Origin of the sequence: Shewanella phaeophyticola (assembly GCF_025398315.1) — a bacterium.
Classification (GTDB): Bacteria; Pseudomonadota; Gammaproteobacteria; order Enterobacterales; family Shewanellaceae; genus Shewanella; species Shewanella phaeophyticola.
Map to the genome: position 1 here is coordinate 3921654 of NZ_JAODOQ010000001.1, position 230686 is coordinate 4152339.

At 42.9% G+C, this 230686-nt stretch carries 158 protein-coding genes, 10 tRNA genes, 11 rRNA genes and 52 pseudogenes (2 of these 231 only partly in view); 55 read left to right on the forward strand and 176 right to left on the reverse strand.

Annotated elements, in window-relative coordinates:
- Nucleotides 1–489: ribosomal RNA gene (locus tag N4T56_RS18125) — 16S ribosomal RNA — on the reverse strand (it extends 1054 nt beyond the left edge of the window).
- An 892-nt stretch (nt 490–1381) separates the two neighbouring features.
- Here N4T56_RS18125 and N4T56_RS18130 point away from each other — a divergent pair.
- Together N4T56_RS18130 and N4T56_RS18135 are read left to right on the forward strand one after the other, a co-directional pair.
- Nucleotides 1382–1600 (forward strand): annotated as a pseudogene (locus tag N4T56_RS18130) (IS66 family transposase); the annotation flags it as partial.
- A gap of 330 nt (nt 1601–1930) precedes the next feature.
- Nucleotides 1931–2170: pseudogene (locus N4T56_RS18135) on the forward strand (transposase domain-containing protein); the annotation flags it as partial.
- A gap of 4 nt (nt 2171–2174) precedes the next feature.
- Here N4T56_RS18135 and N4T56_RS18140 read toward each other — a convergent pair.
- The 10 genes and pseudogenes from N4T56_RS18140 to N4T56_RS18185 form a co-directional block, all read right to left on the reverse strand.
- Complete coding sequence (locus N4T56_RS18140) at nt 2175–2393, reverse strand: hypothetical protein (protein ID WP_261734214.1); 219 nt, start codon at nt 2391–2393, stop codon at nt 2175–2177.
- Nucleotides 2394–2553: 160 nt separating this feature from the next.
- Nucleotides 2554–2669: ribosomal RNA gene (rrf, locus tag N4T56_RS18145) — 5S ribosomal RNA — on the reverse strand.
- A 37-nt stretch (nt 2670–2706) separates the two neighbouring features.
- Nucleotides 2707–2782 (reverse strand) — tRNA-Thr (locus N4T56_RS18150).
- 29 nt (nt 2783–2811) lie between these two features.
- Nucleotides 2812–2928 (reverse strand): 5S ribosomal RNA (gene rrf / locus N4T56_RS18155).
- 125 nt (nt 2929–3053) lie between these two features.
- Nucleotides 3054–5948: ribosomal RNA gene (locus N4T56_RS18160) — 23S ribosomal RNA — on the reverse strand.
- A 440-nt stretch (nt 5949–6388) separates the two neighbouring features.
- A tRNA-Ala gene (locus N4T56_RS18165) sits at nt 6389–6464 on the reverse strand.
- 132 nt (nt 6465–6596) lie between these two features.
- A tRNA-Ile gene (locus N4T56_RS18170) sits at nt 6597–6673 on the reverse strand.
- 252 nt (nt 6674–6925) lie between these two features.
- Nucleotides 6926–8468: ribosomal RNA gene (locus tag N4T56_RS18175) — 16S ribosomal RNA — on the reverse strand.
- The 16S, 23S and 5S rRNA genes sit together here with 3 tRNA genes alongside, the layout of an rRNA operon.
- A 610-nt stretch (nt 8469–9078) precedes the next feature.
- Complete coding sequence (gene secA, locus N4T56_RS18180; RefSeq protein ID WP_261734215.1) at nt 9079–11802, reverse strand: preprotein translocase subunit SecA; 2724 nt, start codon at nt 11800–11802, stop codon at nt 9079–9081.
- 58 nt (nt 11803–11860) lie between these two features.
- Nucleotides 11861–12758 (reverse strand): annotated as a pseudogene (locus N4T56_RS18185) (M23 family metallopeptidase).
- 27 nt (nt 12759–12785) lie between these two features.
- On the opposite strand from N4T56_RS18185, the gene N4T56_RS18190 reads away from it, so the two are divergent.
- The gene (locus N4T56_RS18190) at nt 12786–13238 is read left to right on the forward strand and encodes a DUF721 domain-containing protein (RefSeq protein WP_261734216.1); all 453 of its coding nucleotides are present in this window, start codon (nt 12786–12788) and stop codon (nt 13236–13238) included.
- A 3-nt stretch (nt 13239–13241) separates the two neighbouring features.
- Here N4T56_RS18190 and lpxC read toward each other — a convergent pair whose 3' ends face one another.
- From lpxC to mraZ, 15 genes and pseudogenes are all read right to left on the reverse strand, one after another.
- Nucleotides 13242–14162, reverse strand: coding sequence for a UDP-3-O-acyl-N-acetylglucosamine deacetylase (gene lpxC, locus N4T56_RS18195; protein WP_261734217.1), 921 nt, complete (start codon nt 14160–14162; stop codon nt 13242–13244).
- Nucleotides 14163–14372: 210 nt separating this feature from the next.
- Nucleotides 14373–15542, reverse strand: a complete 1170-nt coding sequence (ftsZ, locus tag N4T56_RS18200) for a cell division protein FtsZ (protein WP_261734218.1) — start codon at nt 15540–15542, stop codon at nt 14373–14375.
- 26 nt (nt 15543–15568) lie between these two features.
- Nucleotides 15569–16804: a cell division protein FtsA gene (ftsA, locus tag N4T56_RS18205; protein ID WP_101088499.1), complete on the reverse strand. Its 1236-nt coding sequence runs from the start codon at nt 16802–16804 to the stop codon at nt 15569–15571.
- Nucleotides 16801–17571, reverse strand: a complete 771-nt coding sequence (locus N4T56_RS18210; protein ID WP_188919460.1) for a cell division protein FtsQ/DivIB — start codon at nt 17569–17571, stop codon at nt 16801–16803. The genes ftsA and N4T56_RS18210 overlap by 4 nt, the downstream gene beginning before the upstream one ends.
- Before the next feature lie 112 nt (nt 17572–17683).
- Nucleotides 17684–19150, reverse strand: coding sequence for a UDP-N-acetylmuramate--L-alanine ligase (murC, locus tag N4T56_RS18215; RefSeq protein ID WP_261734219.1), 1467 nt, complete (start codon nt 19148–19150; stop codon nt 17684–17686).
- Between the two features lies 1 nt (nt 19151).
- Nucleotides 19152–20256, reverse strand: a pseudogene (murG, locus tag N4T56_RS18220) (undecaprenyldiphospho-muramoylpentapeptide beta-N-acetylglucosaminyltransferase).
- Nucleotides 20256–21470 carry a cell division protein FtsW gene (ftsW, locus tag N4T56_RS18225; RefSeq protein ID WP_261734220.1) on the reverse strand — a complete coding sequence of 405 codons (1215 nt, stop codon included), beginning with the start codon at nt 21468–21470 and terminating at the stop codon, nt 20256–20258. The pseudogene murG and the gene ftsW overlap by 1 nt, the downstream one beginning before the upstream one ends.
- The gene (gene murD / locus N4T56_RS18230; RefSeq protein ID WP_261734221.1) at nt 21460–22782 is read right to left on the reverse strand and encodes a UDP-N-acetylmuramoyl-L-alanine--D-glutamate ligase; all 1323 of its coding nucleotides are present in this window, start codon (nt 22780–22782) and stop codon (nt 21460–21462) included. Before murD ends, ftsW begins: the two co-directional genes overlap by 11 nt.
- 21 nt (nt 22783–22803) lie before the next feature.
- Nucleotides 22804–23885, reverse strand: a pseudogene (gene mraY / locus N4T56_RS18235) (phospho-N-acetylmuramoyl-pentapeptide-transferase).
- Nucleotides 23886–25260, reverse strand: a pseudogene (locus N4T56_RS18240) (UDP-N-acetylmuramoyl-tripeptide--D-alanyl-D-alanine ligase).
- Nucleotides 25257–26750 carry a UDP-N-acetylmuramoyl-L-alanyl-D-glutamate--2,6-diaminopimelate ligase gene (murE, locus tag N4T56_RS18245; protein ID WP_261734222.1) on the reverse strand — a complete coding sequence of 498 codons (1494 nt, stop codon included), beginning with the start codon at nt 26748–26750 and terminating at the stop codon, nt 25257–25259. Before murE ends, N4T56_RS18240 begins: the two are co-directional and overlap by 4 nt.
- Nucleotides 26734–28482 (reverse strand): annotated as a pseudogene (locus N4T56_RS18250) (penicillin-binding transpeptidase domain-containing protein). The gene murE and the pseudogene N4T56_RS18250 overlap by 17 nt, the downstream one beginning before the upstream one ends.
- An 11-nt stretch (nt 28483–28493) precedes the next feature.
- A complete protein-coding gene (gene ftsL / locus N4T56_RS18255; RefSeq protein WP_261734223.1) occupies nt 28494–28808 on the reverse strand; it encodes a cell division protein FtsL in 315 nt (104 codons plus the stop codon).
- 14 nt (nt 28809–28822) lie between these two features.
- Nucleotides 28823–29764, reverse strand: a complete 942-nt coding sequence (rsmH, locus tag N4T56_RS18260; RefSeq protein ID WP_261734224.1) for a 16S rRNA (cytosine(1402)-N(4))-methyltransferase RsmH — start codon at nt 29762–29764, stop codon at nt 28823–28825.
- A gap of 24 nt (nt 29765–29788) precedes the next feature.
- Nucleotides 29789–30247 carry a division/cell wall cluster transcriptional repressor MraZ gene (gene mraZ / locus N4T56_RS18265; protein WP_261734225.1) on the reverse strand — a complete coding sequence of 153 codons (459 nt, stop codon included), beginning with the start codon at nt 30245–30247 and terminating at the stop codon, nt 29789–29791.
- A gap of 886 nt (nt 30248–31133) precedes the next feature.
- Here mraZ and N4T56_RS18270 point away from each other — a divergent pair.
- On the forward strand, nt 31134–31454 hold the full coding sequence (locus N4T56_RS18270) for a hypothetical protein (RefSeq protein WP_261734226.1): 321 nt from the start codon (nt 31134–31136) through the stop codon (nt 31452–31454).
- Between the two features lie 113 nt (nt 31455–31567).
- Here the strand turns inward: N4T56_RS18270 and glpK are convergent, their stop codons facing one another.
- The 6 genes and pseudogenes from glpK to leuA all read right to left on the reverse strand — a co-directional run bounded on the left by glpK (nt 31568) and on the right by leuA (nt 39816).
- Complete coding sequence (gene glpK / locus N4T56_RS18275; RefSeq protein ID WP_261734227.1) at nt 31568–33064, reverse strand: glycerol kinase GlpK; 1497 nt, start codon at nt 33062–33064, stop codon at nt 31568–31570.
- A 223-nt stretch (nt 33065–33287) separates the two neighbouring features.
- Nucleotides 33288–34641: pseudogene (locus N4T56_RS18280) on the reverse strand (outer membrane protein transport protein).
- A gap of 479 nt (nt 34642–35120) precedes the next feature.
- On the reverse strand, nt 35121–35726 hold the full coding sequence (gene leuD, locus N4T56_RS18285) for a 3-isopropylmalate dehydratase small subunit (RefSeq protein ID WP_261734228.1): 606 nt from the start codon (nt 35724–35726) through the stop codon (nt 35121–35123).
- A gap of 19 nt (nt 35727–35745) precedes the next feature.
- Nucleotides 35746–37164, reverse strand: coding sequence for a 3-isopropylmalate dehydratase large subunit (leuC, locus tag N4T56_RS18290; RefSeq protein WP_261734872.1), 1419 nt, complete (start codon nt 37162–37164; stop codon nt 35746–35748).
- Nucleotides 37157–38251: a 3-isopropylmalate dehydrogenase gene (leuB, locus tag N4T56_RS18295; RefSeq protein WP_261734229.1), complete on the reverse strand. Its 1095-nt coding sequence runs from the start codon at nt 38249–38251 to the stop codon at nt 37157–37159. The genes leuC and leuB overlap by 8 nt, the downstream gene beginning before the upstream one ends.
- The gene (gene leuA / locus N4T56_RS18300) at nt 38248–39816 is read right to left on the reverse strand and encodes a 2-isopropylmalate synthase (RefSeq protein ID WP_261734230.1); all 1569 of its coding nucleotides are present in this window, start codon (nt 39814–39816) and stop codon (nt 38248–38250) included. The genes leuB and leuA overlap by 4 nt, the downstream gene beginning before the upstream one ends.
- 532 nt (nt 39817–40348) lie before the next feature.
- On the opposite strand from leuA, the gene N4T56_RS18305 reads away from it, so the two are divergent.
- Nucleotides 40349–42175 (forward strand): hypothetical protein, encoded by a 1827-nt coding sequence (locus N4T56_RS18305; protein ID WP_261734231.1) that lies wholly within the window; start codon nt 40349–40351, stop codon nt 42173–42175.
- Between the two features lie 40 nt (nt 42176–42215).
- On the opposite strand, the pseudogene recQ reads toward N4T56_RS18305, so the two are convergent.
- A pseudogene (gene recQ / locus N4T56_RS18310) lies at nt 42216–44064 on the reverse strand (DNA helicase RecQ).
- A 188-nt stretch (nt 44065–44252) separates the two neighbouring features.
- On the opposite strand from recQ, the gene N4T56_RS18315 reads away from it, so the two are divergent.
- Nucleotides 44253–44717 (forward strand): thioesterase family protein, encoded by a 465-nt coding sequence (locus N4T56_RS18315; protein WP_261734232.1) that lies wholly within the window; start codon nt 44253–44255, stop codon nt 44715–44717.
- A gap of 132 nt (nt 44718–44849) precedes the next feature.
- Nucleotides 44850–45768, forward strand: a pseudogene (rarD, locus tag N4T56_RS18320) (EamA family transporter RarD).
- On the opposite strand, the gene N4T56_RS18325 reads toward rarD, so the two are convergent.
- The 5 genes and pseudogenes from N4T56_RS18325 to radC all read right to left on the reverse strand — a co-directional run bounded on the left by N4T56_RS18325 (nt 45769) and on the right by radC (nt 49258).
- Entirely contained in the window at nt 45769–46305 is a 537-nt protein-coding gene (locus N4T56_RS18325) for a PH domain-containing protein (protein ID WP_261734233.1), read from the reverse strand.
- An 85-nt stretch (nt 46306–46390) separates the two neighbouring features.
- A pseudogene (argA, locus tag N4T56_RS18330) lies at nt 46391–47711 on the reverse strand (amino-acid N-acetyltransferase).
- 329 nt (nt 47712–48040) lie between these two features.
- Nucleotides 48041–48214 (reverse strand): 50S ribosomal protein L33, encoded by a 174-nt coding sequence (rpmG, locus tag N4T56_RS18335; protein ID WP_055025224.1) that lies wholly within the window; start codon nt 48212–48214, stop codon nt 48041–48043.
- A 6-nt stretch (nt 48215–48220) separates the two neighbouring features.
- Complete coding sequence (rpmB, locus tag N4T56_RS18340; protein WP_160054466.1) at nt 48221–48457, reverse strand: 50S ribosomal protein L28; 237 nt, start codon at nt 48455–48457, stop codon at nt 48221–48223.
- Between the two features lie 121 nt (nt 48458–48578).
- Nucleotides 48579–49258, reverse strand: a pseudogene (gene radC / locus N4T56_RS18345) (RadC family protein).
- Nucleotides 49259–49511: 253 nt separating this feature from the next.
- Here radC and coaBC point away from each other — a divergent pair.
- From coaBC to folE, 6 genes and pseudogenes are all read left to right on the forward strand, one after another.
- On the forward strand, nt 49512–50705 hold the full coding sequence (gene coaBC, locus N4T56_RS18350; protein WP_390904086.1) for a bifunctional phosphopantothenoylcysteine decarboxylase/phosphopantothenate--cysteine ligase CoaBC: 1194 nt from the start codon (nt 49512–49514) through the stop codon (nt 50703–50705).
- Nucleotides 50702–51161, forward strand: a pseudogene (dut, locus tag N4T56_RS18355) (dUTP diphosphatase). The gene coaBC and the pseudogene dut overlap by 4 nt, the downstream one beginning before the upstream one ends.
- A 35-nt stretch (nt 51162–51196) precedes the next feature.
- On the forward strand, nt 51197–51790 hold the full coding sequence (gene slmA, locus N4T56_RS18360) for a nucleoid occlusion factor SlmA (RefSeq protein ID WP_261734235.1): 594 nt from the start codon (nt 51197–51199) through the stop codon (nt 51788–51790).
- A 111-nt stretch (nt 51791–51901) separates the two neighbouring features.
- Nucleotides 51902–52696 carry a tetratricopeptide repeat protein gene (locus tag N4T56_RS18365; RefSeq protein ID WP_261734236.1) on the forward strand — a complete coding sequence of 265 codons (795 nt, stop codon included), beginning with the start codon at nt 51902–51904 and terminating at the stop codon, nt 52694–52696.
- A 178-nt stretch (nt 52697–52874) separates the two neighbouring features.
- Entirely contained in the window at nt 52875–54824 is a 1950-nt protein-coding gene (locus N4T56_RS18370; RefSeq protein ID WP_261734237.1) for an alpha/beta hydrolase family protein, read from the forward strand.
- A 175-nt stretch (nt 54825–54999) separates the two neighbouring features.
- On the forward strand, nt 55000–55650 hold the full coding sequence (folE, locus tag N4T56_RS18375) for a GTP cyclohydrolase I FolE (protein ID WP_101088524.1): 651 nt from the start codon (nt 55000–55002) through the stop codon (nt 55648–55650).
- Between the two features lie 100 nt (nt 55651–55750).
- On the opposite strand, the pseudogene pyrE reads toward folE, so the two are convergent.
- Both pyrE and rph read right to left on the reverse strand, forming a co-directional pair.
- Nucleotides 55751–56393, reverse strand: a pseudogene (pyrE, locus tag N4T56_RS18380) (orotate phosphoribosyltransferase).
- A 334-nt stretch (nt 56394–56727) separates the two neighbouring features.
- Nucleotides 56728–57442, reverse strand: a pseudogene (rph, locus tag N4T56_RS18385) (ribonuclease PH).
- Nucleotides 57443–57684: 242 nt separating this feature from the next.
- Between rph and N4T56_RS18390 the strand changes: the two are divergent.
- Nucleotides 57685–58549 (forward strand): annotated as a pseudogene (locus N4T56_RS18390) (YicC/YloC family endoribonuclease).
- A 275-nt stretch (nt 58550–58824) separates the two neighbouring features.
- Here the strand turns inward: N4T56_RS18390 and N4T56_RS18395 are convergent.
- From N4T56_RS18395 to N4T56_RS18415, 5 genes are read right to left on the reverse strand one after another with little or no spacing between them, the layout of a single operon-like run.
- On the reverse strand, nt 58825–59862 hold the full coding sequence (locus N4T56_RS18395; RefSeq protein ID WP_261734238.1) for an HlyD family secretion protein: 1038 nt from the start codon (nt 59860–59862) through the stop codon (nt 58825–58827).
- A 29-nt stretch (nt 59863–59891) separates the two neighbouring features.
- On the reverse strand, nt 59892–60962 hold the full coding sequence (locus tag N4T56_RS18400; protein WP_261734239.1) for an MFS transporter: 1071 nt from the start codon (nt 60960–60962) through the stop codon (nt 59892–59894).
- 46 nt (nt 60963–61008) lie between these two features.
- On the reverse strand, nt 61009–61431 hold the full coding sequence (locus N4T56_RS18405; protein ID WP_261734240.1) for a hypothetical protein: 423 nt from the start codon (nt 61429–61431) through the stop codon (nt 61009–61011).
- Nucleotides 61428–62576: an efflux transporter outer membrane subunit gene (locus tag N4T56_RS18410; RefSeq protein ID WP_261734241.1), complete on the reverse strand. Its 1149-nt coding sequence runs from the start codon at nt 62574–62576 to the stop codon at nt 61428–61430. Before N4T56_RS18410 ends, N4T56_RS18405 begins: the two co-directional genes overlap by 4 nt.
- Nucleotides 62560–62832, reverse strand: coding sequence for a hypothetical protein (locus N4T56_RS18415; protein ID WP_261734242.1), 273 nt, complete (start codon nt 62830–62832; stop codon nt 62560–62562). Before N4T56_RS18415 ends, N4T56_RS18410 begins: the two co-directional genes overlap by 17 nt.
- Before the next feature lie 371 nt (nt 62833–63203).
- Between N4T56_RS18415 and N4T56_RS18420 the strand changes: the two genes are divergently transcribed.
- From N4T56_RS18420 to N4T56_RS18435, 4 genes are all read left to right on the forward strand, one after another.
- Nucleotides 63204–63668 (forward strand): TetR/AcrR family transcriptional regulator, encoded by a 465-nt coding sequence (locus N4T56_RS18420; protein WP_261734243.1) that lies wholly within the window; start codon nt 63204–63206, stop codon nt 63666–63668.
- An 88-nt stretch (nt 63669–63756) separates the two neighbouring features.
- Complete coding sequence (locus N4T56_RS18425) at nt 63757–63855, forward strand: hypothetical protein (RefSeq protein WP_261734873.1); 99 nt, start codon at nt 63757–63759, stop codon at nt 63853–63855.
- A 42-nt stretch (nt 63856–63897) separates the two neighbouring features.
- On the forward strand, nt 63898–65082 hold the full coding sequence (locus N4T56_RS18430; RefSeq protein ID WP_261734244.1) for a winged helix-turn-helix domain-containing protein: 1185 nt from the start codon (nt 63898–63900) through the stop codon (nt 65080–65082).
- A gap of 207 nt (nt 65083–65289) precedes the next feature.
- On the forward strand, nt 65290–66606 hold the full coding sequence (locus N4T56_RS18435) for an anaerobic C4-dicarboxylate transporter (protein WP_188919556.1): 1317 nt from the start codon (nt 65290–65292) through the stop codon (nt 66604–66606).
- Between the two features lie 552 nt (nt 66607–67158).
- Here N4T56_RS18435 and N4T56_RS18440 read toward each other — a convergent pair.
- Nucleotides 67159–70314, reverse strand: a pseudogene (locus N4T56_RS18440) (DUF3427 domain-containing protein).
- A 410-nt stretch (nt 70315–70724) separates the two neighbouring features.
- On the opposite strand from N4T56_RS18440, the pseudogene N4T56_RS18445 reads away from it, so the two are divergent.
- Nucleotides 70725–70883, forward strand: a pseudogene (locus N4T56_RS18445) (AAA family ATPase); the annotation flags it as partial.
- 292 nt (nt 70884–71175) lie between these two features.
- Here the strand turns inward: N4T56_RS18445 and N4T56_RS22595 are convergent.
- From N4T56_RS22595 to istA, 4 genes and pseudogenes are all read right to left on the reverse strand, one after another.
- Nucleotides 71176–72426, reverse strand: a pseudogene (locus tag N4T56_RS22595) (type II toxin-antitoxin system HipA family toxin).
- The gene (locus N4T56_RS18465; RefSeq protein WP_004249763.1) at nt 72423–72728 is read right to left on the reverse strand and encodes a helix-turn-helix domain-containing protein; all 306 of its coding nucleotides are present in this window, start codon (nt 72726–72728) and stop codon (nt 72423–72425) included. Before N4T56_RS18465 ends, N4T56_RS22595 begins: the two are co-directional and overlap by 4 nt.
- Before the next feature lie 968 nt (nt 72729–73696).
- A pseudogene (gene istB / locus N4T56_RS18470) lies at nt 73697–74460 on the reverse strand (IS21-like element helper ATPase IstB).
- Nucleotides 74450–75967: an IS21 family transposase gene (gene istA / locus N4T56_RS18475; RefSeq protein ID WP_188927181.1), complete on the reverse strand. Its 1518-nt coding sequence runs from the start codon at nt 75965–75967 to the stop codon at nt 74450–74452. Before istA ends, istB begins: the two are co-directional and overlap by 11 nt.
- 42 nt (nt 75968–76009) lie before the next feature.
- Between istA and N4T56_RS18480 the strand changes: the two genes are divergently transcribed.
- On the forward strand, nt 76010–77227 hold the full coding sequence (locus N4T56_RS18480; protein ID WP_261734248.1) for a DEAD/DEAH box helicase: 1218 nt from the start codon (nt 76010–76012) through the stop codon (nt 77225–77227).
- 57 nt (nt 77228–77284) lie between these two features.
- Here N4T56_RS18480 and N4T56_RS18485 read toward each other — a convergent pair whose 3' ends face one another.
- Together N4T56_RS18485 and N4T56_RS18490 are read right to left on the reverse strand one after the other, a co-directional pair.
- The gene (locus tag N4T56_RS18485) at nt 77285–77551 is read right to left on the reverse strand and encodes a hypothetical protein (protein WP_261734249.1); all 267 of its coding nucleotides are present in this window, start codon (nt 77549–77551) and stop codon (nt 77285–77287) included.
- Nucleotides 77552–78365: 814 nt separating this feature from the next.
- The gene (locus tag N4T56_RS18490; RefSeq protein WP_261734250.1) at nt 78366–79586 is read right to left on the reverse strand and encodes an OprD family porin; all 1221 of its coding nucleotides are present in this window, start codon (nt 79584–79586) and stop codon (nt 78366–78368) included.
- Between the two features lie 434 nt (nt 79587–80020).
- Here N4T56_RS18490 and N4T56_RS18495 point away from each other — a divergent pair, with 434 nt between their 5' ends.
- Complete coding sequence (locus N4T56_RS18495; RefSeq protein WP_160056773.1) at nt 80021–80566, forward strand: CueP family metal-binding protein; 546 nt, start codon at nt 80021–80023, stop codon at nt 80564–80566.
- A gap of 185 nt (nt 80567–80751) precedes the next feature.
- Here N4T56_RS18495 and N4T56_RS18500 read toward each other — a convergent pair whose 3' ends face one another.
- From N4T56_RS18500 to N4T56_RS18585, 17 genes and pseudogenes are all read right to left on the reverse strand, one after another.
- Complete coding sequence (locus tag N4T56_RS18500; RefSeq protein ID WP_160056779.1) at nt 80752–81195, reverse strand: YybH family protein; 444 nt, start codon at nt 81193–81195, stop codon at nt 80752–80754.
- A 75-nt stretch (nt 81196–81270) separates the two neighbouring features.
- The gene (locus tag N4T56_RS18505; RefSeq protein ID WP_188926850.1) at nt 81271–82167 is read right to left on the reverse strand and encodes a copper resistance D family protein; all 897 of its coding nucleotides are present in this window, start codon (nt 82165–82167) and stop codon (nt 81271–81273) included.
- Between the two features lie 14 nt (nt 82168–82181).
- Nucleotides 82182–82604: a copper resistance CopC family protein gene (locus N4T56_RS18510; protein ID WP_182680750.1), complete on the reverse strand. Its 423-nt coding sequence runs from the start codon at nt 82602–82604 to the stop codon at nt 82182–82184.
- A 115-nt stretch (nt 82605–82719) separates the two neighbouring features.
- Entirely contained in the window at nt 82720–83433 is a 714-nt protein-coding gene (locus tag N4T56_RS18515; RefSeq protein ID WP_188926851.1) for a copper resistance protein B, read from the reverse strand.
- Between the two features lie 11 nt (nt 83434–83444).
- Complete coding sequence (locus N4T56_RS18520) at nt 83445–85463, reverse strand: copper resistance system multicopper oxidase (protein ID WP_261734251.1); 2019 nt, start codon at nt 85461–85463, stop codon at nt 83445–83447.
- Nucleotides 85460–85973, reverse strand: a pseudogene (locus tag N4T56_RS18530) (DUF411 domain-containing protein). Before N4T56_RS18530 ends, N4T56_RS18520 begins: the two are co-directional and overlap by 4 nt.
- 135 nt (nt 85974–86108) lie before the next feature.
- On the reverse strand, nt 86109–86483 hold the full coding sequence (locus N4T56_RS18535; protein WP_229780183.1) for a hypothetical protein: 375 nt from the start codon (nt 86481–86483) through the stop codon (nt 86109–86111).
- Nucleotides 86484–86676: 193 nt separating this feature from the next.
- Nucleotides 86677–89807 (reverse strand): annotated as a pseudogene (locus tag N4T56_RS18540) (efflux RND transporter permease subunit).
- A 2-nt stretch (nt 89808–89809) separates the two neighbouring features.
- Nucleotides 89810–91348, reverse strand: coding sequence for an efflux RND transporter periplasmic adaptor subunit (locus tag N4T56_RS18545; RefSeq protein WP_261734254.1), 1539 nt, complete (start codon nt 91346–91348; stop codon nt 89810–89812).
- Nucleotides 91345–92778, reverse strand: a complete 1434-nt coding sequence (locus N4T56_RS18550) for a TolC family protein (RefSeq protein WP_261734255.1) — start codon at nt 92776–92778, stop codon at nt 91345–91347. The genes N4T56_RS18545 and N4T56_RS18550 overlap by 4 nt, the downstream gene beginning before the upstream one ends.
- Before the next feature lie 123 nt (nt 92779–92901).
- Nucleotides 92902–93249: a hypothetical protein gene (locus N4T56_RS18555; RefSeq protein ID WP_261734256.1), complete on the reverse strand. Its 348-nt coding sequence runs from the start codon at nt 93247–93249 to the stop codon at nt 92902–92904.
- 210 nt (nt 93250–93459) lie between these two features.
- Nucleotides 93460–93825, reverse strand: a complete 366-nt coding sequence (locus N4T56_RS18560; RefSeq protein ID WP_188926859.1) for a cation transporter — start codon at nt 93823–93825, stop codon at nt 93460–93462.
- A 211-nt stretch (nt 93826–94036) separates the two neighbouring features.
- Nucleotides 94037–94387: a cupredoxin domain-containing protein gene (locus tag N4T56_RS18565; protein ID WP_188926860.1), complete on the reverse strand. Its 351-nt coding sequence runs from the start codon at nt 94385–94387 to the stop codon at nt 94037–94039.
- 10 nt (nt 94388–94397) lie between these two features.
- A complete protein-coding gene (locus tag N4T56_RS18570; protein ID WP_261734874.1) occupies nt 94398–96644 on the reverse strand; it encodes a heavy metal translocating P-type ATPase in 2247 nt (748 codons plus the stop codon).
- Nucleotides 96644–97114 (reverse strand): MerR family transcriptional regulator, encoded by a 471-nt coding sequence (locus N4T56_RS18575; RefSeq protein WP_160056747.1) that lies wholly within the window; start codon nt 97112–97114, stop codon nt 96644–96646. The genes N4T56_RS18570 and N4T56_RS18575 overlap by 1 nt, the downstream gene beginning before the upstream one ends.
- Before the next feature lie 120 nt (nt 97115–97234).
- Nucleotides 97235–97669, reverse strand: a complete 435-nt coding sequence (locus N4T56_RS18580) for a DUF2057 family protein (RefSeq protein WP_160056745.1) — start codon at nt 97667–97669, stop codon at nt 97235–97237.
- 91 nt (nt 97670–97760) lie between these two features.
- Nucleotides 97761–98066 carry a hypothetical protein gene (locus N4T56_RS18585; protein ID WP_261734257.1) on the reverse strand — a complete coding sequence of 102 codons (306 nt, stop codon included), beginning with the start codon at nt 98064–98066 and terminating at the stop codon, nt 97761–97763.
- A 472-nt stretch (nt 98067–98538) separates the two neighbouring features.
- Here N4T56_RS18585 and N4T56_RS18590 point away from each other — a divergent pair, with 472 nt between their 5' ends.
- Together N4T56_RS18590 and N4T56_RS18595 are read left to right on the forward strand one after the other, a co-directional pair.
- Nucleotides 98539–99165 carry a helix-turn-helix transcriptional regulator gene (locus tag N4T56_RS18590; RefSeq protein ID WP_238107789.1) on the forward strand — a complete coding sequence of 209 codons (627 nt, stop codon included), beginning with the start codon at nt 98539–98541 and terminating at the stop codon, nt 99163–99165.
- Between the two features lie 239 nt (nt 99166–99404).
- Nucleotides 99405–100124, forward strand: coding sequence for a transglutaminase-like domain-containing protein (locus tag N4T56_RS18595; RefSeq protein WP_160056991.1), 720 nt, complete (start codon nt 99405–99407; stop codon nt 100122–100124).
- A 174-nt stretch (nt 100125–100298) separates the two neighbouring features.
- Here the strand turns inward: N4T56_RS18595 and N4T56_RS18600 are convergent, their stop codons facing one another.
- The 6 genes and pseudogenes from N4T56_RS18600 to N4T56_RS18625 form a co-directional block, all read right to left on the reverse strand.
- A complete protein-coding gene (locus tag N4T56_RS18600) occupies nt 100299–100658 on the reverse strand; it encodes a DUF6488 family protein (protein ID WP_160056949.1) in 360 nt (119 codons plus the stop codon).
- 30 nt (nt 100659–100688) lie between these two features.
- Entirely contained in the window at nt 100689–101003 is a 315-nt protein-coding gene (locus N4T56_RS18605) for a P-II family nitrogen regulator (protein WP_160056947.1), read from the reverse strand.
- Between the two features lie 82 nt (nt 101004–101085).
- Nucleotides 101086–104212 (reverse strand): annotated as a pseudogene (locus N4T56_RS18610) (efflux RND transporter permease subunit).
- Nucleotides 104213–104302: 90 nt separating this feature from the next.
- Complete coding sequence (locus tag N4T56_RS18615) at nt 104303–105229, reverse strand: efflux RND transporter periplasmic adaptor subunit (RefSeq protein ID WP_261734258.1); 927 nt, start codon at nt 105227–105229, stop codon at nt 104303–104305.
- Nucleotides 105226–106575 (reverse strand): TolC family protein, encoded by a 1350-nt coding sequence (locus N4T56_RS18620; protein WP_160056943.1) that lies wholly within the window; start codon nt 106573–106575, stop codon nt 105226–105228. The genes N4T56_RS18615 and N4T56_RS18620 overlap by 4 nt, the downstream gene beginning before the upstream one ends.
- Nucleotides 106576–106650: 75 nt before the next feature.
- Nucleotides 106651–107007 carry a hypothetical protein gene (locus tag N4T56_RS18625; protein WP_160056941.1) on the reverse strand — a complete coding sequence of 119 codons (357 nt, stop codon included), beginning with the start codon at nt 107005–107007 and terminating at the stop codon, nt 106651–106653.
- Nucleotides 107008–107590: 583 nt separating this feature from the next.
- Here N4T56_RS18625 and N4T56_RS18630 point away from each other — a divergent pair.
- Nucleotides 107591–108276: pseudogene (locus N4T56_RS18630) on the forward strand (sulfotransferase).
- Nucleotides 108277–108285: 9 nt separating this feature from the next.
- Here N4T56_RS18630 and N4T56_RS18635 read toward each other — a convergent pair.
- A pseudogene (locus N4T56_RS18635) lies at nt 108286–109731 on the reverse strand (MFS transporter).
- Nucleotides 109732–110125: 394 nt separating this feature from the next.
- On the opposite strand from N4T56_RS18635, the gene N4T56_RS18640 reads away from it, so the two are divergent.
- Entirely contained in the window at nt 110126–110572 is a 447-nt protein-coding gene (locus tag N4T56_RS18640; RefSeq protein ID WP_261734259.1) for a hypothetical protein, read from the forward strand.
- Between the two features lie 22 nt (nt 110573–110594).
- The gene (locus N4T56_RS18645; protein WP_261734260.1) at nt 110595–111008 is read left to right on the forward strand and encodes a hypothetical protein; all 414 of its coding nucleotides are present in this window, start codon (nt 110595–110597) and stop codon (nt 111006–111008) included.
- 58 nt (nt 111009–111066) lie between these two features.
- Here N4T56_RS18645 and N4T56_RS18650 read toward each other — a convergent pair whose 3' ends face one another.
- The 8 genes and pseudogenes from N4T56_RS18650 to argC all read right to left on the reverse strand — a co-directional run bounded on the left by N4T56_RS18650 (nt 111067) and on the right by argC (nt 119135).
- Complete coding sequence (locus N4T56_RS18650; protein ID WP_261734261.1) at nt 111067–111588, reverse strand: chromophore lyase CpcT/CpeT; 522 nt, start codon at nt 111586–111588, stop codon at nt 111067–111069.
- A 398-nt stretch (nt 111589–111986) separates the two neighbouring features.
- Nucleotides 111987–112280 carry a hypothetical protein gene (locus N4T56_RS18655; RefSeq protein ID WP_261734262.1) on the reverse strand — a complete coding sequence of 98 codons (294 nt, stop codon included), beginning with the start codon at nt 112278–112280 and terminating at the stop codon, nt 111987–111989.
- An 8-nt stretch (nt 112281–112288) separates the two neighbouring features.
- On the reverse strand, nt 112289–113389 hold the full coding sequence (locus N4T56_RS18660) for a methyl-accepting chemotaxis protein (RefSeq protein WP_261734263.1): 1101 nt from the start codon (nt 113387–113389) through the stop codon (nt 112289–112291).
- Between the two features lie 212 nt (nt 113390–113601).
- Nucleotides 113602–114970: pseudogene (gene argH / locus N4T56_RS18665) on the reverse strand (argininosuccinate lyase).
- A 154-nt stretch (nt 114971–115124) separates the two neighbouring features.
- A complete protein-coding gene (locus N4T56_RS18670) occupies nt 115125–116348 on the reverse strand; it encodes an argininosuccinate synthase (RefSeq protein ID WP_261734264.1) in 1224 nt (407 codons plus the stop codon).
- Between the two features lie 64 nt (nt 116349–116412).
- On the reverse strand, nt 116413–117330 hold the full coding sequence (locus N4T56_RS18675; RefSeq protein WP_261734265.1) for an ornithine carbamoyltransferase: 918 nt from the start codon (nt 117328–117330) through the stop codon (nt 116413–116415).
- 14 nt (nt 117331–117344) lie between these two features.
- Complete coding sequence (gene argB, locus N4T56_RS18680) at nt 117345–118124, reverse strand: acetylglutamate kinase (RefSeq protein WP_261734266.1); 780 nt, start codon at nt 118122–118124, stop codon at nt 117345–117347.
- Between the two features lie 30 nt (nt 118125–118154).
- Nucleotides 118155–119135 (reverse strand): N-acetyl-gamma-glutamyl-phosphate reductase, encoded by a 981-nt coding sequence (argC, locus tag N4T56_RS18685; RefSeq protein ID WP_261734267.1) that lies wholly within the window; start codon nt 119133–119135, stop codon nt 118155–118157.
- A gap of 267 nt (nt 119136–119402) precedes the next feature.
- On the opposite strand from argC, the pseudogene argE reads away from it, so the two are divergent.
- From argE to N4T56_RS18700, 3 genes and pseudogenes are all read left to right on the forward strand, one after another.
- Nucleotides 119403–120555: pseudogene (gene argE / locus N4T56_RS18690) on the forward strand (acetylornithine deacetylase).
- A gap of 151 nt (nt 120556–120706) precedes the next feature.
- The gene (gene ppc, locus N4T56_RS18695; RefSeq protein ID WP_261734268.1) at nt 120707–123355 is read left to right on the forward strand and encodes a phosphoenolpyruvate carboxylase; all 2649 of its coding nucleotides are present in this window, start codon (nt 120707–120709) and stop codon (nt 123353–123355) included.
- The gene (locus N4T56_RS18700; protein ID WP_261734269.1) at nt 123352–123891 is read left to right on the forward strand and encodes a DUF1439 domain-containing protein; all 540 of its coding nucleotides are present in this window, start codon (nt 123352–123354) and stop codon (nt 123889–123891) included. Before ppc ends, N4T56_RS18700 begins: the two co-directional genes overlap by 4 nt.
- A 115-nt stretch (nt 123892–124006) precedes the next feature.
- Here N4T56_RS18700 and N4T56_RS18705 read toward each other — a convergent pair whose 3' ends face one another.
- Nucleotides 124007–124462, reverse strand: coding sequence for an LPP20 family lipoprotein (locus tag N4T56_RS18705; protein ID WP_261734270.1), 456 nt, complete (start codon nt 124460–124462; stop codon nt 124007–124009).
- 70 nt (nt 124463–124532) lie between these two features.
- The gene (locus tag N4T56_RS18710; protein WP_261734271.1) at nt 124533–125309 is read right to left on the reverse strand and encodes a hypothetical protein; all 777 of its coding nucleotides are present in this window, start codon (nt 125307–125309) and stop codon (nt 124533–124535) included.
- A 603-nt stretch (nt 125310–125912) separates the two neighbouring features.
- Here N4T56_RS18710 and N4T56_RS18715 point away from each other — a divergent pair.
- From N4T56_RS18715 to N4T56_RS18730, 4 genes are all read left to right on the forward strand, one after another.
- Nucleotides 125913–126641: a flagellar basal body L-ring protein FlgH gene (locus N4T56_RS18715; protein WP_261734272.1), complete on the forward strand. Its 729-nt coding sequence runs from the start codon at nt 125913–125915 to the stop codon at nt 126639–126641.
- Nucleotides 126642–126644: 3 nt separating this feature from the next.
- A complete protein-coding gene (locus N4T56_RS18720) occupies nt 126645–127829 on the forward strand; it encodes a flagellar assembly protein T N-terminal domain-containing protein (RefSeq protein WP_261734273.1) in 1185 nt (394 codons plus the stop codon).
- A gap of 146 nt (nt 127830–127975) precedes the next feature.
- Nucleotides 127976–128377, forward strand: coding sequence for a hypothetical protein (locus N4T56_RS18725; RefSeq protein WP_261734274.1), 402 nt, complete (start codon nt 127976–127978; stop codon nt 128375–128377).
- Nucleotides 128378–128381: 4 nt separating this feature from the next.
- Nucleotides 128382–131060 carry a DUF2339 domain-containing protein gene (locus tag N4T56_RS18730; RefSeq protein WP_261734275.1) on the forward strand — a complete coding sequence of 893 codons (2679 nt, stop codon included), beginning with the start codon at nt 128382–128384 and terminating at the stop codon, nt 131058–131060.
- A 67-nt stretch (nt 131061–131127) separates the two neighbouring features.
- Here the strand turns inward: N4T56_RS18730 and N4T56_RS18735 are convergent.
- Nucleotides 131128–132403, reverse strand: a pseudogene (locus N4T56_RS18735) (CinA family nicotinamide mononucleotide deamidase-related protein).
- 555 nt (nt 132404–132958) lie between these two features.
- Between N4T56_RS18735 and N4T56_RS18740 the strand changes: the two are divergent.
- Nucleotides 132959–133983, forward strand: a pseudogene (locus N4T56_RS18740) (IS630 family transposase).
- A gap of 171 nt (nt 133984–134154) precedes the next feature.
- Here N4T56_RS18740 and N4T56_RS18745 read toward each other — a convergent pair.
- From N4T56_RS18745 to N4T56_RS18780, 8 genes and pseudogenes are all read right to left on the reverse strand, one after another.
- A tRNA-Asp gene (locus tag N4T56_RS18745) sits at nt 134155–134231 on the reverse strand.
- A gap of 104 nt (nt 134232–134335) precedes the next feature.
- A 5S ribosomal RNA gene (gene rrf / locus N4T56_RS18750) occupies nt 134336–134453 on the reverse strand.
- Between the two features lie 211 nt (nt 134454–134664).
- Nucleotides 134665–137561 (reverse strand): 23S ribosomal RNA (locus N4T56_RS18755).
- A 430-nt stretch (nt 137562–137991) separates the two neighbouring features.
- A 16S ribosomal RNA gene (locus N4T56_RS18760) occupies nt 137992–139534 on the reverse strand.
- Nucleotides 139535–140070: 536 nt separating this feature from the next.
- Entirely contained in the window at nt 140071–140652 is a 582-nt protein-coding gene (locus tag N4T56_RS18765) for a TlpA disulfide reductase family protein (RefSeq protein ID WP_261734276.1), read from the reverse strand.
- A gap of 19 nt (nt 140653–140671) precedes the next feature.
- On the reverse strand, nt 140672–141151 hold the full coding sequence (gene nrfF / locus N4T56_RS18770) for a heme lyase NrfEFG subunit NrfF (RefSeq protein WP_390904087.1): 480 nt from the start codon (nt 141149–141151) through the stop codon (nt 140672–140674).
- Entirely contained in the window at nt 141151–141705 is a 555-nt protein-coding gene (locus tag N4T56_RS18775) for a DsbE family thiol:disulfide interchange protein (protein WP_261734277.1), read from the reverse strand. Before N4T56_RS18775 ends, nrfF begins: the two co-directional genes overlap by 1 nt.
- 15 nt (nt 141706–141720) lie before the next feature.
- Nucleotides 141721–143694: pseudogene (locus N4T56_RS18780) on the reverse strand (heme lyase CcmF/NrfE family subunit).
- A gap of 416 nt (nt 143695–144110) precedes the next feature.
- Between N4T56_RS18780 and ccmI the strand changes: the two are divergent.
- A pseudogene (gene ccmI / locus N4T56_RS18785) lies at nt 144111–145369 on the forward strand (c-type cytochrome biogenesis protein CcmI).
- 106 nt (nt 145370–145475) lie between these two features.
- Here the strand turns inward: ccmI and N4T56_RS18790 are convergent.
- Nucleotides 145476–145769 carry a c-type cytochrome gene (locus N4T56_RS18790; RefSeq protein WP_188923284.1) on the reverse strand — a complete coding sequence of 98 codons (294 nt, stop codon included), beginning with the start codon at nt 145767–145769 and terminating at the stop codon, nt 145476–145478.
- A gap of 326 nt (nt 145770–146095) precedes the next feature.
- Between N4T56_RS18790 and ccmA the strand changes: the two genes are divergently transcribed.
- The 6 genes and pseudogenes from ccmA to N4T56_RS18820 all read left to right on the forward strand — a co-directional run bounded on the left by ccmA (nt 146096) and on the right by N4T56_RS18820 (nt 149271).
- A complete protein-coding gene (gene ccmA, locus N4T56_RS18795; protein ID WP_390904088.1) occupies nt 146096–146746 on the forward strand; it encodes a cytochrome c biogenesis heme-transporting ATPase CcmA in 651 nt (216 codons plus the stop codon).
- Nucleotides 146747–146755: 9 nt separating this feature from the next.
- A complete protein-coding gene (ccmB, locus tag N4T56_RS18800) occupies nt 146756–147442 on the forward strand; it encodes a heme exporter protein CcmB (RefSeq protein WP_261734278.1) in 687 nt (228 codons plus the stop codon).
- A pseudogene (locus tag N4T56_RS18805) lies at nt 147442–148189 on the forward strand (heme ABC transporter permease). Before ccmB ends, N4T56_RS18805 begins: the two are co-directional and overlap by 1 nt.
- Complete coding sequence (ccmD, locus tag N4T56_RS18810) at nt 148189–148389, forward strand: heme exporter protein CcmD (protein WP_188923287.1); 201 nt, start codon at nt 148189–148191, stop codon at nt 148387–148389. The pseudogene N4T56_RS18805 and the gene ccmD overlap by 1 nt, the downstream one beginning before the upstream one ends.
- A complete protein-coding gene (gene ccmE / locus N4T56_RS18815; protein ID WP_261734279.1) occupies nt 148386–148880 on the forward strand; it encodes a cytochrome c maturation protein CcmE in 495 nt (164 codons plus the stop codon). Before ccmD ends, ccmE begins: the two co-directional genes overlap by 4 nt.
- 46 nt (nt 148881–148926) lie before the next feature.
- Nucleotides 148927–149271, forward strand: a complete 345-nt coding sequence (locus N4T56_RS18820; RefSeq protein ID WP_261734280.1) for a hypothetical protein — start codon at nt 148927–148929, stop codon at nt 149269–149271.
- A 351-nt stretch (nt 149272–149622) separates the two neighbouring features.
- On the opposite strand, the gene rplQ is transcribed toward N4T56_RS18820, so the two are convergent.
- The 45 genes and pseudogenes from rplQ to N4T56_RS19045 all read right to left on the reverse strand — a co-directional run bounded on the left by rplQ (nt 149623) and on the right by N4T56_RS19045 (nt 182056).
- On the reverse strand, nt 149623–150018 hold the full coding sequence (gene rplQ / locus N4T56_RS18825; protein WP_188922970.1) for a 50S ribosomal protein L17: 396 nt from the start codon (nt 150016–150018) through the stop codon (nt 149623–149625).
- Nucleotides 150019–150058: 40 nt separating this feature from the next.
- Nucleotides 150059–151048 (reverse strand): DNA-directed RNA polymerase subunit alpha, encoded by a 990-nt coding sequence (locus tag N4T56_RS18830; protein WP_261734281.1) that lies wholly within the window; start codon nt 151046–151048, stop codon nt 150059–150061.
- A gap of 24 nt (nt 151049–151072) precedes the next feature.
- Complete coding sequence (gene rpsD, locus N4T56_RS18835) at nt 151073–151693, reverse strand: 30S ribosomal protein S4 (protein WP_188922980.1); 621 nt, start codon at nt 151691–151693, stop codon at nt 151073–151075.
- A 32-nt stretch (nt 151694–151725) separates the two neighbouring features.
- Nucleotides 151726–152118, reverse strand: coding sequence for a 30S ribosomal protein S11 (gene rpsK, locus N4T56_RS18840; RefSeq protein ID WP_261734282.1), 393 nt, complete (start codon nt 152116–152118; stop codon nt 151726–151728).
- Nucleotides 152119–152135: 17 nt separating this feature from the next.
- Complete coding sequence (rpsM, locus tag N4T56_RS18845; protein WP_261734283.1) at nt 152136–152519, reverse strand: 30S ribosomal protein S13; 384 nt, start codon at nt 152517–152519, stop codon at nt 152136–152138.
- Between the two features lie 91 nt (nt 152520–152610).
- Nucleotides 152611–152724 carry a 50S ribosomal protein L36 gene (rpmJ, locus tag N4T56_RS18850; protein ID WP_006083579.1) on the reverse strand — a complete coding sequence of 38 codons (114 nt, stop codon included), beginning with the start codon at nt 152722–152724 and terminating at the stop codon, nt 152611–152613.
- Between the two features lie 23 nt (nt 152725–152747).
- Complete coding sequence (secY, locus tag N4T56_RS18855; protein ID WP_188922982.1) at nt 152748–154088, reverse strand: preprotein translocase subunit SecY; 1341 nt, start codon at nt 154086–154088, stop codon at nt 152748–152750.
- Between the two features lie 7 nt (nt 154089–154095).
- A complete protein-coding gene (gene rplO / locus N4T56_RS18860; protein ID WP_124017684.1) occupies nt 154096–154530 on the reverse strand; it encodes a 50S ribosomal protein L15 in 435 nt (144 codons plus the stop codon).
- A gap of 4 nt (nt 154531–154534) precedes the next feature.
- On the reverse strand, nt 154535–154717 hold the full coding sequence (gene rpmD, locus N4T56_RS18865) for a 50S ribosomal protein L30 (protein ID WP_137224586.1): 183 nt from the start codon (nt 154715–154717) through the stop codon (nt 154535–154537).
- A gap of 6 nt (nt 154718–154723) precedes the next feature.
- A complete protein-coding gene (rpsE, locus tag N4T56_RS18870) occupies nt 154724–155227 on the reverse strand; it encodes a 30S ribosomal protein S5 (RefSeq protein WP_137224583.1) in 504 nt (167 codons plus the stop codon).
- A gap of 10 nt (nt 155228–155237) precedes the next feature.
- Nucleotides 155238–155588 (reverse strand): 50S ribosomal protein L18, encoded by a 351-nt coding sequence (gene rplR, locus N4T56_RS18875; RefSeq protein ID WP_188740696.1) that lies wholly within the window; start codon nt 155586–155588, stop codon nt 155238–155240.
- Between the two features lie 10 nt (nt 155589–155598).
- Complete coding sequence (gene rplF, locus N4T56_RS18880) at nt 155599–156132, reverse strand: 50S ribosomal protein L6 (RefSeq protein WP_261734284.1); 534 nt, start codon at nt 156130–156132, stop codon at nt 155599–155601.
- 10 nt (nt 156133–156142) lie between these two features.
- Nucleotides 156143–156536 (reverse strand): annotated as a pseudogene (gene rpsH, locus N4T56_RS18885) (30S ribosomal protein S8).
- 24 nt (nt 156537–156560) lie between these two features.
- Nucleotides 156561–156866: a 30S ribosomal protein S14 gene (gene rpsN / locus N4T56_RS18890; RefSeq protein ID WP_188922994.1), complete on the reverse strand. Its 306-nt coding sequence runs from the start codon at nt 156864–156866 to the stop codon at nt 156561–156563.
- A gap of 10 nt (nt 156867–156876) precedes the next feature.
- Nucleotides 156877–157416: a 50S ribosomal protein L5 gene (gene rplE, locus N4T56_RS18895; protein ID WP_160056431.1), complete on the reverse strand. Its 540-nt coding sequence runs from the start codon at nt 157414–157416 to the stop codon at nt 156877–156879.
- A 13-nt stretch (nt 157417–157429) separates the two neighbouring features.
- Nucleotides 157430–157744: a 50S ribosomal protein L24 gene (gene rplX, locus N4T56_RS18900; protein ID WP_188922995.1), complete on the reverse strand. Its 315-nt coding sequence runs from the start codon at nt 157742–157744 to the stop codon at nt 157430–157432.
- Between the two features lie 10 nt (nt 157745–157754).
- A complete protein-coding gene (rplN, locus tag N4T56_RS18905; RefSeq protein WP_261734285.1) occupies nt 157755–158123 on the reverse strand; it encodes a 50S ribosomal protein L14 in 369 nt (122 codons plus the stop codon).
- A 177-nt stretch (nt 158124–158300) separates the two neighbouring features.
- Nucleotides 158301–158549 carry a 30S ribosomal protein S17 gene (gene rpsQ, locus N4T56_RS18910; protein ID WP_188922997.1) on the reverse strand — a complete coding sequence of 83 codons (249 nt, stop codon included), beginning with the start codon at nt 158547–158549 and terminating at the stop codon, nt 158301–158303.
- Nucleotides 158549–158740, reverse strand: a complete 192-nt coding sequence (gene rpmC / locus N4T56_RS18915; protein WP_006083592.1) for a 50S ribosomal protein L29 — start codon at nt 158738–158740, stop codon at nt 158549–158551. Before rpmC ends, rpsQ begins: the two co-directional genes overlap by 1 nt.
- Nucleotides 158740–159150 carry a 50S ribosomal protein L16 gene (rplP, locus tag N4T56_RS18920; RefSeq protein ID WP_261734286.1) on the reverse strand — a complete coding sequence of 137 codons (411 nt, stop codon included), beginning with the start codon at nt 159148–159150 and terminating at the stop codon, nt 158740–158742. Before rplP ends, rpmC begins: the two co-directional genes overlap by 1 nt.
- Nucleotides 159151–159161: 11 nt before the next feature.
- Entirely contained in the window at nt 159162–159851 is a 690-nt protein-coding gene (rpsC, locus tag N4T56_RS18925; RefSeq protein ID WP_188923001.1) for a 30S ribosomal protein S3, read from the reverse strand.
- A gap of 12 nt (nt 159852–159863) precedes the next feature.
- Nucleotides 159864–160197 (reverse strand): annotated as a pseudogene (rplV, locus tag N4T56_RS18930) (50S ribosomal protein L22).
- A 15-nt stretch (nt 160198–160212) separates the two neighbouring features.
- On the reverse strand, nt 160213–160491 hold the full coding sequence (rpsS, locus tag N4T56_RS18935) for a 30S ribosomal protein S19 (protein ID WP_006083596.1): 279 nt from the start codon (nt 160489–160491) through the stop codon (nt 160213–160215).
- Between the two features lie 14 nt (nt 160492–160505).
- A pseudogene (rplB, locus tag N4T56_RS18940) lies at nt 160506–161331 on the reverse strand (50S ribosomal protein L2).
- A gap of 16 nt (nt 161332–161347) precedes the next feature.
- Nucleotides 161348–161650: a 50S ribosomal protein L23 gene (gene rplW, locus N4T56_RS18945; RefSeq protein ID WP_124729276.1), complete on the reverse strand. Its 303-nt coding sequence runs from the start codon at nt 161648–161650 to the stop codon at nt 161348–161350.
- Nucleotides 161647–162254, reverse strand: a pseudogene (gene rplD, locus N4T56_RS18950) (50S ribosomal protein L4). The gene rplW and the pseudogene rplD overlap by 4 nt, the downstream one beginning before the upstream one ends.
- Before the next feature lie 16 nt (nt 162255–162270).
- Entirely contained in the window at nt 162271–162909 is a 639-nt protein-coding gene (gene rplC, locus N4T56_RS18955; protein WP_188923005.1) for a 50S ribosomal protein L3, read from the reverse strand.
- 27 nt (nt 162910–162936) lie between these two features.
- Entirely contained in the window at nt 162937–163248 is a 312-nt protein-coding gene (gene rpsJ / locus N4T56_RS18960) for a 30S ribosomal protein S10 (RefSeq protein ID WP_261734287.1), read from the reverse strand.
- A 354-nt stretch (nt 163249–163602) separates the two neighbouring features.
- Nucleotides 163603–164788 (reverse strand): annotated as a pseudogene (gene tuf / locus N4T56_RS18965) (elongation factor Tu).
- 69 nt (nt 164789–164857) lie between these two features.
- Nucleotides 164858–166954, reverse strand: coding sequence for an elongation factor G (gene fusA / locus N4T56_RS18970; RefSeq protein WP_188923174.1), 2097 nt, complete (start codon nt 166952–166954; stop codon nt 164858–164860).
- A gap of 79 nt (nt 166955–167033) precedes the next feature.
- Complete coding sequence (rpsG, locus tag N4T56_RS18975; protein ID WP_160056453.1) at nt 167034–167504, reverse strand: 30S ribosomal protein S7; 471 nt, start codon at nt 167502–167504, stop codon at nt 167034–167036.
- 82 nt (nt 167505–167586) lie between these two features.
- The gene (gene rpsL / locus N4T56_RS18980) at nt 167587–167961 is read right to left on the reverse strand and encodes a 30S ribosomal protein S12 (RefSeq protein WP_101033703.1); all 375 of its coding nucleotides are present in this window, start codon (nt 167959–167961) and stop codon (nt 167587–167589) included.
- Nucleotides 167962–168138: 177 nt separating this feature from the next.
- Nucleotides 168139–172367, reverse strand: a pseudogene (rpoC, locus tag N4T56_RS18985) (DNA-directed RNA polymerase subunit beta').
- An 82-nt stretch (nt 172368–172449) separates the two neighbouring features.
- A pseudogene (rpoB, locus tag N4T56_RS18990) lies at nt 172450–176483 on the reverse strand (DNA-directed RNA polymerase subunit beta).
- Between the two features lie 233 nt (nt 176484–176716).
- The gene (gene rplL / locus N4T56_RS18995) at nt 176717–177085 is read right to left on the reverse strand and encodes a 50S ribosomal protein L7/L12 (RefSeq protein WP_188923171.1); all 369 of its coding nucleotides are present in this window, start codon (nt 177083–177085) and stop codon (nt 176717–176719) included.
- A gap of 54 nt (nt 177086–177139) precedes the next feature.
- Nucleotides 177140–177641 (reverse strand): annotated as a pseudogene (rplJ, locus tag N4T56_RS19000) (50S ribosomal protein L10).
- A 285-nt stretch (nt 177642–177926) separates the two neighbouring features.
- A pseudogene (gene rplA / locus N4T56_RS19005) lies at nt 177927–178629 on the reverse strand (50S ribosomal protein L1).
- Nucleotides 178630–178633: 4 nt separating this feature from the next.
- Nucleotides 178634–179062 (reverse strand): 50S ribosomal protein L11, encoded by a 429-nt coding sequence (gene rplK / locus N4T56_RS19010; protein WP_261734288.1) that lies wholly within the window; start codon nt 179060–179062, stop codon nt 178634–178636.
- A 129-nt stretch (nt 179063–179191) separates the two neighbouring features.
- On the reverse strand, nt 179192–179743 hold the full coding sequence (gene nusG, locus N4T56_RS19015; protein WP_188923168.1) for a transcription termination/antitermination protein NusG: 552 nt from the start codon (nt 179741–179743) through the stop codon (nt 179192–179194).
- Between the two features lie 10 nt (nt 179744–179753).
- Complete coding sequence (gene secE / locus N4T56_RS19020) at nt 179754–180125, reverse strand: preprotein translocase subunit SecE (RefSeq protein WP_188927084.1); 372 nt, start codon at nt 180123–180125, stop codon at nt 179754–179756.
- A 266-nt stretch (nt 180126–180391) separates the two neighbouring features.
- Nucleotides 180392–181578 (reverse strand): annotated as a pseudogene (gene tuf / locus N4T56_RS19025) (elongation factor Tu).
- Nucleotides 181579–181690: 112 nt separating this feature from the next.
- Nucleotides 181691–181766: transfer RNA gene (locus N4T56_RS19030), tRNA-Thr, on the reverse strand.
- Nucleotides 181767–181776: 10 nt separating this feature from the next.
- A tRNA-Gly gene (locus N4T56_RS19035) sits at nt 181777–181850 on the reverse strand.
- A gap of 37 nt (nt 181851–181887) precedes the next feature.
- Nucleotides 181888–181972 (reverse strand) — tRNA-Tyr (locus tag N4T56_RS19040).
- A gap of 7 nt (nt 181973–181979) precedes the next feature.
- A tRNA-Thr gene (locus N4T56_RS19045) sits at nt 181980–182056 on the reverse strand.
- 222 nt (nt 182057–182278) lie between these two features.
- On the opposite strand from N4T56_RS19045, the pseudogene coaA reads away from it, so the two are divergent.
- Nucleotides 182279–183231, forward strand: a pseudogene (gene coaA, locus N4T56_RS19050) (type I pantothenate kinase).
- A 42-nt stretch (nt 183232–183273) separates the two neighbouring features.
- Here the strand turns inward: coaA and birA are convergent.
- The 7 genes from birA to N4T56_RS19085 all read right to left on the reverse strand — a co-directional run bounded on the left by birA (nt 183274) and on the right by N4T56_RS19085 (nt 191633).
- Nucleotides 183274–184236 (reverse strand): bifunctional biotin--[acetyl-CoA-carboxylase] ligase/biotin operon repressor BirA, encoded by a 963-nt coding sequence (gene birA / locus N4T56_RS19055; RefSeq protein WP_261734289.1) that lies wholly within the window; start codon nt 184234–184236, stop codon nt 183274–183276.
- Nucleotides 184233–185249 (reverse strand): UDP-N-acetylmuramate dehydrogenase, encoded by a 1017-nt coding sequence (murB, locus tag N4T56_RS19060; protein ID WP_261734290.1) that lies wholly within the window; start codon nt 185247–185249, stop codon nt 184233–184235. The genes birA and murB overlap by 4 nt, the downstream gene beginning before the upstream one ends.
- A gap of 519 nt (nt 185250–185768) precedes the next feature.
- A 5S ribosomal RNA gene (rrf, locus tag N4T56_RS19065) occupies nt 185769–185885 on the reverse strand.
- 211 nt (nt 185886–186096) lie between these two features.
- Nucleotides 186097–188995, reverse strand: a 23S ribosomal RNA gene (locus N4T56_RS19070).
- Between the two features lie 556 nt (nt 188996–189551).
- Nucleotides 189552–189627: transfer RNA gene (locus N4T56_RS19075), tRNA-Ala, on the reverse strand.
- A gap of 132 nt (nt 189628–189759) precedes the next feature.
- Nucleotides 189760–189836: transfer RNA gene (locus N4T56_RS19080), tRNA-Ile, on the reverse strand.
- Between the two features lie 252 nt (nt 189837–190088).
- A 16S ribosomal RNA gene (locus N4T56_RS19085) occupies nt 190089–191633 on the reverse strand.
- A 637-nt stretch (nt 191634–192270) separates the two neighbouring features.
- Between N4T56_RS19085 and N4T56_RS19090 the strand changes: the two genes are divergently transcribed.
- Complete coding sequence (locus N4T56_RS19090) at nt 192271–192723, forward strand: RNA recognition motif domain-containing protein (RefSeq protein ID WP_261734291.1); 453 nt, start codon at nt 192271–192273, stop codon at nt 192721–192723.
- A 20-nt stretch (nt 192724–192743) separates the two neighbouring features.
- On the opposite strand, the gene murI is transcribed toward N4T56_RS19090, so the two are convergent.
- On the reverse strand, nt 192744–193523 hold the full coding sequence (gene murI / locus N4T56_RS19095; RefSeq protein ID WP_261734292.1) for a glutamate racemase: 780 nt from the start codon (nt 193521–193523) through the stop codon (nt 192744–192746).
- A gap of 129 nt (nt 193524–193652) precedes the next feature.
- Between murI and trmA the strand changes: the two genes are divergently transcribed.
- Nucleotides 193653–194750 carry a tRNA (uridine(54)-C5)-methyltransferase TrmA gene (gene trmA / locus N4T56_RS19100; RefSeq protein WP_261734293.1) on the forward strand — a complete coding sequence of 366 codons (1098 nt, stop codon included), beginning with the start codon at nt 193653–193655 and terminating at the stop codon, nt 194748–194750.
- A gap of 1 nt (nt 194751) precedes the next feature.
- Here the strand turns inward: trmA and N4T56_RS22880 are convergent.
- A pseudogene (locus tag N4T56_RS22880) lies at nt 194752–194961 on the reverse strand (hypothetical protein).
- Nucleotides 194962–195088: 127 nt separating this feature from the next.
- The gene (fabR, locus tag N4T56_RS19110; RefSeq protein WP_188919275.1) at nt 195089–195706 is read right to left on the reverse strand and encodes an HTH-type transcriptional repressor FabR; all 618 of its coding nucleotides are present in this window, start codon (nt 195704–195706) and stop codon (nt 195089–195091) included.
- A 156-nt stretch (nt 195707–195862) separates the two neighbouring features.
- Here fabR and N4T56_RS19115 point away from each other — a divergent pair, with 156 nt between their 5' ends.
- Nucleotides 195863–196972, forward strand: a complete 1110-nt coding sequence (locus N4T56_RS19115) for an acyl-CoA desaturase (protein WP_261734294.1) — start codon at nt 195863–195865, stop codon at nt 196970–196972.
- 52 nt (nt 196973–197024) lie between these two features.
- On the opposite strand, the gene N4T56_RS19120 is transcribed toward N4T56_RS19115, so the two are convergent.
- Entirely contained in the window at nt 197025–198890 is a 1866-nt protein-coding gene (locus tag N4T56_RS19120; protein WP_261734295.1) for an MFS transporter, read from the reverse strand.
- Nucleotides 198877–199491, reverse strand: a complete 615-nt coding sequence (locus N4T56_RS19125; protein WP_261734296.1) for a TetR/AcrR family transcriptional regulator — start codon at nt 199489–199491, stop codon at nt 198877–198879. The genes N4T56_RS19120 and N4T56_RS19125 overlap by 14 nt, the downstream gene beginning before the upstream one ends.
- Before the next feature lie 194 nt (nt 199492–199685).
- Here N4T56_RS19125 and selD point away from each other — a divergent pair, with 194 nt between their 5' ends.
- Nucleotides 199686–200741: a selenide, water dikinase SelD gene (gene selD / locus N4T56_RS19130; protein WP_261734297.1), complete on the forward strand. Its 1056-nt coding sequence runs from the start codon at nt 199686–199688 to the stop codon at nt 200739–200741.
- Complete coding sequence (gene mnmH / locus N4T56_RS19135; RefSeq protein WP_261734298.1) at nt 200741–201844, forward strand: tRNA 2-selenouridine(34) synthase MnmH; 1104 nt, start codon at nt 200741–200743, stop codon at nt 201842–201844. Before selD ends, mnmH begins: the two co-directional genes overlap by 1 nt.
- A gap of 38 nt (nt 201845–201882) precedes the next feature.
- On the opposite strand, the gene N4T56_RS19140 is transcribed toward mnmH, so the two are convergent.
- The 3 genes from N4T56_RS19140 to nudE all read right to left on the reverse strand — a co-directional run bounded on the left by N4T56_RS19140 (nt 201883) and on the right by nudE (nt 205135).
- The gene (locus N4T56_RS19140) at nt 201883–203211 is read right to left on the reverse strand and encodes a hypothetical protein (protein ID WP_261734299.1); all 1329 of its coding nucleotides are present in this window, start codon (nt 203209–203211) and stop codon (nt 201883–201885) included.
- A 418-nt stretch (nt 203212–203629) separates the two neighbouring features.
- Nucleotides 203630–204439 carry a 3'(2'),5'-bisphosphate nucleotidase CysQ gene (gene cysQ, locus N4T56_RS19145; protein WP_261734300.1) on the reverse strand — a complete coding sequence of 270 codons (810 nt, stop codon included), beginning with the start codon at nt 204437–204439 and terminating at the stop codon, nt 203630–203632.
- Nucleotides 204440–204580: 141 nt separating this feature from the next.
- Nucleotides 204581–205135, reverse strand: coding sequence for an ADP compounds hydrolase NudE (nudE, locus tag N4T56_RS19150; protein WP_261734301.1), 555 nt, complete (start codon nt 205133–205135; stop codon nt 204581–204583).
- Nucleotides 205136–205212: 77 nt separating this feature from the next.
- On the opposite strand from nudE, the gene yrfG reads away from it, so the two are divergent.
- Entirely contained in the window at nt 205213–205860 is a 648-nt protein-coding gene (gene yrfG / locus N4T56_RS19155; protein ID WP_261734302.1) for a GMP/IMP nucleotidase, read from the forward strand.
- Between the two features lie 61 nt (nt 205861–205921).
- Here yrfG and N4T56_RS19160 read toward each other — a convergent pair whose 3' ends face one another.
- The 12 genes and pseudogenes from N4T56_RS19160 to gspC all read right to left on the reverse strand — a co-directional run bounded on the left by N4T56_RS19160 (nt 205922) and on the right by gspC (nt 217404).
- A complete protein-coding gene (locus N4T56_RS19160; RefSeq protein ID WP_261734303.1) occupies nt 205922–206683 on the reverse strand; it encodes a type II secretion system protein N in 762 nt (253 codons plus the stop codon).
- A 9-nt stretch (nt 206684–206692) separates the two neighbouring features.
- On the reverse strand, nt 206693–207169 hold the full coding sequence (locus tag N4T56_RS19165) for a type II secretion system protein M (protein ID WP_261734304.1): 477 nt from the start codon (nt 207167–207169) through the stop codon (nt 206693–206695).
- 1 nt (nt 207170) lies between these two features.
- Complete coding sequence (gene gspL, locus N4T56_RS19170) at nt 207171–208379, reverse strand: type II secretion system protein GspL (protein WP_261734305.1); 1209 nt, start codon at nt 208377–208379, stop codon at nt 207171–207173.
- Nucleotides 208380–208430: 51 nt separating this feature from the next.
- Nucleotides 208431–209417: a type II secretion system minor pseudopilin GspK gene (gene gspK, locus N4T56_RS19175; RefSeq protein ID WP_261734306.1), complete on the reverse strand. Its 987-nt coding sequence runs from the start codon at nt 209415–209417 to the stop codon at nt 208431–208433.
- On the reverse strand, nt 209417–210103 hold the full coding sequence (gene gspJ / locus N4T56_RS19180; RefSeq protein WP_261734307.1) for a type II secretion system minor pseudopilin GspJ: 687 nt from the start codon (nt 210101–210103) through the stop codon (nt 209417–209419). Before gspJ ends, gspK begins: the two co-directional genes overlap by 1 nt.
- Nucleotides 210084–210488 carry a type II secretion system minor pseudopilin GspI gene (gspI, locus tag N4T56_RS19185; RefSeq protein WP_261734308.1) on the reverse strand — a complete coding sequence of 135 codons (405 nt, stop codon included), beginning with the start codon at nt 210486–210488 and terminating at the stop codon, nt 210084–210086. The genes gspJ and gspI overlap by 20 nt, the downstream gene beginning before the upstream one ends.
- Nucleotides 210481–211051: pseudogene (gene gspH, locus N4T56_RS19190) on the reverse strand (type II secretion system minor pseudopilin GspH). The gene gspI and the pseudogene gspH overlap by 8 nt, the downstream one beginning before the upstream one ends.
- Nucleotide 211052: 1 nt before the next feature.
- Nucleotides 211053–211487, reverse strand: coding sequence for a type II secretion system major pseudopilin GspG (gene gspG, locus N4T56_RS19195; protein ID WP_261734309.1), 435 nt, complete (start codon nt 211485–211487; stop codon nt 211053–211055).
- A gap of 58 nt (nt 211488–211545) precedes the next feature.
- Nucleotides 211546–212778 carry a type II secretion system inner membrane protein GspF gene (gspF, locus tag N4T56_RS19200; RefSeq protein WP_261734310.1) on the reverse strand — a complete coding sequence of 411 codons (1233 nt, stop codon included), beginning with the start codon at nt 212776–212778 and terminating at the stop codon, nt 211546–211548.
- Between the two features lie 3 nt (nt 212779–212781).
- Nucleotides 212782–214340, reverse strand: a pseudogene (gspE, locus tag N4T56_RS19205) (type II secretion system ATPase GspE).
- The gene (gene gspD / locus N4T56_RS19210; RefSeq protein WP_261734311.1) at nt 214333–216465 is read right to left on the reverse strand and encodes a type II secretion system secretin GspD; all 2133 of its coding nucleotides are present in this window, start codon (nt 216463–216465) and stop codon (nt 214333–214335) included. Before gspD ends, gspE begins: the two are co-directional and overlap by 8 nt.
- A gap of 24 nt (nt 216466–216489) precedes the next feature.
- Nucleotides 216490–217404: a type II secretion system protein GspC gene (gene gspC, locus N4T56_RS19215; RefSeq protein ID WP_261734312.1), complete on the reverse strand. Its 915-nt coding sequence runs from the start codon at nt 217402–217404 to the stop codon at nt 216490–216492.
- Nucleotides 217405–217656: 252 nt separating this feature from the next.
- On the opposite strand from gspC, the gene hslR reads away from it, so the two are divergent.
- The 3 genes and pseudogenes from hslR to N4T56_RS19230 all read left to right on the forward strand — a co-directional run bounded on the left by hslR (nt 217657) and on the right by N4T56_RS19230 (nt 220753).
- Nucleotides 217657–218055, forward strand: a complete 399-nt coding sequence (gene hslR, locus N4T56_RS19220) for a ribosome-associated heat shock protein Hsp15 (protein WP_261734313.1) — start codon at nt 217657–217659, stop codon at nt 218053–218055.
- 27 nt (nt 218056–218082) lie between these two features.
- Nucleotides 218083–218945: pseudogene (hslO, locus tag N4T56_RS19225) on the forward strand (Hsp33 family molecular chaperone HslO).
- 267 nt (nt 218946–219212) lie between these two features.
- A pseudogene (locus N4T56_RS19230) lies at nt 219213–220753 on the forward strand (phosphoenolpyruvate carboxykinase).
- On the opposite strand, the pseudogene N4T56_RS19235 reads toward N4T56_RS19230, so the two are convergent.
- Nucleotides 220711–220962: pseudogene (locus tag N4T56_RS19235) on the reverse strand (hypothetical protein). The pseudogenes N4T56_RS19230 and N4T56_RS19235 overlap by 43 nt on opposite strands.
- Nucleotides 220963–221162: 200 nt before the next feature.
- Between N4T56_RS19235 and N4T56_RS19240 the strand changes: the two are divergent.
- Nucleotides 221163–223026 (forward strand): annotated as a pseudogene (locus tag N4T56_RS19240) (M14 family metallopeptidase).
- Between the two features lie 100 nt (nt 223027–223126).
- Here N4T56_RS19240 and N4T56_RS19245 read toward each other — a convergent pair.
- Nucleotides 223127–223402 (reverse strand): annotated as a pseudogene (locus tag N4T56_RS19245) (GIY-YIG nuclease family protein); the annotation flags it as partial.
- Nucleotides 223403–223552: 150 nt separating this feature from the next.
- Between N4T56_RS19245 and moeA the strand changes: the two are divergent.
- Nucleotides 223553–224806: a molybdopterin molybdotransferase MoeA gene (gene moeA / locus N4T56_RS19250; RefSeq protein WP_261734315.1), complete on the forward strand. Its 1254-nt coding sequence runs from the start codon at nt 223553–223555 to the stop codon at nt 224804–224806.
- A gap of 7 nt (nt 224807–224813) precedes the next feature.
- Complete coding sequence (moeB, locus tag N4T56_RS19255) at nt 224814–225596, forward strand: molybdopterin-synthase adenylyltransferase MoeB (RefSeq protein WP_261734316.1); 783 nt, start codon at nt 224814–224816, stop codon at nt 225594–225596.
- Between the two features lie 48 nt (nt 225597–225644).
- Here the strand turns inward: moeB and N4T56_RS19260 are convergent, their stop codons facing one another.
- Nucleotides 225645–225815, reverse strand: coding sequence for a DUF2986 domain-containing protein (locus N4T56_RS19260; RefSeq protein ID WP_188919332.1), 171 nt, complete (start codon nt 225813–225815; stop codon nt 225645–225647).
- A gap of 118 nt (nt 225816–225933) precedes the next feature.
- The gene (locus tag N4T56_RS19265) at nt 225934–226107 is read right to left on the reverse strand and encodes a YqaE/Pmp3 family membrane protein (protein WP_160055483.1); all 174 of its coding nucleotides are present in this window, start codon (nt 226105–226107) and stop codon (nt 225934–225936) included.
- Between the two features lie 243 nt (nt 226108–226350).
- Here N4T56_RS19265 and N4T56_RS19270 point away from each other — a divergent pair, with 243 nt between their 5' ends.
- Complete coding sequence (locus tag N4T56_RS19270; RefSeq protein ID WP_261734317.1) at nt 226351–227481, forward strand: GGDEF domain-containing protein; 1131 nt, start codon at nt 226351–226353, stop codon at nt 227479–227481.
- Nucleotides 227482–227508: 27 nt separating this feature from the next.
- Here the strand turns inward: N4T56_RS19270 and N4T56_RS19275 are convergent, their stop codons facing one another.
- From N4T56_RS19275 to N4T56_RS19290, 4 genes and pseudogenes are all read right to left on the reverse strand, one after another.
- Nucleotides 227509–228186, reverse strand: coding sequence for a TIGR01621 family pseudouridine synthase (locus N4T56_RS19275; RefSeq protein ID WP_261734318.1), 678 nt, complete (start codon nt 228184–228186; stop codon nt 227509–227511).
- Between the two features lie 42 nt (nt 228187–228228).
- Nucleotides 228229–229468: pseudogene (locus tag N4T56_RS19280) on the reverse strand (sensor histidine kinase).
- 67 nt (nt 229469–229535) lie between these two features.
- Nucleotides 229536–230219 (reverse strand): response regulator transcription factor, encoded by a 684-nt coding sequence (locus tag N4T56_RS19285; protein ID WP_188924769.1) that lies wholly within the window; start codon nt 230217–230219, stop codon nt 229536–229538.
- 7 nt (nt 230220–230226) lie between these two features.
- Nucleotides 230227–230686 carry the 3' portion of a hypothetical protein gene (locus N4T56_RS19290; protein ID WP_261734319.1) on the reverse strand. 2 nt of this gene lie beyond the right edge of the window, so only the last 460 of its 462 coding nucleotides appear in the window; its start codon straddles the right edge of the window (only 1 of its three bases is visible, at nt 230686); the stop codon is at nt 230227–230229.

The following is a 230686-nucleotide window of genomic DNA, read 5'->3' on the forward strand; positions in this document are numbered from 1 at the left end:
GTAACGTCACAGCTAACGAGTATTAATCGTTAACCTTTCCTCCTTACTGAAAGTGCTTTACAACCCGAAGGCCTTCTTCACACACGCGGCATGGCTGCATCAGGGTTTCCCCCATTGTGCAATATTCCCCACTGCTGCCTCCCGTAGGAGTCTGGGCCGTGTCTCAGTCCCAGTGTGGCTGATCATCCTCTCAGAACAGCTAGGGATCGTCGCCTTGGTGAGCCATTACCTCACCAACTAGCTAATCCCACCTAGGTTCATCCAATCGCGAAAGGCCTGAAGGTCCCTCCTTTCCCCCGTAGGGCGTATGCGGTATTAGCAGTCGTTTCCAACTGTTATCCCCCTCGACTGGGCAGATCCCTAGGCATTACTCACCCGTCCGCCGCTCGTCAGCAAAGTAAGCAAGCTTACTTTCTGTTACCGCTCGACTTGCATGTGTTAGGCCTGCCGCCAGCGTTCAATCTGAGCCATGATCAAACTCTTCAATTAAAGTTTTTTCGAGACAAAGTCTCGGCTCAATGAATTCTGATTGCTTATCTCACTGAAGTGAAACAAGTCTTTTGTACATATTGCTATGAACATTCATCGTTGCATTGAGTTTAAATTTTTTGATTGCCTACGTTCCGAAGAACAAGAAGACAATTTCGAATAACTCAATACCTGTGAATGTCCACACAGATTTCTTGTTTTGATTGTTAAAGAGCGTTGATGCCTTATTTCGTGCACCGCCGTTAGACGCTAGGTCGTTGGCTTGGGAGGCGTATTTTACGCTTTCCCGTGTTGGCGTCAAGTGTTTTTTCAAACTTTCTTTCGCTGCTGAATACAATGTTTTTAAGCACTTAATTCAACCTAACTCGGTGACCGCTTTCGCTGTTTGCCGTGTCAGTGGATGCGCATTATAGGCACCATGAGATTTAGTGCAACCCCTTTTTTAAGCAATTTGTCATTTAATTTTTATACCTCGCTTAACACCATAGTAGGCACACGATACCCACAGCTTTATCCACAAACATGAAGATAATAACGCATCTATGCTTATCGAGTTTTCGAATTACATTTTAATGCTGTACAGATATTAGATCCCTTTTATGCATGGAAACGTAAACCTACCAAGAAGATCTCAATTCCGCTAAACAAAGAAAAATGCTAATAAGAAGATCCGCTTATTAGCCGTTGCGATGTTTTTTGCAAATTAATAATCTCTCAGAAGTCGCCAGACGCTTAGATTGCAGCCGCCGAAGTGTGAATGATTGGGTAATTGATATCACTTGTCTTAATAAGCTGTGCACCCCTCCCCGGATATCGAAAGCCTGTTACCCTGGAATGTTAAAATAAGTATTTTTACCCTGACACTTACTAATAAAAAACAGGCAAAGCCGATGTAACATTGAACCTTATCGGCAAACTTTACGGTATAGAGCAACAAATCAAAGCTAAATCTGCTGATGAGAAATATGTGATACGCCAGCAAAAATCCAAAATTATCATAAATGAACTTCATCAATGGCTATTACAGCATCAAGATAAAATCCCCCCGGAAATGGCATTGGATAAAGCCATCCTTTATGCGCTGAATCAATTTGAAAAGTTCAGGCGTTAGTTATACCATTTCCATTAATTATGTGACCAATCAGAGTCGCTCAGACTGTTCAGTTTGAGGCGCATTGTTGAAATAATGGTTATTCCCTTCTAAGGCAATGCAACAAAGAAATGGACTGTCTGAGCGACTCCTGCAAGGCAGGTTTCTGTGCCTTCTATGCTGCTTAATAGGATTTTGACGTACGACTGCATGGATGCAGGAGGTAGAGCAACGCAGGAGCAGTTGCCGAGAGCAACTATGCCTACAATCCTATTACTTGCCTAGAAGGCACAGAATTACCGCTGAATGACCAGATAATTAGTGGAATTGGTATTAGATGATGGCCGATAGAGTATTGACAACAACCGAGCTGAGCGGGCAATAAAACCCTTTGTAATAGGTCGCAAGGCATGGCTATTTTCAAATACACTGCGTGGTGCACGTGCCAGCACAATACTTTACAGTGTCATCGAAACGGCGAAGGCCAACGACCTAGTCGTATATACGTATATCGCTGATTGCCTGCAAGGCTTGGCGGATAACCCAAGTGACATTGAGTCTTTACTACCGTGGAATATCAAACAGAGGTAAATGGCTAAGTGTCTTTGCCTAGACGCTTACGAATAAAGCGTGATGATGTAGCGCTCTTTGGCAAGGTTGTTTTTTGCTGGTTCTCAGCCTGTAAAGCACGTTGTTTATAATAAGTGGTAATCGAGACATTATGATGTTGGCAGAATTCAATATTAGTGCCTTTGAAATTGTTGCGCTGCTGAAGTAGTTCTAACCACTGTGCCGCTGTTCTGTATGTTTTCATCACCTGCTCCTAATTTATCATTGAGCAGGTATTTTCAAATAGGCAGATTAACGATGCGAGGTGTGGTTTGCTAGACGGTTACGACGGTTACATTCAAAGCTCAAATTCCAGACGTAAAAAAGCCCGTTGCGTTAACAACGGGCTTTTTTACTGATTAAGCGTCTGGAAATGACCTACTCTCACATGGGGAGACCCCACACTACCATCGGCGATACTGTGTTTCACTTCTGAGTTCGGAATGGGATCAGGTGGAATCACAGCTCTATGGTTTCCAGACAAATTTTGTTTCTAGGACACTTCACTAGATAATTAATGGTGCTGATACCCAGAATCGAACTGGGGACCTCATCCTTACCAAGGATGCGCTCTACCGACTGAGCCATATCAGCAAACTCTGTACTTATTGAGCTTATTAGGCGTCTGGAAATGACCTACTCTCACATGGGGAGACCCCACACTACCATCGGCGATACTGTGTTTCACTTCTGAGTTCGGAATGGGATCAGGTGGGACTCACAGCTCTATGGTTTCCAGACAAATTTGTTTATTTAACGCCTTGGCATTAAATAATAATTCGGAAAGCTAATTTTATTGAGTATTCTCACACTATTTAAGCGCTCTATTCTAATACTAAGTATCAGTAAAACCCATCTGGGTTGTATGGTTAAGCCTCACGGGTCATTAGTACAAGTTAGCTCAACGCCTCACAACGCTTACACACCTTGCCTATCAACGTAGTAGTCTCCTACGGCCTTTAGAGAGCTTAAAGCTCTAGGGATGACTCATCTTAGGGCTCGCTTCCCGCTTAGATGCTTTCAGCGGTTATCGATCCCGAACGTAGCTACCGGGCAATGCTATTGGCATAACAACCCGAACACCAGCGGTTCGTCCACTCCGGTCCTCTCGTACTAGGAGCAGCCCCCTTCAATCATCCAACGCCCACGGCAGATAGGGACCGAACTGTCTCACGACGTTCTGAACCCAGCTCGCGTACCACTTTAAATGGCGAACAGCCATACCCTTGGGACCGACTTCAGCCCCAGGATGTGATGAGCCGACATCGAGGTGCCAAACACCGCCGTCGATATGAACTCTTGGGCGGTATCAGCCTGTTATCCCCGGAGTACCTTTTATCCGTTGAGCGATGGCTCTTCCATTCAGAACCACCGGATCACTATGACCTACTTTCGTACCTGCTCGACGTGTATGTCTCGCAGTTAAGCTGGCTTATGCCATTGCACTAACCGTACGATGTCCGACCGTACTTAGCCAACCTTCGTGCTCCTCCGTTACTCTTTGGGAGGAGACCGCCCCAGTCAAACTACCCACCAGGCACTGTCCCGAACCCCGATAAGGGGCCGCGGTTAGAACATCAAAACTACAAGGGTGGTATTTCAAGATTGACTCCACACAAACTAGCGTTCATGCTTCAAAGTCTCCCACCTATCCTACACATGTAGGTTCAATGTTCAGTGCCAAGCTATAGTAAAGGTTCACGGGGTCTTTCCGTCTAGCCGCGGGTATACGGCATCTTCACCGCAATTTCAACTTCACTGAGTCTCGGCTGGAGACAGCGTGGCCATCATTACGCCATTCGTGCAGGTCGGAACTTACCCGACAAGGAATTTCGCTACCTTAGGACCGTTATAGTTACGGCCGCCGTTTACCGGGGCTTCGATCATGAGCTTCTCCTTACGGATAACCCAATCAATTAACCTTCCGGCACCGGGCAGGCGTCATACCGTATACGTCATCTTGCGATTTTGCACAGTACTGTGTTTTTGATAAACAGTTGCAGCCACCTGGTATCTGCGACTCCCAACAGCTTAGAGAGCAAGTCTCATCACCGTCAGGAGCGTACCTTCTCCCGAAGTTACGGTACCATTTTGCCTAGTTCCTTCAGCCGAGTTCTCTCAAGCGCCTTGGTATTCTCTACCCGACCACCTGTGTCGGTTTGGGGTACGATTTCTACTAACCTGAAGCTTAGAAGATTTTCCTGGAAGCATGGCATCAACTACTTCATCACCTTAGTGACTCGTCATCAGCTCTCGGCCTTAAGATTTCCCGGATTTGCCTAAGAAATCAGCCTACCACCTTAAACGCGGACTACCAACGCCGCGCTAGCCTAGCCTTCTCCGTCTCTCCATCGCAGTTAGCAAAAGTACAGAAATATTAATCTGTTTCCCATCGATTACGCCTTTCGGCCTCACCTTAGGGGTCGACTCACCCTGCCCCGATTAACGTTGGACAGGAACCCTTGGTCTTTCGGCGAGGGAGTTTTTCACTCCCTTTATCGTTACTCATGTCAGCATTCGCACTTCTGATACGTCCAGTGTGGGTTACCCCTTCACCTTCAACCGCTTACAGAACGCTCCTCTACCGCGCATCTCTAATGAAATGCACCCGTAGCTTCGGTGGTATGTTTAGCCCCGTTACATCTTCCGCGCAGGCCGACTCGACTAGTGAGCTATTACGCTTTCTTTAAATGATGGCTGCTTCTAAGCCAACATCCTAGCTGTCTAAGCCTTCCCACATCGTTTCCCACTTAACATACACTTTGGGACCTTAGCTGACGGTCTGGGTTGTTTCCCTTTTGACGACGGACGTTAGCACCCGCCGTCTGTCTCCCGTATAGCACTCATTGGTATTCGGAGTTTGCAAAGGGTTGGTAAGTCGGGATGACCCCCTAGCCTTAACAGTGCTCTACCCCCAATGGTGTTCGTACGAGGCGCTACCTAAATAGCTTTCGAGGAGAACCAGATATCTCCCGGTTTGATTGGCCTTTCACCCCCAGCCACAAGTCATCCGCTCATTTTTCAACATAAGTCGGTTCGATCCTCCAGTTGATGTTACTCAACCTTCAACCTGCCCATGGCTAGATCACCGGGTTTCGGGTCTACACCTTGCAACTAAACGCGCAGTTAACACTCGGTTTCCCTACGGCTCCGCTATTCGCTTAACCTCGCTACAAAATGTAAGTCGCTGACCCATTATACAAAAGGTACGCAGTCACGGTCTCAAGAACCGCTCCCACTGCTTGTACGTATACGGTTTCAGGTTCTATTTCACTCCCCTCACAGGGGTTCTTTTCGCCTTTCCCTCACGGTACTGGTTCACTATCGGTCAGTCAGGAGTATTTAGCCTTGGAGGATGATTCCCCCATATTCAAACAGGATGTCACGTGTCCCGCCTTACTCGTTTTCATCAATGGTTAGTTTTCGTGTACGGGGCTATCACCCTGTGCCGCTGTGCTTTCCAACACATTCCACTAACACCCCACTGACTTAAGGGCTAATCCCCGTTCGCTCGCCGCTACTAGGGGAATCTCGGTTGATTTCTTTTCCTCCGGGTACTTAGATGTTTCAGTTCCCCGGGTTTGCCTCTACACACTATGTATTCATGTGCAGATACTCACTTATGTGAGTGGGTTTCCCCATTCGGACATCGTTAGCTCAAATGCTTGTTACTAGCTCGCCAACGCTTTTCGCAAGTTACTACGTCCTTCATCGCCTCTGACTGCCAAGGCATCCACCGTATACGCTTGGTCACTTAACCATACAACCCAAATGAGTTTCACACCCTTGAATTAACAAGAGAAGAGCTCTGGGTCATATCATGACCAGCTGGTTTTTACTTGATAGTTCACATACGCTTTCGCGTTGCAAACTCGCCTTAGTTTTTAGAATATTCAAGACACTTAAACAGTGTTTTGAGAACTCAAGTGTTAATGCTTTCGCATTAACGTTTTTCGCACTAACCTAATCACACAAACAACAACGAATCGTCATTTATGCGCCTTTTAGTTAGTACTATCAGCTTTCCAAATTGTTAAAGAGCGGGCTTAAAAAAGCCAAAGATAAAATTTCGTTTATCTTTGGCATCTCTAACCTATGCATGTATTTATCATTATGATAAATCTAAATGGTGGAGCAATGTGAGTGCGATCGAACCGCTTTTATAGCGTCTTGATCAAACTAATTGAACCAACAAGTAAATGGTGGAGCTATGCGGGATCGAACCGCAGACCTCCTGCGTGCAAGGCAGGCGCTCTCCCAGCTGAGCTATAGCCCCATTTACATGCAGTTGAGAATTTACGTTTACCTTCAATGAAGGTGTATTACCAAATCTTGTTAAATCAAGGCGAGGAGAACGACGTTTAGCTTGCTAAACGAGTTATCCGACAACGCAGAGTTAACGAGATTTTGGTGGGTCAGAGTGGACTTGAACCACCGACCTCACCCTTATCAGGGGTGCGCTCTAACCAGCTGAGCTACAGACCCATTTATACTTGTTTCTTCACTCAATCACTGCGTTGCTTTTCATTGTTCAGTCGTCGTGTAGTGTACTACACATCCTTCTTCACGCTTCAAGCGCCTTGTGCTAGAGCGAATTAACGTCGTCTAAACAGACACGTAATTTCTCTTTCTTTCTATCAAGTAATCTGTGTGAACACTCAAGCACACGGATGTGCTGTGTGCAATAAACGCACGGATGCAGTTTATTGTCACCAAGTATCGAGCTAGTCGTATAGGTAAGGAGGTGATCCAGCCCCAGGTTCCCCTAGGGCTACCTTGTTACGACTTCACCCCAGTCATGAACCACAAAGTGGTGAGCGTTCTCCCTAAGGTTAAACTACCCACTTCTTTTGCAGCCCACTCCCATGGTGTGACGGGCGGTGTGTACAAGGCCTCGGGAACGTATTCACCGTAGCATTCTGATCTACGATTACTAGCGATTCCGACTTCATGGAGTCGAGTTGCAGACTCCAATCCGGACTACGACGTACTTTGTGAGATTAGCTCCACCTCGCGGCTTTGCAACCCTCTGTATACGCCATTGTAGCACGTGTGTAGCCCTACTCGTAAGGCCATGATGACTTGACGTCGTCCCCACCTTCCTCCGGTTTATCACCGGCAGTCTCCCTAGAGTTCCCACCATTACGTGCTGGCAAATAAGGATAGGGGTTGCGCTCGTTGCGGGACTTAACCCAACATTTCACAACACGAGCTGACGACAGCCATGCAGCACCTGTCTTAGAGTTCCCGAAGGCACACCAGAATCTCTTCCGGCTTCTCTAGATGTCAAGAGTAGGTAAGGTTCTTCGCGTTGCATCGAATTAAACCACATGCTCCACCGCTTGTGCGGCCCCCGTCAATTCATTTGAGTTTTAACCTTGCGGCCGTACTCCCCAGGCGGTCTACTTAATGCGTTAGCTTGAGAGCCCAGTGCTCAAGGCACTAAACTCCGAGTAGACATCGTTTACGGCGTGGACTACCAGGGTATCTAATCCTGTTTGCTCCCCACGCTTTCGTGCATGAGCGTCAGTCTTTGTCCAGGGGCCGCCTTCGCCACCGGTATTCCTCCAGATCTCTACGCATTTCACCGCTACACCTGGAATTCTACCCCCTCTACAAGACTCTAGTTCGCCAGTTCCAAATGCAATTCCCAGGTTGAGCCCGGGGATTTCACATCTGGCTTAACAAACCGCCTGCGCACGCTTTACGCCCAGTAATTCCGATTAACGCTCTGACCCTCCGTATTACCGCGGCTGCTGGCACGGAGTTAGCCGGTCCTTCTTCTGTAAGTAACGTCACAGCTAACGAGTATTAATCGTTAACCTTTCCTCCTTACTGAAAGTGCTTTACAACCCGAAGGCCTTCTTCACACACGCGGCATGGCTGCATCAGGGTTTCCCCCATTGTGCAATATTCCCCACTGCTGCCTCCCGTAGGAGTCTGGGCCGTGTCTCAGTCCCAGTGTGGCTGATCATCCTCTCAGAACAGCTAGGGATCGTCGCCTTGGTGAGCCATTACCTCACCAACTAGCTAATCCCACCTAGGTTCATCCAATCGCGAAAGCCACTGAAGGTCCCCTCCTTTCCCCCGTAGGGCGTATGCGGTATTAGCAGTCGTTTCCAACTGTTATCCCCCTCGACTGGGCAGATCCCTAGGCATTACTCACCCGTCCGCCGCTCGTCAGCAAAGTAAGCAAGCTTACTTTCTGTTACCGCTCGACTTGCATGTGTTAGGCCTGCCGCCAGCGTTCAATCTGAGCCATGATCAAACTCTTCAATTAAAGTTTTTCGTTCGACTATGTCGAACGGCTCAATGAATTCTACTGTCATAATTCGCTTCGCTCATAAGAGCTTACGAATTACTCACTACATTGCTATAGTGTCATATTACTATGAACATTCTCATCATTGAGTTTAAATTTTTTGATTGCCTACGTTCCGAAGAACAAGAAGACAATTTCGAATAACTCAACACCTGTGAATGTCCACACAGATTACTTGATAAATTGTTAAAGAGCGTTGACCGTTTCAGTAGGTCAGGGGTGCGTATTTTACGCATTCCCTTTATGGCGTCAAGTGTTTTTTCAAACTTCTTTTTGCCGTTATCTCTGCTACCTCAGTAGCTTGATAACACTCACCGGTTTTTGCTTTCGCTGTCTGCCGTGTCAGTGGATGCGCATTATAGGCAGCTTAAGATTTAGTGCAAGCGCTTTTGCGCAAAAAAATGATCTTTTTACGTTCTTTTATGCCTTTGGCCACTTAACTACACGATACGCACTATTTACCCCCAAAGTTATCCACAATGTCTTTATTTTGTAGGTATTTTGTCGACGTTAGAAACAATAAAGGCAGCGTGTATACGCTGCCTTTATTCACAATGAATTTGATAAATTAACTGAGTTTACCGTGGCATTGTTTGTACTTTAGACCGGAACCACATGGGCATGGATCATTACGGCCAATTTTTTCACCATCACGAACAACTGTTTTTGGTGCTTCTGGTGCTGGCTCTTCTGCTCCACCAGTCAGTGATTCAGCAGCTGCGTGTTGATAAGCATGTTGAATTTTAGCTTCTTCTTCACGACGGCGTTGTTCCATTTCGTCGACATCTGATTGTGCTTGTACTTGCACTTTCGACAATACGCTAATGACATCATTTTTTAATGTCTCTAACATTTGTTGGAATAACTCAAATGACTCACGCTTATATTCTTGCTTTGGATTCTTTTGCGCGTAACCACGGAGGTGGATACCTTGACGTAAATGATCCATCGCCGCGAGATGCTCTTTCCATAGGCCGTCAAGCGTTTGAAGCATGACAGCTTTCTCAAATTGGCGTAGCACCTGTGTGCCAACCATTTGCTCTTTAGCTTGGTAAGCTTGGGTCCAGGTATCAACAATACGTTCGCGTAATGTTTCTTCGTGAAGGTCTTCTTCTTTATCTAACCATTCTTGGATGGTGAGTTTAAGATTAAACTCATTTGATAAACGTTGCTCTAAACCTGGAACATCCCACAACTCTTCTAATGATTGTGGTGGAATATATTGATCGATAACACCAGCGATAACATCTTGTTCAATGTTTTTAATGGTATCTTCAATGCTTTCTGCATCCATTAGTTCATTGCGTTGAGCGTAGACGACTTGACGTTGGTCATTAGCCACGTCGTCATATTCTAAAAGTTGTTTACGAATATCAAAGTTACGTGCTTCTACTTTACGTTGAGCATTTTCGATAGCACGCGACACCCATGGATGTTCGATAGCTTCACCTTCTTCCATACCCAACTTTTTCATCATGCCCGATACACGGTCTGATGCGAAGATACGCATTAAGCTATCTTCCATAGATAAGTAGAAACGTGAAGAACCCGCATCACCTTGACGACCAGCACGACCACGTAACTGATTATCGATACGACGAGATTCGTGACGCTCTGTGCCTAGGATGTGTAAACCACCGGCGGCAAGTACTTCATCATGACGGATTTTCCAATCAGCTTTAATCTTAGCTTTTTGCTCAGCCGTAGGATTGTCTAATGCTTCAATTTCCATGTTCCAGTTACCGCCTAATACGATATCTGTACCACGACCAGCCATGTTAGTTGCAATAGTTACTGCACCTAAACTACCGGCTTGAGCAACAATTTCAGCTTCTTTTTCATGGAATTTTGCATTCAATACGCTATGTGGAATTTTAGCCTTTTTCAATAATCCATTAAGCAATTCTGATTGCTCAATTGACACGGTACCAACCAATACTGGTTGACCGCGTTCACGACAACTTTCAATATCTTTAATAATGGCTGCGTATTTTTCAGCGGCGGTCAGATAGACTAAGTCAGCCATATCATTACGAACCATTGGACGGTTTGTTGGAAGTACTACCGTATCTAAACCGTAGATGTGTTGGAATTCGAATGCTTCAGTATCTGCTGTACCTGTCATACCCGCTAGTTTTTCATACTGGCGGAAGTAATTCTGGAAAGTAATCGAGGCGAGTGTTTGGTTTTCATTTTGAATTTTAACACCCTCTTTCGCTTCTACAGCTTGGTGTAATCCTTCAGACCAACGACGACCAGGCATTGTACGACCTGTATGTTCATCAACAATGATGACTTCATCGTCTTGTACAATATAGTCGACATCTTTTTCAAATAAGGTGTGTGCACGTAATGCAGCATTAACATGATGGAGTAATGAAATGTTAGTCGCTGAATACAGTGAATCGCCTTCGGCAAGCATGCCTTTTTCGATTAGCAATAATTCGACTTTTTCTTGGCCACGCTCAGTTAAATGAACCTGTTTACCTTTCTCATCGATGCTGTAGTCGCCATCACCAATTTCGTCTTCGGTGTCTTCTTTATCTTGGCGAATTAAGCTTGGGATTAACAAGTTAATTTTAGTGTAAAGCTCAGAGCTATCTTCAGCTGCGCCAGAAATAATTAATGGTGTACGCGCTTCATCGATTAAGATTGAATCGACTTCGTCAATTAGTGCGTAGTGCAGTGGACGTTGTACACGTTCTTGCGGTGAAAAAGCCATGTTATCGCGTAGATAATCAAAGCCAAATTCGTTATTAGTACCGTAGGTGATATCGGCATTGTAAGCTTCTTTCTTTTCAAACTGACCTAGTCCGGCTACGTTAATACCTACCGTTAGACCTAAGAACTCAAATAATGGGCGGTTGTTTTCGGCATCACGACGGGCTAAGTAGTCGTTGACGGTAATGATGTGTACACCCTTACCTGTTAAACCATTAAGGTATGCTGGTAATGTTGCGGTTAAGGTTTTACCTTCACCGGTTCTCATTTCAGCAATGCGGTTACTGTCTAATACCATACCACCAAGCAGCTGGACGTCGAAGTGACGCATTTCAAATACACGCTTTGACGCTTCACGAACGACAGCAAAGGCTTCTGCCATGATGTCATCAAGGGTTTCACCGCCGTCAAGGCGCTTGCGAAACTCTTCTGTTTTAGCTTTCAATTCGTCATTAGATAACTTTTCATAATCGGCTTCTAATGCATTAATTTGCTTTACAATTTTTCCGAGACTTTTCAGGGTACGGTCGTTGCGACTTCCGAATACTTTTGTCAGTAGTTTGCCTAACATCTTAATCACTTATCTGTTGTAGGTTTGGCTCATTTGAGCGCATTAACCGTTAATATTATTAACTTGCTTTGCGGTAAACGTACTTTTGTGGATCGATTTGCTGTTTACCGCGCAACACTTCGTAATGCACATGGGGCCGTTGACCGGCCTGTGCTTCCCATACTGGCAATTTTATCGCCTTTGGCAACGACGTCACCTACGTTTACTGACAGAGATTTATTATGACCATAACGAGTGCGAAGACCATTTCCATGATCGATTTCGACTAACTCACCATATCCAAACATGCTTCCTGACCATGTTACTACACCTGCTGCAGTTGCAATAACATCTGCCCCTTCTTTACCCGCGAAATCAATACCTTTATGCATTGTTCGGCGGCCATTAAAAGGGTCATTTCGTAAACCATAGGGCGAAGATAACCAACCTTTGTTGATTGGTCGCCCTGATATATAACGCTCTTCATCTATATGGAGATTAGATGCCACTGTTTCAAGTAGTGATAGCTGAACATTATTATTATCAATTCTGAATGCCAGCTTATTCATTTCATCCATAAGCTGACCTAATTCAACACCATTACCTATTTCGCTTAAGCCACCGATGCCTACTTCTGCAGAGAAGTCGAATTGATCATCAAGAAGGTTGTTTTGCGCAACTTGTTGGCCAAGGGCTTCAAGTCGGGTAATTTTGGCTTGCATTTTCGCCACATGAGCAACAAGAGTTGCCAATTGGGTTTCGGTGGCATTTTTGAGTTCTAACACTTGTTGCTTTTGCTGTTGACGTAGTTGTTTGTTTTCGTCAACTTTAGCCTGTTGGCTAGCAAATCGCTCTGTGTTGTATTGATATATTCCTGTGCCTGTGGCCATCAGAATAATAGGTAAGAGTAACCAACGCTTGCTAGGTTGCCAACGTGTTACGCCATTTCGACCTTGGATAAAAACTGTTACACTCATAGCCTAATTCAGCCATCTTATTATCATATGAAAAAGCCCCCTCAAGATCTCAGCAATTTAGTTCATGTGTCAGGGCGACTACCTGAACTTGCCGAGAAAGCAGAACTATTAAATAGTCTGAATCAATATGTAAAACAGACATTAACGGGTTATGTGGCTGAGCAGCTTAAAGTTGCCAATCTCCGCCAGGGTGTTCTTGTAATTGAAACTACATCTGCAGCATGGGCTGCGAGAATTAATTTCCAAAAGCAGAAGCTATTGCAACAGCTTCAAGTTGACACGCTTCCGATGCTTACCGCTATTGAGGTAAAAGTCAATCCTGGACTTGCCTTAGCGAGACCAAAACCCACAACTAATCAAAATGCAATCAGTTCTACTGCGGCACAACATATTGAAGCATTAGCGGAGCATGTCGATGGTACGCTAGGTGAAAAACTAAAACGGCTGGCTGCATTAGCCAGCCGTAATAGGCAATCTTAACGGTTAAGCGTGCGCCAGCGCACCTGGAACCATGAAGCTGACGGGAACATCAGCCTCTTTGTCAAAGCTTACAAGTTCCCATGCATCTTGCTGGGCAAGTAACGCTCTCACAAGTTGGTTGTTAAGTGCGTGACCGGTTTTGAATGCCGTAAACTCGCCAACAATGGCATGACCTGCAACGTACAAGTCACCAAATGCGTCGAGAATTTTATGCTTAACGAATTCGTCTTCATAACGCAGACCATCAGGGTTTAATACACGATATTCGTCAAGTACAACGGCATTTTCCATGCTGCCACCTAGTGCAAGGTTATTTGCACGTAAGTATTCAATATCACGCATAAAACCAAATGTTCTGGCACGACTAATGTCTTTTACAAACGCTGAAGTCGAAAAATCCATAATCATGTGTTGTTGACTACGGGCAATTTCAGGGTGAGCAAAGTCAATTTTAAAATTAACTCTAAAACCTTTGAAAGGCGTTAACTCTGCCCATTTATCACCATCTTCAACACGCACAGGCTTAGTGATTTTAAGGTATTTTTTCGGTGCCGCTTGTTCTTTAATCCCTGCGCTTTGCAGTAAGAAAACAAACGGGCTTGCACTGCCATCCATAATCGGGATTTCTGGTGCATCGACTTCGATAATTGCATTATCGATACCTAAGCCGGCAAGTGCTGCAAACAAATGCTCAATCGTTGAAATTCTAATACCAGCATCATTGACTAAGGCTGTACACATGGTTGTTTCACGCACCATATCCGCCTTGGCTGGGATCGACACAGCAGGGCTAAGATCGGTACGTTTTAGTACAATCCCTGTATTTACTGGTGCGGGCATAATGCATAGAGTCACTTTATTGCCAGAATGCAATCCGACTCCAGTGCTCTTCACCATTTTTTGAACAGTTCTTTGAAAAATCATTCAGTAACCCGTAAATATCAATATTAAACAAATAGTTGCAAAAATAGCCTAAGACTATCATGCAGATCTGGTATGACATGCTATCATAAGTTTGGATTTTCACAAAAAAATCACGCACTCAGTAGTAAAATCGTGAACCGACCTACAAAATAATCTTTTTCACAACAGCGTACTCATTAATCACGCAAAACATCACGTTTTATCCGAGTTTTAGTCAGCCTGCTTACGCAAGAATGCTGGAATATCAAGATAGTCAGCATCTGGGCGTTGAGTAGGTTGTGGCTGTGGTACTGCATTGCCTTTTGGCGCCGCTGTATAGCTAGTTTGAGGAGCAACCTCTTCAACTGGTTCTGGGCGAGGCTCAATGGCAACTGGCTCTGGACGCGCAACTGGCTTAGCAACTAATTGAATGTCTGGTTTTTTCTCTGCGCCAATACCGGTAGCAACAACAGTTACGCGTAACTCTTCGCTCATTTCAGGATCGATTACCGCACCCACAACCACTGTCGCGTTGTCTGATGCGTAAGCTTTAACATGGTTACCCACGGTTTCAAGCTCTTCGATACTGATATCCATACCGGCAGTGATGTTAACTAACACGCCACGCGCACCTGCTAAATCAATATCTTCAAGTAACGGGCTGGCAACAGCTGCTTCTGCGGCTTCTTCTGCACGGTCGTCACCTGTTGCCACACCGGTACCCATCATGGCATTACCCATTTCTGACATCACGGTTTTAACGTCGGCGAAATCGACGTTAATTAAGCCTGGGCGAGTAATTAGCTCAGCAATACCTTGAACTGCACCAAGAAGTACGTTGTTAGCAGCAGCAAATGCATCAAGTAATGATGTGCCACGGCCAAGTACTTTAAGCAGCTTTTCATTGGGGATCGTAATTAACGAATCCACATGTTTAGCTAGCTCTGCAATCCCTAGCTCAGCGTAAGCCATACGCTTTTTGCCTTCAAATGGGAACGGCTTGGTCACAACGGCAACGGTTAAGATGCCTTCTTCGCGTGCGATTTCTGCAACAACAGGCGCGGCACCTGTACCTGTTCCACCGCCCATACCGGCTGCGATAAAGATCATGTCAGATCCTTTAATCGCTGCGCGGATGTTTTCGCGATCTTCTTCAGCAGCTTGGCGACCCACATCTGGGTTTGCACCAGCCCCAAGGCCTTTAGTGACATCACGACCAAGCTGGATTGTTGAACCCGCGCTTGATTTACGTAATGCTTGGGCATCTGTATTTGTGACGATAAATTCAACACCTTCGATGCTGTGTTTTACCATATGTTCGACGGCGTTTCCGCCACCACCACCGACGCCGATGACCTTAATCACCGCTTCGTCTGAATGAGTGTCCATGATCTCAAACATTGTCTGATCTCCGTATGTCTGCGTTATTAAAATTCACCCTTAAACCAACTTTTGACCCGATTCAAAAAGCTGGTAACCCCTTGACGCTCAGGTCGCTCAAACTGACGTTCGATAACTCGCCTTGCGCCATAATGAAGCAAGCCTATTCCTGTTGAGTAAATAGGTTGATCCACATATTCGTATAACCCTTTTACAGGCAATGGTGATGCCACACGAACTGGCATACCAAATGTTGCCTCGGCAATGTCAACTGCACCTGATATTGAGGACGTGCCTCCGGTGAGTACTATGCCTGCTGCAATTTGGTCTTCTAACCCACTGTCTTGCAGCTGCTTGAGCACAAGCTCAAACAATTCTTGGTATCTTGGCTCGACAACTTCAGCCAATGTATGTCTGGACATGCTGCGCGAAGGACGACCGCCCACTGACGGAACTTCAATACTGTCTTCGCGGCTCACCGTTGAACTTCTTGCGCTGGCAAATTGCACTTTAATCTGCTCGGCATGTGTTAACGGTGTTCTGAATATTTTGGCGATGTCACTGGTGACTTGGTTGCCCGCGACCGGGATAACCGCACAGTGACGTAATGCGCCGTTGGTATATACAGCAATATCGGTTGTTCCACCACCAATATCGACGATACAAACGCCTAAATCTTTCTCGTCATTGGTCAATACAGAATCAGCCGACGCAATACCAGAAAACACTAAGTCGTCAACTTTTAAACCACAACGTTCAACACTTTTAGTGATGTTCTTTGCCATGTCGTTTGCGCAGGTCACGATGTGTGCTTTGGCTTCCATACGCATGCCTGACATGCCGATTGGGCTTTTAATGCCATCTTGCACGTCGATTGAATATTCTTGCGGTAACACATGTAAAATACGGCGCTCTGTTGGTATTTTTACCGAACGTGCCGTGTGAATCACATTGTCGACGTCTTCTTGTGTGACTTCTTCGTCATTAATCGACACCATGCCGTTTTCATTTTGGCAAGCAATGTGTTTACCCGAAATACTTAGGTACACTGACGACACTTGGCAGTCGGCCATTAACTCAGCTTGATCTAATGCGCGCTGTACACTGCGTACAATCGAGTCAAGATCGTTAACACCGCCTTTGTCCATTCCGCGTGAGGGATGGTTACCCAAACCAATGACACTAATCTCACCATCAGGTAATACTTCACCAATGATCACTGCGACCTTGGATGTCCCTATATCTAGCCCCACGATGAGGTTTCTTTCCTGATTCTTGGTCATTTATTGTCGGCTCTCTGTTTTGGATCATCCCAGCCTACTGCAAACCCGGTATCGTATCGTAAATCAACGGTTGCAACTGGTTTATTACTTTGCTTCAAAGTAGGATACACATTAATAAATCGTTGTATCCGTGACATTTTATCTTCTCGTCCTAGTTCAATCTCAATCCCGTTCGCTAATACAGCATGCCAAGCATGACGTGGACTTAATCGTAAATTGACTAAGGTAAAACCATTAATTGTGAGCAAATCATTTAACTGCTGAAAACTGGTTAACACTTCTTGTTCTGTCCCTTCTGGGCCAGATAACATAGGCAAAGTCGCATGCTGTGCATGAGCTAGCGCTTCAAATACTTCACCATTTACATTTAACCAAGCCGTATTATTCCAATGCGCTACGGCTTGTTGTTCTTGCAGTGTGACTTTAAATTTTGCCGGCCATTCGCGTCTTACTGAAGCATGATAAACCCAGGGCAATGCCTCTAATGCTTTTTGTACATCGACAACATCTGCGCTAAAAAAACTATTCTGCATTAACGATTGCAGTGCATTTTTTATTTCGTCATCGGTGGTGAAAACCCGTTCACCTTTAAGCGCTACCGCCTCAATAGGCAGTGCATCTGCGTCATTGAGTAGGTTATGAAGCTGAAAACCACCCCAAGCAATTGTGCCTAGCACACTCAACAAAAACAGTACGCCAGTGCAAAAATACCAATTTACACGAGCTAGGTTATGTTTTAGTTGGCGCCCTTTATCGCTCCACGACACCTTAGTTCCGCCTCTGACGTTGTTCCGGGGTTAGCCCCAAAAGATCGGTCATTATATCGACCAACCCTTACGGATTAAAGCTCGATTTTTAAACGTAACAATTGACGATAAATCAATCATTTCCTTGTTCTTCTTCCTGCACTTTAAAGCCTAGTTCGCTGATTGCTAACTCTTTCGATAATGCTCCGATATTGCCTGCACCCTGGGTTAAAAATAAGTCCCCTTGTTGCAATACATCTGGTAACACGGCAGCGAGTTGGTCTGGACTAGCCACAAAAATGGGGTCTACCTGTCCACGCAAACGAATTGAGCGGCACAAAGCTCGTCCATCGGCACCTGGGATCGGCGCTTCACCTGCTGCATAAACATCAAGTAACAACAAGCTATCGACTTGCGATAACACATCGACAAAGTCTTCATATAAATCACGGGTACGGCTGTAACGATGCGGTTGGTACGCCATGACTAGGCGCTTATCTGGCCAACCAGCTCGCGCCGCTTTAATCGTTGCTAACACTTCACTTGGGTGATGACCATAATCGTCGACCAACATGACATTACCATTAGGAGTAGCAAACTCACCTAAATGCTGGAAGCGACGGCCAATGCCTTCAAACTCAGCTAATGCTTGTACAATTGCTTCGTCGTCAATATCGTCTTCGCTGGCTACAGCAATCGCAGCTAACGCATTGAGTACGTTATGCTGCCCTGGCAAATTAAGCACTATGTCTAAATCATCTTTTGCATGACGTTTAACGGTAAAACTCGACTGATGACCGTTTTGAGCAAAGTTAATCGCTTGTACATCGGCATCATCACTAAAACCATAGGTGACAACTTGGCGGCCAATACGCGGCATGATCTCGCGGATCACTTCATCGTCAATACACATCACGGCGACGCCATAAAACGGTAAGTTATGTAAAAAGTCGACAAAGGTGGTTTTTAACTTTTCAAAGTCACCACCGTAGGTGTCCATGTGATCAGCTTCGATATTAGTGATCACACTGACCATGGGTTGTAAGTGTAAAAAGCTAGCATCACTTTCATCTGCTTCAGCAATCAAGTAACGACTGGTGCCTAAACGAGCGTTGGTACCTGCGCTATTTAACAACCCACCAATAACAAAGGTCGGGTCACGTTCAGCTTGACCATACACACTGGCAATTAAACTAGTCGTCGTGGTTTTACCGTGGGTACCCGCAATAGCAACCCCATGACGATAACGCATAAGTTCTGCCAGCATTTCAGCCCGACGAACAATCGGAATACGCAATTCTTTGGCGGTAATAATTTCAGGGTTTTGCGGGTTAATCGCAGTAGACACGACCACAACATCAACGTTTTCAACACTCTGAGCCTGATGGCCAATAATAATCTTGGCGCCTAAACGCTGCAGACGTTCTGTTACGCTGTTTACTGCAATGTCAGAACCACTAATTTGATAGCCTTCGTTAACTAATACTTCGGCAATACCCCCCATGCCAGCACCACCGATGCCAACAAAATGAATGCGTTTGATCCGTCTCATTTCTGGGATCATGCTACGAAGCTGTGCGTATCTTTCTGTCTTTGTCATTTCAACCCTTTGTTGCCACTAAGGCGCATATATCAGCTACTCGTTGAGTGGCATCTAACACTGCAACGCCTTTGGCTTTACGGCCCATTTGGGCTAGTTCTTGTCTATTTTCAGCAAACAACTGTAATTTCGCTGCGAGGTTGTCTGCATTTAAAATCGTTTGTGGCAATAAAAAGCCTGCGCCAGCGTCAACCAATACCGACGCATTGACGGTTTGATGGTCATCAACAGCATGCGGGTATGGCACCAAAATACTTGGAAGCCCAACCGCTGCGAGTTCAGATACGGTTAATGCGCCAGAACGGCAAACTACCACATCAGTCCAACGGTAAGCCGCTTCCATATCATCAATAAATTCAGCCACATTCACTGTGTCTAACTGCCCTAACTGCTGGTAACTGGCTTTTACGGCAGCGTGATTGTTTTTACCCACCTGATGCCACACAGTAATCGAATGATGTTTACTTAAATGTGCCACAACGGCTGGCATCACATCATTAAGCACTTTGGCTCCTAAACTGCCGCCTACCACTAATATTCTTAACGCATCGACCTGGGCTGTTTTGGTTTGCTCACCTAATGCGATAAGCTCTTGGCGAATAGGGTTTCCCACCACTTCTACATTAGCGACATCACTGCCAAAGGTATTAGGAAATGCACACAACACCTTTTTGGCGATTTTAGACAACAATTTGTTGGTCATTCCTGGTATTGCATTTTGCTCATGCAATACTACAGGCACCCCAGATAACTTACCCGCTACACCGCCAGAGCCGCTGGCAAAGCCGCCCATGCCTAAAATAACATTTGGCTTAAAATCATTAATCACCGCTTTGGCTTGAATAATCGAACGAATGATCTTAAATGGCGCCGCTAATTTACGGATTAACCCATTACCGCAGAACGCCTTTAATGTCAATAAACTCAATATCAAAGCCATGCTGAGGCACTAAACGTGCTTCCATACGATCGGCGGTTCCCAACCAACGTACCTGCCAGCCTTTTTCAGCTAAATGTTTTGCCACAGCCAACGCAGGAAACACATGCCCACCCGTGCCGCCAGCCATCACCAAAATACGTGGAGAACGACTTACATTGCTATTCATTAACTTGTTCTCCCCTGGACAGCTTGCACTAAACTCAACCGGCGCTCGTAATCAATTCTCACCAGTAGCATTACGGCTGCAGTCATGACCCATAAACTACTGCCACCATAACTAATAAAAGGTAATGTTAACCCTTTAGTAGGCAACATACCGATACTGGCACCGACGTTCACCACAGTTTGGAAGCACACCCAAATACCCACACCGTATGCCACATAACTTTCAAATGGACGTTGCATTTTTAAACACAAATTTCCTAGCCTAATGGCACGAATCGCGACAAAAAACAATGCAAGTAACACCATAATGATGCCAACAAAACCAAGCTCTTCACCGATAACCGCAAAAATAAAGTCGGTATGCGCTTCTGGCAAATAAGCTAACTTCTGAATACTGTTGCCTAAACCTTGGCCAAACCAATCTCCACGGCCATACGCCATTAATGATTGGGTTAGCTGATAACCACTACCAAAAGGATCTTCCCATGGATCCATAAACGAGGTGACTCGTCGCATACGGTAAGGTTCAAACAATACCAGCAGTACAAATGTCACTACGCCAAGTAGAATCAGTGCCATAAAGTCGATAATTCTAGCGCCAGCCAAAAACAATAAACTCACGGTACACACAAATAAAACCACCACGGTACCTAAGTCAGGCTGCAACAAAATCAGTAATGCAAACAAACCGTATACACAAATGGGTTTAATAAAGCCTTTACGGTTTTCGCGTAGCTCACCATGGCGCCTAACCAGATACCCTGCCATGTACACAATAAATATAAACTTCGCCATTTCAGCTACTTGGATACGTATCGGATCAACTGACAACCAACGTTTTGCCCCATTAACCGAGGTACCAATAAACAATACTGCAATCAGTAAAACCAGTACCCCGAGCATTAGCATGCCGCTGTTTTTCTCCCAGTAACTGACATCAAACTTCAACACCACAAACGCAATCGCAATACAGCCAATCAAATAAAATATATGGCGATACATAAAATGAAACGGATCGCCGGTTAGCTTAGTAGCCTCTGGCATTGATGCCGACATCACCATCACAAACCCAAAACACATCAATCCAACAATGGCGACTAAAAAACTACGATCATACAGCTGCATTCCTGGTGCGCTGTCATCAGACAGCAATGACGGTAAAGCCCAATTAATGCCTTGCTTAAACAAGCTAAGTTGCTGCTCGTTACTCGCCATCGGCTATCGACTCCACACATTGCTTAAAGTCATCACCACGAGCCATAAAATTTTTATACATGTCTAAACTGGCGCAAGCAGGCGACAACAATACAATGTCTCCTGACGATGCAAGTTCGGCTGCTTTGGCCACTGCTTCAGCCATGTTGCTAACCGTTAGAGAGCCCTCTTTTAACTTGGCAATTTTAGGATCATCACGGCTCAAGGTTATCAGCTGAGTGATATTCTCAAGTGGCGCGGCAAGCGGACTAAAGTCACTGCCTTTACCATCTCCGCCGGCAATTAAATACAAATCACCAAGGTGTGAACTTAACCCCTCAAGCGCGGCAACCGTTGCGCCGACATTGGTCGCTTTAGAGTCATTGATATAAGACACGCCTTGCTTGACACCAACAAGCTCACAACGATGGCTTAAACCCACAAAATGGGTGGCGACATCAACCATCGACTCTTTATCGACACCACAGGCATAGGCTAACGCCATTGCCGCAAGTAAGTTAGCGTGGTTGTGGCTACCAATAAGCGTGACATCATTTAAATTAACGATTTCACTATCACCGTGGAAAATTTTGCCGTCACTTAAGCCCCATGCATCACCTTCTGGAACACCTAAGCAAAAGTGATTTTGGTTCATAGGCTCCAGCGGATAGGTTAACTCGTCATCAAGGTTGTACATCACAAAACGGCTTTGTGGATACAAGCGTAATTTAGCTTCACGGTATGAATTTAAGTCACTGTAACGATCCATATGGTCTTCACTAATGTTTAGACAGGTCGCTGCAATACAATTTAACGAGTGCGTTGTTTCCAGTTGAAAACTCGATAGTTCAAGAACAAAAAATTCAGTGTCTTGGCTTAATAAATCCAGTGCAGGCGTACCAATATTGCCGCCAATGGCCACAGAAATACCGGCTTTTTTCAGCATTTCGTAAACTAGAGTTGTCACGGTTGATTTACCATTAGAGCCGGTAATACCTACAACACAGGGTTTACGGTCGGCAATTTCACGGGCAAATAACTCCACGTCGCCAATGACCTCAATCCCCATATCGAGTGCTGCGCGCACTTCTGGTGTATCTACCGGTACACCAGGGCTAATAATAATCTGGCTCGCTTGTACTAAATAACGGCAATCAAAGCCACCGGCAATTAATTCAATATCGGCAAACTCTTTGGCCAGCGTTTCAGCTCCCGGAGGGTTGCGACGGCTGTCCATGACCAAAGGTTTAATGCCTTTAGTTGCTAAAAAACGCACGACTGAAAGCCCTGTAGCTCCCAAGCCTAAAACAATGTGCGTGTAACGAGTCTGCATAATATCTACCTTAATAATTGTTTAGCGCAGTTTTAGAGTCGCAAGACCTAACAACACTAAAAACAATGAGATAATCCAAAAGCGTACAATAACACGCGGCTCTGGCCATCCTTTTAATTCATAATGGTGGTGAATAGGTGCCATCCGGAAAATACGCTGTCCACGTAATTTGTATGAACCGACTTGTAAGATCACTGACACGGTTTCCATTACAAAAACGCCACCCATAATCACTAACAAAATCTCTTGGCGAACTAAAATAGCAATAACACCTAATGCTGCACCTAATGCCAATGAGCCTACATCGCCCATAAACACTTGTGCAGGGTATGTGTTAAACCATAAAAAGCCTAAGCCTGCACCGACCATTGCAGTACATACAATCACCAGCTCACCGGCTAACGGTAAATGTGGCAAGTGGAGGTAACTGGCAAATTGCGCATGGCCAGATAAATATGCAATTAATGCAAATGCTGCGGCCACCATCACAGTCGGCATAATAGCCAAACCATCTAAACCATCAGTTAGATTTACTGCATTACTGGCACCCACAATGGTGAAGTAAGCCAATAAAATAAACATAAAGCCCAGTTGTGGCATAACATCTTTAAAGAATGGCACCACCAACTGGGTCTCTCCGCCCATAGTCGACGAGCTGTATAAAAACACGGCCACGACGATTGCTGCGATGGATTGCAACGCATATTTCCAACGTGCAATGAGTCCTTTAGAATCTTTTTTAACGACTTTACGGTAATCATCAATAAAGCCAATCGCGCCAAAACTCCCTAAAACAAACAACGTCACCAACACATAACGATTAGACAAATCGCCCCACAGCAGCACACTAATAAAAATACCTGCCAGGATTAAAATACCGCCCATTGTTGGTGTGCCACGTTTACTAAAATGCGACTCAGAGCCGTCATCACGCACAACTTGACCAATCTGGAGCATTTGCAGACGCTTAATTAAAATTGGTCTCACCACAAACTAAACACTAATGCAGTCAACAAGCCCAAAATAGCCCGGAACGTTACATACGAAAAAACGTTAAACCCGCTATAAAACTGGGTTAAATACTCGGCTAGATAAACCAGCATCTACACTAACTCCCCACGCCCAAAGGCATTCAATAAACTGTCGACAACCCGCTCCATAGCGGCGCTGCGAGAACCTTTAACTAAAATAGTCACATTGCCTTCAACATCTTTGAGGTGTTGTTGTAATGCGACAATCAATTTGTCTTGTGCTGAAAAATGCTTGCTACCAAATGCCTCACTGGCATGGCTTCGAGAGTTGGCCACAACAAAATAAACCGTCTATTGCTGCATTTTTCGCCTGCAATCCAACGCTGGCGTGCAAAGGGGCAGCATTGTCGCCTAATTCGCCTAAATCTCCCAGCACTAAAAAACGATAACCATCACGTTGTTGCAACCAATTGATTGCCGCACTGACAGAAGTTGGATTTGCGTTATAACTGTCGTCAATTAACAACATGCGTCCGAGCTTATGCGGTTGCATACGCCCTTTAACGGGTTTCAGTAACGCAAACCCTTGTGCGATAACATTCAACGGGACATTTAGTGCGATACACATAGATGCGGCCGCTAATGCATTGCTCACCTGATGCAAGCCAGCAAGCGGTAATTGCACCTCTGCGTGTTGGTTGTTGAAGGTTAAAGTAAAGCGACAACAGCCATTCTCATCAGCTTCAATCGCACTCGCTTTCACTTCCGCATTGATGTCTGCATGGCGAGAAAAACGTAATTGCTTGTGCCCTTTAGAGCGTTGCAACATACACTCAGCATATTGATCATCTGCGTTAATAATTGCAGTGCCATCTGTGGCTAAATGATTAAAAATTTCTGATTTTGCTTGTGCAACGCCATCTAATGAACCAAAGCCTTCAAGATGTGCACTACCAATATTGTTCACTAATGCCACTTGCGGTTGCACTAATGATGAGGTGTAATCGATTTCACCACTGTGGTTGGCGCCGAGCTCAAACACGCCGTATTCATCACCTTGAGTTAACCGCAACAGGGTTAAAGGCACACCAATTTCATTATTAAAATTACCAGCGGTAAATAACACTTGGTGATGCTGCGATAAAATCGTCGCCACCATCTCTTTCACGCTGGTTTTGCCGTTTGACCCCGTCAAAGCGACACTAATGGGCTTAACATTTTGACGCACAAGCGCGCCAATGTTACCCATGGATTTTTGAGTATTTGTCACCACAATTTGTGCAACATCAAAAGGCAAAACATGATCAACAAGCAAGGCTACCGCACCATTATCAACCGCCGTTTGAGCAAAATCATGACCATCAAAGCGCTCACCTTTTAACGCAACAAATAAGCACTTTGTGTCTATCTTACGGCTGTCGGTACTTACAGCAGAGATTGTTTGGTCTTTACCGTGCAATTGACCTTGTAATTGCTCAGCGAGTTGAGCAAGCGATAAGCTGATCATAATGCGTCCTTAGACAAAGCAAGTGCTAAAGCGCGCTCATCATAATCGATACGTTGGCCTGCGACTTCTTGATAGGTTTCATGACCTTTACCGGCAAGCAATACGATGTCATCAGTCTTGGCCATTGTGGCAACTTGTGTAATGGCGTTAATACGGTCAACATGTGTTAACACATTATTCGGTTGGCTAATGCCTTGTAAAATATCGTTGATAATGGTTTGTGGATCTTCGCTGCGCGCATTGTCGCTAGTGATCATCACCTTATCCGCAAACGCCTCTGCGGCTTGTGCCATTAATGGGCGCTTACCTTTGTCGCGGTCACCACCACAACCAAATACGCACCATAAGGTGCCTTTGCAATGTACTCGTAATGCTTTTAACGCTTGCTCAATGGCATCTGGCGTATGTGCATAATCAACCACTAAAGTGGCTTTATTAGCAGCTGAAAAGCGCTCCATTCTACCGGCTACTGGCACCACGTTTGGCATCACAGCGAGCATGGCGCTCATCGACATGCCTTGCAAATACAAGGCTGCAATGGCTGCGACTAAATTTGATAAATTAAATGCGCCCAGTAAGGGTGATTCAATGTTAGCCGATAAGCGACTTTGGCCATTGAGTGCTGGGTAGTGCAATACAGCTCTCACGCCTGCATCATGGTATTGCACATCGGTACAATAAAAATCGGCACTGGTATCGCCTTGAGTACTGAACGATTTAATCTGATGATTAGCGAGCTCAGCACACCATTTAGCACCTGTGGCGTCATCGATGTTAATGACACCGTGTTTTAAGCTAGGAAAATGAAATAAGCGTTTCTTTGCAGCCGCATAGGCATCCATATCACCATGGTAATCAAGGTGATCGCGGCTTAAATTGGTAAATATTGCCGTTTCGAAGGGAGCGGCCTCTACACGGCCTTGCACTAGACCATGGCTCGATACTTCCATGGCACACACTTTTACCCTTTGAGCATTAAACTCGGCTAATTGCTTCATTACAGTAATGGCATCAGCCGTTGTATTACCACTGTCGACCAATTGTCCCCAAACACCATTTCCTAACGTGCCCATAACCGCTGCTGGGTGTCCGAGCAAATTAACAATTTGCGCAATGATTTGGCTAACTGAGGTTTTGCCGTTAGTGCCAGTAACACCAATTAATGCCAGTGAATGGGTATGAGTTGCATAAAACTGAGCAGCGACGGCAGATAGCTGTCGTCCGAGTTGGAAAAAATACACCACGGGCACTGAGTATTGTTGCGCATCAACAACACCATGTTGTTCCGGATTATCAGTATGAATTAATATTGCAGCTGCACCTGCATCAATGGCTTGCGCGATATACTGACGACCATCTACTTTATGACCTGGTAGCGCGACAAATAAACTGCCCTTGCTAACACTGCGGCTATCAAGGGTTAAATCGTTTATCGACTCTTCCCCTGCGTAATGAAACCAGGGCGCTAGAAGATCATTTAATAACATCATGCTGCGCTCCTTGCGCGGTGGCTAAATGGATAGCCTCTCGCTCTGAAATTGGCTCAACATTCAGCATTTGCAATGCTCCAGACATAATTTTGGCAAATGCTGGACAGCAACATCGCCGCCGTAATACTTGTCGCCTTTTGGTTCGTTAATCACTACAGAAATCGCTAAGCGAGGGTTATGAACGGGGGCAACACCAGCAAATAATCCGACATAATCATCGCCATAACCACCCGCTACCGCCTTACGACTAGTACCTGTTTTACCCGCTACGGGATAACCGTCAATATGGAGCCTTTCTGGCTGTGCCGCCGGTTTCAGTAACGCCTACTAACATTTGCATGACATCTTTGGCAACTTGAGTGGAAATGACTTGTTCGCCTTTAGGGGCTTGTTTCAGTTTTAAAATCGAAACTGGGTATAATATGCCACCGCTGCCGAGTGTGGCGTACATACGCGCAATTTGCAGTGGTGTTGCGGTAAAACCATAACCAAATGATAAAGTGGCGCGTTCAAAGTCAGACCAGCGGTTACGGTCATGAATTAACCCCGCGCTTTCACCTGTTAAATTGATGCCAGAATAGTTACCTAATCCCATTGACTGATAGGTACCCAATAATTGCTGAACTGGCATAGATAACGCCAATTTACTGATGCCTACGTTACTTGATTTGACGAGAATTTTTGCCAGCGACATGTCGCCATAATTATTAGAGTCGCGTACCTGACGACCACCAATTCGCATCCAACCTGGCGAGGTTTGAATTAACTCATTGGATTTCACCGTGCCCGCCTCTAAAGCAGCAGCAACCACAAACGGTTTTACAGTAGAGCCGGGTTCAAAAGTGTCGGTTAATGCGCGATTACGCATGCGGTGAGTTTGAAGGTTGTCGCGAGAGTTTGGATTATAAGATGGCGTATTGGCCATCGCTAAAACCTCACCCGTGTTGACGTCAATCACTACAACTGAGCCTGATGTCGCTTGATACATTTCAGTGGCTCGTTTGAGCTCACGGTACGCCAACTGCTGAATACGTTGGTCGATACTTAATACCAGATCATTTGAGCTTTCGCCCTCTTGCACCATATCTAAACGTTCAACAACACTACCGTCGCGCGACTTTCGTACTTTTTGTTTAGAGGGTGTGCCAGTAAGCCAAGTGTTGTAGGTATTTTCAATGCCCTCAATACCTACGTCATCAATATTAGTAATACCAATAAGCTGAGCAGCGATTTCACCGGTGGGATAGTAACGACGCGATTCTGATTTAAGGTAAATGCCGCCAATTTTAAGCTGCTCAATATAATCTGCTACGGCTGGAGTCACTTGACGCTTTAAATACACAAAACGCTTTTTGGGGTTGCCTTTTACTTTACGAACCAGCTTATCGACTGGCTCTTGTAAAACATCAGCAAGCGCTTGCCAACGACGCATATCTTTAAACGCATCTTGATCAAATGCATGTTTAGGGTCGGCCCAAACTGCACGAACCGGCACACTGACGGCTAACATGTCACCGTTACGGTCGGTAATTAAACCGCGCTGCACCTGATTACTGGTGGTACGTAAGGTGCGCATATCGCTTTCGTGGCGCAGTTTGTCAGGCTCAATAATTTGAATATAAGCGGCGCGCGCAATCAGGCTGCAAAATAACAACAAAACGAAGCCAACCACGACGTATAAACGCCATGGTATCAGTTCGTGATTCAGTTTTCGTTTTGCTTGTCTCGCCATAGTCCCTATGCTCACTGAACTCGAATAATGACTTCCTCTTTAGGAAGTGGTCGAGCCATATTAAGTTCTTTTGTTGCCATTCGCGTCACACGGCTGTGTTCTGACTGCGATTGTTCTTCTAATAATAAGTTGCGCCATTCAATGTCTAGTCTGTCTTGCTCTTGCAGTAATTGATCCCATTGAGAGGTCAACTGCCGCGTTACATGGCTGGTGTAAACCACCACAATGCCATTGGCGACCACGAGCAAACCTAGCAGCACAATCCATTTGTGATGCCAGAGGTCGAGCAACACAATCCGAGGTAAACTTAATGGTGATTGGCTCACATTATCCTCGGTCTTTAATAATCTAAGCGCTCAGCAACTCGTAACACCGAGCTGCGGGCACGTGGGTTTTGTTCTAATTCTGCTTCCGAAGGCTTCATCGCCTTGCCAACAGCTTTTAACTTGCGTGATTTATTGATCTCAGCTTCTGTGATGGGCAACCCATGCGGGACACTTTCACCTTGGCTATGACGACGAATAAAACGTTTCACCATGCGATCTTCTAATGAATGAAAGCTGATAACTGACAAGCGTCCTTGTGGAGCGAGTACCGTTAACGCGCCTTCAAGCGCTTGATCAATTTGCTCTAGTTCGCTATTGATATAAATTCTAATGGCCTGAAATACCCGAGTCGCCGGGTGTTTATTACGTTCTTTGTTTTTAGTAATACGCGCAATTAAATCGGCTAAATCTTTGGTGCGTAGAAATGGTGTTTTTTCACGATCGGCCGCAATGCAGCGGGCAATATGTCGTGAATTTTTTTCTTCGCCATAGGTTTTAAACACCCATGCCATATCTTCTATTTCTGCGCGGGCAATCCACTGTGCTGCGGTTTGACCTTGGCTATTGTCCATGCGCATGTCCAACGAGTCATCGCGTAAAAAGCTAAAGCCGCGCTCGGCATCGTCTAATTGTGGTGACGACACCCCTAAATCAAGTAACACACCGTTAATTTTGCCAGTAAGCCCTAGCTCTTCAACATACTGCGCTAACTGACCAAAACCACCGTGCACAATTTGAAAACGTGAGTCGTCGGCAAACTGTTTAGCGGCTTCAATCGCTTGTGGATCGCGATCAATGGCAATCAAACGGCCATTAGCACCTAAATGACTCAATACATGACGAGAATGTCCACCACGACCAAATGTGCCATCAATATAGATGCCATCACTTTGGATATTGAGACCCTCTACAGTCTCATTCAGTAATACAGATAAATGGGCAAACTCTTGGCTCATTGGTTTTGTTAACCTTATTGGTCGCTACAGTGAAAAATGTGCCAGACGTTCATTGCTGGCTAAATCTTGGCTATGGATAAGCTCGTTGCCATCATCCATTTGTTGCTGCCAAGCAGACTCTTCCCACAGTTCAAATTTATTCAGTAAGCCCACCAGCATGGTTTTCTTTTCTAAGCTGGCAAAACTTCGCAAAGCCGGTGGGATCACAATGCGTCCGTGGCTGTCTAGTTCACAATCTTGTGCGTGACCCAGTAATTTTCGTTTAAAGGAACGTTCAAGTGGATCGGTGTCAGAGAGTAATTTCAGTTTTGCTTCAATCAACTCCCACTCGTGCAATGGGTAAATCAACAAACAGGCGGCATTAATGTCTACGGTAATAATCACTGTACCGGCATGCTCCACACGCAACGCGTCACGGTATCTCGCAGGAATTGCGATCCGTCCTTTAGCGTCCATGTTTATAGCACTGGCACCTCGAAACACTTTATTACACCCTTTTTGTTAGCATTTGATCCACAATGATCCACTTTTTCCCACAAATGCTAAGTTTAGGGACTCAAGGCAAGTGTTGTCAAGGGATGGACAGATATATTAAATCCAGACGCCAAGCGGGTTAGCAGCAAATTGATCTCAAGCAGGAGGAATGACAAAGCCGTCTGTAAAAAACAGCTTAAAATCAGGGTAAATGAGTTAAACCAGAGACATAACGCTCATTTTATCAGCGAAAATAGCAGCGGTTCTTTTAATTAAAGTGCGTTAATTATCTAAATACTCCACCTTTAGATTGAATTATGAGCCTGTTAGCAAAGAACTTCTCCGCATTAAAACTCATAAATTGTCGATCTTGATCGAGAAAAGCGGTTAAAAAAACCTTCTCATTTAACTGCAACAGCAACGGCTTATGCTCAATGTTCTTCTTGTGCGACGTAGTTAACGCTAGAACATTAACGTCGGTAAATGATTTATCGGCTTAATTACAGCAACATTGTCCAGACGCTAATCGTATCTATCTCTCTCAATATCAAGGGCAGGCATTTTATCAATTCAGCTCGCAATCACAGTTAATTATTCTTAATGCCGATATTAGGGCTTGCTGATATTTAAAGATTTTTCATAATCAATGAAGCGTCTAAAGCGGTGAATAACATGTTGAAGAGCGATGCTAACCTAAGCTCAAATGGATTATCGTCAACGTCGTTACAAATCAACCAAAACACTGAGACAAACAAAAACCAAAGAGTAAGAACCTGATGGATTATCTTAAATGACGCCAAGATGAATTATGATTAAATTTTAACCGCAAGGTGCCGATAACAAGTATAATTAGTGATATATACCTAATCTTTTTATTTGCACAGGAGGGCGCGACATGAGTATTGATAGCATTTATGCCATGCTCGCTAGACCTGTACGTGCCGTCAGTGAGCATCGAAGAGTTGTCGAGCAGGTAAATAAGACCAGTGCCATAAACGCCGACAGCCATGAGACACCACAGTCGCAACTGCCTCCGCATATTGCTCGCAAACCTGTTACAACCAAAAAAGCATTGGTACGTAAAGAGCGCCGTTTAACATTACGCACCGTTGATGGCAAAAAAAGTACCGGCAACCGCTTAAGAAGAATGGCGACTGACGAGCGTTTCTCCACTCGTGGAGAAACCGCAAGTCAGCACATTGATATCGAAGTGTAATACCATCACTTGTTGTAAAGTGAACAACCATGATTTCATAGCGACGCCTTAATCAAAAACGACAGGACGCATTCTGAGTGACCACTTATTAACGCTGATGGGTATAATATCTATTACTGTGGTTCGCTGTTAGGACTCACTTGCAACACCGCTTGCTTCCAGCCAGCGTAAATCTCAGCTCTGTGGTTATGATCCATTGTGGAAATAAATTCACGCTCCGTCGATAACATTGATTTTAGCTCATCAGTCGATCCCCACACACCAACAGCTAAACCCGCTAAAAATGCCGCGCCCATGGCGGTGGTTTCTGTCATTAATGGACGAATGACTTTCGCCCCAGTAATATCGGCTTGAAACTGCATTAAAAAGTCATTTGATACCGCGCCACCGTCGACTCGAATTTCGGTTAATGGCACATCCGAATCTTTACTCATCGCATCGAGTACGTCGCGAGATTGGTAGGCGATCGCTTCAAGAGCAGCCCGAATAATATGATTTCGATTAGCACCACGAGTCAGACCAATAATCGCTCCACGAGCATCGGCATCCCAATATGGCGCACCTAATCCAACAAAAGCGGGGACTAAATACACACCATTGGTATCATCGACTTTTTCGGCAAAGTATTGGGTGTCACACGCATCTGTAATTAAGCCTAACTCATCTCGCAGCCACTGAATTACCGCCCCGCCCATAAAGACTGAACCTTCTAGTGCGTAATTGACTTTAGCATCTGCACCGATGGCCATTGTGGTTAATAAACCATGAGTCGACTCAACCGCTTTATCGCCAGTATTCATTAATAAGAAACACCCAGTACCATAAGTATTTTTGGCCATACCGGGTTCAATGCAGAGTTGACCGAATAACGCCGATTGTTGATCCCCTGCCATACCAGCAACAGGCACATGGTTGCCAGCAAGTTCGGTATAACCGTATATGGCGCATGACGGTTTAACCTCTGGCAGCATGGTGAGGGGAATATCAAATAACTCCAGCAGTTCTTTGTCCCACTCTTGAGTGTGGATATTGAATAACATAGTACGAGATGCATTGGTTGGTTCGGTGACATGCACTTCGCCTTGAGTGAGCTTCCATACTAACCAGGTGTCTACAGTGCCAAATAACAAATCACCGGCTTCGGCGAGTTCACGCGCACCGTCAACATTGTCTAAAATCCATTTGATTTTAGACGCTGAAAAATAAGGATCTAATACCAGCCCCGTTTTTTGGCGTACTCTCTCTTCAGCGCCTTGCGCTTTGAGCTGTTGGCAAATACCCTGGCTACGACGACATTGCCACACAATCGCATTGTATACAGGCTTACCTGTGTGTTTATTCCAAACAATAGTGGTTTCGCGTTGATTAGTAATGCCAATAGCAGCAACATCTTGACGGCCAATACCAGCTCGAGTTAATACCTCAACTAAGACCGAACTTTGCGATGACCAAATCTCCATTGGGTCATGTTCAACCCAGCCCGCTTGAGGATAATGCTGGGTAAACTCTCGCTGCGCAACGGCAACAATATTGACCTGATGATCAAACACAATCGCACGAGAACTGGTTGTGCCTTGGTCTAACGCGACAATGAATTTTTTAGCAACCATCTGATTTCCTATATCATTTTTTGATGATTATTTTTGTATGGTTTTCTACTTAACAGGCTCTGTATGGCATGCTACATCGACATATAAACTAGATGTAATCGTCTGAGTTTAACAAAAATGACCATTGCTTTGCCTAATTAGACTGATTCAACGGCCAATAATAACAAAAGCCCCACATAATGCGGGGCTTATTTAAAAATCCTTGGTTCAAACACCAAGCAGATTACATTTTATAGCTAACCTGTAAACCTGTTAACCATACATGGCCTGTCGCTTCACCACTATACCCAACGGAAGCTAAACCCAACAGATCCTGAGTTTCAGTGATTGGTGCATCACCGTGCATGCGGATATAAGTCACAGCAAGGTCAACATTCAGGTTTTTAGTGACTTGATAACCGGTACCCATACTAAACCATAAACGGTCAGAGTCAGGAATCGTAGTTGTTCGGTGTTCATCGTCTACTGCAGTTTTATCAAGTGCGACACCAGCACGTAATGTCCACTGATCATTCACAGTGTATGTGCTACCAATCGAATAACGCCAGTTGTCTTTAAAGTTCTCTTCTTTCACAACATCTGACTCAAGATCGCCAGTTGGTTTTACATCACCAGGAAAGTAAGCCACAAGCTGATCGAACACGCTCCATTCAGTCCAGTTTACGCTACCGTGCATTGCCCAGTTATCGGTCAATTGATGATAAGAAGCAAGTTCAGCAAAAGCTGGGATCTCAATCGGTAAGTAACCGTCAATTTCAACATCTTGGCCACCGTCATAGCTCACACCTGCAGCGCTGCCATCAAGCTCTAACTCAACACCACTGTGATAAGCTAATCCGATACGGTGATTCTTATTAATCTGCCAACTTGCACCCGCTTTCCAGCCGTAACTAATGTCATCACCTTCCATCGATTTTAACTCAGTACCGGCTGCAGGCAACTGCTCTACAATGCTTTCAGGTACATTCGGGTTGGCTTTAATCGCATCAATCCAAGATGGAGTTGTCGCGCTAATTTCGCCTTCGCCATAGACAATACGCAGGCTCGCGCCCACAGTAAACTCATCGTCGATACGATAAGCAATGTTTGGATTAAACTCCACTGTGGTAATAGAGGTGTGATTACCAAAAATAGCCGCGGCGCTGGTTGAGTCTATCTCAGTCGCTAAACCATAGTTTGAGTTAACCGCTAGACCCCAGGTCGCATTGATCGTTTAATTGATTAGAGTAATAAAAGTTCGGTACCAGAGCGTCATCTGCAACATCAATCGCGTTAGCGTCAATGACAATAGCATCTGAGCCCAGTAATGAAGATTCAATGCTAACGTCGCCCAGTACATCAATATCAGGCATAACATAAATCCCACCAGCAGAAAGTTGACGGCCTTCGAGGTAAGATAGCATTGCAGGGTTGCGCGCTTGAGTTGAGGCGTTATCTGCTATGGCGGCTTCACCCGCAAATGCACGACCTAAACCGGTAGCTGAAGATTCGGCAAGTTGAAAACCTGCTGCGTTGACTTGAGTTGTTGCCCCAAAGACAATGGCACTAATGGCCAATGTTAACACTGTTTTTTTCATTATCATTCTCTGTGCTGTAGATTCATCCCGCTTAAACCGGCTTCAATAGAGCAAAAGCTCGACTTAAATGAGCGCATAAGTGTACTGATCCAGAATGGCTTTGCAACTAGTAGGGACTTAAGATGACCTTTGAAATGTGCAGATTGAAACTGTGATCCAGTGCAACATTTACAATTTACATAATCAAATTTTGATGAAAAAAAACATAGCTGTACGCTCAAGCTATATATTAATGGGGCAACATATCACTTTAAACTTAAAAAACATTACCTTAGCTACTATAAAATGAAACACAAGTTAGCTTTTTTATAACAAGCCATCGTGGTGCTCTCAATTTAAAATCAATCATTTAGCAATTTTGTTACATTAATTAATTTACAAAAAAAATAAAAAAACCTCTATTTGCTAGCAAAAAGAGGTTTTATACACAATCAATCCAACAGCGACTTCACCGTTAATCACTCAATATTCACAAATTATTATGCATACCATTGCGGTATTTGAGCTTCATAATCGCTAATGTCTTGTTCAAATGACAAGGTTAAACCAATCGCATCAAGCCCGTTTAATAGCTTATGCCTTGCAGACTCAACTAGGCTAAAGCTAAACACTTCACCTGAAGGTGAAGTTACCGTTAAAGCTTGTAAGTCGACGGTAATTTGCGCGCCTTCAGTGGCTGCGACTTCATCCATCAATTGTTGCACTTGCTCTGCAGGCAATTTAACGGGTAATAAACCATTATTGATCGAGTTGCCATAAAAAATATCAGCAAATGTCGGCGCAATAATCACTCTTAAACCAAAGTCAGCTAACGCCCAAGGTGCATGTTCACGTGACGAACCACAACCAAAGTTTTCTTGGGCTAATAAAATAGACGCCCCTTTATAGCGCGGTTTATTTAGCGCAAATTCAGGATTAGGCTGATCACCTGCATCATCTAAATAACGCCAGTCATGGAATAAATGCACTCCAAAGCCGTCACGGGTTACTTTAGATAAAAACTGTTTAGGAATAATCTGATCGGTATCAATATTGGCACTGTCGATGGCTACCGCTAAACCGGTATGGGCAGTAAATGCTTGCATGTGTTTCTCCTATCTCGGTTTAGTAAGGTTTGCGAATATCAACAAAGTGACCGGCAATGGCAGCGGCCGCAGCCATGGCAGGGCTCACTAAATGTGTGCGGCTACCGCGTCCTTGACGCCCTTCGAAGTTACGGTTACTGGTTGATGCACAGCGATCGCCCGCTTCTAAACGGTCATCGTTCATCGCTAAACACATTGAACAACCCGGTAAACGCCATTCAAAACCTGCTTCGATAAAGATTTTATCTAAGCCTTCCGCTTCGGCTTGAAGTTTTACCTGGCCAGAACCCGGTACCACAATCGCCACAACACCCTCTGCTACCTTACGATTTTTGGCATGCACAGCAGCAGAGCGTAAATCTTCAATACGAGAATTAGTGCAAGAACCAATAAACACCTTATTAATGCTGATATCAGTCATTTTAGTACCAGGCGTTAAACCAATATAATCTAATGCTTTAATCATGCTGGATTGGTTAATCAAATTAGATTCTTGTTCAGGATTGGGCACTACACCGTCAATCGCCACAACTTGACCAGGGTTTGTTCCCCAAGTTAATTGCGGAGCAATGTCTTTAGCATCTAATACCACTTCGGCATCAAATACAGCATCGACATCAGTTTTAAGCTGTGACCACGCTGCAACAGCTTGTTCCCATACGGCAGCTTTTGGCGCAAACTCACGGCCTTTTAGGTAATCAAATGTCGTTTGGTCAGGTGCCACCATACCGGCTTTGGCCCCCATTTCGATGGCCATATTACATAAGGTCATGCGGCCTTCCATGCTCAACTCTTCAATGGCTTGGCCACAAAACTCAACCACGTAACCTGTACCGCCATCCATACCCAGCTTGCCGATAATCGCCAATACAATATCTTTCGCAGTAACGCCATCAGTGACCTGACCGCGCACTTCAACTTTCATGGTTTTAGCTTTAAGCTGACGCAGTGTTTGGGTAGCAAGCACGTGCTCAACTTCTGATGTACCAATACCAAATGCCAATGCACCAAATGCCCCATGAGTGGCAGTGTGCGAGTCGCCGCAGACAATCACAGTACCCGGAAGAGTAATACCTAACTCAGGTCCCATTACATGGACAATACCCTGGTTTGGATGGTGAATGTCGTATAAGCGCACGCCAAAGTCTTTACAGTTTTGCGCTAGGGTTTCAACTTGAGTACGCGCCATTGGGCTTAACGCATCTAAGCTCGCACTACGAGTTGACGTGTTATGATCCATGGTGGCAAAAGTTTTTTGTGGTGCACGTAATTGACGCCCAGCCACTTTTAAGCCACTAAAAGCTTGAGGTGATGTCACTTCGTGCACTAAATGACGGTCAACATAAACTATTGGTGCTTCACCTTCTGGGCTCGCTACAATATGCGCATCCCACACTTTTTCGTATAGGGTTTTACCTGTTACTTGGCCATTACACACCTTCCTGAATTGCTTGAGCAATAAAATCGCCCATTTGTGCTGTCGACTTAGCGTCACTTCGCTTATCTGCTGCTAATAACTCACCAGTTAAATAACCACTTGATAATGCTTTAGTGACTGCGCGCTCAATGGCACTTGCTGCTTCTTCTTGCTTTAAACTATGACGTAACATTAATGCTGCTGATAAAATTTGTGCAACAGGGTTAGCAATACCCTGGCCAGCAATATCTGGAGCGCTGCCGCCTGCGGGCTCAAATAAACCAAAACCTGTGCTGTTCATGCTGGCTGACGATAACAAGCCCATTGAGCCGGTTAACATGGCGATTTCATCTGACAAAATATCGCCAAATAAGTTTGAACATAACATCACGTCAAACTCGTCTGGACGACGCAGCAATTGCATTGTCGCGTTATCAATATAAATGTGCTCTAAGGTCACATCAGGAAAGTCTTTAGCGACCTCTTCAACCACTTGACGCCATAATACTGAGCAGGCTAACACGTTGGCTTTGTCTACTGAGGTGACTTTATTTTTACGGCCACGTGCGGCTTCAAATGCAATGCGAGCAATACGGCTGATTTCACGGCGACTATAACGCATAGTATCAAATGCTTCTTCGCTATCACCTTCACCTTGACGACCTTTTGGCTTACCAAAGTAAATACCACCGGTTAACTCACGCACACACAACACATCAAACCCACGGGCTGAAATGTCGCTGCGCAATGGTGACATATGTTCTAACCCATCATGTAATTTGGCTGGGCGTAAATTACAAAATAATTCAAAATGGCCACGTAATGGCAATAATGCACCACGTTCAGGCTGGTCATTCGGCGGTAAGTGTTCCCATTTAGAGCCGCCAACACTACCAAATAAAATGGCATCGGCTGCTTCACAGCCTTTTAAGGTAGAGTCAGGTAATGGACAACCATGGTTATCAATGGCAATACCGCCAACATCATATTCGCTGTAGCTAATGTCTAGCCCAAAGCGTGTTTCCACGGCACTGAGCACTTTACGCGCTTCAGCCATCACTTCAGGATCAATACCATCACCCGACAAAACTGCTATTTGATAACTCATACGCCGCCTAACTCCCTTTCTTTATGGATCTGTTGTTTAAAATCAGCCACTTTATCTGCACGGTACACTAGGTTCATCACATGCACGAGAGCTTGGGCTGATGCTTCTACGACATCTGTAGCTAAACCGACGCCGTGGAACATTTGTTCATTGTATTTTGCGGTAATATCAACCTGACCCAGCGCATTTTGACCTTCGCCTTTAGCTCCAAGTTTGTAGTTGGTAATGTTAATTTGACGCTGAGTGGCACGCGCAATGGCGTTATAAGCCGCATCAACAGGACCATTGCCCGTTGCCGCTTCAGTAAAGTCTTTGCCATCAACTGCAATGCGCACAGTGGCTGTTGCCACGCCTTCTGTTGAATCTGAATGCACCATTAAATGTTGTAATTTGTATTGGTCGTCATCTTGCGCTTGTGACTCCATATACACTAAGGCTTCAAGGTCATAATCAAACACTTGTCCTTTTTTGTCAGCGAGTGTTAAAAATTGCTCATACAAGCTGTCCATATCGTAATCGTCAGGCTGATAACCCATTTCTTCCATACGATGTTTGATTACATGACGACCAGAACGAGAAGTCATGTTTAGGTTATTACGGTTTAGACCAATACTTTCTGGCGTCATGATCTCGTAAGTATTTTTGGCTTTTAGCATGCCGTCCTGGTGAATACCTGACGAATGCGAAAATGCATTGGTACCAACAATCGCTTTGTTTGCTTGAATTGGCATATTACACAGCTGACTCACTAACGACGATGTACGGTGAATTTCTTTAGCGTTGATGCCAGTGTCTAAATCTAACAACCCTTTACGCGTTGCTAAAATCATGGCGATTTCTTCTAATGAACAGTTACCCGCACGCTCTCCAATGCCATTAATAGTACATTCAATTTGGCGAGCGCCCATTTCAACCGCTGCAATCGAGTTAGCCACTGACAAGCCTAAGTCATCATGACAATGCACTGAAATCACAGCCTGGTCGATATTAGGCACGCGGTTGAAAAGGGTTTGAATAATGCCGCCAAACTCACTTGGTACTGTGTAACCAACAGTATCAGGGATGTTAATAGTACGAGCACCCGCCTTAATTGCCGCTTCAACCATACGGCACAAATTATCAATTGGGGTACGGCCAGCATCTTCACAAGAAAACTCAACGTCATCGGTAAAACGTCTTGCGTATTTAACTGCTCCGACTGCCATATCTAACACATCATCAAACGTGCGCTTTAATTTGCTTTCAACATGAATAGTTGATGTTGAAATAAAGGTATGAATACGAAACTGTTCAGCCACAGACAAAGCTTGCGCAGCGGCATCAATGTCTTTTTCTAATGCACGAGACAACGCACACACACGACTGTTTTTAATGGTTTTAGCAATGGTCTGCACCGAATGGAAATCGCCAGGAGACGACACAGGAAAGCCCACTTCCATCACATCAACGCCCAAACGCTCTAGAGCCAACGCAATTTGTAGCTTCTCTTTTACGGTTAAACTGGCTGCTAATGCTTGCTCACCATCTCGTAAGGTAGTATCAAAAATTATGACTCTGTTGGACATCGAATTTCTCCATCGACCATCTTGTATGTATTTCAGCTAACTGCACACATCACAACTGGCTCGTTTCAAAAGGGCTAAAAACAAAAAACCCCGCGACTATTAGCGCGGGGTTTGTGTATGCTTATTTACTTATTTTGCATGTAACACAAAGGACTCCGCGCAGCTTATGCCAGAGAGGAGAAGGAGTCCGAGTAAAGATGATTGTGTATTCATGGCTTCAATATTCACTTTTAGTAAATAGATATTCTGTATAAATTTTCTCTATGGGTAATATTTAACGCGACCAGCCTCCGCTGTCAACCTTAAATTGATCAACTTGAGCAAGATTACGATGTACTAGTACCTCATGACAGTTGTTGTCACTTAAACTCCTCGTTCAATAGGCCACAAAATATACCTAGCATGAATAATATTAAACCAATGAGCTAGATCAAAATTCGCGCACATAAGTTGCTGCATCAATTATATATTTATGTATCATGTTTTAAAAAATCGTATACTGCCGACAACCCAATATAAGTAGATATTAACGATGACACGATCGAGAAACACAAGTGAGAATAAATTAAGTCGAATGTTTGGCTTTATTTTAGGATTATTGATTGTTTCTCTAACAGCACCTGTTACAGCTCAAGTATCACACTCCTTTTTGACAGCAGAAGACGTTGTAAACAATACTCAACAACTTAGCGTAAATGAACAATTAGATGTGATTCACGACATCAATACACAACGTTCGGAGCAAGCAAAAATATTGATAGAAGGGCTTGAGCAACAAAGTGTAGAGCAACCATTATCTGATGTACAAACCCTTCGTTTACGTTTATTACGCTGTTTTAATCTATTAGAGTTTGGGCATTTCGATCAAGCAATCACCTTGTCAACTCAAGGCGAACAGACTGCCAGAGAATTAAAGTACGATACAGCTCGCCCTTACTTTATGCAATGTGGCGCTACAGCCTATCAGAGCCTTGGCAATACTTTGCAACAACAGCTGCTTACAGAAGAAGCTTTACGCTTGGCTAAACGTTATTCAGAAAAACAAGCGATTATCGGTAGTTTATATTTACGCAGTCGACAAAACACTAGCCTCGAAAACTACAATCAATCAATTGAAGACTTGCGCATAGGTCTTGATATTTATGGTGAGGCGAAGCAGCAATTTCAACCATGGTATTTATTACCAAAATCATATCTACAGGCCGAAATATCTAATGTCTTTTTCTCAATGGGTGATTTTGAAGAAGCACTTCATTTTGCAGAGATCGCAGCAACCGCCCCTTCAACTTTCGGAAAGCTTAATTTCGCATTTTCTATCAATTTAGCACGCATAAATATTGTATTAAAAAACTCAAAGGATGTACTTTTCTATCTTGAAAAAGCTGAAGCGGAACATAACAAGAATACAGCAGAAAGAGATTTTGCAGTTGGTAATGCACTACTTGCAATCATTAACCTACACGTTGGTAATTACGATTTAGCACAACAACAAGCATTACATAGCATAGAACTATTCACTAAATATCAAGAACCTATTTACGTGATGCGTATCAAGCGCACCTTAGCAAAAGTCTACATCGCCCAGCAAAAAGACAATCAAGCATTAACACTGCTCAATGAGATTATTGCGCAGGCAGCGGAGCTTAAGCAGTATTCAGATCTTGAGGATTTTAATCAAATCGTCAGCGAATACTATGCCGATAAACAACAATTTGAGTCAGCATACCATTATCAAATGCAACGCTATAATGCCGCTAAACAAGCCAATAATAAATTAAATAATGCGCATTTTATGCAATATAAAGCCAGATTATCGACTCAAAATGAACCAAGCGTAAATGAAAAACCAACGACCAATAATATAAATCAAAGCCTGTCTATTGCCGCACTGATTATCCTCTTATTGTCTGTCGGTTTAGTGCTTTTTTTAAGAAGAAAACCGCTATACGCTAATGACGAACCAAAAGAACAAAGCCAATCACAGATCATTAGTGCCATGCTTAATAATGCTAAGCAAGGCCATTACCAATTAAGCCTGTTATTAATTAATATCAACCATATTCGTCAGGTCGATGTACCCAATTTACTGCAGCAGTTACAGCTAACCCTAAGAGAGCAAGACCAACTGTTCCGTCATAATCTTGATGAGCTCATCATTATCTTGCCGCACACCTCAGCCATTGGCGCGACTCGCGTAGTACACCAAATAGAAACGGTATTAAATCTATGGCCTTCAGATACGAAAACTTACATTGGCGTTGCGAGTTTACAACAGCTAGATACATTTGAAGGGCTAATGAAAAAGGCAGTATTAAACCAATTAAGTAAAATGAAACCACAAGAAAACCAGTTAACCTAGCCCAACATTATTCTGACAAATAACCGGCTAAAACGTAGCACTAGCCTTTTGTCAGATAATCACTGATCTCATCTAAAAACTCGCCACCAAAACGGTCAAGTTTTATTTGGCCAACACCGTTAACCGCGAGCATTTCACCTGGGCTGGTTGGCAGCATGGCAGACATTTCTGCCAAAGTTGCATCGTTAAAGACTAAATAAGGTGGGATATCATGCTGCTCTGCTAATTCGCGGCGTAACAACTTTAAGCGAGCAAACAGTTTTCTATCATATTGTTGTGGTGCCCGAGGATTAGTTTTACGTTTGACATCAATTAACTGAATGCGCGGCTCAGCCAACATTAACGATAATTCGGCTTTTAATACTGGCCTTGCCGCCGGATTTAACTTAATCGATGAACCGCGGGTAATATCTTGGCTAACTAAACCCAAATGGATTAACTGACGGATGACACTGAGCCAATACTCTGTCGATTTATCAGCACCAATCCCCCAAGTCGTTAGTTTGTCATGGCCTCTATCAACCACATTTGCAGCTTTAGAGCCTCTGAGTACATCAATCACTTGATGAATACCAAACCGCTGTTGTAAACGATAAATGCACGACAACACTTTTTGTGCATCTTCAGTACCGTCATAGCGTTTGGGCGGATCCAAACAAATATCGCAGTTTCCACAAGGCTCTGATGCCACCTCATCAAAATAATGCAGTAATACTTGGCGACGACAAGTTTGCGCCTCAGCAAAAGCGGCCATGGTATGTAATTTATGAAACTCAACTTGTTGTTGCGGCTCATGGTTCAGACTGTTCAATCAAGTGCCTTACTCGACCAATGTCGGCAGGGTCAAATAACATATAAGCTTCAGCATCTAAGCCATCTCGGCCAGCACGGCCGGTTTCTTGATAATAGGCTTCAATACTTTTAGGGATATCGTAATGCACCACAAAACGCACATTCGATTTATTAATTCCCATACCAAAAGCTACCGTAGCCACAACGATATCAACTTGGTCTTTCAAAAATCTGTCTTGCACATCAGCGCGTTCTTCTTGGCTCATCCCTGCATGGTAGGCTTGCGCATTAAAACCCTGCAAGCGTAGCCGCTCTGCCACTTCATCTACCCGGCGACGGCTACTGCAATATACAATGCCGCTGGCACCATTTTGCACAGTAACAAACTGACGCAACTGATTGGCAGCGTTTAACTTTTCAGCCACCGTATAACGAATGTTAGGCCGATCAAAACTTGATAGTAAGGTGTATGGCGTAATATTCAAACGTTCACAAATACTTAAACGTGTTGCATGATCTGCGGTCGCAGTTAACGCCATTAATGGAATATACGGAAAATATTGTTTCAGCTGACCTAATGCAGCATATTCAGGCCTAAAATCATGGCCCCACTGACTAATGCAATGCGCTTCGTCTACGGCAAACATGGCAACATCAATTGATTGCAAACGCTCAATAAAATCAGGCCTTAATAAACGCTCAGGCGAGACATACAACAACTTAATATCACCGGCATGCAATTTACGTAATACATCTGCACTTTGCTCACGCGGTAATGATGAATTGAGATACGCCGCCGCGACACCGCTTTGTAATAAACTGTCAACTTGATCTTTCATCAAGGATATCAATGGTGAAACAACAACCGTCACTCCAGACAAGACGAGAGCAGGCAATTGGTAACACATACTCTTGCCGCCACCCGTAGGCATAATCACTAGGGTGTCTTGTACCTGTAAACTACGTTCAATGACTTCTCGCTGCCCTTTACGAAAGGCGCGATATCCAAAGACCTGCTGCAAGCTGGTCGCTAATACGTCCTGCTCAGCTGTAGGGCTGTCTACGGTAGATGTTGGCGTTGAAGTCAGAATATCCATTCACACTATGATGTCATTTAACGGACGGTCATTTTAAAGCACTCGGGCGCAGATGTCTTGAAGCAAAGTACAAATGTCTAACCTTGCTGGCCGATGATGATTGAGTATTACGCACTTTAGCGTTAGATTAAATACTCTATGCACGCTGAAAATAAATACAAAAATAATAAACAAGACAAGGATAGCGCATGACTTCATCGATTCAAGACCAAGCCTTAAAACAAGTTGCAGATATTTTTGACCAACATGTTCCATTTCATAATCTACTCGGGTTAGACATTAAACATTACGACATCAATGGGGTTGAAGTTGTGATTAAAATGAAACCCGAACTGATTGGTAATATCCATCAAAACATTCTTCATGGCGGCGTAACGGCCACATTACTCGATGTCGTTGGCGGTCTAACAGCCTTTGCAGGCTTGGTCGCAAGCCGTGATGACTGGACAGTTGAAGAGTTGCAACAGCGCTTAACGACCTTAGGCACCATTGACATGCGGGTTGATTTTTTACGTCCAGGCCGTGGTGAAACATTTACCGGTACTGGTACGGTTATCCGCGCAGGCAATCGGGTATCGGTTTGCAAGATGGAATTGCACAATGAGTTAGGCACTCATATTGCTTTTGGTACAGGTACTTACATGGTGGGCTAACTCGGCAGTTTTAGTCCTTTTGCCACGTTAAAGTGGCAGCTCACCAATAAAACAAATTGCTTAATAACTTGTATCATCAATGGGGGCGACCTACAATCGCCCCTCTTTCGTTGTTGCCATTGTTGATTCATTATGCCGGATTTAGAATATCGTAAAGGGGTGTTCCTCGCGATTTGCGCTTACACCATTTGGGGTGTCGCCCCTTTATATTTCAAATTATTACATCATGTCCCCGCCACTGACATTTTAATGCACCGTGTTATATGGTCATTTCTGTTTATGATCATTTTGATGCAATTTATAGGTGGATTCAGCCGCTTACGCCTCATTCTCAAACAACCCAGGCAACTGCTCATTTTGCTAACGACTTCGATATTGATCGCAGCAAACTGGCTTATTTTTATCTGGGCAGTCAATAACGACCACATGCTTGATGCCAGCTTAGGTTATTTTATTAACCCACTGTTTAACGTATTGTTAGGAATGGTATTTTTAGGTGAGCGCTTACGTAAATTACAATGGCTTGCAGTCACATTAGCAAGTGTAGGTGTACTGGTACAGTTGATCTCATTTGGCTCAATTCCGTTGGTGTCTTTGGCCTTTGCGGCAAGCTTTGGTTTTTATGGCTTATTGCGTAAAAAAGTGAATATTGATGCCAAATCAGGCTTATTGGTCGAAACCGCCATTTTATTACCCGTCGCACTCGGTTACTTATTGATAACGATAGACAGTTCACCTGTTAGCATGCTAACCAATAACCTCGATCTCAATTTACTCCTAGTGGCCGCGGGCATTGTAACCACCATCCCGCTTTTATGTTTTGCAGGCTCTGCAGTCAGAATTCCATTTTCTATTTTAGGGTTCTTTCAATACATTGGCACCAAGTATCATGTTTATCTTAGCGGTCAAATTGTTTGATGAGCCTTTCGACATAGAGAAAGGCATTACCTTTTGCTTTATCTGGGGAGCACTGGTGATATTTATTAGCGACATGGTACTGCAACGCCAGCGTCAACATGTTGCCACGAAAAAAACCGCCGCAAAGGCTTAATCAATAGGCTTTTGAAGCAGAAGCGCTCGCATGCAACTTTGCTAGCGCTTTATCTGCATCGATCACGCTAACCATAATCACTTTATTTTGGCTAATGGGTAACATAATCACCTGAGCAGGCTTCGTTACCGACAATAAGGCTTTGACGCCATTATTTAATGAAAACCATCCCAAAGAATATCCTGGCATGCCCAAACCATTTGTGCGCCACTTAGCCGCGTATTCTGGCTCTTTAAGCCGGTTGACGACGCGTGCTTGTGCAAAATCCACTTGATTAATCTCAATGGTATTTGAATACAGTGGGATATTAACCTGCAACTGTTTGTCATCCCACGACATTGTACTATTAAACGACTGATAAAACGTAAATACAAATAAGCCCATTAAAGGTAACATTATCCCCAACGTTAAATACTTAGCGTTACTGGGAATGGGTTTGAAAAAAATAAATACCGTTAAACCAAGTAACCCTAACAACAGTGCAATAAAACTATATATCGCTCCAGAATCCAGTGGAGCTAACTCAATCACATTCATACAATCTCTTAATGCAGAGTAAGAATGGGGTTATTTTGCCATAAAAAATGCCGGATTAACCGGCATTTTTCATTGTGTGAAACGCTTATAAATCGAGTGCAAGAATTTTTGAACGGCGCTGATAGTTATAGAGCTGTTTTTTCTTGTTAGGTAACTCTTCAACATCAACAATGTTAAAGCCATGCTCTAAAAACCAATGAATGCTGCGTGTTGTTAACGCAAATAAACGCGAGTAACCGCGTACTCGTGCCTGACCAATAATGTTATTCAACAAAATACTGCCTCGGTCAGCATCACGATAATCAGGATGCACCACTAAACACGCAAACTCGCCGGCATTGTCTTCTTCAAACGGATACAGCGCCGCGCAACCAATCACTAAGTTATCGCGCTCGACCAACATAAACTGCTCAATTTCCATTTCGAGCTGCTCACGAGAGCGACGCACTAAAATACCCTGTTCTTCCAATGGACGAATTAAGTTTAAAATCCCACCAATATCACCAATGGTTGCACGGCGCAAACGCTCGGCGCTTTGCGTCACAATTTGAGTACCAATCCCTTCACGAGAGAACAACTCTTGAAGTAATGCGCCATCATCTAAGTAACTGACTAAATGGCAACGGGGTACACCACGACGACAAGCCTCAACACTGGCCTTTAAGAACGCCATTTTACCCACAGAAGTATGATCATCTTCAGACATGGTTTTAAGCATTTCTTCGATATCGTCAGGCATGAGCTCGGCAATGACTTCGCCATTTTTGCCAATAAGACCATTAGTGTCACTAAAGCCAATAATTTTGTCTGCTTTAAGTTTAATCGCTACCTGAGTAGCAACTTCTTCAGCGGTTAAGTTAAAGCTCTCCCCCGTAACAGACGCTGCAATAGAGTCCCATCAACACAATACCATTATTGTCTAACTGGCGACGTAAGCCTTGCGCATCAATACGGCGAACTTTACCACTTAAACAAAAATCAACGCCATCATCGATACCTAATGGCTGAGCAATAACAAAGTTGCCACTCACAACGTTAATCTGCGCATTTTGCATAGGGGTATTACCCAAACTCATCGATAATCTTGCCGTAATATCAAACTGGGTTGCACCCGCAACTTGTTTAATAATTTTCAGACTTTCTTCATCAGTAATACGGATGCCATTGTGGTAAACAGGTTCAATACCGGCAGCTTTTAATCCAGCATCAATTTGCGGCCTTGCGCCGTAAACTAAAACCACTTCAATACCAAGTGAATGCAACAAGGCAACATCATTTAAAATACCGCGAAATTGCGAATGCGCTAATGCCTCGCCACCTAACATGACAACAAACGTTTTACCTCTATGCGCATTAACATAAGGAGCAGAATGACGAAATCCATCAACCAATTCAGTGGTTCTCACGGGCAAATTCACCTCGGTGTTGGTAAGCATTAAACAAGCTTGCGTGTGTATGCACCTTGCAAGCTAACATATAGTACGAAGACACGATGGTATTGCATTTTAATTCACTTTAAAAGCATTTTATTTCACTTTTAACTAAAAGTATTTTGTCATTTTTGTGTGAAAAATTCATTACAGCCAAAAAGTTAGTTAAATGTTAACGTCAATGTAGCTTTACGCACTTTTACTCAGTAAAACGACGTAAGTTATCTCATACTCATTATAGGTTAATTTTCTGCGGGCATAAAAAAAGCCCCAATAAAGGGGCTTTTTTAAGATTCAAAAATCAATTACTTGATTTTAGCTTCTTTATAGATAACGTGCTGACGAATAACTGGATCAAATTTCTTGATTTCCATTTTCTCAGGCATGTTACGCTTGTTCTTTTCAGTAGTGTAGAAGTGACCAGTTTTAGCACTAGATACTAATTTGATCTTCTCACGATTACCTTTAGATTTAGCCATTTTCTATTATACCTTCTCGCCACGGGCACGAAGTTCAGCAACAACAACTTCAATACCTTTCTTGTCGATAATACGAATACCTTTAGTAGATACACGTAATTGTACGAAACGCTTTTCTTCTTCTAACCAAAAACGGTGGTTTTGTAGGTTAGGTAAAAAACGACGACGAGTCGCGTTTTTTGCGTGCGAACGGTTGTTACCAACCATTGGCTTCTTGCCAGTTACTTGGCATACTCTTGACATGTCAATCTTCTCCAAAACAAATTTTTAACGCTCGAGCATTAATGTGCCTCGTATGGCCGTCGCCCGAGGCACAAAGAGGGCGCATTTTATACACGATTGACCACATAAGATCAAGCAGTGTTTATACAATCCATCCTCGCTCGGCAAAGGAGACTATCTCCTGATCACCTACAACCATATGATCTAACAAAGAAACATCTATGGTTGCCAATGCATTTTTTATTCGCTCAGTTATTCGCCGATCAGCCTGACTTGGCTCAGCAATGCCAGACGGGTGATTGTGACACACTATCACCGCCGCTGCTTTTTTCTCCAAAACAAGGCTAATCACCTCGCGAGGATAAACAGAAGCTGAATCGATGGTGCCACGAAATAATTCTACAAATTGAATGACTCTATGTTGGGTATCCAACAATAGTAAGGCGAACACTTCATAGGATCGGTCTGCTAATTGTCTCATTAAATAGTCCCGAGTTAAATCAGGATTTGTCAAAATTTGCCCTCTTTGTAGATTTTCATGAGCAATTCGCTTAGAAATCTCGGCCGCGGCCTGTAATTGAGCATATTTAACCGGCTACCAACCCCGGCTAATTGGCACACCTGGCTCTTAGACGCACTCAACAAACTGCGTAAACCGCCAAACTGATTTATCATATTGCGGGCTAAATCCACGGCATTTTGCCCCGCTAAACCATTGCGTAAAATCACCGCTAATAATTCTGCATCAGACAATTGCCCAGCACCATTAAGTAATAGCTTTTCACGTGGCTCTTCTCCTTGAGGCCAATCTTTAATCCCCATGCAAACTCCTTGTTAACTGTGAGACGTCATAACACCGACGAATCCAGTTGCACAAATTCGCTACCACTACGCCAATACTGAGTTGTTGTGTTTAAAAAACACTCTATGGATGAGTTGCACCCTCAGAGTGAATGACACTCTCTAAAATCAGTTACACAGTATGGTCGATATTTTTGAGATTGGATCCACGCAACTTGTCATAGGTTTGTGATATTGTTAGCCGCAATGAGATTTGAGGCGGATAATGCACAACATGCTGACAAATAAAAAAGTACTACTCGGAATTGGCGGCGGTATTGCCGCATACAAAAGCGCGGATCTAATTCGCCGCTTAAAAGAACGCGGCGCAGACGTGCGAGTCATCATGACCCAAAGCGCCATGGAGTTTATTACACCATTAACCATTCAGGCGCTTTCAGGCCATCCAGTCGCTTCTGATTTGCTCGACCCTGCTGCTGAAGCAGCAATGGGACATATCGAATTAGCACGTTGGGCAGATGTCGTGTTACTTGCTCCGGCTACCGCAAACTTAATGGCGCGTATCAATGCCGGCATGGCCGACGAGCTACTCACCACCACGTGTTTAGCCACTAGCGCACCTATCATTGTATGCCCAGCAATGAACCAACAGATGTATCAAAACATCGCCACTCAAGAGAATATGGCAAATCTAGCCCGTAAAGGCTTAGCCATTTGGCAACCCGCCTCTGGTCATCAAGCCTGTGGTGAAGTCGGCCCAGGCCGCATGCAAGAGCCCGTCGCCATAGCAGAGCAATTGGTACAATTTTTTGGCCAAAGTCTTTACAAGGGCATAAATTATTACTCACAGCAAGTACAACCCGCAGAAGCTATCGACCCGGTGCGTTATATATCCAACCACAGCTCAGGCAAAATGGGCTTTGCCCTTGCACAAGCTGCAGCAGAAATGGGCGCAAAAGTGACCCTTGTTTCGGACGCAGTCAACCTTGCCACACCAGCTGGCGTTAAGCGCATTGATGTTGACTCTGCACAACAAATGCTCGATGCCGTAATGCAACAGGTTGAACAGCATGATATTTTTATTGGTTGCGCCGCAGTAGCAGACTATCGAATTGCTGATATCGCCGATCAAAAAATTAAAAAATCGGCCGAAGAAATGCAGCTTGCGCTGGTGCGTAATCCTGATATCTTAGCCACGGTAGCCCAGCACACAACACGACCTTTCACCGTCGGTTTTGCTGCTGAAACCAACGATGTAGAGCAATACGCACGTGGCAAACTACAGCGTAAAAAGCTGGATATGATTGCCGCTAACGATGTCTCTATTCAAGGCTTAGGCTTTAATGCCGATAGCAATGCACTACAAGTATTTTGGCAAGACGGCAGCCAACAACTGCCTGCAACAGACAAACTGACACTGGCACACCAATTACTTACATTGATAGAACAGCAACTAAATAAATCATGAAAACACCCATTGAACTCAAAATTCTCGACTCGCGTATTGGCAGTGAATTCCCGCTGCCAGCTTATGCTACTCCCGGTAGCGCAGGTATGGACTTACGCGCAATGACCGACACAGCAATGGTTATCGAACCAGGTCAAACTGTGTTAATTCCAACGGGCATCGCCATTCACGTGGCAGACCCAAGTCTGGCAGCGGTCATTTTACCGCGCTCAGGTATGAAGCTATAAAAATGGCATTGTACTGGGTAATTTGGTTGGTTTAATCGACTCTGATTATCAAGGGCAACTCATGGTGTCATGTTGGAACAGAAGTGATAAACCATTCACACTCGACATTGGCGATCGTTTAGCCCAATTAATGTTTGTCCCTGTTGTGCAAGCAGAATTTACCCTAGTGGATGAGTTTAATAGCTCAGATCGTGGAGAAGGCGGATTTGGTCACTCAGGTACCAAATAACCTTTTCAAGTAGTCACTGAGCCAAGGAACACATCATGGCCGAAAGCCCAAAAATAAACCGTCGTGAACATATTTTACAATGCTTAGCGCAAATGCTTGAGACTAGTCCAGGCCAACGGATCACAACCGCCAAGCTCGCCGCTGAAGTGGGTGTGTCAGAAGCCGCGCTATATCGTCACTTTCCTAGCAAAGCCCGGATGTTTGAAGGCTTAATCGAATTTATTGAAGATGCGATTCTATCGCGATTAAACATCATCATGGACGAAGAAAAAGACACCATGACTCGTTGCCAATTAGTATTACAGCTATTGTTGGTATTTTCTGAACGCAACCCAGGTATTTCAAGAGTATTAAACGGCGATGCACTATTAGGCGAAAATGAGCGTTTACGTAGCCGTATTGACGCACTCTTTGCCAAAATAGAAACTCAAATAAAACAAATTCTGCGCGAAAAAACCTTACGTGAAGGCGTCGGTTTTAACCTCGATGAAGCCATACTCGCTAACTTGTTATTAGCATTTGCCGAAGGCAGAATTTCACAGTTTGTCCGCAGTGAATTTAAACAAAAGCCTACGCTACATTTTGATGAGCAATGGACCTTTATTCAGCAGCAATTATTGAGAAGTTAACGCTTCCTCTCAACTCTATCTTTGTATTTATGTATCGAGTCCTTGCTTGACATTTGAACAGTAAGAAATATGCTAGTATTTTTAATATTAGAATGTTGACAAGGACTTGTTATGAAAAAAATTATTCTATTTTTAGTTATTTCTTTACTCTGTTATTCCAATCAATCTATCGCTCAATCCACAAACTTTAAAGCGGCATCAACTCCATTAGCACAATGCGATAGCGCAGAATGCCACAATCGTTTTTTACAATATAAGAGGTATGCTAAAAAAGGATACTCTGACGCAATGTCAGTATTAGCCGAATTTTATTATGTTGGCTATGGCACAAAACCCAACACAAGCAGAGCGTTAAAGTGGTACCGCAAAGCCGCTAAATTCGACTCACCACAAGCCCAATATAAAGCCGGCATAATTTACCTCAGTGAGGGTGAGTATCAAGATATTGATAAGGGATTAGACTATCTTGAGCAAGCAGAAAAAAGTAACATTGCCCAAGCATCTCATCTTCTAGGTCTTATTTATTGGGAAGGCGAGTTAGTCCCGCAAGACCTTAACAAAGTCTCTTCTCACCTGACTATCGCCTATGAAAAACAATATTCAGATACCACAGACTTTGTTGAAATCCATAAAAATGAAGCGCCTTTTAATGATATTTATAAAATAGAAGTTGCAGAAAGCACACTTAATGCACCTCAAGGCGAAATGGAACAAATATCTGTCGTTTCACCCAACCTTGAAGACGTGTTCGACTACCACCTTGCATTAATGGATACATTTTTGCCAGACGCTGCAAAAGGAACTGGCTCAAATATTGCCGGCAGAACCTGTGATGAACGTATTGAATGCGGCACTCAATCTAATAGGCATCGTATACAAGACTTCTTGATGATTATGTGGTTTTAGTTGCCTTTAATTGATACAAAAACGACACGGTAAGTCTTGTTTAAGCTTACCAATTTACTTTTATAAGTACATAAACTGATTAATTTTATCACTTTTCTAACTTACTAATGTTGCCCACCCACCTTAGATAAAATACAATACCGTTACATTTTTAACATTTATTACACGGACTGTATTTATGCTGCGCATTTTATACCTCACTTGCTGTTTGCTCATTTTATTCACTACCCATACCTTTGCCTCCCCTTCAATTAAAGATTTTAGTGCTGACTCTGAGTTTTCAGGTGTTAAAATTTCACCCGACGGTAAGCACCTGGGTGTGATCTTAATCGAAGATGAAAAACGCACATTATTGATTTTAAACCTTGAGTCAATGAAGCCAACTTATGCAGTCAAATTCAGTGGTGATGAAGAAGTCGGTGGCTACTATTGGGTTAATGACGAGCGTGTAGTATTACAAAAACTCTATAAACACGCTCAACGCGAAGCATCAGACTATTATGGTGAATTATTAGCTGTAAATTATGATGGCAGCAAATCGAAATACTTATTTGGTTATAACAGTGATACATCCGCAAGTACCAAAATAAAAAGTAATGGCGGTATTCAAGCGAGTGCATTCGTACTCGATACCTTAAAGGATAATGAAGACGATATTCTGGTTATGGCTTATCCTTGGAATAAGCAAAATTATGCATATACAGAAGTTTATCGCGTCGACGTTTACTCAGGTAAGCGCAAACGCCTAACTACATCACCTGTTGCTAATGCGGGCTTTCTTGTTGATAACAACAAAAATGTACGCTTTAGTTTCGCCAATGATAAGAAAAACAATGAACAACTCTTCTACTATGAAGATGGTGAATGGGTTGATGCAGATAAAATTAGAGGCGGACTCACCAATTTTTACCCGCTTTCGTTCACCGAAGACAATAAATCAATTTACGCTTTAGCAAATGGTGAAGGTTCAACCCGCGCAATTTATGAAGTCGAACTTGCAACAGCTAAACATAAAAAAATTATCCAACATGACGTTGTCGATCCATTTATGACATGGGTAAGCGACCAAACCAATGCCCTTTACGCGGTTGAGTTTGAAAACGGCTACCCAGAGTATCGCTTTGTAGACACTCAAAGCGATAAAGCCAAAGCCCTGCGACAGTTAATGGATGCAATTCCAGATCACCGCATTCGTATTGTTAGCGAAACCGTCGATGGCGACACGCTTATTGTGATGGCGATGAATGATAGAAACTCAGGTGACTATTACTTATTTGACCGTAAAAAGCTTAAACTCAAATTCTTATTTGCTGAAAACGCAAAGCTAGACCCTAGCGAAATGTCAGAAGTACGCCCAATTAGCTTTACAAACCGTGATGGCGTGACCATTCATGGTTACTTAACGCTACCTGTCGGCATGAAAGAGCATAAAAACATGCCGCTTGTGGTTAATCCTCATGGCGGTGCACATGGTTCGCGCGACTTGTGGGTATTTAACGCAGAAAACCAACTGTTAGCACAAAATGGGATTGCCGTTTTACAAGTTAACTTCCGTGGTTCTGGTGGATACGGTAAAGCATTTGAAGAGTCTGGCTACTTATCTTGGGGCAGCAAAATTCAATACGATATTATTGATGCTACCCAATATGTTATTGACCAAGGCTATGCCGACAAAGACAGAGTGTGTATTTCTGGCGGCAGTTTTGGTGGTTACTCAGCACTCATGAGCCCAATGCTAGCGCCAGATATGTTCAAATGTGCTGTAGGTGTTGCCGGTGTTTATGATTTAGAACAAATGTATAAAACCGGTGATGTACCTGAATCTTACAGTGGTGGAGCATACTTAGAAGAAGTGTTAGGCACTGATATTCAACGTCTTCGTGAAATGTCACCGACTCACAACGTGAATAAGCTAAAAGCCAAAGTGCTGCTAATTCATGGTGAAGAAGATGAGCGCGCACCAATAGAACAATATGAAGCAATGGCAAAAGCGCTAGAGCAAGCTAACTACCCTTTCCAAAAAGAAATTTGGAAAAAAGAAGGCCATGGTTTCTTTAACGCCGAAAACCGCGCTAAGTATTATGAAATCATGCTTAAGTTCATCAAAGAGAACTTAAACGTTAAGTAGTAATTGCTTAAGCGTTTAATCAACAAAAGCCGATACTTGACTAAAAGACTCGGCTTTTTTATTGCCTACAGTATTAATTTACAGCAAATCGCGCTATTCTCCTCGTCCCTTAGCAGCAGCTAAGCACGTTTTAACGTACACTTAAAAACAGTGATATAGAGTCGTTGGAGGATATATGGCACTCAGTGAAGCCGCAATTAAAGTACAAGCAGCACTAAAAGATCGTGGGCTAGAAACCCCAATGCTGCCAAAAACTTCCACGCCTGAACAACGTAAAGTTAAAATTGAACACCATATGCGTGAAATTTTGACCTTAATGTCACTCGACCTAACCGACGACAGCTTGGCTGACACGCCGCGGCGTATTGCAAAAATGTATGTCGACGAGATCTTCTCGGGGCTTGATTACGAAAACTTTCCCAAAATCACCGTCATTGAAAATAAGATGGGGGTGGATGAAATGGTGCGCGTACAAGACATTAGCTTAACCAGTACTTGTGAACACCATTTAGTGACCATCGACGGCTTCGCAACGGTAGCCTATTTGCCACGCACTAAAATTATTGGCTTATCTAAAATTAACCGTATCGTGCGCTTCTTTTCCCAACGTCCGCAAGTGCAAGAACGCCTAACTCAACAAGTGTTAGTGGCGTTGCAAACCTTGCTTGAAACAAAAGATGTTGCCGTAAAAATGGATGCGGTACATTACTGCGTTAAATCTCGTGGGGTAATGGACTCAACCAGTTCAACCACCACCACAGCGCTTGGCGGTATTTTTAAATCAAATCCGGCTACCCGTGCTGAGTTTTTACACCAAGTGAAATAACGTATTCGAATTACGCTAAAAAGAGCAATAAAAGCTGCATCAATATGACTATTGTGCAGCTTTTTTAATTTTCCAGTCTCAGCGGATCAGTTTGTCTAAACTAAATACCATATTGCTCACGGTAAGCGCTGACGCTAGCAAGCTCAGCTTCCATGCCCGGCTTTTCAGACAAGTAACTAATTAAATCAGCAAGCTTAATAATCGACACAATCTGACAACCAAAGTCACGCTCAACTTCTTGAATCGCCGACAACTCGCCCTTGCCTTTTTCTTGGCGATCCAATGCAATTAATACGCCTGCAAGTTGAGCATTGTGGGCATTAATAATTTCCATCGACTCACGGATCGCAGTACCAGCGGTTATTACATCATCCACCAGCATCACCTTACCTTTAAGCTCGCTGCCAACCAAACTGCCGCCTTCGCCGTGGGTTTTAGCCTCTTTGCGGTTAAAGCAGTAAGGAATATCCACATAGTGATGATCGCACAAGGCAACAGCTGTAGTGGTGGCAATAGGAATGCCTTTATAAGCTGTAGTCAAACAACAAGTCGAACTCAATGCCAGAATCCATTAACGCAGCAGCATAAAAGCGGCCTAAACGCGCTAAGTCTTTACCCGTATTAAATAATCCGGCATTAAAAAAGTACGGGCTCGTACGGCCAGATTTAAGGGTAAACTCACCAAAACGTAATACTTGGCGGGCTAATGCAAACTCAATAAATTCGCGTTGATAGGCTTTCACGATTATTCCTCTTTCATCAAATTTTAGATTAATACCAATTCCAGCAATTATCTGGTCATTCAGCGGGAATTCTGTGTCTTCTAGGCAAGTAATAGGATTGTAGGCATAGTTGCTCTACGTCAAAATCCTATAAAGCAGCATAGAAGGCACAGAAACCCGCCTGCAGGAGGCGCTCAGACTGTCCATTTCTTTGTTGCATTGCCTTAGAAGGGAATAACCATTATTTCAACAATGCGCCTCAAACTGAACAGTCTGAGCGACTCTGATTGGTCACATAATTAATGGAAATGGTATAAAAAAGGACCGTAATCGATTCATCATTTTCAACAGCATATTAACTTAATGCGGCTTTTTGCACATCGACGATTTCGCGAATACTGTTTTTAGCCAGACCAAGTAGTTCAATTAATTCTTCATGGCTGAATGGCTCGCCTTCAGCAGTACCTTGAATTTCAATAATCTTACCGGTTTCAGTCATCACTACGTTCATGTCAGTTTCAGCTGCGCTGTCTTCAATGTATTCTAAATCACTGATCGCTTCGCCTTTGTAAATACCCACACTTACCGCTGCAATTAAAAACTTAAGTGGGTTAGCTTTAATAATGCCTTTACCACGAGCCCAGTTCAGGGCATCCACTAACGCCACGCAAGCACCAGTAATGGCCGCAGTGCGTGTGCCGCCATCAGCTTGAATCACGTCACAATCGATAACGATAGTGTTTTCACCTAACAGCTTCATATCAACAGCTGCACGTAAAGAGCGACCAATTAAACGCTGAATTTCTTGTGTACGACCAGATTGCTTACCTCGAGCCGCTTCACGGTCCATACGGCTGTGGGTTGAACGCGGTAACATACCGTATTCAGCAGTCACCCAACCTTGGTACCTGGCCTTTAAGAAAACGTGGCACACCTTCAGTAAAGCTGGCAGTACATAATACTTTTGTGTCGCCAAACTCAACTAAAACAGAGCCTTCAGCATGTGCAGTAAAAGAACGCGTAATAGTAATAGGGCGAGTTTGAGCTGGTGTACGGTTACTTGGGCGCATGAAAAGTCCTGTAGTCGAATTCATATCAGATTTGAGCGCATATTATAGAGCTTCACGCCGTCAGATGCCATGACAAACCCACCCTATTCGTCATCGCTAACCTATGACCTCTCCCACTTTAGTATCCATATGATTGATATCAACCAAGATACAGCACAAATCTCCGCACTAATCCTTTAATCCAGAGGCCTAAAGCGGCTATAATCAACCCACATTTGCGTAATAACATAACAGGACACTTCATGATCCAAAGCATGACAGCCTATGCTCGTATTGAGCACAAAGCACAATGGGGTACCGCCTCATGGGAAATTCGTTCAGTCAACCAGCGCTACCTAGAAACCTACCTGCGCCTACCTGAGCAGTTTCGAAGCTTTGAACCTGTCTTACGCGATCGCCTACGTAAACGCCTTAACCGCGGCAAAGTCGAAGTCAATCTACGTTATGAATTAGCCGACAACAGCAGTAACGAATTACAGCTAAACCAAGCGTTAGCCAAGCAATTATTAAGTGCTGCCAACTGGTTAAAAGAAGAAGCCGGTCAAGGCGAATTAAGCCTTACTGACGTATTACGCTGGCCAGGCGTGCTCGCCTCTGCCGAGCAAGACATGGACGCCATTGGCGCAGAGCTAATGACAGCATTTGACAGCGCAATCGATCAGTTTATCGAAGCGCGCGGCCGTGAAGGTGAAGCCATTAAAGACATGCTACTCACTCGTTTAGATGGGGTAATGGAGCAGGTTAATATTGTGCGCGAACACATGCCAACCGTCATGCAGTACCAACGCGACAAGCTCACCAACCGTTTAGCCGATATTGCCGGTGAACTCGACCCAGCACGCATTGAGCAAGAAATGGTACTCCTCGCGCAAAAGCAAGATGTTGCCGAAGAAATGGACAGACTTGAAGCCCACGTAACAGAAGCACGCCGCATCCTTAAAAAAGGCGGCAGCGAAGGTCGTCGTTTAGACTTTATGATGCAAGAATTCAACCGCGAGATCAAACACCCTAGCGTCTAAATCAATTAGCGCAGAAATCACCTCAGCCGCAGTTGAATTAAAAGTATTGATTGAGCAAATGCGCGAGCAGATCCAAAATGTTGAATAAGCTTTAAGCTTGAACGCAGTAACAATGAAGCCCAGCATTTGCTGGGCTTCATTGTGTAGTTTTTGATATCAGTAGCTTAAATAATCCATTAGCCTTTAAGCCTTACACCACCTGTACACTACGGCAATTAAAGTCGGGCATTACACGCTATAACCGTTAAAACAGCTTTTACCTGCTATAGCGTGTAAAACAATAATCGTGTCGCTACAATCATTATAATTACCATTCTGTTATGTGATACAAGCCCATACAACCAAAGTGGTGTATATCAAAATCTAGCTGTTATTCACAGTAATAGTAGGTACCACTGACATGCCAACGCGAAGCTGTGCGGCATCAACCTGGCCAGCATCAATGATGATTTTTACCGGTAAACGCTGAACAATTTTAGTAAAGTTACCTGTGGCATTGTGCGGCGCAACGGCGGAGTAACTCACCCCGCTTGCTGGGGCTAAACTGTCTACATGGCCTGTAAACACCTTACCCGGTAGTGCATCAACTTCAATATTCACTGCCTGGCCAGCTTTTACATTGGCAAGCTGAGTTTCTCTAAAATTGGCATGCACATAAACCTGATCTAGCGGTACTACAGCCAATAGCGACACCCCAGGATTAACGTAACTGCCCACCCGTAAAGACTTTTTGCCCACTATGCCATCAATGGGTGCGGTAATTTGTGTATAAGATAACTGCAAATTTGCCACATCTAACATTGATTGCGCTTGCTGTAACGCTGCCTTAGCTTGGTCAATATCAGCTTGTTGAATCATTTTATTTTGCTTAGCCGCCAACAAGCCTGCCTCGTTTTTACGAAGGTTAGCCTGCTCAATACTCACTTGCGCTTCCGCTTCTTGCTGCGCCTGCACGGTACCCGAGCCATCAGTCGCCAGATTGCGATAACGCTCAAGGTTAAACTGCGCTAATTTAAGCGTCGAAATATTAGCATCTAAGGTTGCTTGTGCTTGCTCAATCACCGCGTCTTGATTAAGTAACTTGGCTTGCAAGCTTTTAATGCTCGCTTGGGCGCTAACCACCTGAGCCTTGGCAGTGTTAACTGCGGCCACAAAATCGCGATCATCAAGGGTCGCAATCACATCGCCTTGCTTAACCACGTCATTATCATCCACAAATACCTGGCTTATTTTGCCGGCAATTTGTGGGGATACAAGCGTAAAATCAGCTTGAATATACGCATCATCTGTCGACTGTGTCGCATTTGCTGATTCAGGTTGATTTAGGTAAAACACACCGCCAATCGCCACAACGAATAAACTTGTAACTACGGTAACTTTGATAGATTTAGATATTGCCATTTTCAATTACTCACTTTCAAAACATAAATTTACGATTTGGTTAGATCCGGCGCAGGCACATAGGTCATCATCAATGCCAAGGGGATCAAAATAAGTGCGAGTACCCCCAACACTAAATAGGCATCAATCACCGACAGCACCATAGATTGCTGGGCAACAGTTGTCCCTAGGGTTGATGCGTCTAGCGCTTGTGGAATGGCACCATCAACAATGCCTGCATGGTCAAGTAACATGTCGCTATGAAAACGGCTGCGTACCGTTAACAATTGGCCCACTATTGCACCACCTATAAGCGACCCAAACACCCTAAAAGTGTTAATCGCCCCCGAAAAATAAGAGCCTTCACTTGGATGCAGCACACTGGTCATTAAAAATAAAATCGACACTACGGCCATAGGTTGACCAATGGCTTGCAGCAACTGAGCAACTAAAAATTGGTCGCGATTCCACTGCGGAGTTAGTTGCGCGCCAGAAAAACAGGCCAAAGCAATAATGCCTAAGCCAATGGCCAGCATCACCCGAGAATCGACCCATTTTTGGTACAATAACAATGCCACCACAGACCCTAACACCAACTGCGGCAAGGCAATTAGCAGCCCAATTGGCGCAATTTGCATAACCCGATAATCTTGTAACCCCGCAAGGTAGTTTGACGGCAACATCGACCCAGACATCAACACCACAAGTAAAAACGTTAATAAAATTGTGCCGATTAGCAGGTTTTTACGTGCCATTAATTGAGGTTTAATAAAAGGCGCATCATGGTGCCATTCGGTCAAGGCATAACAGCCAAACAAAATCACACCGCCAATTAACGACACGACAATTAACGGGGAGTTAAACCAGTCAAGGCGTACACCTTGGTCTAGCGCAATAGTGAGCAATAACAACGATATTACGCCGCAAAACATCCCAAGCCAGTTACCTTCTGCAAAGCGGGCGTATTTAACCTCTTCTTTAGGCAAGCCCCAACCCACAAAAAATGCAGCGACTGCACACAAAGGGATCACCTGCCAATAAATCCAACGCCAGTCTGACAAGCCGTCAGTCCACAAACCGGTTAACCATACAGCTAAATTAGGCGCAAATGTGGCGGTCATTGCATACAAAGCCAAGCCATGTAAACGAATATGGGGAGGTAAAAACTTAAGGGCACGCCATCATCAAAATTGGGATTAACGCGCCGCTACTTATGCCCTGAACAAAGCGAAGTCCTATCAACACATCTAAGTTTTGAATAAAAGGCAACATAGCCGCAATAAGCGCACACACAAACACCATCGACAAATGAAAACGTCTTACCGACAAGGTAATCGCAAACCAAGAGGCAAATGGCATGGCAATTAATTCGCCCATGGCGTATGCAGTTTGCAACCAAGAGGCATCGTCAAGACCTGCTCCCATCACGCCGCGCACATCAGCTAAACCCAGCGAGCCCACACGGTTATTAAGGCCAGACATCATGGCCGCAATAAAAATACCTAACAGTCCAGCCAATGCATGAATGGGCATGCCAAAGATGCGTTTGGGCACAACTGCAGCAGGTTCAGAAAGCACCGCGGTACTCATTTAACCTCCCCAAGTGTTGTAATTAGCATTGCGCTTTTTTCAGTAACGGGTTGGCTATTATCCCAACCACCACCAAGGGTTTTATATAAACTCACCACAGCCATTTCAGCTTGAGTGGTACTGTTATTCAGTTGAATTTGACTGTTAAGCACTTGTCCTTTTTGCTGCAAAACAGCTAAATGATCACTGGTGCCTTGCTGATAATTGCGCTCAATCATCTTCATAGCTTGCTCAGTGTATTGGTGCGCAATAGACAATTTATGCTGTTGGCTTTGTTGTGCGCGCCACGCATCGATAGCGTTATCCACTTCGTGCCAGGCAGCCAACACTGTTTTGCGATAACTCAAAGCTGAACTCTTTTGCTTTTCTTTTGTTAACTCAAGTTGCTGAGTTAACTTGCCGCCTGAAAAAATAGGCAAATACACTTTAGTGCCAACCGAAAATGAGCGCGAATCCCAACTCAGTAGGTCATTGCTGTCAAAAGCCTCAAGCCCCAAACTGCCAGACAAGGTCACTCGAGGATAAAAATCAGCTTCTGCGACACCAATAGCAGCCACTGCTGCATGTAAATTGGCTTGTGCCTCAAGAATATCAGGGCGACGTAATGCTAAGTCAGACGGGATCTCAACCGGCACACCCGCTGGCAGTTGAATCGGTTTATTGGATGTGGCTAACAATGCATCTAATGCCCGAGGCTGCTCACCTAACAATAATGCTAAGGCATTCATTAATTGATTACTGCGCATGGTGAGCTCAGGTAAGCTTGCCGTTAATGTCGCTAAGTCAGTTTGGGCGCGAATCGTATCAAAATGCCTGCCCACACCATTATCTTCACGGCTTTGCATTAACGCGACAATCTGTTCAGCGGTTTGCTGCTTGTCTAAACTAATGGCTAGCTGAGTTTGCGCATTGCGCAATTGCAAATATGCCTTGGCCACTTCAGCAGCTAAGCTGACACGAATGGCTTCACGCTGGTATAACGACGCATCTAATTTTGCGTTAACTTCTTCTGTCGCCCGTTGTGCACGGCTCCAAAGGTCAAGCTCCCAACTGGCATCAAAACCTGCCGTCCAATAATTTTCGGCCTCCGACGGCGCGCCTAATGCCACCATCTTGCCATTTTCGCTATTACCTTCTGCGGGCATAACTGGCGTTTGCAGAGAGCCTAGGTTGTTGGTCGGCAGCTGTGATCCCCAACGCCGCACGGCTTTGCGCTATTCGGCTGGTCGCAATTTGTAAGTCTATATTTCCGGTTTGAGCTTTGGCTTGTAATTGCGTCAATATCGGGTCGTTAAATACCGCCCACCATTGCCAATCAAGTGTTGGTTGGGTAGCTTGTTCGGCGTAACCGTAATCAGACCGAGCCTCAGTTGCCGTTTGGATTATTTCGCTCTCTGGCACTGTAAAGTCTGAGCCAATGTACAACCAGACAACACAGCTAACGACACGGCTAACGCCAATGCATGTGGTGAAAACGTATTACTTCTACCCGTAAATAACATGACAACTATTCCTAAATTAACGAGGCCTGTTGATCCTTGCTGCAAAACAACCTTGAAAGATCAACCGCGCCTATGAGCTCAATCAAACCATAGCAACAAAACTGTACCGCTCGGTTTGATTGTTAGGTAAATAAAAAAATTCGTTAGGGTTTATAACTGCACTAACGAATTTCTATTGCACGACATCGCAAGCTTTAATATAAAATTTGAACTGTACCGTACGGTTTGATATAGTGCCTATATCAAAGATTATTGTCAAGCGAGTTTTATATGGAAAACGCTGTAACTGATCCTTCTGCCCTTGCGCAACTCACACTCGACCTTTGCCCAAAAGCAAGGACTGTGCTCAATGCTGCTAGCAAAATATTTTTAACTCACGGCTTTAACGCAGCCACGACAGACATGATCCAACGCGAAGCAGGCGTGTCTAAATCGACCGTGTACGCGCACTTTTCAAATAAAGAGAAGCTCTTTTTAGCCGTAGTGCAAAACGAATGTGCATCGTTTACAGCATCCATTAAAGACATAACATTCGTGCCGGGTAATATCACCGAAAGCTTACGCGTTTTAGGCCAAGCCTATCTTGGTGTTGCGTTGTCGGCGCCAGCGTTGTCGTTATACCGAGTGGTTATCGCTGAAGCACCGCGGTTTCCAGCGCTTGGGCATATGTTTTATAATTCTGGCTCTAAAATCGTAAAATCCATGGTGGCCAACTGCTTAAGCCAGTGCCTATAACGCCAACGAAATTGACCTAAGCGATATCAATATCGACGAGGCTGCTGATGTATTTGTCACACTGTTTCGTAGTGAGCTTCATTTAAAGATTTTAACTCACCCCGATCAACCCCTTAAAAAAGCCACCATTGATCGCTGGGTAGACATTGCCATAGACACGTTTATACGCTCTTATGGCAAGCGCTAAGGTAACGCTTAGCGCTCTCCCATGTCATATAAAAGGCAATGAATGACCAACCCTTACTCACCCGCACAATGGTTACAGTTAAGTATGCAGCAGCAAGGTTTGTTGCAGCCTTTTGGGTCATTGCCATCGCTATTGCAGCAATTAAGTTATGTGCAAATAGACTCCATTAATGTGGTCGAGCGCGCGCATCATCATGTATTGCATAGCAGGCTGCCACACTATGCCACCAGCATGTTAGATGAGGCGATGGGCGATAAAACCGTGTTTGAATATTGGTCCCATGCGGCGGCATACCTGCCCATGGAAGATTATCGGTTTAGTTTGTATCGCAAGCAGCAATTACAGCAAGGCGACAAACATTGGTTTGAACCTGAGCATAAAGTCATGCGCGAGGTAAAAGCCCGCATCACAGCAGAAGGCCCGTTAAAAGCCAGCCAGTTTAAGCACGACGCCGACGCTAAAGCTGGCACTTGGTGGGATTGGAAACCCGCCAAAAAAGCCCTTGAACAGCTGTTTATGCAAGGCGAGTTGATGGTGGCAAAACGCGACAAGTTTCAAAAGGTGTATGACTTAACCGAGCGCGTGTTACCAAACCATATAGATACCACAGTGCCCAGCGACAGCGAGTTTGCTCGGCATTTAATTAAGCGTTATTTAGTGGCGCATGGTTTTGGCAATTTGCAGCAAATTCAGTACCTTCGCAAAGGCATTAAGCCTCTTTTGACGCAAACATTGGCGCAAATGTGCGAGCAAGGAGACATTGCCCGTTTTACCGAGCCACACTCCAAACAAGTTTATTTTTATCTGCCCAACCTCGCCCTCCCCAGTACCATACCCAATAAAGTTTGGCTGCTTAATCCGTTTGATAATTTAGTCATTCAACGGCAAAAGCTTAAACAATGGTTTGGGTTTGATTATCAAATCGAAGTCTATGTACCTGAGCCTAAACGCCAATACGGTTATTATTCTCTGCCTATTTTATGGCGCGACCGCTTTGTTGGCCGTGTGGATGTAAAAGCCGATCGTAAAAACCAATGCTTGCTACTGCAACAACTCCATTTTGAGCCAGATGCATTTAGTGCAGAAACATTAAGCAGAGATGCTTTTGTACCCGCGTTTATCGATGCCATTGATCATTACAGCCAGTTCAACCATTGTCAGCGTTGGCAGTTAGTGGCTTGTAACGACAAAACCATAGGTAAGGTTTTGCACATAGCCTGCAAATAAATAGCGGCATCGTTTAACCATTGCTCTCCTTCCACTAATAAGGCTTGCTCTGCATTGATGTAAATCAGTATGCAACCTTGTTCACGTTTTACACATTTTTCAAGTTGCTAATTCAATAGCTTGAATTAAGTCACTAACCATAAATACGTTGTGAGATACCTTCAAAAGGTCAAAAAATAAAATTACAACCTACATGGGGAATACACGATGTTTTATATACACATGCTGCTGTTACTAGCGGTGATATTTGTTGGTATCCGCCATGGCGGTATCGCGTTTGGTTTACTCGGTGGTTTGGGCGTATCGGTGTTGGCGTTTGTGTTTGGTATCGCGCCTGGTTCACCGCCTATCAGCGTCATGTTAATTATTCTTGCGGTAGTGGCGGCCTCTGCAACACTCGAGGCCACTGGCGGCTTAAATCTGTTAGTGAAGTTTGCTGAAAAAATACTGCGTAAACACCCTGAACATATCGTGTTTTTAGGCCCGTTATGTACTTATTCTTTAACCGTATTGGTGGGTACTGGCCATTCGGTTTACCCACTTCTCCCGGTTATTTACGATGTAGCCTATAAAAAAGGCATTCGTCCTGAACGCCCATTAGCAATGGCGACTGTGGCGTCGCAAATGGGCATTACCGCCAGCCCAATTGCCGCAGCAGCTGCGGTAGTATTAGCAACAGCGGTTGATAACAATCTTGATATCAGCTTAATCGATGTGCTTATGGTGACCATTCCTGCAACCTTAACGGGTTTACTAGTTGCCTGTACCTGGAGCTTAAAACGCGGTAAAGACTTAGACAAAGACACCGAGTTTCAAGCCCGCTTAGCGGATAAAGATTTCCGTGAGTCATTAATCGACCCACAAGATGACGACGCCGAAACACCTGCGGCACAATCAACGGCGAAAAAAGGCTTAACGGTATTTTTGCTGGGTATTCTTGCGGTGATTGTGGTCGCCATGTTTAGCAAGCAAATACTGCCAGCTGGCGTGAAAATGTCAGTCGCGATTCAGTTTATGATGCTCTCAGTCGGCGGAATAATTTTATTGGCCACCAATGTGTCGCCCAAAAAAATTGTCACCAGCAATGTATTTACTGCAGGTATGACCGCGGTCATCATCATTTTTGGTATTGCATGGATGAGTGACACTATTATTAGTCACCACAAAAGCTATTTAGTCAGCGCGGTGAGCGACCTTGTCAGTGTTTACCCATGGACATTTGCTATCGCGATGTTTGTATCGTCTGTTTTCTTAAAAAGCCAGGCGGCGGTATTAACCATTATGTTGCCATTAGGGTATTCACTCGGCATCCCAGCACCAGTATTAATTGGTGTATTACCCGCATGTTATGCCTACTTCTTTTTCCCATTTTACCCAAGTGATTTAGCGGCCATTAGTTTTGACAGAACCGGTACCACTCACATTGGTAAGTACGTGCTCAATCACAGTTTTATCATTCCTGGCTTTATCGGCGTCATCACTGCAACATTTGTGGGTTACTTTATATCGATGGCGATTAACTAATCTCAACTTAAGTTTTGATTTGAGCTTTGAATAAAGTGATAAACCGCTAGTGAATTGACCCAAATAAGTCACTCGCATCAATAAGAATGGCAGCCAACGTGGCTGCCATTGTTGTTTTTAATTATTGAGAATCTAAAGACCGAAGAGCTAAAACGAAGACAAGAAACTGAAATTATCTGATGAGTTATCGACAGGTACATGGGTTAATACGCCCACCACATCGTCCTATGCAACACGCCGTAAACCCATCCATGGGGGCTAGACGAAAACTTCCTGTTTTCAACAGTTGCCTATGCCAATATGGTTGGCTACCCGATAGTCCGTTGGTCGCTAATAGTAGGTAGTTGGCAATTGGCAGCTTTATGCCACATAGCATGTCGATGCTATTTTTAAGCGATTTGAATAATCTAAAGCATTAAGATGGGGACTAAGTTATCTGCTGGATTATGTACCAGTTCGCCCACCATATCGTCCTATGCAACACGCCGTAAACCCGTCCATGGGGGCTTGACGAAAACATCCTGTTTTCAACACTTGCCTATGCCAAACTGCCTACCCGATAGCCAGTTTGGCAGTTTCATGCCACATAAAGTCGGGCATTAGTTCCTCAAGTCTCCATGTAATATTCATCGGTTGTGACCCAGAATGTTTTACATATTTCACAAAACCAAAATTGACAAAACCCATGGTGCGGCCGTTTTCATCTTTCGCTTGCTCACGCACAAACAAAATCAATTTACGGCCATTTTTTCATGCTCGATATAGCCTAAACCTCTGCCATATTCTGGTCTCGCGCTATTTTGAGATTGCCAATGGAATAGCGATTCATTAATTGCGTAATCATGGTACATGGTCGTTGGTGAAAATTGTTTGACCGACTTTTTCAAGGTCACAAACAGTAATTCAACGTTAAGATCGTTAAGGACTAAAACGCCTTCCCTTGCGGTTGATTTTCTGTCAAAAGAACTTGCACCACTGGCGGCGAGTATTTGTTCCCTGGTATATCTTGAATGCACTTTTAAGGTAGGTATTGAGGGGATATTCATTTCAAGTTCGCTATGATGAATTCGATCTATAAGTAACGATATAACATCAAGCAGTTCTGCTTGTAATTGTTTATGCCTCAACGCTGCTAAGCTTTGCTTAAGGCTAGTAAAGCCAAGTTCTGAGCCAGATTTATCCCAGAAATTATAATGGCACATTAATGCAAATTGACATTGGGTTATATTGGTATCATCGAAGCTAAAATTGTCGATAACGAGCTGAGCTGAAAACTGTAAATATGAAATAGAATTGCAGCCGAGCAGGTGAAAATTTATCGCACGATAGTAGGCCTTAGCGAGGATCGTATCTAGATGTGGCTTGTCAATTTGATTTGTATTTGCGCTCTCAACGAGTTCTAACCAACTCATTTTTAGCTTATAAATATCTTCTAACTGTACATTGGGATTAAAACGTAAAAAATTAGCCAAGCTTAAAGTGAGTGTACTTTGATGTTCAAAATGATTAATCAACTGTCGCAGTCTGCTCGCATTCATGGTTGCACGGCTAATGTTTCGCAAAATCATTGCCTGAGTCTGTTCTTCTAACTCAATTCGGCAACCTAAAGGCAAATGAGGAAAATCACTCGTTATCTCATCTTTAATAGATTGATTTGTTTTACCAACCAGCGCCCTAAACTTTTGTGAAAAATCATATTCATCACGAGAATTACCCACAAAATCCAATACGGTGCAGCATTGTTTATCATCCGTTAAACGCAATCCTCTTCCAAGCTGTTGTAAAAAGATGGTCAGGCTTTCTGTTGGACGTAAAAACAATAACGTATCAATTTCAGGAATATCGACGCCTTCATTAAAAATATCCACCACACACAAAATGTGTACATTACCGCTGATTAAACTCTGGCGTTTTTGTTGCCTCTCATGACTATTATCACTGGTGAGGACATCAGCACTAATACCGGCTAGGGTAAACTTACTCGCCATGTATTCGGCATGCTGTTTACTGACACAAAACGCCAAGGCTTTTATCTGACGAATGTCAGTAACGGTGTCATTCAAGCTTCTAATAATGCGCGTGACTCGTTGTTCATTATGAGTATAAAGATGACTTAGTTCTGCGATATCATATCGCCCTTGATGCCATTTAATTTTGCGAAGATCGGTATCATCATCGATAGCAAAGTATTGGAAAGGACATAAATAACGCTGATTAATTGCTTCGGGTAAACGAATTTCTGCAGCAATTACCCCACAAAAGTCATCGAGAATATTTTGCCCATCATGCCGCTCCGGCGTCGCGGTTAAACCTAATAAAATATTAGGGCAGAAATGCGTTAACAATCCTCGATAGCTACTGGCCGCAATATGATGTACTTCATCTATCACAATATAATCATAAAAATCAGCGCTAAGTGGTAAGTTGTCTAATTGCAGATTCAAGCTTTGTACCGAAGCAAACAAATGACGGTAGCTATTAGGCTTGTGCTCGGCAACCCACAACTCACCAAACTGGTTATTCTTCAATACACCTCGATACGCAGTCAAAGCTTGCTTAAGTATCTCCTGCCGATGAGCAACGAATAAAAAATTGGCTTCGGGATGTTGTTTATAAATACGGGCAAAATCAAACGCTGAAATAAGCGTTTTACCAGTGCCCGTTGCTGCAACCACTAGATTTCTAAAGCGCTGGTGTACTTGACGTTCAACATTTAACTGTTCAAGAATTTCTCGCTGATGTGCGAAGGGTTTTATATCAAAATGAAACGCACTGTTATCGCCATACCCGCCTTTGGCTTCCCTCAGCGCCTCGTGAAGTTTGTTTTTAGCCTCAATATTGCCATCGAATAATTCAAACTCACTCGATTGCCAATATGATTCAAAGGTATTGAGGGATTTATCTATAATGTGAGGAATTTCTTGAGTGGTGATTTTTAAATTCCACTCAAGACCACTCGTCAGTGCTGAATGCGACAAATTAGATGAGCCAATATAACCAGTGTGAAAGCCTGTATCACGTAAAAATAAGTAGGATTTAGCGTGCAGACGTTCTCGCTTGGTGTTGTAGCTTAATTTAACTTCTGTATTTGGAAGGCTTGCTAAAAATTCCACCGCTTTAGCATCTGTCGCGCCCATATAAGATGTTGTGATTATCCGCAGGGTTTTGCCGCTTCGAGCGAACTCTTCCAGCTCATTTTTAAAAATCCGAATGCCGGCACCATTTAATAAAAGACACTAACCAATAAATTTTATCCGCTGAGCGAATTTCTCGTTTAAGCTCTGTGTCTAAAGAAATTCCGGCATTGCTGCCACAAAAAAGTTCACTTTGACTTAACCCTGTTAACGGGTAAATAGCTTTAGTAAATTCAGGAAAGTCAGTTGATATGGGATTTTTTTTATCGAATAGTGCGGTGAGTATGCGGCCTTGACTATCGAGTAAATTTTCAGTGATCAATTGATCATCTTGAACATGATCGTTTAACCATAATACCAACTTATTTGCTAAGCCTATTTGCTCAGTAAGTTGGCTCGCACCACTGGGTATTGCAGCGATGGCATGCTCCATAATTTTGGTCAAAAACCTTGATAACCAAACACTGGCCTCTGCGCCTTCTAATGCCCGCTCGCCTAAATAAAAAACTTCACGATCGATGTTTTTATCTATCAGTTGAGTAATGAGCTTTTCATATATACCAACTTGTTCCATGTCGGATAGGCCTTTAAAAGTAAGGAAGATAAAAATATACCATAACAATATTATTGTATGATTCATCTAAACTTTAATATTTATCAATAGCGTACGGTAACAGATATTTAACTAACAACGCCAACACATACCTTATACTTCTGCCACCGTTCCGGTTTTAACCAAACATTACTGCTCGACTAATTGAGCTACATGACGGGTGGCAGTGGCAACACTGGCTTTAGCCACTTTTTGATATTGCCGACGACTTATTGCATCACTTAAAGCCTCGCCCTCGCCGATAAAAATACACTTTTATGCGCATAAAAGTGTAAATTATGCGTTCTTTTATGCTTATTATGGCCATTAGCATTAATTACCATCGGTTGGTGGCTTTATGAAACGAACTTTACTCAACTCATTAATGACGTGGTAAACGTTCGCGAGCTAAATCCCTTGCGTCATATATCGAAAAGTGCGCAACAAGCAAAACATTTAAGCTTACCGGAACACAAGGATCTTCAGCGTTAGCGCAAACCAATATCGTGATGCCGTTATATTACACTCAATATTTACCACAGAGATGGTAAAAGCGCTCGACACTTAGGTTTGTTTGGCGTGGACATTATAATATTCAAAAAATTTTAACGGTGGCAACCATTGTTAAATTTGCGATGTTGTCTTTTGAGTCAACAAGTTACTCCCCTCCCAACAAGGCAGACTATGGCTTGTTAGCGAGCAGACCTCGCCCATGGCTGCTCTTTGGCATATGACCCAGTTTTTAAACAATGCCCCCAAGTAATAACAGCATTGTGGGCATGGTTTGAATATTGGCTAAGCAAGGGTTAATTGAGACTGGAAATTTAAACAGACCCTAGCTTATTAAACATTAAACGCTGATTGTTTAATGGCTTGCTCGGCTCGGCTGATCCCTAGCCGCTTTGCAACGGTTTGCCATTGCCTAACCGCATTTAATACTTCATCGTAAATTTGCGTGGCTTGGGTTTGAGAAAGCCGGAAGAAGTCTTTTACGTCAAAGGCCAATTGGTAGTCTAAAGCGTTGTCTGCATCGGTAATATTGAGATGCAGGCCGTGCTTACCTACTATCGGGTTTAAATCATAAGCGGGTGATAACGTCCAACCATTCTTTGTTAATAAAAACCCATGATTACGCAGGTGATCATCTGTGTTGGACACGGCAATATTAAACACGATACGACGCCATAGCTGTGCTAGATCAGCTTCGGTTTGCGCACCAAAGTTGGAGATAAATTCAGCAATCTCTAAGTAGCTGGCACCTTGAGATTGTTCACCATCATAGTATTGCAGTTGTGTCATAGCCGATGAAAAATGCAGCCGCTTTCCGCCGTCGCGGTCAAACCGCTTTGTTAAAAAGGTATGATGCCCAGAGGAAAACTGCCTAATTTCACTTGGAAACATGTCAACACCTGCCGCCAAAGCCAATTCATAACAGACCATCTCCCACGCCCCCACGTCATGGGTATCGTTTAAATTGGGAAACTTGGCAATCCACAAGTGGCCTTGCTCATCTGTCACACAAGCCTTGGAGCCTTGCACCACCTAATGATGAGCCTGGAAAAATCAGCATCTTCAACCAGCGGTAATACTCGTCACTGTCGATATTATCGTCTTTTTCAATCTGCATTGCTGCGTGCTCTAGCTCTCGCAGAGAAGCCATTGGCGGCGCAGCAAACTCAGAGTTGCCATCTAAAAAAGCATCCGAGCCTGCTCGCCTAAATCGAATACCCCCATCCGGTAAGAGTCATGTACGCCCAGCAGGTAATCCAACTCGTTTAATCGACTTGTTGCTCGAATGCCCTTGCGCGCTTCAATGGCCGCACGCCGTTGCATTAAAATACGCCCCCATCGATCGGGGGATGAATCAAGAAATACACGGAAGTTTTTATCGGCTTCATCGTTGTAGAGCTCACCTGAGTGAAGCTCAAGCATTGGATCGATTTGCAAGCGATAAGTTGAGGTTAAAAACGCTTTATCGTAGGCAAAACTAAACACGCCACCTCGGCTTGAGTCGCTGTAAGTAAGCCGCCCTATTAGCTGTGGCGCTTCGATTGGCTGCCAATCGGCATAGACTTCGACGACTTCACGGCTCATCTTGAACCTTCCAGCAATTTTATGTTTTGAAGCTTGATGCCTACTTCATCATGAGCGGCCATTTCTGCAAAGTTGCTTTCCATGCCAAGTACGGCCATTACTTTCAAGTAAGTGCCTATGGCAACACCTGGATCACCTGCGAAGACTTTGTTCACGGTTTTATGATCAAAGCCAGTGCGCTCACACAGCAGTTTTTTTGTAAAACCACGTCGTTTCATCGCCAATAACAAGTCCTCACCAAAATGAGTCAGGATTTTACGCTGCTTTGGAAACAGTACATTGTGTAAATCACGCTTAGCCATATCACCAGCCAAAGGGACTATATTCCCATTATTCAACCATTAATGGGAATATAGTCCAACTCAACGATTTAAACAACTATCACGAAAAATAAATGGTACTATATTCCCATTTTAAGCGAATAAATGGTATTAATATCCCATTTTAAGATTTAGCTTCGCGATGGGTAAGGCAATAGTACTGAGCTTGAGCCTGTGTGGAAAAATTAGTGAAAATAATAAACATCTCGCTAACACTAGAGTCTGTTTATTGCTATTCAGAAATCGATCACCCAAAGGGTTATTGCTTGGACTTTCGCTGTTGGACAATTACCCGCTCAATAGCACTTTAAATGGCTATTTCGGTATAATCATTTACCAGCTCAATAAACACGATACAAAAGCGACTGAATGACACCTAAGCTGACAACATCAACTGAATCATCTTCAACAGTAACTAACCTAAGTTTGGTGAATAAGTTGCCTCATAAGGTATTTATTATCGGCCTGCCGCGTTAGTAGTACCTACACTTGATGTACATATACGTTTAAATTTTACAATTCCTTACTCCATCTAACTTGTAGTAATGACCATATAAAAACTACATTTATTTAACTTATAAAGATTTCTATGCTATACAATTGAGGTGAATTAAGTAACACAATGGTAAATTAGCTACTATATCTAATTCAGTTAAAATCAGTATGTCTTTGGCTAGTCTACTGATACACATGGTAAAAAAGAGATTATAAAATGAATATTGTGTACTGTAATTTCACAACGTCAAAACGTTCAAAATTGGCAAGATTGAAGGGTGACATTCCACAGATGTTCAATAATGACACTTCACCATGTGTCGAAGTAAATCAGTATCTGAGACAATTAGCTTTAAAAAATAAGCCCAAGAGTGTTAATTTGCAGGTAAAACTGATCCACGATTTGCATCTAAAAGTGATCCACCCAATTGGTGTTATATGACCATAATTATGGTCTATTTTCTAGCCTTTTTCTCCTTTGATTTTTTAGTTGATTCTTTGAATCGGTAGCTGTCATTGCCGCTTTCAATTATATGGCAATGGTGAGTCAATCTGTCTAGCAAGGCCATAGTGAGTTTTGCATCCCCAAATACCTTCGACCATTCAGTGAAGTTGAGGTTGGTGGTGATAAGTACGCTTGTACTTTCGTAGAGTTTACTGAGTAAATGAAACAGCAGAGTGCCGCCCGCTTGACTAAACGGCACATAACCTAACTCATCGAGTATCACCAAGTCGCACTTGGCTAGGCGATTGGCCATTCTGCCAACATGACCTGCTTGTTTCTCAAGCTCTAAGGTATTCACTAACTCGATAGTGGATAAGAACCGTACTCGGTATTGATGATGTTGAATGGCTTGCACCCCGAGTAGCCGTTGCTAAGTGTGTTTTACCTGTGCCAGAGACCGCCGACGAACACCGCATTCTGGCAATCTTCAATGAACTCACAACGATGTAAGCCTCTAATCAGGTATTCATCGACTTCACTTTCATTGAAGTCGAAGCCGTAAAGGTCTCTGTAAACAGGAAACTTCGCGATTTTCATTTGATAGGCAATACTGCGCACTTCTCTGTCTGCTACCTCGGCTTTTATTAGGGTGTCGAGTATTGGTAAAGCTTGTTTGTAAGCAGGTGAGTCTTGCGAGGTCAACTCGGTAATACTGCTCGCCATGCCATGTAGCTTCAACGTTTTAAGGGTGTGTAATAGAGCTTCAGTGTGCATGGCGTTTACCTCGTAATGTGTCGTAGCGTGATGCATCACTGGTTGGTTCAGTGATTAATTGCAGGCTGCTACCAATCGGGATGGGCGCAGGCTGTGGTGGAGTAATTACGCGGCTTAAACAGTTCATCACATGTTGTTTAGATGGGCAGCCTGCGTCTAAGGCCATTTCAACCGCTTTCACAATATCGGCTTCGTCGTGATGCAATATCAACGATAACACCTCGACCATTTCCTTATCCCCGCGCGCTCGTTGCAGCAAAATGGATTGCAGGTGCTTAAAGCTATCGGGCATAGTATTAAATGGCGCACCATTGCGAAGTGCCCCCGGTTTACGTTGCGCGACCAGCAAATAGTGTTGCCAGTCGTAAATGACTTTGCCGGGTACATCGTGATTCACCATGAACGAGCGGGGATGCTCCGCTATCTGCTGCCCTTCAGCGATGAAGCTCAGCCGACTTGGGTACACGCGCAGGCTAATTCTCCGGTTAGCGAAGCTTGCGGGCACAGAGTAACGATTGCGGTCGAAGCTGACTAAGCAGGTAGAGGATACTTTTTTACTATGCTCTATGAAGCCATCAAACGGTGCGGTTACTTTCATCAATTGGCGTTGTTCTTGATACCACACATCTTCAATGGTTCTATCCGTAAACTGAGGATGCTTACGTGATTGCCAGTCGGCAATGCATTGCGCCTCTAGCCAATCGTTGAGCTCAGTTAGCGTGCTCACGCGCGGTAAACGTTGCCAGATAATTGATCGCGCATCACGCACATTCTTTTCAACTTGGCCTTTTTCCCAACCTGCGGCTGGATTACAGAAGTCAGCTTCAAACAGATAATGGCTAACCATGGTTAGGAAGCGGCGGTTAACAATACGCTCCTTGCCTCTTTGCACCTTATCAACCGCTGTTTTCATATTGTCGTAAATCCCGCGCTCTGGCACACCGTTAAACACCCGAAACGCGTGATTATGAGCATCAAACAGCATTTCATGGCTTTGCGTGGGGTAGGCTCGCAGAATATATGCTCGGCTATGACTGAGCTTAAAGTGAGCGACTTGCAGCTTGGTTTTACGACCATCGATGAAGGCATAGTTCTCGCCCCAATCAAATTGAAAGGCTTCACCAGCAGCAAACTCAAGTGGCACGTAAACTTGGTTGGATGCAGTTAATCTCTGCTCTTCACGCCATTTACGTACAAACGCAGCAACCCTGTCATATGAGCCTGAATAGCCCATGGGTAACAAGTCTTCATACAGATTTTTAACGGTTTTACGCTCTTTGCGTCGTTGCCTTGCTTCTCGCTTCAGCCAACTAATGAGCACTTCTTCGAACGCTTTTACCTTACTCTGCAAGTCACGTTGAGGATAAGCAGGCTCTGCAATGTCGCTTTTAAGATAACGACGTACAGTATTGCGAGACAATCCAGTGCGACGAGTGATTTCTCGCTGGGATAACCCATCACGAAAATACCATCGACGTATAACACTTAATAATGACACATCAATCACTCCACATTCTCCTGCTTAAGGGGGGCAGGAGGTATTAAATATGTGGATCAGTTTTCAATGCAAATTAGGGGGAAAGTGGATCAGTTTTGGGTGCAAATTAACAACGGAGGTCTACTGGCGAACAAAAAAGTGATCGGCTTGAATGGTATTGACCGATCGGCATCATGGTATTACGCAGTATTCGTTATTTTCGATGAAATCCATCATTGTGCAGGATCTACTGTCGATAATGCGAATTCATGGGGAGAGCATATAATTCTGAACATTCAGAACAAAGCTCGATTCACCATGGCATTAACCGGCACGCCTTGGCGCTCAGATACGGCCCCTATCGTTTTTGCTAGCTACGCCTCACCAGATGGTGAAATCTCATGTGATTACGTCTATGGGCTTCATGAGGCCATTTTAGACGGTGTTTGTCGCGTACCTCAGATAATCGCTATTGATAACAATCATATTTCAGTAATAGAAAGTAATGAAACCGTCGTTTTCGAAAGCTTTGATGACCTACTGTCTAACTCCCAAGTTGCATACCAGGACGTAATCGAAAATGAGGATGTAATAAAACATATCATCACTTCGGCTAGTAAAAAGCTAGATTTTATAAGACTTGAAAACTCTAATGCCGCTGGCTTAATCGTAGCGTCATCGATAGAACAGGCCAATAGAATTTCAACATTTGTAAAAAAATGGCTTGAAGAAGAAGCGGTTGTAGCTACCTATAAGGAAAATGACCCGACAGCCATTATTCAGCGATTCAGACATTCAGAATCCAAGTGGATTATTTCTGTTGGAATGATTAGTGAGGGAACTAATATCCCTCGCCTACAAGTGTGTTGTTATCTCTCAAACATAAAAACTGAAATGTATTTTAGGCAAACACTAGGACGAATTCTTAGAGTTACAGACACTACTAATCAAGAAGCAATTCTTTATATGCCAGCGGAACCCAAGTTACTAGAGTATGCTTATAGAGTTAGACATGACGTGCCTGTTGAGGCTGATGTTGTAAAATTTGAAACAATGCAATCACTGCTCGTCGGCGATGAGACTATTAGTCAAAACAAAACAATTTCGTTGAAAGAGCCAAGTATTGATTTGTCCGGTAATGAAATTAAACTAAATGATTTCAATGAAAACATTGATAGCTTGTTCGATGAAGATTTTTTATCAACTTCATATGACCAAGTGATGAATATATTCGGTCGCTTCAAACAAGAAACCATAGGCCTAGGGTTAGGGTTAGGAGAGTTGAAGTAACTTTACTTACTTCAATCTAGATTATTTATCATTATACAACTTGATATCGTTACTTAATCAAGATTTTGAAACTGGATTAACAATAAAAGTTATTTTTTGTGGTTTGTCCTGAAGAGATCGAATAAAAATAGGTTCGGACTTCACTCCTGAGTAGTTTTTATCTATCATTTCACAATCAACTAAATGTTTAATTAAACTTTTTATAGCGTCTTTGTATTTTTCAGGAACCCGCATCACGACTGTTTTTTCGTATTTAGTTTTTCGACCTGCACCAGTTCGAAATCCGCCATGTTTTACCTTGTGCTCAGCTTTTTCTTCAGACATGTAAACTCCACCTTGGTTTTGTTACATAATCAAAATACCTTGAATAAATTACAGAATCAAGAGGGTCTCAATACTTTTAATGATGAGGGATGGCTTTGCATGCTTTTAAATTAGGAAGATGGAGGTAAATATTTATGTATGGCTGTAATCTTTTGAGAATTGCACATTTATTGCGCTAACAAGTAATCGTCCGATATGAGTACTCTTTAATCCCATCATTGGAAAAAAACTACGATAAATAAATGCACTTTCAATACCGTTTTTGAGTTTATTTTTGATTCATCTTCAAACACGCTTTCTAATGTACATCAGTATTAATAGGCGATCTGGCATGCAAAATATTAGAACCGACATCAAAGCTTCAAATAATCAAAATCAAACACTGTTCTCAAATTACATTGTCCATAACTACGGGACTTATTTGAGGAACAATGATATTTACCTTAAAGATTATAGAGAACACTACGTGTATGAAAGTAGTAATTAGCGGACTTGGTCACATTATATTTAGCTATTTCTCTAAAGCTGTCTGATAAAGTAGCAGCTGATATTTTTTAGCCACTACTGTTAGTGATCTAAAAAAAATCATAAAACACCCTTATGTTTGTACCCCCTGGTTCTAAAATACATTCAAGATGAATTTTTTTGTAAACGTAGATATTGATAAATTATCAAATAACAAGTTTTTCAACTTTAATCATCTAGACGTATTTTTCATGTAAAATTGTAAACCCAAGCACATTAACACGACCTGAATTTACAATTACAATATAATTATTAGGGAATTAACATTTGTCAAAAGCATTTACAATTTTTAAAAGCTGTAAGTGAATTTCGTTCTTAAATCTGTAGCGTCTTTTTGATTGTTTTCATAATCCAATATTGAAAAATCAATTGATATACCGAAATTTTCGAGTTTACCATCCAATTGATATGCAAGGTTAACCGTCCATTCATTTAAATCTTTTCCAACTATGGGATTGTCAAAAGATGTATAAAATAATTTACCTTTAACATTAGAGATAGTAGAACCTAACCCCAGTTGATACGAATTTGTGCCCGCTTCAAATGCAGCAACACCCGCAGTTTTAGTAGTGGCAGTAAACTGATAATAAGCTCCTTGACCTATGCCTCTAAAAACTCTATTTTCTCCTTCATTTCCTCCAGCTAATGTATAACCAGCGAAAAAATCTACTCCTCCCTGACTGAAACCTATTTTAAAGCCCAAAAGATCATTATCGACTAGCTCATTTTTATCCCACTTAGTTTTGTAATATTGCATTGCAATATAACTGTTAAAGTTAGTTGGCAATGTATATTCTACATCCGCATAGAGAGCTTGGACTTCATTTATTACATTTGCGTACTGTGAGTTAATTTTAACTTTTTTAGCTATCCGTTTATTAACTTGTGCGAAAAAGACGCCATCATTGCCTATTTTATAAAAGTCGCCAGGGGAACCAGAACCATTATAATCAAAATCAACAAATTCATTATCAACATAAAATGATTTATCTGTTCGAGTCTGATATTTAGTCACATAACCAATCGAAATATCAGTATCCTCAAAATGACTTGAAGATACCTGATACATTTCAAAAGACTCTTTTATTAATCTTGAACCTGAGTTAGCGATCAAGGGTGATGAAAAGTGTTGCCTACCTCCAGAAAGCACCGTATCACCAAACTGATACCTCAAAAAAGCTTCCGATAATACAAGACCTTGTGCGTTTATACTGCCCGCAGTTCTATCATCATCATCATTGATGTTACTAACGTATGATCCCTGTACTTCTCCTCCCAATTTAAACCCATTAAACTCTGATGTATTAAAAGTAACATTACCACCATTCACCCAAATCGAGCTATTCTCTGCATTTGAATCGTCAAAATCTTGTTCGAAATAGTACGATTTCGCTGTACCTCCAACATTACCATTGTGTATCCATTCAGAAAAACTTTCAATATCACCATTAGAGAATGCATTATTACTCATTGCTAATAGCACCAAAACATATTTATTATATTTAAACATATAAACCTTATTAACGTTAAGTTACAAATAAGAAACCATATTAAGTAAAACTAAAACCAAAGATAAACAAATAAATTACAAACCCAATCGATAATACAAACTAGAGCATTTTTAACAGTGATCTATTTCACAACAAAAAATATCAAACCGACATAAATATTAATTTAAAATAAGACATAGGTTTAAAACCCAAGTTAAAAACTTAGGTAGAAAAATTAAAAAAGACGCAAGTTTAAAACCTGAGTTAAAAACCTAGGAGAATAGAGCGTTAAAGCATATATTTAAAAAACAAAAAACAAACGACCAAAAATATCAGGCCGATATCAATAATGTTAATTAGATCAATATATATAAAACCACAAACGTTACAATAAAAATAAGCGAGGCACGTTTAAATAAAAATATTTTATACACTATATAGGAAAACTCAGACCATGATTAAAAAACACATTCTATTAGCACTTATAGTTGCATTTTCAAGTCAATCATATGCTACAACGATAGATTCTGAATCATTCAAAAAGTTAGATTACAAAAGTGCTGTCACGACAGCTCATACACTATACAAAAATAATGATGGGATAATGATAAAAGTTCTACCCAACAAAATAGTTGCAACTTTCGCAGATGGAAAAAGTAGTTCTGTAGCTATACCAAAAGATCAATTCTTTCTTTCAATAGCTCCTTACATTAATAGTTCTCACCCATGTACCAATCATGTTTTAACAGGTTGTACCGGTGAGATAAAAAATCAAACAATGAAAGTTGTCATGATTGATACTGACACAGGTGAAACATTAATAGACAAAAAAATGACGACACAAAGTGATGGATTTATAGACTTTTGGGTTCCAAAAGATAGCAATTTAGCATTTAATATTTACTATGAACCAAAAGACGGAAGCAAAAGAGTGGCGAGAGAAGTATTGTCTACTTTCAATAACGATAGAACTTGCATTACAACTATGAAACTTATTTAAAGTTAATATTTAAATATGGCTTGTAAAAGGACTGGAATTATTCCGGTCTTTTTTATATAAAAAATGGAAATCCTTTTCCATAAAATATCATGCATTAACATGACCTGAGTCTTTGTGGTTTTCTTGGGAGCACCTACAAAGGAACTCAAGATAATCCTTTATCTGGTTGATGAAATTGTTATTAGTTACGACCAGTGCACGTGGGTTATTTTCCAACTACCATCCACTTGTTTAATTAACACAAGCGTTTCCATGGCCATCGAGTCAATACTTTTACCCTTATATTCACCTTGGGCGTGACTTATTGACGTTGAAATGGCAACGTCACCCGTAATCGTTATTTGGTGTTCTTTTGGCGTTATGGTTAACCCTTTTAAGTAGGCCATATCCGCAAGCATATGATGATTGGCATAATCTGTAAGTGAACGCTCTACTTTTCCACCTTCATAAATTTGAACATTGGCTGCTAATAACTGCCTAACAATAACCTCATTGCCCGTTTGTAATGCAGCATGAAATTGTTTGACGACATTGCCCGCGGCGGAATCAACACCGATAAACGCTTTTTGTTCTATAGGGTGAGTTTCATCACCATGGGCAAAGCTCAATGAGCTTTGTCCTGCGGACATCAGTAATATCCCGGTGGTTATGAGTATTGTTAAAGGTCTATTTTTCATTTTTATCTCTCTGTCAATTTATAGTGATTATCCAAGACTCATAGGACCAAGCACGCTCGAAAGTACCGCTGTTGTCGCTAATATCAGTACTGCTATTAATGCTTCTAATCCAATCGATTTTTGTAGTTTTTGTTTTGCGAGTGATGGGTTCGCAATCGTTAATTTCGGTACTAAAACCAATTTATGCCATGCTGCTATAAACAAAATGATAGCCACCAAACAGAGCTTGATGGTGACCGCAATACCATAATCGGAACTGATTAATTCAGTGGGACTATCAAACAACATCCACACCATTCCCATGCCTGAAAGCAACACTAGAATGACAATCACTATGCCTAAACGACCAAATGTATCCATGACATTTTTTATGACGATGTTGTCATCGGTGCTGCATAATTTCCATAATGGATAAAAAGCGCCTATCCAGCTGCCAATGATCAACACGTGTATCAATATTAAGCCTTGAGCAAGCAATCCCAGTTCAGTGCTATGGCCAATAAAAGTAAACGTGACAGCAATTAACAGACAGCTGAGAATCGCTAATACCGCAGAAAACGTTTTGATATAACGGTTCTTATGTAACAGTAAACCACTAACCACTAGCATTATCCCAAAACCGATTAAGCGCCAAAGCACCGTTTGCCCTACCTGGGTTGGCCAAAGAAAAGCATGCATCTGCGCATCAAATATTCCCATCAAGCCACTTTCAGCAAAAGCCCCTACTTGAGCAAAATAGTTGATACTGACGGCAATCAACCCCAAAACGGCACCTACGAAGGTATATTTTGCAACGTTAATACCAAGGTTCGGTTGACCCTTAATGAGATATTGCATCAATGTGCCGCCAATAACGGCGGCAACACTCAGATAGATAACCCATTTAGATATCAACACCGATATTTCAAATACGGTTAATATCATGTTTACTCATCCACTTATTGATGTGCAGTGTGCTCGCTAGTCTCATGCTCCATTGTCATAGGCGGTGCACTGCGAGTGTTCATGCCAGAGTCGTGAAGCATAAAGCTCATGTTGCCTTTCATCTTATGACCGTCGTCACCCATGATCATCCAGTTAACTGTGTAATTAGCTGCGTTTAATGCTGGTAGAGCGAATGAAAATGCTGCTTGGCTGGTCGCACTTGAAGGTAATGTTAGCGGTACGCTTTGCTGCTTCTCATCTTGCATTGTTAATTTGACCAAACGTACCGGAGCCGTAAAGGTCAGTTCAAGCGTTGTTGGGGCTTGACTTAGCATCGCACCGTTAGCGGGCATAGAACTGCCCAGTCCGACATGAGCAAATGCTGAAGCACTCAGGAATAGACTTGTTACGACTAAAACGTTGTTAAATAATTTCATGATATTTCCTTTTATATTGTTTTTAACGATCGAAAAACGGTTTACATAAATGATTAAATATTGGCTTAGCTAACATCTTGGCGCCAAGCTTATAACTCAGTGTACGAACGAGGTCTTAGAACCAAGCTCTAAAACCAATAACAAACTGGGTTTCTTGTGTTTCTTCCCCTTCATTTCGGGCGTAATCGGCGGTATTACCGAGCTTCTGACGCCAATCCACACCGATATAGGGTGCGAACTCTCGAACAATCTCGTATCTCAATCGCAGCCCTGCACTGACGTCAGATAAGCCTGAGCCTATTCCAAGTTCAGCATCGTCCTTACCAAATAAATTAACTTCTACTTCAGGTGTGAGTATCAACTTTTGAGTGATTAACAGTTCATATTCCGCACTCAACCGCATAGCCGTACGGCCTTGTTCACCGATGAATAAGGCCGCGTCAATATCAAAAAAATATGGCGCTAACCCTTGAACCCCAATCACAGCCCAATTACGGTTCGGCGTCGGTTTGATATCGGTTTTAATACCGAATTGTACATCCCAGTATGGTGCGATGGGCTTACTGTAAAGAGCCTGAATTTCAAGGTCTTGCTTATCACTATTTGAATATTCACCTTCGGTTTTAAGCCACAACTTATTCAAATCGTAACCTAACCAGGCTTGTGCACTAAACTGGGTGGGATCTTGCGGATCCACGCCTTTTTCAAATTGATCCAGCATGACTTTTGTTAATAGAGGATCATCATTACCGCCGGCAAACACAGCTGAGCTAGTCAATGAGGCGCTCAGGCTCAACAGTCCCAAGGCCACTAAATTCGTTTTATTCATCTGTATTCCCCTTATTTCACCACGACTTTTCTGAACATGCCTGGCATGTGGAATAACAAGTGGCAATGATATGCCCATTGCCCTTTTGCATCGGCGGTGACTAAGTAACTGATCTTAGAGCCCGGCTGAACTAATACCGTGTGCTTTCGGGGAATAAAATCAGCATCGCCTGTCTCTAACTCACTCCACATACCATGCAAATGCATAGGGTGAGTCATCATCGTGTCGTTCACTAAGGTGATCCGCAGTCTTTCACCGTATTCAAACTCTAATGGCGCGGCGTCCATAAACTTCACCCCATTTACAGACCACATATATCGGTTCATATTGCCGGTTAAATGCAGTTGAATTTCGCGGCTGGGTTGGCGCGTGTCGTAGGTAGGATGTAAGCCTTTAATATCGCCATAAGTTAATACTTTGCGATTAAATTGTTGTTGATGGTCACGCAATCCAATACCAGGATCGTGTAAACCACTTTTTGGGGCATCGGCACGCATATCCACTTGTGGGTCGAACTCGGTGTCAATGTGTTTAATTTCATTGTTACTGCCAAAGCCTGCAAGCCCTAATCCTGAGACTGTCGCTTTAGCAGTCCCCATGGCCATTTTGCTGTGATCCATGCCTGACATATCACCGTCGCCCATAGCCATCTTGCTGTGATCCATGCCAGGCATATCACCGCCGCCCATAGCCATTTTGCTATGATCCATGCCAGGCATATCACCGCCGCCCATAGCCATCTTGCTGTGGTGCATGCTTGGCATATCACCGCCACCCATGTTCATTTTGCTATGTTCCATGCCTGACATATCACCTGCGCCCATGTCCATTTTGCTATGATCCATACCACTCATGTCCATACCACTCATGTCCATGCCCATATCACTGTGGCTAAGGACTGGCCTTGGATCCATTGGGGGAATAAGAGCATGTAAACTGGCATCTGAAGTAAGGTTACCTACCGTAAAGCCGGTGCGGTCAATACTTTGAGCGAAAATACAGTAAGCATTATCAACCTCTGGCTCAATAACCACATCATAGGTTTCAGCAACACCGATTCGAAATTCATCCACAGAAACCGGTTGAATGTTCTGACCATCACTGGCGACAACACTCATCTTTAGGCCCGGTATACGCACATCAAATATGGTCATAGCAGAACTATTTATAAAGCGTAAGCGCACCTTCTCACCTTGTTCAAACAACCCTTGCCAGCCCTGTTGCGGAGGATTGCCATTCATTAAATAGGTGTAAGTTGAACCAGTAACATCAGATATGTCGCTGTCACTCATGCGCGCGTTATTCCACATCGAACGAGCGTTCCACGTATTGGCTAAGCCATTTTTATTCACGTCAGAGAAAAAATCCATTACCGTACGCTCACGGTAATTATAGTAATCGGCTTGTTTCTTTAATTTGGCATAAATGTTTTCAGGGGCTTCGTCAGACCAATCAGACAGCATGATCACATAGTCACGGTCATATATGACCGGATCGGGGGTCGCAGGATCAATCACAATAGCACCGAATAAACCGGTTTGTTCTTGATAGCCTGAATGACTGTGATACCAATATGTGCCACTTTGTTGGACGGTAAATTGATACTCAAATGTTTCACCGGGTTTAATGCCATCAAAGCTAAAGCCAGGCACACCGTCCATTTCGGTGGGTAAAATAATACCGTGCCAGTGAATAGAGCTATCTTGGTCGAGGTTATTTTTTACTCTTAAGGTGACTGTTTCACCTTCTTTCCAGCGCAATAACGGCGCGGGCAGCAATTGGTTGACCACAGTGGCTCGAGCAGATTTCCCGGTAAAATTAACCATTTTATAGTCAATTGATAAGTCGAACACTTTGCCAGAAAGCTGGCTCAACGATTGGCTTAATGCATTGGCAAAAGCATTTTTAGGGAAAGGGGTCGACATCAATGCCAACATGGCTGATGCACCAAACACAAACCTGCGTCGGCTGTTGTTGAGTTCACTGTTTGTCGTTTGAGTCATGGGCTTTATCATGTATTGCGATTTCATTGCACAGACTCCTCAAGCGAGTTCACTTGGGCGTATACCTGGCTACTGCCATCATTTTTCAACAGTAAGACTTGGTATGGCATAAATTTATCTTGGTACTCCATACCAGGGCTGCCCACAGGCATAGCGGGTACGGTTAAGCCGATAGCATCTTTAGGGGGTGGCTAAAAAACGACTAATGAATTTTGCAGGGACATGCCCTTCAAACACATAACCTTGAGATGACACTGCGGTATGGCAAGATTGCATTGAAGCAGGAATACCCTTTGACTGTTTAAACTCATAAAGGTTGTTAATATTGTGGGCATCAACATTAAATCCACGCTCACTAATATGAGTAAGCCATTTTTCACAACAGCCACAATTGGCATCTTTATAAACAGTGAGTAATGGCGCCGTAGTGCCGGGCTCCGCTGCATGGGCAGGTAACATCCCTCCCATAATTTGCAGAATAAAAATAGTACCTATTACACGAAAAAAACGAATAGCATTGCGATATAGAGCAGACATAATATTGCCTCCAAATCAAATTTCGTCACATTAAACAACGCGGTTTAATGTCAGTTTATTAACCAAAAGGTTAAAAAATTGAAACTACATGATTGGCTAGGACAGTTAGCAAAAAAAGGCGTAACTGTGCCTATGTTAGGCAAATATTGGAGGACGGTATAAAGATGAAAAATACTGAGGCATTAGTGCTGAGGTAAACATTGTTGCAGAATTAACTAAGCTGACTTCTGATTTAAGCGTTGGCATGGCCATCGTTAAAGCGACTGATAAACATGAGCCGACAGGACAATGGCACGCTTGGGCGCAGCAACTATCATCCGCACCATCGTTCATATCCATGTTCATATTCATTTGCATACTAGCGTCATGACATGCTTTGCCATTTTCAGCAGGCATATTTGAAGTCGTCATTGAATTCATTGGCATAGTACCAGGCATAATCACAGACGCAAAAGTTTGACCGACAAACGTCAGTAAAACAAACATCATGATTAAGTGGATTCTACGCAAAATATATCTCCAATGATTATCAAATAATAGTAGTGAAAAATACTGCATTTAGCAATGAAAATTTATTTGAAAAACATAATTAAATGAAAATAAAAATAACATTTTAAAATAAAAAATATGATAAAAATCAATCTAATATAAAATAACGATGCATTTTTTTATCTGCATCGTTATCCTAATCAACTAAATATTATCATTCCTCATGTATCAATTTAGTACGACGCCATAAAAAGAATACAACGGGGACAATTAATAGTGTCAGTATGATTGCACTAACCATTCCGCCGACCATTGGCGCAGCAATCCTACTCATCACCTCGGAACCGGTTCCAGTACCATAAAGGATAGGCAATAATCCAGCTATGATTGCTGCTGCCGTCATCATTACAGGACGTACGCGCATACCTGCACCTTGAATAACAGATTGAGTCAACTTTAGTTCATCAAATTTTTCTAGCTGCTGTGAACTATGATCAATCGCTTCTCTATAGGCTTGGTTTAAATAAACAAGCATAATGACGCCGATTTCGACAGCGACACCCGCCAATGCAATAAAACCGACTCCTACTGCAACTGAAAAATTGAAACCTTGTAAATACATTAACCAAATACTGCCCACCATGGCAAAAGGCAATGTCCCCACAATAATTCCAACTTCAACAACATTGCGGAAATTCATGAACAATAAAATAATGATAATAAATAAAGTAAATGGTACTACGTAAGTAAGCTTTGCTTTAGCTCTTTCCATATACTCATATTGACCAGCCCAAGTAATAGAGTAACCGGCGGGTAATATCAATTTATCATCCACAACTTTTTGTGCTATATCAACATAACTACCAATATCAACATCCTCAATATCAATGTAAGCCCAACCATTAAGGCGAGCATTTTCACTTTTGATACCCGGAGGTTCATTTTCAATAATAACGTCCGCAACGTCACCCAAAGAAATTCTCAAACCTTGCGGAGTCACTATAGGCAATAAAGCTAATGCTTCAGGTGAATTACGATAATCCTGAGGATAGCGTAGGTTAATGGGGTATCGCTCTAACCCTTCAACGGTTTGTGAAATACTCATACCACCAATCGCTGTGGCCACAACCTGTTGAACATCCGCTATATTCAAACCATATCGAGCAGCATTCTCACGCTGGATATCAACTTTAATATAACGTCCGCCTGCAACTCTTTCAGCATAAACTGACGAAGTCCCCTTAACATCTTTAAGGATTTCTTCTAATTGTTTACCAATTTTTTCAATTTCCTTGAGATTAGGTCCAGCAATTTTAATGCCTACAGGTGTTTTGATCCCTGTCGCCAACATATCTATTCGGGTTTTAATTGGCATTACCCATGCGTTAGTCACACCTGGTAACTTAACTAATGAGTCTAGTTCTTGTTTTAAACTCTCTGTAGTCAGGCCTTCTCTCCACTCGCTTTTGGGCTTAAGTTGAATAAACGTCTCCACCATTGTCAGAGGTGCAGGATCCGTTGCGGACTCTGCTCGACCAACCTTACCAAATACGGTTTTAACTTCGGGCACAGTGTAAATTAACTTATCCATTTGTTGCACTAATTGGCGTGCTTTACCAATAGAAATACCAGGGTAAGTTGTCGGCATGTACATTAAATCACCTTCATCTAATGGAGGCATAAATTCACTACCAATTTTATTTAGTGGCCACACACCAATTAACAACACAAATAATGCAAATAGCAGCGTCATCTTCGGAAAAGCCAGTACTTTTCTCAAAACAGGCACATATACTGCTGTTAAAAGTCGATTAACCGGGTTTTTGTGCTCAGGAAGTACTTTTCCGCGAATAAAGTAACCCATTAACACTGGAACTAATGTTATAGCTAACGCTGATGACACAGCCATTGCGTAAGTTTTAGTAAACGCAAGCGGTGAAAACATCCTTCCCTCCTGTGCTTCGAGGGTAAATACCGGTAAAAAACTAACAGTAATAATCAGTAAACTAAAAAATAAAGCAGAGCCAACTTCGCTGGCAGACCGAGCTACAACCTGCCAACGGTTTTCTGGCGTCAATGGCGTTCGTTCCATATGTTTATGCATATTTTCAATCATGACAATGGCGCCATCGACCATGGCACCAATTGCAATTGCAATACCGCCTAAAGACATGATATTGGCATTCAAACCCTGCAAGTGCATAATAATAAATGCCGTTAAAATACCAACTGGAAGGCTAACAATCGCCACAAGTGATGATCTTACATGCGCCAAAAAAACCATACAGACTAAAGCAACAACTAAAAATTCCTCTAGCAGTTTAAACCCTAAGTTTGATACGGCTCTCTCAATTAAGCCACTGCGGTCATAAACCGTCACAACTTCCACGCCCTCAGGAAGGCTACTTTTTTAATGTCTCTAATTTAGCTTTAACGCCATCAATTGTCTTTTGGGCATTTTCACCAAATCGCATCACAATAATGCCACCGACCGTCTCACCTTCACCGTTTAGATCAACGACGCCACGTCGCATTTGCGATCCAGTCCCGATATCCGCAACATCTTTTAGCAGTAATGGGGTGCCATTATTGTTCACGCCTAATGGGATATTGCCGATATCCTCTTTATTCTCAAGATATCCTGTAGCACGAACCATATATTCAGCTTCTGAGATTTCGACAACAGAGGCACCAATTTCTTGATTACCACGGTTAATCGCCATTTGAATAGCATTTAAAGGTATACCAAAGGCACGCAACTTATCAGGGTCAACCTTAATCTGATACTGTTTAACCATCCCCCCTAGAGCACTCACTTCAGAAACCCCTGGGACAGTTTGTAATTCATACTTTAAAAACCAGTCCTGTAGACTGCGTAACTCACTAATATCGTGTTTACCGGTTCTATCTACGAGTGCATATAAATATACCCAGCCCACACCTGTTGCGTCAGAGTCCTAATTGAGGCTTTGCATTATCAGGTAACGTTGAAACGACTTGGCTAAGATATTCCAACACACGACTACGAGCCCAATATAAATCGGTTTCTTCATCAAAGATGACATAGACATATGAATCACCAAAAAAAGAGAATCCCCTGACCGTTACCGCACCAGGCACAGACAGCATAGCCGTAGTTAAAGGGTAAGTGACTTGATCTTCAACTACTTGTGGGGCTTGACCTGGATAACTTGTTTTAATAATTACCTGAACATCAGATAAATCAGGCAAAGCATCAATAGGGGTATTTTTAAGTGAAAATAAACCCGCGCCGACGAGAATTGCACTGGCGAGCAAAACAAAAAATCTGTTTGCTACAGACCATCGTATTATTGATTCAATCATGGTTATTCTCCCATCTCCATTCCTGAATGATCTGCTTGATGTGTTGTATTAGATACATCATCAGTAGCTTTGGGATTGTGTATATTTACCACTTTGACCAAGCCGTCTGATGTTTTTTCTAATTCAATATGAAGCACAGCACCAACGGTAAATACAGAGAAATCCACACTGTCATCAACAATAAAGTCCATGGTCATTTGTGGCCATTCCCATTCACTGACAGCTTGATGATTCACATTAATCATTCGATGTGCAGCCATTAAGCTATTTACTTTTGCTTCTACCCAAGCAGTTTCTGGAGTGATGGCTTGAATATTTTCTTGCTCATCGTCAGGTGCTCTCATACGTTTAAGGTCAGAGGTTTTATTTGATTCAGAATCCAATAGGAATTGTGCTGACGAGACAACAACATCTCCGTCATACAGGCCTGATTTTATTTGAATTTTATCATCATCGAATCGTCCTAACGTTACTGCTACAGATTTATATTTACCTTCACCGAGGGCAAGTACTACTCGGTCTGAGTTTCCTGTTCTAATCACTGCTTCCCTTGGTAGCAGTAATACATCCTCATCACTTCGTGTTTTTATCGACACTTGTGCAAACATATTCGGTTTTAATGCAGCATTGGTATTATCGAAGCGCAATCTCACTTTTAGCGTTCTTGTTTTACTATCTAATGCGGGGTAGACATAATCGACTTTTCCTTGCCAAGATTGACCAGGTAAATAATCTAATTTCATTTCAACTTCTTGCCCAACTTTAACCATGTTTGCTTGACGTTCAAAAACTTCAGCTTCAACCCATACTTGTGTTAATGAACCAATTGAAAACATTGTCATACCCGGTTTTACAAACGAGCCCTCCCTTACATTCAAATTATCAATAACACCACTTTGATCAGCATAAAACGTAATATTTTGTTTGACTATTCTATTTTTTCGTAGCGCTTTAATCTCCTCGCTTGGTATTAATAATGCTTTCAACCGAGCTTCAGAAGCTGTAATCAAACGCTGATCATTTCGATTTAAAGCTAATAACATTTCTTCTTGTGCATTAACTAAAGCAGGAGAATAAATCGAATATATAGGTTGCCCTTTAATAACCGGATCACCTGAAGCTTTTACATAAAGTTCTTCAATCCATCCTTCGACTCTTGGATTAATATGAATAAGTTGATCTTGATCATATTGAACATATCCAACTGTTTTAATGCTTGTTTGTAGTGTGCCAAACGTTGCTACGGATGTCCGCATACCAAGTTTATTAATCACTGCAGGTGATATTTTAACGGCACCAGATCCAAAATCTGTCGAATCGGTGCCATCTTCGTATACAGGTATAAGATCCATACCCATTGGTGATTTCCCTGGTTTATCACTACGATAATTAGGATTCATAGGTGCGACCCAATATGATGGCTTAGCTTTTGCGCTGTCCTCTGAAGCTATTTCATTCTTCGGTGTATATAAGATTGATGCACTAATACCAGTAAGAATACCGATAACTAATATGCTGATCATTTTTAAATTGTTGTTCATTTTACTTCTCCATCAACATAAGATTTATGTGAGATGCTAACTGAATCCACATTGGGGGTAAAAAAATAGTTCAATTGAACTTTAAGTTTCTGTAAATCAACGTTAATAGCCAAAGCATCTAATTGAGTATTCAATTGAGCAATGAGGGAGCGAACGACTTCAGCGAAATCTCCCTTATCATTCGTGTAAGCCGTTAGTGACGCATCTGCTTGATCTTGCATTTGAGGTAATAAAAAATCGTTATAGAGTTTCTGACGTTGTTCCAATTTAAGAAATTGCGCTTTCGCAGTACCGTATGACGCCATCATGTTTCGAAGCAGTAACCACTTTTCTGTTTTAATTGACTCTGACTGAGAAATAGCGGCTTGAACTTGCTTATCTTGCTTTGAAGAAGTAAATATTGGTAAATCAAAACTCACACCTATTGACAACAAATCATCGCGAGAATTACCCATAGGATCATCGCCTCGATAACTATATCCAGCGTTTAGCCCCCATTCAGGCTTATATAATTGCTTTGTTAACTCTACACCTTTCCGGCTTGATTCAATTCTTTGTTCCAAAGCTAATAGAAGTGGATGGTCAGAAAATGCTTCATATAAAGATTGTTGATAATTTGGGCTTTTTTCCTCATCTAGATATAAATTAGAATTAATTAGCTTAATTTGAGGAAGTGTATTTGGGACGGTAAACGTCGAAAATGACAACTCATAGTCTTGTTCATACTCTCTTCTATACTCACCAACGAATGCCTTACCAACCCATTCAGATAATTTCTGCTTAAGCATATTTTCTTCCTGAGCTAAGACGGTCAGCTTATCTTCGAGACGGGTCACCTCTAACTGAGCACGAATGATGTCCTGCTGATTAGATTTACCAAGAGCAGATGAATATCCTGCTTTTGCGACATCAGATAATTGTTCGAATAAGTTCCGATTACGCTCAATCAGTGCAATACTCTCTTGCGTTTTATATATATCAAACCAAATTTGAGCGGTGGTGACACTTAACTTAGCTCGTCTATCTTGTCTTAAAAATGGGTATTGCTCCGCCGTTAACTCAAGTTGCTGTTGGCGTAAACTTAAGCTATCCCCTCGCGGAAACATTTGAGTGACACCAATTTTCAATTGAGTCATTGCTTCTTGTCCAAAATCAAAAGTGTTTATGGACAAATTCGCTAAACCAACACTGATTTTTGGATCTGGTAAGGTTCCTGCCGCTATGCTTTCAGATTTAATAGCATCTTGTTGAAATTGATTACTGACTAACCAGGGATCGTTCGACTGAGAGAGATAAACGGCTTCTTCCAGTGATAATGTCTGTACTGGTTCTGCCGCATATACCGCAGCGCTAATACCAATAAAGGACATCACTACGATTAGAATATATTGAGTGTAAATTTCACCCAATTTCTTGTAAATTAAAGACATAAAGCCTCCAAATTAGTTACCAATGCTCGAATTGAATTCGAAAAAAGGTAATATCTTGTTAATTTATTTTAAAAAAGATAAATGAACAGGAAGACGATCAAAAATTGATCAAGCCTTTCCTATCTAACAAGAAAATATTGGAGGACGATATAAAGAAGAGTTATATTGCGGAGTTGTATTTTGAGTCAAACCAGATATAAAACTACTCAAACTTGAGATGGTTACTGATTGGACAATTTTCATTTCAAGGGCAATTGAAAAGCAAGTACCTATCGGACAATCACATTGATTATCACAACAATCAGGAATGTCAGCGGTAGATGTTTTAACGGCATCAACATCTGATGTTAATTGGTGATGGCAAGCGTTAGTCGCAGCGGTATTCACTGGATTTGATTTACTTAACATTGAATTCATATCAGAGGGGCATGGCAAAATCACAGACGCAAAAGCTTGACTGACAAATGTCATCAAGATAAGCATCACTGTGATAATTCGCATACGACTCAAGATAAAACTCCAATATAATTAGTTGTATTAATTTTAACTCTACTTGCCTAAATAATCCTAGTTAACTGTAGTGTTTTTTCACTTTAAACCACTGATACTTGACATAGATCACACTTCAAAAGCTCTAACTAAAAGATAGTCAGTAACGATAAAAATTAACATCTAATTGTCTTAACTTATCTTGGATCCTGGTGGGGGTTTGTGGCAACTATGTGGTTGATGATTTGCATTATCTTTGATGTTTTGATCCACAAATTGATAGTAATTTACCTTTACATTGGTCCACCAATCATTATGAGTATCAGCACCATGCTTTCTGATAACTTCCTCAATATTTTCTAAATTGATATGACTGACATCATAGGTAAGATAAATAACTTCCGATTTTTCATTATAAGTCACGTCATCTATGCCAAACAATTTGACTATATCAGCCTTTAATGTTTCTAAATTTTGATTATCAACTCCAGTTAATCTTAGGTTTCTGACAACTAAAGTCGCTTCTTTAACGCCCGGTCTATGTTCACAATCACTCATAATCTCTCTCTTAACCATTAACTCATCATTTTTCTGAAGTTTTAGATAAAAAGTAATTAATATAAAATGGCCAATTTTCTAACCTAGACCGTAAACAGCTTAGGTTAGAATCAAGATATTGATGGCAAAGTTAAAAATGCTCATTTTAATACTGCTATTATATTCATCACTGATACCAAAATATTGAAAAGTACGCATAGATATCTAGTGTTTACTCAACAATCAGTACACCCTTGTACATTTGCATCTGGCAATGAAATGGATACTCACCTTTCTCCAGTGCCGGTAAGGCTATCGTCGTCGTTTTCTCCAGCGCTAAATCTTGGCTAATCTCCAAGTCGGGTAGCAAGACAGTGGCTGAACATCCGGATTTATCTTGGCGTAAAAAGGTTATCTCTGTTGGTGTATTAGCCGAAATTTTAATTCGTGCTGGCGTATACACACCGTCTTTAACCAGTATCAATGTACTAGCGTCAACACTAGAATCGTTTGCCGGTTTATATAGCCAAAACCACCAAATGATAAAACCGATTAATGCGATACACAGTAAATTAATTAACATATTATGCCTCCTAGTGTTCCTTGGCTTTAAACAAACGTAAACGGTTAGCGTTACTCACTACGGTAAGTGATGAAAAGGCCATCGCAGCGCCAGCAATCACTGGATTTAGCAAAATACCAAAAACAGGAAAAAGCACACCTGCTGCTAAGGGAATACCCGCGACGTTGTATATAAACGCGCCAAACAAGTTTTGTTTAATGTTGCGCAGCGTTGCTTTACTAATGGCTATCGCATCGGCTAAGCCATGAAGTGATCCGCGCATTAAGGTCACATCAGCGCTTTCTATCGCCACATCAGTGCCTGTTCCAATAGCAAAGCCAACATCGGCTAACGCTAATGCGGGGGCGTCATTAATCCCATCGCCAGTCATGCCAACCACTTCATTTTGTTGCTGAAGTTCAGCTACTTTATTGGCTTTATCTTCTGGCATGACTTCTGCGAAAAAATCATCAATACCAACTTTTTTAGCCACTGCTGCGGCGGTCGCTTTATTGTCCCCGGTTAACATAATCACTTTGATGCCATTGAGTTTCAGTCTCGCAATCGCTTCAATTGAATCAGGCTTTATCGGATCTGATACCGCAATAATAGCCAGTAATTGCCCTGCAAGCGCTAAATACATTGGTGTTTTAGCATTTTCAGCTAACACTTGAGCCTTAGCTTCGTGAAGGCCAATATCAATATGTTTATCTAACATCAGTTTTAAATTACCAAATAGTAATGTCTGGCCATCCACTTCAGCTTCTACACCTTTACCTGAAATGGCATTGAAGTGCTCAGTGTCAATGGCTTCTATACCTCTATCATTCGCACTTTCTACAATAGCTTGCGCGAGTGGATGTTCGGAGTGACTTTCGATTCCAGCAGACAAGGCAAGTACCTGCTCTTCACTGTCGGCATTAACCAAAATAATATCGGTAACTTGCGGTTTACCTTCAGTAATGGTGCCGGTTTTATCTATTATCATGGCGGTTATTTTAGACGCGGTTTGCAATGCTTCACCGTTACGAATAAGCACCCCCGATTCAGCTGCCTTACCAACGCCAACCATCACTGACATTGGCGTTGCGAGACCTAGCGCACAAGGACAAGCAATAATTAATATTGTTGTTGCAGACACGATGGCAAATACACTTGACGGCTCAGAGCCAAAATTAAACCACACCATGGCACTGACTATAGCGATGATCATAATAGCGGGCACAAAGTAAGCGGCTATGACATCTGCTAAACGCCCAATCGGCGGCTTAGAGTTTTGCGCCCGTTTGACCATACTAATAATGCGAGCCAGTGCGGTATCCTTACCTACACGAGTGGCTTTAAATATGATTGAGCCTGATTTATTCAAGGTGCCAGTGACCACATCGTCACCTATCACTTTTTCAACAGGCATTGGCTCACCGGTCAACATTGATTCATCAATGGTGCTGTTACCCTCAAAAACCACCCCATCGACTGGAATTTTTTCGCCAGGGCGAACTTTTACATGATCATTAAGTAATACATGAGCAATATCGATGTCGAGGTCTTTCCCATCACGGATAACCCGAGCAGTTTTAGCTTGCAAACCAATGAGACGCTTAATCGCTTCAGAGGTTTTACCGCGCGCTTTAACTTCTAGTGCTAAACCAAGATTAATTAAACCAATAATCATTGCGGTCGCTTCAAAGTAAACATGTCTTGCCATCTCGGGGAACAATTGTGGAAATGAAACAATCAACATCGAGTAAACCCAAGCAGTACCGGTACCTAAGGCAATGAGGGTGTCCATATTGGCATTATGGTTTAAAAATGATTTCCAAGCGCCGATATAAAAATGCCTACCTGATATAAGCATAATTGCCAGAGTCACCACACCGACCAGTCCCCACACAGTTTGCTCTAATAGGGTTGATACCGTCATTTCGCCAATAAAAAGTCCATAAATCATCAACGGGATACCGACGGACAAGGCGATAATGGTATGGCGTAATAAACTTTTATAATGTTGTAAATCAGCCTGTTCTTTCTCGTTCATGGCATCTTCTGCCGACTCAGCCTGTATTTGAGTGGCATTATAACCAGCGCTTTCTACTGCTTTTATAATCAACTCGGCAGATGCGTTACCCGAAACAAGTACTGTTCTGTCGGCAAAGTTCATTTCGGCCGAATCAACGCCTTGCACGCTGTTAATCGCTTTTTCAATTTTGCCAACACAACTCGCGCAACCTGCGCCGAGGATATTGAGTTGTATTGTAGTATGGCCTGTTTTAGTCATCACTTAATCTCCATTGAAGCTTTATCAACATAATGGGGAACTCCTAATTCTTCTGAAACTATATCCTCTTGATTTGTATTCTCTATTAAATGGCAAATCATGTTTCCTGTGGGTATGTTGTCAGGCATTTGAGACCAATCTTGTATCGCCTTAGAAAGCTTACTTCTTAATTGCACCATTTCGTTGAACTGTTGCTCAGTTTCAAGCAGCTTTACTTTAATTAATTCGCGTACAAGTTGACATGCACTATCCCCAAGATCAGTCTTAGAAAAAATAACTTTAATATCTTCGACAGAAAATCCTAAATTTCGAGCACTCAAAATAAATTGCATCCTCACCATATCTTTATGGTTGAATGTTTTATAACCATTATTGGGAGATTTGCTTGGATTGAGTAATCCAATTCGAGTATAAAAACGCACAGTATCAGCGGATACACCCAATTTATTAGCGAGTTGAGCCACTTTCATACAACCTCCAAACCATCATAAATAACTACGATAGTTCAACTATAACTCTGTGTGTAACACACAGCTCAAGAAGTATATTAGGTATTGATAGGGCGCTATGATAGCGCCCTATTAATCCAATTAATGATTCATCATTTTACTGTGTTGTTTCATAATGATAGACATTAACTCTGCATGGTTAACCAGCTTAACTGATTCGCCTTTTAAGCTAGCCGTGTCTATTGTGATCTGAGGGGAGTCGATAAATTTGCGAGCAGATTTTGTAGTGAAAATATCCTTAGCTCTAACCTGAATATCTTCGTTCTTAGTTAAATTCAAACTCCAATATAATGCATCAGATTTTACAAAATTAGTGTCATCTGCTCCCGTTGAGTAAACATCATAAAACTGAAGTTCAAGCAAATGCTGACCAGGTTCAATGTCAATCTGTCCCTTATTAGCCACAGACTGGCCATCAACGGAAGTAAAAATAAGATAATCAGGTAATGTAATAGTAGCAGCCATTGAAACTGTGCTAGCTAAAGATAAAAGTGTAATTGCGATAAATTTTTTCATAAGAAACTCCAGAAGCTTTATGATGCTCATAAGTAAACGAGCAACAAAAATCTTTATAAATTAATAGTAAGTGATTAATTAAAATAAAGAATTAAGCAATTGGAGGGGGATTTTGACTTCCAAGCGAAGCCGGAGTTGATATCCATAAAGTCGAGTCAACTTTAGAACTTGTGAATAGATTGTTAATTAAATTTGAGCCCGATAACAAAACAAATGCATTAGCGACTACATGGCAATGGCTAATACAGTGGCTTGAATCTTCGGCACAACAGTTATCGTCATCACAATCATTGTCCATCATAACTGAATGTGACATAGAGTTAGATTGCATACTTGATTCAGACATATCGCTAGACATAGCATTACTTGGCACTAATAACTGTGTTATTAATGTCAATATAACTGCTAAATTTAGCAAAATCTTAATCATGCTATTATACTCAATTTAATTATATGGACTATGTTAGCAAATTTTAGAATCAAATTCCATGATGTAAGTCACAATCCTAGGTCTATTAAACTATTCAATGAATCCTTACTTGACATAACACTGGTGAGATGCAGACCTGGGCGGGATATGTGCTCTGTACTATTTAGATATACCCAAGGGATGTTGCAGAGAGCACAGAACTCAGAGCTACCGAGAGAATAGTGTTAACAATGCTTATGGAAATAACTGTTATGATGTTATGCAATAAAGAAAGCTGCTTTAGTAAAACGTAGAATGGGCAAAGGAGTATTTAATTATTAAACCTACCGTTTGGATTAACCCTGGTGTTGTCACAATATATGGCTCTAGCATAGATGCTGACGCTCATATGCATCATGCAATACAAGTGATATGGCTCTTCAGTGATTCGCGTTGTAATTTGAATGGAAGAAAGATAACAGGTGTAACGGTAATCGATTCAAAAGTTGATCATCAACTGGAAATGGTTGAAGGTTGGGTGTTACTTATTGAACCGAAAAGTAATTTGGGACGGGAGTTGGTTACTAAATTAATGGGTCAACCATTTAAGTCATTTAGAACAACTTTTTCAGAATCAGTTAATAAACCGTCTCAAACAGACGATTTTATTGAATTTTTAACACCTGTATTTGACGAATTAAAACTTACAAAACAGTTCTTAGTTGTTAATAAAAGCACAGTGGAAGATAGACGCATTCAACAATTGTTAATTGAATTAGATCAGTGTCTATATGGCGATTGTATCAAACCTACTAATTGGCGAGCTTCTGAAGTCGCTAACCAATTAGCTTTATCTGAAAGTCGTTTTCTTCATTTATTTAGTATAGAGTTAGGTATTGCGTGGCGACCATATTTATTATGGCGAAGAATGATCTGTGCTATTCAAGCGTTAATTAATGGTAACTCTGCTACAGATGCTGCTCATCTGGCTGGTTTTTCAGATAGTGCTCATTTAAGTCGAACATTTCGAAATAACTTCGGTATGACAATAAGGCAAGCTCATACTCTTTTCAAAAAAGTTAGCTAGTTTATTCAAGTTTTCTGTTGAGTGGTTGGTTATTCTAGTACAAACTCATTGAATAGGAATTTCTCATGAAACTCAAACTAAGCAGATCTATTTTAATCATCGTTGCATTGATAATCGTATTGGCAAGCTTAATACACGGCATCATTGCTGATATATCGATTTTTCATGGTCTGATTTTACACCCCATCTTTTTTTAGTTGGACTTTCTTTGGCTGCATTCAGTGTAGAGGGGAGTAAATGTGACTAAATTATCAAAAAATTTATTAAAACATACCCCAATGTTGGATTTTAACCATCCGCAAATTCAAAGTTTGATTGAACAACGACAGTGGCGAGATTTATCGCAATATGATGCCATTGGCGAAATTTATAACTATGTACGAGATGAAATTTGTTTTGGCTATAACGCAGATGACCGAATACCTGCAAGCCAAGTATTTAGTGATGGTTATGGACAGTGTAATACTAAAGGTACTTTGTTGATTGCGTTGTTACGCGCTGTTGGTATTTCTGCACGCTTGCATGGTTTTACTATTTACAACCAATTACAACGTGGTGCAATCCCGAACTATATATTCTTCTTTGCACCAAAACGTATTCTTCATAGTTGGGTTGAGGTTTTTTACAATGAACGTTGGATTAACTTGGAAGGTTACATCATCGATAAGCCTTATCTTAAACAAATTCAGAGTCGTTTTGTTGAGCCAAGCAAGTGCTTTTCAGGCTTTGGTATTGCAACTAAATGTCTTGCAAGACCCGATGTGGACTGGATAGGCAAAGATACTTATATACAAAGTGACGGCATTGCAGATGACTTTGGTATATATGAGCAGCCAGATGATTTTTACTCAAAACACGGTAGTAACCTTACAGGGATTAAAAAGGTTCTTTTTCGTTATGCGCTACGTCATTTAATAAATATAAATGTGAAAAAAATTCGTTCTAATGGCGTAATGTGAGGTAAACATCTAAAAAACCACATAGCATAGTTAATTTTGTAACTGTGCCACTACATATACAGGTTATTTATTAGTGCTAATTCACAGCTATTCCAATCAAACGATGGTTAGTTTGAGCTATGTAACAATTGCATTCTAGGGTTGAATCCAATCCTAGAATGCAAATAGCCCTTATTAAAAAAGGTTATGCTCAGTTACAGCTATAACATCGCCATATTTATCTACTCTAAAATACAATGTCTTATTATCGTGAGAATTCGTAGCACTCACAACATAAACTCCATCATTAACACTTATAATATTCACATCTTCATTCTTAATGGTTCCCCATGAAAACTTTAGCTTACCAGCATCATAACCAAAATCTTCGAGTATCATTTTATGTATTTTTTTAATGACAATGTTTGTTATCTTTTCTTCATTCAAATGAGAGTGTCTTTTATGGATCATACTTTTCATTCTATCTGGATGTGCAAAAGAATAATTACAATTAAAAGAAATAACGATAACTATAAAAGAAAATAAATACCTCATAAATATGCCTTATTATTTTAAACTTAGCATCTAAAAGCCACCAATTGGAAGAATTTTTTCAATTGGACTAACGTAAACCCACCCAGAAATTTCCGTTCCAATTTTACCTATTTTTCTAATAATTGATATAACTTCATCTACTTGTTCATCTTCACATATTAGAGACAGCTGAGCTTCGGAAATAGTTACACCTGCTTCAGAAGAATATACTAACTCACTTTCCTGAAGAGCTTTCAATGTTCCTTTGACATCAAATATTGATATATTTCCGAAGCCAGCATCTTGTAATGCTTGTATAACATCTGCAGACCTTACATGGTGAATTAATGCATTAATTTTTTTCATATTTTTACCTGTCAATTTGAAATTATACTTAAAGGGATTACGGACAACTCGAACACCGCAATCCCTTCTCCATACTTAAAATTTAATTACTATTTTGGCTGATTTTCGTCTTTCGCCAAGTAAGTCTGTACAAGCCAGGTAATACTAATAAAGTAAGGAACGTTGATGAAATGATCCCACCAATAACGACTGTTGCTAGTGGTCTCTGGACTTCTGCACCAGTACTAGTATTAAGCGCCATTGGTAAAAATCCTAATGCTGCAACAAGTGCAACCATCATAATTGGTCTTAATCGCAACATTGCACCAGTTTGAATAGCTTGCTCGACAGAACTTCCACGATCCAGCTCATCTCTAAATGCAGATACCATCATAACCCCCGTCAAAACAGAAACTCCGCACAAAGTAATAAAGCCTACACCAGCTGTAATAGATAGAGGGATATCACGCAACCATAAAGCTATGACACCTCCAGTAAGGGCTAGTGGTACCCCACTAAAGACTAAAGCTGCGTCTTTTGCGGAACCAAATGTCATCATTAGAAGAGCAAATATCATTATCAATGTTATAGGTACAAGTATAGTTAAACGATCAGAGGCAGATTGTAATTGCTCAAAAGTACCACCATATTCTAACCAATACCCTGGAGATAATTTTACTTGCTCAGCAACCTTACTTTGTACTTCTGCAACAAATCCACCTAGATCTCTACCACGAACGTTCGCGCTAACGACCAATCTACGCTTTCCATTTTCACGTGAAATCTGGTTAGGGCCAGGTGCTAAAGTAAGTTTAGCTACTTCTCTTAATGGTACATAACCACCTTCAGGTAACGGAATAGGTAAACGATCTAACGCTTCTAAATTTACTCGAACCCTCTCGTCAACCCTTACAACGATTGATAAACGTTGATCACCATCAAAAATCAAGCCTGCACTCTCACCTCCCGTTGCAGCAGCAACTACATCTTGGACATCCGAGACGTTTAAGCCCAAACGGTACATAGCTGCTCTGTCAGCATCAATTGACAAGATGGGTAATCCAGAAACTTGTTCTACTTTTACGCCTTCAGCCCCTTCAATGCTACTTAACACCTTTGCTATTTCAGCACCTGAACTCAGTAATTTAGATAAATCATCTCCAAAAATTTTTATACCTAGGTCAGATCTGACACCTGAAATCAATTCGTTAAACCGAAGTTGGATAGGTTGGCTTATTTCGAAAGCATTACCTGGTAATAAGGCTAGTTTTTCACTTATTTCTTCTAAAAGTTGAGCCTTAGTCTTTTCAGGATTTGGCCACTCGCTATGATCCTTAAGCATCACATAACCATCAGATATATTTGGCACCATAGGATCACTCGCAACCTCTGCAGTACCAACTCTAGAGAAATATGTTTTAACCTCCGGAATCTCTAGAATTGCCTTCTCCAACTGAAATTGCATATCCAATGATTGAGTTAAACTTGTCCCTGGAATTCGAAGTGCTTGGATCGCAATATCGCCCTCATCAAGATTAGGAACAAACTCGGTTCCCATTTTTGTTCCAACAAATCCGACTAAAATCACAAATATCAATGCTATTGAAATTACAAGTACTCGGAATCTCAACACAATCGATAAAATTGGCAGATATAATCGTTTAGATTGACTGACGATAAAATTGTCTTTTTCTTCTATATGGCCTGTCATAAACAAAGCGACTGCCGCAGGAACAAAAGTGAGAGACAATACAAGTGCAGACAATAGAGCCATGATTACGGCCATTGCCATTGGAGTAAACATTTTACCTTCGACACCTGTCAGCGCCAAAATTGGCAAATTGACCATAATAACAACTAAAACACTTATCAGACTTGGAGTAAACACTTCACGGGTAGCCGTAAAGACGGTCTGAAAACGTTCATCCAATGTCAATATTCGCCCCAGGTGATGCTGTCTTCCTGCCAGCCTTAAAATACAGTTCTCAACTATGATTACAGCACCGTCAACAATTAACCCAAAATCAAGTGCACCTAGACTCATGAGATTTGCGCTTACTTTGGTTTCTACCATGCCAGTCATCAACATCAACATTGATAAAGGGATCACCATGGCAGTTAATAAAGCAGCCCTAACATTACCCAGCATAACTAGAAGAACGACAATGACCAACACAGCACCTTCAGCTAAATTGGTCTGAACTGTTGCAATCGTCTTATCTACCAATACAGTACGATCGTAAACAGGTTCAGCAATCACACCTTCTGGAAGAGTTTTATTAATCTCAAGCAATTTTGCTGATACTGCCTGAGAAACAGTTCTGCTATTTCCGCCAAGCAACATAACAGCTGTGCCCAACACAGTTTCATCGCCATCGCGAGTTGCAGCGCCAGTCCTAAGCTGTTTACCAAACCCAATCTCTGCAACATCACCTACGGTAATAGGAATTCCATCCCTACGAGCAACAATGATCTGCTTAATCGATGAAATATCAGTAACCTGACCTGGAGCACGGATCAAATATTGTTCACCATTTTTCTCTATATACCCAGCACCTACATTCGAATTATTTTTCTGCAACGCAGCGACTAAATCATCAAAACTTATTTGGTAAGCCAATAGCTTTGAAGGTTCTGGTGTAATATGAAACTCCTTTTCATACCCTCCGATTGTATTTACTTCAGTAACCCCCTCAACCAAACGCAATTGAGGACGAATAACCCAATCTTGCAATGTACGCAAAGCTGTTGCGTCGTAAGGTTTTCCATCTGCTTGCAAAGCCCCTGGCGCTGCATGAACTGAATAGTGAAAGATTTCACCTAATCCAGTTGCAACAGGATCCCATTACGGGCTCAATACCTGACGGCATCTCACTTTTAGCTTGTTGCAAACGTTCGTTAATAAGATTTCGAGCAAAATAAATATCAGTTCCTTTCTCAAACACAACAGTCACTTGTGAGAGTGCATAACGAGATAGCGATCTAGTACTCTCAACATAAGGTAATCCTGCAATTGACATTTCAACCAAATAGGTGACTCGCTGCTCAACTTCTAGTGGTGAATACCCAGGTGCTTCTGTGTTAATTTGAACTTGAACATTGGTAATATCAGGTACAGCATCAATAGGAAGATGTTGATAATTCCAAACGCCTAGTGCACCCGTTAGCAAAACAAAAAACATAACCAACCACCGGCGGGTTATGGAAAATTGAATGAGTTTATCAATCATTTAAAACTCCTATTTGAAGCACACAACCGATTATGTCTAAATTTAAAAACATAAATAAGGTATAAAGGTAAACGAAGACGCATAAAAAATTTAATGCCCATGTTCAGCATCCTCTTTCCCCAACTCAGACTTCAAAACAAAGCTATTGTTACTCACATACATTTCACCAACCGACAAACCCGTTAGAACTTCACTATATTGACCATCTGTTCGACCAAGGCTCACTTCGCGTGGTTCAAACCCAGATTCACCTTTGACAAAAACTACATTTTTATTTTCAATAACTTGTATTGCTTCATTACGTATAGAAACTGGCGCATTTATTTCATCAAGTGTAATGTTGGCATTAACAAATAAGCCCGGCTTCCAAATGTTGTTGCTGTTTTCAATTAGAACACGAGCTTTAGTGGCTTGACTTTGCACTTGTCCAAATGGTGAAATATAAATAATTTTACCTTCTGAAATATTCTTTAAATCAGTACCTTGTATGTTAACCGTCTGATTTAATTTGACCAAAGGAAGATCCTTCGGAAATATGCTTAATTCTACCCAAACAGTAGAAAAATCTTGAATCACCAGTAAAGGAGTTTCATTTGTTTTCTCTCCAACATTTATATTTCGCTGTGTGATATATCCATTAATTTCAGAAGTTATTGGATAGTTTTTCAAGCTTTCATTTGCTTCAACAATTAACAATGTTTCACCTTTACGGATCGGATCACCGATGCTCTTCTTTACATCACGTACCACACCATCAAATCTGGCATTAACCACTTGCAAACTTTCAGCATTAGTAGCAACCAAGCCATAAACAGGTAACACATCACGAATAACATTGGCACCAACGGTGCTAACCACTATTCCGGCATGCTGTATTTGCTCGTTAGATAATTCTATATGCCCTTCCTCTTCATGTTCTGATTCATCTCCATGACCAGACTCTGCAAAAATAGACCCTGTAAAAAATAAGAAGCTGGTTAAAAATAGAACTTTTGTAAAACTAGAAATTAATTTCATTGAGATATTCCTGATAATTTGATGTTCTCGTTATATTGCGAGCTAGCTAAAGGCTCTGATGTCAATTGTTCAATTTCTGCACCATAAGTTAATGCTGATGCTGCAGCTTCAATTAATGTACGTCTTGCACTTAACAACTCCTGACGAGAGCTCACATAATCCAGATAACCGTACCTTCCGCGCTGATATGCATCTTGAGTTTCAATCAGTGCTTGCTCTAAAGAAGGGATGATGGTGGAACGCAATGAATTAACGACTAAAATAGCTTGTTTTCTATTGTAAAAAGCTCGAAATAACTGATTATGCATATCCAATAACATGACATCACGTTTTACAAATACTTGATTTTTTTCTGCAATGGCTGTTGAAATAGCACCTTGATTCCTAGAGCCAGAAAATAAAGGCATACTGAAGCCAGCTACGAGTGCTGTATCGTTTGTATCTTGAGTTCGACGAACCCCCACAGACCAACTAATGTCAGATTTTGACTGTGTTTTAGCAACACGTATTTCAGCATTTTTTAAACGAGCTTCTGATGCAAAAATCTCTATTGCAGGGTTAAGTTTGACTCTTTCAAACAATTGTTCAAATGAGATATCTTCACCAAACTGAAATAAATTCCCTTCAACATTCTCAAAGTCAGGTGAGGATGATCCCCACAAACTCGATAACGAAACTTTTAAGTAAGATAAGCGTTGCTGTTCGGCAAATAATGATAGCCTGGCTTGCTCTAAGGCTGCTAATGCCCGTTTAACTTCTGCATCGGGTGTAGCACCTGCAGCAGCGCGTTTTTTTACAATATCCAAAGTATCAATGCTTAGTTGAGTAGCCTCCTGTGCAAGAACAACTTGTTCTTGTGCAGCAAGTACATCAACATAACGACGAGTAACATCACCAAGTAAAGCCAGTGACTCAACCTGCCTGCTTGCTTCTAATAATGACAATTCAGAAGATACAGTCCCAATTCTAGCTAAACGCTTGTTATCCATTTCAAAAACTGAGGATAAAGCTATAGTGAACTCAGCCCCACTTATCCCGTTGTAATTTCCAGTTCCACCAATATTGTCAGTATCAAAGCCTAATTCATAAGCTGGTGATAATTTAGCCGTTTCCATTTGCCCTTTCAGAGCATCAATTCGATATGGAAAAAATTTAAGTGAAGGATTTTGTGATAGTGAACGCTGCATTGCTGTTGACAGCGATATAGCTTGATCTGCAGATGATGCTCTTGCTGCGCTGATTGTAAAGGAGAATGCCACAAGGAAAACACACGAAATGATCCGTATATTATAAATACGACTCAAGAGCTCCAAAACTAGTTTTGGAGGACGAATTAACATTAACATATTGTAATACCTAATTATTTAAGATATAAAAATGCGCAAACTCTATCGCTTGCAAAAATTGACTTAAAATAAAAATTAGGCGATCGGAGGACGGATTGAAGTTGAAAAAGGAGTTTCGGGAACAGAAAATAGATAAGAGTCGTATGGAGCGTATTTCGTGAGGATATCAGTTTCAGCCTCATAGACACTTAACAAATAGATATGGCAATGACTACTGTGGTGGTGGCAGTGAAACATTTCATTTGAAGAAGGAATATCAGTAGTAGATAAATCATGAACTGGAGGTGTTTTGATAACTGATGCATTATGATCGATTGGTGTACTTGATAAAATCTCAGCATAAGCTTTTAGCGGGTGAGCATCGACAATATTTGCCATAGGTTGAAACACAACCCATGCAAAAATTAAAAATGTCGATACTAATTTAATCATACTAACCCCAATTTAAAAACATTCTCACCTTAACATTACTCATAAAAAAAATCAATGCATATTTAACTCTTATCAAGGCTGATGGCTGTGTTTTATCCGCTGAATATTAAACCTGTTATTTAAGAATGTACGAGAGCCTATAAAATTTTAAAGTTAAAATTAAAGTTAAATACTCGCATACATGCTCTTAACGTATCGTCATTCCGTTTCAAAAACTTGATTTTGTTACTTTATCAAAATCAATACTGTCCATTAATCTGAGCTGAAGTAAGTGCAACCGTTTCTCTTATAGAGATTTCTGGTATATCGAGCTTGAGTAAGCCAACTTAATCACATCATACCGGATTGCAGCTAACGATCATCATTAGCTAGCTCATTATTGAAGAATATTACAGTGACTGGAACAAATTTTTATTATTACTTTATTCACGTAAGTTAACTTAAACACGAAGCAATCTTTTAGCAGTGAAGGACAACTGATTACACATTAAAATTCATGTTATTAATAAACGCTCCAATATAATACATGTTGATATTGGACCATATGTATTGTAGAAGCCCTTAAAATCAATACTCATAGCATATATGTACACAAATAACTCCTCCTAAACCATGTACCGGCACGACTAGCGTGAGCGTGGCGCTGCTTGAGCATGGCTTAACCGTGGCTCACCAGGCGTTTACTAAGCAAGCGTTTATGTTGGCCGATGCGGTGTCTGATGCGCCGTGTTTTAGCGATTACCGGCAGTTAGATGTGTTATTTCCCAATGCTAAATTTGTCTATTTAGATAGGCCGTTAGATAAGTGGTTGCCGTCGATGCAAATGTTACTGGGCCGCATGCTAGTGCATTTAGATAAAGACAATGGCCGCTTTCATCCGGTGATGAAGCGCAGTTTTAATCATTGCTTTGATATATGGCGGGTTGAAGATGTGTTTGATGAAACGCATTTAACGGCTTGTTATCAGCGCCACCAGCAGCAAGTGTTTAGCTACTATGCAGATCGTGATGATTTTATGGCGATTGATATCAGTGTTGATGGCAGTTTATCGCTGTTAATGGCGTTTATTGGGTTAAACGATGCACTAGACCCACAGTTGATGCAGCCAAGCGAAGAATTACCGCAGCTAAGCTTTCCACAACTAACCTTTCCACAGCTAAACATTGGCCGCAATGTGGCCAGCTGGGATGAGTATAAACACCCTAATAAAATCAGTGCGAATGCCTCAGGCCTGACAAACGTAAGTTTTTTGATTACCCCCTCGATTAATGCTGCGACTTATTCTTTATCTTGTTCTTTATTTTTGGCGCGCTTTTTCTTGGCGACGGTGAGCCAGTCTAGGCTGACACCCGAAATAGCATTAAAGCCACGGATACGGAAAATAAGGGTGAGCAGTTCAGGCCTTGGACGCGCTTTAGGCTCTACAGAGCGCGGAATAAACCACAATGCCACCAGCGATCGCATGATGGTCGATATCATAAACACCAAAAATATTGGGTTGGTTAACCAAGCATTTAAACCTGTCCAGATTAAAAATGCTTCTGCATATGAGGCAATCACGCCTCCTAGCATCGCGCCTACAAACACAAAACCGGCACTTAATGCCGCCTGCAACGCCGCATAGGTAGCAAAGTCACTGCGAAATGGGCGGATGTCGTAAAGGTAGTTGGCCGTGCTTAAGGTAAAGCCGCTCCAAGCTAAACCAGAAAAAGCCTGAATCGCTAAAATATAGATAAAACTGTCTGAAAAAAGCCACAATAACGGCAAACTCGGAATGAGGCAGCTGGTAATTATCATCACTAATCGATTACCGTATAGGTCGCTAAAGCAGCTTTAAAAGCGCAAGGTCATAAATTGAGTAAAAATGGAGGCGACGCTCGATAATACAAATTCAAAGTAAGTAAACTGCAAGTCTTCTAGCATGTACACCGCAAAAAACGGCGCCGAAATGGCGACCATGCACTGCATACCAGCAACAAACAAGCTGTAATGACGGAAGGTTTTGTCTTTCCACGCTTGACGGAAGTTATATAAGGTTTGGTTAAACACCCCAGAGGCTTTAGCCGCTCGAGGTTCAGGGTCGTGCATTTGCAATAGCAGCCAGGCGGAAACAAATCGCCCCATTGCCGCAATCGAAAACAGTAAGCTAAAGCCTAACCAGGCCATCTGTATCGAGTCGGTTAAGGTTAATATGCCGCCGCCAACAAAAAACACACTCAGCGATGCCATCATGGTTAAGCGGGTACGAGACGCAAAAAAAGCACCACGGCGACGCTGAGGTACTATCATGCCCATCCAAGCGCGCCAATGCGGTTGGATTAGGTTGATAAACCCTTGATACAACACTGCCAAACCGATAAACAGCCATACGGCATTATCTGGTCTAAACGCTGCCAGTGCGCCCATGCCTAATACCACACCGGCCTGTAGCCCAGCGCAGACTACAATAAATTGCCTACGGCTAAAGTGGCTCGCCAGCCACACAGACAATAACTGAGCCAAGGCGCCAAACAATTGCGGTAACCCAGTGACCCACCCCATTTGGCCTAAACTGGCGCCCAAAAAAATCGCATAAGCATTAAAAAAGTTATCACTGGTGGCGGTCATGGTAGACGATGCTACCGCCTCTTGCTGGCTGCGGCGTAGGGTGCATCGAAGCCACGACAGTCTGTCGCGACTGCGAGAGCAAGGATGATTGATCGATGTTGAATGCTCTGAAGACATAAAGGTCTTATTGCATGTCCTTGATGTAATACGAAGCAAAATTATGGCTGATAAATATCAAGCTCACAATCTATATCGTTCAGATAAACATCTGTTCTGCTACTCGATTAACATAAACATTCAACGGGTAAAGTGAGGTGAATGGTAAGCAGATTAACTTGGATAAACCAATAATTACCTTGACTAAAATGAAACAAAAATTTTACATTAGTCAAATAATGAGTGCTATGGAAAGTGCTTTGATCCTTAAAGCGAGTCTTACCGCTTTGTTGTTCAGCTCAATACCACTTAACTTCCGTCACATCCTCATTTATACCAAGCTCCATTTATCCAATGCTTAAGCCACACAAATAAGTATTGATGTGTTTACTTTTTCTAAAAAAGCAAAAATAAAATGAAATTACCTTTAATAATCGGCTGTTTGATTTTAGCCGGATGTAAATCAACTCCATATGCAATGATTGATGGCAGCCAGAGTAAAGTTTCTGATGCTGACAATTACGATGTTGAAATTATTGCCATAGATGGTGCATTTCAGTCCGGCAAGCTCACCAAAAATATTAAGCCGGGTTATCACACCATTCATTTAAGTACCACGGTGCCGTTACGCAGTAGAAAAGCCACTTCAACATTGGTTTATCCGCTGGTTGCCAAAGAATGTATGCGGTATGTGGTGTCTGCTCAACACGATCCAAGTAATAAAGATGCGTGGGAAATAAGAGTATTAGATGAGCGCCCTATTCCAACATGTACACCCTCGCCTGTTGAGCCAGAGCAGGTGGTAGTGATCCCCGACTATGCCAAACCCTCCTTAGAAGTTAGCTGCTTAACCGCAGAATGAATTAACCCAGCAAACAACACCCGTGGTGCTGTTAAACTCGGTTGCAGCATGCATTAAATCACAAGATTATCACTCTGCGATTAGTGGCTACTTTTTAGCGGGCGCTTATGCTTACTTTGATACCTTGCGCGTGCCAAATAAGCCATCACATGAGGTGGTTGAATTAATCAAAAAAGATTCTATTTGGACTTTGTCTGCCCTTGAGCAGCAAAACTTTGAACAAAAGTTAGCTGAATACTTAGGATCTGAGCAAAAACAAACAGCGTGTGACTGGGTGGCTAGCGTTGGCGAACCTGATTACACGCCGCTGTATATGCTGCAACATCAACCTAATACATCGGTACAGGCTGACATGACCACTGAATTGTCGTCAGAGATAAAAGACACATTGTTTAAGGCGACACTGACAGATTATCTTGGTTGTCCGCTACCATAGAGGCGCTAATGCGTTCAGTGAGTAAAAACCGCCATTATTGGCGGTTTTGTAGTATGTCTTACTGGGCTTTTATAAATTCATAGCCGCCTTTTACGGCGCCCCAAACTTGCTGGTCGTTACTGTCAAAACCGCGATCCCAACTCACAATCTTATCTTTAGTCACCACCACTTCTGAGGTGGCATAACTGGCGCCACGTAATTGGCTCAAACATTGTTTGTCTTTGGTTGAACCTGCAAAATGTTGCTGCTGTGCAGACCAAGTTAAATACACGGTACATCCTTGCCTTTCGATTAAATCCTTAGGGGTTAACTCACCGAGTGGGTTGGTAGATTTGTATGCTCCGGCATAATGTTTGTCATTGTTAAAACCATAAACTTTACTGGCGAACTCAGTGTCTGACACTTGCGTTACCTGATATACCCGCTGACGATAAGGCTCGTCTAAATGGGTTGCAGCAGCTTGCTCAACATACAGCCAATGCTCAGGATCAGCTGTCCACATTGCAGCCATATTGAGGTGAATATTATAAAACTCTTTGTCGGCTATTGATTGTTGTTCGCTGTCGAAGTGACCTTGCATCCATGTAAGCAGTAATTCTTTTTATCGAGATGTTCAGTGTTATCAGCGAATACCGGAATTGAAGATACCGACGCGAGTAAGGTGATGAGAGCTATATGTATGGCGGTTTTCATTGGAAGATCCTTTCCTATTTTTTATTATGTTACTCAGCAATTTAACAAACAAGTTAATCGATAACAAAGCGTTTATTGATTGTGTTGTCGACACTTAATGGCCATAACCAAACAATACTCAGGTTAATACATGCATATTTTTGTGCTCAATAAGTCAAAAATAAACAGCCCAGTTAATACTATTAACTGGGCTGTTTTGTTATTCATTCACTGTAAATGTACTTAGGTTCACGATAAGTAATGCCAGCTTTGGCATAGCCAAAGCGCCACCTGCTAAATAAAAGGTTAAATAATTAAATCTTTCATTAAGCCTTCCAGCACATCAGCTTGTTTACTGAGACGCTCAATTTCTTCAGCGGTTGTCGTCACCAATGCCATCACTTGAATAGAGCTGCTTCTGACAGAATCGACATCATTAGCAATATTGTCAGCCACACTACCCTGTTGCTCTGCTGCGGCAGCAATTTCTAAGCTTCTGTCTGATATATGCTGATTTTGCTCCGCTATCTCACCTATATTTTGGTTGGCGCTGGTCATTAGCTGTTCGCTTGATTCGGCTTCTGTCACTGTTTTAGCCATGACGCTCATCACGCCTCGGCTATTCGTTTGCAGGGTTTCAATAATTTTTTGAATCTCGACAGTGGCTGCTTGAGTGCGACCGCGAGTGTTCTTACTTCATCGGCAACCACAGAAAAACCACGCCCTTGCTCACCGGCTCTGGCGGCTTCAATTGCCGCGTTAAGCGCAAGTAAATTGGTTTGGTCTGAAATGGCATTAATGGTTGAAATGACTTCACCAATTTGAGTCGCACTATTATCGAGCTCCGACACGGCAACTGACGCATCGCGTACTTCGACAGCGAGTTGATTAATCTCAACCAAGGTTTTTTGGATTTGGCTTTGCCCTTGAGTGGTTTTTTGGGTGGCATGCGATATCTGGGTTGAAGACTCTTGCGCATGACTGGCCACTTCACGAATAGACACGGCCATCTCTTCTGTGGCACTGGCAAGCGAGTCGATACGCTCTTGTTGCTCACTGGCTAGCAGGGTGTTTTCATCGCTACGCACCCGCAACTGTGCACTAATTTGTTGAATTAACGCGACGGCTTCTTGGGTGGTTTTAACCAATAAATGCTCACGTTCTGACACCCTGTCAACGGTGCGGGCTATTAAATTAAATTCGTTACGTGATGGCGCATAGCCAATTCTTGCAGCTAAATCACCCTCCGCTAGCTTGCGTAAGGCTTCGTAAATATGAAATAAGCCACCACCAATAAAGGTTTTTATGTAGTACGAGCACATAAACATCAATATCAAGCTAGCTGCTATAGCAATAATATGGCCAAAACCTAAACCAGCAAATAGGCTTTGCGAACTCACATAGCTAATGTTGTAACCTTGGCCTGCTACATTGGCAGAAATGTCGCTGTATTGGCCAATACTCAAATTGGTATTTTGCAGTACTGCGGCTAATTCGCTAGACGGTATTTGCGCAGCGGCAGCAAGCTTTGCCACAACATCAACCTGGTTTTGCGCTTCTGTAGAATGTTGTGATGACATTACATCAATCAGGCTGGCACTGATCACCACAATCGCCAGTAAAGCGGTGAACAACAGCGCGAAAAAATTTTCCTGTAGTTTGACGCTAATTAAATATTTATCAATCCAACGAAATGCAACTTCTCTCACAACGATATCTCCAAAGAAAAGCCATTTATGATCTTAAACGGCTAAATAAAATGACTCAACGGCTTAATTGATAAAAAGATGGGATGACACGACTGCAGCATAGCTGACTATTCAAGTTTGCATTGTCTGGCGCTATAAAACTGTCACCTAGATCACGCAAAAAGCCCTGTTGGGTTTAGCAACAAGGCCTTTCATAACCGACTTGCGATAAATTACGCTTTTTTAGCCGCAATAGCCGCTTTTACCTGGTTAACTGCCGTACCACCTAATACATCACGTTTTTCTAAACACGCTTCAATGGTAAGGTTTGGATACACATCATCGCTAATTACTTTGGCAAATTTTTGCAACTCTGCCACGGTTAAGTCTTCAATTGGCTTTTGCTGGCTAATGGCAAATACTACCACTTCACCCACGACATGGTGCGCTTCGCGGAACGGCATGCCTTTAGCGACTAGGTAATCTGCAAGTTCGGTTGCGTTTGCATAGCCTTGTTGCGCGGCAACTAATGCTTGTGGGCGATTCACTTTAGGCTACCGACAATACTAAGGCGGCCATGTCTAAACAAATTGCTCCAGCTGTCGACCACATCAAACAAGCCTTCTTTGTCTTCTTGCATGTCTTTGTTGTACGCCAATGGCAAGGCTTTCATGGTGGTTAAAATCCCCATTAAGCTGCCATAAACACGGCCGGTTTTACCACGAATAAGCTCTAATGCATCTGGGTTTTTCTTTTGCGGCATTAACGATGAGCCAGAAGTGACTTCGTCTGAAAGTGAGATAAAGTTAGCTTCACCAGAGTTAAAGAAGATTAGGTCTTCTGCCATACGGCTTAAGTGCATCATGCTAATTGATGCGGCGCTGCATAACTCAACCACGTGGTCACGGTCTGACACGCTGTCGAGGCTGTTTAACGTTGGGCGGGCAAAGCTTAATGCCGCCGCTAATGCGTGGCGATCAATGGGGTAAGCAGTACCGGCTAATGCGCCAGAACCTAGCGGGCATGAATCGGCACGGCTAAGTGCATCTTGTAGGCGGCTAATGTCGCGCTCGTACATTTCAACATAAGCTAATGCCCAGTGGCCAAATGTCACGGGTTGTGCACGCTGCAAGTGAGTGTAACCCGGCATAACAGCGTCAACTTCGCGCTCTGCTAAGTCAATTAACTCTGCGTGCAAGGTACCTAGGCGTGCGAGTAATGCCGCACCTTCTTTTTTGCACCACAGTTTTAAATCGGTGGCGACTTGGTCATTACGTGAACGGCTTCCGTATGAAGTTTTTTACCTAAGTCGCCCACTTTAGCGATGAGCTTTTGTTCAACAAAACTGTGAATGTCTTCTGCGCCGTTGCTGATAATAGCTTGCGGATCATTACCTACCTCCACCAGCAATTCGTTTAAGGCGGCTTTTAAATCGGTACATTCTTGAGCGGTAATAATGCCCACGCTGGCAATGGCGTCAGCCCATGCGATTGAACCAACAACATCTTGTTCAAATAAGCGATAATCAACCGGCAATGAGTCATTAAATAACTTGAAAAGTGCACTGGTTTCGCCTTGAAATCTTCCGCCCCATAACGCCATGTCGGTATCCTCTGTGTTGAAAACTGTGTTAAGAACTGGCTGTTCAATAATATAGGTGTTAAGTATTTTCTTTCTTGTAATGACTCTTTTAGATTACTCAAAAGTCATTATAAGAAAGGCGCTTTGCAGCGCCTTAATCGTATTGGCGTAAACCTTATTTACTGTTTAACGCGCGAATACGGCTTGCTAAAGAGTACAAACGGATAAAGCCTTCAGCGTGCTTTTGGTCGTACACATCATCTTCACCAAAAGTGGCAAAAGATTCTGAGTACAAGCTGTTTGGTGAACGCTTTTTAACTGCTGTCGCTTGGCCTTTGTATAGCTTAATCACAACATCACCGTTAACAGATTCTGCTAATGATTCAGATGCGGCGATAAGAGATTTACATAAAGGTGTAAACCAACGACCGTCGTATACTAGATGCGACATTTGGCCAGCAATTTGCTCGCGCCAAGTACGGCTTGTTTTGTCTAATACCAATTCTTCAATGGCACGCAGACCAGCAAACATGACCGTGCCGCCTGGTGTTTCATAACAACCACGAGACTTCATGCCCACTAAACGGTTTTCAGTAATGTCGATACGACCTACGCCATGCTTACCGGCGATATCGTTGAGTGTCATCAATGCAGCGTAAGGTGATAATGCTTCATCATTAACATGGGTGACACGGCCATTTTTAATCGCCAGTGATACATATTCTGGCTCATTTGGTGCATCCTCAGGGGCGACAGTCATTGTCCACACACCTTTTGATGGCTCGTTCCATGGATCTTCTAACTCGCCGCCTTCGTGCGAAATATGCCATGCGTTTGCATCGCGGCTGTAAATCTTGGTCGCTGATGCGCTGGTTTTAATATTACGCTCAGCAAGGTATGCAAGTAAGTCTTCACGGCTACGCATTTCCCATTCACGCCAAGGTGCAATGACTTTTAAATCTGGCGCAAGGGCAGCAAAACAACCCTCAAAACGTACTTGGTCGTTACCTTTACCGGTACAACCATGACATACCGCGTCTGCACCCACTTTACGGGCTACTTCAACTTGTGCTTTAGCAATAATTGGACGCGCCATTGAAGTACCTAGTAAGTAAGTACCTTCATAAATAGCGCCTGTAGCGATAGTTGGGTAGATGTAATCAGCAACAAATTCTTCTTTTAGGTCAACGATATGGCACTCAGAAGCACCTGAGGCTAATGCCTTTTCAGTTAGGCCAACTAACTCTTCTTCGCCCTGACCTACGTCGGCACAAAATGCAACGATTTCACAGTCATCGTAGGTTTCCTTTAACCATGGGATAATGGCTGAAGTATCTAAACCACCTGAGTACGCGAGTACCACTTTTTTAACGCCGGATTTTTTCACTGCATTAGACATGTTCAATTCCTACAATCAATCATTTATGTTTATTTAAACGCTATAACGCCTTCGGCATTACAACTTAATCTTTTGACTCACTTAATAATGATACCAATACTGCATTTTGTGCATGCATGCGATTTTCTGCTTGATGTAAAATCAGTGAACCTTCGCCGTCCATTACCTCATCGGTCACTTCTACACCGCGGTGTGCAGGCAAGCAATGCATAAAGTATTTTGCACCGGCTTTTACCATTAATTCGCCGTTAACCTGGTATGGTGCAAAACGCGCTTTAATGTCAGCAAGCGGCGTATCATCACCCATTGAAATCCAAGTGTCGGTATAAATAGCATCATGGCCTTCAATGGCATTAATTTCAGCACTTAAGATTAGCTTGCCGCCATTTTTTTGCGCCAAAGCTTGTGCTTCGGTGACGATAAGCGCGTCAGGGAACGCACCTTCTGGGCAAATCACTGTCATGGTTAAGCCTAAAATAGCCGCGCCATAAATCAGTGAATGAGTCACATTATTACCATCACCAACATAAGCCAGTTTTGCTTTGCTGACATCATCAAACTGCTCTGACAGGGTTAAAAAGTCTGCGAGCGCTTGGCATGGGTGATACAGATCAGACAATGCATTGATAACAGGTACGCTACCATGTTCAGCAAGTTGTTCAATGGTAGTATGCGAGAACGTTCTAGCAACAATAGCATCTGCCCAGCATGAAATATTAGTAGCAAAGTCGGCTACGGTTTCACGCTGACCTAATGCACCATTTTGTTGGTCTAAATATAAACAGTGGCCACCTAGCTTATTAATGCCAATGTCAAAGCTGACTCGGGTGCGAAGTGATGGCTTTTCAAATAGCATTACCACGCTTTTACCATCTAAGGCACGACGGTACTCAGCTGGATTATTCTTAATTTTTTTAGCCAGTTCGATAATGGCCAAAAGCTGAGTTTGAGTTAATTCTTTAATCGACAATAGGTGCTGCATATACTTCTACTCCATTAAGGTTGTATTTGAGTCCCGACAGACCCACCTTTTACTAATGTTTTTAATTGTTCGGCGTCACGCCAAGAAGCGACCTGTACAGGCTTACCCATCCACTGAGCAACTTCTAATGCGGCTTCAACTTTAACTTTCATGCCTTTTTCAATCACCCCTTGGGCAACCAAATATTCGATTTCGCTTTTGTTTAAGCTGCTAATCAGTTGGCCTTTACCATCGAGTACACCAGAAACGTCAGACAATAGCACCAAGGTGCCGTTAACTAACTTGGCCAGTGTTGTTGCTGCCTGGTCAGCGTTAACGTTTAGCATATCGCCTTGGCTCGAAATCGCAATCGAGCTACAAATTGGCATCCAACCTTGGCTTAAAATGAAGTTAAGGTAAGTGGCATCTTTTGGTTCAACCTCGCCTACGAGTCCTAAACGTTCATCTTTAATTTTGGCAGTAACCATATTACCGTCACCGAGGCTCATGCCTACGCTTACAATGCCCGCTTTTGCTGCAGCAGCTTGTAAAATCTTGTTTGAGGTACCGGCTAGCGCACCGACAATAATAGGGATTTGGTCTTCTGGCGTGACACGTAAACCGTCTAGCTTAATGGTTTCTTTGCCGTTAGCGGTTAATTGTTCATCAACTAGACAACCACCGCCATGAACTAACAGTACTTGCTGACCCGCTGCGATCATTTCTGCAGCTGCGGTCATTAAACGTGCCATTCCCATTTCACATTGCAGTAATGCACCGCCGACTTTAAGCACTAACACTGGTTTTGTAGCCATTATTGTTGTTCCTTGACTTAGGTGATCTAATTACACACCGAAATGGATCTTGATGCACTGTAGCCCTTGGCTAGCAGCACCTTTCATTAAATTATCAATCGCACTGGCGACCACTAAATAACCGCTGTTTGCATCAAATTTCCAACCTAAGTGACAATTTGGTGTATGCACTACATCATCGACTTTAGGGAACATGTTGTGCTTTACGGTCACGATAGGTGAGCTGTCATATACGCTATACGCTTTTTCAATGTCGGCTTCAGTCGTGCCCGGCTTTAGTTGCACTGTAATCGTGGCCAAAATACCACGTTTAAAGTTGCCTAAATGTGGGGTGAAAATCACTTCTTGGCCTAAATGAGTGGCAATTTCAGGCTGGTGACGGTGACCCAATACTCCGTAAGGCGTTAGGCTGACTTCGCAAAAGTTAGTGTGTAACTGCGCTTTACGCCCAGCACCCGTTACACCACTAACCGCATTAATGACTGGGTATACTTCAGTTAAAAAAGGTTTAAGCGGTTTTAATGCCGTTAATGACGCCGTTGGATAGCAGCCTGCTACAGCAATCATTCTGGTTTGTTTGATTTGCTCGGCATTCCACTCAGCTAAACCGTAAACGGCTTCGGCTAACACTTCTGGATAAGTGTGTTCAAAACCATACCACTTAGGATATTGTGCGATGTCTGCAAAGCGATACGCGCCACTGAGGTCAAATACCGCCAAGCCTTGTTTGTAAAACCATGCCGCTAACTCAAGGCTGACTGAATGCTCAGTCGCCAGTACCACGCCGTCGGCTTGGTCGACGATTTGTTGTTTTGCTTCATCTGTAAGTGGAGATAGCGTATAAGCCATATGACTGTATGTAGGGTACAAGTCGGCTAATTTACGGCCTTTGTCTAAACTGTTTTCCGATACATATAAGCCTTGAACCGAAAGGTTACTGTCGGCATTAATCAACGAAGTAATTTGTGCACCGGTGTAACCACTAGCGCCAATAATTGCGATGCTTTTCATAAGTTTGATTTTTCTTAATTGATAGTTATCGAGAGTTTTTAGCATAGCCCATTTAGGCAGGGGACGCCTAATAAAGGTCTATCGTCGCAGGAAGTTAGCGCTGATAATTGATATAGTGGATTTAACAGTCAAAAAGCACATATTTATTTTCATTTGTAACGTTCAATTAATGGTGTCGGTTAATGCTGTTTGCTAGACTAACACACAATATTAATTATGCAATATATGTGAATAAGTATTTTACATATAATTTTTTAGGATAGTCATATGAGCACATTACCTGATCTAAAAAGTTGTTTTAAACAGCTGATTGCAGCGCCATCTGTTAGCGCACTCGACGCTGAAGACGATATGAGTAACCATGCAGTTATCAACTTGTTGCAAAATTGGTTTAGTGAGCTTGGTTTTGACTGTGAAACCCCAACGGTTGAAGATTCGCGCAATAAGCAAAATTTAATTGCTCGTATTGGTCAGGGTAGCGGCGGATTATTACTCGCAGGCCATACCGATACCGTCCCTTTTGATGAGGGGCGCTGGAGCCAAAGCCCTTTTGAGATGATTGAAAAAGATAATCGCTGGTATGGTTTAGGTACGTGCGACATGAAAGGCTTTTTTGCATTAGTGCTTGAAGCATTAAAAGACCTGCCGCTTGATCAATTTAAACGCCCACTGACCATTTTTGCCAGCGCAGATGAAGAAACCACCATGAGTGGCGCTAAAGCCTTTGCCGACTCTAAAGCTGTTGCGCCAGATTATGCCGTGATTGGTGAACCCACCAGCTTAAAACCTGTCTATATGCACAAAGGCCATTTAGCTCAAGGTATCCGAGTCATTGGTCGCAGTGGTCACTCGTCAGATCCTGCTCGTGGTTTAAATGCCATTGAAGTGATGCATAAAGTAATTAGTCAGTTAATGAAGCTTAAACAGCATTTAAGTGAAAACTACCGCGAAGATGCCTTCACTGTGCCTTACCCTACAATGAACTTTGGCCATATTCATGGTGGCGATGCAGCTAACCGTATTTGTGGTTGCTGTGATTTACACTTAGATATTCGTCCATTGCCGGGTATGGAGTTAGCTGAACTCGAATTAATGGTATTGAACTACTTATCTGACATCAGCAAAGAGTATCCTGGCAGTATTAGTGTCAGTACTTTGTACCCGGGCGCAGAGTCTTTTGCAGGAAAAGCAGATAACCCTTGGACAAAGCTGGTTGCAGAATTATCGGGTAATGAAGCGGAAGTCGTTAACTATTCGACTGAAGCACCTTATATTAATAAGCTCGGATGCCAAACATTAGTGTTGGGACCTGGCAGCATTAACCAGGCTTCACCAGCCAGATGAGTTTATTGGCTTAGAATACTTAACGCCTACGGTTGAGTTAATCAAAAAAATGATTTACCACGCTTGCATTAAGTAACCGTCAAAATACGTTAAATGTTAACGTAAATTGTAACATTTTTACGAAATAAAATTACAAAACAACATCTCAGCGTATTGACCGATTTTACTACGCTGGGTATTGTGATGTTAGAGATATTGGCAAGATCGTTCTTTTTTCGGGAGTAGGTATGACAGAGCAAACGGCAGATATGTATGCGTCACTTCGATCAAATGTGGGGCATTTAGGCCAGATATTGGGCGAAACAATGCAAAACCATTTAGGTGATGCATTTTTAGAAAAAGTAGAACAAATTCGTATTTTAGCGAAAAAGTCTCGCCAGGGTGACGAAGCCTCACGTGAACAAATGCTGGCATTACTAACCGCACTACCAGACGAAGAACTAGTGCCTTTTGCAAAAGCCTTCAACCAGTTTTTAAACTTAGCCAATATCGCAGAACAATTTCACACTATTAGCCGCAACTGCGATGAACTCGTGTGCGTTCCTGACCCTGTTGAACAAATTCTTGGGCGCATGCTTGATAACAACTTCGATAAAAAAGATGTTGTGGAGGGTTTAAAAAACTTAAACATTGATTTAGTACTCACCGCGCATCCAACTGAAATTTCTCGTCGTACGTTAATCCAAAAATACGCGGCGGTAGTGGATTGCTTAACCGAGCAAGAAAACAACCAGCTCTCTGAACGAGAACGCAAACAAAGTACCTTGCGCCTTCGCCAGTTAATTGCCCAAATTTGGCACACTAACGAAATCCGTAATGAGCGCCCAACGCCAGTTGATGAAGCTCGCTGGGGGCTCAGCACTATTGAGGCCTCTTTATGGCAAGCTATTCCTGACTTTTTACGCCAATTGAATGATCATCTTGAGCAAAAAATTGGTCAACAATTACCGATTGATGTTTCTCCAGTGCGTTTTTCAAGCTGGATGGGCGGTGACCGCGACGGTAACCCGTTTGTAACCTCAACCGTAACTCAAGAAGTGCTAAACCGTAATCGTCACGCCGCTGCCAGACTCTACCTTAAAGACATTGTTGCCCTGCTCGGCGAGCTGTCTATGGAGCAGGCGAATGAAGAATTATCAGCATTAACAAATAATAGCAAAGAACCGTACCGTGAAGTACTACGTACCCTTCGCTGTCGCTTACGCAATACCATTGATTACCTCAATGCACGCCTTGAAGGTAAACACCCTGATACCGACACCAGCGAGTTAATTTGGCATAAAGACGACTTACTAAAACCGTTAGAGCTTCTATATAAAAGCTTATCCGACTGCGGCATGAAACTCATTGCTAACGGTTTATTATTAGATATCTTGCGTCGTCTAGCTTGTTTTGGTATTCACATGCTGCGCCTCGATATCCGTCAAGATGCATCACGTCACAGCGATGTAATTGCCGAGTTGACTCGTTATTTAGGCATGGGTGACTACAACCATTGGGACGAAAACGAAAAACAAGCGTTTTTATTACGCGAGTTGACCGGAAAACGCCCGTTAATCCCTGCGAACTGGCAACCAACAGACGACGTAGCAGAAGTGATTAGAACCTGTAACTTAGTCGCTAAGCAACCCGCAAATGCATTAGGCTCATACGTTATTTCAATGGCAAGTAAGCCATCTGACGTGCTTGCCGTATTGTTGTTACTTAAAGAAGCAGGCTGCACTAACCCAATGCGCGTAGTGCCTTTGTTTGAAACCCTAACAGACCTTGAAGGTGCCGCAGCTTGTATGACTGCGCTACTGAATATTGATTGGTATCGTGGTTACACCAAAGGCATGCAAGAAGTGATGATTGGTTACTCTGACTCAGCAAAAGATGCTGGCGTGATGGCTGCCGCCTGGGCGCAGTATCGTGCTCAAGAACAATTAGTGGATGTATGTAAAAAAGCCGAAGTAAAATTAATGCTGTTCCATGGTCGTGGTGGTTCTATTGGCCGTGGCGGCGGACCTGCACATAAAGCCATTTTATCGCAGCCACCGGGCTCGGTAGATGGTCGTATTCGCGTTACAGAACAAGGCGAAATGATCCGCTTTAAATTTGGTTTACCTAAAGTCGCGGTTCAAAGTTTAGCCCTATATACATCAGCAGTGATGGAAGCGACATTATTACCACCACCAGAGCCTAAAAAAGCCTGGCGCGATTGTATGCAACGCATTGCAGAAGAGTCGGTACAGCATTACCGTGGCATTGTGCGCGAAGAACCCGATTTTGTGCCTTACTTTCGCTCGGCAACACCTGAGGTAGAATTAGGTAAGCTGCCATTAGGCAGTCGCCCTGCTAAGCGAAAAGTCGACGGTGGTATTGAAAGTTTACGCGCAATTCCGTGGATTTTTGCCTGGTCGCAAAACCGCTTAATGTTGCCTGCCTGGTTAGGTGCTGGTGAAGCATTACAAGATGCGGCAGATCGCGGTGAGCTAGAGTTGTTACGTGAAATGGAAGCACAATGGCCATTCTTTGAAACCCGTATTTCAATGCTAGAAATGGTTTACACCAAAGCAGAGCCTAACTTAGCCAAATACTATGAGACATGCTTAGTAAAACCTGAACTACACCATTTAGGTGAAAAGCTGCGTCAACGCCTACAACTGGGGATTGATGCTGTGTTGTCACTCACTCAAGCAACAGAGCTGATGTCGCATACTCCATGGAATCGCGAATCCGTTAAACTGCGTAACCCATACATAGACCCACTTAACTTTTTACAAACCGAGCTATTAGCACGTACTCGTAAAGAAGTTGAGCCGTCTGAATCTGTTCAGCTAGCGCTTATGCTGACCATTGCCGGCGTTGCAGCAGGAATGAGAAACACTGGATGATAACCTTGGTTAAAACCCTTGGACTGAGTTTACTGTTATTACTGACTGGCTGTGCCAGTCAGTACAGCATTACCGAGTCTCAAATAGAACAATACCTCAATAAAGACATGCATTTTGAGGTTCAGCAAGGCAACAAGTTAATTGGTGTGTCGCTTAAGCTCAATGATATGCAAGTGGTGTTAGGCGCTAAGCCAAATACCATGGCGGTCACAGCTGCAGCCATGATCACCGTAAACAATCCGCTGATGCCGATCCATGCAAAATTGAAAACCACGTTTGAGGCTGCACCTTGGTACGATAGCGAAACGAAAAGCATTTACTTACGTCAGTTAGACTTAGTCAAAGTCGAGTCTGAACCAGCTGATATTGAACGTTATATCAGCCAAGCGACACCGCAATTGATGGGTTTTTTACGTAATTACCTTGAAAACCAGCCTGTGTACACTTTAGACACTCGTGACAGTAACCAAGCGTTAATGGCTAAAATGACCAAAGAGATTGCGGTTCAGCAAGGTAAATTGGTGGTGAAGTTTTAAAGTATTGATCTTTAGTGAATAAAAAGCACCCTCAGGTGCTTTTTATTGCCATTTTTGAATATTCTAAGCGATTTTTCCTACGCTATCTCTGATCACTTATTTATCCTGATTGGTATTAAAAGTTCTGTGCAGGCTCTATCACCAAAATACTGTCTTGTAGTGGGTTTTCAGATTGCTCATACAAATCCCACACTAACTTATAATCAAGTTCTAACTCAGTAACATAAAACCCATCAACCGGATAAGTTTTCACAACTCTAGCACCCTTGATTAAGCCAGAAACCAATATTTTGGTACTGCTATTACTCATCGCCCAGTCATTCACCGCTGTGTTTGAGTTTAATTGTAAACCATACACCTGTTCAGTCAGCTCACGGTAAGCCAAAATTTTAGACGACTCCATCGCCATTAATAGCTGTTCGCTTCGGCGCTCAGCAGGTTGGCGGTCAATCGGTGCATATCCAACTGCGGTCAATACTGGATATACGCTAGGACGATATTGATTAGAACTGCTTTGAAATAAGCTGCAACCGCTAAGCAGTATGCAGGCAGCGATGAGTAATGTTCTCATGAATAAAATCGCTCTATAGACGCGCAAAATAGAAATAGCATCACCAGACAACGGCTATGTGATGCTTGAGTTATTGTGTATCAGTATCGTCATCAGTTTCAGACGACAACAATCCCGTATCGGCGATTAAATCTTTGGTTGTGTAACCGGTAAAATAATCCATACCTAGCTCAAGGGCTGCTGCTCCGGCGCCAATATAGCCAGAGTACAACATACCGCCTAACAATTTGGATACAGGGCTAATCTCTGTATCTGTAGATATTTGGTAAATATCAGACAAAATAGGGATATGGTTTAATATATTAACCGAATCAAATAAGTCATTACCATCGAGGCCTTCTTCACCAAATGAAAAAGAATATATATCATCAAGGGTGCTCGAAGCTTCATCGGTAGCCGTTAGCTCATCATGTGTAATGCCCACGGTTGATTGCAATGGATTACTCAGAGCTGTCGATGCTGAAGAAACAGCCGAGGACACAGCACTAGTCACAGCGGTACTGTTAATCATGCTAGTCTGTAACGAAGACAGTAACTCTTGTTGCATTTGTGAGACTAAGTCATCTGATACGGCTAACGACAATAGGTTCTCATTGCCTAAGCCTGTTTGCTGCAAAAGCTGGTCTTGAAGGTTTTCAACAGAAAGCACTTCAATATTTGACAGGTTAGTTAATGATGAATCAATAGCCTCAGAACCCGACGACAATGAGCTAAGCAATGCGCCAAAGGTGCTTTGGCCAAGACCGTTTTCTGCAACTGCATCTTGCTGATCGGTAATGGTGCTCACAGCACTTGCGGCTGTTGTAGCAGCGGTTGCGGCAGTATTTAACGAATTTATTAAGGACAAAGTGAATTCCTAATCAAGACTAAGGGCTGTTGATATTTATTGGTTAAATACCGTTCGTAATAAAAACGTGTTAATCGAGGCAAATAAATTTTTCACCTTGTACTTTACTGTTTCGATTATGGGCAACAACTCTCTGAAAAAACTCTCTGTAAAAACTTAAGAGTTCATCACCTCTAAATATGAAATTTCAAAAAATATTATAATAAATCTCTAACTTATACATTACAAAAACTTAACTTACACAGTGTTGTAAAATATTTTAATCTCAACGTGAGTTTTAATTAAAAATCACCACCCAGCTTAAAAGTAAAAGCAAAATATTTTAAAAAAAGGCTAAATATTCACATAACGACGAAAATATTAAGCGTGACCAATGTCTCAATAAATTAATAACTGTATAAAATACAATGTAAAACGCAATTAATAATCAGCAAGAACAGATAGATACAAATACATAATAAATCAATACAAAGTAAATATAAGTAAAGATCGGTAAACTCAGGTAAAAGGAGGTAAACATCAAGAAGAAAGCATTTTTCGCACTAAAAAATAGCATAAAATTATTGCTAAATTAAACTATCGATAACTTTGCGGATAACTAAAATGAATAAATCATTGCCATTTAGCTTACTCTTTTTAACATTTTTATCCGCGTGTTCAACGACTGAAGTTGCAGAAATAAAAAGCCCAACAAAAGAAAATACAACCATTAGTGTTGTTGAAGACAGTGAAGAAATAGTTAAAGGTGATCCTCGTTATCGCCCTGTTAGAAATAACAACATTCAACAGGCCCCGCAAGTCACAGGTTCCATATTTAATCCTAATAATATCTATAGCATCTATCAAAACAATAATCGTTATGAAGTCGGCGACATGATAATGATTAAACTTAATGAAGAAATGACCTCTAAAAAGTCGATAAGCTACCAAAGAGATAACACCAACGAGTTCACTTTGTCGCCATCAATTACTGCTGGTAGCATTAATATTAATAGCGACAATCTAGATGCCGACTACAGCCAAGAAAAAAGCTTTGATAGCTCAGCAGAAAGTAATCAAAATAACTATTTATCTGGCACCATTACGGTGTCGGTAAGAGAAAAGCTCCCAAATGGCAATTTGATTGTGGCGGGTGAAAAGTGGCTTAAGCTCAATAAAGGTGATGAATATGTTAGATTTTCTGGCGAAATAAGAGTAACCGACGTAGCGGCCGATCATTCTATTGACTCAAACATGGTTGGCAATGCTATTATTGAAGTTAGCGCTAAAGGCGACCAGCAGGACAACCAAGATCCTTCACTTATCAGTAAATTACTCAATATTTTCGGCTAACTAATGATCAAGCTGTTATTTGTTTTCGGGCTATTATTAATGCCATTAATGGCACAAGCTCAGTGGTATGTTGGCCAGGCATCAATGGCTGTAAATGACGATGATTACAATGATGTTCGTAAAAAAGTCATCAAACAGGCAATTGAAAATGCTTCATTGCAGGCTAATAGCTTTGTCAAAATTGAATCCACGGTTACCGATGGTATTTTAAGCCAAAACTCAAGCAGCATTCAGTCTGAGCATCAAATCAGTGAGATAAAAATCCTTAATGAATCACTTAAAAATGACATCTTAACCATTAATGTCAAAGTGAATCTAAAATCGAGCCTAAATTGCACTAAAGATCGCTACCTTAAACAACTTATTGTTGCTCAATTTCCACTGCTAACACCAGCGCAAGCTACCACAGGCGATGTATTTAGCCTGCCTTTTCATGTTGTTTCGCGCTTTAAAAACGAGTTAATTAACCAACCTAACGTATTTGTCGAAGAACTGATCCCAGAAATGGTCTTTATGCTCGAAATCGACATGGATACCGTCGATTTAAAAGCAGTGCAAAGCATTTCTCACTCGCTTAATAGCCAATATCAAAGCCAATATCTAGTCTTTGGTTATATCCGTGACATTGGCCTGTTTAATGAAACCACCTCCAGTCTATTGAATAAAACCACCACCCCTAAGCGTAACTTCACGATAAAAGTGTTTATGTACGACAGGATCAGCGACAGCATTTTAGTTGAGAACGAATACCACGGTGAGGGTGACTGGAGCTTTGACTCTTTTAGTCGCGTTGATTTAGCCAATAGTTTATTTTGGCGCAGTGATTATGGCAAAACCATTGTTGATACACTGTTTAATGCAGCAAAAGACATCAACGAAACCTTAAGTTGTGAAGCCACTAAAGCCACGGTAATCAACAAGGATGATCAATATATTACAATTAATATTGGTACCTTACACGGCGTAAATAAAGGCGATGTATTTCAATATATCAAACTCAATAGTATTGCCTTAAATCACACAGTGCTTTCTACTTTGATGCCACCCACCGAACCGACACTCTTGAAAGTGGTTCAAGTCAGTAACAAGATAAGCTTGTTGCAAGTGCCTCTTGATGCCGATCCTAATGGCATGAAGCAGCATCAAATTGACCTCTATGACGTCGTAACAACTGTACCGCAAAAGTAGTTCACATTTCATATCTATACACCCCAGTGCAATGGAGTGCACTCGCCTTGTTTATCCCAAGTATCAGAAAACTGAACGTTTCCTAATCAATCAGAACCACGTACAATCATCTGGCACGATTGGAATTCTTTGTAATCATGGGATAAATGATGCCGTTAATGGATGACGTCGCTAAGTTAAAAGCACAACTAGCAGAGCTTGCCTCACAGCAACAGGCACAACAAGCTGATGTAGCACAGCAACTCGCTAAATTTGGTCAGCAATTGGATGCATTGTCGCATCAAGTGCAAGCCCAATATCAACGTGACGCTACTCTCGACAGCCATGGCAATAGTGACGAGCGGAGTAACACCAATGCTCAAGTGTTAAGCCCAACATTAGACACCTCACCACATGACATACAGCAACACAATCATCTTTCAGAGCCAACCCGCAGCGCCCAACGTCAACCAAAAGCGCACGATACTTCGTCTGCGTGGGGCAACCATGCTACGGATTCAAACCAATCAATACCCAATCTAGGCCTCAGCAAGACAAAGTGCACTTAGCGCTATGCTCACCCAATTAGCAGAAGCGATTTCCGAGTTTAGTTCTGCCGCATTAGCACCACTTTCAGGGTTAACCGATCAAGCAAAACAATTTTATCAACACTACCAAACTAAAGGATTAGGCCCAGTCTTTTTAATGACCGTAGCTGGGATCATCACCCTGACTTTAGGTTTTGGCTACTTATTGCAATATTCAATCAACAATTGGTTTTCTGAGTTGGCTAAGGCCTTACTTGGGCTTGGCGTTGCTAACAGTATTATTGCAGGTGGCGTCTTTATTCGACAAAAACGTGCAGGAATGGAAGCTTTTGGCTCAGGCCTGGTAGGACTAGGACTTATCCTTAACTATTTGTGTCTGTATTTTCTTGGACCTTATTTTACCATTATTCCCGACACGACTTGCTTTGGCTTGTTACTACTTAACACCCTACTCGGTTATGGTCTGTCATTTAAACTCGACACCAAAGTAGTTGCTATTGTCGCCTTGCTGGGCGGCTCGCTAGCACCATTAATGTTGCTCGATGGCGGGCAAGCTCCATTGCTCTACTTACCTTACTTACTACTTATTGGTATTTGCTCTATGGTACAAAGCCATAAGCTAGCCTGGCCAATATTAGTTGAAGTGACCGCTCTACTGCATATTGCTTGTATCCAAGTGCTTAGTGTATTTATCTCATTACCATTTGCCTCTATTGGCTGGCAAACGGGTCTGATATTACTCGCGATTAACGGGTTATTTTATCTTTACAGTATCGCCAGTTTATTGTTTGTCATTAAGTCTGCATTGACGCCGCGTTTACTCGCTGTGCCTGTCGCATTAATGATATTTATCCTTTACACACTGACAGAGTGGAGCCGTTTTGCTGGTGAGCTATTTGCCGTAAATGCGATCTTGTGTGCGTTATTGTATTTGATCATAAAACGCGACAAAGACATCAGTGCCCTGGCACTTGCTTTTGCAGGTAGCTTTGCCGGCTTTGCTGCACTCTTTTTACTCAGTGCTGAACTGATGGGACTCGTGCTGTTGTTAGAGGGATTATTGTTACTGTGGATAGGCTGCAAACACCGATTTAGTCCAATTAGAGCTGAAGCTTATGTGCTGTTAGTGTTAGGTATTATCAGCAGCTTTATTAATCTGTTCGATGTACTGACACAATCACATTACCCACAGCAAAGTATATTAAGTTATCAGGCATTACTAAGCTTATCGATGTTACTCACTTGTACACTGACCTATATGGCTCAAAAGCTTATTAGTCAGTATCAAACTGATTTAATGAAATTTGATCGCCTAGCTGTACACTTTATTCGCGAGTTGCTTGGTGTGCTTTACTCTGTGACTATCGTGGTCATCTGCTATTTTGTCTCTGATGAGTATTGGTTAAACACCCTACCTTTGATTAGCCTATTACTGCTTTATATAAGTGCAAAATACACTTTGCGGTTTAGTGAAATACTGGCTTGGCTATGGCAATTACCATTATTAGGCTTAGTAATCTTTGCCATACTAGATGCCAACAGCCTTAGCTTTGCAGACCAAGCATTGAACGCCAAACTGGCTCGAATTGAATTGTTTGTTGGCTTATTGCTGGCCTACTACTGGTACAAAAAACACTATGCCAACTCGAAATTGATCCGCCTAGCTTATTTTGTGCAGTTAGCCTGCTATATAACACTTCCGCTGTTGTTATTGCCTAAAGTCATGCGTAGCTGGCCTGAATATATCGCGATTTACTTATGGTTAAGCAGCATTGGCAGTTTGGCGATTGCCTATTTTGTTCGGCATAAGGTTTTACGTTATGAAGCACAAATCCTCACGGTGTTAGCCATATTAATGACTGCCGCAATGTGTCTCGCAGAGCTATGGCAAGGGCTTGTGGCGTTGGCTATTGGGCTATTATTGCTAGGGTTAATTACCTTGCGCTTTTTACAATTACCGACTGAATGGCAACAAATCACCAGATTACATTGGCATATCAGCCCGTATTATCTAGGGCTGGTTATTGCTGTCATTAGCCAAACCTTAACCAATATTTTTTATCCATCATGGGCAATAACGGCCTTAATTATGTGTGGTTACTTTACGTTAATTACCGAGCGGCATAATACTTTAGGACGAAGGTTGAAGGATGCACTCGCTCCGAGTTATAGCCTCGCTTATTTTGCTATTTATGCCTGTGCGTTGTTACCCATCATACTGCATAGCGAAATGTCATTGTCGTTGAGCATGGACAATTTACTCGTGAATATGGCTGAGTTGGGGATACTTATTTTATTAGCGCGGTACTTAATGACGACTAGATTAGCGATTCGAATCCACAAAAAAATTCTTCCAACCACTGTATTGCAATGGGCTTGGCATGGACTGTTAACAATAAGCTATATGTTGTGGTGTTATCAATTAGATATCAGTATAGCTGCGACAATGAGCGCAATATTATTGGTTGTTCACGCAAGCGTAGTGATGTTTATCAGCTTACGAGCATTACAAACTAATTTGGTTAGACTCGCCGCATTACTCTTTGCACTAGCATGTATGAAAGTGATTGTTATCGACATGGCCTCTTTCGAATTAGTCCAAAAGGTTGTCGCCTTTATTGTGATTGGCGTAATTTTACTGACGGTGGCGTACTTTTATCAAAAAGCGAAGAATAACCTGCAAACACAAAGCTTAACATCTTAGTTTTCATTTAAGTTTGCCAGCTCTATATGCTGGCAAACTTAAAATAAACAGTGCTACTCGATAAAAACTACTTAGCGAAGCGCTCTACTGCTGGGTAATCAACAATCACAGCTTCTTCAAGTAAAGCACGGCGTAGCATGTCATATGCAATGGCTGTGCTTAAGCTTCGTACAAGTTGGCGTGAGCGTCTTGGTAATTTCACCATTTGACTGTAAATACCATGTTTGGTAGCAAGCGCAATTGCGACAGTTCCTACGGGCTTTTCATCAGATCCACCATCAGAGTACTGCAATACCACTGGTTGCTAACGCAAAGTCACTTCCTAGAATATCACGCGCACCTTGAGCCATTGCTTCAACGGTGGCAATAGACACTGCACCATGATCGTCAAGGATCTGCGGGCTCACTCCTAGCACTTTCACTTTCGACTCATTACTGTAAGTCACAAGGCCATGGTGTAAGTATGAAGAACTGCCAGGAAAGTCGATTAACTGACTGGTTATCATGCCGCCTGTACATGACTCTGCGACACTTAAACTCAAACCAGACTGATATAAACGATGATGAATTTCTGCTGCTAATGTTGGTCGATTTTCTGCAACAACCGCCGTACCGAGCAAGGCTTTTACCTGTTTAGTGACATCAGATAGTTGGCGTATCGCTTTATCGCCGCGAGCGAAAACTTTAATTTCGATGTGTGGCATTGACGAGCGATAACCTAACTCAATTCCTTCTGGTAAGGTTAATTCTGATAACGTATCTGCAAGTGATGACTCACCATGACCTATTGTCAGCAGTTTTTCTAACGCTGACTTTTGTTGCACACCAAACTCCTCAGTAATGAAGGGAATAAACTGCTCGGTAATCATTTGCTTTAACTCAAAAGGCACGCCAGGTGTAAAAAACAACCAAGCATTATTGAGCTTAACTCTAAACCCACAAGCGGTTCCTACAGGGTTATCGACCATAACCGCAGACTCAGGCAACCATGCTTGTTTTAAATTACTTTTAGCCATAAAGCGACGATTACGAGTAAACCAGTCTTCTAAATGTTCACGCCACTGAGTATTTTCAACCAACTCTTCACCTTTAGCCTTCGCCATTGCTAGTGCTGACATATCGTCACTGGTAGGCTCCAAACCACCATTGACGATAATCACATCGGCATGCTTACTGCGCTCTTGAAATACAGCAACCAGATCATCAAGGCGATCACCCACCGTTACCCGATGTTGCATCTCAATACCGATTTCCATCAAGGTATTAGCAACCCACGCAGCATTGGTATCAATAATCTGACCTGATAATACCTCTTCGCCTGTACAAATCATTTCTAATTTCATTGTTAACCCTTATCCCATGCAATTGGCACTTAACTTAGGGGAGCAATATGAGAATGGCAAGAAAATTGATCGATTTGGTTAAAATAACACTTAACTAAATGAATGGATTACAACTATTCAACATAAATGAGCCATCTCATAAAATATTTGTAAAAACGCACATTGAACTTAATTAATGACTTTTAAATTTCAGATACAAACAACCTTCTTTTAAATGAAGATGTATTTGGCAGAGCGAATGCTAATAGCAGAAAGAATGAACCCGCGCCTCGCCAGCGTGACAGGCCGATTCTGTTTATAAAGAGTATAAACAACTGAACTTGCTCACTTTTTGCTTCTAAAACGAAAAAAGCCTCATCTTAAGTTGGCGGAGCGGACGTTGCTTGCAATAAGAGGGAACCCGCGCTCCCCAGCGTGACAGGCCGCTATCTCTAATAATACCAATTCCACTAATTATCTGGTCATTCAACGGTAATTCTGTGCCGTCTAGGCAAGTAATACCAATTACATTAAATATATGATCTAATTAATCGTCATTCTCTTATTTCAATATTTATGAATAATATCAATCTTACCGCATTAGCTAAATCCGAAAAAAGCGCTCGCAAACGTATGCGTTATCTCGCCTTACTCCACTTTACCGAAGGTCATTCCCGCACTGCGATTGCTAATATGTTGAAGGTCAGTAGAACAAGTGTAAATGCCTGGGTTACAAACTATTTAACTTATGGTATCAATGGCCTGGATGATAAGCCTAATCCTGGTAGACCCGCACAATTGTCAGCGAAACAACAGGCAAGTCTTAAAGAGTTTATACAAGCTCAAAGCTTATCTGAGAGTGGCGGTAGATTGATGGCGAGAGATGTCTGTCTTTTTATTCAATCTGAATTTAACGTGACCTTTAAGCAGGCCAACATATACAGAATACTCCATCAACTAGGCTTTTCATGGATAACAACTCGCTCTCGTCATCCAAAACAGTCTCAAGATGTTCAGGACGCTTTTAAAAAACTTCCAACTGTCAACGATCCTTAACACCCCTGGTCATGTATCGTTAGATCGCATTGATGTGTGGTTTCAAGATGAAGCCAGATTCGGCCAGCAAAATACCACCACTCATATTGGGGCATTAAAAGGAAGCCGCCCACGGTCAGTAAGGCAACAACAGTTTGAATCAGCCTATTTTTATGGTGCAGTGTGTCCTGCTACAGGCGCGACAGAGGCAATTATTGCTCCGTATGCCAATAGTGAAATATGTTAGAGCATTTGAAATTAATTTCAGAAGCGACTGAATTTGGGCGCTATGCTCTGATCATTATGGACGGTGCAGGTTGGCATCAACAAAAACTGACGGAGGGCTTTGATAACTTAAGTATCCTTAAACTTCCCCCTATTCCCCAGAACTCAATCCTGTAGAACAAGTGTGGCAATGGCTTCGTCAAAATGAACTTGCCAATCGTTGTTTTAGTGGATATGACGATATTGTTGAACAATGCTCAATCGCATGGAATAACTTTATTGCAAAGCCTGAAAGGGTCATTAAATTATGCACTAGAAGCTGGACAAAACTGACCAGTTAATTAATGTAAATGGTATAATTAATGGAAATGGTATAATTAATGGAAATGGTATAATTAATGGAAATGGTATAAAAAGCCTTAACCAACTGAACTACCGCTCTATCTTTAGTCTTTCGCCCGTGTTAAATACGAAAAAGGCCTTTGCATTGCTGCAAAGGCCTTTTCTTAAGTTGGCGGAGCGGACGGGACTCGAACCCGCGACCCCCGGCGTGACAGGCCGGTATTCTAACCAACTGAACTACCGCTCCTTTAGCAAGTTGCTTACGCAGGATGCTAAATGCTTTTTAAGTCGCTAGTGTGTCATCACTAGGAGACTTGCTCTTTCGAGCATCTCATATCGAGATAATTAGGCGTCTGGAAATGACCTACTCTCACATGGGGAGACCCCACACTACCATCGGCGATACTGTGTTTCACTTCTGAGTTCGGAATGGGATCAGGTGGGACTGCACAGCTCTATGGTTTCCAGACAAAAAATTGTACGGAACAAATTTTTAACGCACTTTAGTGCGGCTCGTTAGGGTCAAATACATGGATGTATTTGATAAATTGCTCCTCTATCTAATGCTACATTGAGCATTAAATAATAATTCGGAAAGCTGATTGCTTTGAGTCTCTACACACCACTTAAGTGCTCTATTCTAATACTAAGTTCGTATCAGTAAAACCCATCTGGGTTGTATGGTTAAGCCTCACGGGTCATTAGTACAAGTTAGCTCAACGCCTCACAACGCTTACACACCTTGCCTATCAACGTAGTAGTCTCCTACGGCTCTTTAGAGAGCTTAAAGCTCTAGGGATGACTCATCTTAGGGCTCGCTTCCCGCTTAGATGCTTTCAGCGGTTATCGATCCCGAACGTAGCTACCGGGCAATGCTATTGGCATAACAACCCGAACACCAGCGGTTCGTCCACTCCGGTCCTCTCGTACTAGGAGCAGCCCCCTTCAATCATCCAACGCCCACGGCAGATAGGGACACGAACTGTCTCACGACGTTCTGAACCCAGCTCGCGTACCACTTTAAATGGCGAACAGCCATACCCTTGGGACCGACTTCAGCCCCAGGATGTGATGAGCCGACATCGAGGTGCCAAACACCGCCGTCGATATGAACTCTTGGGCGGTATCAGCCTGTTATCCCCGGAGTACCTTTTATCCGTTGAGCGATGGCCTTCCATTCAGAACCACCGGATCACTATGACCTACTTTCGTACCTGCTCGACGTGTATGTCTCGCAGTTAAGCTGGCTTATGCCATTGCACTAACCGTACGATGTCCGACCGTACTTAGCCAACCTTCGTGCTCCTCCGTTACTCTTTGGGAGGAGACCGCCCCAGTCAAACTACCCACCAGGCACTGTCCCGAACCCCGATGAGGGGCCGCGGTTAGAACATCAAAACTACAAGGGTGGTATTTCAAGATTGACTCCACACAAACTAGCGTTCATGCTTCAAAGTCTCCCACCTATCCTACACATGTAGGTTCAATGTTCAGTGCCAAGCTATAGTAAAGGTTCACGGGGTCTTTCCGTCTAGCCGCGGGTATACGGCATCTTCACCGCAATTTCAACTTCACTGAGTCTCGGCTGGAGACAGCGTGGCCATCATTACGCCATTCGTGCAGGTCGGAACTTACCCGACAAGGAATTTCGCTACCTTAGGACCGTTATAGTTACGGCCGCCGTTTACCGGGGCTTCGATCATGAGCTTCTCCTTACGGATAACCCAATCAATTAACCTTCCGGCACCGGGCAGGCGTCATACCGTATACGTCATCTTGCGATTTTGCACAGTACTGTGTTTTTGATAAACAGTTGCAGCCACCTGGTATCTGCGACTCCCAACAGCTTAGAGAGCAAGTCTCATCACCGTCAGGAGCGTACCTTCTCCCGAAGTTACGGTACCATTTTGCCTAGTTCCTTCAGCCGAGTTCTCTCAAGCGCCTTGGTATTCTCTACCCGACCACCTGTGTCGGTTTGGGGTACGATTTCTACTAACCTGAAGCTTAGAAGATTTTCCTGGAAGCATGGCATCAACTACTTCATCACCTTAGTGACTCGTCATCAGCTCTCGGCCTTAAGATTTCCCGGATTTGCCTAAGAAATCAGCCTACCACCTTAAACGCGGACTACCAACGCCGCGCTAGCCTAGCCTTCTCCGTCTCTCCATCGCAGTTAGCAAAAGTACAGAAATATTAATCTGTTTCCCATCGATTACGCCTTTCGGCCTCACCTTAGGGGTCGACTCACCCTGCCCCGATTAACGTTGGACAGGAACCCTTGGTCTTTCGGCGAGGGAGTTTTTCACTCCCTTTATCGTTACTCATGTCAGCATTCGCACTTCTGATACGTCCAGTGTGGGTTACCCCTTCACCTTCAACCGCTTACAGAACGCTCCTCTACCGCGCATCTCTAATGAAATGCACCCGTAGCTTCGGTGGTATGTTTAGCCCCGTTACATCTTCCGCGCAGGCCGACTCGACTAGTGAGCTATTACGCTTTCTTTAAATGATGGCTGCTTCTAAGCCAACATCCTAGCTGTCTAAGCCTTCCCACATCGTTTCCCACTTAACATACACTTTGGGACCTTAGCTGACGGTCTGGGTTGTTTCCCTTTTGACGACGGACGTTAGCACCCGCCGTCTGTCTCCCGTATAGCACTCATTGGTATTCGGAGTTTGCAAAGGGTTGGTAAGTCGGGATGACCCCCTAGCCTTAACAGTGCTCTACCCCCAATGGTGTTCGTACGAGGCGCTACCTAAATAGCTTTCGAGGAGAACCAGATATCTCCCGGTTTGATTGGCCTTTCACCCCCAGCCACAAGTCATCCGCTCATTTTTCAACATAAGTCGGTTCGAGTCCTCCAGTTGATGTTACTCAACCTTCAACCTGCCCATGGCTAGATCACCGGGTTTCGGGTCTACACCTTGCAACTAAACGCGCAGTTAACACTCGGTTTCCCTACGGCTCCGCTATTCGCTTAACCTCGCTACAAAATGTAAGTCGCTGACCCATTATACAAAAGGTACGCAGTCACGGTCTCAAGAACCGCTCCCACTGCTTGTACGTATACGGTTTCAGGTTCTATTTCACTCCCCTCACAGGGGTTCTTTTCGCCTTTCCCTCACGGTACTGGTTCACTATCGGTCAGTCAGGAGTATTTAGCCTTGGAGGATGGTCCCCCCATATTCAAACAGGATGTCACGTGTCCCGCCTTACTCGTTTTCATCAATGGTTAGTTTTCGTGTACGGGGCTATCACCCTGTGCCGCTGTGCTTTCCAACACATTCCACTAACACCCCACTGACTTAAGGGCTAATCCCCGTTCGCTCGCCGCTACTAGGGGAATCTCGGTTGATTTCTTTTCCTCCGGGTACTTAGATGTTTCAGTTCCCCGGGTTTGCCTCTACACACTATGTATTCATGTGCAGATACTCACTTATGTGAGTGGGTTTCCCCATTCGGACATCGTTAGCTCAAATGCTTGTTACTAGCTCGCCAACGCTTTTCGCAAGTTACTACGTCCTTCATCGCCTCTGACTGCCAAGGCATCCACCGTATACGCTTGGTCACTTAACCATACAACCCAAATGAGTTTCACACCCTTGAATTAACAAGAGAAGAGCTCTGGGTCATATCATGACCAGCTGGTTTTTACTTGATAGTTCACATACGCTTTCGCGTTGCAAACTCGCCTTAGTTTTTAGAATATTCAAGACACTTAAACAGTGTTTTGAGAACTCAAGTGTTAATGCTTTCGCATTAACGTTTTTCGCACTAACCTAATCACACAAACAACAACGTATCGTCATTTATGCGCCTTTTAGTTAGTACTATCAGCTTTCCAAATTGTTAAAGAACAACACTTACCGGCAAGCGGTGTGTTTCACTCTCCTTCCGAAGAAGGTAACAAGTAATCTGTGTGAACACTCAAGCACATGGATGTGCTGTGTGCAATAAACGCACGGATGCAGTTTATTGTCACCAAGTATCGAGCTAGTCGTATAGGTAAGGAGGTGATCCAGCCCCAGGTTCCCCTAGGGCTACCTTGTTACGACTTCACCCCAGTCATGAACCACAAAGTGGTGAGCGTTCTCCCTAAGGTTAAACTACCCACTTCTTTTGCAGCCCACTCCCATGGTGTGACGGGCGGTGTGTACAAGGCCCAGGAACGTATTCACCGTAGCATTCTGATCTACGATTACTAGCGATTCCGACTTCATGGAGTCGAGTTGCAGACTCCAATCCGGACTACGACGTACTTTGTGAGATTAGCTCCACCTCGCGGCTTTGCAACCCTCTGTATACGCCATTGTAGCACGTGTGTAGCCCTACTCGTAAGAGCTATGATGACTTGACGTCGTCCCCACCTTCCTCCGGTTTATCACCGGCAGTCTCCCTAGAGTTCCCACCATTACGTGCTGGCAAATAAGGATAGGGGTTGCGCTCGTTGCGGGACTTAACCCAACATTTCACAACACGAGCTGACGACAGCCATGCAGCACCTGTCTTAGAGTTCCCGAAGGCACACCAGAATCTCTTCCGGCTTCTCTAGATGTCAAGAGTAGGTAAGGTTCTTCGCGTTGCATCGAATTAAACCACATGCTCCACCGCTTGTGCGGGCCCCCGTCAATTCATTTGAGTTTTAACCTTGCGGCCGTACTCCCCAGGCGGTCTACTTAATGCGTTAGCTTGAGAGCCCAGTGCTCAAGGCACCAAACTCCGAGTAGACATCGTTTACGGCGTGGACTACCAGGGTATCTAATCCTGTTTGCTCCCCACGCTTTCGTGCATGAGCGTCAGTCTTTGTCCAGGGGCCGCCTTCGCCACCGGTATTCCTCCAGATCTCTACGCATTTCACCGCTACACCTGGAATTCTACCCCCTCTACAAGACTCTAGTTCGCCAGTTCCAAATGCAATTCCCAGGTTGAGCCCGGGGATTTCACATCTGGCTTAACAAACCGCCTGCGCACGCTTTACGCCCAGTAATTCCGATTAACGCTCGAATCCTCCGTATTACCGCGGCTGCTGGCACGGAGTTAGCCGGTCCTTCTTCTGTAAGTAACGTCACAGCTAACGAGTATTAATCGTTAACCTTTCCTCCTTACTGAAAGTGCTTTACAACCCGAAGGCCTTCTTCACACACGCGGCATGGCTGCATCAGGGTTTCCCCCATTGTGCAATATTCCCCACTGCTGCCTCCCGTAGGAGTCTGGGCCGTGTCTCAGTCCCAGTGTGGCTGATCATCCTCTCAGAACAGCTAGGGATCGTCGCCTTGGTGAGCCATTACCTCACCAACTAGCTAATCCCACCTAGGTTCATCCAATCGCGAAAGGCCCCGAAGGTCCCTCCTTTCCCCCGTAGGGCGTATGCGGTATTAGCAGTCGTTTCCAACTGTTATCCCCCTCGACTGGGCAGATCCCTAGGCATTACTCACCCGTCCGCCGCTCGTCAGCAAAATAAGCAAGCTTACTTTCTGTTACCGCTCGACTTGCATGTGTTAGGCCTGCCGCCAGCGTTCAATCTGAGCCATGATCAAACTCTTCAATTAAAGTTTTTTTGAGACAAAGTCTCGGCTCAATGAATTCTGATTGCTTATCTCACCGAAGTGAAACAAGTCTTTTGTACATATTGCTATGAACATTCATCATTCTCACTTAGGAGAAAAACATTGAGTTTAAATTTTTTGATTGCCTACGCTCCGAAGAACAAGAAGACAATTTCGAATAACTCAACACCTGTGAATGCCCACACAGATTTCTTGTTTTGATTGTTAAAGAGCGTTGATGCCTTATTTCGTGCACCGCCGTTAGACGCTAGGTCGTTGGCTTGGGAGGCGTATTTTACGCTTTCCCATCTTCGCGTCAAGTGTTTTTTCAAACTTTCTTTTCGCTGTTGAATACAATGTTTTTAAGCACTTAATTCAACCTAACCTGGTGACTGCTTTCGCTGTCTGCCGTGTCAGTGGATGCGCATTATAGGCACAATGAGATTTAGTGCAACCCCTTTTTTAATAAAAAAAGATCGCTTGGCGATCTTTTCACCAAAAGCGATCCTTTTAGAGGTTTTTATCTACTTTATGCTGATTTATTGCGCTTTTTCGCTGTTTTTACTGAATTGCGCTAAAAACGAAATCGCATTTTCGTCATCCCAGTCTATGTATGTGCGTACATAGGCCACCAGCTCACCTTGTTCATTTAATATAAATGTTGCAGGAATAGTATCGAGTGGAAATACGTCACGCAGTTGTTGTTGCGGGTCAAAGTATGAATCAAATGCAGACAAACCTAGATCAGCTAAAAAAGGCTTCACTATTTTATCTGCGTCTGCATCTATTGAGATTGGTAATAAAACAAATTGCTCTGAATCTAGCGCTTGATTTAAACGATGTAGCGCAGGGAGTTCTCTTACACAAGGTGGACACCATGTTGCCCATAGGTTTATTACAACAACCTTACCTTTATAGTGTTCAAAATTTACCTGTTGTCCGCTTGCATCAGTAAAGTCGACCAAAGCTATTGGAAAAGGCTGTGGTAAAACACTTATCCTGTCGAGTGTTGATTGAGTGGCTTGCTTGGTTTGCGCCTGCATACCTGGATATGCACTCACCATATTTGCTACGCTTAATAGCAGTACATTTGATAGCAATATTGCTAGCCACTTTTTCATTGTTACTCCAAACAGTTATTTACTTAGCCTTGTTCTTATTCAGTAATGCGTCTAATTCAGCTTGTTGTTCTGCTGATAGCGATCCCGCTTCTGTGGGTTGAATACGCTGTTTACGCACAAAGATATATCCGATGAATAATCCGAATATTAATAACCCAAAGGATCCTAACCACAAAATGTAGGTTTTTGGGTCAAGCTTAGGCTTATACAATACAAAGTCACCGTAGCGGCTTGTCATAAAGTCGATAATTTCTTGCTCTGATTTACCATTATCAACCATCTTGTAGACTTCAAGACGTAAATCTTGTGCTACAGGAGAATTGGAATCGACTAAATTTTGGTTTTGACACTGGGGGCAACGTAATTGATGTGACAGTGACAATGCACGTTTTTGATTATCGGCTGATTTAAATTCGTAAGTATCTACTGGAGTTGCCATCACAGATACAGCAAAAAGTGCACTGGCAAAACAGAGTATCAATTTAGCTATCATGTTCATTAAGATGCTCCATCAGCTTTAGCTTCTGTTTGCAATTGTTGGATCATTGGATACAGAGTTTGAGACCATACGGTTTGGTCAATTGGATCTGCATAGCGATAACGAATAATGCCATTGTGATCAACAATAAATGTTTCTGGTGCACCGTATACACCGAGATCTAACCCTAAACGGCCATCTTTATCGAATATGTTGAGTGTGTATGGGTCGCCTTGGTTGCGAAGTTCTTTTATCGCCAATGCTCGTTCATCACGGTAATTGATACCATATATAGGTAACAGATTACGCTTGGAAAGCATCAGCAAATACGGATGTTCATATTTACATGCCGGACACCATGTCGCCCAAAAGTTAAGCATAGAGACTTTACCGCTGAGATCTTTCTCAGACAGTACATCTGTTTCCACTTCTAAACGCTCGAGTTGGAAAGCCGGTAAAGGCTTTCCTTCTAATGCTGAATCGAGCACTTTAGGATTTAAAAATAATCCTTTATATAAGAACACGCCCATACCTAAGAAAATAACTAAAGGTATAAACAGTACAAACTTCTTCATAGTGTCTCCGAGTGATTAAGCTGTCGCTAATTTTGCTTTTTCTGCTGCCTGCTGCTTAGCCACCTGTTTTACACGGTAACGTTTATCTGATGCAGCAAGGAAACCACCAACCATCATAAAGATTGATCCAAACCATAACCAACGTACGAACGGCTTGTAGTTAAGACGAACAGCAAACTCAGTTAAGCTAATTGGATCACCCATAGTGACATATAAGTCACGGAATAAACCCCAATCGATACCCGCTTCGGTCATGTCCATGGTGCGTACATTATATTGTCTGCGATCAGGTTTTAATAAAGTGATGAAGTCATCATCTTTGTAAATTTCTATCTGACCTTGTTGAGCAGTATAATTAGGACCAACTACGTTTTTGGTTTCTAAATACTTAAAGGTATAACCCGCTAACTCTTGTGAGATACCAGGTCCATACGCACACTCTTTTCGATTGAGTAATTAGAAACCATAGTGGCACCGAGTACTGACACAGCAATACCGAAGTGAGCAATCATCATACCTAATTGACTACGCCCCATTCTACTCAGGCTAATACCACCTTCTTTTTGGCTTACAATATTATAGCCAGCACGAAGTGTTGATAACATAATCCAAGAGGTTGCTGTGACACCTGCCATAACCCAAGCATTAAACTCGCCATCCGCAACAAACGGTACAATAGCACCAATAACTAACGAGATAATGGCTGGTATTAATAACTGACGCTTAATCTCACCCGCTTTAGATTTTTTCCAGCGAATGATAAGTAGCCAATACCCATAAAGCCAAATAACACAAGCACAATAGGAACGAATACTGCGTTAAAGTATGGAGGTCCTACTGAGATTTTCCCCATACCTAGCGCATCGATCAGTAGTGGATATAGTGTTCCTAGTAACACAGTACCTGCGGCTACGGTAAGAAGCACATTACAGATAAGCAGCATGGTTTCTTTTGATTTGAGTTCAAAGCGCGCAGGGCTACTCATTTCACTAGCTCGGAAGGCAAACAGTGTCAACGAACCACCGACCGCAAGACCTAGTAATAATAAGATAAACAAACCACGACTCGGGTCAGCAGCAAATGAATGCACTGATGTGAGTACGCCAGAACGAACAATAAAGGTACCTAGCAGACTTAATGAGAAGGCAAAGATTGAAAGTAGTACTGTCCAGTTACGGAATGCACCACGCTTTTCAGTCACGATAAGTGAATGCAATAACGCGGTACCGACTAGCCATGGCATAAATGAAGCATTTTCTACTGGATCCCAAAACCACCAGCCACCCCAGCCTAATTCGTAATATGCCCACCAAGAACCCAGTGAAATACCACCGGTTAAGAAAATCCAAGCAGCGAGTGTCCATGGGCGACTCCAGCGTGCCCATGCAGAGTCAAGTCTGCCACTCATTAACGCAGCAATCGCAAAGGCAAAACAAACAGAGAAGCCTACATAGCCCAAATACAGCATTGGAGGATGAAAGATAAGCCCAACATCTTGCAACATTGGATTTAAATCTCGCCCTTCCATTGGTACCGGAAATAACCGTTCAAATGGGCTAGACGTTAAAATCATGAATAAGGTAAAGCCGACAACAATCATCGCAAGTACGGATAACACCCTTGCGGTAAAGACTTCTTCTAAGCCCTTACTAAATATAGCCACGGACATTGCCCAGACAGATAGAGCAAATACCCAAAACAATAATGACCCTTCATGGCCACCCCAAACGGCTGCAATTTTGAAGAAAATTGGCAGTTGTGAGTTTGAGTGATGCGCTACGTATGCGACGGAGAAGTCATCGGTAGCAAAGCTATAGCCTAAGGTGATAACAGATAGACTGATGAAAAAAACATTCCGTAAGTCAGTGGCCAGGCATAACGAACAAGATACTGGTCTTTACGTGCGGAACCAAATAAAGGCACGCTAGCTAACAGTAAGGCAAAAGCCAAACCGAGAATTAGCGAGAAATGTCCAAGTTCTGGAATCATGGGTATTCCTTAGTCTAAATAATTAAGCGGATCTGAAACAAACAAACCACGGCACGATCAATAAAAGCATTGAAACTAATATACGCACATTAGCTTAAACGAATTTTAATGCATTTTAGAACTTGCTATTACATCTGTCTGCCCTTTTCGTACAAAACTGGGTTACTAGTCTCATTATGAACATCTAATACATCAAAATGATTACCTAGGTTCGGCATCTGACACAAGAACGAATATAAAGTTTCATACTATTTAACAAACACATTCAATCTGTGAACCAGTACGCAACTCTCAGGATTTAGATTCATATCTTCCTTATATTACTATTCAATTAATAATCTTTCCGTATAATCAACGTTCCAAGCACTGCGGTAAACACCGCTTCTTCTGTTAACCTAAAAGTGAATATTTAAACAATGACCACATTTTGGATTTTTATTGCGCTTGTCGTACTCATCGGCCTAATCATGATTTGGGCCCTCACTTTCGCCAACAACAGCTATTAAAAGCAGAAGAAGCTGGCGTTCGTAAACAAACTAACCTCGAGCTTTTTGGTGAACGGTTAGCAATACTCGAAAAAGAGTTGCAAGATGAGTTACTTGATCAAGCTGAGTTTGATGCGCTTAAGAAAGAATTAGAAATCAACCTTCTGCAAGATATGAAGCAAGAGGGTGATGACTCACTAGATGCAGCAATTAAGCCTAAAAGCGCTTTATGGCCTGCATTTATGACCATCTGCTTGTTAGCCATTTCAGGTTACTTCTACCAGCAACTGGGTGCGTACAATGAAATAGCCAACCCGCCACAAGCGAATAATCCACATCAAGGTATGGACCCAGCACAAATCATGTCACAACGTGTACAGATGATGGAAGCTCAAGTTCAGGCTGAACCAGAAAATAGTCAAGCTTGGTTTAGTTTAGGCCATGCATATATCTCTGCAAATAAATATGATCAAGCGGCCGCCGTCTTCGATAAAGTAATGGAGTTAGTCGGTACGCATGCAGAATTACTCGACTCTAAAGCGACTGCGCTATATTATAAAGCCGGCCAAAAAATCACACCTGAAATTCAAGCTCTCATTGACCAGTCATTGTCATTAGATCCACAAGACCCGTCTACATTGCTGTTAGTCGGTATGGATGCATTTTTTACGGCTGACTACACTAAAGCTATTGATGCTTGGCAAATGATTTTAGACAGCGACCGCAATGATGTTGACCGTACCGCGTTAATGAATGCCATTGGGTCAGCTAAAATGCGTATGGGTGATAGCAGCGACGCCATGCCTAATGATGCTAACCATAAAAGTATGGCGACAGCGACAACCAATGCCAACACCCTTGCTATTGAAGTGACCATATCCAATGAACTTGCCGACAAAGTCAGTGACTCTGATGTCGTATTTATCTTTGCTCGTGCAACTCAAGATCCTAAAGTGCCATTAGCTGCGACTAAAATTAGCGCTGCAAACCTCCCAGCAACAATTACTTTAGATGACAGCACTTCAATGGGCGGCGACATGAAACTCAGCTCAGTAAAAGAAGTGGAAGTGATTGCGGTTCTATCTAAAAATGGCAGTGTAAAACCACAAACGGGTGATCTGAAGGGCAGTATTGAAGCAATTGCGGTTGGTAGCAACGCCACGCTAACATTAGATACATTGGTGCAATAAACACCAACCTATCATTGCCATACATATGGTATGGCAATGTATAAATCAGTAACAAACTCGCATAAAAAAACCGGCTATTAAGCCGGTTTTTGGTTTAGTCGAAAAATTACTTAGACATAAACTCGATAGCGTTTTTGTAATCTTCGTCAGTACAATCTGTACACATACCACCTGGTGGCATTGCATTTAAACCAGACTTAACTGAACCAACTAAGGTATCTAAACCTTTAGCTAGACGTGGTTCCCAAGCAGCAGCATCATGAACTTTAGGCGCACCGGCCACTCCCATGCTGTGACATACTTGACACGCTTTATTGTAAATAGCTTCACCTTCTTGAGCAAACACATTCGCAGACAAAGTTAATGCAGCTACTGCAGTCATTGCTAACAATTTTTTCATGTTCAACGTTCCTAATTGCAAATATACAAAGCTTAACGCTGCCCTTTGATTTAGAAGGCAGACTCTTTTTAGCACGACTAGGTTACTACAAATAGCAAAAAAACTCATCTTTTTGTGATAACTATCTCAGCTTAGTCCCTAAATCAAGACAATTTGTTCAGTTCAGGTAATATATTAGTAATCATTAAAAAAGTTCAAACAATTTTAAGTTTTTTGGAACCATATCAAATTGCTAGCACTTAGTCAGTGACAAAGCTAAACCGATAAATTCGTTTGTGTTAATATCTTTTTCGTATTCATCCTCACGCGTAGAACAAGAGGGATAAGTGACCATAACAAACCCATCACAAGTGCTGTTAAGTGCTAATGAACTAACCTGTATTCGCGAAGAGCGTATTCTATTTGATGAGCTCAGCTTTAATATTAATGCTGGTGATATTGTACAAATTGAAGGTCCCAACGGCGCAGGTAAAACCAGTTTACTACGCATTATCGCCGGTCTGTCTCGCCCCTATGCTGGTGAAGTCGAATACCTCGGAGAAAATATCACTCGCTGTCGCGACGAATTTAACAACGATTTACTCTACTTTGGACATCTTGCAGGGGTAAAGAGTGAACTAACTGCAGAAGAAAATCTTAACTTCAATTTAAGAATCAGTGGCTATGATGACTTTGATACAACAGAGTTGTTGGCCAAAGTTAACTTAACTGGATTTGAAGAAGCTCTCGCGGGACATTTATCAGCAGGCCAACATCGACGCACAGCGCTAGCAAGATTGCAGCATACTAATTGTAAAATATGGATTTTAGATGAACCATTTACTGCTATTGATAAAAAAGGTGTTGAAGAGCTAGAGCACTTATTTATAGCACACGCTAAGTCTGGTGGTTGCGTGATCTTAACGACGCACCAGGATATGAGCATCATCAATAACGATATATTACGAAAAGTCACTCTTGACTACCGCTTTGTATAAGGTATTTGAATGAAACGAGGAATAAGCTACACCGCAGCATTCATGACGCTTTTGCAACGAGATTTAAGAATTGCGATTCGTCATCGTGGTGATATTTTCAACCCATTGTTGTTTTTTATATTAGTTGTCACTCTGTTCCCATTAGGTATAGAGCCTGAGCCACAAGTACTAACGAGAGTTGCCCCTGGGATTATTTGGGTCGCGGCACTATTAGCCTCGATGTTGTCACTAGAACGATTATTTAAAGCAGATTTTAGTGACGGTACGCTAGAGCAGATGTTACTAAGTCCACAACCTTTATCGTTATTGGTTTTAGCAAAAGTATTAGCGCATTGGATTTTAACCGGCGTACCACTTATTTTGGTTGCTCCATTATTAGCGGTATTGCTACATTTAGATGGCAATAGTTATGGTGCGCTAATGGCTACACTGGCATTAGGCACACCCGTTTTGTCGCTACTGGGCGCTATTGGGGTCGCATTAACAGTTGGATTAAGAAAAGGTGGCGTGTTACTCAGCTTGCTGATTTTACCTTTGTATATACCTGTATTGATTTTTGCTACCAGCGCAATTGACGCTGCCGGTTTGAATTTAGCTTATGATGGTCAACTTGCAATACTAGCGGCAATGTTGGTCGGTTCTTTAATCTTGGCACCTTTTGCTATTGGCGCCTCCCTACGTGTGAGTACAAACTAATGTGGAAATGGCTACATTCTTACGCAGACCCAGAACGGGCATATAAATTATCGGGCACTTTATTGCCATGGTTTTCCGTATTAGCAATATTACTTGTTGGTACAGGCAGTATTTGGGGGTTGTTATTTGCTCCAACAGATTACCAACAAGGTGACAGTTATCGTATTATCTTTATCCATGTACCTGCAGCATCGATGTCTATGGCAGCCTATATGGGCATGGCAGTCGCTTCATTTATTGGTTTAGTGTGGCAAATTAAATCTGCTGACTGTAGCTGCTGCAGCAATTGCCCCTATTGGAGCTGTCATTACCTTTATAGCATTACTCACGGGTGCTGCATGGGGTAAACCTATGTGGGGAACATGGTGGGTATGGGATGCACGCTTAACATCTGAACTTGTATTGCTGTTTTTATATTTAGGGGTTATTTCTCTATACGCCTCATTTGAAGACAAAGTCTTGGCCGCCAGAGCCGCAGGCATTTTGGCCATTGTTGGTGTCATAAATATTCCAATTATCAAGTATTCGGTAGATTGGTGGAGTAGCTTACATCAACCTTCTACAATCAAAATCACCGAAAAATCAACCATGTCTACAGATATGCTTTATCCATTACTGATTAATATTTTCGGCTTTGGCATGATGATAGGTGCCATCACTTTAGTCCGCTATCGTGCAGAGATATTGGCGCGTAATGGCATGCGCCCATGGGTAAGAGAACTCGCAAAAGCTGAGGAGGCAAAATAATGCAATTTGAATCGTTTGCTGAATTTATTAACATGGGTGGCTACGGATTTTATGTATGGTTATCGTATGGTGTAACCTTTGGTTGTTTAGCCACTTTAATTACTCTAAGTGTTAGAAAGAAACGTAAAGTACTTATTGAAATAGCTAAAAAGATGACGCGTGAACAACGCCTTAAAGAAAATAGAGGTACAAAATCGTGAATCCAAGACGTAAAAAGAGACTAACATTAGCAGTCGCACTAATTGCGGGTGTAGCAGCAGTGGCGTCACTATTACTGTATGCACTTAATTCAAACTTAAACTTATTCTATACGCCATACGAAATTGTACATGGTAAAGCGGATACAGGTGTAAAACCCGAAGTAGGTCAGCGTATACGTGTAGGTGGTATGGTGACAATGGGCTCAATGAAACGCGACCCTGACAGCCTCCATGTTGAATTTGCGGTACACGACTCTGCTGGCGGTGAAGTCATTGTTACTTTTGATGACTTATTACCAGACCTTTTCCGTGAAGGACAGGGCATCGTAGCACAAGGCGTATTAGTTGAATCGGGTAAGCTTGAGGCAACAGAAGTATTAGCAAAGCATGATGAAAACTATATGCCGCCTGAAGTCGCTGAAGCGATGGACCAAAAGCATGAAAAACCGGAGTATACCGATAAACAGGCTGAAGGTTATAAATATCAATAGACGAAGTTAATTGATCTAGATATTTAGAATTAATAATGCCAATCTTATGATTGGCATTATTTTATTAAATTTATCTGCCTATCTGCCTATCTGCCTATCTGCCTATCTGCCTATCTGCCTATCTGCCTATCTGCCTATCTGCCTATCTGCCTATCTGCCTATCTGCCTATCTGCCTATCTGCCTATCTGCCTATCTGCCTATCTGCCTATCTGCCTATCTGCCTATCTGCCTATCTGCCTATCTGCCTATCTGCCTATCTGCCTATCTGCCTATCTGCCTATCTGCCTATCTGCCTATCTGCCTATCTGCCTATCTGCCTATCAAGAAATTCAAACAGAAACGACTAGTAGAAGCAATAAAATAGGCAATAATTATAAAATAGAGGGATGAAGTGATAGTAAATCATCAAAACGGAAGCTTTGTCTTTAATCCACTCAACCAGATGAACCATAATTTGTTCCACATTTAACGATGATTTTGATGATTGAGTTTTAGGAACGCTTCGTAGCTACAGCATAAAAACACCATCTCAGTCATGTGTAGCAATAACATTGATGATTACAGCTTCATAAGTAATGAATAAACTTGGATTTAGGTCAGGAAAAAATCTTTATAGTAAAAATAGGAACGACACAATATATAAATGACGTTAGCAGAATGAAATTTAACTAACGTGGTGAATAAAATGGTAGACATAAAAAAACCGAGCCTAAACTCGGTTTTTATTTGAGTAATTAAAAATTACTCTGCAGCTTCAACTTCAACAGCTTCAGCAGCTTCAGGGCGACCTACTAACTCGATGAAAGCCATTGGGGCTTTATCACCGGTACGTAAACCACACTTAAGAATACGAGTGTAACCACCAGGACGTTCCTGGAAGCGTGGACCCAATTCAGTAAATAACTTACCTACGACTTCAGCGTCGCGAGTACGAGCGAAAGCTAAACGGCGATTTGCAACGCTGTCAACTTTAGCAAGTGTTATTAGAGGTTCAACTACGCGACGCAGTTCTTTCGCTTTAACAACAGTTGTCTTGATAATCTCATGACGAACTATTGAACATGCCATGTTACGAAACATAGCTTGACGATGACTGCTGTTGCGGTTTAGTTGACGACCACTCTTACGATGGCGCATGACCTAATCCTTATAACCTAAATCTGTACTAACCTGAGACTTATAGGTCGTCTGCTAAACTAGCCGGTGGCCAGTTTTCAAGACGCATACCTAACGACAGTCCGCGAGACGCTAAAACATCCTTAATTTCAGTAAGAGATTTCTTACCTAAGTTAGGGGTCTTAAGCAGCTCAACTTCAGTGCGTTGTACCAGATCTCCGATGTAATGAATCGCTTCGGCTTTTAAACAGTTAGCCGAACGTACAGTTAGCTCTAAATCGTCGACAGGACGCAGCAAAATCGGATCGAATTCCGGTTTCTCTTCTACGACAGCCTGCTCAGTAACATCACGTAGTTCAACAAACGCATCTAGCTGTTCAGCTAAAATTGTTGCAGAACGACGAATTGCTTCCTCAGGATCAATAGTACCGTTAGTGGTCATATCAATCACAAGTTTATCTAAGTCAGTGCGCTGTTCTACACGAGCGGCTTCAACATTATAAGCAATGCGGGCAACAGGTGAAAAAGAAGCATCAACCAACAAACGACCGATTGGGCGATCATCGTCTTCGGTTTGTGCACGAGCCGAAGCAGGCACATAACCACGACCACGCTCAACGCGGATACGCATGCTGATATCATTATTACCAGTCAAGTGACAGATAACATGATCAGGATTCATAATGGTAACATCACCATCATGCGTGATATCTGCTGCTGTAACAGAGCCTGTGCCGGACTTGCTTAATGTAAGCAAAGCCTCGTCTTTACCCTCGATTGTCACTGCTAATCCCTTAAGATTAAGCAATATCTCAAGGATATCTTCTTGTACGCCTTCCTTACTGCTGTACTCATGCAGTACGCCGTCTATTTCGACTTCAGTAACTGCACAGCCTGGCATAGACGACAATAGGATGCGACGCAACGCGTTACCTAAGGTATGGCCAAAACCACGTTCGAGTGGCTCTAGTGTAACTTTGGCGCGAGTTGAATTAACCTGCTCAATATCAACGAGACGCGGTTTAAGAAATTCTGTAACAGAACCCTGCATTGTGTCCTCTCTTGTTTGTTAGCTTTACTTAGAGTAAAGCTCGACGATCAGCTGTTCGTTAATATCCGCAGACAAATCGCTACGTTCTGGAATACGCTTGAAAGCACCTTCCATTTTCGCACTGTCGACTTCTACCCATGTAGGCTTTTCGCGTTGACCAGCCACTTCTAAAGCCGCTTTAATACGAGCTTGAGTGCGTGACTTTTCACGGATGCTTACAACATCATTCGCAGACACTTTGAATGACGGAATGTTAACAACACGACCGTTAACCATAACAGATTTATGGCTTACTAGCTGACGTGATTCTGCACGTGTTGCACCGAAACCCATACGATAAACAACGTTATCTAGGCGGATTTCTAAAAGTTGTAATAGGTTTTCACCAGTATTACCTTTTAGACGTGCAGCTTCTTTGTAGTAGTTACGGAATTGTTTTTCTAAAACACCGTAAATACGACGAACTTTTTGTTTCTCGCGTAATTGTAAACCGTACTCAGATAAACGTGGCTTACGAGCGCCATGTTGACCTGGTGCAGCTTCAAGCTTACACTTCGAATCGATTGCTCTCACACCGCTTTTTAGGAAAAGGTCTGTACCTTCTCTGCGGCTGAGCTTGAGCTTAGGACCCAAGTATCTTGCCATGATCTTTCTCCAACTATCCTATATACGCAGCGTTATACACGACGTTTTTTAGGTGGACGACAGCCATTATGAGGGATAGGCGTCACATCGGTAATGTTGGTAATTTTATAACCAACAGCGTTCAGCGCACGAATGGCTGATTCACGACCTGACATCAATCCCTTCACGAAAACTTCAAGGTTTTTAACACCGTAGTCTTGAGCAGCAATACCTGCACGCTCAGCAGCAACCTGTGCAGCGAATGGCGTTGATTTACGTGAACCACGGAAACCAGAACCACCTGAGGTAGCCCATGACAACGCATTACCTTGACGATCTGTAATGGTGACAATTGTGTTGTTGAAAGACGCATGGATATGAGCCATGCCATCTGCAACCTGTTTACGTACGCGCTTACGCGGAGAACGTGACGGAACTTTAGCCATTTTGGTTTACCTTCCCGTTACTTTCTGATTGGTTTACGTGGACCTTTACGCGTACGCGCATTGGTCTTAGTACGTTGCCCACGAAGAGGCAGGCTACGACGATGGCGGAGACCACGATAACAACCAAGATTCATAAGACGCTTGATGTTCATTGAAATCTCACGACGCAAGTCACCTTCTACGGTGTATTTGGCGACTTCTTCGCGTAGGATATCTATTTGAGCTTCGCTCAATTCCTTGATCTTAGCGTCTTCAGCAATTGACGTAGATGCGCAGATTGCTCTAGCGCGTGTACGACCAATACCAAAGATTGCAGTCAATGCAATGACTGTATGCTTTTGATCAGGAATGTTAATGCCAGCGATACGAGCTACTATGCACTCCTTAAAGTTAAAGGCCATCTGCGAAAAGCCCGAAAGGATACTCGACAGACGACAGATTTGCAAACAATATTTTTGGTCAGCCCATTATTGAGCTGACCAAACTTCTTTCTTAGCCTTGACGCTGTTTGTGTTTTGGTTCAACACAGATAACGCGCACAACGCCACTACGCTTGACGATCTTGCAATTACGGCAGATCTTCTTCACGGAAGCTCGAACTTTCATTTCATCACTCCGTCAAAGTAATCTTATTTTCCAAAGCGATCTAAATTCGCTTTGTTAACAAGATTAGCTTTCTTCATCACAGACTCATACTGATGAGACATCATATGGGTCTGAACCTGAGCCATGAAGTCCATGATTACGACTACAATAATTAGTAGTGAAGTACCGCCAAAATAGAACTGTACTTTCCACGCAATTAACATGAACTCCGGAATTAAGCAGATAAAGGTAATGTATAACGCACCCGCTAAGGTTAAACGTGTCATTACTTTATCAATGTAACGCGAAGTCTGTTCTCCGGGACGGATCCCAGGAATGAATGCACCACTCTTTTTCAAATTATCTGCTGTTTCGCGTGGGTTGAAAACCAACGCAGTATAGAAGAAGCAGAAAAAGATGATTGCTGTCGCGTACAATAATGAATACAGCGGTTGTCCTGGTGACACAGCTAAGGCGAAATCGCTTAACCATGACATAGACTCATTTTGACCAAACCACTGAGCCAGTGTGCCTGGGAACAAAATAATGCTGGATGCAAAAATTGGTGGAATCACACCTGCCATGTTCACTTTTAACGGTAAGTGGGTGCTTTGCGCTGCGAAAACCTTACGGCCTTGCTGACGCTTAGCGTAGTTAACGACGATACGACGTTGACCACGTTCCACAAATACCACTAAATAAGTTACTGCAAATACGATAACCGCGAGCAACAGTAGTACCAATACATTCATGTCACCTTGACGCGCCTGCTCGGCTGTAGAGCCGATGGCCGATGGTAAACCAGCAACAATACCTGCGAAAATTAATATCGAGATACCATTACCTATACCACGTTCGGTAATTTGCTCACCTAGCCACATTAGGAACATTGTTCCAGTCACTAAGCTGACAACAGCAACAAAGTAGAATCCAAACCCAGGATTGGCCACAAGACCAGGCATGAGATTAGGTAAACCCGTTGCGATACCGATAGACTGCAATGTACCCAACACGAGTGTGCCGTATCTTGTATATTGACTAATCTTTTTACGTCCTGACTCGCCTTCTTTTTTCAATTCAGCAAGTGCAGGATGCACAACAGTCAATAATTGCATGATAATCGATGCCGAAATATACGGCATGATACCTAATGCAAAGATAGAAGCACGCTCTAAAGCACCACCCGAGAACATGTTAAACATGCCCAGGATGGTATCTTTTTGCTGGGCAAATAGTTCTGCCAATACAGCTGCGTCAATACCAGGAATTGGTACAAACGAACCGGCTCTAAAGACGATAATTGCACCAATCACGAACAGGAGACGAGTTTTCAGTTCAGATAAACCGCCTTTCGCGCTTTTTAAATCAAGTCCTGGTTTTGCCATCGACGTATTATTCCTCGATCTTGCCACCGGCAGCTTCAATAGCTGCACGAGCACCTTTGGTTACCTTCAGACCTTTTACAGTCACTGGGCGGTCAATGGTACCTGAAAGAACGATTTTCGCAAACTGGATGTTGCGAGTAATAACGTTCGCATCTTTCAGTGCATTCAAATCGACAACATCACCGTTAACTTTTGCTAGTTCGAGTACACGAACTTCAGCTGTTACCAAAGCGCGACGCGAGGTAAAACCAAACTTAGGTAGACGGATCTTAAGTGGCATTTGACCACCTTCGAAGCCGACGCGAACGCCGCCGCCTGAACGAGACTTCTGACCTTTATGGCCACGACCCGCTGTCTTACCTAAACCTGAACCAATACCACGGCCTACACGCTTAGGAGCAGATTTAGAACCTGCTGCTGGAGATAGAGTATTTAGACGCATTATCTTATTCCTCCACCGAAACCATGTAGTACACCTTATTGATCATACCACGTACAGAAGGAGTATCTTCTACTTCTACAGTGTGACCAATACGACGCAGACCTAAACCGGTTAGGGTAGCACGGTGTTTTGGTAAACGACCGATGCTGCTTTTAGTCTGTGTTACTTTTAAAGTTTTAGTAGCCATGGTGCATTACCCCCGAATTTCATCAACATTCAGGCCACGTTTTGCTGCGATTTGAGCTGGTGACTTCATGTGCACCAACGCATCGACAGTTGCGCGAACGATGTTGATCGGGTTAGTAGAACCGTATGCTTTTGACAGAACGTTATGAACGCCTGCAACTTCTAATACGGCACGCATTGCGCCACCGGCAATAATACCGGTACCCTCTGATGCTGGTTGCATATAAACTTTAGAACCAGTATGGCGACCTTTAACAGGGTGATGCAGAGTACCTGCATTCAACTCCACGGTTACCATATTACGACGGGCTTTTTCCATTGCTTTTTGAATAGCAGCTGGAACTTCACGCGCTTTACCATAGCCATAGCCAATCTTACCGTTACCATCACCCACTACTGTTAGTGCTGTGAAGCTAAAGATACGACCGCCCTTAACTACTTTAGAAACACGATTAACTGCAATTAATTTTTCTTGCAGATCGTCTTTTTGCTGAGCTTCTAATTTAGCCATTTATAACCCCTTAGAATTTCAGGCCAGCTTCACGAGCGGCATCTGCTAAAGCAGCTACACGACCGTGATACTTGAATCCAGAACGGTCGAACGCAACAACAGCTACGCCCTTCTCGATCGCACGCTCAGCAACAGTTTTACCCACTGCTTTAGCCGCATCTACGTTTCCGGTACTCTTTAGTTGCTCTTTAACTGTTTTTTCAACAGTCGACGCAGCAGCTAACACCTTAAATTCAGGACTGATCACCTGAGCATAGATGTGACGCGGTGTACGATGTACAACCAGACGATTCACGCCTAGCTCTTGGATCTTCTTACGTGCACGCAACGCGCGACGTAAGCGAGATGTTTTCTTATCCATATCGCGTTACCTACTTCTTCTTAGCCTCTTTACGGCGTACAACTTCGTCGTCATAGCGAACACCTTTGCCTTTATAAGGCTCTGGTGGACGGTAACCACGAATGTTGGCTGCTGTCTGACCTACTAACTGCTTATCAACGCCGGTTAGGACGATTTCAGTTTGGCTAGGACATTCTGCAGAAACGCCTGCGGGTAGTTTGTGTACTAACGGATGTGAGAAACCTAATGTTAAGTCTAAGTCACTACCAGCAATCTTTGCACGGTAACCTACACCAACTAATTTAAGTTTTTTCACAAAACCTTGAGAAACACCAAACACCATGTTGTTTACTAATGCACGTGCAGTACCAGCCTGTGCCCAAGCGTCAACAACGCCATCAACAGGTAGGAACTTGATTTGTGCATCTTCAATAACAACATTAACCGCTTTGTTGATTACTCGAGTCAGACTTCCTTTACCGCCTTTAACGGTCAAAGTCTGTTCGTTTTTAGTCACCTCTACGCCAGCAGGGATAGTGACTGGTGCCTTTGCAACACGAGACATTACTAACTCCTTACGCTACGTAGCAGATAACCTCACCACCCGTGCCAAATTGGCGGGCGGCACGATCAGTCATCAAGCCTTTAGAAGTGGACACAATTGCGATACCCAGACCGCCCATAACCTTTGGTAATTCGTCTTTACCTTTGTAAATACGAAGACCAGGACGGCTTACGCGCTGGATAGTCTCAACGACTGGTTTGCCTTGGAAATACTTTAATGTAATTTCTAATTCAGGCTTAGCTTCATCTGCTACGGCGTAGTCAGTAATGAAACCTTCATCTTTAAGTAATTTCGCGATTGCTACTTTTAACTTAGCTGAAGGCATCTTTACGAGATACGTGGTTAGCAGCTTGGCCGTTACGAATACGGGTTAACATATCCGCAATAGGATCTTGCATGCTCATATTAGCTTACTCCGTGACAAGTGCTTACCAGCTGGCCTTACGTAGACCAGGAACTTCACCGCGCATAGTTGCTTCACGTAATTTAATACGGCTTAAGCCGAATTTACGTAAAACGCCATGTGGGCGACCAGTTTGATTACAGCGATTGCGTTGACGCGATGCGCTTGAATCACGTGGTAGTGCTTGCAACTTAAGTACAGCATCCCAACGATCTTCTTCAGAAGTCTCTGGATTGCTGATAATAGCCTTAAGTGCTAGACGCTTTTCAGCATACTTAGCTACGAGCTGTGCACGTTTTGCTTCACGTGCTTTCATAGATGTTTTAGCCATTATGCTACCCTTATTTCTTAAATGGGAAGTTAAAAGCGGTCAACAAAGCACGACCTTCTTCGTCATTCTTCGCAGTAGTAGTGATAACAATATCCATACCACGAATCTTATCGATTTTATCATAATCGATCTCTGGGAAGATGATCTGCTCTTTCACACCCATTGCGTAATTACCACGGCCGTCAAACGCTTTAGCGCTTAAGCCACGGAAGTCACGAATACGTGGAATTGCAATGTCAACTAGACGCTCTAAAAATTCCCACATACGCTCACCGCGTAGGGTCACTTTACAGCCAATAGGGTAGCCTTCACGGATTTTAAAACCAGCAACTGATTTACGAGCTACAGTTACAACTGGTTTTTGACCAGCGATTGCAGTCATGTCACGAAGCGCATGCTCCATAACTTTCTTATCTGCAACAGCTTCGCCTACACCCATGTTTAGGGTGATTTTTTCAATCCGAGGGACTTGCATGACACTGCTATAACCGAACTTTTTAGCTAGTTCAGCGACTACAGTCTCTTGATATTTATCATGCAGTTTCGCCATCGTTTACTCCAAATTACTTAACGAGTTCGCTGTTCGATTTAAAGAAACGGACTTTTTGGCCGTCTTCAAATCGGAAACCAACACGATCTGCCTTGCCTGTGGCTTGGTTAAAGATCGCAACGTTTGATGCTTGAATCGGTGCTTCTTTCTCGATAACGCCGCCAGTCACGCCCAATTGTGGGTTTGGCTTCTGGTGCTTTTTAACAAGATTGATGCCTTCAACAATTAATTTACCAGTAGGTAGAACTTGAGAAACCTTACCGCGTTTACCCTTGTCTTTACCTGCTAATACTACTACTTCGTCTTCACGACGGATTTTAGCTGCCATTTGAAGCTCCTTACAGTACTTCTGGTGCCAGCGAGACAATTTTCATGAATTTATCATTACGCAATTCACGTGTCACTGGGCTAAAGATACGAGTACCAATCGGTGCAAGGTTTGCGTTAAGCAATACCGCTGCATTCCGATCGAAGCGAATGACAGAACCGTCTGGACGACGTACGCCTTTCTTAGTACGGACTACCACCGCGTTATATACATCACCTTTCTTCGCTTTAGCGCGAGGAATTGCTTCTTTAACAGAAACTTTGATGATGTCGCCGATACCGGCATAACGACGATGAGAGCCACCCAAGACCTTAATACACTGAACTCTGCGTGCGCCGCTGTTACATGCGACGTCTAGAGTCGATTGCATTTGGATCATTTCAAGTGCTCCGCTATCGTTACTACACAATCCCACTATGGGAGTATATTTGAACCAAATTTAAGCAATAATTTACTCAAAAATGGCGCGCAAGTATAACACCACATTTTGCGAATGCATAGCAAAAAAAACAAACGGCCTCAAATTCTGGAGCCGTTTACGTTATCCTAATGAATATTAGGCTTTTGTTACTACTTCAGCTAGGGTCCAAGACTTAGTCTTAGATAAAGGACGACACTGACTAATAGTCACGATGTCACCTTCATTACACTGATTAGTTTCGTCATGTGCATGGATCTTAGTTGTACGCTTAATGTACTTCCCATAAATTGGGTGTTTCACTTGGCGTTCAATAGCAACAGTAATAGATTTTTCCATTTTGTTGCTAATAACTTTACCTTGCAAAGTACGGATTTTATCAGACATTACGCACCTGCCTTAGAAGTAATAATGGTCTTAACACGTGCAATGTTACGACGCACTAGTTTCAATTGATTCGTTTGAGTCAACTGACCAGTAGCGTGTTGCATACGCAGGTTAAACTGCTCACGCAGCAGACCAAGTAGTTCAGCGTTCAATTCCTCAACGCTTTTTTCTCTTAGTTCGCTCGCTTTCATTACATCACCGTCTTAGTTACGAAGGTAGTCTTTAAAGGAAGCTTGGCAGCAGCTAGAGCAAAGGCTTCACGAGCCAACGCTTCAGGTACACCATTCATCTCATAAAGAACCTTACCAGGTTGAATCTGACATACCCAGTATTCAACGTTACCTTTACCTTTACCCATACGCACTTCAAGAGGCTTAGAGGTAATTGGCTTGTCAGGGAAAACTCGAATCCAAATTTGTCCTTGACGTTTAATATGACGTGTCATGGCACGACGTGCAGATTCAATTTGACGAGCAGTTAAACGGCCGCGGCCGACTGCTTTCAAACCGAAAGTACCAAAGCTAACTTCAGTACCGTTCGCTAGACCGCGGTTGCGGCTTGTGAACATCTTGCGAAACTTCATACGTTTAGGTTGCAGCATTAAAGTTTCTCCTATTTACCACGAGGCTTACGCTTAGGTTGCTGCTTCGGCTCTTCAATCGCTGGTACTAAACCGTCTAGAACTTCGCCTTTGAAGATCCAAACTTTAATACCAATCACACCATATTGCGTGTGACTTTCAGCAGTTGAATAGTCGATATCAGCACGTAGAGTATGCAAAGGTACACGACCTTCACGATACCATTCAGAACGTGCGATTTCAGCACCGCCTAAACGGCCGCTCACTTCAACTTTGATACCTTGAGCACCAATGCGCATTGCATTTTGTACCGCGCGCTTCATAGCACGACGGAACATAACACGACGCTCTAACTGCTGAGCAATAGAGTCAGCAACGAGCTTAGCGTCTAATTCAGGCTTACGGATCTCAGCGATGTTGATTTGAGCAGTCGTGCCAGTGATTTTAGACACATATGCACGTAATACTTCAACGTCTTCACCTTTCTTACCAATCACAACACCTGGACGGGCAGTGTGAATAGTAACGCGGATGCTCTTCGCTGGGCGTTCAATAACAATCTTAGATACTGATGCGGCTTTTAACTTTTCAGTTAAATATTGACGCACTTCCCAGTCGCTGTTCAGATTTTTTGCATAATCTGACTTATCTGCGTACCAGGTAGAGATCCAAGGCTTCGTGATACCCAGACGGATACCATTAGGATGTACTTTCTGTCCCATTGCTCTCTTCTCCTAGCGATCTGATACAACCACAGTAATGTGGCTGGTACGCTTCATGATACGATCAGCGCGGCCTTTAGCACGTGGCATGATACGCTTCATTGTTGGTGCCTTCATCTACGAAGACGGCTCCAACTTTAAGCTCATCAATGTCAGCACCTTCGTTGTGTTCGGCGTTTGCGATAGCTGAGTCAAGTACTTTTTTAACTAGTACGGCGGCTTTCTTTGGGCTGAAGGTCAAAATTTCGAGTGCCTTAGAAACAGGCAGTCCACGAACTTGATCAGCAACTAGACGAGCCTTCTGCGCAGACGTACGAGCAAAACGATGTTTAGCTAAAACTTCCATCTTATTCCTCCCGTATTAACGCTTCTTCGCTTTCTTATCTGCAGCATGGCCGCGATAAGTGCGAGTTGGTGAAAATTCACCAAGCTTGTGACCGATCATTTCGTCAGTTACGAACACAGGTACGTGCTGACGACCATTATGGACAGCGATGGTCAACCCAATCATGTTAGGGATGATCATTGAGCGACGAGACCAAGTCTTAATTGGCTTTTTGTCTCCCGCTTCCATCGCTTTCTCTACCTTCTTCAGCAAGTGCAGGTCAATGAAGGGACCTTTCTTGAGAGAACGTGGCATGGCGAATCCTCTTACTATTTATTACGACGACGTACGATGTACTTGTCAGTGCGCTTGTTGCTACGAGTTTTATAACCCTTAGTCGGCACACCCCATGGACTCACTGGATGACGTCCACCAGAAGTACGGCCTTCACCACCACCATGTGGATGGTCTACTGGGTTCATTGCAACACCACGTACTGTAGGGCGAATGCCTCTCCAGCGTTTAGCACCTGCTTTACCTAACTGGCGTAGCATATGCTCGGCATTACCAACTTCACCAAATGTCGCGCGGCAATCTACTGGAACTTTACGCATTTCGCCAGAGCGAAGACGTAGAGTTGCATAAGCACCATCACGAGCAACAACTTGTACATAAGCACCAGCTGAACGTGCGATCTGAGCACCTTTACCAGGTTTCATCTCAACAGCGTGTACAACACTACCTACAGGAATGTTGCGTAACGGCATTGCGTTACCAGTCTTGATGTCTGCATCCAAACCAGATTTGATTGCATCGCCAGCTTTCATGCCTTTTGCAGCAAGAATATAACGACGCTCACCATCTGCATACAGTACTAACGCGATGTGCGCTGTACGGTTTGGATCGTATTCAAGACGTTCAACTTTCGCAGGGATACCATCTTTATCGCGTTTAAAGTCGATTAGACGGTAGTGCTGCTTATGTCCACCACCAACGTGGCGTACTGTGATACGGCCAGTATTGTTACGGCCACCACTTTTAGATTTTTTCGCCAACAGGCCAGCAAAAGGTTTACCCTTATGCAGAGTCCGTATTCACCACTTTAACTACGTGGCGACGACCTGGAGAGGTTGGCTTACACTTAATAACTGCCATGATAATTCTCCTTTGCTTACTCAGCGCCGCCGACGAAATCGATGTCAGCACCAGCAGCTAAAGTAACATAAGCTTTTTTCCAATCGCTACGACGACCAACACGGCCACCGGTACGTTTAGTTTTGCCTTTGTTAACTAGAGTGCGAACTGAATCTACTTCAACTTCAAATAGCTTCGCTACTGCAGCTTTGATCTCTGCTTTAGTCGCATCGATTGCTACGCGGAAAACTACAGTGTTGTTCTTCTCAGCAACGACAGTACTCTTTTCAGAGATGTGCGGAGCTAGAATCACTTTTAGCAAACGTTCTTCGCGGATCATGCTAGCATCTCCTCGATTTGCTTCACTGCATCAGCAGTAACAAGAACAGTGTTAAACGCAATTAGACTTACTGGGTCAAGACCCGCTACGTCACGTACGTCAACTTTGTATAAGTTGCGAGCTGCTAAGAATAAATTCTCATCAACTTCAGCAGTAACAATTAGAACGTCTTCTAGGTTCATTGCTGCTAATTTAGCCTTCAACTCTTTAGTTTTAGGAGCTTCAACGCTAAATGATTCAACAACGACTAAACGCTCTTGACGTACCAATTCAGAAAGAATGCTCTTAAGAGCACCACGGTACATCTTCTTGTTAACTTTTTGGCTGTGATCTTGTGTTTTAGCAGCGAATGTAACGCCACCGCCACGCCAGATTGGTAGCCTTTAACACTACCGGCACGAGCGCGGCCAGTGCCTTTTTGGCGCCATGGCTTTTTACCAGAGCCAGTTACTTCCGCACGAGTCTTTTGAGCACGAGTGCCCTGACGTGCGTTTGCAGCGTAAGCTACAACTACCTGATGAACCAGTGCCTCGTTAAAGTCACGGCCGAAGGTAGTTTCGGAAACTTCAAGAGCGCTTTGCGCGTCTTTCAATACCAATTCCATTACTATCTCCTCAGACCTAAGCTTTAACTGCAGGCTTAATGATTAGATCACCATTGGTAGCGCCTGGAACTGCGCCGCGTACTAATAACAAGTTACGCTCTGCATCAACACGTACAACGTGTAGATTTTGAGTAGTTACTTGCTCAGCACCCATATGACCTGACATTTTTTTGCCTTTGAATACACGACCAGGCGTTTGGTTCTGACCGATAGAACCGTTCGCGCGGTGCGCCAATGAGTTACCGTGAGTCATATCTTGAGTACGGAAGTTCCAACGCTTAATACCGCCTTGGAAGCCCTTACCTTTTGATTGACCAGTAACATCTACTTTCACTACTTCAGCGAAAATATCAACATTAAGCTCAGCACCAACTTCAATGCCTTCGCCTTCACCATCTGCTAAACGCAATTCCCATAAACCACGACCGGCTTCTACGCCGCCCTTGGCAAAATGACCTGCTTCTGCTTTAGTGATGCGATTGGCTTTTTTGGTACCAGTAGTCACTTGAAGTGCACGGTAACCGTCAGTTTCTAAAGTTTTCACTTGAGTTACGCGGTTGCCAGCGACTTCAATCACTGTTACAGGGATTGACGTACCATCTTCAGTGAAGATGCGAGTCATACCCACTTTACGACCAATAAGACCGATAGCCATCTCTCAAACCTCTTCTAAGGATCTCAATTAACCTAAGCTAATCTGAACGTCGACACCAGCCGCAAGATCTAAACGCATTAATGCGTCTACAGTCTTTTCTGTTGGCTCTACGATGTCAACTAAACGCTTGTGAGTACGAATTTCATACTGGTCACGAGCGTCTTTATTAACGTGCGGAGAGATCAAAACGGTATAACGCTCTTTGCGTGTTGGTAGTGGAATTGGATCACGTACCTGCGCGCCTGTACGCTTAGCAGTTTCAACGATTTCCGCTGTAGACTGATCAATCAAACGATGATCAAAGCCTTTCAAGCGGATACGGATTCTTTGGTTCTGCATTGACCAGAGCTCCTAAAATGGACACATAAAAAATCACCCTCTAGCTTTTTCTTTATTAGAAAAGCAGAGCGAGATGATTTAACCGTTCGACTCCCAATCGGAGTCGCTATGAAAATGAAAAACCCTATTGGTTTAACATTATATTTAACGCTGCACATGTCAGCGAGTGGGCAATTATACAGATCTTTTATTGGAGATCAAGCCCATTGTGTAAATAGTCTTCAGAAAGTCTGTTCACAATCAATTGCTGCGCATTTTACACAAATTATGTATTTATGCCACTAGATTGTTTTGTTTTTTAAAAACAAAAAAGGAAGCCGAAGCTTCCTTTTTCAGTGTTCACTAAAGTCGCTATTACGCGATGATTTTAGCTACAACACCAGCACCAACTGTACGGCCACCTTCACGGATAGCGAAACGTAAACCGTCGTCCATCGCGATTGGGTAAATCAAAGTAACAACCATCTTGATGTTATCACCAGGCATAACCATTTCTACGCCTTCTGGTAACTCAATTGTGCCTGTTACGTCTGTTGTACGGAAGTAGAACTGTGGACGGTAACCTTTGAAGAATGGAGTGTGACGTCCGCCTTCTTCTTTTGATAACACGTATACTTCTGATTCGAATGTAGTGTGTGGAGTGATTGAACCAGGCTTAGCTAGTACTTGACCACGTTCTACGTCATCACGCTTAGTACCACGTAATAACACACCACAGTTCTCACCTGCACGACCTTCGTCAAGCAGCTTACGGAACATTTCTACACCAGTACAAGTTGTTTTAGTGGTCGCGTGAACACCAACGATTTCTACTTCGTCAGATACACGGATGATACCACGCTCAACACGACCTGTTACCACTGTACCACGACCTGAAATCGAGAATACGTCTTCGATTGGTAGTAGGAATGGCTTGTCGATGTCACGCTCTGGCTCTGGAATGTAGCTGTCTAGTGCTTCTGCAAGTTCGATTACTTTAGCTTCCCATGCCGCATCGCCTTCTAACGCTTTTAATGCAGAACCTTGGATTACTGGTAAGTCATCACCTGGGAAGTCATATTCTGATAGAAGTTCACGTACTTCCATTTCTACTAATTCTAGTAACTCTTCGTCATCTACCATGTCACATTTGTTCATGAATACGATGATGAAAGGTACACCAACCTGACGTGAAAGTAGGATGTGCTCACGAGTCTGTGGCATTGTAGCCATCTGTCGCTGCTACTACTAAAATTGCGCCGTCCATCTGTGCAGCACCAGTGATCATGTTTTTAACATAATCCGCGTGACCTGGACAGTCTACGTGTGCGTAGTGACGTGTTGGTGTGTCATATTCGATGTGAGAAGTATTAATGGTAATACCGCGCTCACGCTCTTCTGGAGCGTTATCGATTTGAGCGAAGTTACGTGCTTCACCACCATAAGTCTTAGACAATACTGCAGAGATAGCTGCAGTAAGAGTTGTTTTACCATGGTCAACGTGACCGATGGTGCCTACGTTTACGTGAGGCTTATTACGTTCAAATTTAGCTTTTGCCACGATAAATTCCTTTCTTTTCAGAAGTGCTCGTTTAATTCGAGCAATATAACATTGATGCCGTAACCGATATTAGTTACGAGATTCTATAATCGCTTTTGCAATGTTTTGCGGTGCATCTGCGTACTTGTAAAACTCCATAGAGTAAGAAGCACGACCCTGAGATGCAGAGCGCAAATCAGTCGCATAACCAAACATTTCAGATAGAGGTACTACCGCATGGACAAGTTTAACACCTGCGATGCCATCGTCCATACCTTCGATTATGCCACGACGGCGGTTTAAATCACCTACAACGTCGCCCATATAATCTTCAGGTGTAGTCACTTCTACTTTCATACAAGGTTCGAGCAACGAAGGGTTAGCGTCTAGCGCACCCTGTTTGAAGCCCATTGAACCTGCAATTTTGAACGCCATTTCGTTCGAGTCCACATCATGATATGAACCGTCAAACAATGTGACCTTCACATCAAGAACAGGATAGCCAGCTAATACGCCGTTTTTCATCTGCTCTTGAATACCTTTGTCAACGGCTGGGATGTATTCGCGAGGAATAACACCACCTACGACTTCATTGACAAATTCGTAGCCCGCACCTTCTTCAAGTGGTTCGAGTCTTAGCCAAACATGGCCAAACTGACCACGTCCGCCAGATTGACGTACGAACTTACCTTCCACTTCAACTTTCGAACGAATTGTTTCACGATAGGCAACCTGTGGTTTACCTACGTTACACTCTACACTGAATTCGCGACGCATACGATCAACGATAATATCCAAGTGTAGCTCACCCATTCCTGATATCAGTGTTTGAGCTGACTCTTCGTTGGTCTCGACACGGAAAGATGGATCTTCTGCTGCTAATTTTTGCAGCGCGATACCCATTTTGTCCTGATCGGCTTTCGAACGAGGCTCAACGGCAATGGTAATCACGGGTTCTGGGAACTCCATGCGCTCAAGAATCACTTTGTGATTGTTATCGCAAAGAGTATCACCGGTTGTAACATCTTTTAGACCTATAGCCGCAGCAATATCACCTGCACGAACTTCTTTTAGCTCGGTACGATCGTTTGCGTGCATTTGCACCATACGACCTATACGTTCACGTTTCTGCTTAACAGAATTGTAAACACCCGCGCCTGTCTCAAGTACGCCGGAATAAACTCGGATAAAGGTAAGTGTTCCAACAAATGGATCAGTCGCAATTTTAAATGCTAATGCTGCAAATGGTGCATTATCATCTGATGGGCGTTCAACTTCATTTTCGTCTTCGTCAATACCTTTAATTGCCGGTACTTCACTAGGCGCTGGAAGGAAGTCAATAACCGCATCAAGAACCGCTTGCACACCTTTGTTCTTAAATGCAGAACCACAGGTAGCAAGAACGATCTCATTATTAATTGTGCGCTGACGCAGTGCTGTTTTAATCTCTTGTTCTGATAACTCACCTTCTTCAAGGTATTTGTTCATCAGTTCATCTGAGGCTTCAGCTGCTGCTTCCACGAGATACTCATGCATATCGGCAGCTTTCGCTGCGAGATCTGCAGGAATGTCTTCATAAGTGAATGTCATTCCCTGATCTGATTCAGACCAGTTAATGGCTTTCATCTTAATTAAATCAATAACACCCTTGAAGTTCTCTTCTGCACCAATGTTTAATTGGATCGGCACACAAGTTGCGCCAAGGCGGTTACGAATTTGATTTATTACTCGGTCAAAATCTGCCCCTGCGCGGTCCATCTTGTTAACAAATACCATACGTGGAACGTGGTACTTGTCAGCTTGGCGCCAAACAGTTTCAGATTGCGGTTCTACGCCTGACGAGCCACAGAATACAACTACGGCTCCATCAAGTACGCGTAATGAACGCTCAACTTCAATCGTGAAGTCTACGTGACCTGGGGTATCGATGATATTAATACGGTGTTCAGTGAATTGAGCATCCATACCTCGCCAAAAGGTCGTTACAGCAGCAGACGTAATAGTAATACCACGTTCTTGTTCCTGTACCATCCAGTCGGTCGTGGCGGCGCCATCATGCACCTCACCGATTTTATGAGACATACCGGTATAGAACAGAACACGTTCTGTTGTCGTAGTTTTACCTGCATCCACATGAGCAACAATACCGATATTACGATACTGCTCAATTGGGGTTGTACGAGCCACTATTTATACCCTCTCAACTAAAACTTTTGGTTTTAGCAATATCAACAATATGGAGCGGGCAAAAGCCCGCTCCATCATATTACCAACGGTAATGAGCAAAGGCTTTGTTAGCTTCAGCCATGCGATGCACGTCTTCACGCTTCTTAACAGCAGTACCTTTGTTTTCAGATGCGTCTAGCATTTCACCTGCTAGACGTAGAGCCATAGATTTTTCACCACGCTTGCGAGCAGCTTCAACTAACCAGCGCATCGCTAGTGCGTTACGACGCACTGGACGAACTTCACATGGTACTTGATACGTTGAACCACCAACACGACGAGATTTAACCTCGACTGAAGGGCGTACGTTATCAAGAGCTGCTTCAAGGATAGTTAAATGGTTTTCGCTTTTCTTTTCAGCGACAACATCTAACGCCTTGTAGATAATTTTTTCTGCAGTCGACTTTTTGCCGTCCTGCATAATGACGTTGATGAACTTAGCCAACAACTCACTGTGAAACTTTGGATCTGGTAGGATTTTACGTTGTCCTACAACGCGACGTCTTGGCATATCAATTCTCCGTATGCTTCAGGTATTTCCAAAACTGGAATGTCAAATAAATACTAGCTTGGCCTTACTTAAACGGGATACGTTAAGACTTAGGACGCTTAGCACCGTACTTAGAGCGGCCTTGGCGACGTGAAGTCACGCCAGCACAGTCTAATGCGCCACGAACAGTGTGGTAACGCACACCAGGTAAGTCTTTAACACGACCACCACGGATGAGGATTACACTGTGTTCTTGCAAGTTATGGCCTTCACCACCGATGTACGAAGTTACTTCGAAACCGTTAGTTAGACGCACACGAGCTACTTTACGTAGTGCAGAGTTAGGTTTTTTAGGTGTTGTAGTGTACACACGAGTACAAACACCACGTTTTTGTGGGCACGCGTTCAACGCAGGCACATTAGTCTTTTCGACTTTTGGCGCGCGTGGCTTACGTACCAACTGGTTTACAGTTGCCATGTATAGCTCCGACAGTTGATTTAAACTCAACAATTAGGTGTGAAAAATCTATATCCCACAATGATGGGACGCGGAATTTTAGAAAGGTAATGGCTGCCTGTCAAGAAATAGCCAACTTTTCGTGCAAATTCCAATAAAAAAGGCGCCATTGGCGCCTTTTTTTAACAAATCGCTAACTTAATCTTGGCTACCAGCCAAATTTAGTAGATCTGCTAGGTTCTGTTCAGCTTCGCTTGCAGTTACAGTTGTTGCTTCCACTTTGCCTTTCGAACTTGCTTCTTTAGCGCGTTCTTCATTGCGAGTTTTGTGATAAGCATAGCCTGTACCAGCAGGGATCAAACGACCAACGATTACGTTTTCTTTCAGACCACGTAACGGATCGCTCTTACCACCAACGGCAGCTTCAGTTAACACACGAGTGGTTTCCTGGAACGAGGCAGCTGAGATGAATGATTCAGTAGCCAAAGATGCTTTGGTAATACCCAATAATTCACGTTCGAACGTTGCTGGTTCTTTCCCTTGAGCAATCAGCTCACGGTTAGCAATCTTCACACGCGCAACTTCAACTTGCTCGCCTTCTAAGAACTCACTGTCACCTGCTGTTGTGATTAAACACTTACGTAGCATTTGACGAATGATAACTTCGATGTGCTTGTCGTTGATTTTTACACCCTGCAGACGGTAAACATCCTGTACTTCGTTCACAATGTAGTTTGCTACGTTGTGGATACCACGAAGGCGTAAAATGTCATGTGCAGCTTCTGGGTAGCGTCAGCAATAACTTCACCACGTTCGACTTTTTCACCTTCGAACACGTTTAAGTTACGCCATTTAGGGATCATCTCTTCATAGTGATCACCGCCATCAGCTGGCGTAATCACTAGACGACGCTTGCCTTTTGTCTCTTTACCGAACGAGATTGTACCAGTGATTTCAGCAAGAATTGCTGGCTCTTTTGGTTTACGCGCTTCGAATAAGTCAGCAACACGTGGTAGACCACCGGTGATGTCGCGTGTTTTAGACGATTCTTGTGGAATACGTGCTAGAGCGTCACCAACGTTGATTTTAGCGTTATCGTCTTTCGATACAATCGCGTTGCCTGGTAAGAAGTATTGAGCTGGTACTTCAGTACCAGGGATCATTAAGTCATTACCATCTGCGTCAACTAGACGAATGGCTGGACGTAATTCTTTACCAGCAGAAGTACGCGCACCAATTTCAAGTACAACAACTGAAGACAAACCCGTTAACTCGTCAGTTTGACGTGTCATGGTTACGCCGTCGATCATGTCAACAAACTTAACACTACCCGCTACTTCAGAAATGATTGGGTGAGTATGTGGATCCCAGTTGGCGATAATTTCGCCTGGCGCCACTTCACTGTCTTCCAATTTCTCTAAAACGGTACCGTAAGGCACTTTATAACGCTCTTTCTCACGGCCTAGCTCATCGATGATGGCTAACTCAGAAGAACGAGACACGATAACGAGCTTACCGTCGATGTTAGAAACATGCTTAGCATTGTGTAACTTCAGAGAACCTGCGTTCTTAACTTGAACGTTGTTTTCTGCAGAAGCTCGTGATGCCGCACCACCAATGTGGAACGTACGCATGGTTAACTGTGTACCAGGCTCACCGATTGACTGTGCTGCAACAACACCAATGGCTTCACCGTGGTTAATAATATGACCACGAGCCAAGTCACGGCCGTAACATGCTGCACACACACCAAAGTCTGTTTCACAGGTAATTACAGAACGTACAATGACTTCATCGATACTGTTCTCTTCTAACGTGTCACACCATGCTTCATCAAGAAGCGTGTTCCGTGGAGCAAGTACTTCTTCAGTACCTGGCTTCAATACGTCAACAGCAACAACACGACCTAGAACACGTTCACGTAATGGCTCAACAACATCACCACCTTCAATAAGCGGCTTCATTGTTAGACCATGTTCAACGCCACAGTCATCTTCAATTACAACTAAGTCTTGTGCTACGTCTACTAGACGGCGAGTTAGGTAACCCGAGTTAGCTGTTTTCAATGCGGTATCGGCAAGACCTTTACGCGCACCGTGAGTAGAAATAAAGTACTGTAGTACGTTTAGACCTTCACGGAAGTTAGCCACAATTGGGGTTTCGATGATTGAGCCATCAGGCTTAGCCATCAAACCACGCATACCCGCCAACTGACGGATCTGAGCCGCACTACCACGAGCACCTGAGTCAGCCATCATATAGATGCTGTTAAACGATGCTTGTTTCTCTTCAACACCGTCACGGTTAACTACTGTCTCAGTTGACAGGTTTTCCATCATCGCTTTCGACACTTTTTCGTTAGCAGATGCCCAGATATCGATAACTTTGTTGTAACGCTCACCCGCTGTGACTAGACCTGACTGGAACTGCTCTTGAATTTCAAGTACTTCAGCTTCAGCATCGGCAACTAGCGTGTATTTCTCAGCTGGAATAACCATATCGTCGATACCTACGGAGGCACCTGAGATGGTTGCAAAACGGAAACCGGTATACATCAATTGGTCAGCAAAGATAACGGTATCTTTAAGACCTAGTTGACGGTAACACGTGTTCAATAGCTTAGAGATCTGCTTCTTACCCATGTTTTGGTTAACCAAATCATATGATAAGCCTTCTGGCAGGATCAATGATAAAAGTGCACGACCAACTGTAGTATCAATGATACGAGTGGCTTTAGTTCTTTCACCGTCTGCGGCTATTGATGTTTCAGTGATACGCACTTTAACGCGAGCGTGTAATTCTGCTGCACCTGTAGCATATGCTTTTTCTACTTCAGCAACTGAAGAGAAAGCCATGCCTTCACCGCGACCGTTAATACATTCACGGCTGGTGTAGTACAAACCTAATACAACGTCTTGAGACGGTGTAATTACAGGCTCACCGTTAGCAGGTGACAAAATGTTGTTGGTTGACATCATTAGCGCACGAGCTTCTAATTGAGCTTCAAGCGTTAATGGAACGTGAACCGCCATTTGGTCACCGTCGAAGTCGGCGTTGTATGCCGCACAAACTAACGGGTGCAATTGAATTGCTTTACCTTCAATCAGAACTGGTTCAAATGCTTGAATACCGAGTCTGTGAAGTGTTGGTGCACGGTTAAGCATTACTGGATGTTCACGAATCACTTCGTCTAATACATCCCATACTTCAGCCTGTTCGCGTTCAACCATCTTCTTAGCAGCTTTAATCGTAGTGGCTAGACCACGACCTTCTAACTTGCCATAAATAAATGGTTTAAATAGCTCAAGTGCCATCTTCTTAGGAAGACCACACTGGTGTAGACGTAAAGTAGGACCAACGGTAATAACCGAACGTCCTGAATAGTCAACACGCTTACCAAGTAAGTTCTGACGGAAACGACCCTGCTTACCCTTGATCATATCTGCAAGAGATTTAAGCGGACGCTTGTTAGAACCTGTAATAGCACGACCGCGACGACCGTTATCTAATAGCGCATCAACTGACTCTTGTAACATACGCTTTTCGTTACGTACGATAATGTCAGGCGCAGCTAGATCTAACAGACGCTTCAAACGGTTGTTACGGTTAATCACACGACGATAAAGATCGTTAAGATCTGACGTCGCGAAACGACCACCGTCTAACGGCACTAATGGACGTAGATCAGGTGGAAGAACCGGTAATACTTTTAAGATCATCCACTCTGGCTTGTTGCCAGAGGTGAAGAATGCTTCCATCAGTTTAAGGCGTTTTGTCACCTTTTTACGACGGGTTTCAGAATTGATTGAAGGCAATTCTTCACGCATTTGTTCGATCTGTTCTTCTAAGTTGATAGCACGTAGCAATTCTAAAACTGCTTCTGCACCCATCTTAGCTTCAAACTCGTCACCGTATTCTTCTAACGCATCAAGATACGTTTCTTCGGTAAGCATTTGGCCGCGCTCAAGCGTGGTCATGCCAGGCTCGATAACAACAAATGATTCGAAGTACAGTACGCGTTCAATATCACGTAACGTCATATCCAGCATTAAGCCGATACGTGACGGAAGTGACTTTAAGAACCAAATGTGGGCAACTGGACTAGCCAATTCAATGTGACCCATGCGCTCACGACGCACTTTAGTCTGGGTAACTTCTACGCCACACTTTTCACAAATCACACCACGGTGCTTTAAACGTTTGTATTTACCACACAAACATTCGTAATCTTTAACCGGACCAAAGATACGCGCACAGAACAAACCTTCACGCTCAGGCTTGAATGTACGGTAGTTAATGGTTTCTGGCTTCTTTACTTCACCAAAAGACCAAGAACGGATGAGATCTGGCGAAGCCAAACCAATTTTGATTCCGTTAAATTCTTCAGTCTTACTTTGCTGCTTAAGAAACTTTAATAAGTCTTTCACGTTTCTCTCCTGAAGGAGTTAAACCAGGTGCTTTGCTGATGCAAAGCACCCTTGGTTACCAAACATTGCTTAAGTGCGATGCTTACTCTTGATCCAACTCGATATTAATACCAAGTGAACGGATTTCCTTCAACAATACGTTGAAAGACTCAGGCATGCCTGGTTGCATCTGATGGTTACCGTCGACGATGTTTTTATACATCTGAGTACGACCGTTAACGTCATCTGACTTAACTGTTAGCATTTCTTGTAGAGTATAAGCTGCACCGTATGCTTCAAGTGCCCACACTTCCATCTCACCGAAACGCTGACCACCGAATTGGGCTTTACCGCCCAATGGTTGTTGTGTTACTAAGCTGTACGAACCGGTTGAACGGGCGTGCATCTTGTCATCAACTAAGTGGTTCAGTTTGAGCATGTACATGTAACCAACAGTTACTTTACGCTCAAATTCGTTACCGGTACGGCCGTCACATAATGTTAACTGGCCTGATTCAGGTAAGCCTGCAAGAGCAAGCATTTGCTTGATCTCTTTCTCTTTAGCACCGTCGAATGCTGGTGTAGCAATCGGCACACCACCTTTAAGGTGAGTCGCTAAGCGCACAACTTCATCATCGCTGAACGAATTGATGTCAACACGCTGAAGCACGTCATCACCTAAATCGTATACTTGCTTGATGTAGTCGCGAAGTTCGGCAATTTCACGCTGCTCTTCAAGCATAGCAGTGATCTTGTTACCAATACCTTTCGCTGCAGCACCCATGTGAACTTCAAGTACCTGACCGATGTTCATACGCGATGGTACGCCCAATGGGTTAAGTACGATGTCTACAGGATTACCTTCTTCATCGTATGGCATGTCTTCGATTGGACAGATCTTCGAGATAACACCTTTGTTACCATGACGACCCGCCATCTTGTCACCTGGTTGAATAGTACGTTTAACGGCTAAGTAAACCTTAACAATTTTCAGTACACCTGGTGCCAAGTCATCACCTTGAGTGATCTTGCGACGCTTGATTTCAAACTTCTTGTCAAAGTCAGCTTTTAGCTCTTCGTGCTGTTCAGCTAACTGCTCTAGTTCAGTTTGTTTTGCTTCGTCGTCGATAACTTGAATTAACACGTCTTTACGTGGGATTTCAGCTAATTTAGCTTCAGAATAACCCACAGACAGTAACAAGTTACGTGCACGGCTCAATACACCTTCTTCAAGGATCTTGAACTCTTCACCTAAGTCTTTACGAGCTTGGCGTACGTGCATTTCTTCGATTTCAAGCGCGCGCTTGTCTTTTTCAACGCCGTCACGGGTAAATACCTGAACGTCGATGATGGTACCTTTTACTGAGTTAGGTACACGTAATGAGCTGTCCTTAACGTCAGAGGCTTTTTCACCAAAAATAGCACGGAGTAGCTTCTCTTCTGGGGTTAATTGTGTTTCACCTTTAGGTGTCACTTTACCCACTAGAATGTCGCCACCTTTCACTTCAGCACCGATGTAAACGATACCTGATTCATCTAATTTAGATAAAGCAGACTCACCTACGTTTGGAATGTCAGCAGTGATTTCTTCGCTACCCAATTTAGTATCACGAGCAATACAAGAAAGCTCTTGAATATGGATAGTAGTGAAACGATCTTCTTGTGCAACGCGCTCAGAAATTAAGATCGAATCTTCGAAGTTATAACCGTTCCAAGGCATGAACGCGATGCGCATGTTTTGACCAAGAGCCAAATCACCTAAATCGGTAGATGGTAGCCATCAGCCAATACGTCACCACGAACCACTGGCTCGCCAACGAAACAACAAGGACGTTGGTTAATACAAGTGTTTTGGTTTGAACGGGTATATTTAGTTAAATTGTAAATGTCGATACCCGCTTCGCCTGGGCGTAGCTCATCTTCATTTACTTTAATCACGATACGGCTAGCATCTACGTAGTCAACAACACCACCACGTTTAGCTGCCACAACCACACCAGAGTCAACAGCAAGTGTACGTTCAATACCAGTACCGACTAACGGCTTATCAGCACGTAATGTAGGAACGGCTTGACGTTGCATGTTTGCACCCATCAATGCACGGTTAGCATCATCGTGTTCTAAGAACGGAATTAATGATGCCGCAACAGAAATAATCTGTTGTGGTGATACGTCCATATATTGAACGTCAGCAGCACGCATAAAGGTAGATTCACCTTTATGACGACAAGCAATCTGCTCTTCAACCATGCGACTATTAGCATCAACTTCAATGTTTGCCTGTGCAATAACATAACGGCCTTCTTCGATTGCTGATAAGTATTCAACTTCATCAGTAATCACACCATCAACCACTTTGCGGTAAGGTGTTTCTAAGAAACCATAAGAGTTAGTGCGTGCAAAACTTGCTAGCGAGTTGATTAGACCAATGTTTGGACCTTCAGGGGTCTCAATTGGACATAAACGACCGTAGTGAGTTGGATGTACGTCACGGACTTCGAAGCCAGCACGTTCACGAGTCAAACCACCTGAGCCAAGTGCAGAAATACGACGCTTATGCGTCACTTCTGATAGCGGGTTGTTTTGATCCATAAACTGTGACAACTGTGAAGAACCGAAGAATTCTTTCACTGCCGCAGAAATTGGCTTAGCGTTAATTAAGTCTTGTGGCATAAGCTCGTTTAAATCGCCTAACGATAGACGTTCACGAACAGCACGCTCAACACGGACTAGACCAACACGGAATTGGTTTTCAGCCATCTCACCTACGCTACGAATACGACGGTTGCCTAAGTGGTCAATATCATCGACCTCATCATAGCCGTTACGGATTTCGATGATTTTCTTCATTACCGATACGATGTCTTCTTTAGACAACACACCATTACCTTCGTCTTCAGCAATCTCAAGACGACGGTTGAACTTCATACGACCTACTTTAGATAAGTCATAGCGCTCTTCACTGAAGAATAAGTTTTGGAATAAACCTTCTGCTGCATCTTTGGTTGGTGGCTCGCCAGGACGCATCATACGGTAAATCTCAACTAACGCTTCTAGACGGTTAGTTGTAGAGTCAATGCGTAATGTGTCAGCAATATAAGCACCATGATCAAGATCATTGATAAACAATGTATCGATGTTCTTAATACCAGCAAGAGATAACTTAGCTAAATCTTCTAAGGTAATTTCGCTGTTAGCAGTAACTAATACTTCACCTGTATCTTCATCGATATAGTCTTGTGCTGCATACTTACCAACAATGTAATCAACTGGCACTTCAAGCTCAGTGGTGTTGGTTTTTTCAAGTTGCTTAATATGACGCGCAGTAATACGACGACCAGCTTCAACTAATAAAGTACCTTCGGTATCTTTAATGTCATAGCTTGCGGTTTCGCCGCGTAAACGGTCAGGCACAAGTGCCATTACAAGTGAGTCTTTCTTGATCTTAAACTCAATACGTTCAAAGAATAGATCTAAGATATCTTGAGTAGAGTATTCAAGCGCACGTAAGATGATCGTTGCCGGTAATTTACGACGACGGTCAATACGAACGAATAAAGCATCTTTAGGATCGAATTCAAAGTCAAGCCATGAACCACGGTAAGGAATAATACGTGCGTTATAAAGCACCTTACCTGAAGAGTGGGTTTTACCACGGTCATGATCAAAGAACACGCCTGGAGAACGGTGTAACTGAGAAACAATAACACGCTCAGTACCGTTAATAACGAAAGTACCGTTATCAGTCATTAATGGGATATCACCCATGTAGACTTCTTGCTCTTTAATGTCTTTAACAGTGCCAGCAGCAGCTTCACGGTCAAACAACACCATGCGTAATTTAACGCGAAGTGGTGCTGAATAAGTAACACCGCGGATCTGACATTCTTTCACATCAAAAACTGGCTCACCTAGCTTGTAGCTGACATATTGCAGCTCAGAATAGCCAGAAAAGCTCTTGATAGGAAAAACGCTACGGAATGCAGCTTCTAAGCCGCGCTCACCCGTAGGGTCTTGATCGGTGAACTTCTTAAAAGAGTCTAACTGGATAGACAATAAATAAGGGATATCCAAAACTTTTGGACGCTTACCAAAGTCTTTGCGAATACGCTTCTTTTCAGAATAGGAGTAAACCATGGGTTTCCTCTGCTTACGAGATGTGACCAAGACTGAAATAATATAATTAAATCAGCACGTTTGCCCATCACCGTTGATGGCAAGAACCTAACCAGTAATCTCTGCTAGGGACTGCTAAAACTGGCGACAAACGGTGAATAAAAATCGCCTGCGCATAAAGCGCAAAAAAGGCCGACGGTTAAAAAAACCGCCAGCCTTCACCCAATTGCTTGGGTGAGCAAGTAAGTTATAGCTTACTTGATTTCAACAGCTGCACCAGCTGCTTCTAGATCAGCTTTAAGAGCTTCTGCTTCTTCTTTGCTGATCGCTTCTTTAACAGCGATTGGCGAAGATTCAGCCATAGTCTTAGCTTCTTTCAGGCCTAAACCTGTAGCGCCACGTAGAGCTTTAATAACTGCTACTTTGTTGTCGCCGTGTGAAGTAAGAACTACGTCGAATTCTGTTTGCTCTTCAGCAGCTGCACCAGCGTCGCCGCCGCCAGCAACTACTGCAGCAGCAGCAGAAACGCCGAATTTTTCTTCCATAGCTTCGATTAGTTCAACAACTTCCATTACAGACATTGCTGCAAAAGCTTCTAACATTTGGTCTTTAGTGATAGACATAAGAAATATTTCCTATTGTTCTGAATTCAATTTGATTAAGCGGCCGGCTTAAAATTAAGCGGCGTCTTGTTTTTGATCGCGAAGAGCGGCCAATGTACGAACGAACTTGCCAGCAGATGCTTCTTTCATAGTCATCATCAACTGAGCTAGTGCTTCTTCGTATGTTGGTAGTTTCGCTAAACGATCAATATCAGCTGCAGGGATAAATTCCCCTTCGAAAGCTGCACCTTTAACTTCAAACTTAGCTTGTTCTTTAGCGAAATCTTTTAAAAGACGCGCTGCAGCACCTGGGTGCTCAGTAGAGAAAGCTAGTAAAGTTGAGTACAGTGAAAGTTTCGGCTAGGCACTCAAAAGCAGTACCTTGAACAGCGCGACGAGCTAGAGTGTTACGTACTACACGTACATAAACACCATTAGCGCGAGCTGTTTTACGCAAAACAGTCATAGCACCTACAGTTACACCGCGAGAATCAGCGGCTACTGCAGAAAGTGCACCTTTGGCAGCTTCGTTGACTTCAGCAACAATTGCCTTTTTGTCTTCGAGTCTTAATGCCATTGGCTTTACTCCTGGATTCTACCTAGGGAATACCCCTAGAATTTACCAAACTAAGCACAACATGTACTTAGTTACTTACGGTGCAGATATTCCAGTAAAAAAATTTAGCTGGGGCCTGACACCGTCTACGCAGGAAATTAAGTTAACCTGACGATTGACACCTGCGGTCTTGGACGGAAGCTGATTTTTCACTCAATAAATCGACAAAACGATAATTATTGGCTAAAAAACAGCTTCAACCCACAAAGTGCGCGCATTATAGACTAACTCGCGCATTTTGTAAAATTACTTAATGTCTTCCAAGCTAGCTTGGTCAACAGAAACACCTGCACCCATAGTGGTAGAGATGCTTACTTTTTTAACGTAAACGCCTTTTGCAACTGCAGGCTTAGCCTTTTTCAGTGCAGACACTAACGCTTCTAAGTTGTCTTTCAACTGTTCAACAGTGAAATCCACTTTACCGATAGTAGTGTGGATAATACCGTTTTTGTCGTTGCGATAACGCACTTGACCAGCTTTAGCATTTTTAACTGCATCTGCAACGTTAGGCGTTACAGTACCAGTTTTAGGGTTAGGCATTAAACCACGTGGTACCTAAGATTTGACCTAACATACCAACAACGCGCATTGCGTCAGGTGATGCGATAACTACGTCGAAGTTCATTTCGCCAGCTTTAACTTGTTCAGCTAAATCTTCCATACCCACTAGTTCTGCGCCAGCAGCTTTAGCAGCTTCAGCGTTTGCACCTTGAGTGAATACAGCAACACGAACGTCACGACCAGTACCGTGTGGAAGTACAGTAGCACCACGCACGTTTTGGTCTGATTTACGAGGATCGATACCAAGGTTAACAGCTACGTCAACACTTTCTACGAACTTAGCAGTTGCTAGTTCTTTTAAAAGTGCTACTGCTTCGTTGATGTCGTACTGTTTAGTTGCATCAACTTTTTCGCGGATTACGCGAGCGCGCTTAGTTAGCTTTGCCATTATATTAGTCCTCTACTACCAAACCCATTGAACGTGCAGTACCTTCAATTGAGCGAGTCATCGCTTCAATATCAGCACCAGTCATATCAGCGGCTTTAGTTTCAGCAATTTCCTGAACTGCGCTACGCTTGATAGTTCCTACTTTTTGAGTGTTAGGACGGCCAGAACCTGATTTCAAACCAGCTGCTTTAAGCAGTAGGAAAGACGCTGGTGGAGTCTTAGTTTCAAAAGTGAAAGAACGGTCATTATATACAGTGATAACAACAGGGATCGGCATACCTTTCTCGAACTTTTCAGTACGAGCGTTGAATGCTTTACAGAATTCCATGATGTTCACACCTTTTTGACCTAAAGCAGGATCAACTGGTGGAGACGGGTTTGCAGCACCGGCTGCTACTTGTAGCTTAATATAAGCTTCAATTTTCTTTGCCATGTCGACATTTCCTCTATTTGGGTTCAAACGCATCTCGGCGACATGCCAATTTGCTCCCCTCAAAACAACGGGTGCGAATTATAATAAAATACGCACCCGCAAACAATATTTATTTTGTAGTTATTTTAATCAGCTTTTTTCAACCTGATTAAAATCTAACTCTACTGGTGTCGAACGGCCGAAGATCATTACCGAAACCTTAACGCGATTTTTATCGTAATCAACTTCTTCGATAGTACCGTTAAAGTCAGCAAATGGACCATCACATACACGAACAACTTCACCTGGTTCATACATAACACGATGAGTTGGAGACTCAACGGTGTCTTGTAGACGCTGAAGAATAGCATTAGCTTCTTTGTCAGAAATCGGCGCTGGACGATCAGATGTGCCACCAATAAAGCCCATTACACGTGGAATGCTCTTTACTAAGTGCCAGCTTTCATCGTTCATTTCCATCTGCACTAATACATAGCCAGGGAAAAATTTACGTTCGCTTTTACGACGCTGACCCGCACGCATTTCTACCACTTCTTCAGTAGGGACTAAAATCTCACCGAAGTAGTGTTCCATGTTATGCATTTTGATATGTTCAAGCAGTGTTTTAAGCACACGGCCTTCATAACCCGAAAAGGCTTGAATTACATACCATCTTTTTTTCGCTTCTGTAGCTTCAGTCATTTTTAGATGCCTATACGCCAGTAATTAAATTGACTACTCGTAACAATACAGCATCTAATCCCCAAAGGATCAGTGCCACTACAGCTGTTGCTGCAAGTACAATAAATGTAGTGTTTAGCGCCTCTTGGCGAGTTGGCCATACTACTTTACGCACTTCAATGTGTGCTTCGCGAGCAAATGATAATGCTTGCTTACCCTTGATAGTTTGCAATGCAATAACACCTGCAATAGCAAAGGCAATAATTACCCCAGCAACACGAGCCACAACACTAGCATCTGCGTAAAATTGATTGCCTATAACAGCGGCAGCGATGAGCAATGCTGCTACGCTCCACTTAACGATATCCAAAGAATTACTCTGGTTTTCAGTATTTGTTGTCATCGGTTAATTCCGTTACTCACTACGACCTGAGCTTAGCTTGGTAAACAGCATATTTACCAAATCCGCATTTCCGAGCTTTCCCAGAAAATGCATAAGCACAGGGTCAAAAATCGGCCATAGATTGTATTCTTATTCAGCTTTGTTCGCAACATTACAGGTAAATTTAGCGCGACAAATTAGATAAAAAAACCAATTAATTTGTTTTTTTATCTAAAAACAAAAAAGGAAGCCGAAGCTTCCTTTTTCAATGTTCACTAAAGTCGCTATTACGCGATGATTTTAGCTACAACACCAGCACCAACTGTACGGCCACCTTCACGGATAGCGAAACGTAAACCGTCGTCCATCGCGATTGGGTAAATCAAAGTAACAACCATCTTGATGTTATCACCAGGCATAACCATTTCTACGCCTTCTGGTAACTCAATTGTGCCTGTTACGTCTGTTGTACGGAAGTAGAACTGTGGACGGTAACCTTTGAAGAATGGAGTGTGACGTCCGCCTTCTTCTTTTGATAACACGTATACTTCTGATTCGAATGTAGTGTGTGGAGTGATTGAACCAGGCTTAGCTAGTACTTGACCACGTTCTACGTCATCACGCTTAGTACCACGTAATAACACACCACAGTTCTCACCTGCACGACCTTCGTCAAGCAGCTTACGGAACATTTCTACACCAGTACAAGTTGTTTTAGTGGTCGCGTGAACACCAACGATTTCTACTTCGTCAGATACACGGATGATACCACGCTCAACACGACCTGTTACCACTGTACCACGACCTGAAATCGAGAATACGTCTTCGATTGGTAGTAGGAATGGCTTGTCGATGTCACGCTCTGGCTCTGGAATGTAGCTGTCTAGTGCTTCTGCAAGTTCGATTACTTTAGCTTCCCATGCCGCATCGCCTTCTAACGCTTTTAATGCAGAACCTTGGATTACTGGTAAGTCATCACCTGGGAAGTCATATTCTGATAGAAGTTCACGTACTTCCATTTCTACTAATTCTAGTAACTCTTCGTCATCTACCATGTCACATTTGTTCATGAATACGATGATGAAAGGTACACCAACCTGACGTGAAAGTAGGATGTGCTCACGAGTCTGTGGCATTGGTAGCCATCTGTCGCTGCTACTACTAAAATTGCGCCGTCCATCTGTGCAGCACCAGTGATCATGTTTTTAACATAATCCGCGTGACCTGGACAGTCTACGTGTGCGTAGTGACGTGTTGGCGTGTCATATTCGATGTGAGAAGTATTAATGGTAATACCGCGCTCACGCTCTTCTGGAGCGTTATCGATTTGAGCGAAGTTACGTGCTTCACCACCATAAGTCTTAGACAATACTGCAGAGATAGCTGCAGTAAGAGTTGTTTTACCATGGTCAACGTGACCGATGGTGCCTACGTTTACGTGGGGCTTATTACGTTCAAATTTAGCTTTTGCCATGGTATTGCCTCAATCCAATAGTTTGGTGATGAAAACACAGATATAGTAAAAATCCGATGCATAAATATGACATCGAATCAATTATCGTTTAGGCGTTAGAATAATGACAGGCTGGTGCTGATAGGCAGATTCGAACTGCCGACCTCACCCTTACCAAGGGTGCGCTCTACCAACTGAGCCATATCAGCAATCAAATTTTGGAGCGGATGGCGGGAATCGAACCCGCGTTATCAGCTTGGAAGGCTGGAGTAATACCATTATACGACATCCGCGCAACCTAACATAGGCTACCTAACTACCTAGAAAAAATGGTGGAGGGAGAAGGATTCGAACCTTCGAAGGCTGAGCCGTCAGATTTACAGTCTGATCCCTTTGGCCACTCGGGAACCCCTCCAGTAAAATGGTGCCGGCACCAAGAGTCGAACTCGGGACTATACTGATTACAAGTCAGTTGCTCTACCAACTGAGCTATGCCGGCGTGTCATTTCGGGTTCGGATATTAGGTAAATGTGCCAAGGAGTGCAATAGATAAATGCTAAAAAACTTAAAAAAAGTTTCAAATGACGCTTTTTTGGCCTCGTTTTTTGAAAAAAGCACAATTTCTAATCGAATCTACTCCACATGACCACAAATCAATATCAAAGTATTGTCGGTGATTATTCGATAGTGTAATGTGCCTGACCAACCTAGAGGAATGGTTATGACTTCAATTAACTCAATACAAGATGCACTTTACTTTGCTTTTCAGCGCGAGCATTGGGCTGAACTTCGTAAATCAGTACCTCTTACCTTGAGTCAAACTGAACTTGAAAACCTTCGCGGTATGAATGAAAAACTGTCTCTTGATGAAGTGACCGACATTTATCTTCCTCTGAGTCGCTTGCTAAACCTATTTGTAGGCTCTAAACAACAACGAGGACTGGTTCTTGGAAAGTTTTTAGAGCAACAAGCTACCCCAAGCCCCTACATCATCAGTATTGCTGGTAGTGTTGCTGTCGGTAAGAGTACCACAGCACGAATCCTGCAAACCCTTTTACAGCGCTGGCCTGAGCATCCTAAGGTTGATCTTGTGACTACCGACGGATTTTTATACCCGTTGGCTGACTTAAAGCGTAAAGGGTTGTTACAACGTAAGGGATTTCCTGAGAGCTACGACATGAAAATGCTTGTTGAGTTTATCTCAGCAGTAAAAGCAGGCAATAAAGAAGTATTAGCGCCTTTATATTCGCATGTGACTTATGACAGACTCCATAACGAACATCAGGCAATTCGGCAACCTGATATTTTGATCATCGAAGGTCTTAACGTGTTGCAAACTGGCCTAGATACTCCTATTGATACAAGAAGACCTTTTGTTTCTGATTTTGTCGATTTTTCTATTTATGTCGATGCAGATGAATCGTTATTAAAACAATGGTACAAGCAACGTTTCTTACAGTTTAGAGGTGGCGCATTTAGCGAGCCGGAGTCTTTCTTTCATCATTACTCATCGCTAACCGATGATGAAGCTAATGCAGTTGCCGCAGAATATTTGGGATACCATTAACGGACCATAATTTAAATCTTAATATTCAGCCAACACGTGAAAAGTGCCATTTAATTTTACAAAAAGGCACTAACCATTTAATGAACAAGGTATTGTTGCGTAAGTAATATTTATAAACCTGGTGTTAACTTGGTGCTTGGTGATTGACTTTATTGTGCAGCCCGCAAACTGATCTCTCCGCCAACAAATGCACTAATACCTTGCTCAGTCTCAAACAAAATAGCTCCTTGGTTATCAATACCTCGACAAATACCAGTGATAGCATTAGGTGACATCGTCAGTGTCACTTCACGATTAATAAATAAATCATGTCTATTCCAACGCGTTGCAAATTCAGATAAACCATGTTGTTCAAATAGCAGTAAATCGCGCTTAAGTTGTGCATGCAGCTTAACTAACAATGCTGTTTTATCAGGCATACTCGCCATAGTCGATAAGTCACTCCATGGTTGATCAATCAGTTCACCTTGTTCAGCAGACATACTCATATTGATACCGAAACCAATGACTAAATCTGTATATTGTGAAGATGTTTGGCTTACTTCTATTAAAATCCCAGCCAATTTTTTATGATCTAAGTAAATATCATTTGGCCATTTTAACCCTAAATCTTCTACACCAAAATCTTGTAACGCTTTTACGATTGCGCATCCTACAACCAAACTTAAGCCACTCGCCTGGGCAATATCTTGATTAAAACGCCAAAATAATGATGCATATATATGGTGACCATAAGGAGACATCCATTGCCGCCCCCGACGCCCGCGACCTGCTGATTGATACTCTGCAACGCAAATATCGCCTGATTTAAGCTCTGTGGCGTGATTCAACATAAATGCGTTGGTACTCTTGGTATCATCAAAATAAAAACAACGATTGTCTATTGCATTAACCAGTTGACTCTCAACAATTAATGAAATGGGATTAGCTAATTTGTAACCTTTACCCTTAACACTGTAAATTTCAATGCCATAATCTTTTAAGCTATCTATGTGTTGATTAATCGCGGCTCGTGTTAGTGACAATTGCTTTGCAATTACCTCTCCGGAAACAAAATGTTGATGAGTTAAACAATTGAGAATTTGCCGTTTACGAGACCAATGATCGTTCATTTAATTTCTACCTCTCCTTGAGAACCAATTATTCTAGGCTCAGGATGCAAAACCACCGTAAACTTATCATAAACGGCATCAATTATTTTCCGCGCTAATTGACAGACGTCCCCCCCTGTCGCAGTACCAAGGTTAACCAGTACTAATGCCTGTTCTTGATGCACTGTCGCACCACCAACCTTAACACCTTTCAACCCTGCTTGATCGATAAGCCAACCGGCAGCCAGCTTGAATTGTCCATCAGCTTGCTCATAGGCAATTAAATTTGGAAATGACGCCTTCAATGCACTGTAATGCTCAACTGAAATCACAGGATTCTTAAAGAAGCTGCCTACGTTACCTAACTTTGCAGGATCGGGTAATTTAGACTGTCGAACCAGACAAACACAATCGAAAATTTGCCTTGCCGTTACAGTTGAAGAATCAAAGTGTTGTAATGCACCATAGTTGATAACAGGCGCCCATTTTTTAGCTAATTTTAGTGTGACTTGAGTGATCACCGCTAAGTTTCTTAGACGTTGTTTAAATACAGACTCGCGGTAATCAAACTCGCACTGTTGGTTGTTGTATGTCGTCAATTTTCCTGTGTCTAACTGCAAAAATTCTACCTGATGACAAAATTGATTGAACTCAAGTCCATAAGCACCAATATTTTGAATCGGAGCAGCGCCTACAGTACCGGGTATCAGCGCCATATTCTCTAAACCATAAATATGTCTATCCAAACAAAATTCGACGAGCAGATGCCAGTTTTCACCAGCCTGAACAGTGAGATAATAATGCGTATCATCACTCGCTATTTCGATACCTTTAGTAGACACCTTGACGACAGAGCCTTGATAGTTCTCAGTGAAAACTAGATTACTCCCACCCCCAAGGATTAGCATGGGAAAATTCTCTCTATACAGCTTGTTGCAAGTTGTGATGAGTTCGGCCTTAGACGTTACATCAATTAGTGAGTCACAATCTTGCTGGAGACCAAAAGTATTAAACGGCGTAAGTGAAATAGTCATAGAATGATTACGTTTCTAAACATTACTGTTATTGTACATTAACTTGCGATATTCCCATTATTTACCTACGCATTAATTATGGTAAACAAGAGCGTAAAACGATAAATGTCTCACTTAGTCGATAGTATATAACCATTATACTCATTCTTGATGTTAAGGGAGGATTACAGTTACAGACGCTAAAGCTTAGTAAATCTAGACGTAAAAAAGCCCGTTGTGTTAGCAACGGGCTTATCACTCTCTTTAAGAGAAATTAGCCGCCTGGAAATGACCTACTCTCACATGGGCATATCGACCACACTGCTATCATGCTCATTCAAAGCTCAAATTCCAGACGTAAAAAAGCCCGTTGTGTTAACAACGGGCTTATCACTCTCTTTTCAGAGAAATTAGGCGTCTGGAAATGACCTACTCTCACATGGGCATATCGACCACACTGCTATCATGCCCATTCAACGCACAAATCTTAGACGTAAAAAAGCCCGATGCATTAGCAACGGGCTTTCGTACATATTAGGCGTCTGGAAATGACCTACTCTCACATGGGGAGACCCCACACTACCATCGGCGATACTGTGTTTCACTTCTGAGTTCGGAATGGGATCAGGTGGGACTCACAGCTCTATGGTTTCCAGACAAAAAATTGTACGGAACAAATTTTTAACGCACTTTAGTGCGGCTCGTTAGGGTCAAATACATGGATGTATTTGATAAATTGCTCCTCTATCTAATGCTACATTGAGCATTAAATAATAATTCGGAAAGCTGATTGCTTTGAGTCTCTACACACCACTTAAGTGCTCTATTCTAATACTAAGTTCGTATCAGTAAAACCCATCTGGGTTGTATGGTTAAGCCTCACGGGTCATTAGTACAAGTTAGCTCAACGCCTCACAACGCTTACACACCTTGCCTATCAACGTAGTAGTCTCCTACGGTACCTTTAGAGAGCTTAAAGCTCTAGGGATGACTCATCTTAGGGCTCGCTTCCCGCTTAGATGCTTTCAGCGGTTATCGATCCCGAACGTAGCTACCGGGCAATGCTATTGGCATAACAACCCGAACACCAGCGGTTCGTCCACTCCGGTCCTCTCGTACTAGGAGCAGCCCCCTTCAATCATCCAACGCCCACGGCAGATAGGGACCGAACTGTCTCACGACGTTCTGAACCCAGCTCGCGTACCACTTTAAATGGCGAACAGCCATACCCTTGGGACCGACTTCAGCCCCAGGATGTGATGAGCCGACATCGAGGTGCCAAACACCGCCGTCGATATGAACTCTTGGGCGGTATCAGCCTGTTATCCCCGGAGTACCTTTTATCCGTTGAGCGATGGCTACTTCCATTCAGAACCACCGGATCACTATGACCTACTTTCGTACCTGCTCGACGTGTATGTCTCGCAGTTAAGCTGGCTTATGCCATTGCACTAACCGTACGATGTCCGACCGTACTTAGCCAACCTTCGTGCTCCTCCGTTACTCTTTGGGAGGAGACCGCCCCAGTCAAACTACCCACCAGGCACTGTCCCGAACCCCGATAAGGGGCCGCGGTTAGAACATCAAAACTACAAGGGTGGTATTTCAAGATTGACTCCACACAAACTAGCGTTCATGCTTCAAAGTCTCCCACCTATCCTACACATGTAGGTTCAATGTTCAGTGCCAAGCTATAGTAAAGGTTCACGGGGTCTTTCCGTCTAGCCGCGGGTATACGGCATCTTCACCGCAATTTCAACTTCACTGAGTCTCGGCTGGAGACAGCGTGGCCATCATTACGCCATTCGTGCAGGTCGGAACTTACCCGACAAGGAATTTCGCTACCTTAGGACCGTTATAGTTACGGCCGCCGTTTACCGGGGCTTCGATCATGAGCTTCTCCTTACGGATAACCCAATCAATTAACCTTCCGGCACCGGGCAGGCGTCATACCGTATACGTCATCTTGCGATTTTGCACAGTACTGTGTTTTTGATAAACAGTTGCAGCCACCTGGTATCTGCGACTCCCAACAGCTTAGAGAGCAAGTCTCATCACCGTCAGGAGCGTACCTTCTCCCGAAGTTACGGTACCATTTTGCCTAGTTCCTTCAGCCGAGTTCTCTCAAGCGCCTTGGTATTCTCTACCCGACCACCTGTGTCGGTTTGGGGTACGATTTCTACTAACCTGAAGCTTAGAAGATTTTCCTGGAAGCATGGCATCAACTACTTCATCACCTTAGTGACTCGTCATCAGCTCTCGGCCTTAAGATTTCCCGGATTTGCCTAAGAAATCAGCCTACCACCTTAAACGCGGACTACCAACGCCGCGCTAGCCTAGCCTTCTCCGTCTCTCCATCGCAGTTAGCAAAAGTACAGAAATATTAATCTGTTTCCCATCGATTACGCCTTTCGGCCTCACCTTAGGGGTCGACTCACCCTGCCCCGATTAACGTTGGACAGGAACCCTTGGTCTTTCGGCGAGGGAGTTTTTCACTCCCTTTATCGTTACTCATGTCAGCATTCGCACTTCTGATACGTCCAGTGTGGGTTACCCCTTCACCTTCAACCGCTTACAGAACGCTCCTCTACCGCGCATCTCTAATGAAATGCACCCGTAGCTTCGGTGGTATGTTTAGCCCCGTTACATCTTCCGCGCAGGCCGACTCGACTAGTGAGCTATTACGCTTTCTTTAAATGATGGCTGCTTCTAAGCCAACATCCTAGCTGTCTAAGCCTTCCCACATCGTTTCCCACTTAACATACACTTTGGGACCTTAGCTGACGGTCTGGGTTGTTTCCCTTTTGACGACGGACGTTAGCACCCGCCGTCTGTCTCCCGTATAGCACTCATTGGTATTCGGAGTTTGCAAAGGGTTGGTAAGTCGGGATGACCCCCTAGCCTTAACAGTGCTCTACCCCCAATGGTGTTCGTACGAGGCGCTACCTAAATAGCTTTCGAGGAGAACCAGATATCTCCCGGTTTGATTGGCCTTTCACCCCCAGCCACAAGTCATCCGCTCATTTTTCAACATAAGTCGGTTCGGTCCTCCAGTTGATGTTACTCAACCTTCAACCTGCCCATGGCTAGATCACCGGGTTTCGGGTCTACACCTTGCAACTAAACGCGCAGTTAACACTCGGTTTCCCTACGGCTCCGCTATTCGCTTAACCTCGCTACAAAATGTAAGTCGCTGACCCATTATACAAAAGGTACGCAGTCACGGTCTCAAGAACCGCTCCCACTGCTTGTACGTATACGGTTTCAGGTTCTATTTCACTCCCCTCACAGGGGTTCTTTTCGCCTTTCCCTCACGGTACTGGTTCACTATCGGTCAGTCAGGAGTATTTAGCCTTGGAGGATGGATCTCCCCATATTCAAACAGGATGTCACGTGTCCCGCCTTACTCGTTTTCATCAATGGTTAGTTTTCGTGTACGGGGCTATCACCCTGTGCCGCTGTGCTTTCCAACACATTCCACTAACACCCCACTGACTTAAGGGCTAATCCCCGTTCGCTCGCCGCTACTAGGGGAATCTCGGTTGATTTCTTTTCCTCCGGGTACTTAGATGTTTCAGTTCCCCGGGTTTGCCTCTACACACTATGTATTCATGTGCAGATACTCACTTATGTGAGTGGGTTTCCCCATTCGGACATCGTTAGCTCAAATGCTTGTTACTAGCTCGCCAACGCTTTTCGCAAGTTACTACGTCCTTCATCGCCTCTGACTGCCAAGGCATCCACCGTATACGCTTGGTCACTTAACCATACAACCCAAATGGGTCTTTCTTACGCTTGTTACTCATCTTATTATCCGGCGTTTTCAGTTTCACTCTTCAATCATGTAGCGCTGCTACACTCATTCGTCGTTTAACTTCAAGCCTTGCTTAATAAGCGATTAACTGCGCTCATCCTTTGCCTAAACAAAAGACAAGAAAAACGTGGGTCATATCATGACCAGCTGGTTTTTACTTTGATAATTCATGCACTTTCGCACACGAAATCGCCTTAGTTTTTAGAATATTCAAGACACTTAAACAGTGTTTTGAGAACTCAATGTTTGGTACGTCACCTTAAATAAAGTGCCGCATCAAACGATTTGTAATTAATCACATGACAGACTCATGTAATTAAATACTATCAGCTTTCCAAATTGTTAAAGAGCGGGCTTAAAAAAGCCAAAGATAAAGTTTCATTTATCTTTGGCATCTCTAACCTATGCATGTATTTATCATTATGACAAATCTAAATGGTGGAGCAATGTGAGTGGGATCGAACCGCTTTTATAGCGTCTTGATCAAACTAATTGAACCAACAAGTAAATGGTGGAGCTATGCGGGATCGAACCGCAGACCTCCTGCGTGCAAGGCAGGCGCTCTCCCAGCTGAGCTATAGCCCCATTTACATGCAGTTGAGAATTTACGTTTACCTTCAATGAAGGTGTATTACCAAATCTTGTTAAATCAAGGCGAGGAGAACGACGTTTAGCTTGCTAAACGAGTTATCCGACAACGCAGAGTTAACGAGATTTTGGTGGGTCAGAGTGGACTTGAACCACCGACCTCACCCTTATCAGGGGTGCGCTCTAACCAGCTGAGCTACAGACCCATTTATACTTGTTTTTTCACTCAATCACTGCGTTGCTTTTCATTGTTCAGTCGTCGTGTAGTGTACTACACGTCCTTCTTCACGCTTCAAGCGCCTTGTGCTAGAGCGAATTAACGTCGTCTAAACAGACACGTAATTTCTCTTTCTTTCTATCAAGTAATCTGTGTGAACACTCAAGCACACGGATGTGCTGTGTGCAATAAACGCACGGATGCAGTTTATTGTCACCAAGTATCGAGCTAGTCGTATAGGTAAGGAGGTGATCCAGCCCCAGGTTCCCCTAGGGCTACCTTGTTACGACTTCACCCCAGTCATGAACCACAAAGTGGTGAGCGTTCTCCCTAAGGTTAAACTACCCACTTCTTTTGCAGCCCACTCCCATGGTGTGACGGGCGGTGTGTACAAGGCTCGGGAACGTATTCACCGTAGCATTCTGATCTACGATTACTAGCGATTCCGACTTCATGGAGTCGAGTTGCAGACTCCAATCCGGACTACGACGTACTTTGTGAGATTAGCTCCACCTCGCGGCTTTGCAACCCTCTGTATACGCCATTGTAGCACGTGTGTAGCCCTACTCGTAAGAGCCATGATGACTTGACGTCGTCCCCACCTTCCTCCGGTTTATCACCGGCAGTCTCCCTAGAGTTCCCACCATTACGTGCTGGCAAATAAGGATAGGGGTTGCGCTCGTTGCGGGACTTAACCCAACATTTCACAACACGAGCTGACGACAGCCATGCAGCACCTGTCTCACAGTTCCCGAAGGCACAATCGCATCTCTGCAATCTTCTGTGGATGTCAAGAGTAGGTAAGGTTCTTCGCGTTGCATCGAATTAAACCACATGCTCCACCGCTTGTGCGGGCCCCCGTCAATTCATTTGAGTTTTAACCTTGCGGCCGTACTCCCCAGGCGGTCTACTTAATGCGTTAGCTTGAGAGCCCAGTGCTCAAGGCACCAAACTCCGAGTAGACATCGTTTACGGCGTGGACTACCAGGGTATCTAATCCTGTTTGCTCCCCACGCTTTCGTGCATGAGCGTCAGTCTTTGTCCAGGGGACCGCCTTCGCCACCGGTATTCCTCCAGATCTCTACGCATTTCACCGCTACACCTGGAATTCTACCCCCCTCTACAAGACTCTAGTTCGCCAGTTCCAAATGCAATTCCCAGGTTGAGCCCGGGGATTTCACATCTGGCTTAACAAACCGCCTGCGCACGCTTTACGCCCAGTAATTCCGATTAACGCTCGAACCCTCCGTATTACCGCGGCTGCTGGCACGGAGTTAGCCGGTCCTTCTTCTGTAGGTAACGTCACAGATATTACGTATTAAGTAACACCCTTTCCTCCCTACTGAAAGTGCTTTACAACCCGAAGGCCTTCTTCACACACGCGGCATGGCTGCATCAGGCTTTCGCCCATTGTGCAATATTCCCCACTGCTGCCTCCCGTAGGAGTCTGGTAGCGTGTCTCAGTCCCAGTGTGGCTGATCATCCTCTCAGAACAGCTAGGGATCGTCGCCTTGGTGAGCCATTACCTCACCAACTAGCTAATCCCACCTAGGTTCATCCAATCGCGAAAGGCCCGAAGGTCCCTCCTTTCCCCCGTAGGGCGTATGCGGTATTAGCAGTCGTTTCCAACTGTTATCCCCCTCGACTGGGCAGATCCCTAGGCATTACTCACCCGTCCGCCGCTCGTCAGCAAAGTAAGCAAGCTTACTTTCTGTTACCGCTCGACTTGCATGTGTTAGGCCTGCCGCCAGCGTTCAATCTGAGCCATGATCAAACTCTTCAATTAAAGTTTTTTCGAGACAAAGTCTCGGCTCAATGAATTCTGATTGCTTATCTCATCGAAGTGAAACAAGTCTTTTGTACATATTGCTATGAACATTCATCGTTGCATTGAGTTTAAATTTTTTGATTGCCTACGTTCCGAAGAACAAGAAGACAATTTCGAATAACTCAATACCTGTGAATGTCCACACAGATTACTTGATAAATTGTTAAAGAGCGTTGACCGTTTCAGTAGGTCAGGGCTGCGTATTTTACGCATTCCCTTTATGGCGTCAAGTGTTTTTTCAAACTTCTTTTTGCCGTTATCTCTGCTACCTCAGTAGCTTGATAACACTCACCGGTTTTGCTTTCGCTGTCTGCCGTGTCAGTGGATGCGCATTATAGGCAGCTTAAGATTTAGTGCAAGCGCTTTTAATTAATAATAGTTTCGAGCGTCGAACTTTTGTTCAGATCGTTTCTTTTTTGAGTTTTTTGCTTAAAGAAGCACCTTTAGCTAGAGCACAAAATGGTTATTTCCGATATTTAAGTTAACTTTGAGCTCAATTTTTCAACAGCAGTCTGGTGTATCTGGCAAAATTTAATTACTATGTAACGGTTTTTAACAGTTATTTATCATTTTTATATTCATTAGAGATTATTTTATGCAGAAATCATTCGTGATTGTTTTGATTGCGGCGCTTCTTGGCGCTTTTGTTTTTTCTCAGTTTGGCGGTGCATCTTCCTCTGTAGCGTTTATTGCTGGTGTAGTTGTGGCAACGTTGATTTTTACCTTTATGCCAACAAGCTCAGCAAACTCAGCTGATGAACCTTATGTTGGTCCAACTATGACACTGTATGTAGGTAATCTACCTTACCGTGTGCACGAAGGTGAAGTGAAAGCGTTATTTGGTGAATATGGTGCAGTTAACTCTGTACGTTTGGTTCGTGACCGCAAGACAGGCCGTCGTAAAGGTTTTGGGTTTGTTGAAATGTCTGAAGCTGGCGCACAAAAGGCAATGGCTAAACTTAATGACTACAGCTTCCAAGAACGTACTTTAAAAGTAAGAGAAGCTAAATCACAAGAATCTGACTCTGACAATAGCCAGAATTCGTAATATGTGAGATAGCGATATCGTTAGTCGGTTATGGTTACCAGCGAAAAATCACTAAAGCCATAATCGACTAATGCTTCTTTAAGCCCTTCACTAATGTCTGCTGTATAACATGTTTGTAATTGCTTACTGCCGTTATGTTCTTTTGAAAGCAAAAATCTCACTCGCTTTGCTATTGCCTCACCCGAATCTAACAACGTGATTCCGGATCCTATACAATCACTGATCTCTTTTGCGATCATCGGAAAATGTGTACAGCCTAGTACTAATACATCTATATCGGATTCAATAATTGGTAGCAGAATAGCTTTCAACTTATTTTTGTCGATAGTTTGACGTGCTACATGTTGTTCGGCTAATAACACGAGTTCAGATGTTCCAAACAATTCTACTCGGCAATCTTCAGCAAATTGGTTGATGAGTTCTTGAGTGTAATCTCGTCTCACTGTTCCTGGTGTAGCCAACAATCCTATGTGTTTCTTTTGCGATAACATTGCTGCAGGTTTGATAGCTGGAACAACGCCAACAATTGGAATAGTAAGTGACTGGCGCAATTGAGGCAGTACGAGTGTACTTGCAGTATTACATGCAACGATCACTATGCTGGCATTGAGGCGTTTAGCCTGTTGGGTTATCAATGCAACACAACCGCTTATTAGTTCTTGTTCTGACAAGTTACCATATGGCAAACGGGCATTATCGAACAGATAGCAATAGTTATGCTGAGGTAGCTGTTTTCTAATTTCACTCATGACCGACAGTCCGCCGATGCCAGAATCAAATACTAATATAGATCCAGACAATGTGGGCTCCAAAGATGAATCGGTTCAATATTTATGGTTATGTCATTTTATCATTAGGCGCGTAATACTGGACATCAGCGTCATTTAGTATAATATTTGCGCCCTTTTTTACAGCCTTGGGTGGACGATATGAATTTAGCTGCAATGGATCCTAAAAACTACGATGCACAATTACAACAAAAGCGCATCAAGCTTGAACAGGCCTTTGCCAATTTCAATCCACCAGCGCTAGAAATTTTTGCTTCAGAACCGATGCATTATCGTATGCGTGCCGAATTTAGAATGTGGCATGAAGGCGATGACTTATATTACTACATGTTTGATAAAGCACTGAATGCAAAAGTGCGTTGTGACCAATATTTACCAGCAGGGTTACTGATTAATCAGATGATGGCGGCAATTATAGAAGAATTAAAGCCTAATCCAGCATTACGTCACAAGCTATTTCAGATAGATTTTTTGTCAACGCTTAGTGGTGAAATTTTAGTGTCGCTGCTCTATCATCGTCAACTTGATGATGAATGGCGCGATCAAGCAACTCAATTAAAAGCTAAATTAGCGACACAGTTTAATGTCAATATTATTGGCCGAGCTCGTAAGCAAAAAATAGACTTAGACAAAGACTTTGTGGTCGAATCGTTAACGGTTAATCAACAAGCGTTACAGTACAAGCAAATCGAAAACAGCTTTACTCAGCCTAATGCAAAAGTCTCAGTAAAAATGCTCGAATGGGCGATAGATGCAACTAAACAAAGCCAAGGTGATTTACTGGAACTGTATTGTGGCAATGGTAATTTTACCATTGCATTAGCACAAAACTTTAACCGAGTATTAGCCACTGAATTAGCTAAGCCATCTGTTGATGCCGCTCAATATAATATTGCTATCAATAAAGTGGATAACGTTCAGATTATTCGTATGTCGGCAGAAGACTTTAGCGACGCGATGGCGAAGAAACGTCAATATCGACGCTTAGAAGGAATTGATTTAGACAGTTATGATTGCAATACCATCTTTGTTGACCCACCTCGCGCAGGTATTGATTCAGAGACGTTAAAGTTAGTACAAGGCTACGAGCGAATTTTGTATATCTCGTGTAATCCTGAAACCTTAAAAGACAACTTGCTTACACTAAGCAAAACCCATGAAGTTAGCCGCTTTGCATTATTTGACCAATTTCCATATACCGATCATATGGAGTCAGGTGTGTTGCTAGTGCGTAGATAACTCAGCGCGATTTGCTAGGGTCTGTTGATCTTTCAAGGTTGTTTTTGCAGCGAATTGTTGGCCATTTGTACAAGGCAGAGACTTTGAAGTGTAGTTATTCTACATAAAAAGTCGATAACACAGTAAAAATGGCCAACAAACGCTGCCCAAAGGGTTCGGCTAAAAACGTTTTACTCTTTGTTGAATGGATTTTGCTTAGGTGACTAGGCATCAATCCATTCGTCTCGATTAAAACGTTTTTAACTCGAACAAAATTCAATCAGCAAAGATCAACAGACCCTAGATACAACAAGGGCGCATTCATTGCGCCTTTGTTGTATCGACAATACCGAAAAATTTTAGGTACGATTGTCCATTTTTTGCTGTAACGCTTCTGCGCCCGTTGCCACCATGCGCAACTGTAATACAAGCTGATCAGCCAATGCTTTACGCTCACTGCGTTTTAAATCTAACGCCGACGCTCCGGCATTAAACACTAAAATCACTAATGCTTCTGCCTGTGCTCGAGCAAGATCGGGCGTGCGGTTGGCTTGCGCTTCAGTGTAATGCGCGAGCTCTGAAATAAAGTGTTCAATCTCACGCTCTACAGCAGCTCTAAACGCAGCAGATGTTCCTGAACGCTCATGCAATAAAATACGAAATACGTTTGGATTAGATTCTAATACTTCAATAAAGGTATCGACTGAAATGCGGATAACACTGCCACCCGCTTCTGCGCGTTGACGACCTTTACGCATCATTTGGCGCAAGGTTAAACCACCTTCATCAACCATGGTTAATCCAAGTTCGTTCATGTCTTTAAAGTGACGATAGAAAGAAGTGGGAGCAATACCTGCTTCGCGTGCAACCTCACGCAAACTTAAACTCGAAAAACTACGTTCTGCGCTTAATTGATTAAAAGCAGCATCCACTAATGCACGACGCGTTTTTTCCTTTTGTTGTGCTCTAACACCCATTTACTATTCCATTCAGTCAATATTTATCAACAGATAATACCGTTTTTAAAACAGAAACACAGCCCTGTTAAACTTGACCCGTCCCTATCGACTAAGTTAAATTAGCGTACAAATGTACGCTCAACTTGCTATAACCTATTATTGGAATCTTATTAAATGAAAAAACCTCCAATCATTTGGCTTAATACCCTGCTATTTGCCATTACCTTAATTGGCGCTGTGGTATTAATCCCTTGGCGTGGCTTCGCCCATGGCTTTGACGGCATTGAATGGATTGCATTTGTTGTTTTCGCTTACGCTAGTGGCTTATCGATTACCGCTGGCTATCATAGGTTATGGTCTCATAAAGCCTACAAGGCTCACCCTGCGGTTCGTTTTTTATATGCGTTAGGTGGTGCATTAGCACTGCAGAACAGTGCTTTACATTGGTGTAGTGACCATCGTATACACCACAAACATGTTGATAATAATGATAAAGATCCGTACTCGGCTAAAATGGGCTTTTGGTATAGTCACATAGGTTGGATGCTACGTGAATATCAGGCAAGTCGTTACAGCGATTACAATAACGTACGCGATTTACAAAACGACCGTATCGTTATGTGGCAGCATAAACACTACTTAGCGTTAGTCATTTTTATGAACATTGGTTTACCAGCATTTTTAGGTTGGTTAAACGGTGACATACTGTCGATGGTGTTAATGGCAGGTTTATTACGCTTAGTGGTAGTACATCACTGCACCTTTTTTATTAACTCTTTAGCCCACATTTGGGGTAAACAGCCGTACACAGATAAAAACACTGCACGCGATAATGCCTTTTTAGCCTTATTAACATATGGCGAGGGCTATCACAATTTTCACCATATTTTTGAAAACGATTATCGTAATGGCATTAAGTGGTGGGATTACGATCCAACCAAATGGTTAATCAAAGCGATGAGCTGGGTTGGCTTAGCCACTAACCTTCGAAAAGTGCCGCAAGAGCGTATTGAAAGTGCACGTTTGCAAATGCAACTCTTGCAAGCGCAAAATCAAGTAGCACATTTACCTAACTGCGATGAAATTGTTGAAAAGTTTCAAGCTGAATACGATTTAATGAAGCAACATTTACTTGAATACTATCAAGCGAAAAAGAGCTTGATTGAAGCTAAACGTAAACAATTAGCCGATCATAATCTTAAACAACAAGTGCAACACTTACGCAGCCAGTTTTTAGAAAGGCAGCGTCAATGGAAAAGCTTAACTGCTGCTTACGCCCAATAAGTGAAGTAATACCAAAAGGCCATCTGAGTTAATCCTGATGGCCTTTTTTTATCTACCGGTTAATGTCGAATTGTTGTGTCACTTGCTGTTGCAATGCCATGCGGTTAGTTGTTTCTCCCGCTACGGCCGCTGTGATATTCACTTTCACGCGGGACCAAAAACGAGTAGGTTTGGTCGTCAGTGCGTGGCCACCTTTATGACTAAAGTACGAGCCCCATAACCCCTTGAGTGCAAGTGGTATTACGGGTACTGGGTCACGCTGTAATATCTTTTCAATTCCTGGTCTAAACTCACCTATTTCACCGTCTGGCGTTAACCGACCTTCAGGGAATATACACACTAGCTCATCATTGGCTAATGCTTGGTGGATCTGTTCAAATGCATTTTGATAAGTGGCTTCACACTTTTTAGGTGAGCAGATAGGAATCACCCCTGCATGCCTAAACACATATTTTAATAGTGGGATTTCGCTGATGGACTTATCCATCACAAACCGAATTGGCCGCGTCGAAGCTCCCATAATGATTAATGCATCAACATAACTCACATGGTTACTGACAATGATCCCTGCTCCTTGTGCCGGAATGTGCTCTCTGCCATTCACATTAACGCGATACATCACGTGGCTGAGTAAATAACTGATAAACCGCTGGGTGAACTCAGGCACCTGTGAGTAAACATATAACAATACAGCTAAGTTCATTATGCCAATTAGCATAAATAACTCAGGAATTGTCCAATTTAATACACCGAGTAATACGATTGAGAGTATTGCAGAGCCCACCATAAACAACGCATTAATAATGTTGTTTGCTGCGATAGCTTGAGCGCACTCTTGTTTTTCTGCACGGGTTTGAATAAACGCATATAAAGGTACAATAAATACCCCACCGCTTAACCCAACCAAAAACAGATCAACCATGATTCGATAATGCTGGGCATTGCTAATAAAAGACTCAAAGCTATACACAAAACCAGGCTCAACCATTTGTAGCGGGATAGCGCCTATCATGTCGAAGCTAAATACACTGAGTCCCAATACCCCAAACGGCAACAGGCCGAGTTCAACATGGCCAAACGAAAAACGTTCGCACACAAAAGAGCCAACGGCAATGCCGACAGAAAACAACGCCAACAGTAAAGACACTACTGTAGCATCGGCATGCAAATGCAACTTAGCAAAATTAGGAAACTGAGTCAGATAAGTGGCTCCTAAAAACCAAAACCAACTGATGGCTAAAATGGCCATCCAAATCGACTTAGTTTCACGCGCTTTATTAATACAACGTAAGGTGCCTGAAAATAATGAAAATTTATTCGGGTTGAGCTCACCCTGTGCTGGCAAAGAAGGGATAGCTCGACTGGCAAGATATCCCGCCACAGCAAGCACCGACACAATAATAGCAGCCCAGGTTAAACCGTTTTCATTCGCTACCACTAAGCCAGCACTTAATGTACCAATAAGAATCGATAAAAAAGTCCCCATTTCAACTAAGGCATTACCTTTGACTAATTCTGCCTCACTCAATGCTTGCGGTAGTAAAGAATATTTAACCGGACCAAAATAAGCAGACTGGCTCCCGGTTAAAAACAACAGAAACAACATCACCATATAGCTCTGGCTAACAATGGCGATAGCTGCTGTCGACATAATAATCAGCTCTAAAAGCTTTAAACGCCTTATAAGTTTGGCTTTGTTCATGTTATCGGCCACAATTCCCGCATGCGCTGAAAACAAGAAAAACGGTAAAATGAATACGCCAGCGGCTAAATTGACAAACAAATTAACATCAATAGGTAAGGTATTGAGCTGACTGTAGGTCACCAGTAATAACAAGACATTTTTATAAAAGTTATCATTTAGCGCCCCTAAGCACAGAGTCACAAAATAAGGTAAAAAGCGTTTAGTTAATATCATGCAAACTCCCTGTTTTGCTTATACCAGCAATATATCCTTGGACATGACTGCACAACATAGTGCGTAAGTCATTGTGCGTTGCAAATAGCTTTTCATCTAAGGCTAAAGTCGTTAACCCATGAATACCGCCCCAAAGCACTCGGCTCATCAATTCTGCTTGTGGTTCACTAATGTCAGTAAAATATCTGCGTAATTGTGACTCCACTAAAGCAAATAATGATTTAACAATAGTGGTGTGGTTTTGCGGTAAAGGCTGATCGTCTAGCATGGTTAATTCGAACACCAACCGAAAGCAGCTTTTATGCTGTAAAGCAAAATCACTATAAGCCATCGCCATATTTTGAATATTTGTTATCGGCGCCTGCTTTGTTAACCCTTGCAGCACCGAAGATAAATTCGCCAAAGTCTGTTCTGATACAGCCAATAATAAATACTGATAACTGCCAAAAATATTGATTAAGGTACTCGGCACATAGCCAATTTGACTAGCCACTTTTCGCAAACTCAAAGAATGAAGATTGTCATGTTGCAAATGCATGACAACGGCTTCGATTGCCATTTGTTTAATTTGCTCATGAGTGTGCTCTTTACGTCTAGCCACTGTAGTTACCTAACATCAGTTGTCTTGATGAGTGATAAGCTAACAGCAAACAAAATAAAAAACAATGTTCATAATAATTTATTTTATCGAACATAAAGCAATGGCTAGATTGTATAAATGACTAAAACACAAGATATTCTGCTTAATAGTGATTATAATTGCTGCTCAATACGCCGTCTAAAGATCACCCTATTATGTCTGAGCAAACAATAAAATTAACCGAATATAGTCATGGTGCTGGTTGTGGCTGTAAAATATCTCCTAAAGTATTAAGCACTATTCTTGCCTCACAGCTCCCCGTTTTTACTGATCCGAATTTACTTGTCGGTAACCAAACTCGTGATGATGCTGCGGTATACAAGCTCAATGAACAAACAGGCATTATTAGCACGACTGATTTTTTTATGCCTATCGTTGATGACCCTTTTACTTTTGGTCGTATTGCGGCAACCAATGCAATTAGTGATATCTACGCCATGGGTGGCACGCCCATTATGGCCATTGCAATATTAGGTTGGCCGGTCAATGTATTGCCACCAACGGTTGCACAGCAAGTGGTTGATGGTGGGCGCCAGGCTTGTGCAGATGCAGGCATCATGCTTGCCGGTGGCCACAGTATTGATGCACCTGAACCGATTTTTGGTTTAGCCGTAACAGGGCAAATCCCGTTAGAGTTACTCAAGCAAAATAACACTGCCAAGGCTGGCGATCGCTTATACCTCACCAAACCAATTGGTATTGGTATTTTAACCACAGCGCAAAAACAAAAGAAATTACGAGACGAGGACAGTCACATTGCCCCACAAGCCATGTGTCAGCTCAATAGTATTGGTATTGAAATCGCAAAAGTTACGGGCGTGAATGCGTTAACTGATGTCACAGGGTTTGGTTTAGCTGGCCATTTAATTGAAGTGTGCCAGGGCGCCACACTCAAAGCCAACCTCATATTAGAGAACGTGCCTTTACTGCCCAAAGTTGCTGATTACTTAGCGCAAGGCTGCGTACCGGGCGGCACACATCGTAATTTTGACAGTTACGGTGAACATTTACCGCAACTCACCAATGACCAAAAAGCCATTTTGTGCGATCCGCAAACCAGCGGTGGGTTATTAGTGGCTGTAAACGCAGAAAGCGAAGCTGAACTACAAGCATTGTTAACGGCAAATAATATACAAGCGGTGTGTATTGGTTCAATGGTCGAATTCACGCCGATTGATACTGGCCATGATACTCTCATCGAGCTAATTTAATGAGTGACATTATCCCCAGCTCTGAATATGGCCGGTTATTACTTGAAAACAGACCATTAATTGATGTGCGAGCGCCAGTGGAGTTCACTAAAGGTGCTTTTTCACATTCGGTTAATTTGCCATTAATGCAAGATAATGAGCGCACTAAAGTCGGCACTTGCTATAAACAACATGGCCAGGATGCCGCCATCGCATTAGGCCACCAATTAGTCGCCGGTAAAGTGAAGCAAGCGCGAATAGAAGCATGGCAAGCTCAATTGTCACAACACCCTGAAAGTTATTTATATTGTTTTAGAGGTGGATTACGTTCAAAGCTATCCCAGCAATGGATAAAAGATACAGGCATGAATGTGCCTTTTATCCAAGGTGGCTATAAGGCAATGCGCAGTTTTTTAATCGGTGCTATCGACAATGCACCAAAACAAACCAGTATGCTGATATTAAGTGGTATTACTGGCAGTGGTAAAACAGAGTTTATACATCAGCGCGATGAGTCGGTTGATTTAGAAGGTATCGCAAACCATAAAGGCTCAAGTTTTGGCAAAAACATTGAGCCACAGCCGACACAAATCAATTTTGAAAATAACCTTGCGGTTTCATTACTCAAGCATCAACAGCAGCAACATCGCCATTTACTGCTTGAAGATGAAAGCTATCTGATTGGTCGCTCTGCTTTGCCGCACGCTTTTTATCAAGCGATGCAACAAGCAGATATTGTATTACTCGATGAACCCAGAGACATTCGCTTGCCTCGGTTACTCAAAGACTATATCACCGATAAGTTGGCAGATTATGTTATTAAATTGGGTGAGCAAGACGGGTTTGAAGCATTTAGCCACTATCTCACTCAAAGCTTAACGGGTATTCGTAAACGCTTGGGCGGAAAGCTACATCAGCAACTACAACAGCTTGTTGATGAGGCTTTATTACAGCAACAAAGTCAAAATAATGCCCGTAAACATCTAGACTGGATAAGCATACTGTTAGACGTTTACTATGACCCTATGTATGAATTTCAATTAGAAAAGAAACGCGATAGGGTTATATTTCAAGGTGACAGACAAGCTATTCATCAATGGTTAGACGCTCGTAAAACAGCCTAAAAAATAACGCCCTCTTTTGAGGGCGTTTGTTTGTAGGCTTAATAAATATCTACAGAAATTTGTTCAATAACATAATTATCATAAAAATCGGACCGAGTTTTCAAATCAGCGCGTTGTATTTCGACTGCTTTTGTGCGGAATTGATTATATTGGTTCGACGAATGACTAAAGTAGCCATAAATCATTACCGATAAATTCGCTTGGGTAATTTGCTCAAACGGTGTTTGTAAATTTGTCGGTAAATCCAAATCTGGAAACGTCCCTTTTAAGGGGGCTTCAATTGTCCAGTGCGCAATGCCATTTTGACCAAAATTAACTTGAAGTAAGGTTTTACCTGTACCGATCCCCGTAAAATCATAGTTACTGGCACCGTCTTCACCAAAGCTAGTTAAAATTGCGTCTGTACTTTGCAGCATTTTTTGCTGGTTTTGCTGTAATTGCACAATTTGAGTATCGTCTGGATCGGTTACGCGATGACGCCGACTGGTGTAATAATATACCTCGCCGTAATCATCACCTCCTAAGTAATCAAAATGAGATGAAGTAATGAAGTTATTAGCAAATAACCCCGGGAAAATATGCGGCGACATCATCCATGCAATCCAGTTTGCCCGGCCATAATCTGTTTCTGAAAATGTTCTAAAATCTGGGTATTCAATATTACTGTTGGCACTACTTAATACAGCATCGAGTAAAACACTTTCATTCGTGGCGTTTTCAAATATAGAGGGGTCAACATATATAGTGCGATTGGCAGCATAATTGTTAACATCGATTTGTGCGGCATAGGATGTTAGCCCATCATCATGGCTGGGAGTGAGGACTAAATTAACTGGAGGGAATTGACCATCTTGTTTACAGACGTTGGCACGTGTCGTCCGGTTGTCGCCATTAAGGTAAACGGTATAACCATTGTAAGCGAAGTGAATATCATCGAACGAAAAATTAAAGTCAGTGCAAGAGCACGCCGAGTCAAGGTTACTATTACGCCCACCCACAATGCCGATATCACCCGCTACTACATTGAGCAGACTGGTTACGAACAGTTCATCGTTGATGGTCTGAGCATATGAAAAATGATAAGCCTCACTCGGCCAAGCGATATCAAACTTACCCGTTGAAGGTACTGTTGATTGGCTTAAAATACTGCCATCTTTACGATGTACAATAATGTCAGTTCCCACCGCTGGCTGTGTGGCATCACACGCTGCGGCATAATAAACAACATCGCCAGTTAGGCGGCCATCAGGTGTTCCGCCACTGTCAGGTGAACTATCATCACTACCACCTCCACAACCCGTCAATCCAATCGCCCCGAGGATGAATAACATCGAAGTTGAAGCGGTATACATTCCTTTGCGTCTCATGTGCTTTGCTCTCAATAAAACAGCTTATTAACAATTGAGATACAATATTCACACGTCAATATAAAAGCAATATGCTACATAAAATATAGTTATACCAATCCGCATTAGAATTTGCTCTTTTAGCGAAAATGATCAGTGAGGTATTCGAGGCAGTCTTTTGAAGACATAGTCGTTCTCGACAACTGCTCCTGCGTTGCTCTATCTCCTGCATCCATGCAGTTGTACGTTAAGAAAGGCTAACAAAGAAGACCGCTCTGATAAAGTCGCCCTTCGGGACTGTGTCACAACCCCCATTATTGCTTCAAATGACTTTGATGAGACGACTACACCTACAGTCATTTTCATTGTACTGGTAGCCGAGTGACGCTGCCTAAAATAGATCATATTCTAATAAGGATTGGTATGACTAACCGGCACTCTAGGTTGTAAGTAAGATATCCCACGGTAAATTGGGGCTACCCACAACGATAAAGTTAGGGTTTTCCAAGCTTTCTCGCTCGTTATACGTTAATGGCTGTAAGTTTATATCAATGAGTGCACCGCCGGCTTCTTCAATAATAATCTGTGCAGCACCGGTATCCCACTCACCCGTTGAGCCTAAACGCACATAACAATCAGCGCGGCCTTCAGCGACTAAGCAACTCTTTAAGGCTGCACCGCCCATCACCACTAATTCGCAATGATTAGGTTTATTCAGTAACTTCAAAACGGATTGGGGATCTTGGCGGCGACTTACCGCTAAACGTATATTGTCAGTTTCACCGTTTGCTAGCTGTTTGCTGGTGATGCGCAGTTCATTTTTACCATCACGTTTATATGCACCAAGGCCAGCTATAGCGTAATAACACACTTTTGTCATGGGCACATAAACAATGCCCATAATAGGACGGTTATGCTCAACTAAGGCAATTATCACCGAAAAGTCGCCACTACCGGCAATAAACTCTCCGGTACCATCTAATGGATCGACAAGCCAGTAACGCTTCCAAGTTTCGCGGACGCTTAAAGGGATATCGGCAGCTTCTTCACTTAAAATAGGAATATCGGGTGTTAACGCGGCAAGCTGACTGCAAATAATATCGTTGGCGGCTAAATCTGCTGACGTGACAGGAGTATTGTCAGATTTCACTTCTCGTTTAAAAGTCCCTTCGAGATAAATCTCACGGATCTTTTTGCCGGCTTCTGTGGCTATATCAATCACTTGCTCAATTACATCTTCTGGCTTCATTACTACTCCAATCGCTGGATTCGCTAAGGATAACCTTATTAAGGGGAACCGTTAGCCCCTTTGTGTCGCGGTTGTTTGCCTAAATTTGTGCGTACATTAATAAAATATAGTCAATGATGTCACTGTTCGTGTTTCTTTTGTCTACTCAGCTGACGCTAGATATTGTTGAGTCAAGAACAATGCGCTTACGCTACGAGACTCTGAAAAATCGGCATTATCGAGCAAGGCTTGGCAATCGGTTAATGGCCATGGAATGACATCGATTGGCTCAGGTTCATCACCCTCTAAACGACTGGGATAAAGTTGCTCAGCCACGAAGATCTGCATTTTGCTTGAAAAATAGCCTGGGGCAAGTGACAACTCCTTTAACAGTGTCAACTTATGACTACCAAAGCCAATCTCTTCTTGTAGCTCGCGGTTAGCTGCTTCAATGGCTGTTTCGCCTGGGTCGATTAACCCTTTCGGAAAACCTAACTCGTAATTATCGGTGCCAGCGGCATATTCACTGGCGAGTAACAGTTTACCTTCGTGGATAGGCACAATCATAACTGCACCTCTGCTACCGCCTTTCATTCTTTCATATTGGCGTTCTACACCATTTGAAAACTTCAGATGAACCTGCTCAATTTGAAACAATCGGCTTTTGGCAACGATCTCAGTGTGCAGGATTTCCGGCTTTTCATGCCGCTGTGTCATTGCAGCCCCATGTGACGAATTAATAAAGACAAGATACAATCTTACTATTCTAGGTATATTCTACAACCGGAATTTACATGTTTCCTTGGCATAAGATAGACACGGTGCTTCTTGATATGGATGGCACCCTGTTAGATTTGCACTTTGACAACCACTTTTGGCTACAATTAGTACCACAACAATTAAGTTTGCTACGGCAAATTAGTTTAGGCGATGCTAATAAGCTAGTGACTCAGGCGTATCATAATGTGGTTGGCACATTAGACTGGTATTGCTTAGATTATTGGCAGCAGCATTTAGGCATAGATATTTTGGCCTTACATTATACCGCAGCCGACAGAATTAAAATCCGCCAAGACAGTATGCCATTTTTACAGGCGCTTGCGAGTGCAAGTAAACGACGTATTTTGTTCACTAACGCACACCCTCACAGCCTGGCATTAAAGCTCACTCATACTAATTTAGCCGAAGGCTTAGACGAGTTATTGTCGAGCCACGAAAGTGGCTACCCCAAAGAGCATCCCAATTTTTGGCAATATGCATTCAATAAATTTCAGCTCGACCCGGCAAGGTGTTTGTTTATTGACGACAATGAAGTCATTTTAGCCGCATCAAAAAGAGCCGGTGTAGGTTATCAACTAGGCATTAGTAACCCTGACAGCCAAAAGCCACACACGGTATTTACTCAATTTCCGGCGGTGAGTGACTTATTACATTCGCTCTAAATTGCTCAAACAAAAAAAGCGCGTTGATATTGCTATCAACGCGCTTTTTTATGATTTGCCACTATAGTCCAGGTACGATGCCTTGGTAATTAATGGGATAATAGCCTTGGCTATCTTGGCGTCCCAAAAATTGTAATGACTTACGTAAATCTTGTGGTTGTGCGTCGGTAGGCTTTATTTTGGCACTGACTTTTACTAAGTTACCTTCACCTAAGATAGCCGTGCCCGTTAACCCTAATGCATTTAACGTTTCATCTGTGGCGAGTTGTAATTGGCCGTCAAGACAACTTAACCCTAAGGCAATATTACCTAACGGATATATGCCAAACTGATTTTTAACATCAGTACTATTTAAAAATAATTTACCCTTAAGCTGCTCGCACCAAGGTTTACCTTGCTCTAACACTTCAACCATCAAACTCACGTCACCGTTTATTTGCGTTTTAAAAGGCAATTTAGCACCAGCTAATAAAAAGCTGTCGGGTACATCAAGACGGATATTTTTACCACTTACACCTGCAAGTGACCAGGTTAGGCTACCTTTACCACTCACCGGCGTTGCGCGATTGCCAATGCTAAAGTCAATGTTAGCCTTGCCCATAAACAAACCCCAAGGGCTTAATTGCCAGGCAACGTGTTCAACCTGACGCTTATCAACACTGACTAATGCAGCTTTGCCTTGCCATAAGGTGCCTTCTGTACCACTGAACAATACATTGTTAGGTAACGGTGCAATACTAACTAGCCAGTTAGCTGGCACATAGGCAATCATAAAAATGATATAAACCACAATACCAAACAGTATTTTAAAAAATAAACTCACAAAAAATCCTTACTGTGAAAGCTGAATACGTCTGACTTTTACAAAGCCAGTTACATCAGATTCGGCTAAATCCACGCTGTCTAGCGTTAAGCCTTTTTGCTCAACCAGTTCGTGCAAGTAACCCAATAATACATCAAATGGAATATCATCCATCCATATTTGAATTTTGTCACCTTGTGGTTGCATACGGGTGATTTCTAACTGGTATTGGCCTGCGGTTTGGTTGACGATAGAACTTAAACTGCCACGTGAACTGGCTTTAGCACCCGCCTGTTTTAAGCCGGCTAACTTGTTCGCCGTTTGTTTGACATAATTTAACGTTTGTTGGGCAGCCTTGTGACTGCGTTCAGCGTCAATTTGTGCATTCGAAATTGGTGTCCATATGCCCCAATATACAAAGCCGACAACCAAAATAGCAGCACAAAATCCAACAAGTTGTTGTTCTCGTGTCGCTAAACCTTGCCACCAAATACGTAAATTTCCCATACTATTTGGTCCTCAAGGTTAAGGTGCTAGTGACGTTTTCATCAGTGCTATTCATCGCCCCACCTTCTAACTGAAAATCTTTGGCAACAATTTCTTTAAACTGGTCCACCTGAGCATAATTTTGCGCGGTAATTTGCATACGCAATTCTTCACGGTTACCTTCAAATCGTAAACTGTTAGGTTTTAAATCCGGTACTTTATTAAATGCGGGCTTAAGTCCGTCGAGCATTTCAAAAAATGCTGCGCCACCACCTTGCCCCTGCATACGGCGTAATTCACTGTCCATTTGCGAGCGAACATTAACAATACGGTTTACGCCTGGCACGGCTTGTTTAAAAATCACTTCACTTTGTGCCCGTAATGCATCTGTGTCATTATTGAGTTGATGAATCGCTAACCCTTTATTGATGAGTGCAAGCACAATTGCCACTACCACGATAATGGCGGTATTCTTCCACACCATTAGGTGCTTACTGTATTCACGCTTAGGCTTATAAATACCGCTTAATAGGTTAATTGGCGCATTTAAAATACCTTTAGCCAAGACCATCATAGGCAAATCGAGGGGTTTATTATCAACTTCCACCCCTTCGATTGCGATATCGTCGCTGTAGCTGGCAACATTAATCGTTTGATTATCGTTTAATGCCGTTGCGTTATTGACCAGTTGCGGTAATGCAAATGCCGACCAAGCTTTAGGTAAACTAATACCACTGCCTTCAGATGTTCTAATTAAGTATTCGTTACCTAAACTCATTGCAGCCCAGCGGCATTGCTCTAATGGTAATGCTAAACAGTCAGGAACAATGCGTTTTACTTTTAAGCCGGCTTCATGCAACCAGGCAAGCCAAGCTTGCATTTGCTCATGGGCAACGGCAGCAACATTGAGTTGTTCACCTTCACGTGAGCCAACAACAAAGTGCATGTTATCGACATCGGTTGCGAGGGTTTCTTCGAGCATATAAGGCAACGCCTTTAATGCTTGGCGCTGACCTTTTTCAGGTAGAGCAATTTGGGTCAATGTCATGCTGGCAGCGGGCACCAATACATCAACAGGGCGATTACCTGCACGCTCAGCAAGCGTGCTGAGGCTTGCAGCATCAGTTAACTCGCCCGAGGCGATAATTTCTTGTTCTTGCTCGGACCATACTAGCCATGAACATGGGTGTTCTGATGTTTTTCCTAATCGGATAAATAGCCGTTCAGACACTGTTATTCTCCACCACTCTCAATACGTCTTTTACACGCAATGAACTTGTTATTATTGTTGACCACCGTATTGACGGGTGAGCACTTCTAAGTTGTTACCATTGCGCTTAAGCACGCTGTCCATTCGAAATATTGCGTTGTCTACTTTGGCACCAGCATGTAATAAAAAATATTCGCTGTCGACCACAAAACTGGACTTAAGATCGTCTTCAGCTTCAATACTGCTGAGCGACGAGCTTTCCCAAAATTCTTCAATCGTACCGTAACCATCTGCGGGACGTTCATTAATGATGCTTTCTGCTTCGCTTATCGATACTTGGTTTTCTAACATGCCAACAAGTAATGCGGCTTGCTCTACTTTAACTGTGTTGACATTCAATATCTGTCGGCTGTCGCCCGGTATTGCACATACGTAATCTAATATATTTATATATACATTTTGATTAAAGCCCAATACTGCTCTTAATTCACTGCGATGTTGCATCAAAGTATTTGCCGCACGATATGGCACATTACGTGATTCATATTCAGCATCTTCTGCGCCATATGTACTCGAGACAGAATCGGTATCGATATAGTCTTTTAATGTTTGTGTTAATTGTTCAGCGCCAAACTCATCAATACCCAAGCTAATCAACATAGCCTGAAATTGCCTTGCAGCCAATGTCATTTTAGGCTGGTTATTTTCAGTTTCAGTTGAGGGCTCACCCACAGCATTAACATTAAAGCAAGCACGCATGTCGTTTATTTCACCAACAATTTCACCATATTCGGCAGGAAAAACAACATTAGCCAGCGCCCAATATTGTTGTAAATGCACAGTGCCTTCGGCGTCTTCAAAATCTTGTTTAAGCACTTTGATTGCAAGTTCTTCAGCCGACATGGCATACCAGTATGCCTGATCATACTGCGCCATATTCAATGTGCGCCGCATTGACAGTTGGTTACGACTGGTAATATTTGTCGCAATAACCACGACCATAGCCACAATCAGCATGACCACAATGAGGGCTACTCCGCGCTGCTTTTGCCCACCCATTAGGTTGACTCCTCATCATCTGAGTCATCTGAGTCATCTGAATCTTCTTTTGAATCATCGTCGGATGTTTCTGCAGGCGCACCTTTAGGCAATAAAAAGCGCCGCTGGATTTTACCTAAACCTTCAATCTCTATTTCCATGGCAATACCTTTAGGCATAACGGTGCCATCAACTTTGGTTTGCCAACTGTCATCAATATAAAACGAATACTCAACCGATAACACATGGTCAATCACTAAACTTTTTAACGGCTCCGCACCAACAACAGGTTCAGGGTATGGGTAATACCAACGCTCTAACCGTCCGGCTTGCACCACATAAGCAACTGACTGCACACTGCCTCTTGGTAGCATGCCATCAGGGTTTAACCAGCCAAGTCGATAGAACATTAATGCTTGGGTATCTGAGTCAAGAATATTATCGCCCGCTTGAAAAAACTGACTGCCACGGTCGCCTTCAAATGATCTTGCCGTGCGTGCCACCATTTGGCCTAAATCTCTTTCTAATGCACCAAAGCCTTGTTGTAATGCTTTAAGCCGAACAGAAAACTCTTTGGTGACTTCATCGTTTTTCATTACTGTCGACAATACCGAGTTAGCCGCGAGGCTCAACATGGCAAAAATCGCGATCGCGATGAGCATTTCAAGTAAGGTAAAGCCTTTGTAATTAGTCGTTGTTGTGCACATAACTGCTTACCTGAGCGACAATACGTTGATAGCGGTTATCGTCACTGACACTCACTTTGATCATTCTAAATTTTTCATCGGTAGTTTTAACCACTTCTTGGCGCCAAAACCATTCACGACCAGCAAGTTCGACCTCGCCTTCTTTTTTACCAATGTCGGGAAATGCATCCGTTAATCGCACTTCAACCATTTGATTACTGGCAACCCATTGCGCCAAGGTGCGCTCTTCTAAAATGGGCATGTTGGCCATTTGTTCACTTAAACTTTTGGTCACTGATACGGCCGCAATTGAAAACACCGCTAAGGCAACTATCACCTCGAGCAAGGTCATGCCCCGACATTTTGTTACAGATCCTTTTAGGTGACGTGAAATCGATTTACTCATCGACACGCCCTAATGTCAGCCGCCCTAATGCGTCGCCAACGATCAATACATTAACCCGCTTAAGTTCGTCAGTAACAGTGGAAAAATTAAGTTCAAACGGCGTCATTTCGCCACTAGGAAAAAGCAAAATTTGTGGTTCGGGATGCTTTTTTTATCTTCTTCGCTCTCTTCATCAATAAATGGCTCATCAAACCAAGACTCGTCTTGCTCATCTTCTTGCGATAATGGCATGCCATCTATCACAACTTCAAGTAAGGTCCCGGGTTCATTTTTTGCGTCGCCAGTAAACGGTCTTGTTCGACAGGCATCCATTTACCTTCTCGATAAAACACAAATTGATATTGGTCTTCGTCAATCACAATACCGATAAACTGACCACTGAGCACACTTTCATCCAGCACCATTTCGGTCGCCGACATAAATCGCTGCGCTTGCTTGTTAAGTGCTTGCTCTGGTCCTGCCGCACTCATAGAAATAGTGACAGCCGATGCCACTAATCCCATTAACAATGCGACGAGTAATACCTCTAGTAAGGTGAATCCAGCATGACGACGATAAAGCATATTATTGGAAGTCTTGTAAGTTCCAGCTGCCAATATCATCTTCAGAGCCTGCTTGTCCGTCTGGACCTGCACTGAAAATGTCTATTTTTCCGTTCTCACCAGGGCTTAATAGGTAATAGTCATTGCGCCATGGATCCTGAGGTAAGCGCTTAACATAACCACCGTCCCGGAAATTACGTGGCTCTGGCGACGAGTTAGGCTTAGTCACTAAGGCGTCAAGCCCTTGCTCTGTTGTTGGATAAATACTGTTGTCTAACTTATACATGTCTAAGGCATTTTCGAGCGCAACAATGTCTGAAACGGCCTTTTGTTGGTCTGCTTTGTCTTTGTTACCCATCAAGTTAGGCACAACCATTGACGCCAAAATACCAAGAATAACAATCACCACCATAACTTCGAGCAAGGTGAAACCGCGTTGTTTGTTGTGTTGTTGCATTAAAGACTTCCTTCTAAAAATGACTCAAATCTTGAACTTATCGGCTTTGCTTTATGGCTTAGCCACTGATTAAATTATTTAACTCTAAAATAGGCTGTAAGATTGCCATCACAATAAATAATACAACCGAAGCCATACTGACTACCAGCATAGGTTCAAACACCCCAAGAGCAATATTAACGTTAGACTCAAACTCGCGGTCTTGGTTGTCTGCCGCACGTTCAAGCATACTTTCTAACTGACCGCTTTTTTCACCAGAGGCTATCATGTACAACATCATTGCGGGGAATAACTTAGTATTAGTCAACGCCGCACCCAAACTGGTTCCCTCACGCACCCGTGCAGTGGCATCATCAACTGCAGCACGCACTTTGACATTTTGTAATACTTCACTGGCAATACGCATACCATCTAGCAGGGGCACTGAACTTGCCGATAAAATACTTAATGTACGAGCAAAACGGGCGGTATTGAGGCCTTTACTCACTTTGCCGATAACGGGCATATTGAGTAACATTGTGTCATATTTCATCCGCATGATTGGATTGCTCAGCATGCGCTGAAACAAAATCAAGCCACCAAAGATAATCAAGACAACCAATAACCCCCAGTGCTGAACAAAGTCAGACGCTAGGATTAAAAATTGGGTGGTACCAGGAAGCTCTTGGCCCATATGTTCAAACTGACCCACAACTTTAGGCACTACTGCAGCAAGTAATACAGCGATAACGCCGATAGCAACCACGGTGAGTACGATAGGATAAATCATGGCTTGGGTGAGCTTAGATTTAAGCTGTTGTCGACGTTCGGTATAGTCTGCAAGACGATTAAGCACCACCTCTAAATGGCTCGACTTTTCACCAGATGCGACCATTGCACGGTATAAATCATCAAAAACATGAGGAAATTCAGCCATAGAGTCGGCTAGGCTGTACCCTTCTACAACACGCGAACGTACAGCCATAATCATATTACCTAAACGGGCTTTTTCTGACTGTTGGCCAACCGCTTTTAATGCCTCTTCAATCGGTAAGCCTGCGGCAACCAACGTGGCAATTTGACGGGTAATTAACGCCAACTCTGCAACCGAAATCCGTTTTTTGAACACATTGCTAAAGCTAAAGCCGCCGCGTTGTGTGCGGGCTTCTTTTTCATTAACGGGGTGTAATTCAAGGGGCATTAAGCGTTGCTCACGCAGCTGACTACGAGCATGACGTGCAGTGTCGGCTTCTATCACACCTTTTACTTGTTTGCCTTTATTATCAAGGGCTTTGTATTCAAACGCTGCCATTGATTATTCCTCGCGCGTCACACGTAGTACTTCTTCAAGAGTAGTGACACCCGCCAAGACTTTACTCATACCGTCATGTCTAATGCTTGGCACGGATTTACGCACGTATTTTTCGATGGCTAGTTCGCCACGACCACCGTGAATAAGCTCACGCACATTGTCATCAACAATCAATAACTCATGGATACCCGTTCGGCCACGGTAGCCATTATGGCCACAAGCTTTACATCCTTTTGCACGGTAAATAACACGCGTGTCGTTAGCAGTAACACCTAATAACTCACGTTCACGTTCGTCTGGTTCGTGGGTCGCTTTACAATGAGGGCAAAGGGTACGAATAAGGCGCTGGTCAATACCCCAAGTAAGCTCGATGACACCAAGAACGGCTCAACACCCATATCTTGTAAACGGGTAATAGCGCCAGATGCCGTGTTGGTATGCAATGTTGAAATAACCAAATGCCCTGTCAATGAGGCTTGCACTGCAATTTGGGCGGTTTCAAGGTCACGAATTTCACCAATCATCACCACATCAGGGTCTTGACGTAAAATAGCCCGTAAACCGCGAGCAAAAGTCATATCGACCTTGGTGTTTACCTGAGTTTGACCAATACCTTCTAACTCGTACTCAATTGGGTCTTCTACCGTTAAAATATTGGTATCTTTGGAGTTAATCTCGGTTAAGCCCGCATACAAAGTGGTACTTTTACCGGAACCGGTTGGGCCAGTAACCAAAATAATGCCATGAGGTTTACGAATTAATTCGTCAAATTGCTCGCGAATATTGTGAGTCATACCGAGCTGTTGCAAGTCTAAGTTGCCAGTGTTTTTATCTAATAGACGCATGACTACACGCTCACCATGACTCGATGGCATAGTCGACACACGCACATCGACGGCACGGCCGGCAATACGTAACGAAATACGCCCATCTTGTGGCAGGCGTTTTTCAGCAATGTCTAAGCGCGCCATCACCTTAATACGTGACACCAATAATGAAGATAACTTACGGTTTGGTTTAAGCACTTCTTTTAACACGCCGTCAATACGAAAACGTACAACTAGTTGTTTTTCGTAGGTTTCAACGTGAATATCCGACGCTTCTTCTTTAATGGCTTCTGACAACAATGCATTGATCAATTTAATGATAGGTGCATCGTCATCACCTTCAAGCAAGTCTTCAGTTTGCGGTAGTTCTTCAGCTAGGGTAAACAAGTCCATTTCATTGCCAATGTCTTCCATTAGCTGCTGAGCTTCTGAAGAGTTAGCTTGATAGGCTTGGGTTAATTTAGCTTCAAATTTAGCAACATCTAGCTTAATAACCGCTAACTCAACTCCCGCATAGCGACGTACTTCAAGCATCGCGTTGAGCGGGGTCTTGTCAGTATAAAACAGACACAGTTGTTCATTTTCTTTGGCTAAAACCAATTGAAAACGGTGTGAAAACGCAAACGGCAGACGCTCTTTGCTGTTCGAGTGAAAAACCTCGTCGCCTTCGACCACTTCCATGGCGACATCACTAGATACTTGGGCTAATGGCTCTGTCACTACGCTATCACTCATTATCTTCAGCCTTTTCCTTTTGCAGACTTTCATCAATAATGCGTAACGCTGGATCAGAATCTCGCAGTTCAGTACCTAACCCTTGGCGATTGTTATAACGTTCTAGCATGTCATTGACTTCATCTGGCAAGTAAGCTTCTTGATTCCATTCTTCAAGCACCGGAATATCAGTGTTAGGCATTAAGTTAACACCGCGCTCCTGTTGTTCAAGTTGTAACGCTCTAAAGTAGTTATATTTACGGCCAGCGATCCCTTCCATTGTAATGCCATCTCGTATGATGGTTGGCTTAATGAAAATCATTAGGTTTTTCTTGGTCGTAGAGCTAGAAGAAGATTTAAATAACCAGCCTAAATATGGAATGTCACCCAAAAGAGGCACTTTTTGCACGCTCTCTTGCACTTCTTCACTAATCAAACCACCTAATACCACAACCTGACCAGAATCGGCCATCACGGTCGTAGTCAAACGACGAGTCGAGAAACTGATATCGACCCCCGTATTACCATTCACACCTGAAACTTCTTGTTCAATGGTCATCTTAACCGATGAGCCTTCGTTAATTTGTGGTACCACTTTTAACTTAACACCAACCTCTTTACGCTCAACGGTTTGGAACGGGTTATCATTACTTGAGCTCGACGTTGAACCGGTAAGAATAGGCACTTCATCACCGACAATAAATGAGGCTTCTTGGTTATCTAAGGTAGTAATTGATGGCGTAGCTAAAATATTGGATTTGGTGTCGCTTGATACCGCTTGAATCAATGCAGCAAAATCACCAGTCGTCACGCCCCATGCCATACCACTTACACTACTTAACGCATCAGAAAGTAATGTGTAGTCACCATCTGATGTTGGGTTTGTGGTTGTGGTAGAGCCACCATCAGAGTTAGTTACGGTAACGGTGGTGCCTTCTTCTTCTTGAGCCGCTAATACACCAGCGCCTACATCTGTAATGGTGGTACCAATGTTACTAAATTGCGTTAAGCCTCCACTTGCACTACCCATTTGCACACCAAAACCAATGTCATCACCTTCAGAAATCTCAACAATAATCGCCTCAATCAATACTTGAGCGCGGCGAATATCTAACTGATTAATGACACTTTCAATGGTACGTAACTGATCGGGCTCGGCACTGATCACCAACGAGTTGGTGTCTGGGTGAGCCATAATATTAATGTCACTACGGCGCTGGCTACTTGAAGCTTGAGCCGATGTGCTACCGTCTTTACCTTCTTGTAGATTTTGCGCAAAACCTGTCAGTACTTCAACTAAATCTTCTGCTTTGGCATAACGCAAATAACGTACTTTTGTGTTACCCGTATTCGCTTGCTCGGCATCAAGGCGCTGAATAAGCTCAACGACTCGCTCACGGCTTTTTTCATCACCGCTCACGATAACGGCATTGGTGCGCTCGTCGGCAACCACTTTTGGAGTTTGACCCGGTAATTGAGCTTGATTGGCGCTTGAACGATAAAGTGCTTCAACAATACGCACAATTTCGCCCGCTGAGGCAAAGTTAAGCGATACGACTTCAACGGCTGTGTCGCCTTGCTTATCTACGCGGCGTACAATTTCAACCAGCTTATTTACTACAGCAGCGCGGCCTGAAATCATTAGCACATTAGCTTGGTCGTAGTTGACCACATTACCACCGCCAGCATTGTCGTTTAACTGACGTAATAACGGAGCAAGTTGCTTAGCTTCAGAGTTATACAATGGCACCACGCGGGTGACCATTTCATCACCTAAGCCTGGCATCTTGTCATCGGCCACACGAATAGCCGATGTTTTCGCGTCTTTGTCTTTAATGACTTTAATCACGTGGTTTTCCATCTCAACGACAGCATAACCATAGACTTGTAAGACGTTTAAAAAGAACTGGTAATATTGATCATCATTCAATAAATCGTAACTGCGTACGTTAATTTTACCTCGTACGGTAGGGTCAACGATGATGGTTTTATTGAGGTTTTTACCGACAATATTAATAAACTCTTGAATGTCTGTGCCTTTGAAGTTAGCCGCATATTGCTCCGACCACGCCATTGGCGCGGCCATCATCGCAGCGCCGACTAACATTCCAGCAATAATCTTATGTCGGATTCCTTTGTTATTCATTTTACTCAATCCTCTAACGCCAAATTATTCTGGCAAACTAAACATGATTTCGACCAACTGCCCTTCACGCTCTACCATGACAGCCATTTCGGTGAGCTCAGGCAATTGCGCCATCACTTCTAAAGCCTGACCCATATCGGTCAAGTCATACCCATTGATTGATTTTGCTAAATCGCTTGGTTGAAAGCCCGCTTGCTTAAACAGTGCGACATCCTTACCCGGGTTTAAACGATAACCAGATAGCTCCTCGCCATCGCGAACTGGTGAAATAGCGAGATAATCTGTAATTTTACTTGGATCAGCCAATAACTCATCGCGAGAATTAGACAGCTCTTCAGAGAAACGTTCATTGTCACGACGATCTACTCGAGTCACCCTTTTATCGACCTTGGCTTGTTGTAACTGCTCATTAGCCTGGCTTTCTGCACTGTATTTAAGTCCATCAAGCATCAAGGTTTCATAACGACCACCATTGGTGATAATAATCCTGTCGGCATACACTTCTTTTAACGATGCTGACGTACCTTTGATTTTGTCGCCTAGGCTGTAGGTTTCTTGCTTACCACTAGACTCAATCACCGCCAGGCCTTGCTCTTCTGTTGTAGAAGCAACAACACCAGTCAATTGAATTGAAAGGTTGGTTTTGGGCGCATCGGTAATCTGCTCAACGACTTCAGCCTTAGGCTTGTTGGCATTGCCATCAACACGACCAAAAAGTAATAGATTACGCACACCAGAAAGCTCAATACGCTTTGCAGTGCTCGCAGAAATAGGGGAAGGTTGCCAAATCGCGGATGGCGAAGACACAGGCATTAACTTCCATGTAATTTGTGCCGCAAGTAGCAACACAATGACCAATCCCAGCCAAAATACCACGCCACTTATCGGTTTATGCGGCACAGATGCAGCCTTGTTGATCAGTTTATCTAATAAATCCATATGTTTTTGAATCCTCTATACGTCTTGGTACAGGTCTCTGTTTTAATGTTTAAAATGTTATACCTATTTGCCATGCTAACCCACAGAGAATAAAGCAACAACCCTCGAGCATATCGATTGGCGAATCTTCACCAAATATGCTAAGTTTGCGCCCACAAATGAGGCTCAATTTAACCCCAGGATGCAATAATACTTGTATTGTATGGCAGTTAAGTTACTCAGTCTGTGAAATCATCCCTGTTTTGGAGGCTTTTGAATCAATTTCAGTCCGAAAAAAGCATTATTCGGTTAGATAAGTGGCTTTGGGCGGCACGATTTTACAAAACTCGCGCCATCGCAAAAGATATGATTAACGGCGGTAAAGTACATTACAACGGTCAAAGGACTAAATCCAGTAAGAATGCTGAAGTTGGTGCGAAAATTCGCCTGCGCCAAGGCAATGATGACAAAGAAGTTATCATTAAGGTGTTATCAGGTCATCGACAAAGCGCAAGCATCGCGCAAACCTTGTATGAAGAGACCCCCGAAAGCATTAGCAAACGTATAATCAACGCTGAAGCTCGGCGACTTAATATTTTGAATAATCCGGCACCAGATCATAAGCCGGATAAAAAACAACGACGACAGCTTATGCGCTTTAAAGATTTTTAAGCGCCTAACAGAGTTAAGAGAGTAAAGATGAACAACGATATTTTACACCGCTACCTTTTTGACGACGCCGATGTTCGCGGTGAAATCGTACAACTTGAAAACAGCTACCAAGAAGTGCTTTCAGCCCACGACTATCCAGTAGCATTACAACATTTGCTCGGCGAGCTAATGGCTGCTACTTCACTATTAACTGCAACCATTAAGTTTACCGGCGACATCAGCGTGCAATTGCAAGGTGACGGCTACCAGTATCTCTTGCAGTTATAAATGGTAATAATGAGCAAGTATTACGCGGTGTCTCGCGCTGGAAAGGTGAGATAGCAGACGATGCCAGCTTACAAGAGATGTTTGGTAAGGGTTATATGGTGATTACCCTTACTCCAGATGAAGGTGAACGCTACCAGGGTATCGTATCGCTAGACCACGTTAACTTAGCAGCTTGTTTAGAAGAATATTTTAATCAATCTGAACAGTTACCAACACAAATTCAATTGTTTGCTAACGGCAAACAAGCAGCAGGTATGTTATTGCAAGTGTTGCCTACCAAGTCTGAACAAAATGATGACTTTGAACACTTATCAACATTAACCGCCACAATTAAAGCGGAAGAGCTATTTACGCTTGAAGCGCCAGAAGTGCTGCATCGTTTATACCATCAAGAAGAAGTACGTTTATTTGATCCAGTCGATGTAACGTTTAAGTGTACTTGTTCACGCGATCGCAGCGCCGCCGCGATTAAAACGCTTTCTCAAGCAGAAATTGAAGCAATTTTAGCTGAGGAAGACAAAATTGATATGGGTTGTGAATACTGCAACCAAGTTTATACCTTTGATGCTATCGACGTGGCGGCACTATATGCTGGTAGTCACAGTAACGATGCAAAGCAGTAAACAAAAAAAGATCTAAAAACCGTAAGCAATTACATAAAAAAGCGCTAAAAGCGCTTTTTTTGTACCTAAAAATAGTCAACAAAAGTACTAAACATTAAAAACTTTCATAAAAATTACCAAACTGTTCGTTACCAATGCCTAAACATCAGTTACAATCGCCTCATTAGCTTACAGCCATCACGCAACAATAAGAATCGAGCTAATACCCCTACATAATAATACCGATTAAAAGCGAATACCGACCAAAAAGACATGGAGATCAACACTATGGCGGATTTAACACACCGCGTGAACCTTAACCCTACGACAGCACAGCTTGTTGAAATCGCGCTTCTTCGTGGAGAAGGTCAGCTAACCGCCAATGGTGCATTAGTGGCTAAAACGGGCGAAAGAACAGGTCGTTCCCCTAACGACCGCTTTATTGTAAAAGATCCAACGACAGAGGCAGACGTAGAATGGGGCAACGTAAACCGCCCATTTGATGCAGGTAAATTTGATGCATTATGGGGCCGTGTTGAAACTTACCTGGCAGACAAAGAACTGTTTATGTCTGAACTCGAAGTTGGCGCCGATGATGAGCATTACATTCCGGTTCGGGTAACCACGGAATATGCATGGCATCAAATTTTTGCTCGCAATCTGTTTATCATTCCAACCGTGTTTAACCGCAACAACAAAGACACATGGCAAATTATTAATGCGCCAGGGTTTGTGTGCGATCCTGAACGCGATGGTACCAACTCCGATGCCGCAGTGATTCTTAACTTCGCCGAACGTAAAGTGCTGCTTGCAGGCTTGAAATACGCTGGCGAAATGAAAAAATCGATGTTTTCAGTGCAAAACTTTTTACTCCCAGCTAAGGGTGTACTACCAATGCATTGCTCAGCAAACGTCGGACACGATGGCGATACCACGTTATTTTTTGGCTTATCGGGCACGGGGAAAACAACCCTATCTGCCGATCCTAAGCGTTTGCTCATTGGTGATGATGAACACGGTTGGGCGCCAGGTGGAGTATTTAACATTGAAGGCGGGTGCTACGCCAAATGTATCGACCTAAGCCAAAAAAATGAACCGGTAATTTGGGATGCGATTCGTTTCGGCACTGTATTAGAAAACGTGGTGCTTGATGAACAACGTGTACCTAACTATAACAACACCAGCTTAACTGAAAACAGCCGCGCGGCTTATCCACTTGAGCATATTGACCAACGCAAAGAAGAAAACCGCGGTGCCGAGCCTCATGCTGTTGTATTTTTAACTTGCGATGTATCGGGTGTATTACCGCCGGTATCAGTATTGAGTAAAGAACAAGCCGCTTATCACTTTTTATCAGGCTACACAGCAAAAGTAGGCTCTACTGAAATGGGCTCAACCTCAGCGATTCAGTCAACCTTTTCTACTTGTTTTGGTGCACCATTCTTTCCTCGCCCAGCAGGGGTATACGCAGAGCTTCTTATGCAGCGTATTGAATCGTTTGGTAGCCAAGTTTACTTGGTTAATACAGGATGGACTGGCGACTACATGGCGTAGGTAAACGTTTTGATATTCCAACCACTCGCGCCATTGTCGACGCCATTGTCAGTGGTGAGCTAAAAGATGTTGAAACCGTCCACATTGATAAACTCAATCTGCACGTACCTGTAGCCGTTTCAGGGGTAGACAGCGCATTACTGAACCCCGTTAACACATGGAAAAACACAGCAGATTATGACAAGTTTGCTCAGCAATTAGCACAAGAGTTCAGCGAAAACTTTGCTAAATATCAAGTGTCTGATGCGATTAAACAGGCTGGCTCGAAAGTATAAAATGCCACTAAGCTAGGGTCTGTTGATCTTTCAAGGTTGTTTTTGCAGCGAATTGTTGGCCATTTGTACAAGGCAGAGACTTTGAAGTGTAGTTATTCTACATAAAAAGTCGATAACGCAGTAAAAATGGCCAACAAACGCTGCCCAAAGGGTTCGGCTAAAAACGTTTTACTCTTTGTTGAATGGATTTTGCTTAGATGACTAGGCATCAATCCATTCGTCTCGATTAACACGTTTTTAACTCGAACAAAATTCAACCAGCAAAGATCAACAGACCCTAGGCATTTTATAAACCACAAAATCCCAACTTTTAGTTGGGATTTTTTTATTTTTCATCCTCATATTCCGCAGAGGTAATGCTATGATGTCATATCAATTTATCTCCCAACATCATTACGTTGAGGTCTTCATGCGTCGTTTTTTGCTTGCTAGTTTATGGGTCAGCCCTTTGTTATTTTGCGTCACTGCCAGTGCGACGACAGAACAACAAGCACAGCCCTCATCGCTCATCAGCATCACGCCAGCAAATACCTTTATCAACGACAGCATATTACCGCAGATTCAGTCTTGGTCAGGTGCCAGCGAAACCTTACTCATGGCGGCAGATCAACCCTGGGCAACCCCTTTTGAACAACAAGGGTACCTCAGCACACCAAACTATGACGACACCATGGCGTGGTTAGATAAATTGGTCGACAGTAGCGATTTATTACACAAAGTTAACCTAGGGAAAAGCCCTCAAGGACGCGACATTTGGATGATAGTTGCCTCAAGTGAAGGTGCCGAAACGGCTACGGCATTATCCAACAACGACAAAGCAACGGTATTAGTACAAGCGGGGATCCATTCGGGCGAAATTGACGGCAAAGATGCTGGGATGATGTTACTAAGAGACATTAGCCACGGCAACAAAAGAGCATTACTTGAAAACGTAAACTTTTTGTTTATACCCATATTAAGCGTTGACGCACATGAGCGCAGTAGCGAATACAATCGCGTAAATCAGCGAGGCCCAATTAATATGGGTTGGCGTACCACGGCAAATAACCTCAACTTAAATCGCGATTATGCCAAAGCCGATGCCCTAGAGATGCAACACCTGATCCGCGCCATCAATATTTGGCAACCCGATCTTTACATTGATGTGCACGTTACTGATGGTATTGACTACCAATATGATGTCACCTTTGGTTACAACGTAAAGCAAGGTTACAGCCCAAGCAGCTTTACTTGGTTAGAAACGATTTATCGCCCTGCGATAGAAGCCGTCTTGACTGAGCAAGGCCATATTCCAGGTGCCATTAGTGTTTGCGATAGATAATGCCGACATGGCTAAAGGCGTGTCATTATGGAATCCTAGCCCACGCTTTTCCAATGGTTATGGTGATGCTCGCCACTTACCAACAATTTTAATCGAAAATCACAGCCTAAAACCTTATAAGCAAAGAGTACTAGGCACTTATGTAATGCTAGAACAAACACTGAAAACGGTAGCTCAAAATAGCACCAAATTAAAATCAGCTATTTATGAAGATAAATACCGTAATCCAAGTAAAATAACCTTAACTTGGCAAAGCGAAATATTGCCGCAAGGCCGAGACTTTAAAGGGATTGATTATCGAATTGAACCTAGCCCAATTAGTGGGGCAGATGTAGTGCGTTGGACGGGTGAACCTAAGTTGTATGCCAATATTCCTGTTACGGCCAACACCAAAGCGGATGTGATTGTGTCGCGTCCTGTTGCTTATTACATTCCACCGCAATGGACAAAGGTCATTGAACGCTTGTCTTTACATGGCATTCGTATGACCAAATTAACCAAGCCTACCTCTATTGTTGCCCAACAATATCAATTTAGCGATCCTGTATTTTCAAGCGCTGATTATGAAGGGCACCAAACAGTTACGGCTAACACCAGTCGCCATAAAATAACCACTGTATTACCCACTGGCACAATCCGCATTGCAACCGACCAACCTCTGGGCGATTTAGCCATATTATTACTTGAGCCGCAGGCTGAAGACTCATTATTTTATTGGGGCTTTTTCAACACTATTTTTACTCGTACAGAATACATTGAAGACTATGCGGTAGAGCCTCTTGCGGCCAAAATGTTAGCAGAAAACCCGGCATTACAAAGTGAATTTGAGCAGGCGCTAGCCGACCCAATCTTTGCCAATGACAGCAAAGCCAGATTGAGATGGTTTTATCAGCGAAGTCCTTATTATGATAATCAGTATCTAATGTATCCGGTATTGCGCGCTGCAAAGTAAGCCCCACCACTGAGCAAAACACAACAGATGCCGAGTTAAAAAGCATGGCTTGTGCCCTTTGGTTGAACATAAGGCGTCACTCACGGCATCGAAAATGCGGCTATCTGCGTTGTTGTTTAGCGCTAAATTGGTCTATCAGCTGCAGCTTTTGTAACCGAGATAACTTTTTTACTGCTATCTCACGCTTAAGCGCCGAACTACGGTCAACAAGCGTCTCTTGGTACATTAAGGTTAATGGCACTTTGCCTTTTAAAAACTTAGCCGCTTTGGGTGCACCACTTTGGTGCTCAGCAAAGCGCCGAGTGACATCTGTCGTTACCCCCGTGTATAAATGCGAATTAGCACAGCGAATAATGTACAGATACCATGAAGAAACAGCGTCAGTTTGTGACATAAGCGAGAAAAACCTTAAGTATGATCATAAAACTCTTTTACCATCATGGCATACTAAGCGCTATTAATAGCGAACATCATTTTTAACTCAGGCACTAAAAGAGTGCCTTAGGTATTCATTAAGGAAGTTCAGATGCCAAACAATCAAGACCCTTGCGCGCAACCTAAGCTTATGCATCCAGATCAAGCCATTGAACAATTATTAGCGCAAGTCGATGCAACCCAAGATACTGAGTTAGTGACATTGAACAATGCCATCGACCGCGTTTTAGCAGAAGATTTAGCATCTAGCATCGATTTACCTCCGTTTGACAACTCAGCAATGGACGGTTATGCATTCCGTTATGTAGATTTAGATCTCTCACAAGATAAAACAACACTCACCCTTATCGGCAGCTCATTTGCAGGCCATCCTTTTAAAGGCAAAGTGCAGCCCAATACTTGCATCCGTATTATGACCGGAGCCCCAGTTCCTGCCGGGTATGACACGGTACAAATGCAAGAAGAGACTCAAGCAAACGGCGACAGTATCATGATTGTACATCCCAAAAAACTGGGTGCCAATGTGCGTGGTCGTGGCGAAGAGTTATTGGCAGGCACTAAAGTGTTACATCGGGGTGTCACCATTCGTGCTGCAGAAATGGGGGTATTAGCCACCATCGGGATTAACCAAGTACGCGTTACCCGTAAATTAAAAGTAGCATTTTTCTCAACTGGTGATGAGTTACGCCCTGTTGGTAGTGAGCTGTCACCCGGACAAATTTATGATTCAAACCGTTATTCAATTCAAGGTTTATTGAGCAAAAGCCACGTTGAATGGATTGATTTAGGCGTTATTACCGATGATAAAGAAGCCATACGCGGCGCCTTTAAAGAGGCCGCCAGTAAAGCGGATATGGTACTGACATCTGGCGGTGTATCTGTAGGCGAAGCCGACTATACTAAACAAATATTATCTGAAGAAGGCCAAATCACCTTTTGGAAGCTCGCCATCAAACCAGGTAAGCCATTTGCTTTTGGTAAAATAGATAATGCAATCTTTTGTGGTTTACCGGGCAACCCTGTGTCTTCAATGGTGACGTTTTATAAATTAGTGTTACCCATTTTAAACAAAATGCAGGGCATTACGCCTAAGGCACCGTTATTGTGTCAGGCGACACTGCAAACCGACATCCGTAAACATCCTGGTCGAGTAGAATATCAACGTGGCATTTTAAGCCGTAATACCTCTGGTGAACTCGAAGTGTCCATAACCGGAGGCCAAGGTTCAGGCATGTTAACGTCGATGAGCTTAGCTAATTGCTTTGTGATTTTAGAGCAATTCCAAGGCGACTTAGCCAAAGGTAATACTGTAACAGTAGAACCTTTTAACAGCGTGTTGTGTTAGGAGAATTATGCAGTCTGAAGACCAAGAAATATTAACCGACAATGAAATGCTGCGTTATAGCCGTCAAATCTCCATTAAAGCCATGGATATCGACGGTCAAGAAAAACTCAAGTTAGCAAAAGTATTAGTTATTGGTGCTGGCGGTTTGGGCTGTGCAGCAAGCCAATACTTGGCTGTTGCCGGTGTTGGCGAAATGACGATAGTCGACTTTGATCGTGTTGAACTGTCTAATCTGCAACGTCAAGTACTGCACTTTGATGCCAATGTTGGTCAGGCCAAAGTTGATTCAGCCAAACAAACATTGGCTCAACTTAATCCGTTAATTAACATCAACGTTATCAATAATTTGCTAGATGACGATGAAATTAATCAGCTCGTTAGCCAGCACAGTTTAGTGCTTGACTGCACAGACAATGTATTAGTGCGTGAGCAGCTAAATAGAAGTTGTTTTGACCACAAAGTGCCATTGGTGTCTGCGGCAGCAATTCGGATGGAAGGCACAGTCACAGTATTTGATTATCAAGCCGATACTCCTTGTTATCAATGCTTTAGTGCGTTATTTGGCGAGCAACAATTAACCTGTGTAGAATCGGGGATTTTAGCGCCGGTTGTAGGAATGATTGGTTGTATTCAAGCCACTGAAGCCATTAAGGTTATCAGCGGATTAGGACAACCATTGGCAGGAAAACTGTTAATGGTTGATGCCATGACAATGGAATTTAGAGCGCTAAAACTGCCTAAGCAGCCACAATGTAAAATATGCGGTAATCCACAGCCAAAGAGCGAGTAAGATCGACTGCAGTGAGAGGGCGAGAAGCGCTAGCTAGGTATCGTCCCTCTACTGCTCTGTAGAACATTGATTAACGTCGCCGTTAAGCAATGCTTGTTGTGCTAACCTTTCACGTTCAGCTTTTGATACGTAAGCGGGCTTATTGGTACTATGCAGTTTAGCATTGGCTTTTTTGGCTTTTGCCTTAAGGGTTTGATTAATTTTCTTTTTACGGTTCATGTTGACCACATCATCGACTCGAAAAGTTACTCATTATAACGTTTAAGCCGCATAACCTCTATTGAGATAGAGTAATTGCAATTAACCAACTTACAGAACCATTATTAGTTTGAAAGGGTTATAGATCTTCCTGTAGCACAACCCAAAGTGCGTGGATTAAGCCCGGAATAAAAAAGAAAAAGCACAATAACACATTGATCAATAGATCTTTACCTAAGCCTTTTTTCAAAAAAACGGCTAAAGGTGGTAGCAAGATTGCGATAATTACCAGTAATAACTTATTTGTGTCCATTTATCATCCTTAATTGTTTGCTTAATTCAGTGATTGCAATTATAAAAACAGTAACTGACATCATTTTTTATGATGTGAATTTACCCTAACATTTTGCTACCCAGTTCACAAAAGATCTATGGATCAGAAACTGTAGCAGTTTATTCACGGTGTGTTGTTAAATACTAATAGGTCATATGGAAGATAACCAAAGTATTATTTTTGTTCAATTTTTTTCTTAATTGGCACTAGCTGTGCCATTGCTTGGGCCTGTATGCTGGCGTATTTCGTATTGCCCCTAAAGCCAGTTGGCGCTTTGCTTTTGCCAATTTACTGACCATCATAGGCATTTTGCTCTATACCCAACGCACTACTGAAGTTAGTTATTTGTATTGGTTCGTTGCCGATATGACTATTTTGCTAGGTTTTGCTTTCGCGCGGTGGGGATGCCAATACCTGTTTAAACAGCCCGTGTCTTATCTCTTCGACCTGGTCACACTGGCAACTTGTGGCTTATTAATGCTAATGGTGCCACCTTCACTTAGCTACGCTGTCTATTTAGTGATTTTAATGAGCATCACAGCTGCAGTATTGCTCTCTTTTACGGGGCTTGATAACGTCAAGGCAGCCAGAAAGCATCTCTCTATTTACTATGCAGCACTGATAAACGTACCGTTTTTTTTAATGGCGTTGTTATTTTTAATTCGCGCCCTTGCCCTGTTTATTTACCCTGAGAAGTTAGCTAATTTATCTGCGGGAGATAAATTAAACTCCCCTTTGGTGATGTGGAGTTACATCATTTTATTGCTGATAAGTAATCTTGTATTGTATGGCAATGCATTAACGCGCTTAGTCTTCAAAGTGGCCAGTTTAGCAAACAAAGACCAACTGACAGGATTGTGGAATCGTCATGCATTGCTAAAAAAATTAGAAGAAGTTGACGCCCTATGGCAGCGTAACGGCTTAGCTTATAGCATCCTTATACTCGACTTAGACCACTTTAAACAAATTAATGATACCTATGGCCATCTGGCTGGTGACCTTATCATTAAAAAAACGGCAAAAGTGTTGCAAGAATCGTTACGAAAAATTGATTTTATTTGTCGTTATGGCGGTGAGGAGTTTTTAATTATTTTGCCCTTAACTGCAGATAATGATGCTCTTGTCGTAGCGCAAAAAATTCAAACTAAAATTAATAACACCTCTATTTTGTGGCAAAAAAATACCGTCTCGGTGTCATTAAGTATCGGTTATGTCACCAGTAAACCGCATCTCAGTGTAGAGCAATTATTACAATTAGCTGATGACGCTATGTATATCGCCAAAAACAATGGTCGTAACACTATTAGCACCAAACAATCTACATCGTCAGGCAACGTCGAGCCAAGCCAGTAATATTATTAGAATGAATAATGCCATGAGTTAACGTTTGCTTGGCCAAGGCAATAGCTCAGGTTGATCCCATTGCTCGTTAACTAGTTGAACAAACGACTCATCAACAAACTGATCCCCGTGAAGCGGTAATTGTTCAAACGCATATTGCTGGCCTAAATAGTTAAAATGCACACAATATGCATGCAAGTAGCAGCGATCACTGTCATCTTTACCGTAGAGCGTATCGCCTAAAATAGGCACGCCAATACTCGCCAGCGCAACGCGTAATTGATGGGTTTTCCCACTGAGAGGTTTGAGTAAATAGCCACGTTTACCTTCACTTACACTGGCACAAAAAAACTGCGTCATAGCAGGGTTGTCTGTAGTGCGAAGTAATTTGTACATACTTCGGCGAGATTTCGCCATATCACCGACTATCCAACCTTGTTTCTTTTTAGGCTTACCTAATGCGATAGCTAAATAGTATTTTTGCACTTGATGAGCGGTAAACATTTGGGTAAATACATTGGCCGCTTGTGGGGTTCTTGCCACAATAAGCAAGCCTGAAGTGGGAGTGTCTAGGCGATGAATCGGATACAACTTATACCCTAAATCAGCTTCGGCTTGAGCGATAACCCCTGCAGTGCCATCTTGACTATGAAAATGCACATTAGGGTCTTTATTTATGACAATAAAGTCATCTTGCTCGCTCAGCAGTTGATACATGAATGGATCCAACTCAATCAAAGCCAGCGACTGAGTCGCTGACTATTTAAAATGAATATTAACTAACAACCCAGGGTTATTGTCGTGTAATGAGATAGTGGCTTTATGACGCGATAAAATGGCTTTTACCATCGACAAGCCCAAGCCAGTTCCTTTGTAATGACGGCTCGGGTCTAAACGCACAAGGCGGTCAAAAACTCGCTCTTTATCTTCATCAATAATCCCGGTCATTATCACTAATTTGGATATGTTTGCCACGCTGCTTAATACAAATGGATGCACCAACCGGTGAATACTTAATCGCATTATCGACCAGATTAAATAGCGCTTGGAATAACAGGTATTTGTCACCATTAATCTGCACGTCATTTTCAAGTGAAATGTCTAATACCTGGTCGCGAGATTCTGCAATCACTTCGGCCATTTCAAATAAGTCTTGGCAAATTTGTTGTAAGCTCACCGGCTGTAAATCGAGCGTTTGCTGGCCTTCTTCAATTCGAGTTAATGACAACATCGCATCAAAGGTCCCTAAACAATGGTCTAACTCTTCAAGTAACTCTGCGCTAGCATCGGCCAGTTCATTGGTGGGTTTGTCAGCGAGCTGTTCAATACCAATTCGCAAATGCGATAGCGGCGTACGAAGGTCATGGGCAATATTATCAGTCACTCCCCGCACCGCACGTAAGTTTTGCTCTAGGGTGTCTAACACTAAATTAAATTGCCGAGCTAACATATCAAACTCATCCTGGCTGTCGCTGACGGGCAAGCGAGTTTCGTAATGTCCGGCCTCAATTTGCTCGCTTAAACGGTTGTATTCGACCAGTCGTCTAAGGATGGCTTTTGAGAAAATATACCCCAACGCCAGCGTTAAGCCTAAGGTAAAAGCCACCGCCCAAAATGCCGCGTTGATAAACTTTTCAATGAGGGTTGCCAGGTGGTCGGTACGGGTGGCAATTAATACTGGATCGTAACGGGTAATCACCAGTCCACCGGTCAAAATATGTAATTTATCATAGCCACCGGTAAAAATAGGAAAGTCTTTGGTTTCGGGGAGTTGCGGCATGTTTTCAGGCAAAAAAGTTAATGCCCCAACCATGTCGACACTGTTACGCCATGCAATTAATGCTGTTTTAGGATCGGCGGCGCGAATTTGCGCCGCAAAACTGCGGCGATTCACGGTTAACGCTAACTGTTGATATCGCTGCATTTCGGCGGCTAGATGCTTATCTACCTGATTTTGCTGTTCAATGACTAACTGTCGATAGAGGCTTAATACCAACATCACAATTAAAATGGTCACTAACGTCGAGAAGATAAGCGTGATGCGCCACGCACTACTTTGATAAGGCTTAATGGCCTTTGCAGAGGCGATAACCCGCACCCCTTACTGTTTCAATTAACTCACCGTGTCCAAGTTCTTCAAACTTACGACGCAGTTTTGCAATATGCACATCAATCACATTGGTACGAGGGTCAAAGTGGTAATCCCATACAGCTTCAAACAACAGTGTACGACTTATCACTTGATTAGGATGTTCCATGAGGTATTTGAGCAACTGAAACTCTTTAGGTTGCAGCATTAACTCGTTCTCATCGAGGGTCACTTTACGAGTTAGCAGCTCCATTTTTAGGCCACCGACTTCGATATCCGTAGCTGCAGGCTCGATAACATTACGTTGAACCAGTTTCTCAGCACGCACTAATAACTCAGCAAATGCAAACGGCTTGGTCATGTAATCATCACCGCCAGCACGCAAGCCTTTTACGCGCTCATCTACATGGCTTAATGCAGATAAAATGAGTACCGGTGTTTTGTTACCGCTGGTGCGTAAGGCTGACAATAACGTCAAACCATCAAGCTTAGGTAACATACGATCTAAAATGAGTAAGTCGTACTGATTGTGCTTGGCTAATGTTAAGCCTTCTTGGCCATCAGTCGCACTGTCTACTTGGTAATTTTGTGCAGTAAATCCGTCGGCCACATATTTTAACGTCGTGGCATCATCTTCAACCAATAAAATACGCTTAGTCATAGAGTCTTTAATCCCATTTGAGCAGTGGAAGTGGACGCAGGGTTTCAATGTCGAAAGCAATGGTATTTTTACTATCTTGATTGAGTAATTTTAGTTCGAGATAACTAATAGATAAGTCGTGATCCAATTCCGCTTGCGTTAAGTATCCTTGTTGATCTTCAATCGCTAAAGCGACTAGCGCAGAAAACGTCATGTGCTTAGCTTGTAACATTTTGGCGGCATTCACAGAACCGATATCGTCAGAATTATAAGCAGATGATTTTTCGGTTAACAGTACACCATCTAACGCTCGGTACTGGTATTGACTGATTTCTCGCGCTTCTACGTTGACCATAGAAATTTTGTAAACCAGTAACCCTTCTTCCACATCAACATCAAAGTCACATATTGTGCCTTTGTCTTGTTGTTCTAACTGCTCCATGACCACAATAGGTTTGAGAAACTCACCGTTGATCAATAAAGCGTGC

Excerpts from the sequence above, each read along its gene's own strand:
- N4T56_RS18140 (WP_261734214.1), bottom strand. The coding sequence starts at position 2,393 with ATGAAAACATACAGAACAGCGGCACAGTGGTTAGAACTACTTCAGCAG.
- secA (WP_261734215.1), bottom strand. The coding sequence starts at position 11,802 with ATGTTAGGCAAACTACTGACAAAAGTATTCGGAAGTCGCAACGACCGT.
- N4T56_RS18190 (WP_261734216.1), top strand. The coding sequence starts at position 12,786 with ATGAAAAAGCCCCCTCAAGATCTCAGCAATTTAGTTCATGTGTCAGGG.
- lpxC (WP_261734217.1), bottom strand. The coding sequence starts at position 14,162 with ATGATTTTTCAAAGAACTGTTCAAAAAATGGTGAAGAGCACTGGAGTC.
- ftsZ (WP_261734218.1), bottom strand. The coding sequence starts at position 15,542 with ATGTTTGAGATCATGGACACTCATTCAGACGAAGCGGTGATTAAGGTC.
- ftsA (WP_101088499.1), bottom strand. The coding sequence starts at position 16,804 with ATGACCAAGAATCAGGAAAGAAACCTCATCGTGGGGCTAGATATAGGG.
- murC (WP_261734219.1), bottom strand. The coding sequence starts at position 19,150 with ATGACAAAGACAGAAAGATACGCACAGCTTCGTAGCATGATCCCAGAA.
- ftsW (WP_261734220.1), bottom strand. The coding sequence starts at position 21,470 with ATGGCGAGTAACGAGCAGCAACTTAGCTTGTTTAAGCAAGGCATTAAT.
- murD (WP_261734221.1), bottom strand. The coding sequence starts at position 22,782 with ATGCAGACTCGTTACACGCACATTGTTTTAGGCTTGGGAGCTACAGGG.
- murE (WP_261734222.1), bottom strand. The coding sequence starts at position 26,750 with ATGATGTTATTAAATGATCTTCTAGCGCCCTGGTTTCATTACGCAGGG.
- rsmH (WP_261734224.1), bottom strand. The coding sequence starts at position 29,764 with ATGAGCCAAGAGTTTGCCCATTTATCTGTATTACTGAATGAGACTGTA.
- N4T56_RS18270 (WP_261734226.1), top strand. The coding sequence starts at position 31,134 with ATGAGTATTGATAGCATTTATGCCATGCTCGCTAGACCTGTACGTGCC.
- glpK (WP_261734227.1), bottom strand. The coding sequence starts at position 33,064 with ATGGTTGCTAAAAAATTCATTGTCGCGTTAGACCAAGGCACAACCAGT.
- leuD (WP_261734228.1), bottom strand. The coding sequence starts at position 35,726 with ATGCAAGCATTTACTGCCCATACCGGTTTAGCGGTAGCCATCGACAGT.
- leuB (WP_261734229.1), bottom strand. The coding sequence starts at position 38,251 with ATGAGTTATCAAATAGCAGTTTTGTCGGGTGATGGTATTGATCCTGAA.
- leuA (WP_261734230.1), bottom strand. The coding sequence starts at position 39,816 with ATGTCCAACAGAGTCATAATTTTTGATACTACCTTACGAGATGGTGAG.
- N4T56_RS18305 (WP_261734231.1), top strand. The coding sequence starts at position 40,349 with ATGACACGATCGAGAAACACAAGTGAGAATAAATTAAGTCGAATGTTT.
- N4T56_RS18315 (WP_261734232.1), top strand. The coding sequence starts at position 44,253 with ATGACTTCATCGATTCAAGACCAAGCCTTAAAACAAGTTGCAGATATT.
- N4T56_RS18325 (WP_261734233.1), bottom strand. The coding sequence starts at position 46,305 with ATGAATGTGATTGAGTTAGCTCCACTGGATTCTGGAGCGATATATAGT.
- rpmG (WP_055025224.1), bottom strand. The coding sequence starts at position 48,214 with ATGGCTAAATCTAAAGGTAATCGTGAGAAGATCAAATTAGTATCTAGT.
- rpmB (WP_160054466.1), bottom strand. The coding sequence starts at position 48,457 with ATGTCAAGAGTATGCCAAGTAACTGGCAAGAAGCCAATGGTTGGTAAC.
- coaBC (WP_390904086.1), top strand. The coding sequence starts at position 49,512 with ATGCTGACAAATAAAAAAGTACTACTCGGAATTGGCGGCGGTATTGCC.
- slmA (WP_261734235.1), top strand. The coding sequence starts at position 51,197 with ATGGCCGAAAGCCCAAAAATAAACCGTCGTGAACATATTTTACAATGC.
- N4T56_RS18365 (WP_261734236.1), top strand. The coding sequence starts at position 51,902 with ATGAAAAAAATTATTCTATTTTTAGTTATTTCTTTACTCTGTTATTCC.
- N4T56_RS18370 (WP_261734237.1), top strand. The coding sequence starts at position 52,875 with ATGCTGCGCATTTTATACCTCACTTGCTGTTTGCTCATTTTATTCACT.
- folE (WP_101088524.1), top strand. The coding sequence starts at position 55,000 with ATGGCACTCAGTGAAGCCGCAATTAAAGTACAAGCAGCACTAAAAGAT.
- N4T56_RS18395 (WP_261734238.1), bottom strand. The coding sequence starts at position 59,862 with ATGGCAATATCTAAATCTATCAAAGTTACCGTAGTTACAAGTTTATTC.
- N4T56_RS18400 (WP_261734239.1), bottom strand. The coding sequence starts at position 60,962 with ATGACCGCCACATTTGCGCCTAATTTAGCTGTATGGTTAACCGGTTTG.
- N4T56_RS18405 (WP_261734240.1), bottom strand. The coding sequence starts at position 61,431 with ATGAGTACCGCGGTGCTTTCTGAACCTGCTGCAGTTGTGCCCAAACGC.
- N4T56_RS18410 (WP_261734241.1), bottom strand. The coding sequence starts at position 62,576 with ATGCCCGCAGAAGGTAATAGCGAAAATGGCAAGATGGTGGCATTAGGC.
- N4T56_RS18420 (WP_261734243.1), top strand. The coding sequence starts at position 63,204 with ATGGAAAACGCTGTAACTGATCCTTCTGCCCTTGCGCAACTCACACTC.
- N4T56_RS18430 (WP_261734244.1), top strand. The coding sequence starts at position 63,898 with ATGACCAACCCTTACTCACCCGCACAATGGTTACAGTTAAGTATGCAG.
- N4T56_RS18435 (WP_188919556.1), top strand. The coding sequence starts at position 65,290 with ATGTTTTATATACACATGCTGCTGTTACTAGCGGTGATATTTGTTGGT.
- N4T56_RS18465 (WP_004249763.1), bottom strand. The coding sequence starts at position 72,728 with ATGGCTAAGCGTGATTTACACAATGTACTGTTTCCAAAGCAGCGTAAA.
- N4T56_RS18485 (WP_261734249.1), bottom strand. The coding sequence starts at position 77,551 with ATGTCTGAAGAAAAAGCTGAGCACAAGGTAAAACATGGCGGATTTCGA.
- N4T56_RS18490 (WP_261734250.1), bottom strand. The coding sequence starts at position 79,586 with ATGTTTAAATATAATAAATATGTTTTGGTGCTATTAGCAATGAGTAAT.
- N4T56_RS18495 (WP_160056773.1), top strand. The coding sequence starts at position 80,021 with ATGATTAAAAAACACATTCTATTAGCACTTATAGTTGCATTTTCAAGT.
- N4T56_RS18500 (WP_160056779.1), bottom strand. The coding sequence starts at position 81,195 with ATGTCCGCAGGACAAAGCTCATTGAGCTTTGCCCATGGTGATGAAACT.
- N4T56_RS18505 (WP_188926850.1), bottom strand. The coding sequence starts at position 82,167 with ATGATATTAACCGTATTTGAAATATCGGTGTTGATATCTAAATGGGTT.
- N4T56_RS18510 (WP_182680750.1), bottom strand. The coding sequence starts at position 82,604 with ATGAAATTATTTAACAACGTTTTAGTCGTAACAAGTCTATTCCTGAGT.
- N4T56_RS18515 (WP_188926851.1), bottom strand. The coding sequence starts at position 83,433 with ATGAATAAAACGAATTTAGTGGCCTTGGGACTGTTGAGCCTGAGCGCC.
- N4T56_RS18520 (WP_261734251.1), bottom strand. The coding sequence starts at position 85,463 with ATGAAATCGCAATACATGATAAAGCCCATGACTCAAACGACAAACAGT.
- N4T56_RS18545 (WP_261734254.1), bottom strand. The coding sequence starts at position 91,348 with ATGAACAACAATTTAAAAATGATCAGCATATTAGTTATCGGTATTCTT.
- N4T56_RS18550 (WP_261734255.1), bottom strand. The coding sequence starts at position 92,778 with ATGTCTTTAATTTACAAGAAATTGGGTGAAATTTACACTCAATATATT.
- N4T56_RS18555 (WP_261734256.1), bottom strand. The coding sequence starts at position 93,249 with ATGACATTTGTCAGTCAAGCTTTTGCGTCTGTGATTTTGCCATGCCCC.
- N4T56_RS18560 (WP_188926859.1), bottom strand. The coding sequence starts at position 93,825 with ATGAGTGATTGTGAACATAGACCGGGCGTTAAAGAAGCGACTTTAGTT.
- N4T56_RS18565 (WP_188926860.1), bottom strand. The coding sequence starts at position 94,387 with ATGTTAATTAATTTACTGTGTATCGCATTAATCGGTTTTATCATTTGG.
- N4T56_RS18570 (WP_261734874.1), bottom strand. The coding sequence starts at position 96,644 with ATGACTAAAACAGGCCATACTACAATACAACTCAATATCCTCGGCGCA.
- N4T56_RS18575 (WP_160056747.1), bottom strand. The coding sequence starts at position 97,114 with ATGAAAGTGGCTCAACTCGCTAATAAATTGGGTGTATCCGCTGATACT.
- N4T56_RS18580 (WP_160056745.1), bottom strand. The coding sequence starts at position 97,669 with ATGAAAAAATTTATCGCAATTACACTTTTATCTTTAGCTAGCACAGTT.
- N4T56_RS18600 (WP_160056949.1), bottom strand. The coding sequence starts at position 100,658 with ATGAGGTATTTATTTTCTTTTATAGTTATCGTTATTTCTTTTAATTGT.
- N4T56_RS18605 (WP_160056947.1), bottom strand. The coding sequence starts at position 101,003 with ATGAAAAAAATTAATGCATTAATTCACCATGTAAGGTCTGCAGATGTT.
- N4T56_RS18615 (WP_261734258.1), bottom strand. The coding sequence starts at position 105,229 with ATGAAATTAATTTCTAGTTTTACAAAAGTTCTATTTTTAACCAGCTTC.
- N4T56_RS18620 (WP_160056943.1), bottom strand. The coding sequence starts at position 106,575 with ATGTTAATGTTAATTCGTCCTCCAAAACTAGTTTTGGAGCTCTTGAGT.
- N4T56_RS18625 (WP_160056941.1), bottom strand. The coding sequence starts at position 107,007 with ATGATTAAATTAGTATCGACATTTTTAATTTTTGCATGGGTTGTGTTT.
- N4T56_RS18640 (WP_261734259.1), top strand. The coding sequence starts at position 110,126 with ATGAAATTACCTTTAATAATCGGCTGTTTGATTTTAGCCGGATGTAAA.
- N4T56_RS18650 (WP_261734261.1), bottom strand. The coding sequence starts at position 111,588 with ATGCAAGGTCACTTCGACAGCGAACAACAATCAATAGCCGACAAAGAG.
- N4T56_RS18655 (WP_261734262.1), bottom strand. The coding sequence starts at position 112,280 with ATGGCTAAAACAGTGACAGAAGCCGAATCAAGCGAACAGCTAATGACC.
- N4T56_RS18670 (WP_261734264.1), bottom strand. The coding sequence starts at position 116,348 with ATGTCTAATGCAGTGAAAAAATCCGGCGTTAAAAAAGTGGTACTCGCG.
- N4T56_RS18675 (WP_261734265.1), bottom strand. The coding sequence starts at position 117,330 with ATGCAGCACCTATTGTCGATTAAAGAATTAACTCAAACTCAGCTTTTG.
- argB (WP_261734266.1), bottom strand. The coding sequence starts at position 118,124 with ATGGCTACAAAACCAGTGTTAGTGCTTAAAGTCGGCGGTGCATTACTG.
- argC (WP_261734267.1), bottom strand. The coding sequence starts at position 119,135 with ATGAAAAGCATCGCAATTATTGGCGCTAGTGGTTACACCGGTGCACAA.
- ppc (WP_261734268.1), top strand. The coding sequence starts at position 120,707 with ATGACAGAGCAAACGGCAGATATGTATGCGTCACTTCGATCAAATGTG.
- N4T56_RS18700 (WP_261734269.1), top strand. The coding sequence starts at position 123,352 with ATGATAACCTTGGTTAAAACCCTTGGACTGAGTTTACTGTTATTACTG.
- N4T56_RS18705 (WP_261734270.1), bottom strand. The coding sequence starts at position 124,462 with ATGAGAACATTACTCATCGCTGCCTGCATACTGCTTAGCGGTTGCAGC.
- N4T56_RS18715 (WP_261734272.1), top strand. The coding sequence starts at position 125,913 with ATGAATAAATCATTGCCATTTAGCTTACTCTTTTTAACATTTTTATCC.
- N4T56_RS18720 (WP_261734273.1), top strand. The coding sequence starts at position 126,645 with ATGATCAAGCTGTTATTTGTTTTCGGGCTATTATTAATGCCATTAATG.
- N4T56_RS18725 (WP_261734274.1), top strand. The coding sequence starts at position 127,976 with ATGATGCCGTTAATGGATGACGTCGCTAAGTTAAAAGCACAACTAGCA.
- N4T56_RS18730 (WP_261734275.1), top strand. The coding sequence starts at position 128,382 with ATGCTCACCCAATTAGCAGAAGCGATTTCCGAGTTTAGTTCTGCCGCA.
- N4T56_RS18765 (WP_261734276.1), bottom strand. The coding sequence starts at position 140,652 with ATGAAAAAGTGGCTAGCAATATTGCTATCAAATGTACTGCTATTAAGC.
- nrfF (WP_390904087.1), bottom strand. The coding sequence starts at position 141,151 with ATGAACATGATAGCTAAATTGATACTCTGTTTTGCCAGTGCACTTTTT.
- N4T56_RS18775 (WP_261734277.1), bottom strand. The coding sequence starts at position 141,705 with ATGAAGAAGTTTGTACTGTTTATACCTTTAGTTATTTTCTTAGGTATG.
- N4T56_RS18790 (WP_188923284.1), bottom strand. The coding sequence starts at position 145,769 with ATGAAAAAATTGTTAGCAATGACTGCAGTAGCTGCATTAACTTTGTCT.
- ccmB (WP_261734278.1), top strand. The coding sequence starts at position 146,756 with ATGAAACGAGGAATAAGCTACACCGCAGCATTCATGACGCTTTTGCAA.
- ccmD (WP_188923287.1), top strand. The coding sequence starts at position 148,189 with ATGCAATTTGAATCGTTTGCTGAATTTATTAACATGGGTGGCTACGGA.
- N4T56_RS18820 (WP_261734280.1), top strand. The coding sequence starts at position 148,927 with ATGATTGGCATTATTTTATTAAATTTATCTGCCTATCTGCCTATCTGC.
- rplQ (WP_188922970.1), bottom strand. The coding sequence starts at position 150,018 with ATGCGCCATCGTAAGAGTGGTCGTCAACTAAACCGCAACAGCAGTCAT.
- N4T56_RS18830 (WP_261734281.1), bottom strand. The coding sequence starts at position 151,048 with ATGCAGGGTTCTGTTACAGAATTTCTTAAACCGCGTCTCGTTGATATT.
- rpsD (WP_188922980.1), bottom strand. The coding sequence starts at position 151,693 with ATGGCAAGATACTTGGGTCCTAAGCTCAAGCTCAGCCGCAGAGAAGGT.
- rpsK (WP_261734282.1), bottom strand. The coding sequence starts at position 152,118 with ATGGCTAAAGTTCCGTCACGTTCTCCGCGTAAGCGCGTACGTAAACAG.
- rpsM (WP_261734283.1), bottom strand. The coding sequence starts at position 152,519 with ATGGCCTTTAACTTTAAGGAGTGCATAGTAGCTCGTATCGCTGGCATT.
- rpmJ (WP_006083579.1), bottom strand. The coding sequence starts at position 152,724 with ATGAAAGTTCGAGCTTCCGTGAAGAAGATCTGCCGTAATTGCAAGATC.
- secY (WP_188922982.1), bottom strand. The coding sequence starts at position 154,088 with ATGGCAAAACCAGGACTTGATTTAAAAAGCGCGAAAGGCGGTTTATCT.
- rplO (WP_124017684.1), bottom strand. The coding sequence starts at position 154,530 with ATGCGTCTAAATACTCTATCTCCAGCAGCAGGTTCTAAATCTGCTCCT.
- rpmD (WP_137224586.1), bottom strand. The coding sequence starts at position 154,717 with ATGGCTACTAAAACTTTAAAAGTAACACAGACTAAAAGCAGCATCGGT.
- rpsE (WP_137224583.1), bottom strand. The coding sequence starts at position 155,227 with ATGGCTAAATTAGAAGCTCAGCAAAAAGACGATCTGCAAGAAAAATTA.
- rplR (WP_188740696.1), bottom strand. The coding sequence starts at position 155,588 with ATGGATAAGAAAACATCTCGCTTACGTCGCGCGTTGCGTGCACGTAAG.
- rplF (WP_261734284.1), bottom strand. The coding sequence starts at position 156,132 with ATGTCTCGTGTTGCAAAGGCACCAGTCACTATCCCTGCTGGCGTAGAG.
- rpsN (WP_188922994.1), bottom strand. The coding sequence starts at position 156,866 with ATGGCTAAAACATCTATGAAAGCACGTGAAGCAAAACGTGCACAGCTC.
- rplE (WP_160056431.1), bottom strand. The coding sequence starts at position 157,416 with ATGGCGAAACTGCATGATAAATATCAAGAGACTGTAGTCGCTGAACTA.
- rplX (WP_188922995.1), bottom strand. The coding sequence starts at position 157,744 with ATGGCAGCTAAAATCCGTCGTGAAGACGAAGTAGTAGTATTAGCAGGT.
- rplN (WP_261734285.1), bottom strand. The coding sequence starts at position 158,123 with ATGATCCAAATGCAATCGACTCTAGACGTCGCATGTAACAGCGGCGCA.
- rpsQ (WP_188922997.1), bottom strand. The coding sequence starts at position 158,549 with ATGTCTGATAAAATCCGTACTTTGCAAGGTAAAGTTATTAGCAACAAA.
- rpmC (WP_006083592.1), bottom strand. The coding sequence starts at position 158,740 with ATGAAAGCGAGCGAACTAAGAGAAAAAAGCGTTGAGGAATTGAACGCT.
- rplP (WP_261734286.1), bottom strand. The coding sequence starts at position 159,150 with ATGCTGCAACCTAAACGTATGAAGTTTCGCAAGATGTTCACAAGCCGC.
- rpsC (WP_188923001.1), bottom strand. The coding sequence starts at position 159,851 with ATGGGACAGAAAGTACATCCTAATGGTATCCGTCTGGGTATCACGAAG.
- rpsS (WP_006083596.1), bottom strand. The coding sequence starts at position 160,491 with ATGCCACGTTCTCTCAAGAAAGGTCCCTTCATTGACCTGCACTTGCTG.
- rplW (WP_124729276.1), bottom strand. The coding sequence starts at position 161,650 with ATGATCCGCGAAGAACGTTTGCTAAAAGTGATTCTAGCTCCGCACATC.
- rplC (WP_188923005.1), bottom strand. The coding sequence starts at position 162,909 with ATGGCTATCGGTCTTATTGGTCGTAAAGTGGGTATGACTCGCATCTTC.
- rpsJ (WP_261734287.1), bottom strand. The coding sequence starts at position 163,248 with ATGCAGAACCAAAGAATCCGTATCCGCTTGAAAGGCTTTGATCATCGT.
- rpsG (WP_160056453.1), bottom strand. The coding sequence starts at position 167,504 with ATGCCAAGACGTCGCGTTGTAGGACAACGTAAAATCCTACCAGATCCA.
- rpsL (WP_101033703.1), bottom strand. The coding sequence starts at position 167,961 with ATGGCAACTGTAAACCAGTTGGTACGTAAGCCACGCGCGCCAAAAGTC.
- rplL (WP_188923171.1), bottom strand. The coding sequence starts at position 177,085 with ATGTCTATCACTAAAGACCAAATGTTAGAAGCTTTTGCAGCAATGTCT.
- rplK (WP_261734288.1), bottom strand. The coding sequence starts at position 179,062 with ATGGCAAAGAAAATTGAAGCTTATATTAAGCTACAAGTAGCAGCCGGT.
- nusG (WP_188923168.1), bottom strand. The coding sequence starts at position 179,743 with ATGACTGAAGCTACAGAAGCGAAAAAAAGATGGTATGTAATTCAAGCC.
- secE (WP_188927084.1), bottom strand. The coding sequence starts at position 180,125 with ATGACAACAAATACTGAAAACCAGAGTAATTCTTTGGATATCGTTAAG.
- birA (WP_261734289.1), bottom strand. The coding sequence starts at position 184,236 with ATGAACGATCATTGGTCTCGTAAACGGCAAATTCTCAATTGTTTAACT.
- murB (WP_261734290.1), bottom strand. The coding sequence starts at position 185,249 with ATGACTATTTCACTTACGCCGTTTAATACTTTTGGTCTCCAGCAAGAT.
- N4T56_RS19090 (WP_261734291.1), top strand. The coding sequence starts at position 192,271 with ATGCAGAAATCATTCGTGATTGTTTTGATTGCGGCGCTTCTTGGCGCT.
- trmA (WP_261734293.1), top strand. The coding sequence starts at position 193,653 with ATGAATTTAGCTGCAATGGATCCTAAAAACTACGATGCACAATTACAA.
- fabR (WP_188919275.1), bottom strand. The coding sequence starts at position 195,706 with ATGGGTGTTAGAGCACAACAAAAGGAAAAAACGCGTCGTGCATTAGTG.
- N4T56_RS19115 (WP_261734294.1), top strand. The coding sequence starts at position 195,863 with ATGAAAAAACCTCCAATCATTTGGCTTAATACCCTGCTATTTGCCATT.
- N4T56_RS19120 (WP_261734295.1), bottom strand. The coding sequence starts at position 198,890 with ATGATATTAACTAAACGCTTTTTACCTTATTTTGTGACTCTGTGCTTA.
- selD (WP_261734297.1), top strand. The coding sequence starts at position 199,686 with ATGTCTGAGCAAACAATAAAATTAACCGAATATAGTCATGGTGCTGGT.
- mnmH (WP_261734298.1), top strand. The coding sequence starts at position 200,741 with ATGAGTGACATTATCCCCAGCTCTGAATATGGCCGGTTATTACTTGAA.
- N4T56_RS19140 (WP_261734299.1), bottom strand. The coding sequence starts at position 203,211 with ATGAGACGCAAAGGAATGTATACCGCTTCAACTTCGATGTTATTCATC.
- cysQ (WP_261734300.1), bottom strand. The coding sequence starts at position 204,439 with ATGAAGCCAGAAGATGTAATTGAGCAAGTGATTGATATAGCCACAGAA.
- nudE (WP_261734301.1), bottom strand. The coding sequence starts at position 205,135 with ATGACACAGCGGCATGAAAAGCCGGAAATCCTGCACACTGAGATCGTT.
- yrfG (WP_261734302.1), top strand. The coding sequence starts at position 205,213 with ATGTTTCCTTGGCATAAGATAGACACGGTGCTTCTTGATATGGATGGC.
- N4T56_RS19165 (WP_261734304.1), bottom strand. The coding sequence starts at position 207,169 with ATGGGAAATTTACGTATTTGGTGGCAAGGTTTAGCGACACGAGAACAA.
- gspK (WP_261734306.1), bottom strand. The coding sequence starts at position 209,417 with ATGGGTGGGCAAAAGCAGCGCGGAGTAGCCCTCATTGTGGTCATGCTG.
- gspJ (WP_261734307.1), bottom strand. The coding sequence starts at position 210,103 with ATGTGCACAACAACGACTAATTACAAAGGCTTTACCTTACTTGAAATG.
- gspI (WP_261734308.1), bottom strand. The coding sequence starts at position 210,488 with ATGAGTAAATCGATTTCACGTCACCTAAAAGGATCTGTAACAAAATGT.
- gspG (WP_261734309.1), bottom strand. The coding sequence starts at position 211,487 with ATGCAACAACACAACAAACAACGCGGTTTCACCTTGCTCGAAGTTATG.
- gspF (WP_261734310.1), bottom strand. The coding sequence starts at position 212,778 with ATGGCAGCGTTTGAATACAAAGCCCTTGATAATAAAGGCAAACAAGTA.
- gspD (WP_261734311.1), bottom strand. The coding sequence starts at position 216,465 with ATGAATAACAAAGGAATCCGACATAAGATTATTGCTGGAATGTTAGTC.
- gspC (WP_261734312.1), bottom strand. The coding sequence starts at position 217,404 with ATGGATTTATTAGATAAACTGATCAACAAGGCTGCATCTGTGCCGCAT.
- moeA (WP_261734315.1), top strand. The coding sequence starts at position 223,553 with ATGCCAAACAATCAAGACCCTTGCGCGCAACCTAAGCTTATGCATCCA.
- moeB (WP_261734316.1), top strand. The coding sequence starts at position 224,814 with ATGCAGTCTGAAGACCAAGAAATATTAACCGACAATGAAATGCTGCGT.
- N4T56_RS19260 (WP_188919332.1), bottom strand. The coding sequence starts at position 225,815 with ATGAACCGTAAAAAGAAAATTAATCAAACCCTTAAGGCAAAAGCCAAA.
- N4T56_RS19265 (WP_160055483.1), bottom strand. The coding sequence starts at position 226,107 with ATGGACACAAATAAGTTATTACTGGTAATTATCGCAATCTTGCTACCA.
- N4T56_RS19275 (WP_261734318.1), bottom strand. The coding sequence starts at position 228,186 with ATGTATCAACTGCTGAGCGAGCAAGATGACTTTATTGTCATAAATAAA.
- N4T56_RS19285 (WP_188924769.1), bottom strand. The coding sequence starts at position 230,219 with ATGACTAAGCGTATTTTATTGGTTGAAGATGATGCCACGACGTTAAAA.